Raw genomic sequence first — 230,686 nt, forward strand, 5'->3', positions numbered from 1 at the left:
CGTAGCCCACCTCCGCCGAAAAATCGGTGACCTTTCCCTCCTGAAAGGTCAAGGAAAAGCGGTCGACCAGCGTGCCCTGGAGGTTGAGCGGCATCGTACTGGTAACGGTGCCGTTCGCCCCTGAGCGCCGCGGCATGGTGAACACTTCCTCCGTGGGGAGGTTGCAGACGAATTCGATTCCGTTCTGATTCACGCTGCTGCCTCCCGCCCAGATATGTCGGCCAGCCAGCTCGACGGTCAAGTCTGTGCCCGGGCCGGTGAAGCGAAGCTTCCTGTACTGTTTGGCGGTTAGCTTGGCACATTGGGACTTCAGGGTCTGAACGTGATTTTTCCAGGCAGCGACCGGATCGTCCAGATTTGCGCGAGTCATTTGGAAGACGGCTTCCCACAGGGCGTTTATCCGTTCGGACGGCGGGAGATCGGGATAGGCCTTGTCAGCCCAGGCAGCCGTCGGTGCGATGATCAGGCACCAGCTCATTTTGTTGGTCCGTACGTAGCCCTTGTACGTTTGCCTGGCGGCGGCAGCTGCACGCATCGCGGCGCTGACCTTGGCGCTGTCGATCCCGGCGTACAATTCCGGATTCGGGACGTCGATCTGCAGGACTGCCCCGCCTGATTCGACGAGCTGCTCCATGGAAGACGCGACCCACTGCGGATAGTAGGAGAACGACTCATCAGACGCATGCTCGAAGCGGGCGCGCGTCACGGCATCGTCATCCCAGTCCACCTGCACGTATTTGGCTCCTGCCTCATACGCTTGGCGTACGAGGACGCGGACGAGTTCGGCGCACTCCAGAGGAGCTCCCAGGTACAGCACTTGTCCGGGCTGCAGATTCACGCCGACCTTTAGCACCAGCTCGGCGTACTTTTGCAGGGATGTCTCGAGATGACCCATAGACAGACCTCTTTTCTTGGTAGGATAAAGGTGAGCGGCAAAAAGGGACGAATGCTTGCAGACACATTGTTCCATAAAATCCCTGCGATTGACAAGATGCTTGCTTTTTCATACAATCTAATTAAATAATCATCTAATTAGATAAGCGAAAACGAGGCAGGTGATGGCAAGATGCAATTGGACAAATTGGTCACCTTTCACAAAGCGCTGGCAGACCCGACACGTATCCGCATCCTCGCCATTTTGGCGAACGGGCCGCTGCACGGGCAGGCTCTGGCCGGCAAACTGGGCGTGACCCCTCCGACGATCACGCATCACATGACGAAGCTGCGCGAGGCGGGAGCAGTCTACGAGCGACGTGACAAAAACACGATTTATTTTTACTTGCACGAGGCCAATATGAAACGGCAATCGATGGCGGTTTTGGATGTGCTGGAAAAGGCGAAGAGTGCAGCCGGCGATGAGCTGCCGGCGGACAACGAACAGACGGAACGGAGGAAGGCGGATATGGCAGAGGAAAAGCTTCACGTCATACGCAGCTTTATCACCCCGGATGGAAAGCTGAAGCAAATCCCGGCGCAGCGCAAGAAGAAGCTGATCGTATTCGAGTACATGGTGCGCGGGCTGGAGAGAGGAAGGAAGTATCAGGAAAAGGAAATCAACGAGTACATCAAGACGTTTCACGAAGACTTCGCCACGATTCGGCGCGAGTTCGTGATGAACCATTATATGTATCGCGAGGACGGCATCTACGAGCTGAACCCCGAGGCGATGTGGGCCAAGGCCTGAACATAAAAAAGGACAACCGTCGGCACTGCACCAGGTTGTCTGAAGCAATAAGATGTCACACAACGGCATTATAGCGCAGAAAAAAAGCGATCCGCTACTCGAAACGGCTGGAAACAGAGGAAAAATGCTTCCAGCCTCTCTTCGTTCAGACACCCTTCCCCGAACTATGCGCCCTTCTTCGTTTCCGCAAGCCATGCTGTTCTGTAGCGTAAATAATTGCGCGTCCCCAAATACAAATTGATGATTCCAACCAGCAGCATGACAAGGGCGACCACGATCCGGACGGCGTCCAGCGCTTCAAACGTGAATTGGTTCAGTCCAAACAAGGTCACCAGCACACCCAGGGCGATATTCATTTTCCCCAACGTCATGCGGGAAGCAAGCGGATGGATTCCCTGCCTGCGGGCATGAATGCTGAAATAAACGCTGGCGATCAGCGAAGCCAGTACGCCAGTCAAGTAAAAGGCAGACCACATTTCGGATTCATCCTCTCTACCAATCTGGTATTATCCTACCAAAAGGGCGAGAGCGCGGTCAAACGAGAGGGAATGTCTGTTCGGGTATTTCCCACATCCCGCGATCTTTTCGGTATAATGGAAATGACGATACGACTAGAGAACGATTTGAGACGGAAACCCAGAGAGGAAGAAGCAGCATGACCTCGTTTGTCCATTTGCATGTTCATACGGAATACAGCCTGCTGGACGGCGCAGCGCGGATCGAACCGCTGGTAGCCCGGGCGAAAGAACTGGGCATGCCCGCTCTGGCGATGACGGACCACGCCAACCTGTACGGGGCGATTCCTTTTTACAAGGCGTGCCGGGACGCGGGCATCAAACCGATCATCGGCATGGAAGCCTACGTGATCGAAGGCAATTTGCAAGACCGCGTGCGGAGCGCCCCTGCTCCCAGCCACCTGATCCTTCTGGCTGAAAACGAAGAAGGCTACCGCAATCTGCTGAAGCTCGCGACGATTGCGCAGACGGAAGGGAACTACATCATCCCCCGTCTGAACAAAGAGGCGCTCGAACGCCACCGGGCAGGCTTGATCGCCCTCAGCGGCTGCCGGGAAGGGGAAGTGCCCAGACTGCTGCTGGAAGGGGATATGGAAGGGGCGAAAAAGGCTGCGCAATGGTATCTGAGGACGTACGGTCCCGACCATTTCTACCTGGAGCTCGCCGATCACGGGCTCGAGCTGGAGCGCAGGCTGAATGCCAGACTCGTTCGGCTCGGCGAGGAGACGGGCATCCCGCTGGTCGTCACCAACAATGTCCACTACGTGGAGCGGGAAGATCACGCCGTGCACGACATCCTGCTTGCGATCGGCGAAGGGAAGACAGTGAACGAGGAAAACCGGTTCCGCTACGAGACCGATCAGTACTATCTGAAGAGCGGGGAAGAGCTGGCTGCGGCGTTTGCTTACGCACCACAGGCGCTGGCCAATACGGTCGCGATCGCCGAGCGCTGCGAGCTGAACTTGTCGTTTGGCGCTCACATTTTGCCGGAATTCCCCTTGCCAGACGGACAGGATTCGACCGCGTTTTTGCGCGAGCTGTGCATCCAGGGCTGCATCCAGCGCTACGGGGAGCTGACGCCGGAAATCCGGCAGCGGCTGGAGCACGAGCTCGCCATCATTACCGGGACAGGATTTACGGATTACTTTTTGATCGTCTGGGACTTCATGCGCTACGCCCATCAGCACGGCATTGCGACCGGGCCTGGACGGGGATCTGCTGCGGGGAGCCTGGTTGCCTATGCGCTGAGGATTACCAATGTGGATCCGCTGCGCCACCAGCTGCTGTTTGAGCGTTTTCTGAACCCCGAGCGGGTGACGATGCCCGATATCGACATCGACTTTGCCGTGGAGCGCAGGGATGAGGTCATCCGGTACGTGGCGGACAAGTACGGTCACGATCGGGTGGCGCAGATCATCACGTTCGGGACCATGGCGGCCCGTGCGGCCGTCCGCGACGTGGGACGTGCGCTCGGCCTGTCGCTCGGGCTGATCGACCGTGTAGCGAAAATGATCCCGCAGTCGCCCGGCATGACCATCGAGCGGGCGATCCGGCAAAATCCGGACATCGCCAAGCTGTGCGCGGAAAACAAGCAGGCGGCTCAGTTGATCGCCACGGCCAAAGGAGTGGAGGGACTGCCGCGCCACGCCTCCACCCATGCGGCGGGAGTCGTCATCTCCCGCGAGCCGCTGACGGAGTACGTGCCGCTGCAGACGGGAAGCGAGGGCCTTGCGCTCACGCAGTACCCGATGGAGATTTTGGAAGAAGTGGGCCTCCTGAAAATGGATTTTCTCGGCCTGCGCAACCTGACGATCATCCAGGAAACGTTGCGGAATCTGGAAAAGCAGGGGACGCGGCTCGAGCTGGAAAGCATCCCGACAGACGACCCGAAGACCTTTCGGATGCTCTCCCGGGGCGATACCACAGGCGTATTCCAGCTGGAGTCCAGCGGTATGAGAAACGTCCTGCGCGATTTGAAGCCGACCAGCCTGGACGATATTATCGCCGTCCTGGCATTGTACCGGCCGGGCCCGATGGAGATCATTCCTCAGTACATTGCCGCCAAACACGGCCAGACCCAGGTTCACTACGCCCACCCTGATCTAGAACCGATCTTGCGGGAGACGCATGGCTTCATGATCTACCAGGAGCAGATCATGCAAATCTCGTCTGCGCTGGCGGGCTTCAGCCTGGGAGAGGCGGACATCTTGCGGCGCGCCGTGGGAAAAAAGAAGCGGGAGCTTTTGGCGGAGCAGCGGGAGAAGTTCGTGGCTGGCTGCGTGAAGCAGGGCTACGGAGAAGCGCTGGGCCACGAAATCTACGACCTGATCGTACGATTTGCAGACTACGGCTTCAACAAGGCGCACTCCGTCGCCTATGCGGTCATCGCCTACCAGATGGCTTATTTGAAAGCCAACCATCCGCTCGCTTTCATGGCGGCGCTGCTCTCGCTGTCCATTGGCAGCCAGGGCCGCATCGCCGAATATACCGAGGAAGCCCGCCGCTTGCAGCTGAACGTGCTGGCTCCGGACGTGAACCGCAGCGAGGCCCATTTCACGGTGGAACAGGATGCCATCCGCTTCGGCCTGGCCGCTGTCAAGAATGTCGGCTACGGGGCCATCGAATCCATCGTGCGGGAACGGGCCCGCAGGCCGTACCGCGACGTGTTCGACTTTTGCGCCCGGGTGGACGGGAGACTGGTGAACAGGCGCGTAGCGGAATCGCTTGTGCTGTGCGGCGCGCTGGATTCGTTGCCGGGGCACCGCAGCCAGCTTTTGCTGCTGCTCGATGAGGCGGTCGGCAAAGCGAACGGAAAGAGGATTGAGCGCGACGCCGATCAGCTGAACCTTTTCGCCGGAGAAGAATCCGGCGCACCGGTCCGCGAGCCAAAGGATTACCCGGACGTCCCGCCTTTTTCGCGGACACAGCAATTGAAAGAAGAACGGGAGCTGCTCGGGGTATACATCTCCGGCCACCCTCTCGACCAGTACGTCCACCTGGCCGAGCACGCGGAAGTGACGAAGATCGCTTCGCTGGGGGAACTGCCTCGCGACAAGACGGTGAAAGTGTTCGGGATGGTTACGGAGGAGCGGCGCATACAGACGAAAAAAGGGGACCCGATGGCGTTTGTCACGCTGGAGGACAAAACGGCGCAGGTGGAGATGGTGGTCTTTCCCCAGGTGTACGCCAAGTACGGGGACCTGCTGGTGAGGGAGCGGATGGTCGTAGCCGAAGCGCGCATCGATCATCAGGACGATCTGGTCAAGCTGCTTGCATCCCGGATCTGGGCGGCCGAGTCTTTGCCGGTGCCAGTGGAAACCACGCCCCCGGCTGCTCGGACCCCAATGGCTTCTGCTGACAAGGGCGCCCTAGAAACGCCAGCTGCCGCTGCACCCCAAACGGGCCCTGCAACACAAGCCGTCCTGAAAACGCCGGCTGCCTCTGCATCCCCGGCCATGGAGACCGTGGTATTCGTCAAAATTTCCCAGACTCAGGAGCAGGATTCGACGCTGCAACAGCTTCAGCGGCTGTTTGTCGAAAAAAAAGGGACGATTCCGGTGCTCTTGTTCTACGAAGGAAAAAGACAGACAATTCGCTTGCCGGATACCATTCGTGTCGAAGCGGACGAGCTTTTTTTGGAGCAAGCGCGAGCAATTGTGGGACTAGACAGCGTAATTCGGAAAGAATTGCCCGTAAATTGGGGAGGATGAGAAATAGCCTCCCTTTTTCGCCGTTTTCGGGCGGTTTACAGGTGAATGGGTTTTGCTATATATTGAGATCATAACTGAAATAGTGGTCAGACCACTGGAAAAGTGATCTAGCAGCACATGCAGTTTCGTAGCCGTTATAGAAAAAGATCAATTGAAATGGAGTGGTTATGATGTCCAATTTGAGAGAGGAAGCGCTGGAACTTCACAGAAAAAACAAGGGGAAACTGGAGGCAGTCACGAAGGTGCCGGTTCGCAATGCGTACGACCTCAGCCTCGCTTATTCTCCTGGAGTTGCAGAACCATGCAAAGATATTTTTGACGACAAGTCCAAAGTGTACGAATATACCATGAAGGGCAACCTCGTTGCGGTAGTCAGCGACGGTACCGCAGTTCTCGGTTTGGGCAACATCGGACCGGAAGCGGCTATGCCGGTCATGGAAGGGAAAGCCGTCTTGTTCAAATCTTTTGCTGGTGTGGATGCGTTCCCGATCTGCTTGAACACCACAGATGTGGACAAAATCGTAGAAACCGTAAAAATGCTCGAGCCGACCTTCGGCGGGGTAAACCTCGAAGACATCGCCGCTCCAGCCTGCTTCGAAGTCGAAGAGCGCCTGAAGCGTGAAACGAACATCCCTGTATTCCACGACGACCAACACGGCACCGCAATCGTGACAGCCGCAGGTTTGATCAACGCGCTGCGCGTGGTGGGCAAAAAGCTCGAAGACATCCGCGTGGTAGCCAACGGAGCCGGCGCAGCGGGCATCGCCATCATCAAGCTGCTGGTTTCCATGGGCGTTAAAGACGTCATCATGTGCGACACGAAAGGAATTGTGTATGAAGGCCGTCCGTTCGGAATGAACCCGGTGAAAGAAGAAATGGCGAAAATCACCAACCGGGACAAAATCCAGGGCGACCTGGCAGATGCGATGAAAGGCGCGGACGTATTTATCGGGGTATCCGTAGCGGGTGCAGTGACACCTGACATGGTACGCTCGATGAACCGAGATGCGATCATCTTCGCGATGGCCAACCCGATTCCGGAAATCATGCCGGACGAGGCAAAAGCGGCCGGAGCTGCCGTAGTCGGTACTGGACGTTCCGACTTCCCGAACCAAGTGAACAACGTCCTCGCCTTCCCTGGCATCTTCCGCGGAGCGCTCGACACGCGCGCAACCAACATCAACGAAGAAATGAAGCTGGCAGCCGTCTATGCGATTGCCGACCTGATCAAACCGGAAGAGCTGTCTGCGGATAAAGTAATCCCGGCGCCGTTCGACGCACGCGTCGCTCCAAGCGTTGCCGCAGCAGTGGCAAAAGCTGCGATGGAAAGCGGCGTGGCTCGCATTACCGTAGATCCGGAAGCCGTCAAAGAAAAAACGATGAAGCTGGCAGCTATTTCCTATCAGGAAGTATAAGAGCCCCTTTCAATCGTCACCCTCCGGGGCAGCTGCTTTCTCGTTGCCAAGGAGGGTGCTGCACTTCAAAGTAGTCGCTACGTTAAGGAGGATGAATGGTGCTCGACCCATCCCAAGATCGAAAAGTATACGAAGGGATTCTCCTGCAAATTCATGAAATTACCCAGGAGAGAAACTTGCGTCCGGGCGACAAGCTGCCGTCCGAGCGTGAACTGTCCGAACAGCTGGGCGCAGGTCGTTCCTCCGTCCGTGAAGCGCTCAGGGCTCTGGAGCTTCTCGGTCTGATCGAGACACGCAGAGGAGAAGGCACCTTCCTAAAGCACTACCGACACAATCGATTGATCGACATTCTCGGATTTTTCATTTTGCGAGATACGAAGACCAAGAAAGATTTGATCGAGATGCGCCGCATGCTGGAGCTGGATGCGGTACGTCTCGCTTGCAGGCGGGCTACTGACAAGCACTTTGAAGAGATGGAACGCATTCTCGACATCGCTGAGCAGCGTGTCGCACGCGGCGAAGTGCCGACCGAGGAGGACTACCAGTTCCATCGCGTCATCTGCCGTTCCAGCCGCAACTCGATCCTGCACCGCATCTGGGCGCCGCTGGTGGAATACAGCAACAGCGTGCGCGTCGAATCGCTGTCCCGGGAAGGCCGTGCGAAGCGGGCTGTCGAGGAGCACCGGGAGATCATGGAAGCGATCCGGGCGGGCGATGCGGACGCGGCCGTCGAGAAAATGAGGCATCATTTGGAGAACAGCAAGCTGTAAAATTGCCCCCATTTGCGACAGGCGCAAAGGCTGTGATATGATGATGCAGACCTGTATTGGACGATGAAGGAGGAAGCCAGCGTGTGGACTGTCATCTACATCGCTCCTAGCGCTAGAATCGCAGAACGGATACAACAACGTTTGACAGATGAAGGATTCCTGGTCAAGGTTCGCGAGGCAAAAGTCTCCAAGCAATACGAGATTTTGGTGCCGGAGGGCGAGCTGCAAGAAGTCCAGGAAGTACTCGCCACGATCCTTCACTGAAGAGAAAGGTGGGGTGTACCTGTGTTAAAAGATCTTTTCGGGAAAAAACGCAAATTTGCTACCGTCCCATCGGAGACACTCGCACGCGTCCCGGCTTCCGCCAACCCTTCCAAGGAAACGGGAACGAGAGAGAAGGAAGTCCCCGAAGGTTTGATGAATAAATGCCCGCATTGCGGGACGATTCACTACTCCAAGGATCTGGAGAAAAACTTGCGCGTCTGCAAAGGCTGCCAGTACCATTACTCCATGTCAGCACCGGAGCGCTTGGCGTCGATTTTGGATGACGGCGCGCTCACCGAGGAGTTCGATGCGAATCTGATTACGGCCAATCCGCTCGGCTTCCCGGGATATCTGGAAAAGCTGGAGCAAGACAAGGCCAACACCAATCTGAACGAAGCCATCATGACCGGAGAAGGCGTACTTGGCGGCAACCGGATCATCATCGGAGTCATGGACTCCCGTTTCCGCATGGCCAGCATGGGCTCGGTCGTAGGGGAAAAAATTACCCGGGCCATCGAACAAGCCATCGCTCGGCGCCTGCCGTTCATCCTGTTCTCGGCATCGGGCGGCGCCCGCATGCAGGAGGGCGTGCTCAGCCTCATGCAGATGGCCAAGACGAGCGCGGCGTTGTCCAAGCTCGACAAGGAGCGCCTTCTGTTCATTTCCGTCATGACGAACCCTACGTATGGCGGGGTTTCCGCGAGCTTTTCTTCCCTGGGGGATTACAACATCGCGGAACCGGGGGCGATGATTGGCTTTGCCGGACGTCGTGTCATTGAGCAAACGATTCGCCAGGAGCTGCCGAAAGACTTCCAGACAGCGGAATTCTTGCTCAAGAACGGGCAGCTGGACATGGTCGTGCACCGCAAAGACATGCGCAACACGCTGGCCAAACTGGTAGAGATGCACACGTCGCGGGAAGGAGTGGAAGCATGGCAGGAGAACTCCCTTTTGAAAAGCCACTAGTTGAATTGCAGGACAAGATCAAGGAATTGCGCCGCTTTACGGAGGAGAAAGGCATCGACTTCTCAGACGAGATCAAGCGGCTGGAGCAAAAATCGAAAGACCTGGCGCAGCAAATTTACGGAAATCTGACGCCGTGGCAGCGCGTGCAGCTGGCTCGCCATCCGGAACGTCCGACTACCCTGGACTACATACAGTTACTTTTTACTGATTTTCTGGAAGTGCACGGTGATCGTCTGTTCGGAGACGACCATTCGATCGTGGGCGGCATCGCCAAGCTGGATGGACGCCCGGTGACGATTGTCGGTCACCAAAAAGGGAAAGACACGAAGGACAATATCAAGCGGAATTTCGGCATGGCTCATCCCGAGGGCTATCGCAAGGCACTCCGGATCATGCAGCAGGCGGACAAATTCGGACGCCCGATCATCTGCTTTATCAATACGTCGGGGGCCTATCCCGGCAAGGCGGCGGAAGAGCGCGGCCAAAGCGAAGCGATCGCCCGCAATCTGCGGGAAATGGCTACGTTTCGCGTGCCGATCATCTGCATTGTCATCGGCGAAGGCGGCAGCGGCGGCGCCCTCGCGATCAGCGTGGGCAACCGAATCTTCATGCTGGAGAATTCGTATTACTCCGTGATCGCACCGGAAAGCGCGGCAGCCATCTTGTGGAGGGATTCCAGCCTGGGCATGCGCGCTGCGGAAACGATGAAAATCACTGCACCCGACCTGCTCGAGCTCGGCGTGATTGACGGCATTATCGAAGAACCGTTTGGAGGAGCGCATCGCGACTTGATCCAGCAGGCGAGTCTGGTCAAGGCGACGATTGTCGAGCAACTGGAACAGCTCAGCAAAATGACTCCGGATGAACTAATACAGGATCGTTACGAAAAGTTTAAACAGATTGGCGAATACGCCTCCCTGTGATTTCAGGGGGCGTTTTTTCGCTTTTTTCCGTAGGAGAAATCTGCTACAATCGTAGTCGGATGCAGAAGTTTTCAGAACTTCCAAAAAGTATGGCACATATGGTTGCACGAGTATAACAGATATGTGTAGTGGAGTGGTACAGCATGTTTCATAACCATTATGGTACATACTGTTACCGATTCATGACATGCTAAAGACGACATGATTGGAGAGGTGGATTCCATGCAAAAGCTTGCGGTTCTGACCAGCGGTGGAGACGCCCCGGGTATGAACGCTGCAGTACGGGCGGCCGTTCGCCGTGCAGCTCACCACGGGGTGCAAATGTTTGGCGTGTACCACGGTTACGAAGGACTGATGAGTGGAGATATCCAGGAGATGTCGCTTGGTTCCGTAGGGGATATCATCCATCGGGGCGGCACGATCTTGTATTCCGCGCGTAGCGAAGAATTCAAGACCGAAGCGGGACAGCAAAAAGCCGTGGAACAGCTGCGCAAGTTCGGCATCGAGGGGCTTATCGTCATCGGCGGGGATGGGTCGTTCCGCGGGGCGCAAAAGCTGACGGAAAAAGGCTTCCCGACGATCGGCGTACCCGGCACCATCGACAACGACATTCCGTGCACGGACTTTACCATCGGCTTTGATACGGCATTGAACACGATCGTGGATGCGATCGATAAAATTCGCGATACCGCCACCTCGCACGAGCGCACGTACATTATTGAAGTAATGGGACGGGATGCCGGCGATCTGGCTTTGTGGGCAGGTCTCGCAGCCGGTGCTGAGTCCATCATCATTCCGGAAGAACAACACGACATGGAAGACATTTTGGAGCGGCTCCATGCGGGTCAACGCCGTGGAAAGAAACACTCCATCATCCTCGTGGCAGAAGGGGTAGGCAGCGCGGCTTCCTTCGCAGAGGCGATCACCCAAGCGACCGGCTGGGAGACGCGGGTGACCGTCCTCGGCCACATCCAGCGGGGCGGCTCTCCGACGGCCATGGACCGCATGCTGGCGAGCCGCATGGGGGCAGCCGCCGTCGATTTTCTGTTGGAAGGCAAGCGGGATCGCATGGTCGGAATCCAGAACAACCAGATTGTCGATATTGATTTTAAAGAAGCATTGTCGCAAAAGCACAAGCTGGACTTATCCGTCTATCAGTTGGCACGAACCCTGTCCATCTAGCATGGCGGGCTTTCAGGAGTAGAAGGAGGCAAATATTCGATGTGGAGAAAAGCAAAAATCGTATGTACGATCGGACCGGCGAGTGAATCCGTCGAAACTCTGAAAAAGCTGATTCACGCCGGGATGAATGTGGCTCGGCTCAATTTCTCGCACGGCTCGCATGAAGAGCACGCGGCTCGGATTGTCAATATCCGCAAGGCAGCCGAAGAAACCGGCAAGCCAGTGGCGATCCTGCTGGACACAAAAGGACCGGAAATCCGCACGGGAACACTGGCGGTGGATGCGGTCGAGCTGGTGGAAGGAAATACGATCATCCTCACCACGGAAGAAGTGGCGGGGACGGCTGAGCGAGTTTCCATCACCTATGATGAGCTGCCCCAGGACGTCAATCCGGGCGACACCATCCTGATCGACGACGGCCTGATCGGCCTGACCGTACAAGAAGTGAAGGGCAACGACATCGTCTGCAAGATCAAAAACGGCGGTACGCTCAAGAGCAAAAAAGGCGTCAACGTCCCAGGCGTGAAGATCAACCTGCCGGGCATCACGGAAAAAGACGCACAGGACATCGAGTTTGGCATCGAGCAGAAAGTGGACTTCATCGCGGCTTCCTTCGTGCGCAAGGCGTCCGACATTCTGGAGATCCGTACGATTTTGGAGCGACACGGCGCCCACATCGATATTATCGCCAAGATTGAAAACCAGGAAGGCGTAGACAACGTGGACGAAATTCTCGTGGTCACGGACGGACTCATGGTTGCCCGCGGCGACCTGGGTGTGGAAATCCCGGCGGAAGAAGTGCCGCTCGTGCAGAAAAAGCTCATCAAGAAGTGCAACGAGTTGGCCAAGCCGGTCATTACGGCTACCCAAATGCTCGACTCTATGCAGCGCAACCCGCGTCCGACCCGCGCCGAGGCGAGCGACGTCGCCAACGCGATCTTTGACGGGACGGACGCGATCATGCTGTCGGGGGAGACGGCAGCGGGCAAATATCCGGTGGAATCCGTGGAAACGATGGACAGAATCGCCGTACGTGCCGAGCAAGAGCTCAATTACCGTGAAATCCTGTACACGCAAGCGCAGCTCAAGCAAATGACGATCACGGATGCGATCAGCCAAGCGGTGTCCAATGCGGCGCTGGATCTGGACGCAGCTGCGATCATTACCGCTACGGAGAGCGGACATACCGCCCGGATGGTCTCCAAGTTCCGTCCGAAGGCGCCGATTGTCGCTGTCACGCCGCATGCCCATGTGATTCGCCGATTGTCGTTGGTGAACGGGGTATATCCGCTTTTGGGAGAGCTGGCGCATACGACGGACGAAATGCTGGAAATGTCCGTTCAGGAAGCGCTGAACGCGGGCTACGTGCGCCACGGCGACCTCGTGGTGATCACGGCCGGCGTGCCTGTACGAGAGGTAGGCACGACGAATCTCATGAAAGTGCATGTGATTGGCGACGTCGTGGCCAAGGGACAAGGGATCGGCCGCAAAGTGGTGACGGGCAAAGTCGTCATCGCCCGTTCTGCCGAGGAAGCCATGTCGAAAACCGATGAGGGCTCCATTCTGGTGACGATCGGCACGGATTCGGACATGATCGAAGCATTCAAAAAGGCGGGGGCCGTGATCACGGAGGAAGGCGGCCTGACCTCGCATGCTGCCATCGTGGGGCTCAATCTGGCGGTTCCGGTCATCGTCGGTGTGCCTTTGGCTACGGAAGTGCTGAAAGACGGTCAAATCGTCACGGTGGACTCCGAGCGGGGGCATATTTACTCGGGGCACGCACGCGTTCTCTGATCTAGGCATAAAGAATCATTTTCGCGAATAGGACGGCTTCAGAGGGTGACCAGACGTCACCCTCTTTGGCGTGGACTTCAACAGCTGCACTCGTCCATTCTTCCAGTCATTGCTAGATACCGGTGGGTTTTAGCTAATGCAATGCAGGGGGGAATCTGTTAAAATCGTTTGGTTGCCTGCCGTAGATTCCGAATGCTTTTGCCTGCGAAATGGAAAAACGGAAGATCTTCGGCCCCGGTTGTGATCCTGATTGGGAGTAAAGAATGATGGAAGCCGCTGGTGAATAAGCCGATACATATAGGGTGCGCGGAAATCCGAATCCGGCAGCTCCGCAAAAATGTTCGGGAATTACTGTCAAGAGTTTTTTTGCTAGAAACACAATATATTGTGTTGTCGAAAATTATTTCGCACAAGATATAGGTTAAACTATTGAGTTTTTCCCGTAAAGATAGTTAACTAGAGAGGAACCATTTGAAGGAGGAACCGATATGCTGGCCACTGAGTCGATTACCAGAACCCGTTTTCTGACGGATGATTTCTTGCAACAATATCCAGAGTTTCCAGAACATATGAGCCCATTGGGACAATTCGTGTACTACCGTACTTACTCTCGCTTTCTTCCGGAAAAAGGAAGACGGGAAACCTGGAAGGAAACCTGCCGTCGCTCGGTGGATTACAATATCAAGCTCGCCTATCAGCACCTGAACAAAATCGGCTTGCACCCCGATTTGCGTGCGATGGAGAAAGAGGCAGAGGGACTGTTTGACAACATGTTCAACCTCCGCCAGTTCCTCTCCGGACGGACGCTGTGGGTAGGGGGCGCGGAAAACGGCGTTGCCGATCTGTACCCGCTGGCGAACTTCAACTGCTCGTTTTTGAACATCAAGTCCTGGGATGACCTGGGCGATCTGTTCTACCTGCTGCTTGTGGGCACTGGCGTAGGCTTCAAGTGCACGAAGGAGATGGCGGCAGGACTTACGCCGATCCGCACCAACGTCACGCTGTTGTCTTCCGAATACAAGCCGCTGCCGAAGCATCAGCGCCTGGAGCGCTCCGAGCTGAACGTACTGGAAAACGGCTTCGCCAAGATCTACGTCGGCGACAGCAAGGAAGGATGGGTGGAGTCGCTTCGCCTGTACTTGCAAATCTTGACGGACTCCACATACGAAAACATTCATACCGTAAAAATTTCCTACAACAGCGTCCGCCCAAAAGGGGAGCGCCTGCAGCGCTTTGGGGGCACGGCAAGCGGTCACGAGCCGCTTCGCGAGATGTTTGAAGGAATCGACAAAGTGCTGAAAAACCAGATCGACAAGCATCTGGCGCCGATCGAGAGCGATGCGAAGGGCTATGGCAAGGTGCGCCCGATCCACATCCTGGACATTGGCAACCTGATCGGGGCAAACGTAGTAGTGGGCGGCGTGCGCCGGACGGCGGAGATCTTCCTGTTCGACCACGACGATTACGAGTGCATGATGGCCAAGTACGGCATCAACGGCTTCTGGACAGAGGAACAGCTCGCGCACCACAAGCAAGTAGGCGAGCTTTTGGGCGAGCACAAGCCTGTCTGGTTTGACAGCATTCAAAAAGTGGGCGACGGCCGTTTCGGACTGGATCACCGCCGCATGTCCAACAACTCGATCGCGTTTACCAAACAGCCGACCCGTGAGTTTTTGCACCTGGTATTCACCTTGATGCAGCTGGAAGGGGAGCCTGGCTTCATCAACCTGGAAGAAGCCAACCGCCGACGTCCAAATGCAGAGGGCTTGAACCCTTGCGCGGAAATCCTGCTCGACTCTTACGGCGTCTGCAACCTGACGACGGTCAACCTGGCCCAGTTCGTCAAGGACAGCGCAGACGGCTCCAAATATCTGGATCTGGACGGCCTTCTCGAGGCGCAGCGCAAATCGGCGCGTGCCGGACTGCGCATGACGCTGGTGACGCTGGAGCTGCCGCACTGGGATACGGTACAGCAGCGCGACCGCCTGCTCGGTACATCGCTGACAGGGGTAAAAGACGCTCTCGCATCGCTGGGCTACACGGAAGAGCAGGAGCTGGAGCTGCTGCGCCTGCTGGGCAACGCTGCCCGCGATGAAGCCAACCGTTACGCCTACGAGCTGCGCGTCAATTCTCCGCTGCTGGTCACGACGGTGAAGCCGGAGGGGACACTGTCCCAGGTGGCAGGCGGCGTATCCAGCGGTCTGCACTGGTCCCACTCGCCTTACTACATCCGCCGCATCCGCATCAACGCGGAGGATCCGCTGGCAAAAGCGGTACAAGCCCTCGGCTGGACGGTCCATCCGGAGGTAGGCACGCCTGGCGATACTCACGAGGAGCGCATGGCGAACGCCCGCACGCTGGTCATCGACTTCCCGGTCGCTTCCGGCGCGAAGGAAACGAAGAACGAAGTCAGTGCGAAACGCCAATTCGATACGTATTTCCGCTTCCAGAAAGAGTATACGGAGCACAACTCGTCCAACACGATTACCGTGCGCAAGGAAGAGTGGGGCGAAGTGGAAGAAATCGTATACGGCAACTGGGACAACTTCGTAGGAGTATCCTTCTTGCAGCTGGATGGAGGAAACTACCAGCTCGCACCGTATGAAGAGTGCACCAAGGAAGAGTACGAAGCGTTGAAACAGACGATGAAGCCATTCGACCCGGCAATTCTGCAGCAGTACGAAACAGGCGGAGATGCCGACCTGTCCACAGCGGAATCCTGCGAAGGCGGAGCGTGCCCGATTCGTTAATCGACAATACGGATAAAGACAGGGGAGGACGTATGCTTTGGTCCTGCCCTGTTTCTTTTGGTACAATATTCGTAAAGAGAAAGGGGCGATTGTTCGTGGTTCCTGTCGTTCATTCCCATCGTTTGCGCGTTCGGTACAGCGAAACGGATCAGATGGGTGTCGTGTACCATACCAACTATTTGAACTGGTTTGAGGTCGGACGCACGGAATTCATCCGGCACGCGGATCTTACCTATCGGCAGCTGGAGGAAAAGGGAGTGCTGCTGCCGCTCACGGACGCCAGTCTCTCTTACAAGAAACCGGCGAAATACGACGACGAAGTAGAAATTCGGACGCTTGTGTCGGAAATTACGCCTGTACGCCTGACCTTCTCCTATGAAGTCGTGCGGGTTTCGGACGGCGAGCTCCTGGTGACGGGCAGAACACACCATGTTTTCACGAACACGGCATTTCGGCCGATCCGATTGTCCCGGACGGAGCCTGCCGTGTACGACTGGCTGGAGAAGCAGCACAAAGGAGGGGAATGACCATGCTCCTGCGCATCCTCATCGTTCTGTTCATTGTCGTACCCGCTATCGAGCTGTGGGGAATCATTTCCGTTGGGCAGGTGATCGGAGGATGGAATACGGTCGCCCTGATCATTCTCACAGGGATCGTCGGGGCTTGGCTGGCGAAGCAGCAGGGGATGCAGGTCATTCGGATGCTGCAGTTCCAGCTCTCACGGGGACAGATGCCCACGGAGACGCTGATCGACGGGGCGCTGGTGCTGGCCGGGGGAATTATGCTACTGGCGCCGGGGTTCATTTCGGACGTGCTCGGGCTTCTGCTGCTGATCCCCTACACGAGGCTCATTGTCCGCCACTTGCTCAAGAAATGGCTGTGGTCGATGATCTCGTCCGGCAGGATCCAGCTCTTGTTTCGCAGATAGGCAAAAAAGAACCGTGCAGCCTCAGGGGACTGACTCCCAGTGCTGCAGCGGTTCTTTTTTAATGGGCTGCCCCCTCAATATGCCAGGCACAGCCGCTCATCGCGTCACTATGTACGCCTGCCAACGATATATCCCCACACGTCCGAAAAGACATCCGCTTTGACCAAGGCGTTGATCATGACCAGGGAGACCGGTCCGATGATCAGGCCCAGGAATCCGAACAGCTGCAGACCGACGAACAGGGCGACCAGGGTGAGCAGCGGATCCAGCCCGACGTTTTCCGCTACGACTTTCGGCTCGATGATCTGGCGGAAGATGAGCACGACCGCGTAGAGAATCGACAGGCCGATGACGAGCGAGTAGTTCCCTTTGAAAAACAGGTACACGATCCATGGGATGAAGACTGTACCCGTGCCCAGGTACGGCAGCAGATCCACAAGGCCGGTGATCAGGCCGATCGTGATGGCGTACTCGACGCGCAAGACCAACAGGCCGATGATGACGATCGCGGCGGTGAGCGAGATCAGCGTCAGCTGCGCTTTGAGGAAGCCGAAGAGCGCTCCGCGCAAATCGCGGAATACTTGATCGAGCCGGCTGTTCACGCCCGTGGGCAAAATCCGGCGGAAGCGGGCTTCCCATAGAAAGAAGTCCTTGGAGATAAAGAATGCGCCCATCAGCGAAATGACGGAAACGGTCGCCATGTTCGGCAGCGAAAGCAGGAGGTTTTTCAGACCGTCCAGGAACCGCACGACCAAATCCTGTGCCGCATGGGTGATCGACGAAATCCCGTTCGAGAGCGTCGTGTTTACCTTCAGCTGAAATTCCGGATCGAGCTGGGTGTAGAACCATTGGACCTGATTGTAGATCCCCATGAGAAAGTCCTGGGAGATCGTCCGCTGCAAATACCCGGACAGCTCCGTTGCGAATCCGGGAAGCGTTTTGGCCAGATCGCCGATTTCCACGACGGTTTCCGTGACGACCAGCGTGACCACGCCGATCGCGATGAGCATCAGCAGGAGCAGGGAGATGGTCACGGACAGCCAACGGGGAAACTTGAACTTTCTGGTCATGAACGTGACCGGCCGATTGATCAGCAGCGCAATGACTAAAGCAATAAGAAATGGGTAAAGTAAGGGTGTTGCAAATCGGAAAACCCACCAAGCGAAATACACAAGCAGGCAAACCCACAAAAAACGAATGATTTGAAACAGTCTCTCCACCCAGTTTTCCTGATTCAAGTCGGTCTCCTTTCTAACCCTCACCCTAGGGCAAATGCGTATGCTTCTATTATGCCGCATCCGCGATGAGTGGAGCAAGCTGGCGCAAAAAACAAAACCGGGTTTCACTCTTCGAAACTTTTTTGCCGTTACCTTATTCACAAAACTGCAATAATCTTTTATAATTGGGTCGTCTTAAGTGGATTCTTTTCTCTCGCCATGCGGAAGATTCTTTCCCCTTGCGAAGCTGCGAGGAAATGCGTGGATGACATTCCAGACAAGAGTGGTGGATGAAAGAAACCGCTGCCTACAAATTTCATATAGCTTTACTCAACGTGCTGTGCCAGTCTGCCGGACAAGCGACGACTGTGAAGCACGATTATTTAGTGGAAAAGGAGAGGGAGTTCTATGACAGCAACCCGTGGACTGGAAGGCATTGTTGCCGCCGAATCATCAATCTGTTCGATCGTAGATGGCGTTCTCTGCTACGGCGGGATCAACATCGATGAACTTGCAGAACATGCGACTTTTGAAGAGGTTGTTTACCTCCTTTGGCATGGAGCGTTACCGAAGCGTGATCAGCTGGAAACCTTGAAAAAGCAATTGGGCGAAGCAGCCGCTGTACCTGCGGAAGTCATCGATAGCATCCGTAAATATCCACAAGGGATCCATCCAATGGCTGCATTGCGCACAGCTGTCTCTTCGCTAGCGCTCTACGATAAAGAAGCGCAAGACATGTCTCCTGAAGCCAACTACCGCAAAGCCATTCGCTTGATGGCGCAAACGCCTACCCTGATCGCGGCTTACGCTCGCTTGCGCAAAGGTCTGGAACCAGTCGCTCCGAAGGCAGACTACACCATCGCGAAGAACTTCCTGTACATGCTGAAAGGCGAAGAGCCGACTGAAACAGCAATCAAAGCGCTTGACGTCGCGTTGATTCTGCATGCAGACCACGAGCTGAACGCATCCACTTTTGCGGCTCGTGTAACCGTTGCCACTCTGACCGATATCTACTCCGGTATCGTATCTGCGATTGGCACGCTGAAAGGCCCTCTGCACGGTGGCGCAAACGAAGCCGTGGCGAAAATGCTGACCGAAATCGGCACCATGGACAAAGTGGAAGGCTACGTTCGCAACAAGCTGGACAACAAGGAAAAAATCATGGGCTTTGGTCACCGCGTCTACAAAGACGGCGACCCTCGCGCAAAATGGCTGAAACAGATGTCCAAAGCGCTGACTGCGCAAATCGGCCGTCCAGAACTGTACGAGATGTCTGTAAAAATCGATGACATGGTGACAGGCGAAAAAGGCCTGAAACCAAACGTCGACTTCTACTCCGCATCCGTATACATTTCCCTCGGCCTGGAAATCGACCTGTTCACACCGATCTTTGCGATCAGCCGCATGTCCGGCTGGACTGCACACATCATGGAACAGTATGAAAACAACCGCTTGATTCGCCCGCGCGCGGATTACACAGGTCCGGTAGGCAAGCACTACGTGCCGATCGACCAACGCTAATAACGGTAGCGTGACCCAAATTTGTTTGCTTTTCCGAGCGTGGAGGAACAGGACGATTGACCTGCCTTTGCAGCAGGTGTCGACCTGCTTCGAGCTTGAGAACTACCACCACTCGTGGTAGTTCTCCCTACGTCTGGAAATATTCCTATTACTACTCATATCTGCACTGGAGGGGTTCTCGTGTTTAAAAACCTGACACAGCCAACTGCCGGACAAAAAATCCAAGTGGATAACGGCAAACTGGTAGTACCAAACAATCCGATCATTCCATTCATCGAGGGTGACGGTACTGGTCCTGACATCTGGAAAGCATCTGTGCGCGTTCTGGACGCGGCAGTGGAAAAAGCTTACAAAGGTGAAAAGAAAATCGCTTGGTTCGAAGTGTTCGCTGGTGAAAAAGCGTTCAACCAATACAATGAGTGGCTGCCTGAAGATACGCTCACTGCTGTTCGCGAATACCTGATCGCAATCAAAGGTCCTCTGACCACTCCGGTTGGCGGCGGGATCCGCTCCATCAACGTGGCTCTGCGCCAAGAGCTGGATCTGTATGCTTGCGTACGCCCTGTTCAATACTTCGATGGCGTGCCATCCCCGGTAAAACATCCAGAACTGACTGACATGGTCATCTTCCGCGAGAACACCGAAGACATCTACGCTGGCGTAGAGTGGGCGGAAGGCACTCCGGAAGTGAAAAAAGTAATCGACTTCCTGCAAAACGAAATGGGCGTAAAGAAAATCCGCTTCCCGGAAACTTCCGGTATCGGTATCAAGCCTGTTTCCAAAGAAGGTACCGAGCGTCTGGTTCGCGCTGCGATCAACTACGCACTGGACAACAATCGCAAATCCGTTACCCTCGTACACAAAGGCAACATCATGAAGTTCACCGAAGGCGCGTTCAAAAACTGGGGTTATGCAGTGGCTGAAGCGGAATTCGGCGACAAAGTGTTCACGTGGGCACAATACGATCGCATCAAAGCTGAAGGCGGAGACGCTGACAAAGCGCAAAAAGAAGCGGAAGCAGCTGGCAAGATCATCGTAAAAGACGTGATTGCCGACGCGTTCCTGCAGCAAATCCTGACTCGTCCGGCTGAGTACGATGTAGTCGCTACCCTCAACCTGAACGGTGACTACGTATCTGACGCGCTGGCTGCACAAGTAGGCGGTATCGGTATCGCTCCAGGAGCAAACATCAACTACCTGACTGGCCACGCGATCTTCGAAGCGACTCACGGTACGGCTCCAAAATACGCTGGTCTGGACAAAGTGAACCCATCTTCCGTCATCCTGTCCGGCGAAATGATGCTCCGTCACCTGGGCTGGAACGAAGCGGCAGACCTGATCATCAATTCCATGGAAAAAACCATCTCCGCGAAAACCGTTACTTACGATTTCGCTCGTCTGATGGAAGGCGCAACCGAGCTGAAATGCTCCGAGTTCGCTGACGCCCTGATCAAAAACATGTAAGATCGGCTTTTGATTGGATAAGACTTCACAAAATTTGGAGGGATTATCATGGGATTCCAACGGAAAAAAATCGCAGTCATTGGTAGTGGCTTCACAGGAGCAACAACTGCATTTATCCTGGCTCAAAAGGAACTGGGTGACGTGGTGCTGGTTGACATCCCGCAGTTGGAAAACCCAACGAAGGGGAAGGCTCTGGATATGATGGAGTCCTCGCCAGTCCTCGGCTTCGATGCCAAGATCACCGGTACTGCTGATTATGCGGACATCAAAGATTCCGATCTGGTCATTATTACCGCAGGGATCGCCCGCAAGCCTGGAATGTCCCGCGATGACCTTGTGAACACCAACGCAGGCATCATGAAATCCGTCGCGGAGCAGGTGAAAACACACGCTCCAAACTCCATTGTGATCGTTCTGTCCAACCCGGTAGACGCGATGACCTACACCTTCTTCACTACGTCCGGCTTCCCGAAAGAACGAGTAATCGGCCAATCCGGCGTATTGGATACCGCTCGCTTCCGTACCTTCGTGGCGATGGAGCTGAACGTATCCGTAGAAGACGTGACAGGCTTCGTATTGGGCGGCCACGGGGACGATATGGTCCCTTTGGTGCGCTACTCCTACGCCGGCGGTATCCCGCTCGAAAAGCTGATTCCGAAAGATCGTCTGGATGCCATCGTGGAGCGTACCCGCAAAGGAGGGGGCGAAATCGTCAACCTGCTGGGCAACGGTTCCGCTTACTACGCTCCGGCCGCTTCCCTGGTGCAAATGGCGGAAGCAATCCTGAAAGACAAGAAACGCATCTTGCCTTCCATCGCCCTTTTGCAAGGGGAATATGGCTACAACGATCTGTATCTGGGCGTACCCACTCTTCTGGGTGCCGAAGGGATCGAGAAAATTTTCGAGCTGGAGCTGACGGCAGAAGAAAAAGCAGCGCTCGACAAGTCTGCTGAATCCGTCCGCAGCGTCATGGCTGTTTTGAAATAAGCGAGACGGTGATAGAAAAAAGACGCCTTTCATCTGGAAGGCGTCTTTTTGCATGTCAGAACAGGCTCGCTCTGCGAGGAGACAGACAAGTAAAAAGATTGTTAAGTAGCCTTTACAAAAAAATTACTTGTCTGATTCAAGCCCGATTTGGCAGACTGAGAAGGAAGAGAAAGAAAAAGACAAAAAGAACGTGGTACGATTTTGATTCCAGCAGGACGGTAACTCTAGGGGGAAACGAAAACATGATCAAAGTATTGGTAGTGGATGACGAGCCTTCCATCGTAAAGCTGCTGCAGTTCAATCTGGAAAAGTCCGGCTTTCAGGTAGTTACGGCCTTTGACGGCAAACAGGCGCTGGATATGGTCAAAAGCGAGCAGCCTGATTTCATCATTCTTGATTTGATGCTGCCGAAAATGGACGGGATGGACGTATGCAAGACGCTTCGCCAGGATCGGGTGAACACGCCGATTCTCATGCTGACGGCAAAAGACGACGAGCTCGACAAGATTTTGGGACTGGAGCTGGGGGCTGACGACTATTTGACGAAGCCGTTCAGTCCGCGTGAAGTGGTGGCGCGGGTCAAGGCGATTTTGCGCCGGATGCAGGCCTCCGGCGAAGTGTCGGTGGCACAGGAAGACGTCGTCCTGCAATTCGGGGATATTCGGATTTATCCGGAAAAATATGAAGTGTTCCGCAGAGAGGCAAAAGTGGAGCTGACCCCGAAGGAGTTCGAGCTCCTGCACTATTTGGCCAGCCACCACGGGCGCGTGCTTACACGCGACCAATTGCTGAATGCGGTATGGAACTACGATTTTATCGGCGACTCCCGCATCGTGGATGTGCATGTCAGCCATCTGCGAGAAAAACTGGAAGACGATACCAAAAATCCGCGCTACATCAAGACGGTACGCGGCTTGGGCTACAAATTGGAAGGATAACGGGAGGCACGGCCTTTGACTCGCTTTCGAATCAAACTCACCTTGACGATACTCGGACTGATTTCGTTGGTACTGCTGCTGATGGGCACGTACTTTGCCAAGGTACTGGAAAACTCCTATCTCCAGTCGCTGCAGGAGCTGCTGTCCAGGGAATCCCGTCTGATTGCGCAGGCCATCCATTTTCCGGATGTGTTTACGGACAAAGCGACACTGGAAAAGCGAGTGCTGCAGGTAGCTCCGACCGATGAAGTGAGACTGACCGTCATAGACAAGGACGGGGTGGTGCTGTATGACAATACATCCCACCGTGCGGAGCTGGAAAACCATCACGACCGTCCGGAATTTTTGGCAGCGCTCAGCGGGGAGACCGGGATCTCCCGCCGCTTCAGCGAGACGCTCGGCCACGATATGATGTACGTGGCGGTTCCGATTGTGCACGGCACCGAGATCGTCGGCGCGGTCCGCTCCGCCATGTCCATGAAAGACATCACGGATACGGTCCGGGGCATGTGGTACAGTCTCCTGACCGGGCTCCTGGTGACGCTGGTGATCGGCTCCATCGTCGTCTCCCGCATTTCTTTTTCCATCATCCGTCCGATCGAGGAAATTACCCGCGTCGCCCGCAACATTACGCAGCGCCAATACGAAAGCCGCGTGCGCATCAAGGCCAAGGATGAAATCGGCCAACTGGCGGGGGCGATCAACTTCATGGCCTCGAGTCTGGAACAGCAGATGTACGAGATTTCGGAGAACCAGCAGCGCCTGTCCGGCGTATTGACGAACATGACCAGCGGCGTGATTTTCATTTCCGAGCAGCGGAGGATCATGCTGGTCAATCCGGCGGTGGAAAAGCTGCTGGGGACGCCCGGTCACGAAATCGTAGGCAAGCTGCATATCGAGGCGGGAAAGAGCTTCGGACTGAGCCAGTATATCGACCGCTGTCTGGACAAAGGCGAAAAATTTCGCGAAGAAGTGCACATTTACTATCCGGAGGAGCGCATTCTGGACGTGAACTTCGCTCCATATATCAATTTCAAGGGAGAAGCGCGCGGGGTGGTCGTCGTCCTTCACGACATCACGGAGATTCGCCGTCTGGAAAAAATGCGAAGCGACTTCGTGGCCAACGTATCCCATGAGCTGCGCACACCGATCACGTCAATCAAGGGCTTTACGGAGACGCTGCTGGAGGGCGCCATGCAGGATGAAGAGACGTGCCGCAATTTCCTGCAGATCATATCCGACGAGAGCGAACGGCTCTACCGGATGATTCGTGACATCCTCGACTTGTCCAAGATCGAGCAGAAACGCATTCCCCTGCATATGAGCCAAGTGAACGTGCAAGAGCTGATCGCGTCGGCAGCCGCAGTCATCCATGACCAGGCGCAGCGCAAGGAGCTCAGCATGGCCTTGCCAACCGGAGAGCCTGACATTTGGCTGATGACCGACAAGGACTGCTTGCAGCAGATCATGCTCAATCTGCTCTCCAATGCGGTCGCCTACACGCCGGAGGGCGGCGAGATAACGATTAACGCCAAGCGGGAGGGGAGAAACCTCAAGCTTCAGGTCATCGACACAGGGATCGGCATTCCCGAAAAAGACATCCCGCGCATCTTTGAGCGGTTTTATCGGGTAGACAAGGCGCGCAGCCGGGACTCCGGCGGGACGGGCCTGGGCCTCGCGATCGTCAAGCACCTCGTGGAAAACCTGCACGGGCAGATCAGCGTGGAAAGCAAGGAAGGGAAAGGCACGACGTTCACCGTGACTCTCCCTATGCTTTAAAACATTTACACAAAGATCATATTGCCTTTACCCCTGCTATACAATCCCCTTGTACCATGTTGTCGTGATACAGACAATGAAGGGGGACGAGAAAATGTCGCGACACGCTTTTGAAGAGCAGCAGGACGTCCTGCACCGCAAGCTGCTGACTATGGGTACGCTGGTGGAAGAGGCGATTCACAAATCGATCAAGAGTCTGGTCGAGCGGGACGTACAGCTGGCCGAGCAAGTCATCGGCAACGACCACGTGATCAATGAGCTGGAGCATGACATACAGAGCGAATGCTTCCGCCTGATCGCATTGCAGCAGCCTGTCGGGAGCGACCTGCGCCGGCTGGGGACCATGCTCAAGCTGGTGACTGACCTGGAGCGGATGGGGGATCATGCGGTGTCGATCTCGAAGACCACACGCAGGCTGATGACAGAACCATACGTCAAGCCATTGATCGATATTCCGCTGATGGCCGACCACGTCAAGGCGATGGTGCGGGATTGCCTGAATGCGTACATTGCGCAAAGCAAGGAATCGGCAGAGGAAATCGCTGCGCGCGATGACATTGTCGACAAACTGTTTTCGACGATCTTCCGCGATCTGATCGCCGTGATGACGAAAAACAGCCAGTCCATCAACCAATGCACGCACCTGCTGCTGGTGGCACAATATTTGGAGCGGATCGCCGATCATGTGACGAATATTTGCGAGTGGATCATTTACATGTCGACAGGGAAGCTGACGGATTTGAACAAATAAGAACGACTGGAAGGTTAAAGCCGTTGGCCGCGTATGCGGGCAACGGCTTTTTTCTGTGGAGGCCAAACCGATCTTGGGCCGGACAGATGCCCATTTGCAGTCTGCTGCATACAATGCAGGGAATCACGGAAGCAGCAGGAAGCACGGGAGGGAATCGCTATGACCAGAATGGAAAGACATATTTTTGCCGCCGGAAACACCGCGCGCGGCTACAAGACGTTTTTTGACTCGATTTTGCAAGGAATGGAGCGGGTGTATTTTTTGACGGGTGTCGTCGAAGGCATCACATCCCCGCTCATTGAGTCGATCGGAACGGAGATGGGCAGGAAAACCGATCAGGTGGAATGGATCCATTCCCCTTATGACAATAGGCAATTTGATGGAGTCGTCTTTCCGGAATGGAAAGTGGCAGTCATAGACGGGAGCTATCCGAGAATCTGGCGGCCGTTTGCGCCGGGTGCGACAGAGATCCACGTGAACTTGCAGACGTCCTTGAATGTCGATGGCCTCGCTCCGTATACGCGGCAAATCGCGGACTGGTTCGAAGCGATCGACGTGAAAAGCAAGGAGGCCTACGACGCGTTTGGAGAGGCGCTGCGCATCCACGACGAATGGGAAGCGCCCTACATCGAAAATCTGGATCGCAGCGCCGCTGACAGCGTGACAGAGGAGCTCATCGGATTGCTCTTCGCGGGAGACCCATTGCCGAAGAAGGCGAATGTACGGCATATGTATCTGGGAGCGGCCACCCCGGCCGGACCGGTCGATTACATCATGAAGCTGACCGACCATCTGGAGAAGCGGTACTTTATCAAGGGGAGACCCGGATCCGGGAAATCGACCATGCTCAAAAAACTGGCGGCGGAAGCGGAAAAGCTCGGCTTTGACGTGGAAGTGTACCATTGCGGACTCGACCCCCACAGTCTGGACATGGTGATCCTGCCGGAAAAAAGCGTGGCTCTGTTTGACAGTACGGCGCCGCACGAATACTTCCCGAGCAAATCGTCCGATGAGGTCGTCGACATGTACGAGCGCGCCATCGCTGCCGGAACCGACGAAAAGTACGAGGAGCAGCTCGCTGACATCAAAGCGAGATACGCTAGAAAGATGAAGGAAGGGACGGCCTGCCTCGCTGCGGCGAAGGAGCTGCGAGATCAGTTGAACGCTGTATACGTGGAAGCGACTGACCAGCAGCGGCTGAAAGCCGTCGCTCAGGCCATTATGGGACGCTTGGCACGCATGGGCTGATTTCCAAATGATCGCATGAAACCCGTCCGGTTGCTCATACTACAAAAAGGAGGTGAGCGGCCGGATGGGTTATGCTTGGACATTGGCTTTGCTATTGCTGGCCAATCCGTTGGATCCATTTCCGTTCCTGCAGGTCGAAATGGATGGGAAGACGGTAGCGATGCTGGATCGGGCCGATTACACCGCCCCGTGGGAGGGTGTTCCTCTCGTCGACGAGAACCGCCTGCGAGATACGATGCAGCGCTTGGCCGAGAAAGTATACGTAGAACCGATCAACGCGACGATAAGCGACAGCGGGGCTGTCGTTCCCGATAAAAAAGGAAGGAAGCTGAACGAGGCAGACTTTCTTACACAATTCTATTCGTACTATTATGAAGGCAGCTCGGGAACCCTGAAAGCTACCTATCAGGACATTTATCCAAAGGTAGACCTGGCGCTGATGACGCAAGTCCGCAAAAAGATGATCGGCCAGTACACGACCTACTTCAATCCGCGCAACAAAAATCGCTCTCATAATATCGATCTGGCTTCCCGGGCGATCAACAATACGGTGGTGCTGCCGGGCGAAATTTTCTCGTTTAACAAGGTGGTAGGCAAACGGACGAGGGCGAAAGGCTACCTGCAGGCCCCGATCATCGTTCGCGGAGAGCTGTCGGAAGGCATTGGGGGAGGCATTTGCCAGGTGTCTTCGACGCTGTTCAACGCGGTGGACAACGCCGGTCTGCATATCGTCCAGCGCTATTCGCACAGCAGGGACGTCGCGTACGTCCGCCCCGGCCGCGATGCGACGGTGAGCTGGTACGGACCCGATTTCGTTTTTCAGAACAAGTATGCATACCCCATCCTGATCCGGGCGAAGGCATTCGGTGGAAATATGTACGTGTCTGTCCATTCGTTCCCGGAAATTGAATACGAGCCTCGGCATGTGCCCAGCGTTAGCCGCCGCACGCCCGAGGAGGCGCCGGCTATCCCGCCGATCGTGGATGAACTGACAGCACCCGAATGAGGTGCTGTTTTTATGTTTTTCATTACCTAGATAAAATTTAACGTAAAGAAATAGTTGCCATGGAATCAAAAAAGTCGTATAGTGTTTCGTGTGATAAAATTTCGCGTACGAAATATTGAGTAGGAAAGGAGTGTATCATGAACAAACCATTGCATATCCGGGACCTGCTGAAACGTTTAAACAAAACTTTCGGCGCCATGGCGACAAAGGAACTGTGTAAATACGGCCTTACCGTACCACAACTGGTTGTCATACGGCAAATCATGCTGGAGCCAAGAACGATTGGGCAGCTCAGCAAAGCCGTCGACCTGTCGTATAGCACGGTTTCGGGAATTATTGATCGCCTGGAGAGAGAGCAATTGGTGGAACGGGTTCGGGATGAGAACGACCGTCGGGTGGTGTGGATCCGCAAGACAGACAAGATTGCCGAACTGTTTGAAAAAGTGGACCTATTGTCGGGCGAGTTTTACAAGGAAATGTTCAACACCATTTCGGACGAAGAGCTCGACAATATTATCAATTCATTGGAAGTGTTGGTTACTAAATTAGAAGAAATAGAAAGCTGAGGAGAAACCATGAAGCGTAAACTGGTATTGTACTTCATCTTGTTCCTGCTCGTGGTGGGCGGCGGAAGCATCGGTTACTACTATTGGTATCAAGGTGCTCACTATGTGACCACGGAAGATGCCCGCATCACCGGCGACATTTATCGGGTCATGCCGAAAATGACGGGAAAACTGACCGGCCTTACAGTAAAAGAGGGAGACACGGTCATGGCTGATCAGATCGTGGGTCAGCAGGACACCACGAATGTTGCGACCAACCTGTTGGAAAACAGCGTGCTGCGCTCCCCGATTACAGGGACGGTCATCAAGACCCAAGCCAAAGAGGGCGAGGTTGTCTCTACGGGGACTTCCGTTGCGCTCGTGATTGACGAAAACAAACTGTACATCTCCGCCAACTTGGAAGAGACCGAGATCGGACGTGTGAAATTGGGCCAAAAGGTAGACTTTACGGTCGACGCCTTCCCTGGAAAAACGTTGAGTGGTCACGTCATGGAGATCGGGAAAGCGACAAACTCGACCTTCTCCTTGCTGCCATCGACCAACACGACCGGGAACTTCACGAAAGTCACCCAACGAATCCCAATCAAGGTTGCCATTGATGATACGGCAGGCCTGCATTTGGCTGCCGGTTTGAACGTCGAGATCAAAGTGCACGTGAAGGAGATGTAATTTCTATGAATAAGAAGCATTGGACTACAATCGGCGCGGTGCTGACTGCCGTCTCGCTGATTACCGCGGGATGCAGCGAGTCCACGTCCGGTACGACGAACGACAATGTGCCGGTCGTGAAAACGTGGAAGGTGGCATCTACCCAAGCAGGTGTGATTGCCAGCGGTAAGATCGCCGCAGCCGAAGAAATCCAGGTCGTATCCAAGGTTTCCGGCAAAGCGGCAACGGTAAACGTGAACGAAGGCTCTGTCGTGAAAAAGGGCGATGTTCTCGTAACGCTGGAAGCAGCGGATTACCAACAGCAAATCGCACAGGCGCAAGCAGCTATTGCGGGTGCCCAAGCGAAGCTCAGAGACACCAAAGCAGGTGCACGCACCGAACAGCTGCAGCAGCTCGCAAGCACCGTAGAGCAAGCGAAAGCCAGCCTGGATGTGGCACAGAGCAACTACACCCGGATGAAAGCTCTCTTCGATTCCGGAGCTCTTTCCCAAGCGGAACTGGAGAAAACCAGCCTCGATCTGGAAAAGGCTCGCACGGGTCTGCAGCAGGCGCAAGCCGCGTACGATCTGGCGAAAGCAGGTCCTACCTCTGATACCGTAGCGGCTCTGCAAGCGGAAGTAAGCCGTCTGAACTCCAGCCTGGAGCTGGCGAAAAGCAGCTACGACAACACCATCGTTCGTGCCCCGATCTCCGGTATCGTTGCCAAACGCAACCTGGATCCGGGTGAAATGGCGGCAGCCGGTACCCCTCTGCTCGTCCTGGTGAACATGAATGATGTAAAAGTGGAAGCAAGTGTACCGCAGGAGCAAATCAACAGCGTCAAAGTGGGATCTACCGTTGATGTGAAAGTAAGCAGCCTGGGCGGCAAAGTGCTGCAAGGGAAAGTCGAGTTCGTGTCTCCGATCTCGGATACCAACAGCAGCTCCTTCCCGATCAAAGTGCGCATCCCGAACCCGGATGGCAGCCTCCGCGCCGGTATGGTAGCGGAAGTGATGCTGCAAGGCCAAGCGGAAGCAGGAACAAAAGTACCGACGACAGCCGTGCTGGATAAAGACGGCAAGCATTATATCTACACCGTCTCGGGCGACGTGGTCCATCAAGTGGAAGTAAGCGTAAGCAGTGCGAGCGGAGACTGGACTACCGTGACGTCTGGCGTAAACGACAACGATCAAGTAGTGCTGAACCCGACCGACAAACTGTCTGAGGGCACTAAGGTGATTGCAAACTAACGGAGGTGAGGACATGGCGGAAGCGGTGGCACAGCGGGAGGAAAACAGCGGAAGCGGCGGAATGTGGTTTGCCCTTCTCGCTATCCTCTCCGGAACCTTCGTAGCGATCTTGAACAACAGTCTGATTAACGTCGCATTGCCGACCATGGTGAATATTTTTGGCTCGACAACGGATACCATGCAGTGGGTCCTGACCGGATACATGCTGGCGAACGCCGTCATGATTCCCATGAGCAGCTCCTTGTCGACGAAATACGGTTCGAAAAAAGTCTTCGTCTTTTCCTTGTCGGCGTTTACCGCCTCATCCGTCCTTTGTGCGCTGGCGTGGAGCGATACGTCGCTGATCGCGTTCCGCGTCATTCAAGGCGTGAGTGGCGGGATGATCATGCCGATCGGGATGTCGATGATCTACCGGATCGTACCGCGTGAAAAGATCGGGATGGCCTTGGGGGTATTCGGTATCGCCTCTATGACGGCACCGGCCCTCGGCCCGACTTTGGGCGGTTATCTCATTCAGTATTTCAACTGGCATTTTCTGTTTTTGCTCGGGGTGCCTTTCGGTATTTTCGCCGTCGTGATGAGTTCGGTTCTGCTCAAGGAAACGCCGACGAAACCCGATCTGAAATTCGACTATCCGGGCGCATTGTTTGCCATTGTCGGATTCGGTTCTCTTTTGCTCGCTTTCAGTAAAGGGCAGTCGGAAGGATGGACGTCCTTCTTCATCGTCAGCCTGTTCTTTGTAGCCCTGATCAGCCTGGCCCTGTTCGTCTGGGTGGAGCTGGGCAAGGATCAGCCGCTGCTTGACCTGAGCCTGCTCAAGATTCCGGTATTCTCGATCAGTATTTTGACGTCCGGCTTCGTCATGATGGGGATGATGGGCGGGGTCTTCCTGATGCCGATCTTCCTGCAAAACGTGCAGGGGCTCACCGCGATGGAGTCCGGGATGCTGCTCATGCCGCAGTCGATTGCAATGGCCCTCATGATGCCGATCTCAGGGAAGCTGATGGACAAATACGGCATCGGTCCAATCGGGCTCGTCGGCTTGACGCTCATGAGCGTGACGACCTTCGAGCTGCACAACCTCGCATCGGACAGCATGCATTCGTGGATGAACTCGATCTTGATCATTCGCGGTCTGGGCATCGGCTTGTGTATGATGACCTTGTCAACGGTCGGGATGAACGCAGTACCGCGGGAGAAAGTAGGGGATGCGTCTCCGCTCTCCAACGTGCTGCGGCAGGTGATGAGCTCCTTTGCGATCGCGATTTTGACCGTGATCATGCAGTCTCGCCAGACGTTCCACATGGCTGTCTTTACGGACAACATGAACACGGACGTGGCAACTCAGCTGCTTGCCGGCTTGTCGGGGCTGTACACGCAGGTAGGGGTGGATGCCGCTAGTGCGACTGGCGGAGCAAGCACGCTCCTGTATGGAATTCTGGCAAAGGAAGCGCTGGTAGAAGGGGTGGGAGACACATTCCTCGTCTCGGCGATTCCGATCGTCCTGTCCATTCCTCTGCTGTACTTCCTGCACAAAAAACCAAAGAAGAGCCCGGAAGCGCCGAAAGAGCAAAAGTCGGCCGCCTAAGCAAAGGCGACGGGAGAGCAAACAGCCTGCCAGAGGAAACTCGGCAGGCTGTTTTTTGTCGATAGAGCGCCCTCTGCCCGAACAAGAATCCAAGCAGAGGGCGAGTGTGCTCGTTACTGGGAAAGCTCCACGACGACTTTGCCGATGGTTCGGCCGGTCTCCACCAGGGCGTGAGCTTTTCGCAAAGTCGCTGCGTCGAGCGGTGCAAGCTTTTCCTTGATCGTAGTCCGGATCACTCCTTGATCTACCAACCGTGACAACTCGTTCAGCAGATGATGCTGCTGAATCATATCCGCCGTCTGGAACATGGGACGCGTAAACATGAATTCCCATACGAATGTAGCGCTTTTGTTTTTGAGCAGCGTCAAGTTCAAAGGCTCCTCCGTCTCGACGATCGAGCAGATTTTGCCTTGGGGCGCAATGGCATCCGCCATCCTCTGCCAGTGCTTCTCCGTGCTGTTCAAGCAAAAAATTGCATCGACATAGGGCAAGCCCAGCGACTCCAGCTGCGGGACGAAATCATCGTGATGGTCGATGATATGATCGGCCCCCAAGCTTCTCGCCCATTCGGCCGATTCCGGACGGGAAGCCGTACCGATCACCGTCAGACCTGCATGTTTGGCTAACTGAACGGCGATAGAACCCACGCCTCCGGCTGCGCCGATAATCAGGATCGATTTGCCTTCGTTATCCTCCCGCTGCTGCGAGATGCCCATCCGGTCGAAGAGCGCTTCCCATGCGGTAATGGACGTGAGCGGCAGCGCCGCGGCTTGCGCAAAGTCCAGCGACGCCGGTTTCTTTCCGGCGATGCGCTCGTCGACGAGGTGAAACTCGCTGTTTCCACCGGGGCGGGTAATGCTGCCGGCGTAATAAACTTCGTCTCCAGGCTTGAACAGGGTACATTCCGGACCTGTTTGCTCAACGACGCCTGCAACGTCCCAGCCCAGCACCCTTGGCGAGTCCTCCGTTCTCTCTTTCGGGGCCCTCACCTTTACGTCCACCGGGTTGACGGATATCGCCTTCACCCTTACAAGCAGATCCCTCCCGCTCGGCGTTGGCTTCTCCAGATCGATATCCATCAGGCTTTCCGGGTGATCGATAGGCAAATAGCGATACAATCCGACCGCTTTCATCATTTGTGTGGCCATGCTTGCTCCTCCTCCATTCGCTGAATCGTTTGGTTACGGTTGTTAATGTAACACGACTGTTTTAAAATGATAAGTACACACATTAATGTTATGTAGTATCATTTTGTATACCTTGAAGGAGTGAAGGAAACATGCGCGATCGAAAAAGCGGGTACGGCCATTGTCCAAACGATGAAGGCTGTCCGGTCGAATATACGTTGGACGTCATTGGCGGAAAGTGGGAGGGCGTGCTGCTATACCATTTGATCGAAGGTCCCAAACGGTTCAATGAATTTCGGAAGATTTGCCCGACAATCACCCAGAGGATGCTGACGCTGCAGCTCAGGGAGCTGGAGGAGGATGGCGTGGTTCACCGCGAAGTGTATCATCAGGTGCCGCCAAAGGTCGAATATTCGCTGACGGAATTCGGAAGGACACTGGTACCGATCATTCTCAAGATGAAAGAATGGGGAGATACGTACAAAAACAGAACGTCGCCAAAGCAAGGTGCAGCGTTGACGAACGAGCAGTTGACCTAAGGATGGCAGCAGAATCATGCGCTGAAAAAACAAACAGCGGCGTCTGGGGACGAGAACGGAAATCCCCAGACAGCCGCTGTTCTGCGATGCATCCACGTTTTACTCTTCCTTTGCCGTTTCTGCGTATTTTTTGAAATTGTCCAAAATCGCCTGCCATCCGGCTTGTTGCATCTCAACGGTGTGGGTCCCTTCTGCATCGAACGACTCAATGATTTTCGTGTCGTCGCCTTGGCGAATAAATGCGATCTTCACTTTTCTGCCGTCACCAAGCGTGTATGCAATGCTCTCGTTCAGGTTTACCTCGTCGTAAACTCCGCCGAAATCAAATCCAAAGCTGCCGTCTTTGGCTTCCATTCTGGAAACGAATGTACCGCCGACCCGCAGATCGTTCTCGGCATATGGCGTGTGCCAGTCATCGGACGCGTTGTTCCATTGGGTAATATGCTTTGGCTCCGTCCAAAATTTCCAGACGCTTTCGACGGGACAATGAACGATTGCTTCTACTGTGATCGTAATTGGACTTCCTGTTTCCATCGTATAACCTCCTTAATTGGGACAAATTACATATACACCTATTCTAGCATGAAAATGGCAGCCGGATTTCTTTTCGATTGCTCTTGTACAAAAAAAAAGGGCTGCAGGGCAGCTCCTTCTTGCTTTCGCAGTAGCTCATGACGATACCATTTTGTAAATCCAATAGACGATGCGGCCGACGATGTAGCCGAGCACGATCGTCCAGCCGATTTTGGACCAGACGCTGAGGCCGGCTATCCATTCACGCAAGCTTTTCCGGGGCTGCGGTTGCTTTTGGCTCAACAGGTGTCACTCCTTTTGCGGATGCTTGATTGTAGCGGATAAACAGATAGATGCCGGCGATGATGATCAGGCCGCCGATCCATTGAGACAGGGTCACGGTTTCGCCCAGAATGAAATACGCCAGAATCGCCGTTCCGATCGGTTCCCCCAGGATCCCCATGGAGATCGTCGTCGTATTGAGCCATTTGATCACCCAATTGAAGATGGAGTGGCCGAGCAGCGTCGGGAAGAGAGCCAGGCAGAAAAACCAGCCCCAGTCCGCTGCCGGATACCCTGCGAGGGGATAGCCCAGCACCAGATCGTACGCGACGAGGATGGCGCTAGTGGCGGAATAGACGACCAGTGTGTACGAAAAGGAGGACAAGTGCTGCCGGACGTACTGTCCGACCAGCCAATAGCCCGTGACGGTGCCGGCACCGAGCAGTGCGAGAAAATCGCCCCACAGAGCCATGCCGCCGACGCGGAAGTCCCCCCAGCCGATTACGAAGCTGCCTACGATCGCCAAAAGTCCACCAGTCAAGGCGAGAGGACGGACGCGTTCTCCAAAAAAGAAGTATCCGCCGATAAAGGCAAACAGCGGCTGCAACGTGACAAGGACCGTAGAACTGGCGACAGACGTGTAATTCAGCGACTCAAACCAAAGAAGAAAGTGGCTGGCCAAAAACGCGCCGGACAAGAGGCAGAGCTGCCACACCTTTTTGCCCATCCTGCCGATTTCTCCCAAGGCTCCGCGGTTCCAGAGCAAAAACGGCAGCGTCAGAACCACCGAGAACACGAGCCGGTAGGTCGCGATGATCGGGGAGGGCGCATGAGACAGCTTGACGAAGATCGCCGAGGTAGATACGGCGACGACCCCGAGCAAAAGTGCCAAATACGGGGGGATCAGCGGTTTATCCAAAGACTTTTCCATGAGTGCACCTTCTTGTGAATAGGGGAAATAACAGATGGTTTCTATTGTACCGTCCGCCACAAAAATTCACAATGTTATGCTTACCCAGTTGCCTGAAAGGTTTACCCTCAATCAGGAAATCCTACAACCATGAAAAAAATCATCCTTTTATTCGCAGCTATGCTGGCCCTTTCGGTTTGTTTTCCAAGTCGCAGCGAAGCGATCCCGCTTACGCCCATCAACATCCTGATTGATGTCGGACATGGAGGTGTCGATTCAGGAACGTCGTTTGGCAAGTTGTACGAAAAGGACATCAACCTGCAAATTGCCAAGGTGCTGTACAAGGAGTTGACGGACGCGGGGTACCGAGTGGCACTGAACCGGGAGGAAGACATCGCCTTAAGTGACGACAACCGCTGGCTCAATACGCGCTCGCGGCACATCCGGGATTTGGCCCAGCGGCGAAATCTGGCCAAGGAGCTCCGTCCCCAGATGATGCTCAGCCTGCATGTCAATTGGTCGTCTGACAAGCGTCGGCGTGGCCCCGTCGTGTTGTATCAGCGCAACGATCAAAGCTTCATGCTTGCGCAGCTGGTCCAGGATTCGCTGGATCGGCTGTCAGGCACGCACGACAAGCCCGTGAAGGGAGGGACGTATTACGTGCTGCGGCACAGCTACTGTCCCACTGTCATTATCGAAATGGGATTCATCAGCAACGCGAGGGACCGGGAAATGCTGACCAGCCCTCAAGGGCAAGAAAAAATCGCTCAGGCCATCAAAGCCGGCGTGAGCGAGTATGTCCTCCTGACAGGCAACTTGAAAATGGAGGGGAAGGTCGAAGAAAAGACGGAAGAAAGTTTTTGGAAGATCCTAATGGACCGGCTGATGAATTAAATGAGAGATCGTCACAAATTGGGCCTCCTTTTGCAGCCTCGGGATGTACTGGCGCAAAACGGAGGCTGTCTTCTTGCCGGGAGGCCCGACATGGCCGATGGCGACACACTCCGGATGCTGGCCGAGTCGCTTGCATATTTTTTCCATCTGCTTGGTGATGTGCGGGACGGAATAGACGTCATCGAGGAAGATCTGGTTTTCGGCATACGGCACGCCCATCTCTTTTGCGAGCTTGATCGCTACGCTTTTGTCCGTGGTTTTGCTGTCCAGATAGATGAGCCCGCGTTCTTTGACGACTCCCATGACGATCCGCATGATGTGCTCGTCGGCTGTAATTTTCGAGCCCATATGGTTGTTCATCCCGATCGCGTGCGGAACGTCGTCGATTGCCTTTTCCACCCGTTTCTTGATCTCTTCGTCCGACAAGTCGCTGGTGATCGCTCCGGGGCCCAGCCACGATTTTTTCCCCCGGTTCGGCTCCATGGGCATGTGGACGAAGACGTCGTGCCCCTTTTGGTGCGCGAGCTCGGCATCGCGTTTGGTGCTGGGCATGAACGGCATGACGGCCACGGTCAGCGGCACCGGCAGCGCCAGGATGTCCTCCGTGCCAGTCATGTTGTTCCCGAAATCGTCGATCACAAAGGCTACCTTTTTTGTCTGCTCGGTCGCCGGATCCGGCGGGAGCGGAGAAGGGGCGGTGGTGGCAAGAGCGAGCGGACAGGTACCCCAAATAAGAAGAACGGCAGCGACGAGAGACACGTATTTCTTATGCTTCGGTTTCATTGCGTTCATGAGGATCGCCTCCCTATTCCTTTTTTCTTCATCTCCCCTAGCGTTTGTCACTTTCCTCCAAGGTATCCATAGACTTGGCTTCGGAGACTCCGCTATGTTACGATTAAAAATAGTAGTTTTGTGACGAGAGGGGTCGGATTGCTTGAGCCATTTTGTGTTGATTGACGGAAACAGCATCGCCAACCGTGCTTTTTACGCGTTGCCGCTGCTGTCCACTTCAGCGGGATTGCATACGAACGCCGTGCTGGGTTTCACCACGATGCTGCTGAAGGTGTTGGAGGAAATGGAGCCGACGCATATCATGGTAGCGTTTGACGCGGGCAAAGTGGTGTTTCGCCATACGGAATATGCGGAATATAAAGGAGGACGGGCCAAGACGCCGCCGGAGCTGTCCGAACAGTTTCCGCTCATTCGCGAGCTGCTGGACGCCTTTTCCATCAAGCGTTTCGAGCTGGAAGGGTACGAGGCGGACGACATTATCGGGACGTTGACCAAGAGGGCGGATGAACAAAACTGGAAGACGACGGTCATTACGGGCGACAAGGACATGCTCCAGCTCGTTTCCGACCACGTATCGGTCGCGCTGACACGCAAGGGCGTCAGCGAAATCGAGCTGTACACCCCACAGGAAATCCAGGAAAAGTACGGTCTTGCGCCCCTGCAAATCATCGATCTGAAGGGCCTCATGGGGGATTCTTCCGACAATATTCCGGGGGTCCCGGGAGTCGGAGAAAAGACAGCCCTGAAGCTGCTGCATGAATACGGCTCGGTAGAAGCCGTGCTGGAAAACGTCGACCGCGTATCCGGCAAAAAACTCCAGGAAAACCTTCGCGAGAACGTGGACAAGGCCAAGATGAGCAAAGAGCTGGCCACGATTCTGCGAGAAGCGCCAGTCGAGCTGGATGTGGAGGCGACCGGCTATTCCGGGTATGATGGCGCCGTCCTGGCCGAGTTCTTTAAAAAGATGGAATTCAAATCCCTCCTGCCCAAGATCAAGGTGGATGCGCCCGCGAAAGGCGAAGAGAAGGCAGCGCCGTTCCAGTTTGAGGTCGTCACGGCGGAAACCGCGGACCGATTCGCGGACAAGCTGACCTCCCCGATGGCGATTTACGTCGAGATGGACGGGGACAACTACCATCACGCTCCGATCCTCGGCTTCGGACTTTCGGCAGACGACACGGTGCTGTACGTTCCGTGGGATGTGGCGAAGGACTGGCAGGCGTTTTGCAAGTGGCTGGCTGACGACACACAGAAAAAGTGGACGTTTGACGGAAAACGCGATACAGTCGGGCTCGCGTGGCACGGGCTGGAGATCCTTGGCATCGACTTCGACGTCTACCTCGCTTCCTATTTGCTGAACGCGACGGAGAGCAACCCCACCCTCGATTCGATCGCTTCCCAGTATGCCAAGGTGCGCGTCCTGGCCGACGAAGAGGTGTACGGCAAGGGGGCCAAACGGATGCTGCCGGAGTCGGACGTACTGAGCGAGCACGTGGCGCATAAGGCTGCCGCCATTTGGCAGAGCGTTCCGGTGCTTCGGGAGCAGCTCGCGGAAAACCAGATGAACGAGCTCTTGGACGATCTGGAAGCGCCGCTCAGCATGGTGCTGGCCCAGATGGAAAAGCAAGGAGTCAAGGTAAACCGCGACCGCCTGGCGCAAATGGGAGTCGAGCTGGATGCCAAGCTGGAAGAGCTGACAGGGCAGATCTACGAGCTCGCCGGACGGACCTTCAATATCAACTCGCCGAAGCAATTGGGCGAGATTCTGTTCGACGTGCTGGACCTGCCCGTTTTGAAAAAGACCAAGACCGGGCCGTCAACCAGCGCGGATGTGTTGGAAAAACTGGCGCCTTACCACCCGATCATCGATGCGATCCTGACCTTCCGTCAGCTCGGCAAGCTGCGCTCTACCTACATCGAAGGGTTGACCAAGGAAATCCACAGCCAGTCGAGCAAGGTGCACACGCTGTACAATCAGGCCACGACCGCGACCGGACGCCTGTCCAGCACGGATCCAAACCTGCAGAACATCCCGATCCGGATGGAAGAGGGCCGCAAAATTCGTGAGGCTTTCATCCCTTCCGAGGAAGGCTGGTACATGCTCGCGGCGGACTATTCGCAGATCGAGCTGCGCATTCTGGCGCACATTTCCGGGGATGAAAACCTGATCGACGCTTTCCGCAGAGGGATGGACATCCATACCCGCACCGCAATGGATGTATTCGGCGTCGGTGAAGGGGAAGTCACCTCCCTGATGCGCCGCCAGGCCAAGGCTGTCAACTTCGGGATCGTATACGGCATCAGCGACTACGGGCTTTCGCAAAACCTGGGGATCACGCGTAAGGAAGCGGGAGACTTTATCGAGCGTTACTTCTCCGTGTTTTCAGGCGTCAAGCATTGGATGGAAGAGATTGTCAAGCAGGCAAAGCAGGACGGCTATGTCACTACCCTGTTGAACCGTCGCCGCTACTTGCCTGACATCCGCAGCAGCAACTTCAACCTGCGCTCGTTTGCAGAACGCACGGCGATGAATACGCCGATCCAGGGTACGGCTGCCGATGTCATCAAGCTGGCGATGATCCGCATGCAGGAAAGCCTGAGGGAAAAAGGGCTGAAGAGCCGCATGCTGCTGCAGGTGCACGACGAATTGGTCTTCGAGGTGCCGCAGGATGAGCTGGAAGCCATGCAGCAGCTGGTGCCCGAGGTCATGGAGAGCGCGCTTGAGCTGAACGTTCCGCTCAAGGTCGACGTGAATTATGGACAGAGCTGGTATGACGCCAAGTAGGCAAGCCTGACAATAGAGATGAGACAGCGAGAGGAGGAGGCATATGCCGGAGTTGCCAGAGGTGGAGACCGTCGTTCGCACGCTGCGCGGGCTGGTGGTCGGAAAGACGATTGAGCGGGTCAGCGTCACGCTGCCACGCATTGTCCGGTTTCCGGATGACACAGAAGCATTCAAGGCAGGGCTAACTGGGCAAACGATTCATGAGATCAAGCGCCGGGCGAAGTTCATTCAATTCGTTTTGGATCGGGATGTGCTCGTCTCGCATCTGCGGATGGAAGGGCGGTACGGACTTTACGCGGCGCAGGACCCTGTGGAAAAGCATACGCATGTCATTTTCCACTTCACGGACGGGACGGAGCTGCGTTACCGGGACGTGCGCCAGTTCGGGACGATGGACCTCTTCCCGCTGGGGATGGAGACCCAGGCCGGCCCGCTCGCGAAGCTAGGCGTCGAGCCGCTGGAAGAAGCCTTCACGGCAGACGTTTTGCGCCAGCTGCTGAAAGACCGTGCGACAAAAATCAAGCCGCTCCTGCTGAACCAGGAATGTATCGTGGGACTAGGGAATATTTATGTGGACGAGTCGCTCTTTAAGGCGGGGATTCACCCCGAGAAGCCGGCGGGCAAACTGACCAAAAAGCAGGTGGCTCGCCTGCATGAGAGCATCGTCGCCACGTTGTCGGAGGCCGTGGAACAGGGCGGCAGCTCGATCAAATCGTACGTCAACGGACAAGGCGAGATGGGCATGTTCCAGCAATCGCTCCTGGTCTACGGACGAAAGGATGAGCCTTGTGTAAACTGCGGGACGCCCATCGTCCGACTGGTCGTGGGAGGCAGGGGCACGCATATCTGTCCCGCATGTCAGAAGAAGGGATGACAGTGGGTACGGGGAGGAGGATGTGCATGATATTGGGATTGACGGGCGGTATTGCGACAGGAAAAAGCACAGTCACGGGTATGCTGCGCGAGCGGGGCATTCCTGTCATCGATGCCGATCAGATCGCCAGGGAGGTCGTCGAGCCGGGCAAGCCTGCTTATGAGGCCATTGTGCGCCACTTTGGTCGAGACATTTTACTGGAGGACGGAGAGATCAACCGAAAAAAGCTGGGGGAGATCGTGTTTTCGGACGAAGCCGAACGGCAAAAGCTGAATGCGATCGTCCATCCGGAGGTGCGGCGCGTGATGCGGGAGGAAGCGGAAGCAGCGGAGGCCAACGGGGCTGACATTGTATTTATGGACATTCCACTCTTGTTCGAGAGCAAGCTTCAGTACATGGTGGAAAAAATCGTGCTCGTATACGCTCCGGCGGACATGCAGCTCGCGCGGATGATGGAGAGGGATGAGCTGGAGGAAGAACAGGCGCATAAGCGGCTGAAGGCACAGTTTCCGATCGACCAAAAGAAAAAAGACGCCGATTTTCTGATCGATAATTCCACGACGCGGGAAGAAACCGAGCGCCAGGTGGAGAAACTGCTGGCTGAGCTTCGTGCGGAGCTGAAATCATGAAGCTCGGTCGCCGGGCAGCGCTGATTCTGCTCATCTTGGCGAGCGTCTTTTTGCTGCTCAACACTTCTCTGGTATGGAAGTGGATGTATCCGATCAAATACCAGAAGGAGATCCTATCAGCCTCGCAGACCTATCAGGTAGATCCGTACCTCATCCTGGCCGTGATCCGATCCGAGAGCGGATTTGAGACCGATCGTGTCTCGAAAAAAGGAGCGGTCGGCCTGATGCAAATCATGCCGGACACCGCAGCGTGGATCGTCAAGCAGGCAGGCTTTCAGCCCACGAGCGACCAGTACTTGTACGATCCTGTCATGAATATCCGGATCGGGACGTGGTACCTCAACTTTTTGATGGATCGCTATAAAGGAGATCTGGTCAAAGTCATCGCCGCCTACAACGCCGGGCCCGGCAAAGTCAGCGGGTGGCTGGAAGGCGAGCAGTGGAGCGGCCGGCTGGAGCATATCGAGGACATCCCCTTTGGAGAGACGCGCCAGTACGTGCAGCGCGTCCTTTACTATCACGACCGCTATAAAAACATATACAGTACCGACTTGCGATAAGAGCCGCTTCCCCGAAAATAGGGAGCGGCTTTTCGTATGAATGGGCACATGAAAGGAAAGCACATTGAAAAAATAGGAGGGGAAAATCGTCCAAATATTTATTTTTTAGTAAAACACATTGATAATTGTGTCATACTTATTATAATAAAAGTAACAGATAAGCGTAACTTAATTGCGAAAGGGGTTTCTATATGACAATCAAAATTGGTATCAATGGTTTCGGCCGTATTGGGCGCATGGTATTCCGCCGCGCTATCCAGGACCCCAACATCGAAATCGTGGCGATCAACGCCAGCTATCCTCCAGAGACACTCGCTCACTTGTTGAAATATGACACTATTCATGGACGTATGCAAAATAAAGTGGAAGTACAAGGGAACAAGATCCTCGTCGATGGCAAGCCGACTGTCGTCCTCTCCGACCGCGATCCGCTCAAGCTGCCTTGGGGCGAACTGGGCGTAGAAATCGTCGTGGAAGCGACAGGCAAGTTCAAGGACCGCGAAGGCGCAGGAAAACATCTGCAAAGCGGTGCGAAGAAAGTAGTCATTACCGCGCCAGCAAAAGAAGAAGACGCTACCATCGTCATGGGCGTAAACGAGTCGATCTACGACCATGCGAATCACCATATCGTATCCAATGCTTCCTGCACGACCAACTGTCTGGCTCCGGTGGCAAAAGTGCTGCATGACGCCTTTGGCATCGAGCAAGGCTTGATGACGACGATTCACGCGATGACAAACGATCAGGTGAACATCGACAACCCGCATAAGGATCTGCGCCGCGCTCGCGCTGCCGGAGAGTCCATCATCCCGACGACTACCGGCGCTGCCCGTGCAGTAGGCAAGGTACTGCCGGAGCTGAATGGCAAGTTGAACGGCTTCTCCCTGCGGGTACCGACTCCAAACGTATCCGTCGTCGACCTGGTCGTCAACACCAAAAAGCCGGTGACGGTGGAAGAAGTCAACCGCGTCCTGCGTGAAGCGAGCGAAGGCAGCATGAAAGGCTACCTGGAATTCTGCGACGAGCCGCTCGTATCCAGCGACTTCAACGGCAACGACAACTCCTCCATCGTAGACGGACTGTCCACCATGGTCATGGGCACGAATCAGGTGAAAGTCATCGCCTGGTACGACAACGAGTGGGGCTACTCCTGCCGCGTCGTGGATCTGGTGCGCCACGTATCCGAAATGTACAACCAGGCGAAGACCAAAGAAGCGGCGGCTGCCGGCGTCAACTAAGCCGTGCCGGGCGCCCTTCCCGGACTTTCCTGCGAAAAAAAGAACGAACCCCTTTGCCTCCCAACGGAGCAAAGGGGTTTTTTGCGATGAATTCCGGCAGGTTAAGCGGGATTGGAACCGGTCACGTCACTCATCCGGAACAGCTCATCGTCCTCGAATCCGACGATGAACAGCTTGATATTGGTTTTCAGATCCAGGTCAAACGGATGATGGACGTCGTTTCCGCGGCCGTCCTTGATGATGCGCACGGTCGGACGATGGGAGTAATCCGGATCGACACGGCTGACGACGCCGACTTCCCCCGTATTCAGCACGACGCTGCTTCCGATCGGAAAGACGGCGATATGTTTGATAAAAGCGTTGACGAGTGTGTGCTCAAACAAGTGGCCCCCCGACCCGAGCAAAAACTCGAGGGCGTCCTGTGGCATGTAGCGTTTGCGCCAAGGGCGCGGGGAGGTGAGGGAATCGTAGATATCCGCGATGCCGACGATCTGGGCGTACTCGTGAATTTGCTTTCCGTGCAGCCCTTGAGGGTAACCGCTTCCGTCCAGTCGCTCGTGATGCTGCAGACAGACGTGTGCCGACAAGAGGGAGATGTCGTGCTGTTTGCGCAGCAGATTGAAACCGTGCATGGTATGCTGCTTGGCAATCTCCCTTTCTTCCTCCGACCAGCGGTCCTGCTTTTTCAGCATCTCTTCCGGCAGATGCAGTTTGCCGATGTCGTGCAGCATGGCCCCGATCCCCAGCTCCATCAGCCTCTGCCGATTGTAGCCAAGGGACATGCCTACCGCAGTCGCAAGCACGGCTACGTTGACCGAATGGTGGTACATGGAAGGAGAGTGCGACGAAATGGTCGCCAAGTGGCCAATCATTTGCTTGTTTTGCAGCAAATCATCGAGGATGGAACTAAAGGCTCTCTGAAAGTGAAGGCCCATCTCTATCAACGATATTTTACGCGCGAGTTTGTTCGAATTGGTGATCTGTCTGAATGTTTTTTCGATCGTTTCCACAGCGATCTGGCGAGTCTGCGGACGGATAACGTCTTCCACTTCGATGCCTTCGGTGCGCGGATCATCGATGTAAATGGAGTCGATCTGCGAACGGACAAGACCCGAGATAAGACGCTCGGTCAAAACCATCCCTGACCCCAACAATACCTTTCCATCTTCCGTGAAAACGGTACGGCCCAACTTCATGCCTGGCCGGACTTGTCTTAAAGAAACTAACCGCATGACAATCCCTCCAACAATACCCATATTGTACTCCATTCGACTTAGCCTTTAAATAGGTACAAGGATTGACTTGACTTCTGCATGGAAATTGAGGGACACTGTAATCAAGTATTGTCCGTACTGGAGTTGATTCTAGCGATGCGTTGCCCATTTTGCGAGTACAATGGGACTAAAGTCCTTGATTCGCGTCCTTTTAACAATAACAAATCGATCCGGCGGCGGCGGGAATGTGAACAGTGCGAACGTCGGTTTACGACCTTTGAAATGGTGGAAGAAACTCCCTTGTTGATCGTGAAGAAGGACGGCACCCGCGAGGAGTTCAGCCGCGAGAAGGTGCTGCGCGGTTTGGTGCGGGCCTGTGAAAAGCGTCCGGTGGCGTTGGAAGTGCTGGAGAATGTCGTCAATGAGATTGAAAGAGAGCTTCGCAGCTGCGGCCAGGCGGAAGTTCCCAGCAATGATGTAGGGGAAAAGGTCATGGAGCGTTTGTACCATGTCGACGAGGTGGCTTACGTGCGGTTTGCTTCGGTTTACCGGCAGTTCAAGGACATCAGTGTATTCATGAAGGAGCTCGAGGAGCTGCTTACCCAAGCGAAAGGGAGCCATTCTCCCTTGCCCAAAGAGTAAAAATGATCGGCCAGTCAAGAGACGCACTCGCGGCATGTCCGCCGGGGCGTCTTTTGCTTTCCATCCGATTTCAGCACGAGACCCCTCCAGCCATGCTATAATAAGGAGACGTAGATTTGTCAGGAAGGAAAGAGCTGATGCGCCGTTTAGTCTGGAACGAATTGTTGCCGAAAGATCGATATCTGGTGCGGGTGGCAAGGCCGCTCAGCTTTGCCGAAATGGGCTATGTCACGCAGCTGTACCTGCCGATCATCGGCGTCGAGTCGTACACACTCTATCAACTGCTGGTCCATGGGGTACAGGAGGTGAGCGGAGCTTCAACCGAGGGCACACATCGGAGCTTGATGCTCTCTACCTCTTTGTCTCTCGACAGGCTGCTGGACGCCCGGGAGCGCCTGGAAGCGATCGGACTGGTGGAGGTGCGCCGACGAGAAAACCAACAGCGGGACTACTTTTACGAGTATTTGATCAAACCGCCGCTGACACCGGGCGAGTTTTTTGCGGATTACGTGCTCTCGTTGATGCTGCTGAACAAGATCGAAAACGTCCGCTTCCAGCAGCTCCGGGAGCAGTATGCTGATAAGAAAGCGGGCCAGCTGGACCAGGAGTACTCGATTGTCGAGAACGTGACGAAAGATTTTCACGAAGTGTTCCAATCGTTGAAGCCATCTGAATTGGAAGTGCAGAAAGGGTCTGAGCGGGAGCGGTTCCTGACGGAGATGGAGACGAGCTTCCCGCCGGCCGACATGCGCTCGGGATATGAGGCACAGGTCACCCATCCGCTCAGCGTGTCGTCGCTGCGGCTGTACCTGCCGGACAACGCGGATGCCTCCAAAGTGCTTGGCGGAGCGAGCATGGAGTTTTTGTACAAGCTTTGCCATTTCTATCAGATGGACAGCTGGGGAATGGGACAGGAGCTGCGCGACTGGACGCTGTACAAGCCTGACCGGAGCCTGGATACGGATGTGCTGCGCAAACGTCTGGTGCAGCGGTATACGGAAGACAAGCTGTACCGCAATCCCCCGGCGGACATTGGTGACGAAGAATGGGGACCTGGCCAATTGCCGCAGCCAGGGAGCGAAGCGTTCGTCCGGGCCTGTCGCACATTGTCCCCCTTGGCTCTGCTGGAGCGGGTCGTCGGAGGCCGGGTGAGCAAAGTGTATTTGGAACGGGCAGAGACGCTGGTCTTTACCGACGGGATGCAGCCGGAAGTCGTCAACGCTCTGCTGGTACATACCCTTGCCAGCATGCAGATGGAGCTGCCGAAAGCGTATATGGAAACGATCCGTGACAGTTGGAAAGCGAAGCGGATTTCTACGGTGGACGAGGCCGTGAAGCAGATCGTGGAGCGAGCGGACCAACGGGCACAGACGGCAGAAAAGGCGAAGAGCCCGAAAAAGGAAACGGGAGCGGCGCGCAGAGGGGGAAAAGCCGTGCTGCAGGACAAGCTGCCGGCGTCTGTGGAGTGGCAAATGGCGCAGGCGGGGAAAGCGGAAGAGCAGGAAAAACGACAGTCCATTCAGGATTTCCCTGACCTGCAAAAGCGGCTGGAGACATTACGAAAACGGCAGAGAGGAGAGTAGAGCTGCATGGAATCGATTGGCGCATTCATGGCTGAGCTGTCCAAACGCTCGCCGCGTCAGCTGCTGACGCCTGATGAGCAACTGGACAAGATGTTCCGCTCGTCCTTGTATTTGAAGCAGTTCCAAAAGGAAAACCCGGATCTGACGCGGGAAGACTACCTGCGTTCGCTGTCCAGCGTCTACACGGCGGTGAAGGAGCAATACTGGTGCGAGCGCTGTCCGGGCCTCGCGGAGTGCCCGAATCTGGTCAAGGGACACACGACGGTGCTGAATAGAGCGCACGATACGATCGTCAGTGCGATCGCTGCCTGCGACAAGCAGATCAACCATGAGGAAGAGCTGCGCCGCCGCAAGCTGATGCGCAGCTACTACGTGTCGGAGGAGACGCTTCAGGCCAGCTTTGAGGGACTGGTCATCGACGGTGGCAATCTGGCTTCCGTAGACGCCGCCATCCAGTTCTGCGAGAAGGTCGGGACCGGCGAGCGGGTCAAAGGGCTGTACCTGCACGGACCGTTCGGCGTCGGGAAGAGCTATATCATGGGGGCCATCGCCCGCGAGCTGTCCGAGCGCAATGTAGCGTCTCTGCTGGTGTATGTCCCGGACTTTATCCGGGAAATGAAGGACTCCATTTCCGATCAGTCCTACGTCGGAAAGCTGGAGCTGCTGAAAGAAGTGCCGGTGCTCATCCTGGACGACATCGGGGCGGAAAACTTGACGCCGTGGGTACGCGATGAAATCCTGGGCGTCATCCTGAACCAGCGGGCCAACAACCACCTGCCGACGCTGTTTACGTCCAATTACTCGCTGGAGGAGCTGGAGGAGCATCTGTCGATTTCCAACGGCAACCGCATCGAGCGGACGAAGGCGGCGCGGATCATGGAACGCATCCGCCACTTTGTCGAAGTCTATGAAATCTTACGCAAGAATCACCGTCTGGAGAGCTAACGACCAGAGGCGCGACAGGTGCCAGTACGAAGTCGCCAGCACCTCGCGCGCCTCATGGTACGGCTTGAACAGGACCTGGGAATGGACGCCGACGGGCGACACCGACATCCCCAGCGAATCGGCCATCATCGCGGCGCGCGCCAAATGGTAGTCGTGGCTGATGATAAGTGCAGTCTTTAACCCATACGTGACCATGACCTGCTGGCTGTACAGCAGGTTTTCGTATGTCGAGGTAGATTTTGCTTCCATCAGGATGTGTTCGCTAGGCACCCCGCGTTTTTCGAGGTAATCGCGCATCACGGCCGCTTCCGTCAGCCGCTTGCCCTCTCCCAATCCGCCACTCACCAGGAGCAGCGGCACATACCCTTTCTGATAGAGCCATAGCGCCTGGTCCAGCCTCTCCCGCAGGCCTGGACTTGGCCCATCCCTCCATACAGCCGCACCCAGCACGATTCCGACATGGGCTTGCCGCGGGATCGCTTCCCCGATCGTTTTCTCAATCCCGTACACGACATAGCCGGACCAGATGCCCACAAGCCCGGCGAGAATCGACAGCGTGAGCAGGAGCTTTCGCAGCCAGGGAGGCTTCCTCCGCTTTATCCGGATGGTTTTTACTTTTGGCAAGCCTTTTCGTTTTTTCTGTCTCCGATCCAATGGTGTGTTCCTCCTACTGCTTTGTGAAGGCCGCGAGCGGCGTTTCCGAGTCTCGATCTACAAAGTAAGACGTTCGATCTGGCAGAGAGTTACAGCGCCCGACACACGACCGACACAAATAACTAGTAAATTATTTCTCTCAGAAGCCGATATAGTAATCGAGAAGTGGCTTTACGCGAAACAGATTTTTGACTAGCAGGGGAGGAAGAGAATGTTCTGGAGAAAATTGACGTTCATGCTTCTGGCCGCCATGCTCTTGTGCGGGGCGGGCAGCGCCGGAGTCGGATACGCTGCGGATGAAATCAGCAGGCTGGTCTTATCCAAAAACGAAGTGACGCTGGAGATCGGCGATTCCGTCGATTTGACGGCGACGGCTGTCTATGTAAGCGGAAAAACCGAAGACGTCAAGTACACGACGGAATGGACAAGTCAGGACGCAAATGTTGCAACGGCTTACGCGGGCCGCATCACGGCAAAGGCGGAAGGAACGACGACCGTCACGGCGACGTACATGGGGAAAAGCGTTCTGGTAGCCGTGACCGTCACGAAAAAGGTGAAGGCACTCACGCTGAACAAGCAGTCCTTGAATGTGCTCATCGATGACGCCACACCGGCCCAGTTAACGCTCACGGCTTACTACAGCGACGGCAAAAGCGAAGAAGTGACGACCAAAGCCGACTGGTCGATCGACAACGCCGCGATCGCTACTGTCATCAACGGTCAGGTCAAAGGTCTGGCTTCCGGGACAGGGATGATCACGGCCAAGTACGGCAGCCAGTCGACTACAGTCCCGGTGAATGTGGAAATCGCACACCGGCTGGAGCCTAGCAAAAGCCAGGTATCCCTCCTGGTAGGAGGCGATGAGACTGTAACGCTGCGCGCCATCTATCCGGATGGAAGCGACAATCCGGATGTAGCGGCGAAAGCCGAGTGGTCCTCGGACAACCCGGCCGTAGCCGATGCGCTCAAGGGGAAAATCAAGGCATACGGTGCAGGTACGGCGACCATCACTGCGAAATACGGCACGAAAACAGCAACGATCACAGTCGATGTAGATACCACGCAAAAGCTGGAAGCCACCAAGCAAAACATTTTCTTGCACGTAGGTGAGTCTGCCGATATCGGACTTACGGCTACCTATGCCAACGGAAACGGCACTCCGGCAGACGTGGCTGACAAAGCCGTGTGGTCTTCGGACAAGGAAAGTGTAGCGTATTACAGCAAAGGGAAGATTTACGCAGCCGCTTCCGGGGAAGCGGTCATCACGGCGAAGTACGGCAACAAGTCCGTGCAAATCCGGGTGGACGTAGAAGTACCTCGCTCTCTCGATATCGTGCCGTCGTACCTGACGATGAAGAGCGGCACGACGGAAAACGTAAAAGTAAACGCGACTTTCGCAGGAGCTACGGCAGCGGAGGACATCACCAGCAAAGTGGAGTGGTCCTCGGACAACGAAGAGATCGCCTTCGCCCAAAACGGCGCCATTGCTGCATACAAGGCAGGCTCCGCAACGATCACCGCGAAGTACGGCGGCAAGTCCGCTACCATCGTGGTGGACGTAGATGTGCCGCAAAGCCTCACCGCGGACGTGACGAACGTCGCCATCCCGGTAGGGGGAGCGAAGCAAGTGACGCTGTCTGCGGTCTATCCGGGCAGCAACAGTGCAAATGAAAACGTGACCCAAAAAGCAACGTGGACCTCGAGCGCTCCAACCGTGGCAAGCGTGCGCCAGGGTCTCATCACGGGCGTCACGACCGGCGCGGCTACGGTAACGGCGACCTATGGCGGCCGCAGTGTCACCATCCCGGTTTCTGTCGGGGTCTTGCAGACGCTGACGGTAGACAAGCAAAAGCTCGTCATGAGCAACGGTCAGAGCAACACGGTGACCTTGACAGCCACATACGCGGACGGCACGACCAAAAACGTGAGAGAACAAGCTACATGGACCAGCGGATCGGTCAATGTGGCGGAAGTGAACCAGGGTACGATTACGGCCAAGGGTGCCGGAAAGACGACTATCAGCGCCACTTTTGACGGCAAGACGGTCACCATCGCCGTAGAGGTGGATCAGGCGACGACTTTGTCTGTCGACCCGCGTCTCTTGATCCTGACCGTAAACGAATCGGCTGAAATCAAACTGACGGCGACCGATTCCGCAGGCAATTCCAGCAAGGTAACGAACGATGCCGAATGGACATCCTCGAACATCAAGGTGGCGGACGTAGCCAATGGACGCGTCACCGGCCTGACGAACGGCCGCGCGACCATCACGGCCAAATACGGCGGCAAGTCGATCACCATTCCGGTGGAAGTGGGAATCGTGACCAAACTGGAAGCCGACAAGCGCTACGCTTCCATCAAGTCGAATACGACCACCCAAGTGACCTTGACCGCGACCTTCGCCGATGGCCGGACACTGGACGTGACCTCCACGGCGGATTGGAAGACGAGCAACTACAAGGTAGCCGACGTATCCAAGGGCCTGATCACCGGACGTGCTTACGGGAAAGCGACGGTCACGGCCAGATACAACGACAAGAGCGTGTCCATTCCGGTGGACGTCGACACGCTGAAGTATCTGAAGACCGACGTCGTCCAGCTGGTCATGAACAAAGGTGAAACCAAACAGGTGACGGCGACCGCTACCTACATGGACGGCTCCGAGCAAAACGTGACCAAACCGGCTCTGTGGACGACATCCCGCCTGCTTGTGGCAGACGTCAAGGACGGCGTGATCAAGGCGACCGGATCCGGCAAAGCGACGATCTACGTTACTTATGGCGGCAAGAAGACGCCGATTGTAGTGACGGTGAGATAGGAATCAGAGATATACAAAAGAAAGAAGCCAGTTGAGCACAGAAACGTGTTCGACTGGCTTTCTTTTGGTAGGCGGTAGTTTTGGTCGGGAACGTCAGATCTTGAAGTGGCCGATCCGGCTTTGCAATTCTTCCGCCATCCGTTCCAGCGATACGGAGGAGGAGGCGATTTCCTCCATGGAAGCGAGCTGTTCTTCCGCCGCTGCCGAGACGCTTTGCGTTCCGTCCGAGGCCTGCATGGTCACCTCGGAAATGTGGCTGATCAGCTTCACGACCAGATCGGTGCGTGCCGAAATATTCTGGGATGCTCCGGCGACTTGTCCGATTTTATCTGCGACCTCTTCGATGGCAGATTGAATCTGCTCGAAGGATTGACCGGCTTCGTACACTTTCTCAATGCCGTCTGTCACTTCCTGCTTGCTCCTCTCCATGACGGTTTCCGCATGCTCCGTTTCGGATTGGATAGAGGTGATCAACTGGCTGATCTGCTTGGCGGAGTTCGAAGATTGCTCTGCAAGCTTTCGCACCTCGTCTGCCACGACCGCAAAGCCCCGTCCCGATTCTCCGGCGCGTGCCGCCTCGATGGCGGCGTTGAGTGCCAGCAGGTTCGTCTGGTTGGAGATGGCCGTGATGACTTCCACGATCTTCCCGATCTCCTGCGAGCGCGTGCCCAGTCGCGCCACTACTTCGGCGAGATCGTGGATGGACTGGTTGGAAGCATTCATCTGCTGTACAGCGGATTGAATGGAATGGTTTCCGGACGAGGCCAGGTCGGCCGATTGTCTTGCCGCGTCAGATACTTTCTGGGTGTAGTCCGCAATCTGCGATATGGCTTCGGACATCTGGCCGACAGCCTCGGTGCTTTCCTTGGCATAGGATACTTGCTGCTCGGCGCCGGTCGCCATCTCCTGCATGGTCGTCGCAATCTGCTCAGTAGCCTTGCTGGTCTGGTCTGCACTGGCAGAAAGCTGTTCGGCGGATGCTGCGAGCTGCTGGACGTTGTCATGCACCGCATGGAGGAGGGAGCGGAGCGAGCCGGACATGTGGTTGAAGCTTTTGCCGAGCGTTCCCAGTTCATCGTTGCTGGTGATTTCGACTTGCTGCGTGACATCGCCCTCGCTCATTTTTTCGGCAGCCTCCGTCAATTTGCGAAGCGGACGAAGCATGGATTTCAGGATCGCGTAGACGGCGACACCGCCGATGGCCAGGGCGATGGCGATCATGAAGAGTGTTTTGTAGAAGATCGGGCTGGCTGCAGCTATAGCTTCAGACTTGTACATGACAGCCATGAGCTTCCAGCCAGTCTTGGCATTCGTGAGATGTACGGCTCTCGCGTCCTGGCCGCCATCTGAAAAGTCAAACTCGCCTGCCGGTTCCCCATACAAGGTACCGATCCACGGATCGTTGGATGGAGTTCCTGCTTTTCCCGTCGGATGAATGAGGAACTGATGATTTTTGTCAAAGATCGAGAGGTAACCTTTTGTGCCGATTTTCGCTTCCTTGACCGTCTTATCCAGTGCGGTCAGCTGGATGTCGATCCCCAGCACACCCGAGAGGTCAGGTAATGCTCTGGATAGGCCGACCACGACATTTCCAGTCGCTTCATCGATGTACGGATCCAGCATGATTGTCGTTTGCGGCTGCTGCATCGCAGCCTGGTACCAGGGGCGTTTGCGCGGGTCGAAGTCAGATGGAAGCTTCGCATCCGTAGACATCATCATGCCCCCGGTTTCGTCACCGATGTACACTTCCCCGATTTCCGGATGCAGCGCGTGATAGGACTGCAGTTGCTTGTGGGTTGCGGCGCGTGCTGCCTCCTGCAAGTCGGCCCGCCCAGTCCGGGACGCAATATATTCGATATCTTTGGCCTGCGCCGTCAGTGACTGATCGAGCAATTCATCCACCAGACGCACGTTTTCCGAGGCCGTTTTCACCAGGGCATTCTCCAACTGCTCCTTGGCACTCGTATAGGAGAGCCATCCGAGGGTCAGCATCGGGATAATCAAGATGGCGGAGAAGGCAGCAATGAGCTTTGCTTTGACGGTAAGTCTAGGTTTTTTCATGGTAGTAGATCCCCCTTGCGCATTTCTAGGTTGCCTGATTTTATATCCTTACCCGCCATATGTGCGTATGTAAACGTAAATGGAGCTATTTGATTGATGAAATTTTATAGTGGATATTACAAAGAAAGGAGGAGGAAAAGACAAATATTTTCGCTTGCAGTATACATGAGGGTATGCTATACTGAATTTACGAAAGCGGGAAACGCTGGAAGATACGAGATATGGGGCATTAGCTCAGCTGGGAGAGCGCTACACTGGCAGTGTAGAGGTCAGCGGTTCGATCCCGCTATGCTCCACCATACGAAAGGCTTGAAAAACCCTTGGGAAACCAAGGGTTTTCGTCATTTTCAGGGGATGGCAGCCAACCAGAGGATATGACCATTTTGGTCTGTTGGGGACGCATTATTTTACTCCTTTTTTCAACCACTGAATGCGTTTGTTGCTGTGGCGAGAAGGTTTGTCCATTGTAGATATTTCCAAAGATGAGAAGGGACCAGAACGAGGTAGCAATATTGGCTTTGGAGCAGTCCGAACTGACGCGAGTCAACCTACATATTGGTGGCCTGCTCGAGCAGAAAGCAAAGAGAGCAGTGAAATAGAGATACAAGCTCCGGTATGGAAAACACTTCACCGTCAAAAAGTTCACTTCTACAGCGAAGATTGGGATAGGGAAAGTAACAATTAATAGAATTTTTGCATAACCAGTCGACATGCTGCAACCTCCGATTGCAATGGATATAATTACCGGAAGGGCTATGAAGATTCTAAACCAGAAGAAGTGATTATTAAATTGAACAAGTAATACAATGCTCAATAAGGGAATGGAGTTACTTCAAAACAAAGTTCAAAACCAGCGCTAGAGATCGTATGACGAGCATTTTCTAAAAACTGCTTTGCTATTTCAGGGATGTCATGAAGAAAGTAGATCATGAAACAAATGTTTCGACCTGTAGCCTCTGGATATGACTCAAGAATTTCTTCACTTTCCACAAAAGCCAGATAGGAATTCAGTTTTTCTTGCAATAAATACAGGTGAGACAACTCATCTTCCCAATCCAGATGGTCTGAGATCGTTAATGTACAAGTACCTGTTTGGTTATCTATGCCAATCATATCTATAACTCTGGTTTGCTCAATTGTCATTGTTAACCACACCCTTGATAAAAATATGAAGATTTTAATCCAATTCAGCGTAACATACCAATCCAAAAATAACATACCGCACTGTTGTAATTTAACACATTGTTAAGGAAGAAAAGTCGATGGACAATCGAGTAGAGGAATCGCTCTATGGCATGGTAGGAACGACAGATAGCCACAAAGTTGGAATGATGGGCGGGTGCGGCATTGACTGTTGGGTTTAGAGAGTTTGGGTGAAGAAAGGCCGTGCAAACGGTGCGGATTTGTGCAATACGCTTGGCAAATAACGGATGAGGGTATATGCGAGTCCTGTTTTCAAGAAGTGGTCGAAGGAACTGTGTTGAATGACCAAACGGCAGATCGTTGAATCGCTGGCAGCGAAGGTCATGGGGATTATGGATGACAAAGAGCAAAGCGCCGATCAAAGTACAAGACATCGCATTCGGCGGTCGTGCAATGGAGATGCTGCCGGCCTACTCGGAAATTCCGGAGAGAGTTCAAGTGGTCGCATAAAGTGGGATAAAGTGGTGTCTGCTTGGTCCTTCAGTGGGTTGAAAAACGTGAAATGGAAGCCGAAGAAGGCATTGGTACTGACATATGAACCGGCGAAATGAGATAACACACGATTTGTTAAACGAGGAGGTAGCAAAATTAAGCAAATGAAGCGGATACAAGAGTTTCCAATATGAATAATCTGGAAATAACGATTGGAGGTGGAAGTCGGATGCACAAGCACGTAAAAAAAACTACGACTGACCAATTAACATACAGTAAGCATTTTCGGCCTGTTCCAGGTACACACTTGTATTCGTTCGGAATCGTCTGCGTTTGGTAGCTTCACTCAAACGAGCAGACCAACGCAGGCGTTCATTTTTAAAATCAAGGTAGTTTACAGACTGAAGTCTACTTAACACATTACTCTGGTGAAGTGCGTCATCGACAAATACGACCATTTCACCACTTCGGAGGATATATTCGTTCCAACTTCTCAGACCCGTCATCCGTCGATGCCGGGTCTTCGTCTGGCGGAAGAAGCGCTCATGGTCGTTGTTCGTTCGTGGGACATGCGGATGGTCGTAACACGTAAACAGGCCTTTCCAAAACCCCCGGGAGTAGCTTTTCAGATTTGCAACCATTGGCAAGTCGTCTTTGCTGGTGTACGTCTGTTCAACCCAATCTAACAGATGCTGCATATGAAATCGAACCGTTTCACTTCGTTTATCTATGCTTGGATTCAAGATCCCGGCAACGTGGTGAATCGGTTTGGACCAGCGCATCACGGTAGCATATTGCTCTTCAAAATCATCCAATTTATCGAAAATTCTGATTAGGTTTTTGAGCAGAGAGGGCCCCTTTTTTACTCAGGCATCGTTCGAGGGAAGCCTGAATGGCTCTAGCATTTTCATAAACACGTATGCCCGGTAGATCGAGTGGGGGATTGCCGTCTTCGAGGAGCACAGAACGAATGGCCGCCACGTAATCTTTTGCCACCTCTGCTTCTGTAGAGGCATCGTTTTCGATTCGCTTCTCGACTTCGCGAATACCACGGAGGCTCTTCTTGATTCCTGTCTTGAGCTTGCGGTCTAAATCGACAACAGGCTTTGCAATGTCCTTTAGATAGTGGTATTGGCAGTATTGGTACGGCACGTCCGGCAGTAACGATTCCATGGCCATTCGGATGGATTGTTGACCATCCGTAACGATCCCGATGATGGGAAATCCCAGTTCGATAACAGGCAGGATGAGTTTCTTAAGTTCTTCTGCGGAGCTACTCTTTAGATTTTGTGCAGACAGGATCGTTCCGCTGAATACTTCTCGTATGACATAGAGCGTCTCATTGCCTTTCTCGGGCTGAACACCGTCCATGGAAATCATGATACCGCCACGGTCCTGAACAACTTGCTTGAGTGCTTGCTTGACGTGATCCGTCACGCTAGCGCGGAGCAAGGTAAGATAACGTTCGTACAACCGCTGAGAATTGCGTTCTGACGTGGTTACCCCGCGCTGATTCAACGTTTCCGTAATTTCGCCGATTGTCATATGTTGCTTAAACCGAAGCTGACCAACCAACGCTAGCACGTCAAAACCGTAGGAAGTGTGTTTCATGCTGAGAAGCTCAGCTTCAGCGGATTTGTAATAGGTTCTGGGGTATGAGCAATCTGCGTTGCTGCAAGCATAAGCCATACTCCAAGCTTGGATAACACCGGCAAGTGTGATGACATTCTTTTTCCATGCGGTATGATGTCGCCTGAGTTTCGTGCCACAGTGCGGGCAATGCTGTATCTCTGGCCGAAAGTATATTTTCTTTTCAGGAATGACACGATTCTTGGGTAAAGGCATGAGAAGACCTCCGTCAAATAGGCTAATGACTAACTTCGACAGAGGTCTTGGAAATCCTTGTTAGTTAATTGGTCAGTCGTAGAAAAAAAACATCGGGTCAGGGGTTTATCGGGATGTATATGATATCGGAAACGGCCTTGTATTAAAGGTTGCTAAGTCAAAACATGGTAGACTGTGCAACAAAAAGGAAGTGAAAATGTACATGTCATCACCCTGTTCCGTTAGAAAGCACCTTGGAAGAATCCTAGAATTTGATCGAGACTTCTCATCGATAAAAATGATAAAGTATGTGCGGAAATTTCCCCTTTCAAAAATATATAGAAGAAAACTTAAGAAAACGATAGCTTATTTTAGGAAGCATGGAATCCTGCCCTTTGATGTGATAACTGGAAAAGGTAAGCCTAAAGTCAATAATTTGCGGTTAAAGCGTAACGGTAATATCGTTTTCATCGATTATGGGAATTTTCTATATCGACGCGAATAGCTGTGATTCAAACAAGCTTATCCAACTCGATTTTATCCGAGTAGAGCGGAACAAGCCGCGAAATGCGTGCGAAAGGGAAGGTGCACGGATGGACGTTTCAATGAAGGATAAAAGGATAGCGATAAAGAATGCTTCTCCGATTTGAAGATCAAACGAAGCTTTTGCTAACGTCAAGATTTTGGGTAATGAAACTGTTTTTAGGATGTTGCAATGTATAAGCCGGATATGTTACGATCTTGCTGACACTTAACGATTGGAGTTGAAGAGGATAATGTAATATTTCTTGTCTCTTTTTGAAGAATAAAGCAGGGTTTGTTTTGTTCTTCATTGGCAAGAAAGTTACCTTATTCTTTTCACTCAAAAAATATATCCTTTCCATGCCCTGGACCGGGATGGATTTGCCGTATTTTTTTGAGCTACAAGAAAGGTAACTTTCTTGTAGCTCTTTTTTATGCTGATAAGAATGTATCAGATTCTTATCCAGTATAAGTGCAACGAAGGCGAGGATTGTGCCCTTTGAGTGCAAAGGCTTGGCGCAGTCAAGTTTTCTAATTTTGACAAAGGAGGTTGCCGACACATGTCATTGATCAAGGTAACGAATCTGACATTTGCTTATGACGGCAGTTACGACAACATTTTTGAGAATGTAAGCTTTCAAATCGATACCGACTGGAAATTGGGCTTTACGGGGAGAAACGGCCGAGGCAAGACCACGTTTCTCAATCTGCTGCTCGGAAAGTACGAGTACAGTGGAACGATTTCGGCCAACGTCAGCTTCGAGTACTTCCCATTCCACGTTGAACACAAAGAGAACAATACCATAGACGTGGTCGCCGACATCGATCCCGACTTTGAGCACTGGCAGCTTCTTCGGGAGCTTTCGCTACTGAAGGTGTCGGAGGACGTGTTATACCGGCCGTTCGAGTCGTTGTCCAACGGAGAGCAAACCAAGGTGCTTCTTGCAGCCCTGTTTTTGAAGGAAAACCGTTTTTTGCTCATTGACGAGCCAACCAACCATCTGGATCTGCATGCCCGGAAGCTGGTCAGCGATTACTTGAACGGCAAGAGCGGGTTTATTTTGGTGTCGCACGACCGGGCGTTTCTCGACAACTGCGTGGACCACGTTCTTTCGATCAACAAGACTACTATCGAAATCCAAAAAGGGAATTTTTCCGACTGGTGGGAGAACAAACAACGACAGGACAACTTTGAGATGGCCGAGAACGAAAAGCTGAGGAAGGACATCAAGCGGCTGTCTGAAGCGGCCAAGCGGACGAGCAGCTGGTCGCACGAAGTGGAAAAAACAAAAAACGGCACCCGCAACTCCGGCTCCAAAGTCGATAAAGGGTACATCGGTCACAAGGCCGCCAAAATGATGAAGAGATCCAAATCGATTGAGCAAAGACAACAATCCGCGATCGAGGAAAAATCCCAGCTGCTTGCCAACGTTGAAAGCTCGGAAAGCTTGAAAATATCTCAAGTGGCGTACCACAAACAGCAATTAGTCGAGCTTGACCGCATCTCGATTCATTACGGCGAGAAGACGGTTTGCCGCGACGTCAGCTTTACCGTGGAGCAAGGGGACCGCATTGCGCTCTCCGGTCCGAACGGCTCAGGCAAATCCAGCTTGCTCAAACTGATTTGCGGCGAGGAAATTCCTTATTCCGGCACGTTTCGAAAAGGGAGCCAGTTGAAAATATCCTACGTTTCGCAGGACACCTCTCATTTGCGGGGCAATTTGTCGGAATTCGCTAGAAACAGCGGGATTGACGAAAGCCTGTTCAAATCGATATTGAGGAAATTCGATTTTTCGCGCTTGCAATTCGAAAAGGACATCGCTTCTTTTAGCGGCGGTCAGAAGAAGAAGGTACTGATCGCGAAAAGCCTCTGCGAGCGGGTTCATTTGCATGTTTGGGACGAACCGCTCAATTTTGTCGATGTCATTTCCCGGATGCAAATTGAAGAACTGCTGCTGGAGCATTCCCCGACCATCCTTTTTGTGGAGCATGACAGCGAATTTTGCAAGCATATCGCAACAAAGTTTGTAGAACTGAAGGGTTAAACCATTTCTAGGAGGATGAAAGCGATGGAGATTGAGGTTGTAGATGATTGTGTGAACCGTTTCTTGGTAGGTGAAGCGGTTCACAAAAAATCTAATCGGTCGCCGGAGGTTTACCAATCTATCGACAGGTGCACATAGCGATCCGTCTGCAAACGTGCGCGCTTTTTCTGTATGGTTGGTAATGACGTGTCGAAGTGCCAACTGACGGTTGCTTTTTTACGTTTTCTCCGGCGGTAAGGAGAAGACATGAGACTACCCTCAAAATATGAAACGATTCGCCGGATATTGTCCGAATTCAAGCAGCCCGCGTATCGGTATGCTCAGATTATGGACGCGATTTTCAAGCAAAACATCGGCGAATACGGACGGATGACCATATTGCCCAAATTTTTGCGTGACGAGTTGACCCGGGTGCTTGGTCCCAACGTCTGCAGCGTCGTTCCAGTACAGGAACTCTCGTCGAAACAGGTCAGCAAGGTGCTGTTTGCCATTGCGGGCGACGAACGCGTGGAGGCCGTACGACTTACTTATGAGCGGGGGTTGAAATCGTATTGTATTTCCACGCAGTGCGGCTGCGGATTCGGGTGCAGGTTTTGCGCCACTGGTACCATCGGCTTGAAACGAAATCTGACCGCCGACGAAATTACCGACCAATTGCTGCATTTTCGCTTGAACGGCCACGTCTTGGACAGTGTCTCCTTCATGGGCATGGGGGAGGCGCTTGCCAACCCGAATATTTTTGATGCGATGACAATTTTGACTGACCCGCATCTCTTTGGCTTGGGACATCGACGAATGACGATATCCACCATCGGCCTGTTGCCGGGGATCGAAAAGCTGACACGGGAGTTTCCGCAGGTCAATCTTACTTTTTCGCTGCATTCACCGTTTGACGATCAGAGAAGCGAGCTGATGCCGATCAATGACCGATTCCCAGTTCACGATGTACTGGAGGCATTGGATCGTCATATCCGGCATACCGGGAGAAAGGTGTATATTGCGTATATTCTTCTTCGAGGAGTCAACGACTCGACGGAGCATGCGGAAGCAGTTGCCGAGCTGTTAAGAGGGAGGGGACCTGGGGAACATCTCTACCACGTGAACCTGATTCCATTCAATTCGACCGAGGTTACGCCAGACAGCTATCGGCAATCTGATCGGAATCGGGTCAAAGCGTTTGTTCGGAGCTTGAAGTCAAAGGGTATCAGCGTCACGGTTCGAACGCAATTCGGATCGGACATTGACGCGGCATGCGGTCAGCTATACCGCTCCAAGTAATTGATGTCGGAAACGAAATGGATTACGCCGGGCGCAGCGAGTCTGCGACTGGAAAGAGAAACGGCTGCCAGGAAGAGGGCAGCCGTTTTGATTTGCGATGACAGGAAGGCTTCCGCGAGAACTGATTCCACATGACAATGGCAAACGAAGCCCCCTCCAAATTTTCGCTTGCAAAGCTCTAAGGGATCGTAACGGTAACTTTTGAAGATGTTCGTCCCAATTCTTTGCTGGTCATTTTGATATAGTAGGTGCCCACAGGTAGGGGAGCTTTGCTGGTGAAACTGAAAGAGCCATTGCCTTCGAAGGTACTTCCCCCCCAAGTCGTAGCAGTACCATCTGGTTCTGGTTTTACAATGAGATAGGATGCCTTGGCCGGATAAGATTTGTTGATGCTCTGGGTAACATCAACCAGTAACGTTCCAGGTGTGTTTATATAAAAGAATTTAGATTCTACGGATTCGTTTATACCGACTTGTGTAACGTCCAAGACCGTCGTCGTTGTAGAAGTGGTACGAACTGCATCTGGTGTAGTAGGGATGCCCGCAGCCAAGGCGTTTGTTGGAATCAAAAAGGAAACGGACAATAGTGCAGCGATTGCGAACGTAGAGAATTTCTTCAAAATGATCATCTCCTAATTTTTGGATACAGAGAGATGGTAACTGTTTTTCCATAAATTTACAATACTTTCTTGCGCGAAATATTTTTTAAAATTGGCAAATCACGACTACTTTTAAAAACAGTAGGGCTGCCCTAGAGCAGCATCGAAAGAATGCTAAGATTGTACAAGGGGTGGGGTGCTTAGGGTAGTTCTGTTTCTGGCAATGCGGATCACTCCGATCAAACCGGTGATCAACAGTGGGAGGATATAGAAATAGGAGAACAGATCAACTCAATCCAATAATTTGAGAAGCGCTTCTTTAGGACAGGTCGTTGTTTCCTGTTGTAGGTTTTCATTATGTAAAATCTTCCGCTCGCAAACATAATGGACAGCCTTGTTAGGGTATAGGCACTGCTATTGAACGAATGAGAAATGGAGGAAAATGGGGGCCTACTCATAGTGAGGAGAGGGAGGATCCAGGTATTCTATTATTTCGGCAATCCCCCAACCAATCAATAATGTAATCAGGATGTATATCCATTTTTTACGAAGAGACTGGGAGCAAACGATCACCCCCCAACTGGCGAGGGTAAGGGTTATCAATATGATTTGTTCAAGGCAGATCATGTGGGAATACACTCCTTCACGTTTACATACGCAAATGGAGAATATTGGTTACGGGTAGGTTTGCCAAACCGCACGATTTGCTACATGTGCAAACATCAAACACCAATCTCCGGGCATGAGTCTCACGTAAAGAATCAGCATTTTGTCGTTATATCTTCAGGCGCGATTGCAACTAAAATGACTGGGGAAGTGCTTGTAGGGAGAGGCAGATGAACATGTCATGGTGGTGAGACTACTATCCGGCTTCACTCTGCCGAATCCCTATCAAATGAATTTGGCGGATGAAATCATTTGCCTAGCAAATGAGCAAAATAAGCTACGTTGCTCGCGAGGAAATCGATATTTTGGGGTGACACCTGTTCTGCCTTTTCTTTCATCTGATTTACGAATGCCTCCATGTTCGTAGTCTGTACGCTTTCGAAGCGGTTTTCTATTTTGGTATTTCGTAAGCCCGCCATGAGGCTTTCTTGCTCTTTGCGATAATCCTGAGCCCATTCCGGGTGTAGCCGCATCTTTTTGACAAATTCAATAAGAACTCCCCCCGTATTGCCCCCTGTTTTTACAGCTGCTTGCAAATCGGCATAGGCTTTGGGATCGAACCTTTGCATCAGTTTTTGCGGGTTCACGTAATCACTTGGCGCTCCTTGCGGCTTTTGCGGCAGTTCTACGAAACTGACACTACCTGTTGCGGGATCGACTTTTCTGGTTTTGGCAACTGCCGCCAAAAGGTTCATTGTATCAAGAAATTCAGCAGACTCGCTGTCGTTCATGTAGTGATCAGCCAGGTACCTCGCTTGAGCCAATCCTGCTTCCAGTAGAAGGGCTCTGTCTTCGTCGCTGCGATCGGAATTGGTAGCAAAAATATTGGCTTCAATGATGTGGTAAGCGGCTTTGCTCACCTCTGGTGCCTTTCCTGACAATACTTTGTCCAAGGAAGCGTTGATTTCGGTGTTAAAGAAAAACTTCGGCGTTTCATGTTGAATCGCGTCAACGGGCAATTGCCTCGGTACAACTGAGCGCAAATCCAGCGTGTCATAATGAATGAGCTCATGGCTGCTCCCCGTATCTATTTTGGGGTGATTCCCATTCCTAGACGAAGAGTATAGATTGGGTAAAACGTAACCTGGATCACTTTGAATTCGCAAAGATACTTCGCCTCCCATATTCTCATTTTTAGAATTGTTTTTTGGGGTTCCAATCTGGATGTTCGTGAAAAAAGCAAGCCCATGAGGTCCTATTTAAATCATCGGTTAAAGACCCTTGAATGTTGAGTTGTTTGGTAAAATAAAACCATTTACTTCCATATTTTGAGAGGCATAAAGAAAGCCCCCGGATGGGAGCTTACGAGTCGAATCTACCGTTCAGGTAATCATGGGAGAGGGAGATTCAATGCTCTCCCCTAGGCTCCACGAAATCAGTATTCAACTACGATCACTTGTGGGACTGAATCGGTTCGGCTGTTCTTTTTTCAGTGAGAAAGGAAACCAAAGCTATGAGCGGCAAGATCGTTCCGATAAGAGATGTGAGGCTCCAGCCCCCCTGGGTATAAGACCAGCCACCCAAAGAGGAACCGATGGCTCCGCCTAAGAAGAAGATTGCCATGAATAGCCCATTCAGGCGACCTCTCGCTTCACTTCCCAATGAATAAATCGTACGTTGGCTAATCACCAAATTCCCCGATACGGCCATGTCAAGTGTAATGGCGGATACAAAGAGCAGAATGAGAGCAAAGGTGGAAGAGCCTTGGAACAGATGGATGAGCAAAAAAGACAACACGGCTACCATCATGGCTGCGCCCGTCAACACCTTACTCCAGCCTTTATCCGCCAATCTTCCGGCAATCGGCGCGGCGATCGCCCCACCCACACCTACCAGCGCAAACCATGCAATACCGATCTGGGACATTGCGAAATGGTCAGCTAAATATAAAGGAACAACCGTCCAAAATAAGCTGAAGGTTCCAAATAAACAAGCTTGATACAAAGCGCGGCGCCGTAACACAGGGGTTTGTTGCAAAATAGCCCCTAAGGAGACAATGACATTCCGGTAACGTATCGAAGGAAATGGTTTCCGTACCGGAAGTGCAAAGGATAGGACTACGGTCAAAAATGAAATCACAAGAGCAGACAAAAGAAAGATAGCTCTCCACCCCCAAAGACTGGTTACAAAACTCGCCAGCGGCCGGGCGAACATAATTCCGAGCAGGAGGCCGCTCATCACATTGCCGACGACGCGGCCGCGCTGATTTTCCGATGCTAAATAGGCGGCGAATGGCACCAGAATCTGGGCTACTACAGATGCAATACCGATGAATAGAGATGCGGTCAAGAACAACGCCGCATTTGGTGCGAGTCCAGCAGTTAGCAGTCCGCCAGCAGCCATGATCAGCATAACCAGCGAGAGACGGCGATTTTCGATAACGTCGCTTAGCGGTACGATGAACAGCAGCCCGGCTACATAACCGATTTGCGTCACTGTAACAATGAATCCGGCGGTTGCAGAAGTTAGGCCTATGGCATGGCCGATAGGCCCTACCAGGGTCTGAGCGTAATAAAGATTGGCAACGATAAGTCCGCACGCGGCTGCCAAAAGAAACATCATCCAACTGGATATACGGTTGTCTTGTTTCTGTTGATCGTTTTGCATAAGCTCCTCCTCAAAATAAATACTGAACGTTTAGTTTTGTAAATCCTAATCCGAATCATATACTGAACGTATCGTTTTGTAAATAGGCTTTTGCTGAAGTGAATTGTTTTGTATACTAAACGTATCGTTTCGTTGATTATCGCAATGGATCTAGACAAAGGAGGATTCACGTGCAGGGAAAAAGAGGGCGTCCGCGCAATGTGGAAACGCAAAGCTCTATCCTTACCGCTTCCTATGAATTATTGTTGGAAAGCGGCTTTGGAGCTGTTACGGTAGAAAAAATCGCTGAGCGTGCCCAGGTAAGCAAAGCCACGATCTATAAATGGTGGCCAAACAAGGCAGCAGTGGTCATGGACGGTTTTCTATCTGCAGCGGCTGCAAGACTGCCTGTGCCGGATACGGGTTCGGTGTTTCAGGATATCCTGGAGCATGCTACGAATATGGCCCAGTTTATGATAAGCCGTGAGGGCTCCATTTTTCTGGAGATTATTGGCGAGGGGCAGGTTGACTCTGGTTTGGCTGAGGCATTTCGGACTCGCTATATACAGCCGCGCCGGATGGAGGTTCGTACGATCATGAATCGGGGGCTACTGCGTGGAGAGTTGGACAAGGATCTCGATATCGCGTTATGCACAGATCTGATTTACGGTCCGATTTTTTACCGCTTGCTGGTTACGGGTGATCGGGTCGATAAAAGCTATGTAGAGCAGTTGGTAACCCATGTCTTTACAGGCATTCGTCCGATTTGAAACGACATCGGAAGCTGCCGAGGTCAAAATAGAATGTAGGAGTGAAGCTGGCAAAAAGCGGGAGCGCCTTGCACTGGGGGTGCAGGTCCACAGCTCGATCCCGCTGCGATCCACCATACAGAACCAACAAAAAACGGCAAAGGCGCCGTTTTTTTGGTACGCTATTCGTCAACGTCTGAGAGCTCCAGGAACGCTGAGGCGACCGATGGTATCATCAGGAGGTCCCTGTGAGAACGGTGATCAGGGGCGCTCCATATGTGATCGTATCGCTTATTCCCGTACCTTCCCCCGTTTCCACTCCTCATGCAGCTCCCACACTCTCTTCCACAAATCATCCCGCTCCAGCTTGCTGTAATTTACCAAATGCTCCTGAAACACGTCTCCCAACACTTCCAGCCACTGTCCTTTTGTCCGAAGCTCGATTTTCTCCATGTGGTTGCCTTCCCTGCGGTTCCATATGCACCCCCTGAGCTCGTTGCTGCCCGTAGCATGTCTCTGGCGAACGAGAAACAGCTGAATCCAGGGTGATTCCGATGAACGGCTGTAAAATTCATGTTTGGGGACAAATTCTTCGAGGCAATCCACGGTCTCTTGCGCGTAGTCGACACCGACGAAGGAGGCGAAAGGATCGTGCTCAAGCCGCCAACCGTTGGGATCGACACGGGAAGCCGCAACCTTGTATTGGAAAGGCCCTTGTTCGTATCCACCCGCTTGAAGCGGAAGAGGCTCGTATGGCATATCGCCCAGCCCTACATCCACGATCCAGCGCTGTTCCTCCTGCTGATCATGATTCAGGCGGACAGTTAAACCGAGATGAAACGAGTTGATTCGCGGTTCTTGTCCGAGTGGCTGAACGCCTGCCCGATGCCAGGATACTTCGTAGCCAAGCGAGCGAAGAAGTTCGCTGAATGCTCCATTCAAGTGGAAACAATAGCCGCTTCGGCCTGTAAGCATCAGCTGTACCGCTTCTCGAATATCGATCGATGCGGGTCTCCCGGCAACGATATCGACGGTTTGCCAGGGAATGGATTGCACGTGTGCCTTGTGAAGTTCGAATAGATAGGAAAGGGTGGGCGGTTGGATATCTGTGATTCCCAGTCTTTTCAGATAAGTTTTTATTTCGCCGCTCGTCATCATCGTATCTCCTCCTCTTTGCGTTTATTTGCTGACCGTTTTACGGAAAAATTCGATCCGATGACGCCTGCAATGATCATGGCGGAACCGAAAAGATGATACCAGGCGACGGCCTCCTGCAAAAAAACGGCTCCCGACGCTATGGAAACAACGGTGGACAAGTTGGCGAATACGCTCATCTTGGATGCTTCTATTTGCGAGAGGATGTAATTGGCCAGGAATGACGTGAGGAGTTGAATGGCACCGAGACCCACAACCAGCGCAAGGAATGTTTTGTTTGCGAGCGGAGCGGCGAAATCAACCATCGTTCCCGAAAGCGAATGGGTGGTAAGGGAATAGGCCATCAGCGAAAGAAAACCGCTTCCTACCATAAAGCAGCTGATTTCCATGGAGCTAAAATGCCTCGTCACCACACGTGCCAGCACGCTATAGCCAGCAAAGACTGCACTGGCGAGAATAAGCAGTACGATCCCCGTTATCTGCGACAAATCGATGCTGCTGCCTTTCATCACAAAGATAAAGGCGACCCCGGCTGTAGAAAGAAGAATGAACAGCTTCTGCAGGGCGGTAGTCATTTCTTTCAAGACGATGGAGGCAAGTAGCATGGTCGCGATTGGCGTAAAGGCGCTGATGATCCCTCCTTCCGCGGAAGTGGCGTACTGCAGCCCGCACGTTTGCAGGACGAAATACCCGACAGGATAAAAGCTGGCCAACAAGAGCAAGAGATAAAGCGGTTTTCCACGATACGCAAGGGTGACGAATCGAAATGCCACCGGGAAGATCATGATGAAAAAGGCTGCAGCAAAACGGTACGTCAAGGTGTCGATGGGGGCGGCGTACTGCAAGGTCAATTTGACCAGGAGAAAAGACAAGCCGATGACTACCGCGTTGACAACAGCAAGGAGATAGGAAAGCGTTCGACCATGAAAGCATGCCGCCCGCAATCGGTCGCGGATAGCGGGTCCGGGAAATGCTGCTGGCTTGCTTGCGTTTGCTACAAGTAGGGAACCCAGCTTTTCTCTCATCATGTCCATCCTCCTCGGGATCAGTTAAATGGGTTTGCTTGCCGCCGGCTGGCAAGCAAACCTTAGCGATACGTTACCAAATGGTCACTTTAAATATACGTGACTATATGGTAACATGTCAATCGTAAGACGTCTTAATTTTTTCATTGACATTTTTCGAATAGAAGGAGGCATGTCCGATGGAGAACGACAACGATATATTTAAGGCGTTGGCAGATCCAAGCCGCCGCACGCTGCTGGATCTTTTGCACGCATCGGATGGCCGCACCCTAACCGACTTATGCAACCATCTGCAGATGTCGCGCTTTGGAGTCATGAAGCATCTTCATGTCTTGGAGGAAGCGGGATTGGTGACGACGCGGAAGGTTGGCAGAGAAAAGCTTCATTACCTGAATCCAGTTTCGATTCGCCAAATTTACGAACGGTGGGTGAGCAAATTCACGGAACCGTGGATTTCCGGGCTGACCCTCTTAAAAACAGATGTGGAGAGTGCATTTGCCATGGGACAAAAGAAGCCTCGTCATGTGAACCGGATCGCGATCAAATCTACCCCGGAACAAATCTGGAACGCCCTGACCGATCCGTCGATGACTTCCCAGTATTGGTACAATGGGGCGATTCGTGCGGAATGGAAAGCCGGCAGTCCTTATGAAATATGGAATCCTCAAGGAGCGGTGCAAGCGAAAGGGGAGCTTCTCATCGTGGAGCCGCCCCGCCGATTAGTCATGACCTGGCAGCTGCTCTCGCTTTCCGAGACGGCACACGAGCAACCTTCTCGTTTGACATGGGAAATCGAGCCGCATACCGAGTATTCCGGCGTGACGCTGGTGACCGTGGTGCACGACGAGTTTGAGGAGGCGCCGAATACGTCAAACGTATTGGAGGGCGGATTGCCGGTCGTATTGTCCGGTATGAAGACATTGCTGGAGACGGGATCGAAGCTGGTGGGCGACTTTAGCGCGAGTGGGGAAGAAGAGTAAGGACAGTAAGGACAGCCGTTTTTTCTAAGAAAATTGGTTCCGGAGCAACAGAAGCCTGTCCGATGAAGGAACGGGCTTCTTCTATCTGCGCTTTGAAGACCTGAGGGATCATACCGGATGCATAGTCAAAAAAGTTTATTCTCTTTACTGGACCTTTTTCCCGAAAGAGCGAATTTAGGGTTGTAACACGTTCAGGAGAGGTACCAATGAATGATATGACGGCTTTTCAGCTGGTCTTTCAGGCGATTCTATCGGACCGTTGATGTGGTTTCTTAGTAACTAGTGTATAGTACAGGGATGTTCCCTAGATTCTTGTGTCTCTTTTCATTCAAATGCTCAGTCATTTCTGTTTTTACCTTGAATTTGGAAATGAAATGTTTATTAGAGCCAAGGAGGGCTTTATTGTTATCAGCAGCAGAGCTTCATCTTTACAGGGATCATTTGTTCCCTTTGAGCTCGATAATAGCCTAGATCTGGTGGTAGCTTCTTAATACATACACATCTATATTGTTTAAATCGGGATTTTTGAGGTTATTTATCGAAATGGTTAGAGAGTGCCTACTCACCAGGGAAAATCATTCTACCTGAGTCAGCTGTAGTTTATAAAACCGGAGAAATATAATGGAGCTAATAGTAATGCAGCATTGAATCGGGGGGCTGTCTAGGATTCCGTGTGTGTATCATCTCTGAGCAACAAATGTTGAAAGAAAAGCAGTTCAAATTACTAACTGGCAACCAAAGTGCTGTTTTACTTGTAGTGCAAATTGGAAAGGTATTTACAATTATTGTCTAAACATGTAAATTTATATATGTAGTTAAATGTTTAAATAGTAAAATTGTGGAGGGGAACAATGAGGAAATACCTAACAGGTTACTTAGCACTTTTATTAGCATTAACTCCTTTCTCATCAGTATATGCTCTGGAAAAAATGAGCAATAAGCAATTAGATGGGGGTGAAGTGGTTCATTCCAGTGAAATTCCGAGTGAGATTACTATTACGCCGAGCTTTGGAAAAACGAAAATAAAGAATAAAAAGGGAAGCATCGAAATTAACGTAAAGATCAAACTTGAAAAGCCTACTACTAAAGAAGTTGAGTTTACTTACGTTTTGTCAAAATTTAATAGTGACAGCACCGTAGATAAGATTGCGGAGGAAAAAATATTCAGTGATCAGATTAACGGTGACAAAAAGTTACAACTTTCTTTTGATTCTCTCGAAGAAGGACAGTACAAATTAAACTTACAAGCTCTATCCGAAATCAGTGAACACACTACCTGGGGTGCTCTTGAAAGTGTCTATTTTACAGTTAAAAAAGATAAAGCGATCGAAGGATGGGAAACAGATGCTCCGATAGGAATTTCCTGGGACGAAGTACAGGTACAAAAAGACGATCTGAAGCAAGAAGACGATCTGAAGCAAAAAGACGATCTGAAGCAAGAAGACGATCTGAAGCAAGAAGACGATCTGAAGCAAGAAGACGATCTGAAGCAAAAAGACGATCTGAAGCAAGAAGACGATCTGAAGCAAGAAGACGATCTGAAGCAAGAAGACGATCTGAAGCAAGAAGACGATCTGAAGCAAGAAGACGATCTGAAGCAAGAAGACGATCTGAAGCAAGAAGACGACCTGAAGCAAGAAGACGATCTGAAGCAAGAAGACGATCTGAAGCAAGAAGACGATCTGAAGCAAGAAGACGATCTGAAGCAAGAAGACGATCTGAAGCAAGAAGACGATCTGAAGCAAGAAGACGATCTGAAGCAAGAAGACGACCTGAAGCAAGAAGACGATCTGAAGCAGGAAGACGATCTGAAGCAAACGAAAAGCACTCTCGCTGCAACAAACATTACTTTATCAGGCAATTGGAAATTTTATGATAGAAATAACAACTTAAAGCCACTAAGGTTTGCAAATGTCAAATTCCAATATAAACTCTCTAGTAATACATGGTACAATCTTAAAACGATTCAAACTGATGCAAATGGGACATGGTCGTATTCATTTGATGTTAGCGCTAAAAACTATACGGCATTTCGTACTCTTGTTTCAACAGATAGTACGACTTTAGGATCGGTAGTCACTGCCCCTGCTGGTGAGACGTATCAATTTTTATCCGCCGAAATTTTAAAGTCTCAATTCCCTAATGGTGGGAATACAGGAGATTCTACGATTGCTGCCAATAACGCTGCTATCGGTGCGGTATGGCTATATGACGACATTTACAGAACGAGAGAAAAGTTTGTTTCAATTAAAGATCCAGGTGTAATTAAGATAGTCTGGAAAGAGGGAAGTAATCCAGGGGATAAATATGTTTGGATTGATGACTTAATTTATCTGGATTCCAATACGCCTCGATCTGAAGATACGCCAGTTCACGAAATTGGACATGCTTACATGGATAATCTGTTTGGGGGTTATCCACTCGTAAAATGCCCTAGCCCACACTACCTTAAAGAAAATACAGGGGATTTAGGGTGCGCCTGGACAGAAGGGTGGGCTAATTTTGTCGCATTAGCAGTAAACGGTAACCATTACTATACATGGGCTAATGGAAAATCCGAAGATTTAGAAGTCCGGTGAAAAAGTCCGCGTAAGCAGGCCTTTATCACGGGTTTGTCGAATTTATATCGTAACACGATGATCGAAAGAGTGATTGAACATGAAAGCCTATAAGTCATCGGCTATCCAGCCTCAGATGTTCCAATTTGTGGATATGGATGAACTCGTACCGAAAAAGCACATCTTGCGCCAACTGAACGAAGCGCTTGATTTTTCCATCGTCCATGATTGGGTGGCGCCGCTGTATACGGAACGTACCGGACGCCCGGCGGCTGACCCGGAGCGGATGGTTCGACTCATGCTGCTTTCGTATTTGTTCAACCATTCCGAACGGGAATTGTATCAACTGTTGCCCATGCATGGGGGCTACTTGTGGTTTTGCGGACTGGATTTCGAATCCGTCTTGCGCCCGGATCCATCCAGGCCGTCCCTGCCGGATCGGACGACCTTGGTGAAGACCCGGAAATTGTGGCGAAAACACGGTATTTTCGACACGCTCATGAAACATGTCGTCGATCAGTGCATCGCCGCCGGACTGGTCCAACCCGATGTAGATGCGGGAGTCGACGGTTCCCAAGTACGCGCCAACGCTTCTATCCACAGCTTGAAAGAAATCACTCTGGCACCTGTGGAGTCGATTGAAGACTACCTGGCTCGCATGGCCCGGCAAGACGAGCAACCCGAAGGTGACGCCGCTGATTCCGATGATGACAGACGGCCGCCCGCACCGCCCACGCGAACAGAACGGCGTCTGGAAGACGAAGCGACACATGAAGATTTTCATGGCAAAAGGTTCTCGAACAAGACCTACCGCAGCGTGACGGACCCGGATGCTCGCTTGTACAAAAAGAGCAACGGTCAGGAAGCGCATTTGCGGTATTTGGTGCATCATGTGACGGATGTCAAATCCGGCGTCATTCTGTCTACGCAAGCGAGCATCGCGTCCGGAACGGCTGAACGCGAGACGAGCTTGCAACAGCTGGCCGCGATCCGTTTTGCCCATCCGCAAATCCGGATTCGCACGCTTTCTGCCGATAAAGCCTACGGTACGACAGATTATCTGCAAGCGCTGTTCGAGCAAGGGATTATTCCTCTGGTTTCGCTTCGCAACCTGGCACTGGAAGATGTACCGACTTGGAAACGCCAAACGAACGATCCGAAGAAACAACGCAAGCGTCTGGCCAAAATCCGAGAAATCCAAATCCGCAACAAAGCCAAACAAATTCAGCTCAAGGGTTCTTACCGTCATCTGCAAAAGTTACGGACGCGGTGCGAGCATGTGTTTGCCGAAAGCAAAGTCGCGCATGGCCTGGGTCGCGCGCGGAGCCGCGGCCTGGATTGCATGCAGGAGCAGGCACTGCTCACGGCAATCGTTCAAAATCTGAAAAAACTATGCCGGTTTAAGAAGAAACGACCCCAAACCGGTATTTCGGCATGTCCAAAACCGAAATCCGTGATGATGGAGGCGGTGTCGGACCTGCTCATTTCGGCGTTGGTTGGGTTGTTTTCCTCTTTTTTCATGCCGAAGAGACGGATACAACTGACTTAAATCACCGGACTTTTAGAAGTCCGGTGAAAAAGTCCGCGTAAGCAGGCCTTTATCACGGGTTTGTCGAATTTATATCGTAACACGATGATCGAAAGAGTGATTGAACATGAAAGCCTATAAGTCATCGGCTATCCAGCCTCAGATGTTCCAATTTGTGGATATGGATGAACTCGTACCGAAAAAGCACATCTTGCGCCAACTGAACGAAGCGCTTGATTTTTCCATCGTCCATGATTGGGTGGCGCCGCTGTATACGGAACGTACCGGACGCCCGGCGGCTGACCCGGAGCGGATGGTTCGACTCATGCTGCTTTCGTATTTGTTCAACCATTCCGAACGGGAATTGTATCAACTGTTGCCCATGCATGGGGGCTACTTGTGGTTTTGCGGACTGGATTTCGAATCCGTCTTGCGCCCGGATCCATCCAGGCCGTCCCTGCCGGATCGGACGACCTTGGTGAAGACCCGGAAATTGTGGCGAAAACACGGTATTTTCGACACGCTCATGAAACATGTCGTCGATCAGTGCATCGCCGCCGGACTGGTCCAACCCGATGTAGATGCGGGAGTCGACGGTTCCCAAGTACGCGCCAACGCTTCTATCCACAGCTTGAAAGAAATCACTCTGGCACCTGTGGAGTCGATTGAAGACTACCTGGCTCGCATGGCCCGGCAAGACGAGCAACCCGAAGGTGACGCCGCTGATTCCGATGATGACAGACGGCCGCCCGCACCGCCCACGCGAACAGAACGGCGTCTGGAAGACGAAGCGACACATGAAGATTTTCATGGCAAAAGGTTCTCGAACAAGACCTACCGCAGCGTGACGGACCCGGATGCTCGCTTGTACAAAAAGAGCAACGGTCAGGAAGCGCATTTGCGGTATTTGGTGCATCATGTGACGGATGTCAAATCCGGCGTCATTCTGTCTACGCAAGCGAGCATCGCGTCCGGAACGGCTGAACGCGAGACGAGCTTGCAACAGCTGGCCGCGATCCGTTTTGCCCATCCGCAAATCCGGATTCGCACGCTTTCTGCCGATAAAGCCTACGGTACGACAGATTATCTGCAAGCGCTGTTCGAGCAAGGGATTATTCCTCTGGTTTCGCTTCGCAACCTGGCACTGGAAGATGTACCGACTTGGAAACGCCAAACGAACGATCCGAAGAAACAACGCAAGCGTCTGGCCAAAATCCGAGAAATCCAAATCCGCAACAAAGCCAAACAAATTCAGCTCAAGGGTTCTTACCGTCATCTGCAAAAGTTACGGACGCGGTGCGAGCATGTGTTTGCCGAAAGCAAAGTCGCGCATGGCCTGGGTCGCGCGCGGAGCCGCGGCCTGGATTGCATGCAGGAGCAGGCACTGCTCACGGCAATCGTTCAAAATCTGAAAAAACTATGCCGGTTTAAGAAGAAACGACCCCAAACCGGTATTTCGGCATGTCCAAAACCGAAATCCGTGATGATGGAGGCGGTGTCGGACCTGCTCATTTCGGCGTTGGTTGGGTTGTTTTCCTCTTTTTTCATGCCGAAGAGACGGATACAACTGACTTAAATCACCGGACTTTTAGAGATTCCAACAAAAGGAACCCCGAGTTGGGATGATGGAGATATGGTAGAAGGTAGAGTTGCAGGTGCTCTTTGGGATATGATTGATACGACGAATGATGGATACGATACTATGAGTACCTCTTTATCAGATATAATTAGAGTATTTACAACCAAAAAGCCAGGGACATTTGCTCAATTTTGGTCGGGATGGATAGCTAGTGGGTATAGTCCAAGTTTTATTGGTTGTTTAAATCAAAATACGATATATTATTAAATGATCAAGGAAAAAAGCACCAAGTGGTGCTTTTTTCTAGTTAGAATGGGAGAAAGTACAAATATCTTATTTGATCTTTATAGTAAACGATGGGAGATACCTCTACCAAAGTAAGGTGTCACTCAAATTTAGAGTGCAAAAGTCGAGAACGAAAGGTAGTAGTTTGTAGTTGCTTGATATAATTAAAGTGGAAGGTTATCTGGGCGATATGAAGGTCTGTAAGAAAGTTATTGAAAAAAATGAAATAACTATGATTCAATTAATTACCAACCAGGGCCCCTATAGCCATGTTTGATTTATTCTTGTATTCACCCATTGAAATATTATTATAGAGGAGTGGTTCGATGCCGTTATATTTCAAACTTGAAGAGCGTTAAAGCATGTGTAATCTATTCACTAAATGTTAGACCGAATTTTATATTGGCTGGGATATTTTATTGTTAAAGTAGTCGATGAATGTTCTTAATTGTCAACGCCGGAATTAATTTGACCCACTAGCGCCGGGATAATTTTGACCCACCTGTGCGCCTGGCGTCGAATAGATTCCGGTTTTTCGTTTTTCTCTGAGTCGATAGCTGTTCCCTCGGATGTTCACGATGTGGGAGTGGTGTAATAAGCGATCAAGAACAGCTGTTGCAAGAACGGGATCTCCCATAAGTTCACCCCACTCGCCAAAACTCTTGTTGCTGGTCAGAATCATGCTTCCTTTCTCGTAACGCGCACAAACCAACTGAAAAAACAGGTTTGCAGCAAGCGGATCGAGGGGGAGGTAACCCACCTCGTCCACGATGAGGATGCGTGGACGGAGATATACCCTCATTCGCTTGTCCAGGCGATTCTCTTCGTAAGCTTTCCGAAGATCACCCACGAGCTGTGCGAGTGAGACGAAATACACTGGCAATCCTTGTCCAATCGCCTCCATGGCAATGGCAACGGCTAAATGCGTTTTCCCCACGCCAGGAGGACCGAGAAACAGCACATTTTCTTGCCTCCCAACGAACGTCAGAGCCGCCAGTTCACGAATCAGCCGCTCATCAATCCCCGGCTGAAAGGAGAAGTCGAATTCGTTCAGCGTGCGCCGATAAGGCAGGTGGGACAGCTTCATGCGAACCTCTACGTTTCGGCGCTGGCGCTCCTGGATCTCAGCATCCAGCAATTCATTGAGGAAAGACAGATACGTGCTTTGGCTACGACTGGCGGCTTCCAGCTTGGCATCGAGCGATTGGGCCGCTTGGCCCAATCCGAGCTCCTCCAAACGGTGACGGGCTTGTTCCAGCTCGATCATGCGCCCACCTCCACAAGATGCTCATACACGTCCAACGGACGCACTTCCACGTCTTGAACAGGAATCTGAACGCCTTGCGGCCTAGGATAAGCATACCCCTGAGCCGTACTCAGATTCGCGTATTGGTCCTCACACATGACGAGCGTCCGGGATCGGTACTGCTTCTCGTGCCGAGCGATGAGCTGCTTCTCACAGTAAATTTCGATGAATCCGTTTATGTCTCGCACCTTTACTTCACGTCCGCTATACCGCCATGGAACGCCATAACGAACGCTGTCGTAGCTCACAAATCCGTCACGGCTTACCTTCCGCGGTTCAAATCGGTACTTTGCCCAGCGTTCCGGAGACGGAAGCATACCGAGCTTCTCTTGTGCCAAGCGATCGATCGGTCTTTCTCCAGTTGTACCGTGGATCCGACGGTTTTGCTCATCACACCACTGTCTGGCTTGGCGGTTTAGGTCACCAAGATCGGTGAATGATCGCCCTGGCATGAAGTTCTGCTCGATGAACTGAACACTTCGTTCGACCTTTCCTTTCGTTTGGGGACGACGAACGCGACAGACCTTGGGGATCATGCCGATCGTCGCAGCGAAATCTTCAAACAACGGATGCCATCTCGGCTTACGATCATCGCCCATGCCAAGAATCACGGTTTTCATTTGGTCGGTCAGCATGGTCTTAGGGACACCGCCGAAGTATTCCAAACCATTCATCAAGCACCGTAAGAAACTGTGGATGTCACAACGCTTTGTAAATTCGATGTACATCGCTCGGGAGTAACCCAACACCATCGAAAAAACAGGGATTTTACGCACTTCACCGTTTAAATCGATGTACTCACAAATCTTCCAATCCACTTGGGCTTGGTACCCGGCTTTTGTCTCATAGCGTTGCACCGCAGGTGCCTGTCTTGGGGGCCGACGGGGCTTCACATAGTCCTTGATGATCGTGATACCCCCCGTGTAACCTCGCTCTTTCAAGAGACGCAGCAGCACTTCACAATTGAAAATTCCCTTTTCCAGGTATTGATCCAACAAGGATTTGAACGGATCGAGTTTGGAAACTCTCTTCTTTCGTGAGCGAGGTTCCGGGATTCCGTTTGCGCGGAGATATTTTCGAATGGTATTACGGGAATGCCCCGTTTCTCTTGTAATTTCGCGGATACTCTTGCCGCATGCTTGAAGTTCGTGTAATCTGATCACAGTCCCACTCCTTAGCATATGTCTCCCCTCTGAAGCTACTTTGGTCGGTAATTTCAGAGAGAGTATTCTACAGGGGTGGGTCATTTTCATTCCGGCGAACCTGGGTCAATTATATCCCGGCGGTGACATTAATATTGTTTAATCGGAAAATTCTCAGTCCTCTTATCGAGAATAAATTTACTTTCTCAACACCTTCTAAGATACAATCGAGAACTATTGAACTTTAAAATAACGAAAAAGGAAAAAATATATATTTTGTTAACTTAAGAAGAGAATTTTACTGCCTTTATTTTCTTGAAAACTAGGGCAGTTTATGAAAATACTAGTTAAAGCAATCACACTATATTTAGTAGCGTAATAGCAGGAGAAGAGCATACATTCTTCGTTTCGCTGAATTGCCATCAGAAATTAGCCGAAGCCAACAATTAGTAAGAGTCTGTAAAGCAAATGATGGAACGTTTTGATAACGAGCTGTAATTATTACGTGAACACTATGTGGTATTACATTATCATGATGCCCGAAGGTCCAAGGTTGCTAGCCACTATAAGACTAAATGAGTTGATTGACGGATCAAGGTTGGCATTACCAGATGAACAATAACGACAGGTATCGAAAGACAATAACAACACCCAGAGCATGTCGCGAATAAGAAACTGTTATGACAACGCTGAGATGGAGAATTTCTTTGGAACTGTAAAATCGGAAATCTTATATACGCAAGAGTTTGAAAGTGTGGAACAATTTAAACGAGGGTTAGCAAAATACCTCTATAACTATAACAAAAAGCGAATCAAGACAAAAATAAAAGGTCTGAGTCCAGTGCAATACCGAACTCAAACCTTAAGCGCTGCTTAATAAAAACTGTCTAACTTTTTAGGGTCACTTGAGCATTTAAAATCCCTGAGCGATTTTCATGTTTAATTGAGTCTGTAAAATAATTTGTGTAAACTCTCAACCTCTAAACCACAATTAGGAGTAGAAAGGTTGGGAGATTTTTATGATGTCAAAAGAGCAGATCAAGCAATGGATCAAAGAGAAAAACATGAAGTCAGTGGACGATGTTCAGTCAGCGTTAAAGGATCTATTCGCAGACACGATCCAGGAAATGCTGGAAGCTGAAATAAAGTCCTCTCTTGGATACGCTAAGCATGACATAAAAAACAAGCGGACAACCAACAGCCGAAATGGATACAGCAAGAAAACCGTCCGTTCCGAATACGGGGATGTTGACATCCAAGTCCCTCAAGATCGAGACGGTGATTTTGAGCCGAACATTGTAAAGAAACATCAATCCAATGTGACAGGGATCGAAGATCAGATTCTTTCCCTCTATGCCAAAGGCGTATCCACACGCGATATCCAAGACCATCTGCAGCAGCTCTATGGCATCGACGTCTCACCAACGCTCATATCGAATGTAACGAATAAGATTGTGCCGATGATCAAAGAGTGGCAAAACCGCCCCTTGCAAGCGGTTTATGCTGTTGTTTTCCTTGACGCCATTCACTTTAAGGTAAAACAGGACGGTGCTATCGTCAATAAAGCCGCCTATATGGTAATTGGTATCGACCTTGACGGTCATAAAGATGTGCTTGGGATATGGATTGGGGAGAACGAATCGGCGAAATTCTGGCTGCATGTACTCAATGAACTGAAAAATCGTGGGGTCCAGGATATTCTCATCACAAGCGTCGATAACCTTCGTGGTTTTACAGAAGCCATTTCAGCATGTTATCCGAAGACGGAGATTCAGAAATGTGTCATCCATCAAATTCGAAATTCCATAAAGTATGTTTCCTAAAAGGATCTAAAAAAGATCACGTCCGAGCTGAAACTATTTATAAAGCTCCAACGGAGCAAGCCGCTTTGGAAGAGCTCGAGCAGTTTGAGCAAACCTGGGGCAGTAAATATCCCTTAATGGTTCGTTCCTGGCGGAATAACTGGGACGAAATTGCCACCTTCTTTAAATATCCCCCAGAGATTCGAAAGCTGATCTATACAACCAACGTCATCGAGAGTTATCATCGACAGCTTCGAAAGGTGACAAAGGGAAAAGCCATGTTCCCTACAGACGATGCTCTTTTGAAGATGCTATATCTCGTAACCATGGATGTTCTGCGAAAGTGGACGGGACGAGTCCAGAACTGGGGCCAGATTCTCTTACAGCTATCTGTTTTCTTTGAGGATCGTGTACAACCGTACATCCGCTAACCAATGAAAGACTTCATCCCCATAGGGATTTCTTTCTCTCCACCAATGCGTCAAGGGTTCGCTTCGCCTTACGCCCTTGACTCTATTGGCTTCGAAAAAGACGTCTCAATTAGGGGGATGAAACCTTTTCATATATCGGTTGATTGAGTTTACACAAAAATCTTGACAGACCCGTTTAATTTAATAAAGGTATGCTTGAGACGGATCTAGCGGTTACGTTTGAATCATTCCCCTACATCTGCCTCGCAATCTTCCTCAATCGCTCGGCAAGCGGCACGACGATGATACCGGCTACAACCACCTGCAGAAAGTTACCGGGGATGGAGCCGAACGGCTGGATCCAGTTGCTGTACAGGATCACTTCCACAAAGTAGTAGCCGACAATTTTGATAACCAGCGCAGCGACAACGGCCAGCGAGTATACCAGCACGCGGTTGCCGGGTACCTTTTCGGAAATGAGGCCGGCCACGTATCCCATCGCACCGACGATGATGAAGGTAAACGGCGCCCAGGCGGTCCAACCGGAGATCAGATCGAAGAGGCCCATACCGAATGCGCCTGCCACAGCTCCTGTTCGTTTGCCGAAAACAAAAGCAGCGATGAAAAGAGGCACGTTCCCCAGATGGATGAGGCCACCATTTCCCATGATCGGGAGGCGGATGTTGATGAACATGGTGGCGGCGAGAGTAAAAGCGATGAAAAGTGCGTTGATGACAATGGTTTTTGTTTTCGATGTGCTTCTCGGTGTGAATGTCGAATCCATATGTTTGCCTCTTTCTATTTTTTTAACTACTATCATACTCGGAATGAGGTTCTTTATAAATACCTCCCGCAACGAAATTGATTCGGAAGTTGGTTCCATGACGCTTTGACGAACAGGCAAATATTGGTGTATGGTTTTCATATTCTGACCGTTTGGGATGGAACAGATGCCAAAGCCGGAAGCCAAAAGGGTGAACATATTCCCGCGAGCTTCTAAGGGAGAGCCGATGGTATGGTATTATCTCGAGTCAATATGCAGGAGGAGGCAAACCATGAAGATCACGAAAGTGGAAGAGAGAGGCGTACCGATCGCCGTCGTGAGCAGCAGCGAGGTGGTCATCACCGATGTTCAGTCCGCGCTGGATCTGATAGCGACCGTGCACTATGAAGCAGACAGCGACCGCATCATCCTGAACAAATCCTTGCTCAGCGAGAGCTTCTTCGATCTGAAAACACGCCTGGCAGGGGAAATCCTGCAGAAATTCATCAATTATCGCGTGAAGCTGGCAATCGTGGGAGACTTCTCCGGGTACACCAGCCCAAGCTTGAAAGATTTCATCTATGAATCGAACAAGGGAAAGGACATCTTTTTCTTGTCGTCGGAGCAGGAAGCAGTGGAAAAGCTGAGCAAGCTGGCGTAGTGGAGCGAGATGCGGTTGGAGCATCCCCAGCCTCGCTTTGACCCGGGAAGTGACAGCAGTACGAAAGAATAGCAGGTTCTGGGGATCCAAAAGCAAAAGGAGAGCGCGGTGTCTCTCCTATTGCTTTCTTTGCAACTTTTTTCGCTTACCGATGATCAGACTTGCCAAGAGGACCCCTGCAAGGACTATAACGAGCAAGAATAACAGGCCTGGCCAAGCGATCGACGACATATTGATTCCCTCCACTTGTTTCTATTACGCGCAGTCTCTAAAAGAATACCAATAGTTATGCGAATTTCCAATAGTTGGGTCACTGCGGCTCAAATTTGGCATGTCCCCCGTGAGATCGCACATTCCTATTTCATTTTCCTCGGCAGCTTTTGTTCGGTACAAAATCGACATAGCTGAATTGTTTCGATGCGCATCCTGATATATAATTAGAATCTGATTGATGAATCACTAACAAATGAAAGGGGCAGCAAATCCATGGCGAAATCCGAGACGACCTCCGTCAATCGTAAAACGGAGATTATCTCTGCGGCCATCGAGGTATTCGCAGAGATTGGGTATTACAGGGCGACAACGGCGCAAGTCGCAAAACGGGCCGAAATATCGCAGCCGTACATCTTTCGGTTTTTCTCAACCAAAGAAGCTTTGCTGCTGGCAGCCTTGGAGGTTTCGTGGACGCGGGTAATCGACTCCTTCCGAAAAGTCGTCGAGTCCGCATCGCCAGAGCAGCTGGAGAGCGGCTTGATCCGGGCATATGAGGATATTTTGAGCGCCTACCAGAATGAAATTCTGCTCCAGATGCAGGCACAGACGATCCGGGAAGACGCGATCCAGGAAGAGATGCGCAAAGGATTCGGGGAAGTCCGACGCATGGTTTTGGAAGCCTTTCGCGCAGCCGGAATGTCAAATCCCGAAGAACGGACGATGTTGTTCCTGGCACGGGGGATGCTATGCAACGTCGCGACAGCGCTGAACATGCCTGAATGGATGAAATGAGGAGGGGGAGAGCATTTTCAAAATTTGTGATTGACTGATCGATAACAGCATGTTACATTTTGTGTAAGTTAGTGATTGATCAATTACAAATGGGGATGGGGATGGTTCCTTTGAAAAAAGCGATTGTGGTAGGAGCAACAGGAGGAACGGGTGCTGCGATTACGGAAGAGCTGGCCAAACGGGGAATTCGTACGGTAATCTTCGGAAGATCCGCGGGAAAGCTGGAGCAGCTAAGAGCCAGGCTGGGCAATCCGGAGCATGTAACCATTGCGACAGGGGACGCTTTTCGTCCGCATGAGATCGTCAAGGCGGCCGAAGGGGCGGATGTCTTGTTTCATTGCGCGAATGTTCCGTATCACGAGATGGAGAGCAAGCTGATTCCTTTAGGCGAATCCGTGATGGAGGCTGCCGAGCAGCTGGGACTGAGAGTGGTCGCGGTCGACGGCATTTACCCCTATGGGAGAAGGCAGATGGACCGGGTGACAGAGGAGCATCCGAAGCAGCCGCACACCCGAAAAGGCAAGACGAGACTCGCATTTGAAAAGATGCTGTTCGGAAGCAAGTGGAGCCGCGCCAAGGTGATGATCGTCCGCCTGCCGGATTACTACGGTCCCACGGCCAACGAGGCTTCTTATCTGGGCTCGACGCTAGAAGCCATCGCGGCCGGCAAAATGGCCTTTTTCATCGGCAACATGAACGTGCCTCGGGAATACGTGTACTTGCCGGACGCCGCATTTATGATCGCAGAGCTGGCCGCAAACGAAGATGCCTTCGGGGAGAACTGGAACATCCCGGGTGGAGGAGTCATTTCGGGCAGGGAAATCGTGCGCATCGCCAAGAAGGCAAGCGGAAGCGCCAAGCCGGTCATTCCGCTCGGCAGAGTAGGGCTGTCTTTGCTCGGGGTGGCCGTTCCGGTAATGAAGGAGGTCGTGGAGATGCTCTACTTGACCGAAGAGCCACTCCTCTTGAGCGGAGAAAAATACGAGAGAAGGATCGGACCCGTCCGGACGACTTCGTTTGAAGAGGGGATCGCAGATACGATTCGTATGCTGCAGCAAAGGAAAAAGTCTGAGTTATAGTTATTGATTGATCACTAACACATGCTGCGCAGCCGCGGACGTGGGCTGAGGGAGGTCCAGCCTACAGTCCGCTGTGATTGATCATCTCGGCAAAAGCGGCAAAGGCTTTGCTGGAGAATCGATCCTTACGGTGGATCAGGCTCGTGCTCGTCACGCCGTACTGCTCCGGAATCGCATACGCGGCGAGGGATTGATACTCTCCCGACAAGACGGAAGTGGGAAGCACTGTCGCTGCAAGACCGGATTTGACGCAAGTCAGGAGGGTTTCAAGCGAGCTGATTTCGATGATGCCGGCAAACGGAATGCCGATGCTCTCCAGCCATTCCTCCAGCACTTTCCGGAACGGGCATCCTTTGGGATGGACCGCCCATTTCGTCTTGTGCAAGTCAGGGTAACCGCTGCCTGTGTCTTTGCACAGCAAGACCAATTCATCGCGCATGACATACCCGGTTGCCAGCATTGGCGACCGTACCTCGCCCGAGACGAAGGCGCCATCCAACTGGTGATTCATGACCATCGACACAAGATCCGGGGAAACGCCGGTGACGATGGACAGGGACACATCCGGATAGCGGTTTTGAAACTTTGCCAACGTGTCCATAAAGGTTCCGCAGGTAGCGGTTTCCACCACCCCGATCGCCAGCGGACCGCTCGGGTAGGATTTCTCCCGGACGGCTTTTATGGATTCCTCCGCCAAATTCACGATCGTAAGTGCGTAGTCCCGGAAGACCGTTCCTTTGTCCGTCAGAGTCACCCCCTTGGGGTGCCGGTGAAATAAGGGAACGCCCAGCTCGGTCTCCAGCTTGCGAATCCGGGCCGTCACATTCGACTGGACATACTCCAGCCGTTCGGCCGCTCGGGATACGTTCCCTTCAGCCGCCACCGCCAAAAAAACCTTGAGATCCGTGAGTTCCATCCGGTTGATCCGTCCCTTCACAAGGTATCAAGAATAATGATACGTACATCGTTATCAATCATTATACGTTATGTGATAGCTGGTTTACACTATGGATACGAAAAGGAACCAACAAGGGGAGAAGAGACGTGCAAAAGGAATGGCTGTTATTGTTCCTGGCCGGGATTTTCGAGGTGGTGTGGGTATCGGGATTGAAGCATGCGACAGCATGGTGGGAATGGCTGATTACCCTCACCGCGATCTGGTTTAGTTTCAAGGTGTTGATTGATGCCGCGAAAAAATTGCCCATCGGGACGGTGTACGCGGTCTTTACGGGACTCGGCACGGCTGGAACCGTGATGACGGAGATTTTGCTGCTGCAGGAGCCGGCTCACCCGCTCAAGCTCGCATTCATTGCGACGCTCTCGGCCGGTGTGATCGGGCTGAAGCTGGTCACCAAGGATCAAGGTGAAAAGGCTAGGAGGAAGGAACATGGAGTGGATCGCGTTGTTCATCGCCGGTCTGTGTGAGGTTCTCGGCGTTTTTGCTATCAAACGCGTGACGGAGCACCGCAGTTTGCTTTCGTACCTGTTGCTGGTCGTCGCGTTTGGGGCTAGCTTTTCGCTCTTGATGTTTGCCATGACGCGTATTTCCATGGGCACCGCTTACGCCGTCTGGACGGGTATCGGGACTGTGGGGAGCGCAGTCCTGGGAATGTTCGCTTTCGGCGAACCGAAGGAGTGGAGGCGTCTCTTGTTCATCTGCCTGATTCTCGTCTCCGCGGTCGGTTTAAAATGGATATCGTGATGGGGGACGGAGCTGCGGATGCCTCCCTAGTTTTTCGATGGATGTTTGAAAAAACAACTTCACTGACCAGTGCTGTCAGTGAAGTTGTTTTATGATAGAAGCAAGCTCAGCCTTATGACCCGGCATCCTTACCAGGAAGGACAGTCATCCGCGAATCGGAGACCGTTCATTTTTACACCGGCTTCGGCAAGGAGATTCTATGATGGAAAAGCGAGTATCCACCCCAATAAAACTTACGGAGGTCAAGTGAATGTTTACGAAAACCAGTGATTTTCTTACCGAATGGAAACAGGAAACGGCCATCACCCAACGGCTGCTGGATGCGCTGACAGACGATTCTTTGAATCAGGAGGTGGCTCCCGGTTACCGGACGCTTGGTCAGCTCGCCTGGCACATTGCCTGGTCGCTTTCTTACCTCAAAGACCTCGGCCTGAATGTGAGCAAACCGGCCGGAGAAGAAGCTGCTCCCGAATCGGCTGCTTTCATCGCCAGCGAGTACTGCCGACTGTCCGCGGAGCTCCTGCAGGCGGTGGAAAGCGAGTGGCCAGATGAGGTACTGGGACAGACGGTAAACCTCTTTGGACAGGACTGGCATCTCGGAAGGACCCTCCGTTTCGTGATTCAGCACGAAGTCCACCATCGCGGCCAACTGACGATTCTGATGCGTCAGGCCGGCCTGTCCGTGCCAGGAGTGTACGGCCCGACCCGCGACGAGTGGATCGAAAAGGGGCAAAAACCGCTGTTGTAGGACTTTCAACAACCGTTGCAAGTTGCAGGTACGAGAAAGAGATGGAAGGCAGCCGATGGAGATCAGCTGCCTTTTGTCAAATGGACGGGAAAATCGTTCAGTAAAAAGATGAAGCGGGACTGCGATGGGAGGTTGTATCGAGTGCGTTTAGACGTAACGCCTCCTTTTACCGGCAATAGATGCAACTTATAGGTGCACGCTCCAACTTGACTGCCCGCTGTAACAGATGCCACCCCTTTGGGTGGTTTTTTGTTTCTGTTCATATTGCGTTCACGAAGGTGCTTTACAGTGTCTCTATGACGGTAAACCGGAATTTCACTGGAGGAATGTGTGAATGGATAAATGGGTAATCGGAGCGATTCTGTATGTGGCGGTGGTCATAGGCGGTTTTACGGTCTATGAAAACGTGACCGCCGATGATACGCAGGCCGTTGCTTTGACTGCGCATGACGGCAACGAAAATCACGGCACGCAGCATGAAGGGAACGGGGCGCATGGCACTGATTTGCATGAAGGCAGGAATCGTGAGGTCCATACGTTTGTTCAAGCGGGTGAAAAGGAAATCAGGATTTATCTAAAAGACAAGGCGGGAAATCCGGTAAATGAACTAGAAGTAAATCACGAGAAAATTCTCCATTTTATTGTCGTGGATGAGCATTTGCAGAAGTATTTCCACTTGCACCCGGAACAGACAGGAGAGGGTCAGTTTACAATCAAAAACCCCTTGCCGGAAGGTTTTTATCAGGCGTTCATTGACGTGAAGCCGAGAGATCTTGCTTACCAGGTAACGCCGGTCCCGTTTATCGTCGGCCATCCACGCGTATCCGATCAGAACCCCCGGCTAGAGCCGGATCGTACGCTGACTCAACAGATCGATGGAGAAACCGTTACTCTAAAGATGAGCAGCTTTGCGATCAATCAGCCGGTCACTCTGACGTTTGAATTGGACAAAACCAGCTTAACTCCATATTTAGGCGCCTTGGGCCATGTAGTGATCGTAGACGAAGGCGCGCAGCAGTATCTTCATGTTCACCCAGCCCAACAGGAGGAACCCGTCTTTGAGACACGATTCGAGCAGCCCGGGATCTATAAAATTTGGGCGGAATTCAAACAGAATGGAAAAGTAAGGGCATTTCCTTTTGTAGTCGAAATAAAGGGAGAGAAATAAAAGTGGCAAAGGTACTCGTGGTAGATGATGACGCTCATATCCGAGAGCTGGTCCGTTTGTATTTGGAGGATGAAGGCTTTGACATCATCGAGAAAGCGAATGGACAAGAAGCGTTGGAATACGCGGAGAATCATCGGGTTGATCTGGTGATCCTCGATATTATGATGCCAAAAATGGACGGTTGGGCTTTGTGCGAGAATCTCCGTGAATTCGGTGAGATGCCAATATTGATGATCACCGCGAAAGGAGAGGCCACTGACCGAATCAAAGGATTTAAACTCGGCACGGATGATTATTTGGTGAAACCCTTTGACCCGGTGGAGCTGGTTCTTCGGGTAAAGGCTTTGCTAAAGCGGTACCGCATCTCTACCGCCAGCAAGATTCAGCTGGGAGGCATTACGTTAGACCGGAAAAGTTATCACGTCATCTATCATGATGGGCGAACCGCGACACTTCCCATGAAAGAATTCGAGGTATTGTACAAACTGGGCAGCCATCCAGGGCAGTTATTTACCCGGGACAATCTCATTGAACAGATCTGGGGAATCGACTATGAAGGTGATGAACGGACGGTAGATGTCCACATTAAGAGGCTGCGGGAGAGGTTCACGGACTGCGAGTCTGATTTTCGCATTGTCACGATCCGGGGGCTTGGTTATCGCCTGGAGGTGTATTCGAATTAAATCGCTGTACACTCGCGTCGTGTTGGTCTTTATCTGCATTGTAATGCTGAGCCTGTTCGCCGCTTTTCTAATCAGTACCTGGATGTTCGAAGGGCGGACGCATCATTTTATAGAAGAAACGTTGGTAAAAGACGCCAAAAACATCATCCAAGCATACCAGTCGAACTCTTCTGCGGAGTTGGGTCCGTTTGTGCAAAGCTTTTCCGGCCTTTCTATTTACACGATCCAACTATTCGATAAAGAAGGTACGCCACTGCTAGAAGAAACAGAGCCCATGCAAGTGGAACAGAGTCAGATCGAGCAGGTGCTTGGCGGCAACATGGCACGCGGTCTCGATGTAGAAACGCACGGACTACCATTGGTGGGGGTCCCTTTTTCCGTGAAGGGCGATCCCTATGCTTTGTTTCTCACATTGGATAAGAATACCGTGGAGCAAGAGCAAGAAAACATGCCTTGGATTCATGCCTTGTATATTCTTGTTCTGTTTATTGGCAGCTTTCTGATTTTGATAGCCGCCCGCTATGTCGTAAATCCGATCACGCGGTTAACGGAAGCAACCAGAAGGATGGCAAAAGGGAACTTCGATCCCAGGAGCCAACCTCTGAATCGCAAGGACGAAATTGGTCAACTTAGCGTGAGCTTTCATGAAATGGCAAAAGAGCTTGCGAAACTGGATCAGATGCGGAAAGACTTTGTTGCGAGTGTCTCTCATGAGATTCAGTCACCGTTAACTTCCATTTCGGGATTTACGAAAGCTTTAAAGCAGAAGAAAATGAGCGAAGAGAGTCGGCTCCGTTATTTGACGATTATCGAGGAGGAGAGCGAGAGGTTGTCACGCTTGGGGCAGCATTTGCTTCAGCTCTCTTATTTACAGCAGGAGCAGCGTCCATTACAGGCGACTGCATACCGGTTGGATGAGCAGCTGCGGAGGGTTGTCATCACATTGGAGCCTTTGTGGACCGCAAAAGAGATCAACATGGATATAGATCTTGAGGCAATCACCGTTCGTGCGGACAAAGACCAATTGGATCAGGTGTGGATTAACTTGCTGAACAACGCGATCAAGTTCACAGGGCCTCACGGTACGATACGCATCCGCTTGACGGAGAAGGCTCATCACCATATCGTCTCGATAACAGACAGTGGGATCGGCATCCCGGAAGAAGAATTTGTCCATATTTTCAAACCGTTCCACAAAGTAGATAAAGCCCGCAGCAGTTCTGTAAAAGGAAATGGGCTTGGCTTATCCATCGTCAAGCAAATCATCGATCTCCATAACGGAGAAATCCATGTGTCCAGCAGTCTTGGTACCGGAACAGTTTTTACGGTCACACTGCCGCGTGAAAACTAGCAAACCAGAGAAGAACAATCCAGCTGCGAAAAAATATCGCCCCGAATGGGCGGTATTTTTTTATTCATGCCATGTCAGTTCATATGGAGTTCATCCAGCTGCATTATGGTAGCTACAGAGAGTGAACACGAAGATGAGAAAGCATTTGCAAAAAATTTTGCCCAGAGGAGAATCGAAGATGAAGGTTTTCTTACGTATCGTTGTCTATGTCATGACGTTCGTTATCCTATTCGGAGGGATCGGTGCGTTCGGATATCATCGCTCCAAGCAGGAATATTGGTTACCCGTTCGGCAGGCACCCATGCCAGCCCTTCAAGGCGTGAGCGTCCCTGCACACGATCCAAAAAAGCCTACAGTAGCTGTCCTGTTATCCAATTCGACGACAGAAGTGTTTGATTTTATGGTTCCGTATGAAATGTTTGCGATGACAGAGTCTTATAACGTGTATGCAGTAGCCCCGGACAAAAACGTGAAGTCACTCTCGGGCGGCTTGGACCTGATGCCGCACTATTCTATTGATGAACTGGACCGATTATTAGGGAAAAGTCCCGACCTTATTGTGATCCCGGCCATGCCGATAGTTGACGAAGCAAAGTATAAACCGGTCCGGGCATGGATTCAAAAACATTCGGATACGAAGCTGTTGAGCATTTGCGCCGGAGCGTTGAATCTGGCCGATACAGGTTTATTAAAAGGGAAAGAAGCAACTACGGACTGGAAAAGTTTTGGCTTTCACGAGATCGATTCCTATCCGGAAACAAAATGGAGAAGAGATGTGCGTTACGTCGCCGACGGGAACATCGTCGCTTCCGCAGCTCTCACTTCAGGAATCGATGCCGTCCTCTATGTCATCTCGCAGCAATTAGGCGAACCGATGGCGGAGAAAATAGCGAAAGAGATGAATTACCCTTCTTATCATTTCGTAAAAAATCCAAAGGCAGACCCCTATTATCTTGATGCAGCCGAATGGATCTACACGTTCAACCTAGCATTCCAATGGAACCAAAAAAGCGCAGGAGTATGGTTGTACAACGGGATGGACGACGGAGCACTTGCGACGATTTTTGATACGTATGCCGCTTCCGGAACAACAAAGGTGCACACCATCTCGGACGCCAAGCAGCCGGTCGTTACGAAGTATCACCTGAATCTGGTCGCGAGATATCAAATGTCGAATGCGCCAAAGCTCGATCGCATGTTCGTTCCCGGAGTAGAGGCGGAGTCTCTCGCTGCAAAGGATGTCAAACAGTGGAATGCAACGGGTAACAATGTGGTGCCAGCGTTCATTCACAGCGGCTCCGCTGCCAGATTTATCTTTGATGCGCCGCTTGAGGATTTAGCCAGACAAGAGGACGTCCTAACCGCCAAATACGGTGCGAAGCGATTGGAATACCGTGCCGCCAATCTGAACTTCGAAGGCAGACCATTTTCCTATGAAGCTTTCGGTATACCTGTTTTGCTATGCGCAGCAGCATGGCTCACTGCTTTCTATTTGGATCGGCGATTCATTCGAAAAGGAAAAGCGTGTACATCGGCGTCGATCCGGTCGGCGGCACTATCGAAAGAAGGTTAATCGCGATGGGGAACGCCAGTGAAGCGTATGTATTCTACCCGCCCCATGCCAGTTGACACCGCCATCGTATTTCACTATACTGTCTGTAACTTGATATGCAATACGTTGAAAGAGCCCAGTAGCAGCTCGGTCCCTGTTCTAGAAAGCCGGGGGTTGATGGAACCCGGTACATACCCGGCTGGCGAATTACACTCTGGAGTATCTCGGGTAATGCCGAGCGGAAGCGGCGAACGATATCTCGCCGAGAGTGGCATGAATGGCTGGCGCCTGGCGCGTAAGGCCATACGTGCAAGCTGGGTGGTAACACGGTTCGCAATCGTCCCTGTCTGTAAAAGACACGGGGCGTTTTTATTTTCCCGCGAGAAAATGGTGCGAGGAAAGATCCATGATAGAAGGAGTGAAATGGCAGTGAATATTATCGACGAATTGGAATGGCGCGATGCCATCAATCAACAGACGGATGCGGAAGGACTTCGCGAATTGACCGAGCAAAAATCCGTTTCGGTGTATTGCGGCGTGGATCCGACGGGTGACAGCATGCACATCGGGCACTTGATTCCATTTATGGTGCTGAAACGATTTCAGCTCGCAGGCCACCGCCCGGTCATTCTGATCGGCGGCGCGACCGGTACCATCGGAGATCCGAGCGGCCGGCAGACGGAGCGTTCGCTGCAGACGCTGGAGCAAGTCCAGGCCAATGTAGACGCGCTGACCGCCCAAATGAAGAAGCTGTTCGTGACCGAAGGCGACAACCAGATCCGCTTGGTCAACAACTACGACTGGACGCACAAGATCAACGTCATCGAATTCTTGCGGGATTACGGGAAAAACTTCAGCATCAATGCGATGCTGGCGAAGGATGTCGTCGCGAGCCGACTCGAAAGCGGCATTTCCTTTACCGAATTCTCCTACCAGATTTTGCAGTCGCTCGACTACCTGCACCTGTACAGACACGAGGACGTGCAGCTGCAAATCGGCGGCTCCGACCAATGGGGCAACATCACGAGCGGCCTTGACCTGATTCGCAAAAAAGAAGGCCCGGAGGCAAAAGCATTCGGTCTTACCATCCCGCTGATGCTCAAGGCAGATGGCACGAAATTCGGGAAAACGGCGGGCGGAGCTATCTGGCTGGATCCGAACAAGACGACGCCGTTTGAATTCTACCAGTTCTGGGCGAACACGGATGACCGCGATGTTGTGAAATACTTGAAGTACTTTACGTTCCTCACCAAAGAGGAGATCGACGAGCTGGCAGAAAAAGTGCAGACGGAGCCGCACAAACGCGAAGCGCAAAAAAGGCTGGCGGAGGAAATGACGCGGTTCGTCCATGGCGAAGAGCTGCTGGATCAAGCCAAGCGCATCACCGCTGCATTGTTCACTGGCGACATCAAATCGCTGACGGCCGACGAGATCGAGCAAGGCTTCAAAGAGATGCCAACCTTCGAGGCTACGAAGGAAACGAAGAACATCGTGGACTGGCTCGTGGACATCGGTATCGAGCCGTCCAAACGCCAGGCGCGCGAGGATATTACGAAAGGCGCGATCTCGATGAACGGGGAGCGCGTCGGAGATCTGGGGCTGGAAGTGACCGCCGACCTGGCGATTGGCGGACGGTTCATCATCATCCGCAAAGGCAAGAAAAACTACAGCTTGGTGAAGCTGTCCTAGCATACGGAGCTGCGATTCGGATCCGTGATCGAATAGGATGGATAGAATAAAACAGCGGCGACCTATGACCAGAAGGGAAAGTCTTAGGCTCGCCGCTGTTTCCGTTTTTTGAGGGAGTCAGTCAGAGGGATACCTCTCCTGACAGTCTAGCGCATGCTGATGGCTTCACTCTGCGGTTTCTCGTGTTCGTGCCATGCTGCAGGCCGCAAAGATACGCTATAATGGTGGGAGCTGTAACCATTTGGAAAAACCGCCTCTTATTCGGAGCGGATTCTACGGGAAAGAGCCAAGAGAGCATGGCAGGGGGAAGCGAGTCGATGTATGGCTATCACGGTTGGGAAAGGCTATTGTTTTTGCCGACCTTTTTGGACAAAAGCAAGCTTTCACGCGCTTTGCAAGGCAAGACGATCCTCATCACAGGCGCGAGCTCCGGAATCGGAGAACAGCTCGCCTATTTGCTCGGCAGCTTGCCGGTCCATCTGATTCTCGTGGCGAGGAGAGAAGAGAAACTCGTGGCCATGAAGCGAGACATCGAGCAGGAAGGCGCCACAGTAAGCATTTATGGGGCAGATCTCCGGAATGCGGATGAAATGGAAGGATTCCTCTCCTTTCTTCATCGAGAGCCACGCGGCGTGGATGTGGTGGTGAACAACGCCGGTCTGTCGATCCGGCGATCGATTTGGGACTCTGTGGACCGGTATCATGACTTCACGAGGACGATGGCGATCAATTACTTCGCACCGGTCCGCTTGCTCTTGTCCGTCTTGCCTGTCCTAAGGGAAAACGGGGGACAGATCGTCAATATTTCTACCGTCAACACTTCTCTGATTCCCTTCCCGTACTGGGCCGCTTACCAGGCCTCGAAGTCGGCGTTCGACACATGGTTTCGGTCGGCGTCCCCCGAATGGAATGCCGAGGGGATTCATACGACGTCGATCTACCTCCCCTTGGTCAAGACGCCGATGATTCTGCCGACAGCAGCCTATCAAGGCATACCCGCCATGAATCCGTACCACGTAGCCCAAATCATCGCCAAATCCATGTACACCAAGCGGAAAACATTCATGCCATGGTGGCTGCCGTTTGGACAGCTCGCTTCAATCGTGGGCAGAGGGCTATGGGAATGGAGTGCGGTGAAGTGGCTGCAAAACAGGAGGAAGTCCTGATGAGAATTCTGTATTTGTTCCTTGTCCTTGGCAAGCTGCGCCTCCTTTCCCTGAAAGGGCTGTACCAGATCGCTCTCGCCATTCGCCATTACGGCATCAATGTGATGGTGCTTCTGAAGGTCGCCGCGAGCATGCACGGTCCGAAAGAAGCGCTGGTGGACGAGAAGGGGAGCGTCAGCTATCGACAGCTTCTCGAGGAGTCCGAACGGCTTTCCATCCTGTTGAAGCACCAATACGGCCTCGGCAGCGGGCGAAAGGTCGGTTTCTTATGCAAAAATCACGCGTCCTTCGTGAAAGCCGTCTTCGCCGTTTCCCTCACCGGCGCCGATCTCTGTCTGCTCCATCCCGAAATGAGCCTCAGGCAGTTCAATCAATGGCTGGGTGACCATGATCCGGACCTACTCGTCTACGATGCAGAGCTGACTTCCTATTTGGAGCGCTCCTCGTATGCCAAAGAAAAACTGGCGAGCGATTCCCTGTCGAACATAGACGGCCTGTTCGAGTCAAATGGATGGGAAGGGGAGAAGCCTTCTCGCACGTCCTCCAGCAGGCTGCAGCTGATGACCGGAGGGACGACAGGCGTGCCCAAAAAAGTGGAACATCGGCCATCCTTGTTCGATTACTTGCCCCCGTTTTACGCCTTGCTGACAAGACTACCGCTTCTCCAGCACCGTACAGCCTACATCGCGACTCCGCTCTTTCACGGATACGGAATCGCCTTTCTCTTTCTGTTGCTGGCACTGGGGAAAAAAATCGTGCTGACCCCCGGCTTTCATGCCGGGAAGGCGTGCGATCTCATCCGAAAGCATGAGGTGGGAATCGTGACCGCCGTTCCCTTGATGATCCAGAAAATACTGAAGCAGTCTCGCGAGTTGCCGTCTCTCGGATGTCTCATATCGGGTGGCGCGCAGCTCCATCCGAAGCTGGCGGCGGAAGTGTTTCACCGCTTCGGCGATGTCTTGTACAACCTGTACGGCACTTCGGAAGCAGGCATCAACCTGGTGGCTACCCCGCAGGATTTGCGATATTCCCCCCAGACACTCGGCAAAAAGGTCCCCGGAGCCAGGTTGCAGGTGAGGGATGACCGGAATCGAGAGCTCGGGGCAGGTCAGGTCGGGCAATTTTGCATCAAGAACAGCTGGTCCATGCGAAATCGGGGGAGGGCTTGGATCGAGACTGGCGATTTGGGCTACCGGGACCGCAACGGCTATTACTTTTTGTGCGGACGAACCGATGATCTGATCGTTTCGGCGGGGGAAAACGTCTATCCGCTGGAAATCGAGCAAGCACTGATCGACCACCCGGACGTGGAAGACGCCGTGGTGATCGGAATTCGCGACGAAGCGTACGGTCAAAGGCTGAGAGCAATCGTCCAGCCGACGGAAGCTGCCACACTCACGCCGGAGAGCCTGATGGATTGGCTGCGTCCCCGTTTGGCGCGGTATCAGCTGCCGAAGGAGATTCTCTTGGCGGACGAGATCCCCTATACCCATTTGGGAAAACGCGACAAGAAGCTGCCGAAGGAGAAAACCGGGGAGGGATAGGCGAGAAGGTCCAGAGAAAAGCCGCGCCAGGCAGCGCCGAGCATGTAGAGAGAGCCACGACAATAGTCGCGGCTCTCATTTGCTAAAGAGGCTCATGGACTTTCCGCCGAGATTCCTTTAAAGGCGAGGGGAGTGGACAAGACGGTCATCGTTGTCGTGAAACCGTATTGGCTGCAGCGGGACAGGAAATCCTGCAGGGATGACATCGAGGACGTCTGCACTTTCAGCATGAAGTTGAATTGTCCGCTGAGCTGATACATCTCGACGACATCCTCGGACTGATGGCCAAATGCGGTCAGCCGGCCGCAGTCATTCGTTTGGACGAGCACGAAGGCAGTGACCGTCTTCCCCAGCTTCTCCGGGGAAACGATTGTCCGATAAGCGTCGATGACGCCGCGTTCTTCGAGCTTGCGGACGCGTTCGGATACGGCGGGCTGCGTCATGTTGATCGTCCTGCCCAGCTCGGAGAAGGAGATTCGCGCATTTTGCTGCAGGGCCTCCAATATTTTCAGGTCGATTTGATCCATCGTACCGCTCCTTTTTTGACATCGATGTGTTCAAGGTTTTCTTCGGAAAATCGCGATGAATTCAAAGTTTGCACGGATGAATGCTTTGGGTTTCCTCTGTAAAGCCGCCTCCCTCCTGGATTACAATCGGATACAAGACAAAGGGAAACAAATCAGGAGGAGGAAGTACGTTATGAAAAAAGCAACGATTGCAAGTCCGATGAAGATTGGGAATCTACCCTTAAAAAATCGGTTGATCCTGGCGCCGATGCAGCAAAACCAGGGGACGCTCCAAGCGATGGCGACAGACTATCACGTCCGTCATTACGGGGAACGGGCCGGCGATGTCGGCCTGGTCATCTTGGAATCGACGGGGGTGTCGCCCAATGGACGCCTTTATCCCAACGATATCGGAATTTTTACGGAGGATCACATCGCACCGCTGCGGAAGGTCGTGGATGCCGTCCATTCCAAAGGGACCCCGATCTTCATCCAGCTTACGCACGGAGGGAGGAAAGCGTGGCCGGAAGCCATCCTTCGCATGGTCGCCCCCAGCCCCGTCGCCTACGACGATTTCTACGGTGTGCCGGAAGAGATGACGAAAGATGATATCCAACAGGCGATCGCGGAGTTCCGAGCGGCTGCCAGGAGAAGTCGGCAGGCGGGCTTCGATGGCATCGAACTGCATCTGGCACACGGGCATTTGCTCCACCAATTTCTCTCGCCGCTGTCCAACCTGAGGAATGACGAATACGGAGGATCGCCGGAAAACCGGTTGCGCCTCATCCGCGAGGTGCTGGAAGCGATACGGGAAGAGGTGGGGTGCGGCTATCCGGTACAAGTCCGCGTGTCGGCTTCCGATTTTGCAGACGGCGGTCTCACCCCGGTGGATGTCGCCCATGCACTGACTTATCTGGAAGAACTCATCGATGCCGTCCACGTCTCTTCCGGAGGGACAGTCCCAGTGCCGCCGCTGACGGACGGGGCGGGCTACCAGGTGCCTTATGCAGCGATCATCAAGCAGTATGTCAAAGTCCCTATTATTGCCGTTGGCCGCATTTACACCGAGGAGCTGGCCAATTTCATTCTAGCAGATGAACTGGCCGATTTCATCGCCATCGGCAGGCCCATGCAAGAGGATCCGCGCTTTGCGGGGAAGCTGCTGGGAGCCTGAAACGGGTACGCATCGCAAAAAGAGAGTGGCTGACCGCTGGCCTTGGCTTGCTCCCTTCCGAATGATCAGTTGTGGAAACAGATGTCCGTTTTTTCCAATCGTGAAGGCAAGCAGTATGGGATCATACAGGTGTGGAAGCATGAATCCTGTGATTTGCGATGGAGGGAGATCAAGAATGAAGCCGCGTATTTCCGTATTGACGCTGGGTGTAGACGATTTGGAGAGAGCGCTTGTTTTTACCGGGATGGCCTTGGACTGCCGACGGAAGGAATCGTCGGGAGGGAATTCGAACACGGGGCCGTCGCCTTTTTCGACCTGCAGGCAGGGGTAAAGCTCGCGATCTGGAAGCGCAAGGACCTTGCGCACGAAACCAAGGTGCCTCTGGGAGCCCCGAGCTCCACCGAAATGACCATTGGGCACAATGTAGGCAGCAGAGAGGAAGTGGATCAAGTCATGGAAGAAGCCAGTAAAGCGGGGGCGACAATTACGGACCCGCCCCATGACACCTTCTGGGGAGGATACTCCGGACACTTCCAGGACCCGGATGGGCATTTGTGGGAAATCGTCTGGAATCCCGCCTGGGAGCTCACCGAATGACGGTGGGCGAGATGGAAAGAGCCTTCCTTTTGGAGGGCTTTTGTTTTTGATGCTCATTTCCCGAAATATCCCGGGCAGTCAGACCATACATATAACAGGATAGGTCAACCACAAGGGAAAGGACTGAGCAAACGTGCCCCAAGGCATTCACGAGATCGAACTGGACCTGGACATTCAATCGGTCTGGGCGTTCGTCCACGTACTGGAAAACTGGGTTCCGCTGGTGCCCGGCTACATCAGCCATGAACGGGTCAGCGATCGCAGGGTTACCTGGACGTTTACGGGCGATATCGGGATCATGAAAAAGAAGATTAGCTTGCAGGCGGATATTACGGAGTGGAAAGAGCCGACCGAGGTGAGGTTTACCTTGACGGGAATCAATGAAAATTTTACCGGAGAAGGTTTTTTTCAAGCGCTGCAACTGGGGGAGCACCGCACAAAAATGACCGGATTTCTTGACATTACGGCCAAAGGCTTGAAGGCCCCGATGATCAATTCGGTATTGAAAAACCACGTCCCGCAGCTGACGACCGAACTGGCAGAGGCCGTAGCTGGCCGGATGAGGCAGCATGCTTCCGTACCGCCCGCGCGAGAATAAGGCAAAGGCTTACAAAAGGAAGCGTCGAAAAGAAGGAAAGGAAAAGAATGAGCCAGGCGGCCGGAGCGTGGGATCGTTTCCCTGCTCCGGCCTGTTTCAGTGGAGGGTCCCAATCTTTGGCCCCGCTGCCTGTTTCCCTGCCAGCAATATGCAAGGTAGATGTCATCTGACTGGCAGGAACGGTCTGAAAGTCTCATGGAACAAATTTACAGGGTCACCTACAATAGTTCTATGGACATAAATGGAGAGAGGGGCAACGCGACTTGAATGAAAACAACCGCAAGAAGCTGGAGCAGCTGATCCGGGACTACCCGTTCACGCATGCCAGGGAGTATTTGCTGGACAAGACTCGCCAAGGCATTCGCCTGGAAAAGGCAGGGAGCGACGATTATGCTGACCCGTGTGCATCTCGGGTGGGTGGGGATCCAGATCTTCCCATGGGCCATGACTGGCCCATGACAGCCGATAGCGTACCGATGACATTTCTAGCCCAATTGAATCTGCAAGACTTGGCGAGCCATGATCATTCATCTATGCTGCCGACAAACGGAATGCTTTTCTTTTTCGTGGGAATCGATGAGCCGGCCTACAACATCCAGCATCGCGTCCTGTTCCTGCGGGAAGAGGAGCTGGTTTTTGCCGAGCGCCGTGTAGCTCCGGAAATGACGGCTCTAAAAGAACAGTTCAACGCTTTCCGGCTGGAAGCGAGAGCGTCCTTGGAGCCTCCGAACTACGCCTATGTCGATTTCGAGCAAATCGAAAACGATGAATACGGCTATGAGGATTACGAAGACTTTACCTTTGAGGTCACCGGCAGCCGGAGGGAAGATGTCGCTATGATGTTTGGCTACCCGGACGGCCAGCACGACGACAGCGAGTATGAAGCGGCGTTGATGATTTTGACAGGCAAGCCATACAACTACGACGCGCAGCAGGCGCTGCAGCACATTGCCGATCATTTCGCGGGGGACAGGGATAGGGCAGAGCAAGAAATCCGCGATGTCGTGCTGCTGCTGGAGATCGAATCGGACAACGATATCGGCTTTTGCTGGTGGGATGCAGGAGCACTCCAGTTCTTTATCCGCAAAGAAGATTTGCTGGCCGGAAGATTCGACCGTACCTATTGCTCGCTGTATTCCAGCTGATGTAAAAGTAGAATGTACCCTGCTAGGTTTGCTCACGAAAATAAGCGCCTGCTATGGGAATAATCCGCCTGTGGGGGAGTTACATGACAAAGGAAGAATTGATCGAGCACTGTCTCACTTATCCCGGTGTTTATGAGGATTACCCCTTTGATGAGAAGTGGACGGTGATGCGCCACCGAGGCAATAAGAAGTCCTTTGCCCTTATCTTTGACCATCACGGTCACCCCTGTGTCAATCTCAAATGCGAACCAAGCCATGCAGATTTCCTGCGTGGCATCTTCAAAGAGGTCAAGCCGGGTTACCATATGAATAAAGTACACTGGAATACGGTGGTTTTGGACGGCGATCTGCCAATAGAGGAACTGCATGATATGGTGCAGCACAGCTTCCAGCTGACAAAACCGAAGAGCGGCAGAGGCAGAAAAGATTGATAGATCGTCGAATACATATCTACACGGAGAGGAAGAAGACGAATGATGCACGAAGAGGAAGAACGCACGGAAGAAAGAGATTTCGGGTTCGCGCGAGTCTATGGGGTAGAGCTGAAATACCGGGAGAAGCCGGTGCTGGACCGCGAATTGCTCTATCAAAAAATGGAGCAGTACACGGGTAAAGTAGATGGCCCCTCCCGAAAGGATGGGAACGAGGCGGGACTGGCCGTCTGGGAAGCGAATGAATCCGGCCGGGACCCGCTGCTGCACTTCTTCCATCTCCAATACATGGTGGGCTATCAGGATGGCGAAATGCCTGCCCAAACCAGCCTGATGAACATGGAGAATCGTCCGGCGGGAGATTACCATACTGCGATTCAGCAATCGTGGCACTGGCGGGAGGCGGCACAGACCGTCAGCGAGTGCAGCCATTCGCTGCTTTTGCTGGACATGATGGCTTCCGGCCTTGCGCCAGGGGAGAGGCTGGAGCTGTTTACAGGCGCGCTCCGAGCCGTGCTGGAATGCGCTCCTTGTGACGCCATCTACTTTCGGGAAAGCGACAAGCTGGTAGAGCCGAAAGCGTACCTCGCCGCGGTGGAAGCGGGAGACATCCTGTACGGGGCGATGAACATCCGGTTTTACAACGTGGAGGGAACGGGGAGCGGTCGCAGGGAAGGCTTGATGGATTCGATCGGGCTTGCGGCTCTCGGCATTCCCGACGTTCAGTGCCACTTTTACGACTTGGACCCGTCGGAGGTCGCGGGCAGCTTGGCGAATATCGGATACTACATGTTCAACCAGGGAGACATCATCGCAGATGGGGAGACCGTCGGCTTTACCGAAGAGATGCGCTGGCGGTGCGAGCATCAGTATTCGCTTGCGGCACCGCGTCGTGTCGTCCTCGATCTCGATCCGGGCGAGCCCTACTACGCGGGCAGGCAGCAGCACGGTGAACATCGGGAGGAAAACTAGCAGCCCGCTGCACTTTCTCGCATATGAGCGGTAGAAAAACCGCCTTTTTCTTTGGTATGATAGACAAACGTGCTTCTGCTTGAATGAGCCGGAGCGACTGCTACGGGAGAAGAGAAATTTGCGAGAAAAAGGATGGTTGTTGGTTTGAAACTGCACAAAAAATACGAACAGCTCGTGTTTACGTTTATCATGGCGTTTGGCATGTCGTGCATCATCTCGTTTTTCATGATGCTGATCAACTTCGGCTTCAACTCCATGCTGCTCGGAAAGTGGCTGAAGGCATGGCCGCTCGCCTTTCTATTCGCGTTTCCGTGCGCCTATTTTTTTCCGAGATTTATACGCAAGCTCATGGGGAAGATCACATTTGTGGAAGGCGACTGAGCGTTGGACATTTTGCCCGACTATTTCCAAGAGTGCGCATAGACACGAAAGCCGCAGCGAAATGGGCTGCGGCTTTCTTCATGGGTGAAGGCTCGAAGGTCAAGGCAGGATGGCAAAAGACCGGACGGGGAATCCGGACGCCTTTTCCGGCTTGGCGACGATGTTGACGATGACGGCTCCTTTTGGCGGCAGCTTGTCCAGGTTGGTCAAGAGCTCTACCTGGTACGTGTCTTGCTCGAGCACGTAATACTCGCCGAGCAGTGCCCCGTTTTTGCGATAGTCGACGCTTGCATCGGTATCGAAGGTCTCGTGTCCGACCGCCTTGATGTTCCGCTGCTCGAACAAAAATTGCAACGCAGCCAGCGACCAGCCGGGGGCGTGGTTGTTGCCCTCCGCGTCTTTGTTGTTGAAAGCGTCGACATCCGGCCAGCGCTTGCTCCAGTCGGTGCGCAGCGCCACGAAGGTCCCTTCCTCGATCCGGCCGTGTTCGTCTTCGAATTGCAGAATGTCCTCCACGCTGAGCGAGTAGTCGTGATTGTCCGCGGCTTCTTTGGACTTGTCGATGACGACCAGCGGGAGCACCAGCTCTTTTAGCTCGATTTCGTCCAGGTATCGCTTGCCTCGAACGAAGTGAATCGGCGCATCGAGATGGGTGCCGTATTGTCCGGCAAAGGTAAAGCTTTGGGCGAAGAAGCCGTCGTCATGGGTGAACAGCGTCTTGAAGGTGGCGCCGTCAAAGGCGGAGAAATGGGGGGATTCCGGGCCAAACGTATGGGTCAGGTCCACCCATTCCTTGTTTTTCAAAAACGCAAGAGCTTGGAGCAAATCGTTCATACGTAAGTCACCTCGATAATGTTTTCGCAAGATTCATGCAAGGAAGGGCGGAAAGGCTATAAAAAAGGAACCTCTCGCATTGGTGTAAGAGGTTCGGGCACGAAGAGATTTCTACTTCATACTTTATTTGTTTAAAAACCAAGTGTCAAGATAGAGATAGTGAGATTTATGTCAGGCCGGATCATTCGATTCCAGGATCTCGCCCAGCTTGTCCAGCATGATTGCCGTTCCATGCTCCCGCTGATCCGGAGTATCATGCCCGTCGAGGAAAGCCCCCTGTTCGGTAAACACCAGCCGCGTGCCGGATCCCTCCGCCTCTAGCTCTACTGTGGTCATGGACACGGATATCCGTGTATCGCCGGCGTCGAGCGTATAGGTGTAGACGATTCGTCTGTCCGGGACAATGTCCTGATATTCGGCCAGGTATGTAAAGACCGGGCCTCCAGGCGGGCCGCCGCGATTGCTTTCCCGGCCCCCGACGCGAAATTCGAATTGCTCGGGCTTGGAAAACCACCGGGCTTTGGAAGTCGGATTGGACCATGCGGCAAATACTTTTTCTGGCGGGGCGGCGTAGAATCGTTCGATCGTAAACGTGTCGTGCGTGACGAAGCGGTCGCTCATTCATGAATCCTCCTTTGGATGGGGGCTTTCGGGGAGCTCTGCCAGGAAATCGCCCAGCAGCTCCAGGTGTCGCTCCATGTTTGATTGTTTTTCGGCAAAATATCTTTCGTGACTTTTTCGCATCATGTCGAACAGCTGCGTAAAGTCATCGACGGATACCGGCGCATGGCTTTGCATCAGGTGGGCCACGTGCACCAACTGCTTCAGCAGCTTTTGCTGGATCCGGATGCTCTCTCTCAGGCGGGAAATCTGCAAGGACACGGCTTCCAGCGGATCATAGCGCTCATTGGCCAGCACGCCCTGGATTTCTTCCAGGGAGAGACCGAGTTCCTTCAGCGAAAGAATTTGCTGCAGGCGCGAGAAATCTTTCTCGCTGTAAAGCCGGTGCCCGGAAGCGGAATGGCCCGATGGCGAGAAAAGCCCGATTTGATCGTAGTAATGCAGGGTGCGTATGGTCAGGCCTGTCGCCTTTGCGAGTTCGCCCACTTTCCACTGTCGGCTCATGATCAGCCCCTCTTTTTTCGCCAGCTTTTTCCCGGTACCCTCAGTATAATTCATAACGTAGCGTCAGGTTCAATAGTGATTGGGAAAAAAAGCAATCGGTAAGAAGCGTTCTCCTCTGTTTTTGATTACCATGGCCTTATAGGCAAGCGGTGATCACGAACGCAAAAAGGAGGAAACGAAGTGAACACAACGATTTCAAAAGGCCGGCTCTGGACGGCGCGAATCATGTCAGGTCTGGTGGGCCTGTTCATGCTCTTCGACAGCATTTTCAAATTCATTCAGCCTGCCCCCGTCGTGGAAGGCACCCTGGAGCTCGGCTACGCGCAGCATCACATTGCCATCATCGGTTTGCTCGGACTGTTGTCTACGATTCTTTACTTGATTCCGCGCACGACTTTCCTGGGGGCTGTCCTGTTGACCGGATATTACGGAGGGGTCATCGCCACTCATATTCGCATGGATGCTCCGCTGTTTTCCCACACGCTGTTTCCCGTTTATCTGGCTGTACTGATGTGGGGGGGCATTTGGCTGCGCTATGAAAAGGTTCGCTCGCTCGTCCCGATTTCCAAAAGAGAGGAAGCGTGAGCGCAATGGGAAGCATCGTCTTGTATATGCAGATCTCGCTGGACGGGATCGTTTCGGACGTCGATAGGTGGGCGAGCATCGACGATGGCATACTCGAGGGCGCCCTGGATTACTACGATTCGTTGGATGCCATCGTGATCGGGGCCAATTCGTATCCGTCCATGGCGGAATATTGGCAGCAGGCCGAGCTGGCATCCGAGTCGGCGCTCGAACGCTCCTTTGCCAAACGGATCAACGAACTGCCGAAGATCGTTCTCTCCCGTGCAGAGATGGAGCTGGCATGGAAAAACTCGGAGCTGCTTTTGTATCGCGATGAGGAATCCTTGGTCCGCGGGATCGAGAGTCTAAGAGGCAGAATGGCCAAGGACATCTCCGTGGAAAGCGGCGTCCGTACGTGGCAGCGATTGTTGCGACACGATCTGTTCGACGAGTTGCGCATGCTGGTGCATCCGGCTGTCGCCAAAGTGGGCGAAAAGCTTTTTGCAGGTGCAGAAGAAAGCCGGGCTTTGCTTCTGGAAAGCTCGAGGGTTTATGACAGCGGCGTCGTGGAATTGCACTATCGAAAAAAAGGCTGATACGAGTTTTTCGACAGGTGGAGATCTCCTCGTAATAGGCGGTTGACATCCCGGAAATTGCAGAATATAATGGCAATAATTCGATAACCAAAGGTTTTGATTAGAAATAGTAGATCTGATTCGAGCTTGCAGAGAGCCGTTGGATGGTGCGAAACGGCAGCGTCGGTCATTTCGAACTCGTCTATGAACTGCTGCCTGACAATGTAGGGTAAGCCGGAATTCCACCGTTACCAGGATAGATGGTGATAGCCATCGAAAGAGTTCATTTCAAAGGAAATGAAGTAGAGTGGTACCGCGGGTTCAACCTCGCCTCTATACGTAGAGGCGGGGTTTTTTTGTACAGATAGGAATGTATAAAATTCCTATCCAGTATAAGGGCAACCGCAGCTCTGCCAAAATACACGGCGTAGCCAGGTATTCTAATTGGTAAAAGTCCGGGCTTAACCAGCCCCGCTTGAACATATAGATAACCAGGACTGTGGAGGAGGAATGGAAGATGAATCGAAAAATAATCATGCTGGATACGACTTTGCGGGACGGGGAGCAAGTCCCCGGCGCCAAATTGAACGTCCATCAAAAGGTGGAGTTCGCGCAGCAGCTGAAGCGACTGCAAGTGGATATGATCGAAGCCGGATTCCCCGCTTCATCGGAAGGGGATTTTCAGGCCGTACAGGAAATCGCGCGAAGCGTAGGGGATACGGTGTCGATCACCGCGCTGGCACGTGCCGTGAAAGGCGACATCGACGCTGTGTACAACAGCATCAAGCTCGCGCAGGATCCGTTTATCCATATCGTGCTCGGTACCTCGGACATTCACGTGGAGAAGAAGTTCAACCGCTCCAAGGACGCCGTCATGCAGCAAGGCGTCGACGCGGTAAAATACGCCAAGACGCTCATGCCGCACGTGCAGTATTCCACGGAGGACGCCTCCCGCTCGGAGTTTGAATATTTGTGGAAAACGATCGAAGCAGTCGTCAAAGCCGGCGCGACGATCATCAACGTGCCGGATACCGTCGGCTACGCCGTACCGGAGGAGTTCGGGGAGCTGATCCGCAAAATCAACGATCGGCTGAAAAACCTGAACCCGGACGTGATTCTGAGCGTGCACTGCCACAACGACCTCGGTCTGGCGACGGCCAATACGCTCGCAGCGATCAAGAACGGCGCCCAAAAGGTGGAGTGCACGATCAACGGGCTCGGGGAGAGGGCAGGGAACACCTCGCTGGAAGAGGTCGTCATGGCGCTCAAGGTGCGGGAAAACTACTACCAGTGCGGCACCAACATCAAGACGACAGAGCTCCTTCGCGCTTCCCGGCTGCTCACGTACTTGACCGGCCTCGACGTGCAGGTGAACAAGGCGATCACCGGGGACAACGCATTTGCCCACTCTTCAGGCATCCACCAGGATGGACTGCTCAAAGACAAACAGGTGTATGAGATCATGTCGCCGGAGGAAGTCGGCGCAGACAGCATGGAATTGATCCTGACTGCCCGCTCCGGACGCCACGCGTTCAAGAATGCAGTGGAAAGAATGGGCTTCAGCGTGGGCGAAGAGGAAGAGTTCGAGCAGCTGTTTGCCAAGTTCCTCACCCTCGCCGATGCCAAAAAAGAAGTGTACGACCACGACGTGTTCTACCTGGTGACGAATCATCGCACGCTGGATACGCGGGACAGCCATTTGTACGAACTGGAATCGTTCCAGGTCGTGACCAACGACATGTATCCGACTGCGACCGTGAAGCTGAAGAAAGGTGCCGAGATCGTCAAGGACAGCGCGGTCGGGGACGGTCCGATCGATGCGCTCTACAGTGTCATCAAGTCGCTGGTAGGTCTCGACGTAGAGCTCAAGGACTACAAGATCAACAGCATGTCGAGAGGCAAGGAAGCGATCGGGCGGGTCAACATCCGCATCGAATACCAGGGCAAGACGTACTCGGGCCGCGCGATGGACACCGATATCATCAAAGCCAGCGCTATGGCTTTCCTGAACGGCATCAACGCGGTGCTGCTGGATGTGGCGAACGAACAGCTGAGTCTTGTTCAGCAGTAAGCTGCTCATTAGCCAAACAAAAATGATAAAGGGAAACAGCCGTGTTCCGACAGCGTGAACAGAGTCTGTTTCATCAGCTACCTGTGAGGGTAGCTTTTTTTATTTTGGAATGCTGACCTTCGCAGACATATGCGTTGCCGCTGCAACATTGTCGCAATCCCCAACTGAACGAGCTGCGACAAGAGCGCTTTGAACCGTTCAATTCTTCACGTGATAGCAGGTTACTTCAAAAAGAATTCCGCCCAGCGCTCGAAAATACAGGCTGTAACCACCTCTGATCATTTTCGGCTCGTGGTCCGCTGAAATGCCGGCTTCTGCCAGTCTCTGATAGAACTGATCGACCTCTGTCATCGTTTCGACATAAAACCCGAGATGGAAGTCCGTGGGGTAAGAGACAGATTCGTCGGATCGCAATTTGCTAAGGACCAGGCTAAAACCGTGACCGTCGCCCATTCCGGCAATGAAATCTCCTTTTTGGTCGAAAAGCTGAAAGTCGAATACATGTTGAAAAAATGCGATGGCTTCCGATACATCGTTAACACATAAATTCAAATGGCTCAGTTTCAAGGGGGGATCTCCTCTCCCTAACTTGGTTTTTGTGACGAGCGGATCGCAACAATCTAATGATGTTAGAATAATTTAATGACGTTAGATTACAAAAATATGGTATAGTTGTCAAGGGAGGAGGTGTGCCCAATGGCAAGACGACGAACCGCTCGACCTCTGGACTCCGCAACCGAACAAGGACCGAGCCATATTCCGCTCGATCGGGTACGTATCCTGGATACGGCCTTACGGTTATTGGACGAGATTGGCCTGAAAGAATTAAGCATGCGAAAAATAGCGGACCATTTGCAGGTGAAAACGGCATCTCTCTATTATCATGTGAGAGACAAGGAAGAATTGATGCAGCTGCTATCCGATCGGATCTGCAGTGAAATGGACTGGCCGGAAACGTCCCTGCCTTGGCAAGAACAGATTTATCTATGGGCGGGGCAGTTCAGAAAGGTTTTGCTCTCCCATCGGGATGCGGTCGAGTTGTTGAATCAGACGATCGCGATGGGCTACGGGCGGCTCACCCAAATCGAAAAGCTGTATCAATTGCTCGTATCAGCGGGCTTTTCGGATCCCACTGTTCCGTGGATTGCCTCCATGCTGAAAAATTACGTACAGGGCTTTGTGGCAGAAGAGGCACACTTGCAGGCAATGGCCAGGAACCATCATGAGTCCTACGAGGAAATGAGCGAACACCATGATCAATTTTTTCGTCAACTCCCGCAGGAACGATTTCCGAATATGATTCGCCTTGCTTCTTATACGACGAAAACGAATTGGGAGAACGAATTTCGTTTTGGGTTAAGCGTACTGATCGAAGGGTTTTCAACGAAGCTCATCCAGGGCAAATAAAGAGCCTCATACAATAAAGCCGCATCGCAGCCTTCAAAAGACGAGGCAAACGGGTGAAAAAGGAAAGGTTGCACGGTCCAATGCGGGCTGTGCAACCTTTTTTGTACTGATAGGAATTTATAAAAATTCCTATCCAGTATAAGGGCAACCGCGGCTCCGCCAAAAGGCATGGCGTAGCCAGGTTTTCTAACCTGGATTCAAACGAAGAAGGCGGGTACAAGAGAAATCACAGATGGGAACCCCCGGTGGCATCGATCATTTGCCCCGTCACCCAGCGGCTGTCTTCGGAAGCCAGAAATGCGACGATATCGGCAATATCATCCGGCTGACCGACCCTGCCCAGTGCAGACATTTCCTTGGCATGCTGCTGGCCTTCGGGCGTGTGCAGCCAAGAGGCATTGACGTCCGTATCCACGATACCGGGAAGCACGGCATTGACCGTGATGCGGCGCGGACCCAGGAGCGCGGCCAGGTGCAGGGTAAACGTGTTGATCGCTCCCTTGGTCAGGTTGTACGACATGATGTGCGGGTAGGCAATCCGTGTCACGCCGGATGAGATATTGATGATCCGGCCCCCGTCCCGCAAGAGGGGCAGCGTTTGCTGGACCAGAAAGAAAGGCGCCTTGACGTTGACCGCGAAAATTTCGTCGAACGATTCCTCCGTGGTTTCTTCCATGGTTTGCGAGGTTCCGATCCCGGCGTTGTTGACCAGAATATCGAATCGTCCGTCCGGGGATGTGCGGGAGAGGTCCTCTTGCAGTGCGGCGATGATCTGTCTGACGCCTGCCACGGATTCGAGCTTGGCTCCGATGGAAAAGGCTTGCCCTCCCTGTGCGGTGATCGACTGGACGACTTCCTCGGCGGCTGTGTGATTGCCCCCGTAGTGGACAGCGACCCGTGCACCTTCTTTGGCAAGCCGCAGGGCGATACCCTTTCCAATTCCTCTGCTGGCGCCAGTGACCAGTGCGATTTTTCCTTCCAAACTCTTCATATTTCTCCACTCCTTACAGGTTCGATGTAGGTACACCGATACTGTAAACCCTCCTGTATAGGGGAGAGTCAAGAGGCGGAACTGGCGGAAATGTTCTGGACGGGGACAATTAGCTCCGAGCGTCGCATGCGGCCGTACATGTCTTGATCGGGGGTGAGGTACGTCTCGCGGATGGGCTCAGAATCGACGGGGGCATAACCGTTGGAACTGGCCCAGTCCAAGGCGTCATGAATTGCGGCGCAGTCGCTTGCGTAAGGATCGCAGTCGTGCACGAGGGAGGCGGCGGATTCCACTTCCGGCAGGAGACGCACTTTCACACGCGCGCTGTCCGGCAGCTCTCTCGTCAGCGGGATGGCTACCTCCAGCTCCACTCTTTCTTCGTGGTCTTCCTCGAGGGTGCTGCGATCGTGCCAGAGAATCATCAGGGAGCCATCGGCAGTCTCGCCGTGGGCCTTGACGTATTGCGTAACCTCTTCCAGCAGCACGCACAGCCGTGTGCGTGGAACGATGTCGCGGATAGACGCTACCAACTGGGGAGGGATGCGGCGGATGGCGACACGGCTATGCCGTGGCCCTTTTTTGCTTTCGTTTTCGACGCGCCGCAGCCGCTCATTGACTTCTGCAAGCTGTCGCTGGGCGGTGGAGATGGCCTCCAGCAGCTCATGCTTTTTGCTTGCCAGCTGGTCCTTGACGACGTGGAGCGAAACATCGTCTTCCAGAAAGGTTTTGATGTCCTCCAGCGTAAAGCCTTGCTCCTTGAAGGCGGCAATTCGCTTGACCGTCAGGAGCTGTTCTTCGGAGTAATACCGGTATCCGGATTCGGAGTCGACGAAGGCCGGCTTCAGCAATCCGAGCTGATCGTAATAGCGCAATGCCTTGACCGAGGCACCGCTCAATTTGGAAAAATCGCTGATTCTCAGCATGCTGTCCCATTCCTTTCCGTTACGGTAGATGACGGTTCTCGCTCATCGCGAGAGCAGGGGAATCGGTAAGTCCGTCAGCCCGAAACCTGCCCATCACGACCGTGTCGTAGAATTTCCCGTCGGAAAGCATTTTGTCCCGTTTCAAAACGCCTTCCCTTTCAAAGCCGAGCCGTTGGTACAGCCGGATGGCTTTTTCGTTGGTTGCCAAAACATTCAGGGAAATCTTCGCAATCCCGTTGGTATCCGCCCAGTCGATCGAGGCTTGCAGCAGATGCTTGCCGATCCCATATCCCCAAAACTCTTGCAGGACGCCTACGCCAAATTCGACTTTGTGCGAGAGTCGCTTCAAGTATATTCCTTCGCATCGGGAAAAGCCGACGATCCGATCCTCCACGGAGGCGACCAGCAAGAGGTTGCGGGGTTTCTCCGAATCTGTCCGGATGAGCTCAGCGAATGCTGCAGGATCAAGGAACGCCTCTCCCGGCTCCCGATCCAGATTTTCTGTTTCGCCATCGATTTGCAGCCGGACGTTCGACAATTGTTCGGCGTCTTCCTCGCTTGCCGAGCGAATCGTGTATGTGAGTCCGTTTACAGTAATCGGGTGGGCCTCGATGATCATCATATCCCTCGTTTCGTCAGTATTGGCGGGAAGGGGAAGGAGGCCGCCGGGGCTTGGAGCCGCTCAAGGCTGCCGTTTGAACGTGATGTGGTCAATGCGGGCGCGGACGAGTGCAATCAGCTGTTCGGCCATATACGAAGCCGAATATTTGAAATTCGTCTCCGCCCAGTACATGATGACCCCGACTGTAGCCGACATCTGGTAGCTGAGCATGATTTCGTAGTCGATCGGCGGTTCGGTTTTCTCCATTTCGATGTGCATGTCCCTTCGCATCGACTCCCGCATGACGCTGTTCATCTCATAAACCAGCCCTTTGTCGACGGCGATCAATGCTTGGAAGACGTCCTTGTGGCCCTCGACATGCTCGAATAGCTGCAGGATGGACGGATACGTCTGCGTCGCCTGCACTTTTTGCATTCCTTTATAAGGGGCGAGGAGCGCTTTTTCAAAGCCTTTCAGGAAGTCCTCCCGAATCTCGCTCAGCAGCTCTTCCTTGCCGAGGTAATGATTGTAAAAGGTCCCGCGGTTGTAGTCGGCTCTTTGGGCCACATCGATCACCGTGACGGAATCGTAGCCCTTCTCCAGTATCAGCGCGACCAATGCCGATTGGAGTGCTTGGCGGGTTCGTTTCGTTCTGCGGTCCAGTTGATCATCCATGGTCGTGCGTGCCTGCTTTCTATCGAATATCGAATACCTCGATTATAGCGTAACCGATGCCGCAAATCATTCGCGGACAAGTGAACACAAGGGAGAGATCTGTTCAACATCTTGCCAAATCTGAACGTCGACGCCTAGTGCTGTTGAAAAGTGAACATTTCAAAACGGATTGATGATTGTCCCCAGCGCCGACCGAGCGTATGCTGGAGATGTAAGAGGAACGAATAAATCCGGATTTATCGCTCCGAAGAAATGAAACGCAAAGGAGCGAATCAGCATGAGCGATTTCAAAACCAAAACAGCTGTCATCACAGGGGCCGCAGGCGGCATCGGCAAAGAACTCGCCCGCCGCATGGCACAGCGGGGCGTCAATCTCGTACTCGTCGATTTGAAAGAGGAAGCCTTGCAGGCAGTCGTGCAGGAGCTGAATCTAAGCGACGCCAACTCGCTGGCGATTGCGGCTGACGTCTCCAAGGAAGAGGACGTCCAAAACTACGTGAACAAAGCCGTCGAGAAATTCGGCAGCATCGATTATTTCGCAAACAACGCAGGCATCGAAGGGCCAATGGGCCTCATCGAAGAGCAAAGCGTACAGGCGCTTGACCTGGTGTACAGCGTAAACGTACGCGGCGTGTTCCTCGGTCTGCAAAAAGTCATTCCCGTCATGAAAAAGCAAAAATCGGGGGCGATCGTCAATACATCGTCGCTGGCAGGTCTGATGGGCGCACCGGAAATGTCGCCGTACATCATGTCCAAGCATGCGGTGATCGGACTGACCCGCGTCGCTGCCAATGAACTGGCTGCATTCGGCATTCGCGTCAACGCAGTGCTGCCGGGCACGATCAATACGCGGATGATGCGTCAAATCGAGGCCAACTCCGGACAGGCAGAGGCGTATGTGGAAGCAAACAAGGCGGCCACTCCGCTGGGACGCTACGGCGAGCCGGAGGAAGTCGCTGCGGTCATGAACTTCCTCTTGTCCGAGGAAGCGTCTTTCGTGACAGCCTCGCTGTACACCGTCGACGGCGGCATGGTCGGCCAATAATCTTGCACAAGCACCGAACCATTTTCTGCGACAAAGCAAATCAGGCCGGGAGCTCCCCCAGAAGAGCTCCCGGCCTTTTTGCGTCGATTTTCCAAACGATTCCAATTGTTGTAAAATAGAGCGCAGAAATGGAAGAGGGAGGCCTATTCATCATGGAGCGGAGTTTGCTGGCAAGGATCATGGATTTTCTCGTCCTGGCTGCGTTTCTTGGAATCGCCGGGTTTCTAGCGTTTTTCTTTACTGCCCTCTCAGGCGGCGACCGATTCTATTGGTGGCTGATCGCGGTGATCACGGTCGCGGCTGTCTTGTTCGTCGGGATCGGCATCTTTGCGAAGGTCAGGGAACGGCTGCTCTTCAAAACGGCCATCGGCTTGCTCATTGCCAGCGGTCTTACGGTCGCGGGCTACGAAGGCTTCCAGTACTACGAAGCCAGCATACCGGTCGTCAGCGAGCAGGATTTCGACTTGCAGGCGTACAAGCCGTTTCGGGAGGGCACGAAGGCAAAAGCGTTGGAGCGGCCGGCGAGCCTGTCGCTTAAACGCGATTTGCCGAGGCTGGACGGGGCGACAGCGCTTTACCCGCTGTACGCGGCTTTCGCCCAGGCCGTCTATCCGAAAAGTGACTACGACCTGTACTACAGCGAAGTCATGGCGAACACGACGCCGGATGCCTACCAAAACTTGATTGACGGCAAAGTGGACATCATTTTCGCAGCCGGTCCGTCCGACGAACAGCTGGAGGCGGCGAAGGAAAAAGGCGTCGAGCTCAAGCTGACGCCGATCGGCCGGGAAGCATTCGTCTTTTTCGTCAATGCGGCGAATCCGGTAAAAGGGTTGACCACGGAGCAAATCCGCGATGTATATGCGGGCCGGATCACCGATTGGGCGGAAGTGGGCGGAAAGCCGGGACCGATCCGCGCCTTTCAACGTCCCAAAAACAGCGGAAGCCAGACCATGCTGGAGAAGATCATGGGCAGCGAGCCTCCCATGCCGGCGCCCGAAGAGGATATCGCTACGGGCATGGGCGGAATCATCAGCAAAACGGCGGACTACAAAAACTACGAGAATGCCATCGGGTATTCCTTTTTGTACTTTGCTACGGAGATGGTCCAAAACGGGAACATCCGCTTGCTGGAAATCGACGGAGTGATGCCGGACAAAGATGCGATCCGCAATCGCACGTATCCGTTTGCCGCCGAATTTTACGCGGTGACGGCAGGCAGCGACAATCCAAACGTGGGCCGCTTTCTCGAATGGATCGTTTCTGCGGAAGGGCAGTCGCTGGTGGAAAAGACCGGATACATCCCGATTGCCGACGGGAAGTGAAAAGGGCTGGGCAGCTCCCGCCGTTTCCGCTGCTCTCCCTAGCCGTCCATGTGCGTTCGTCTGCCCAACTTGCCTGTTCTCGCACTCTCGTTTCTCCCGGGTATTTCAAGTTGCACGCGCCTTTGCTATGATGGGGATCGTACGACATTGACATTGAATCCAAAGGTGGAACAGACGCATGAAGAAGAAAATGGTGCTTGTACTCGATGTGGAAGTAAGCCAGAGCGCGGATATGCAGACGCTCGCGGACGAGATGGCGAAGGCGATCGGAGCGGTGGACGCGATCGCCCTGCACGAGGTCATCCTGTTTGACAACGACGAATCCAGCGCGGACAAATGGGTCGCCAATCTGGAAGCGGGCGCGGAGTAAGCGATGAAGAAAATCAGCAGCGCCAGTGTTCTGGGCAAAGCCTACTTCCTTTCCTATCTTCGGCTGGTCATGAAGTCCAGAGGCTTTGATCTGAACCAGGCCGCTACCTATACGCTGCATACGTTTTTTCAGGGGGACCTGTGCGCTTTTGGACAGCAGACCTACGAGCATTACCAAAGCGCTCTCGAGGAGCTTCGGGACGCCCCTGGTCCGTATTGACAGAAAAAAACAGGACTGCTATAAAAAATAGTGGATAGCACTCTAAGATCGAGAGTGCTAAAAATAGGCTTCGCAACGACCTGTCAAGACGGAAGGGAGAGAACCGTATGGAAAAGAAGCAGTTTCAAGCAGAGTCCAAGCGCCTGCTGGAGATGATGATCAACTCCATCTACACGCAGAAGGAAATTTTCTTGCGCGAGCTGATCTCCAATGCCAGCGACGCGATCGATAAAATGTACTATCGCGCGCTTACGGACGACAAGCTGGTGTTTGACAAGGACAACTACTATATCAAGATCATTGCGGATAAAGAAAACCGGACGCTGACCATCCGCGATACGGGGATCGGGATGACGCAGGACGAGCTGGAAAGCCACCTCGGGGTCATCGCCAAGAGCGGCTCGCTCGCGTTCAAGAAAGAAAACGAAGTAAAAGAAGGACATACGATCATCGGCCAGTTCGGTGTCGGCTTTTACTCCGCTTTCATGGTAGCCGACGTGGTGACGGTAATCAGCCGGGCTGTCGACAGCGACCAGGCGTACAAATGGGAATCGACGGGGGCGGACGGCTACACGATCGAGCCCGCCGAAAAGGACCTTGTCGGTACGGACATCATCCTGAAGATCAAGGAAAACACCGAGGAAGAGACCTACGACGAATACCTGGACGAGTATCGCCTGAAAGCGATCATCAAAAAGTATTCGGACTTCATCCGCTACCCGATCAAAATGGACGTGACGACCAGCAAGCTCAAAGAAGGCAGCGACAGCGAATACGAAGAAGTGACCGAGGAGACGCGCATCAACAGCATGGTGCCGATCTGGAGGAAAAACAAGAGCGAGCTGACCGACGAAGATTACGAACAGTTCTACCGCGAGAAGCGCTACGGCTTCGACAAGCCGCTGAAGCACATCCACATCAGCGCGGACGGAGCTGTCGTCTACCAGGCGATTCTCTTCATTCCGGAGAGCATTCCTTTCGACTACTACTCGAAGGAGTACGAAAAAGGCCTGGAGCTGTATGCCAATGGCGTCCTGATCATGAACAAATGCGCCGATCTGCTCCCGGACTACTTCAGCTTCGTCAAAGGGATGGTCGATTCCGAAAGCCTGTCGCTCAACATTTCGCGGGAGATGCTGCAGCATGACCGCCAGCTGAAGCTGATCGCGAAAAACATCGCCAGCAAGATCAAGGGTCAACTGCAAACCATGCTGAAAAACGAGCGGGAGAAGTACGAGAAGTTCTACCAATCGTTCGGCAGGCAGCTGAAATTCGGCGTGTACAGCGACTTCGGCATGAACAAGGACGTCCTGCAGGACCTTTTGATGTTCACCTCCTCCAAAGAGAAAAAGCTCGTCACGCTCGAGGAGTACGTCTCGAGAATGCCGGAGGAGCAAAAATACATTTACTACGCGGCAGGGGAGTCGAACGAGCGGATCGAAAAGCTGCCGCAAACTGAGCTCGTCCTGGAAAAAGGGTATGAAATCCTGTATTTCACTGAGGATATCGATGAATTTGCCATCAAGATGATCCAGAAGTACAAGGATAAGGAATTCAAATCCGTCTCCAGCGGCGACCTCGGCATTGAGGCCGACGAAGACAAAAACAGCGCCGATGCGGAAAACGAAGAGAACAAAGAGCTCTTCGACTACATGAAAAACCTGCTCGAGGGAAAAGTGAAAAGCGTGCGGGCGTCGAAGCGTCTGAGATCCCATCCCGTATGCTTGTCGACCGAAGGCGACATCACGATCGAGATGGAGAAAGTCTTGAACGCGATGCCGAACAACCCAAATGTGAAGGCCGACAAGGTGCTGGAGATCAACGTCAATCACAGCGTGTTCCAGTCGCTGAAAGCAGCCTACACCTCCGACAAGGAAAAGCTCGATCTGTACACGGCCTTGCTGTACAACCAGGCGCTGCTGATCGAAGGCTTGCCGCTTCAGGATCCGGTCGAATTCACAAACGACATTTGCAAGATCATGGTGTAAGCCAGCCTGCCAGGAAACGGCAGTTATTGGGATGCCGCCCGTCAATGGGTGGCGTCCTTTTTTCATACAGATAGAAATTTATAAAATTCCTATCCAGTATAAGGGCAACATAGCGAGACTTCGAACACAGTGAGAGAGCGAGACTTGTGCCCTTTGGGTACCGCGGCTCCGCCAAAAGGCTTGGCGCAGCCAGGTTTTCTAATGCGCTCAGACACGAGCCGAGAAGTCCCAAGCCCCTTTGTCGAATATTTGTTCGCTGGGTAGGAAGGATTTGGAAACGGTATGTTGAAATTAGGATAGGAGTGTCCAAATCATCACAAGCGGATGGAAAGAGGGATCGCGATGGGAAGAGTGGTTGGGTTCGAACTGAACAGCCAGGAGCCTGAAAAAGCCGCGCATTTTTATTCCGAGGTGTTCGGCTGGGGCGTCGGTGAGCCGAATTGGGACTACTGGCCGGTTGTGACCGGCAAGGACGAAAAGCCGGGCATCAATGGAGGGATCGGCAAAGGGCCGAATGATTACCCGCACGGCATTCGGGTACAAATAGAGGTCGATTCCATCGACGAGGCGATCGCCAAGGCGAAGGCTCACGGCGCCATGGTCGTGCGCGATAAAATGGAGTTTGCCGACTTTTACCTGGCCTACCTGGTCGACCCCGTGGGCCTCGGCATCGGCCTGATTCAGAGCAAGGAAAGCAAATAAGAAGCGACAAACCACCGAATTCGGGTGGTTTTTTCATGGACGGTGCAGAAGACACTGGAATTGGCTGGGGAACGAAGAGAGGGGAGAAGATAGTGGGGAGCGAGAAACAAAGACACCATCGCGTGCAGTTGCATTATCTAAAGATTTCATCGTACATGAAATTGTGCGTGGCAGCGGGCGTCTCGCTTGGGCTTTTGGTGGGCGTCCTGAAATTCTTCATCGCCATTCTGAACCTGACCTCGCCGGTTCAGATCGGCAGCATCGTCGCAGCGGGGTTTCTTGCGGGGCTCTTTACGCTAATCGCAACACCAATCATGTTCGGATTTTCTGCCGTGTTGTTCAGCCTGGTATCCTACTATCCGACGATGCTCTTTCTCCGAAAAAAGAACGGGTTTTTGCTGGAGGGAGTGTTCGACGCCGTAGACGCTGCGGAGCAGGAAGAAGCAGGCAAGAGCACCTGACTTCCCCACTCCGCATGCCGGAAGAACAATGATGTCTTACGCTTTCGCATACCAGTACAGGGCGTATTCGGTCATCGTAGAGGGATGGCCCATCTGGCGCAGCATCGCCGTCATGTTGCCGCGGTGGTAGGTACCGTGGTTGACGACTTGCAGGATGATTTCCCCGTAGCTCGTATCCCGGATTCCCGCATACGGGTTGTCGAGGACGAGCGTTTGCTCCAGGTCCGGATGCTCGCGCAGGAACGACCGGTAGCCCTCGGAGAGCTCCTGGTACAGAGCCTCCAGCTCCTCAAGACTCAGCGCTTCCACCTGGGCCTCGCGAGCGCGTGTCGCTGCCATGGCGTCGTTCATGCTCGCTCCGTTCAGGATGTTCAGCCACGTGCAATCCACGATGTAAATGTGGGAAAGCGCTTTGGCCACGGTCGGAAACACGCTTTGAATTTCCTGTGTGTACAGTTCCCGCGGCAATTCCTTCAACCGGTTGATCATCGTTTGGTTGGCCCAAACGTGAAAGTCGTACATGGTACCCGGATAATTCGTCATGGACAGCATCCCCTTTAATTGCTTGATGCCTTCATTATAAATTCGCTTCCCTGACAAAGGCTGTCAGGGAATTTTGGTGTTGGGGAAAAAAGGTTGAGCAAGGCGGGGGACGTCTGATCACGGGGCTAGACAGGCGATTACACGGGTGTAGAAGCTCATTGAAATGGCTAGCTCGAGCTTTGGTACCGCACAATTTTATGAGTGATGGCTTTGACACCAATCGCTAAAAGAAAATAAGCAGGTACAGAGTAGAGATATTCCCAATTAGTAGGTTGATAACTTCCCAGCAGAACAACGAGGGGTTCTCCGACAAAGGACAAAAACAAGGAGAGGCCCATACTCGCTATCATGTATGACTTCCATGAATAAAAAATTTGATAGACAACCATGTATACACTCGGCAAAACAACAAGGTTTGCCGGAAACATAGGTGGAAATATGGGCTCTACGGAGTCCGGATAGCTCCATAAAACAAATGAACATCCGGTAACATCAAGCAATGTGGAAAATAACCCGGTTAATGAACCCATCAATGTAATCTCGACAAAACGGGATCGATCCACGACCTTGAACCATATCCATAACAAAATGACTGAAGAGACTCCTACCCACCAAGGAAAGGAGAATAGATCATCACGAATCCAATGCGCCAGTTCGGAATCACGCAATTCATACTGTCGCTGGATGATATGCTGAAAATCCTCGGACACCTGCCTGCACATCCTTTGTTGACAGTTTGGCATATTTTTCCCTGCTGGGATTGGGGTATGCAACAAATAGTGCAGGATAGAGAGTGGATACCAGATGCGTGAGTATAGTAGTTTGGCTGGTATAAACCAATCACAGTCATGGTGTGAAATCATGTATTTGTAGGCAGACAATTGGATGGAGCGTCTTTTTCCCAACTCCGAATTCCGATTTAAGCCCTACGGTATGACGACGACCCGCGGCTATGGAATCGTTAGACCACCGTTTCATCTTTAGCACCGCTTCTTTCGGTGACAGGTAATCCATAAGGTTGTATCCGGTACTACGAGCACAGTTCGCGTCATATTCTGAAAAAAGGAAGCAGGAGGAGGGAGTGCTGAGGTGAGTTGAGAAAAGTCAAGGTGCGCTTGCGGCCCATGGTAAGCAAGATCAATATGCCGACTGTTATAAAAACAGCTGTCCTTCCAGGGGATTCAATGGAGAGCTTGTTTATTGCCACCCAGGTAGGAGAGATCTTTTACATACGAGACGGAGCGATACGTACTTTTTTGGATATTCGCCCGCGAATCATCAAGCTGGGTGCCTCCAGTGGCGGATATGATGAACGGGGGTTGCTGGGGCTAGCGTTTCATCCCCGATTTTATCAGAACGGTCTTTTCTATCTTCATTTTTCCGTAGCCGGTACACAGGGTCCCGGAGCTCTTTCAGGTTCTTTTGAATCTTTTAAGCCTGATCCGTGTGATCCAAAAACTTTACACCTGAAGTGGGTAAACCGAGAAACTCAATACGATCATATCGATACGGTTGAAGAGTGGATTCTGCAATCGAATGGTCAGCTTCAAAAACGACGGACCCTCCTCAACGTAAGAAGACCCTTTCTCAATCATAACGGTGTCAACAGCTTGAACTTTTCACCGGAAACAGGAAACCTTGTGTTAACGACCGGAGATGGTGGATCAGGCTATGATCCATTCCATTTAAGTCAGAACGATATGGAAATCGCGGGCAAAATTATGGAAATTGACGTAGGGAAGAATCCATTTACAAATGCCCCGCCCGTAGTCACGCGTTTTGATGAACTTCCCGCACCTGTCCAGGAGACGCTTACGGTCATGGCCAAGGGGGTACGCAATATTCCTGGCATTGCCTATCAAAGGTTCTATCATCAATATATCAAACATGTGGGGATTGTCGGACAGGATTTGGTAGAGTCCATTTTTTCATTTCTTCATTATAAACCGATACCGGTCACCCAGCTTGTTCAAGCGTCTTTACTGAATGCTGAACTGGACCAAGAAGGTTTTATTAATTTTGGCTGGCGAGGGTGGGAGGGGGCGTTTCCTACTCCGATGATGAAGAGCTGCTCCGCCAATCCAGCCTTGGATGAGAAGATCATCGCGTATTACGATGAAGCAGTAAAAACGTCAGTAAGGCGCCTTCTGCCTGTCACCAGTTATTTTCATAAAGATCCAAGACCCGATAAATTTGGGGGAACCGCACTGACAGGAGTCCAGCCCTATATGGGGAACGAAATTCCCGATTTAACGGGAAGCCTTGTGTTTACCGATCTTGCCAGGAACGAAGGATCTCGCCCTCCAGCTCGAGGGGTTTTAGCTTATACCAGGGTACAGCCGGATTGTAAACTGAATGATTTTCATGTGATTGAAACCGATTACGATTTTGGAACTTCATCAGCCTATTATGTAAGCTTGGGAACGAATCTGGATCAAACCAAGCTTTATTTAGGCGTTTATGGATCAACGAAGGTTACTGATGTTAACCAAGGTACCGTTTTTGAAATTGTGTCATAATCCATCCCTGTAAAATTCGGCTGAATCATCCGTTTTCGTCACTTGCCAAAGCAGTAACAGGGTGTCCCGCGTAAATCAAGAGAGTCTTGTGCCACCCTCCAGAGGGTGGTTTTTTACTCCTGCTCGTTTTATTACGGGCTCCCTTGTTTATGGCAGGATAAAAGTGCAGAGAATTGCGGCGGAAAACTGCAGAGTTCCACCGCAATTCTGAGGCCATGAAAAAGGCACTTGCCAACATCCCCCTACAAAATCTACCCTTGGATTTGGCGAAAATCTGAGGGAGTGAGAGGAATGTTGAAAGTGCCACAACAACAGTATATCCGATTTTTGCGAGAAGTCGAAGGGTGTTCGATTCAGGAAATTGCGGAACGTGTCCAGGTGAATTGGCGAACCGCCAAGAAATATGCGGATCGCGACGATTGGAATGAACCGGTATGCAAGCGAAAAGGCCGCCATCCGGTGTTGGGACCGTACTTAGAGATTATTGACACATGGCTGGAGGATGATGAGCGTCTTCCACGCAAGCAACGCCATACAGCCGTCCGCATGTTTCAGCGGTTACGGGATGAGTACGGCTTCCCTGGCGGGCAGCGAACGGTATCCGAATATGTCTCCAAACGGAAGAAAGCCATGGCAGCCGAACGAGCCGAACATTTTGAGCGTTTGGAGCATCCAGGTGGAGAAGCTCAGGCTGACTTCGGGACGGTGTACGTGGTCAAGTCGGGAGAACTGGTGGAGCGGAAAGTATTGACCCTGTCGTTTCCGTACAGCAATGCCGCCTTTGTGTTCCCGGTTCCGAAAGAAAACACGGAATGCTTTCTGGAGGCCTTAGGGCGGCTATTTCAGCAAATGGGAGGGGTTCCTCGCAAGATTTGGTTTGACAACTTGTCCGCTGCTGTTGTGTCCATCCAGCAAGGCGGAAAACGAGAGTGTACGGAAGCGTTTCGGCGTTTCTGCGCCCATTACCGCTTTGAGCCCCTGTTTTGCAATCCATACAGCGGCCATGAGAAAGGCCATGTGGAAAACAAAGTGGGGTATGGACGCCGGAACTGGTGTGTTCCGCCACCGGTTATCGATACGCCGGAACAACTGGAGACGTATTTGGCGGAAGCTGCCCGTGCGGATATGCAGCGCCCTCACTATGTGAAAAAGCAAACCATTGCCGAGTTGTGGGAGCAAGAAAAATGCAAGCTGCTGACGCTGCCGACGACACCGCTGGAGATTTTCCGGCTGGAGACGTGCCACCTGAACAAATACGCTGAGCTGTCGTTTGACGCGGCTCTCTTCCCGTTGCCGCAGTGTCGGGCCATGCAGCCGGTTTTGGTGAAAGTCAAGTGGGATGTGCTGGAGGTGTTAACGGCAGACGGGACATATACCCCGATTGTGACATTGCCTCGTCCCTATACGGAGAAAGTCATTTCAGTAGATTGGAAGGCGGTATTGAAGAGATATGAAAAACGCCCGCGGGCGGTGATGTATTCTTCCTTTACCAACATGATGCCTCAGGCGCTCCAAACGTTTTTGACGGTGGAAGACATGAATGCACGAAAAGCACGAATTCGCCTGCTCCATCGATTGCTCGACACCTATACGTTGGAGGAAATCGGGCAAGTACTGGGAGAATTGTCGCATCAGCAAGAGCATCTGGCTGTTGCCTTGGAGCATGCCCTTTACGCGATAAAACACCCTGTTTTCCGCCCGGAACCGTTTTCAGAGTCGCATACACCCCCTGCCCTTCACGGGCAGATACCCATGCTGGATGAGTACGACCGGATCCTGGGGGTGAGGGTGGAATGAGAGAAGAGCTGGCAAAGGTGTGCAAAACTTTGCATTTGGCGCATGTGATGGAAACCTATGAACAGGTGCCGTTTGAAGATCGGGAGAGCTTCTTGCTGGGAGTCTTGCGGATGGAGATTCAACGGCGGGAGGAGACAAAGCTGAAGCGACTGATAAAGAAAGCCGCGTTTCCCCAACTGAAGACACTGGAAGATTACGCTTTTGAGGCAGTCACCTTACCGGAAACATGTACAAAGGAGGGATTGATCGACCTACGTTTTTTGGAGCGCAAGGAAAATGTGCTGATGCTGGGAAAAGTGGGCACGGGGAAGACCCATCTGGCAACAGCGCTTGGCGTAGAGGCGTGCCGAAGGGGATATGCCGTTCGATTCTTCCGTGTTCCCGATCTGGTTGCGCTCTTGCAGGAAAAACACGCGAATGGGGCACTGATGCGGTTTCAAAAAGAACTGGCAGACTGTGAGTTGTTGATTTTGGACGAGGTTGGGTTTGTTCCCTTTCACCAAACGGGGGCTGAGCTGTTGTTTCATGTTATCTCGGCCTGCTATGAGAGAAACAGTGTGATTGTGACGTCGAATTTGGAGTTTGGGCAGTGGAATACGGTGTTTGGAGATACGCGATTGACGGCAGCCCTTGTGGATCGCCTCGTCCACCACGCCCATATTCTGGCGTTTACCGGAGAAAGCTACCGACTGCGCCATGCTCTATCCAGCATGAAGTCTTCCTAAATTCTTTTGTATTGATGTTGGCAGTGTTCTGCATAAATTGGCCGCCAAACTCTGCATTTTTGAGTTGCAAAATACATCCCTTGACTACTTTGGAACGCAAGTCAGTCGAACGAACAGCCCGCGTAGGACCAACCGGCTTTTACACTTGGGATCTTGCTTTGCATCCTGGCTTGCGGTAATGATTGGTTGCGGGGGAAAAAGAAAAACGGTTTGCCGCAAACAAATCGGAAAAAGGGATTCCAAGAGAGGAGAGAGCATCATGAAGCAGGCAGAATTGAATATGGGGATATACGTAAATGGGGAATGGGTGAAGCTGGCCGAAACCATCCCGGTCCAGAACCCGGCGACGCTGGAGACGGTAGGCAGCGTGCCGGATGCATCCGCAGAATGGGGCAAAAAAGCGGTAGATGCTGCCCATGAGGCCTTTCAATCGTGGTCGAAGACATCCGCCTATGAACGGGCCGCGCTGCTGGAGCGCTGGCATCAGGTGATCGAATCCCGCCTGGACGAAATCGCGTTGGTGATGACGCTGGAGCAAGGGAAGCCGCTCGCCGAAGCAAAGGGCGAGGTGCAATACGCCAACAGTTATATCAAATGGTATGCCGAGGAAGCGAAGCGCATTTACGGCGAGACAATTCCTGCTGTGTCCGTCACCAAGCGCATCCTGGTACAAAAGCAGCCCGTCGGTGTGGTCGCAGCTGTGACGCCGTGGAATTTCCCGGCGGCGATGATCGCCCGCAAAATCGCGCCCGCGTTGGCAGCCGGCTGCACAACCGTGGCGAAACCGGCGGAACAGACGCCGCTCACCGCCTTGCTGCTCGCTGAGTGCGCGCAGCAGGCAGGCATTCCGGCAGGGGTCATCAACATCGTGACGACCTCGAATGCAGGAGAGCTGGTAGACGCCTGGATGGAGGATGCCCGGGTGAAAAAAATCACCTTCACCGGATCGACTCCGGTGGGCAAGCTGCTGATGCGCAAAGCGGCGGATACCGTGAAAAAGGTCTCGCTGGAGCTGGGCGGACTGGCTCCGTTCATCGTGGCGGAGGACGCCAACATCCATGAGGCGGTGAAGGGGTTGATGCTGTCGAAGTTCCGAAACGCAGGACAGACCTGCATCTGCGCCAACCGCATCTACGTTCACGAAAAGGTAAAGGAGCCGTTCCTCGAAGAATTCACGAAGGCTGTCGCAGCGTTGCGCGTCGGAAATGGCACCGAGGCTGGCGTGGAGATCGGTCCGCTGATCGATGAGCGGGCTGTGAAAAAAGTGCAGAACCAAATCGACGATGCGGTGTCCAAAGGCGCTACCCTGCACGGCGAGCCGACGCTGGAAGGAAGCACGGGCTATTTCCTGAAGCCGGTGGTGATCTCGGACGTCACGGACGACATGCTGTGCATGCAGGAGGAGACATTCGGACCGATCGCGCCCGTCAGCACGTTTACGGACGACCGGGAAGTGATCGAGCGGGCAAACCGTACGCCATTCGGTCTGGCGGCCTACGTCTTCACCCAATCGTTGACCCGAGCGTTCTATTACTCGGAAAATCTGGAGTACGGCATCGTCGGTGTCAATGACGGGGCGCCTTCTGTGGCCCAAGCGCCGTTTGGCGGCATGAAAGAGAGCGGTCTGGGCCGGGAAGGCGGCCACCACGGCATCGAGGAGTATCTGGAAGTGAAATACGTTTCCCTGGGCCTTATTTAAATGGGAACAAATGAAAAGCAGCCTCGGCAACTTTGCCAGAGGCTGCTTGTTCGTTATCGACGTTTGGAATCCCACGCCTCCGCAAGCAGCTCGCCGTTGATGCCCGCTGCCGCCGCAGCTCCAAGGGCAGCTGCCGCGATCACTTGGTACTGGTGGGGAGTAGCAGCATCTCCTGCGCAGTAAACGCCTGGCACGCTGGTTTTCCCGAGGGCGTCGACTACAACTGTTCCCGTTTCCGAGACCTCGCACCCCAAAGCTTTAGGCAGATCGGATCCGGTGGTCAGCTTCGGGGCGAAGAAAATGCCGGTGCAGGGTACAATCGTACCGTCTTCCAGCACGATCCGCTGCACCATGCCTTCCACCGATTCGATTCGCAGGATCGGCGAGGTATAAAAAGGGACGTCGTGCTGTCTCAATTCTTCTCGTTCTGCATCCGTCCATTCATCCCCTCCATGGGTCAAGATCGTATACGTATCGCTCCATCCAGCGATCGTCTTTGCCAGGTGGAGCGCCCGCGGGCCTTTCGCGATCAAGGCAAGCGGCTGATCCCGCAGCTCCCATCCGTCGCAATACGGGCAGACGAAGGCGCTTTTTCCGTACACCTCCGTCAGACCGTCGATGTCCAGCGGAAGGTCTTTCATGCCTACCGCAAAGAGCAGCTTTTTGCTCCGGTAGGTCGTTCCCGCTGCGGTCGTGATGCAAAAATTGCCGTCGCTTCCTTCAATCGCTGTCGCCGTCTCCTCCGCAAAATGGACGGAGGGGTAGGCGAGAATCTGCTCCTTTGCAATCCGCCGAAACTCGGCCGGCTTGATGCCGTCCCGGGTCAGGAATCCGTGGGACTCGCGGGTCACCCGATTGTGCGGACGCCCTTCATCGATGACCAGTACGTCCTTTCGCGCCCTTCCCAGGACCAGGGCTGCGTTCAAGCCTGCGGGGCCGCCGCCGATAATGGCTACATCGAAACGTTGATTCATGTTCATACACTCCTTTTTGGATCCATAATGTCTATAATAGGGATACAAGAAGATTAAGTCTTCTTGTTCCCGGTAGGATTGCCGCCTTGGGAAGCGGCGTCCAGCACGCTCTGGATCGTGTGCTGCTGCAAATAGTGAGTGATGTGCGCCTCTGCGCCGATCATCACCTTTCTCACCAGACATTCCTCATTGTAGAGATCGTAGGTGCCCGGCGAATCGGGAGCGGGTTGACGGCTTGCACTTTCATGGAAGCATTCGTACAATGGCTGCCGCCCCTCCACGACCTGAATGACATCGAGAAAGGAGATCTGGTTGGCTGGACGGGCCAGCTCGTAGCCGCCGTTTACTCCGGTCACGGCGCGGACGATTCCGTCCTGGCGCAGCTTCGACATGATTTTGGACAGGTAGCTCTCGGATACTCCCAGCACGCTGGCCAATTCCTTGATGCCTACGTATTGACCGGATCCGCTTTGCGCCAGGTGGATCAAGGCGTGCAGGGCATACCCCGTGCTTTTCGAGAATTGCATGAGAAAGCCGCCCTCCGATGTTCATGATTGCGATTGTAGATCTTTATTATCCATAATAAAAAATTCCCGTCCACTTTGCAAGCCGTTGATTGCACTTCGCCATCGCGGAAATCCACCATGGCCCTGCGGGAGAACGCAAGCATATGGCTCACGGCAGCAATATGCTAAGGAGAACGAAAAGAGATCGCCCTATCCTCCAAAATCGTGACGAAGGGGGAATCCGCAGGTGGTGAACACCCCATGCTTCATGTGCGTTCCTTGTACAGGGGCCAAATCGTGCAAGAAAAATCGGAAGCCTAAGAAAAAGCCGAAGCCCCAAAGCTGCCCCCAGGCGTGCACCCAGCAAACGACAGCCCTCCTGAACGCCCAAAAAGCCCGATTGAGCCGGAATCTGAAACGATTGAAGAAACGCTTCCAAAAACGAATCGAGGAACGGGAGAAAAAGCTGAAAAAGCGGTTGAAAAGACGACTCAAGAGCCGGGAGAGAAAGCTCAGGAGGAATATCGAAGAGCAAATGGAGAAGCTGCTGCGACGGCAGGAGATGAACGGATGCGCCGAAGCGCTGTTTGAGCGGTACGGAGGCAGGACGGTTCGAATTCAGACCGTGACGGGAGAGGCGATTACCGGGGCGATCGGGGAGCCGCTGTCACCCGGGCTTGTGCAAATCCGTACCGCGGATGGACTGATTACCGTGCCGTGTAGCAGCATCAGCACCATTGCGCTCGTTACGTAGATTGAACAAGATTCAACTTTGTTGATCAGCTGTTCGTTCCTCGCTATAATCATAGATGAACAATCGCAGAAGGGGATGTTTCACATCGATCTATCCAAAATTGGAAAACGCATTCGCAAGGCGAGGCTGAGCCAAGGCTTCACTCAGCAGGAGCTGGCTGACCGATGCGGGTTTACCAAGAGCCTCCTATCGAAAATTGAAAACGGACAAACAGCCTCCGCGGTGGCGACACTGTCAAAAATAGCCGATCATTTGAAAACACCGTTAGCCTGGTTTCTGGAGGAAGAGCGCGACGATTATCTCGTCCTGTCTCCGCAAAAGCAGCGCACCTCCAAGCTGGGAAGCAAGGAGATGGGCTACCTGTACGAGACGTTGGCGAATCGTTCCCGTTTTAGCAAAATCGAACCGGTGCTGGTAACGGTTCCGGCTGACATGCCTGCGACGGAGCCATTCACGCACCCGGAGGAAGAGTTCATCTACATTGTGAGCGGAACGATCATCCTGTATTACGACGGGGAGAAGCACATCCTCGAGGAAGGGGACACCGCCTACTTTGCAGGGAGCAAGCCGCATATTTTTCTGCCTTACACGAGCGAGGAGGCGAAAGTGCTCAGCGTCTTCATTCAACCGTCCAGCTAGTGCGGTCGGGGAGGGGCATAGTCCACACGAAAAGTACAGCAGACGAGGCTGTGCTTTTTTTTTGCGCCAAAAGGCATGGCGTAGCCAGCTTTTCAACATGTACGGATTCAGAAACAGAACAGGCCGCCATAGAGATTTTCTTATGGTTGTCCGCATAAGATGAAGTAGACTTGACAATTCAGTCAATTCAGAATAGTATTAGGTCAGTGATAATTGGATCCAATATACAGGATTCAATAAATGCTCGTGAATGGATCTTTTATCGCGTTCATACGGGAGTGGACCCGCAGGAGGTGGTCGCTTCAAAGAAAGGAAGAGAGCGAGGCTTTTTCTGCAGTTTCTTGTGCCATGCCACGGAAACCATTTTCGAGGAGTGAGCGGTCATGTCAAAACCAAAACTGTTTGTTCTTGACACCGGCAGAATGCAAATGGACAAAGGCTTTATGGTCTCCATGTACAATCCGGCATCTGTGAAAAACCCGAATCCTCCCGCAGAATTTATCGAGTTCCCGGTCTACGCTGTCTTAATCGACCACCCGGATGGAAAGATCCTCTTTGACACCGGCTGCAACCCGGAAGGCATGGGCGAAAAAGGACGCTGGCCTGAGGGCGTGCAGCAGCTTTTCCCGCTGCAGATGTCGGAGGAGTGCTACCTGATCAACCGCCTGGCCCAGCTTCGCGTGCGGCCCGAGGACATCAAGTACGTCGTTGCCTCACACCTGCATCTGGACCACGCGGGATGCCTGGAAATGTTTACGAACGCCACGATCATCGTGCATGAGACCGAGCTTGCCAACACCATGAAAACGTACGCCATCAACAAGGACATGGGCGCCTACGTCTGGGCGGATATCGACGCATGGGTGAAAAACGGTCTGAACTGGAAGACGATCCGTCCCAAGGAAGAGGAAGTGCCGCTCGTAGACGGCGTAAAAATTCTCAACTTCGGCGCGGGCCACGCCTGGGGCATGCTCGGCTTGCACGTCGAGCTGCCGGGGACGGGTGGAATCATCCTGGCGTCCGACGCCGTCTACTCGGCCGAAAACTACGGGCCTCCGATCAAAATACCGGGCATCATTTACGATTCGGTCGGTTTTGTAAGCACAGTCGAGCGGATCAAGGAATATGCGGCCCGGACGAATTCGCAGGTCTGGTTCGGACACGACAGCGAGCAGTTCCGGAAGTTTATCAAGTCGACGGAAGGGTTTTACGAATAATCCCGTGCGAGATTGGAGGTCAGGAGCATGAAAGGAAAAGTAGCGGTCATGAGTGAACCCGGCAAGCTGTCGTTTGCCGAATACGGTCTGCCTCAGCCAGGTCCGGGAGCGGTCTTGGTAAAAGTAGTCCGGACGAATGTGTGCGGCTCGGAGCTGCACATCTGGCAAGGGCATCACCCGACGAAGAAGTCCGGCGTGATGGGGCATGAGATGGTCGGTGAAATCGCTGCGCTGGGAGAAGGCGTGGAAACGGATTATGCAGGCAATCCCGTGCAGGTAGGAGACCGCGTCGCCGCCGCGTACTTCATTACGTGCCGAAAGTGCGCTCCCTGCCAGCAAGGTCAGCTGCACCTTTGCGAAAACGCTTACAGGCATTGGGTGAAAGATCCGGAAGAAGCCCCGCACTTCCACGGTACGTTCGGCACCCATTACTATCTGCCGCCGGACCAGTACTTTTACAAGGTCCCTGACAACGTGCCGGATTCTGCTGCGGCAAGCGCCAACTGCGCGCTTTCGCAGGTGTACTTCGGGATCGACAAGACGGGTGTGCGTTACGGCGATACCGTCGTCATCCAGGGGGCGGGTGGCCTGGGGCTGAACGCGAGCGCGGTGGCCAAGGAATACGGCGCGACGGTCATCTGCATCGATAGCGTCACCAGCCGTCTGGAAAAGGCGAGACTGTTCGGTGCCGACCATCTGATCCACATGGGCGAATACGACACGGTAGAAAAACGGGTGAAAGCCGTGCAGGAGCTGACAGGCGGTAAAGGGGCCGACGTCTGCATGGAGCTGACGGGGGTGCCGGCAGCGCTGAATGAAGGCATCAACCTGCTTCGCTACGGAGGCAAATACATCAGCATTGGCAACATCTCCCCCGGCCAGATGACGCCGTTCGACCCGGGGCTGATGACGCGCAAGGCGCTGACGATCTACTCGTACATGCGTTACGACCCGTGGTATCTGAACAAGGCTCTTGCATTCATCTCCAAAAACATCGGGAAGTACCCGTTCGACGAGCTGCTGGATGCCGAATTCGATCTCGAGGACGTCCATATCGCGCTCGACAAGTCGGCGGCGCGGGAGATCACACGGGCCACGATCGTTGCCAACCGATAGGAGACTGCTGCCGAAGCCTATAGGAAAGAAAAGCAGGAGAGGACGAGGGCGCACATGAACCATCTGCACATGTACATCGGCGGAAGCTGGACGGACAGCGCTTCCGGCGAAGTGATCACGACCATCAATCCGGCAACGAAGGAGCCTTTGGCCACTTTTCCCCGGGGAAATCAGGACGATGTGGACCGGGCGGTGAAAGCGGCCCGGGAGACCTTTGAATCGGCTGCGTGGCGGGAAATTCTGCCGGCCGAAAGAGGACGAATGCTGCTTCGCCTCTGCCAGCTCATTCGCGAGCAAAAAGACGAGCTGGCCCAGCTGGAGACCCTGGACACAGGCAAGCCGCTTGTGCAGGCGCTGGCGGACGTGGAAGTGGCGGCACGCTACTGCGAGTACTACGCGGGTGTGGCCGACAAGATTTTGGGAGAAACCATCCCGATCCGAGCGGACATCCTGAACTACACGATCCGCGAGCCGCTTGGCGTCACTGCGCACATCGTGCCGTGGAACTACCCGATCCAGATCGCTGTACGCAGTCTGGCGCCGGCGGTAGCGGCGGGCAACACCGTCGTCATGAAGCCTGCCGAGGATACCCCGATGACGGCGCTGCGCATCGCGGACCTGTGCGAAAAGGCGGGATTTCCGGCCGGGGTCGTGAACATCGTGACCGGTTACGGCACGGAGGCAGGTGCTGCTTTGGCCGCTCATCCCGATATCGACCACATCACGTTCACAGGTTCGGTCGCGACCGGGATATCCATTATGAAAACGGCAGCGCAGCAGATCAAGCCCGTGACGCTCGAGCTCGGTGGCAAGTCGCCCAATATCGTGTTCGCCGACGCCGACCTGGATGAGGCTGCCCAGTGGGTCGTCCGTTCCATCACCCAAAATGCAGGACAGACTTGCTCGGCAGGTTCGCGTCTGCTGGTGGAGGAATCCATTCGCGAGGAGTTTGTCGCCAAGGTCGCAGGCCACATGTCAGGGCTGCGAATCGGCTCAGGGCTGGACGGCGCGGATATTGGCCCGATCATTTCGGAGAAGCAGCTCGCACGGATCGAGTCCTACATGCAGGTGGCCCGGGAGGACGGAGCGACCATTCGCATCGGGGGACGCAGGCATACCGAAGCCGGGGATGGTTTCTTTTTCGAGCCGACCGTCATCGAAGCGGTCACGCCGCAGGGCAGATTGGCGCAGGAGGAAATTTTCGGGCCTGTGCTCGTCGTATTGCCGTTCACGACCAAAGAGGAGGCACTCGCGATCGCCAATGGCACAGAATACGGACTGGTCACGGGAGTGTGGACCTCCGACATCAACAAGGCGCATTGGCTCGCCAGCCGAGTCAAGTCCGGCCAGGTGTTCGTCAATAACTACGGGGCGGGCGGAGGCGTCGAGATGACGTTTGGCGGATATCGCAAGAGCGGCTTCGGCCGGGAAAAGGGCCTGGAAGCGCTGAAGTATTATACACAGGTGAAAAACGTCGCCGTAAAAATAAACGGGTAACCAGATTGCCCCCCGCCTTCCAACGGGGGGCATGATTCACAGCAACATTGGATCCAAAATACAATTTTCGTAGAGAGAACCGAGCAGGGGGGATAGGGATGACGCGTCCATTGGATGGGATCACGGTAGTCGCGTTGGAGCAGGCTGTCGCAGCGCCGTTTGCGACCCGCCAATTAGCGGAGCTGGGTGCGAGAGTAATCAAGATCGAACGGCCCAAAGTCGGGGACTTTGCCCGTCATTACGATACGACAGTAAACGGGATGTCGAGCCACTTTGTGTGGTGCAACCATTCGAAAGAGTCGCTCACCTTGAACGTCAAGCAGCCGGAGGCGAAGGAAATTCTGGATAGGCTCCTGTCTGGCGCTGATGTGTTCATTCAAAACTTCGGCCCCGGCGCAATCGACCGTCTGGGCTTCGGAATCGACGTATTGAAGGAGAAGTACCCGCAATTGATCATCTGCAGCATTTCCGGCTACGGGGAAAACGGGCCATATCGGGAAAAGAAGGCGTACGATCTGCTCGTCCAATGCGAGGCAGGTCTCGTCTCCGTGACAGGGTCGGAGGATGTCCCATCCAAAGTAGGGATCTCCGTAGCGGACATCGCAGCGGGCATGTACGCCTACACCGGCATTTTGTCGGCGTTGATCGCCCGTAGCAAGACCGGGAAGGGAAGCGTGCTGGAAATCTCCATGCTCGAGGCATTGGGCGAGTGGATGGGATTTCCGCTTTATTATACGAAGTACAGCGGGACGGAGCCGAAGCGAAACGGAGCCAGCCACGCGACGATTTACCCGTACGGACCTTTTCGGACGGGAGGAGGCAAGACGGTGTTTCTGGCGATCCAGAACGAGCGGGAGTGGGTAGCGTTTTGCGAGCAAGTCATGCAGCGTCCGCAGCTCGCGGCAGATCCGCGGTTCGCGACCAATTCGGATCGGCTGGCAAACAACCGCGAGCTCCAAGCGATGATCGACGAGGTGTTCTCGCAGCTCACGGCGGAGGAGGCCATCGCTCGCCTGGAGCAAGCCAAGATTGCCAACGCACGGCTCAACACCGTGCAGGACTTCTGGGAGCATCCACAGCTCGCGGCGCGCAACCGCTGGCGGCAGGTCGACTCGCCGGTCGGGCCCGTGCCGAGTCTCCTCCCGCCCGTCACGATGGAAGGGGTGGAGCCGTTCATGGGGCCGATCCCGGAAGTCGGCCAGCACAATTACAAAATCCTCACGGAATGCGGCTATGCCGAGGATACGATCCGTGCGTGGGAAGAAGCAGGTGTCCTGTAGATGAAGCAAATGCGCACATGGATGTTCGTCCCCGGAATCGACGAGCGAAAAATGGCAAAGGCCTCCCAGCTTCCCGTCGATGCCGTCATTTACGATCTGGAGGATGCCGTCGCGGCGAATGAAAAAGCGTCAGCGAGGCAGCTGGTGAAAGCCCAGCTCCAGTCGGCGCCCGGAAGCAATGGTACGCCGGCCCGATACGTGCGGGTCAACGCCGCAGACAGTCCTTTTTTCGCGGAAGATGTACAGGAAGTTTGCGGGGCATATCTGTCCGGGATTGTCCTGCCCAAGGCGGAAGAAGCAAGCGCCATCGCGAGGCTGGAGGCGCTGCTGGATGAGTGGCGGGGGAATGGATTTGCGGACAGCGAAAGGCAAGTAGGGACGGTGGAAATCGTGCCGTTGATTGAGTCGGCTCGCGGTCTGTACCACGCCTACGAGATCGCCAGGGCGAGCAAGCGGATCAAACGGCTGATGTTTGGTTCCATCGATTTTGCCCTCGACATTCAGGCGGATCTGACAAGGGACGGACAGGAGCTGCTTTTCGCGCGATCCCAGCTGGTCGTCGTCTCGCGAGCGGCAGGCATCGGCGGGCCGATCGACGCCGTGTTTCCGGACGTGCACGATACGGAGGGACTGGCCGGCGAGGCAAGACGGGCCAGACATCTGGGCTTTCAAGGCAAGCTGCTCATTCACCCGAATCAAATCGGGCCGGTACGGGAGGTGTTCGCTCCTGTCCCTGAACAGGTCGCCGAAGCGGAGCAGATCGTAGCAGCCTTCGAGGAAGCGCTGGCGGTCGGGGTGGGCAGCATTCAGGTCGGCGGAAAGCTGGTCGACGCGCCCGTCTATGAACGAGCGAAGCGAACGATTGAGGAAGCGCGAGAGATCTCCCTTCTGACTAACCCAATCCGAGGTGAAGAGCGATGAGTGTAAGCAAGGAGTTCGCCCGCTACGTGACCGGGCTTGCCTATGGCAACATGCCTGCGGAAGTGGCATCGTTTGCGAAAATCTGCATCCTGGATTGGCTGGGCTCCGCACTGGCTGGGGCCGACAAGCCGCCGATCCAAATGATGGCGCAGGTCGTCCATGAGCTCGGAGGGGAGAAGCAGGCGACGCTCCTGACCGGCGGCAGGTCTTCCGTGACCCAGGCAGCTTTGGTAAACGGCGCGGCGAGCCACATCGTCGAGCTGGACGACATCCACAAGGCCTCTATTATCCACGCGGGTACGGTGGTGATTCCTGCGGCGCTCGCGATTGCCGAGTGGAAGCAAAAGAGCGGCCGGGAGCTGATCGAGGCTGTCGTGGCGGGCTATGAGGTCTGCTACCGGATCGGGGAGGCCGTCTCTCCATCCCATTACTACTTCTGGCACAATACGGCCACCTGCGGTACGTTCGGTGCGGCTGTGGCCGCGAGCAAGCTGCTTGGTCTGTGCGAGGAGAAGATCGTCCATGCGCTGGGGAGCGCCGGGACGCAGGCAGCGGGACTGTGGGAGTTTATCGAGGATGGGGCGATGTCCAAACAGCTGCATCCGGGCAAAGCGGCCATGAACGGCATATTGGCCGCGCTGTTGGCCGACCGGGGCTTTACCGGAGCGAGCAGGATTTTGGAGGGGGATCGCGGGTTTGTCCGCGCTATGTCGCAGGAGGCGGATCCCGAGCGGATGACGGAAGGCCTCGGCACCACGTACAAGATCATGGAAAACTCGTTTAAAATCCACGCTTCCTGCAGACATACCCACCATGCGATCGATCTGGTCGTGGAGATGGTCTCCCGCTACGGAATCGCATGGCGAGACGTGGAAAAAATCCGAGTACAAACGTACCAGGTCGCCCTGACGATCACGGACAACCCCGAGCCAGCGAGCGTCTACGCGGCAAAGTTCAGCCTGCAGTACTGCGTCGCGCTGGCGCTGGTCAAAGGGAGTGCAGGACTGTCGGATTTTACCGAGGAAGCCCTCCATGATCCGGACATACGAGAGCTCATGCGCCGGGTGGAAGTTTCCGTCGATCCGGACATCCATGCGCGCTATCCCGGGAAATGGGAAGCGGCTGTCGAGCTCGTGCTGGCAGACGGCACGACCATGCAGCAGCATGCGGAATATCCGAAGGGCGATCCGGAAAATCCGGTGACACACAAAGAGATCGTGCGAAAGTTCCGGGCGATGGCGGCAGATCAGCCGCAGGACAAGATCGACCACTTCCTGGACGTGATCGGGAGGCTGGAGCAAGTCCCCGACGTGACGATGCTTTTTGCCCAGATGAAAGGGAGGTAAGAGTGTGAATGCGAGCAAGGCGGTTTCCGTTTCCACTCCTTTGATGCACCATCATTTTTTGCTCTCCAGGATGCACTCTCTGGCAGGAATCGTGCCGCTGGGTGCCTTTCTGATCGAGCATTTCTATTCCAATGCCGTCGCGCTTCTGGGGGCGTCGGCCTACAACAGGCAGGTGGCGACGCTGCAGGGCATCCCCTTGGTGTGGGTGCTCGAGATCGTTTTCATTCTGATCCCCTTGCTGTACCACGCGGGGTATGGGATCTATCTGGCCACGCTCTCCCGAAACAATACCCGCGACTATGGATACCCGAGCAACTGGCGGTTTTTGCTCCAGCGGGTGAGCGGGATCGTGACCCTTCTGTTTGTGCTCTACCACGTCTGGAGCTTCCGGCTGAAAAGCGCCTTCTTCGGCACGGATGTCAGCTTTGATGCTGTCTCCGGACATTTGTCGCATGCGTGGATACTTGCCTTTTACGTCCTGGGGATTCTCTCTACGACGTTTCATTTCACCAATGGCTTGTGGTCTGGTCTGATCACATGGGGCATCACCACGGGGCCGCGTGCCCAGCAGATTTCGGGAAAGGTGTCGCTGCTGCTGTTTGTGCTGCTCAGTCTGGTCGGGCTGGCGAGCCTGATTGCATTTGTTTAGCGCTTTTCGAAAAGGGTGGGTGAAGAGAGATGAAGCATAAAGACGTCATCGTGGTGGGCGGCGGACTGGCCGGGTTGATGGCGGCCATTCAGATCGCGGAAAAAGGCGGTCGGGTCAAGCTGTTTTCGCTCGTTCCCGTGCGCAGGTCGCACTCCGTCTGCGCGCAGGGGGGAATCAATGGAGCCGTCAATACGAAAGGAGAGGGCGACTCCACATGGGAGCATTTCGACGACACGATCTACGGCGGCGATTTTCTGGCCGATCAGCCTCCGGTCAAAGCGATGTGCGAGGCGGCGCCCGAGATCATTTACCTGTTTGACCGGATGGGGGTGCAGTTCAACCGCACCGTGGAAGGCCAGATCGACTTTCGCCGGCTCGGCGGGGCGAAGTACTCGCGCACGGCGTTTGCCGGAGCGACGACCGGGCAGCAGCTGCTGTACGCCCTGGATGAACAGGTCAGACGCTACGAGGGGGAAGGGTTGATCGAGAAATACGAGTACTGGGAGTTTTTGTCGCTGATTCTGGATGACGAACCGCGCTGCCGGGGGATCGTGGCGCAGGACCTGCGCTCGATGGAAATTCGCCCGTTTCGCGCAAACGCCGTGATTTTGGCGGCCGGCGGCATCGGGTACATTTTCCGCAAGAGCACCAATTCCGTCATCAATACGGGGAGCGCGCACAGCATCGCCTATCAGCAGGGCGTTCATTACGCCAATCCGGAGTTTATCCAGATCCACCCGACCGCGATTCCGGGAGACGACAAGCTGCGGCTGATGTCCGAGTCGGCCCGGGGTGAGGGCGGACGGCTGTGGGTGTACCGGGACGGCAAGCCGTGGTACTTCCTGGAGGAAAAATATCCGGCTTACGGGAACCTCGTGCCGCGCGACATCGCCACAAGGGAGATCTTCCACGTCTGCGTCGACCTGAAGCTGGGGATCAACGGAGAGAACATGGTCTACCTCGACATTTCCCACCTCCCGGCCAAGCAGCTGGACGAAAAGCTCGGCGGCATCCTGGACATCTACGAAAAATTCGTGGGCGATGACCCGCGCAAGGTGCCGATGCACATTTTTCCGGCGATGCACTACTCCATGGGCGGCCTTGCCGTGGATTACAACCAGATGACCAACATCCCGGGCGTGTTTGCCTGCGGGGAGTGTGACCATCAGTACCACGGGGCCAACCGGCTGGGGGCGAACTCTCTCGTCTCGGCCGTATTTGGCGGGATGGTAGCGGGGCCTGCTGCCCTGCGCTACATTTCCGGTCTGCCCGATTCCGCCGAAGACATGACTTCGGGCCTTTTCGATACGGAGGTGAAAAGGCAGGAGTCCGCGTTCGCCGCGCTCACACGGATGGACGGGCAAGAAAACCCGTACCAGCTGCACCTGGAAATGAGCAACTGGATGGTGGAAAATGTGACGGTCGTCCGCTACAACGACCGTCTGGAGCAGACGGACGAAAAGCTGCAGGAGCTGCTGGAGCGATGGGAGCGGATCGGCGTGGATGATTCGTCCCATTACCACAACAAGTCCGTGACCTTTACCCGCCAGCTGCGCAACATGCTTCAGCTGGCCCGAGTCATCACCCTGGGGGCGCGAAACCGCAACGAGAGCCGGGGAGCCCATTACAAGCCGGAATTCCCGGACCGCGACGACGAGCGTTGGCTGAAGACGACGCTGGCAGCCCATACTGCAGAGGGCCCGGACTTCCATTACAAGGACGTGGACATTTCCCATATCCAGCCGCGTGCGAGAAGGTATGACGTAGTCAAGGAAGCGGATGCGAAAGCAGCGCCTGCCGGGAGCGGACACAAGCAGGAGGAGGTCGCCCGATGACGAAGCCCATTCGCCTGAAAATCAAGCGGCAGGACGAAGCAGGGCAAGCGCCCTACTGGGAGGAATTCGAGGTCCCGTACCGCAAAAACATGAATGTCATTTCGGCCCTCATGGAAATCCAGCGCAATCCGGTACGGACGGATGGAGTCCGCGTCCGCTCCGTGCTCTGGGAGTACAATTGCCTGGAGGAGGTGTGCGGGGCGTGCAGCATGCGCATCAACGGCAAGGTGCGGCAAGCGTGCTCTGCCCTGATCGACCGGCTGGAGCAGCCGATCGTGCTGGAGCCGATGAGCACGTTTCCGGTCGAGAAGGATTTGATCGTCCATCGTCAAAAAATGTTTGACAGCCTGCAAAAAATCAAAGGCTGGATCGCCATCGACGGCACCTATCCGCTGGGACCGGGGCCGCGGATCGCGCCGGATGAGCAGCAGGAGGCGTACAAATACGCGACGTGCATGACATGCGGCTGCTGTCTGGAGGCCTGTCCCAACGTGAACGACCACTCCCCGTATTTGGGGCCGCAGGCGATGGCGCAGGCGAAGTATTTCAACAGCCATCCCATCGGCAGGATGATGGCGAAGGAAAGGCTCGAGACGGTCGTGGGCAGCGAAGGCATCGCGAGCTGCGGCAACTCCCAAAACTGCGTCCAGGTGTGCCCGAAGGACATTCCGCTCACGACGGCGCTTGCGGAGCTGAATCGCGATGCCAACCGCTACATGCTGAAAAAGCTGTTGAAAGGGTGACGTCAATGCGGGAAGTGACCTATGAGCAAATCGCCGAAGCCGTCAGCCGGCTCTGCATCGAAGCGAATGTGGAGCTGGGACCGGACGTCGTCAGCGCTTTGCGGGAAGCCAAAAGTCGGGAAAAGTCAACGGTGGCGGACGAGGTGCTCTCGCAGCTGCTGCAAAACGCCGAAATCGCCGCCAGCGAACGGGTGCCGATGTGTCAGGATACCGGGATGGCCGTCTTTCTCGTCGAGCTCGGACAGGATTGCCACATCGTAGGGGGCAGCCTGTACGACGCGATCAACGAAGGCATTCGCAAAGGCTACGGCGAGGGCTATTTGCGCGCCTCCATCGTCGGCGACCCGATCCATCGAAAAAACACGGGCGACAATACGCCGGGAATTGTGCATGTGGAGCTGGTAGAGGGAGATGCCTGCACGATTCACATGACGGCGAAAGGCTTCGGCAGCGAAAACATGAGCCGGCTGCAAATGATGAAGCCCTCTGATGGGCTCGAGGCGGTCAAGGCGTTCGTCGTCGAGACGGTGCGCCTGGCCGGCCCCAATGCCTGCCCGCCTGTGGTAGTAGGGGTAGGCCTTGGGGGCAACTTCGAGCTGTCCGCCTATTTGGCGAAGCGGGCCCTGTTCCGCCCGATCGGGGAGCGCAGCAAGAGCCCGGATGCGGCGGAGCTGGAGCTGGCGCTGCTGGAAGAAATCAACCGCATCGGCCTGGGACCGCAAGGCATGGGGGGACGAACGACGGCGCTGGACGTGCACGTGGAGATGTACGCGACGCACATTGCGGGTCTGCCCGTGGCCGTGAACATCAACTGTCACGCCAGCCGCCACAAGCATGTCACACTGTAGGAGGAGCCCATGACTGTCAAATCACTCACACTGCCGCTCGATCAGGAGAAAATCAGCGAGCTGCGCGCCGGGGACAAGGTCTGTCTGACGGGCTGGATGTACACGGCTCGGGATGCCGCCCACAAGCGGATGGCAGAGGCTCTCGAGATCGGCGAGCCGCTGCCTGTGGACCTCGCCGGACAAACGATTTACTACGTCGGTCCGACCCCTGCGCGGCCGGGGCAAGTCATCGGTTCGGCCGGCCCGACCACCAGCAGCCGCATGGACCCGTACACCCCCGCCCTGCTCAGGGAAGGCTTGAAGGGGATGATCGGCAAAGGAAGCCGAAGCGCGGCAGTCAAAGAGGAGATCGTTCGGAATAGGGCCGTCTACTTTGCGGCGATCGGCGGAGCAGGGGCTTTGATCGCCAGAACCATTCGGGAGGCGCAGATGGTCGCCCATCACGACCTCGGTACGGAAGCGATCTATCGTCTGTACGTCGAGCGCTTTCCCGTCATCGTCGTCAACGATACCGTCGGAGGGGATCTGTACGAACAATCGCTTCGATCGGGCCACGAATGACTGGACAAAGGGGGAAGAGATACCCTATCCTAGTGCTAACATCGGGATGAGTGAGTAAGAAGTGAATGCGAAAGGGCGAGCCATGAATGAGCAAAAAATTTGAATTGCGGCTGGAAAGCCATGAACTGGACACCCTGCATCTGAAAGTTTGCCGCGTGCTGAGGGAAGCGATTTTGCGAGGGCATTTCAAACCGGGGGAACGCCTGGTTCAGGAAGAACTGGCGAGTTCGCTGGGGGTCAGCCGCATGCCTGTACGGGAAGCGCTGCGCAAGCTGGAAACCGAGGGGCTGGTCATCATCGAGCCGCATCGTGGGGCCATCGTCAAGTCGCTGACCGTAGAGGATATCCAGGAAATATACGGACTTCGCGCCCAAATGGAGAAGATGGCGGTCGAAATGAGCGTCGAGCATATGGCCCAGGAGGATATCGATGAGCTGGAACGCCTGGTGGTCGCGATGGAGCGATCGACCGATTCCTCGGAGTACATCGAGCGGAACATCGAGTTTCACCGCGTCCTGATCAGCTGCTGTCCGTGGAGACGGCTGGTAGCGTTCATCGAGACGCTGTGGAACGGCTTTCCCCAGCAGACGCCGCAGATGCTCAGCGACCAGACTGAAAAGTCAAAAAAGGAGCATCGGGAAATCCTGCAGGCCGTGCAACAACGGGATGCGGCGGAAGCGGGCCGGTTGGTTTACGGGCACATCAAGCGTACCGGGGACAATTTGGTCAAGGCCCTGCAGGAATCGTAGAAGCCGGGTGACTGCTCAGGGGTGACGCAGCACAACCGATTGCTTTGCTTCCGCAAAAGAGAAAGGCATTTTCCTATCCGGCGATTGACGGGGATGGGAAAATGCCTTTTTCGTGCGGCGATGATGAATCGGCTGGGCCGTCGCCTGCTCGGGAATCACGCCTTGCTTCTGCCGATACAGGCGAACGAGAGGATGGCTGCCCCAAGCAATAGGGCGGCCAAGAAGAGGAGAGAGACTTGCATGCCGGCCAGAAAGCTCCCGCTGCTGCCCAGGACCGAACCGACGACGGCTACCCCGAAGGTCGCGCCGAGCTGCCGGCTGCTGTTCAACGCTCCGGACGCCGTGCCGCTCAGCTCTCTCGGAACTGCGGAGAGGACGGCTGTCATCAGCGGGGGAATGGTGAACGACACGCCGAATCCGACGAGCACCAGTCCGACGAGCGTCATGACAAAGCCCGCATTCGCCTCCGGCCATGCTTGCAAAAGCGTCCCCGCTGCGGTCAGGCAAAAGCCGAAGGTCATCGGGAGGCGGGCGCCGATCCGTCCCGTGATTCGCCCGGTAAAAATGGGATTTACGGCCAGCGGAATCGTCAGCGGCAAAAGGGCGAGCCCAGACAGGTGAGCGGAAAATCCGCGGATTTGCTGAAAGTACAAGGGCAGCATGAACAAAATGCCGGACAGCCCGACGTTGATCGCCATTCCCGCCGCCATTCCGGCGGAGACGGTCGGAATGCGGAAGAGCCCGAGCGGCAGCATCGGCGTGCTTCCTTTCCGTTCGAAGGCCAAAAACAAGGCCGTGCTTAGGAGGGCCAGACCGAATCCTGTGAGCATGACGGGGGAGTCCCATCCGTACGATTCCCCCTCCATCAGGACGAAGGACCATGCTGCGATCGCGACGATGATACTGATTTGCCCAGGCAGGTCCAGGCTTCGCTGCGGCTTGCGCTCCGTTTCCCGTACGAGCCGTGCCGTCATGAGCAAGCTGACGGCGGCAATCGGGACTTGGAGCAGGAAGATGCTGCGCCAGCCGAGCGAATCGACGAGAATGCCGCCAACGACCGGACCGGCAGCCATCGCGAGCCCTGTCACGGCGGCCCAGACGCCGAGAGCGCGAGCACGCTCGGCGGGCACAGGATACGCATGGGCGAGCAGGGAGAGCGAAGCGGGCATCAAGGCGGCACCGCCCACGCCCAGCAGGGCGCGAAGGCCGATCAGCATCCACAGGGACGAGGCTGCCGCTGAAAGGGCCGATGCGACGAGAAACAAGGCCAGCCCATAGCTGTAGACCCGTTTGGCTCCCAGTCTGTCGGCCAGCGAGCCCATCGTCAGCAGCAGGCCGGCAAAGACGATGGTGTACGCATTGACCACCCACTTGAGGCCGTCCATTCCTCCTCCGAGGTCGGCTCGAATCGCGGGGAGCGCGACGCTGACGACGGTCGTGTCCAGGAGGACCATGAAGTAGCCGAGCGAGAGCCCGAGCAAGACGGCGTTGTTCGAGGAATTCAGCGGCTTTGCGGATGCGATTGTCGGTTCTTTTTCCAAGGGAAGTCCCCCTTCCATGTGAGCTGGGAAATCGTTGCCGTCCCGCATGGAAAGTGTAAAATGAGCGTAGATGGCAAAAAAGAGGACGGTTTATCCTAGGAGTCCCGCTCCCTGGAACAAAGCCGGACAGGCGAGAGGCAGGTGATTGGGTGGAACAGGCACATCGCGAGCGGCTGCAAGAGCTCGCTCAATTTTTAAAGACGCGGCGCGACCGCTTGACACCCGAGCAGGCTGGGCTGCCGAGCGAAGGCAGAAGGCGCACGCCCGGGCTGCGGCGAGGGGAAGTGGCGCAGCTTTCAGGCGTAAGCGTAGATTGGTACACGTGGCTGGAGCAGGGAAGAGACATCCAGGTCTCCGCCCAAGTCGTCGAGAGCATCGCACGGGCTCTCCAGCTTGACGCCGATGAACGCAAGCATTTTTATCGTTTGGCGCTGCAGCAGCTGCCTTCCGGCCAGGCGCCCGCCGAGAACGTCATCACTATACAGCTCCAGCGCTTCCTCGATCGGCAGGGAGCAAGTCCCGCCTACGTGACCGATCCGCAGCTGAATATCGTGGGATGGAACAAGGCAGCCTGCCTGATTTACGGAGATTACGAGGCGATGTCCTTGCGTGAGCGCAATTCGGTATGGCGGACGTTTACATCGCCCTATGTGCGACAGCTGCTTCGGGAAAACTGGGAGAATCACGCCAGGCATCGGCTTGCCCAGTTTCGGGCAAGCTACGGCGACTACATCGGCGATTCGGGATGGATCGAGCTGATCGAGGACGTAAGCCGGGTCAGCGAAGAGTTTCGCGCGTGGTGGCCCCAGCACGATGTCCTGAGCGGCCCCGAAGGCCGGAAAATCATTCATCACCCGTCGGCGGGATTGCTGGTATTCGAGCAATTATTGTTTCATGCGGCGGATTCCCCTCACCTGGTCGTCACCGTCAATTTGCCGGCCGATGAGGAAACGGAAGGGAAAGTACGCGAGCTCCTAGGAGGAGCCTGACGAGGAAATCAGCGCGGTCTTTTGGATCGGGCTGATTTTTCTATGTGGAGCGCGTCAAACAATTTCGAATCCTCCCCATTTACAGACGGGAAAAGATGTAGTAGTATATGGTCATTCAACAAGGTTGAATAAAAGGAAACAAACTCACAAAAGCATGGATCGCTCTTTTGGGACAAAGTGCTTTCTTGCGCACGGACGCTTCACGATTCTTTCTGCGAGCGAGAAAAATTCCTGCGGAAACGCGAGTCTATCATTCAGCAGCGGGCTTGGAAGAGGCTTCGTCACGTGCTGTAACTCATTATGAAAGCGTTTTACCAAGAAAAAGAGCCTAAACAAAAGGGACGAGTACCCGCACACTACAACGTAGAACAGGAGAATGAGAAATGGCGACGAGTCGAGTTTCGGGATTTTACAAGCTCTCACCGGAAGAGAGACTGGAGAAAGTTGCGGAGGCGCGGCAGCTGAGCGCGGAAGAGAAGCAAATATTGTCGGGAGCCACGGCTTTTCCGCTGCGCACGGCCAATTCGATGATCGAAAACGTGGTTGGCGTCATGTCCATTCCACTGGGCATTGCGACCAACTTCAAGATCAACGGGGTAGACCGGTTTATTCCGATGGCAACTGAGGAAGCGTCTGTCGTGGCGGCTGCCAGCAATGCTGCCCGGACCGCTTACGATCTGGGCGGCTTTCACACTTCGCTGAGCGGCTCCATCATGCGCGGGCAAATCCAGGTAGTCGACCTGTCAGATCCATACGGCGCAATGGCTCGCATCTACGAGCACAAACAGGAAATTCTGGATCGCTGCAACGCCAAAGACCCGACGCTTGTCTCGCTGGGCGGCGGAGCCATCGATGTCGAAGTGCACGTGATCGAGCGGGCAAAGCAACCGATGGTCGTGCTGCATCTGCTCGTCGATACCCGTGACGCGATGGGCGCGAACGCCGTGAACACGATGGCGGAAGCGGTAGCCCCTTATGTCGAAGAGATCACGTCCGGCCGCGTGGTGCTGCGCATCATTTCCAACCTTGCCGACCGGCGTCTCGTCCGTGCCCGCGCCGTTTTCTCGACGGAGCAGCTGGGTGGCGAAGAAGTCGTGGACAACATCATCCGTGCCTACGAGTTTGCCGAATGCGATCCGTACCGTGCGACCACACACAACAAAGGGATCATGAACGGCATATCCGCGGTCGTCCTGGCTACCGGAAACGACACCCGGGCCGTGGAAGCAGGGGCGCACGCATATGCGTCTGTATCCGGCCGCTACCGTTCGCTGACCCGCTGGGAGCGCAACCGCGAAGGGAATCTCGTCGGGACGATCGAGGTGCCAATGGCAGTCGGGATCGTAGGCGGAGCGACCAAATCGCATCCGACAGCTCGCCTCGCCCTGAAAGTGATGGGAATTCAAAACGCCGAGGAGCTGGCTGGGGCCATCGCGGCGGTCGGTTTGGCGCAAAACCTCGCCGCCATGCGCGCGCTGGCTGCGGAAGGAATCCAGAAGGGACACATGGCTCTGCACGCCCGCAACCTCGCCATGATGGCAGGTGCGCATGACGACCAGATCGATCAAATCGTCCGACAAGCTATCGAGGAGAAGGACGTGCGCTACGACCGGATCCTGGAGCTGACCAAGCAATTGCAAGGGGGGGCCGCCCATGGCCACTGAGATCGCCAGAAAAGAAGCAAAGGCTGCGCCGGCAAAGAGAGAGTACATCGAGATTTTGGGCGATACCGTCGTCCCGGTGCGAATCCTGTCGGCAATCGTCATCAGCATCGCACTCAGCATCGGCGGCTACTTCTTGGGGAAAAGCATTTTCCCCAAGATCGCCGAAGCCAAGATGGTCGGCTCATACTCGCTCCTGCTCGGTATCGCGGGGAGCGTACTCGGCCTGATCATCTGCGCGAGCCTGTTCAAGCCAAGCCGGATCTTGACGGAGGAAGAGACATCCTCGGAAGGCATGGAGGAAATTCTGCTCAGCATGCAGACGGACCCTCAAGCCGAGTACGAGCTGATCAAAAATGACCCGGTGACGAAAAAAGAGATGGAAGAACTGGGGATTTTGGAGACATTCAAGCGCAGCGGGGGGCGAACACACGAATGAGCGTACTTGTGATATCCATTTTGCTCGCACTGGCGGGCGCCATTATCTTTTCCTTGATCGGCTTAGTTTCGGGCACAGATGAAACCGCTATCATGGTGCCGTTCACCTTGCTCGTCATCTTGCTCGGAGCGCCGCCGGAAGCCGTATTCTCCTTTTTTATGGCGGCTGTCTTGGCCAAGCATCTCACGCATGCGATCCCGACAGCGCTCATGGGAATCCCCGGCGATACCACCGCAGTGCCGCTGATCGACCACGCGTCGTCCCTGCGCCGCCTCGGAGTGCCTCACGTGGCTTTGCGCAAAATGCTCTCCGGCGGCCTGATCGGAGCGTTTATCGCCCTGCCGACTGCCGTGCTGTTCGGACAGTTCTTGGGGCAGTTCGCGGACTTTTTCAAATCGTCATCCGGCCTGATTTTCACGCTGGCTGCGATCCTGATCGCCTATTTCTCCAAAGGAAAATGGGTAAGCGTCCTGATGATCATCCCGTTTGCCTTTTTCATCAAGAGCATCGACACGTTCAGCTTCAGCGTGGTGGAAAAGCATCTGAGCACCAGCTTTTTTCTGGGCATCGCGATCGGGCCCATGCTTTCGGACATTTTGTTTTCCTTGTCCCCGGCCGCACGGAAAGGACTGGTTCGTTCGTCCGCGAAGGAATACCACCTCGCGCCGGAGACGAAATCGTGGAGGGGGTATTTCCCGAATCCGTTCCGCGTCCTGACAGGCAGGCAAACCGCGTATACAGCGGCGACCTCCTTCGTCTCCTCGCTGACCTTCGCCTTTAGTCCAGTCGGGATGACGTCCCTGATGGGCGAGATCGTCGGCTCGCGCAACAAAGGCGTGTACAAAAAGGCCAGCTCCAGCCTGGCGTCCATGAACGGCGTGACCGAGTCGACCTACATCGCCGAGGCGATCATTCCGCTCCTGGCCTTCGGCATCCCGCTCAGTCCGGTGGCCCTCGGTCCGGCATCGCCGCTGTTCAACGCGCCGCCCGTCTTTACGAGCGAACCGGTCAACAACCTGCACAATATGCTAACCCCGTGGGAGTTCTTTTTGTACGGCCTGATCGGGCTGGTCATCGCCGCCCTGATCGCCTACCCGTTTGCCATGAACTACGCCCGCAGAGCGACGGTGTTCGTCATGAAAAACATCAGCCAGGAAGCGATCGTCGGCATGTTCATCGGGCTCGCCTGCCTGCTCGCCTTCCACGAGGCGCAGCTCGTCGGCGTGATGCTGACCTTGACGATGGCGGCGGTAGGCGGACTTTTGAACCGCGTCCTGGGCGTGAGCTCCGGTGTGCAGTTCATGATTTTCTACGGATCCACTTACATGATGTCAAAACTGCTGGGAGTATGATGCCGGTATGAGCATGGATGTGAAAAAGCTGGAAGCGAAACCGATCAAGATCAAGGAAGTGGGGCCGCGGGACGGCCTGCAGAACGAAGCGACGTTCGTTCCGACGCAGGACAAGATCGCCTGGATCAACGCCCTGTCCCGCTCCGGTCTGGCTTACATCGAGGTGACCTCGTTTGTCCATCCCAAGTGGATCCCCGCCTTGGCGGACGCCGTGGAAGTGGCGGCGGGCATCGAGCGCGCGCCTGGAGTGACGTATGCGGCGCTCGTCCCGAATGAGAAGGGGCTGGAGCGTGCGTTGGCCGCAGGAGTCCATGAAGTGTCCATCTTCCTATCGGCCAGCGAGACGCACAATCTGAAAAACATCAACAAGACGCGGACTGAGACCTATCCGATCCTGGCGGAGACGGCAAAGGCAGCGCTGGCTGCGGGCAAAACGGTGCGGGGGTACGTCTCCACCGTATTCGGCTGCCCGTATGAAGGAGTTGTCCCGGTGGACGACGTAATTCGCGTCACGGAGGCGCTCCTGGAAATGGGCGTAGCGGAGGTCTCGCTCGGGGATACGATCGGAGTGGCCCACCCCCGGCAGGTTCAGGAAGTACTGGAAGTGCTGCTCCGGCGCTTCCCGGCGGACCGGCTGGCGATGCACTTCCACGACACGCGGGGCATGGCGATGGCGAACGTCCTGGTGTCCCTGGACATGGGGATGACGACCTTCGACAGCTCGCTCGGCGGACTGGGCGGCTGCCCGTACGCTCCCGGCGCGTCGGGGAACATCGCGACGGACGACCTGTTGTACATGCTGCACGGACTTGGCATGCAGACCGGGATCGATGCGGAGAAGCTGCAAGCAGCGGCCCGGTTCATTCAGGAAAAAATGGGACGCCCTCTGGGGAGCCACAGTATGCAGGCGTGTCAGTCCTGACACAGAGAAAAAGCACAGCGGCCGAACGGAACATGGAGATCATGTCCGAACGGCCGCTGTGCTTTTATGTAACGATCGGAAAATGAACAAACCGCGTGTATGAAGTGCGTCTTACTGTTGAATCGTGCTCGGTTCCATGAACACCACTTCCCACAGATGCCCGTCCGGATCCTGGAAGCTCCAGCTGTACATGAAGCCGTGGTCGACGGGATCGCTGTACGGCTTCGCGCCCGCTTCGAGCGCCCGGTTGACGAGCTCGTTCACCTCGTCCCGGCTGTCTGCGGACAGCGCTACGATCACCTCGGTGGTTTGGCTGGCATCGGCGATCGCTTTCTTGGTGGGCTGGATGAAGCTGTGGAAGAACTCTTCTACGAGCAGCATGGCGAAGATGTTGTCGCTGATGACCATGCAGGCTGCCTGCTCGTTGGTGAACTGCGGGTTGAACTCGAAGCCGACCTTGGAGAAAAACTCCTTCGTTTTGTTCAAGTCTTTCACGGGGAGATTGACGAAAATATTGTTGGTTGCCAAGGAAAATCACCTCTATGGTTTATTTGGTTGAAGCGGGTCTGGACCTGCCGACAACCATAGTAAACCACAAAAGAGAAGAAAAGGTTTCTTACCGATTGCGGATTTGGGGAGGGATCAGCCGAGATTCTCAATCGAAGGGTCCCGAACAAGGAAAGAAAACATGCACCTCGAAACTCGTCAGCGGGTTTCGCATCAAGGTGATTGATCCGCTGGCGAGTTGTAAGAGGTGCACTTCAGCTTCAGCAAGCAGCGTTCCTCAGGGGAGCATGATGCTGCCGCCCATGACGTTTTGTCAGCTTACTGCTTGGGAGTGACGAGAATTTTCACTTGGTTTTTCTCTTTCAGCAAAGCTTCAAAGCCCTTATCGACCACTTCGTCGAGTTTGATTCGCTGGGTAACCAGCTTCTCGGCAGGGAAGAAGCCTTTTTCCATCAGGCTGATGACCGCCGGAAAAACATCGCGGTAGCCGATGATGCCCGTCATGGTCCGCTCCTTCATGACGATGTGATTCGGTTTGATCGGCGCCTCTCTTTCGAAGATGCTGACAATCATGATCTGGCCGGCGATTTTGGTCGATTCGATCGCTTGGGTGAGTACGGGAGGAACCCCGGTCACTTCGAAGGCGATGTCGGCGCCGCCGCCTGTCCGTTTGTGGATCTCCTGGACGACATCGCACTCTTTCGGATCGATGACGATAGCGCCCAGCTCTTCTGCTTTGCGCTTGCGTTCCGGCGACAGCTCGACCGCGTAAATTTCCGCGGCGCCGGAAGCCTTCAGCGCTTCCATGACGAGCAAGCCGATGGGACCTGCGCCAAATACGACGGTTTTGTCACCGACCTTCAGCTGGCTTGAACGAACAGCGTAAAGGGCGACAGCGGATGGCTCGACCAGAGCGCCCTGCTCATAGGAGACGCTGTCCGGGATTTTGTGGACCATGTGTTCATCGACTGCGACGTATTCCGAGAAGCCGCCGCCGCCGCCAGCAAGGCCGAGGAAGCCCATTTGTTCGCAAAGGTTGTATTTGCCCTGCCGGCAAGCCGGGCATGTCCCGCACGCGAAGACCGGCTCCACGACGACGCGGTCGCCCACTTTGAGTGAGGAGACACCTTCCCCGATCTCCACGACTTGTCCGGAAAATTCATGCCCCATCACGATCGGGGCCTTTTCGTTTGTGAGCGGGTGGGCGGTTCCTTCCGGGATGAAAATGGGACCGGCTACATATTCGTGCAGGTCGCTGCCGCAAATGCCGCACCATTCCACCCTGATTTTTACTTGCCCTTTGCGCGCTTGTGGTTCCGTAATCGTTTCCAACCGCAAGTCTTTTACTCCATGCCATCGCAAAGCCTTCATATCTGACATCTCCTTGCTCCGTTTGGATGAAATTCAAGAAAAATAGGAAACGTTTCCGAAAACTAATATGTCATAAGTTTGATACATTGTCAAATTGATTTGCGAGTGCGAAGTGTGTAAAATGGATGATCCTTTTGGAAACAGCTGCACATATACAGCGCTCTATAGCACGCCCCTTCTGCTTTTTCCGAGAGTCGGGAAGACGGGGACATGCTCATGGCCGACGCTTTGTCAAAAACGGCGACCGCCTATGATATAATAGGGGTAGGTAAATTACATCGGTTGGTATCATCGAAAACGATTCCAAGCAGGAAAGGACATCTCTCTTGGCCACGAAAAAGAAAGTAACGATCGCAGATGTAGCGAAGAAGGCAGGCGTCGGGATCGCCACCGTATCACGCGCCATCAACGACAGCGGCGGAATCAGCCCCAAGACAAAAGCGCTGATCCTGCAGGTGATCGAGGAAATGGGCTTCACGCCGGATACGTCGGCCCAGAGCCTGAAGGTGCGGCAAACGAACCAAATCGCGCTGGCCGTGCCAGATATCCGCAACGCCATCATTCCCGAAATCGCCTGGTCGGTGGAGCAGACCGCCAAGCAGCACGGTTACCGGGTCCTGCAAATCAACACCTCCGGCAACGCTCGCACGGAGCTGGAGACGGTTCGCGAGGTCAAAAAGCTGCACGTGGACGGGCTGATCATCATGCCGCTCGCCTATCCAAAGACTTTGGTGGAATGGATCAACAAAGCGAGCGTACCCGTCTCGATTATCAACTATGGGAAAAAGCTGGATGACAGGGTGAAAGCCGATGTGGTCAGCATGGCCCGGCAGGAAGGGCGTCTCGTCATGGAGCACCTGATCAAAATCGGCAGGACGCGGATCGCGTATGCCGGTGCTCCGAAGGACAAAATCGAGGAACGGTACTTTGCCTATGAGCAGTCTTTGCCGCACGTGGACCCGTCGCTCGTCTATTTTGGCGAGGATTTCTCGTTTGAAACAGGCTTGCGGGCAGCAGAATACTTCTACAGCCTGAAAAATATGCCGGATGCCATTTATGCGGTGAACGACATGGTGGCCATCGGCATCGTCAATCGGTTCAAGGAGCTGGGGATACGCGTTCCGGAGGATGTGGCGGTCGTGGGGATCGACAACAACTTGTGGACGACCGTCACGAGCCCGCAAATCAGCTCGGTCTCGATCATGGGCGATGAGGTGGCCCGCCTCGCTACCGAGCTGTTGCTGAAGCGGATTCGCGAGAACGGAGCGGGAGAATACGAGCGCGTCCAGTTTGAGCCCCGATTGATTGTGAGGGAGTCGAGCGTGGCTGTCATTCGCCAGACTCCCTCAGGGGCGTAGACGGGCATGCTACGGGTTACGGGATTGTTCCTTCTCAGAAGGAGCAGTCCCTTTTTCCTGAATTACCGCACGATAATACCTTTTCAAATCCGGACAGGTATGATGTGATAGAAACAGAATGAAGAACTGTGGGCAGGGGGTGAATCCATGCGTGTATATGCCACATACATCAAAAAATACGGGGTCGTCTTCTGCATCTCCCTCGTCTTTCTAGCATTGGAAGCGCTGTGCGATTTGCTGCAGCCGACGATCATGTCGCGCATCGTGGATGTGGGGGTAGCGCAGCGGGATTTGAACTACGTGCTCTCGACCGGCGGGCTGATGCTCGGTGTGACGGCGGTCGGGGCGGTCGCCGCTTCGATGCGGAATGTGCTGTCCACCTACGTCTCGCAAAACTTCGGCGCGCAGCTGCGGTCTGATTTATTTAAAAAAGTGCAATCGCTTTCTTTTGCGAACATCGACCGGTTCGACCGGGCGTCCCTGGTGACGCGGCTCACTAATGACGTCAATCAGGTGCAAGTGTTCGTGAACGGCATGATGCGCATTTTCGTCAAGGCGCCGCTCATGTGCATCGGCGGCCTGTTCATGGCGGCGCAGCTCAACCTGGAGCTGTCCGTCGTCCTGGCGGTGGTCGTGCCGATCGTCGGGCTGTTCATCTTTCTCAATATGAAGATCGGCTTCCCTTTCTTCATGAAAGTGCAGCAGGCGCTCGACAAGGTCAACGGCGTGATGCGTGAGTATTTGTCCGGGGTGCGGGTAGTCAAGGCGTTCAACCGCTTTGATTTCGAGGTGGCCAAGTTCAGCGAGGCCAACGAAGAGCTGCAGGCCAAATCGGTTATGGCTACGCGCATGATGTCCATTTTCAGCCCGGCGATTATGCTGACGGTCAATCTGGGCATCGTCGCGGTTTTGTGGATGGGCGGCATGGCGGCAGAGCGGGGCGATATGCAGGTCGGCCACATCATCGCCTTTACCAATTACATGACGCAGATTCTCTTTTCGCTCATGATGATTTCCATGGTGTTCAACATGTTCGTCCGGGCCAAAGCGTCCGCCGGGCGGATCGGGGAAGTCTTCGCGGAAGAGAACCGGATGACCTGGAAGGAGAGCGCTCCGCCAGAAGCAGGCGCGGGGGGACGCATCGACTTCGAGAACGTTTCTTTTTCGTACGAGGGAGCGGATGGGGAGCCGGTCCTGAAAAACATCTCGTTTTCGTGTCTGCCCGGGGAGACGGTCGGGATCATCGGCTCGACGGGATCGGGGAAAAGCAGCCTGGTCGGGCTGATCCCGCGCTTTTACGACGTGACGGCAGGGACGGTCCGCGTCAACGGGCAAGACGTGCGCGACATCGATCCGAAGCGGCTGCGGGAAAAAATGGCCATCGTGCCGCAGCAGACGATGCTGTTTACAGGCACAGTCACGGAAAACCTCCGCTGGGGGAAAGAAGACGCGACATTCGAAGAGATCGAGCGGGCGGCGAAAATGGCCCAGGCGCACGACTTCTTGGCCCGTACACCCGACGGATACGAGACGCGGGTAGGGCAGGGCGGAATCAACTTCTCCGGGGGCCAAAAGCAGCGCCTCTCGATTGCTCGCGCGCTGGTGCGCAATCCGGAAATCCTCATCCTCGACGACAGCACGAGCGCGGTGGACGTGGCGACGGAGGCGAAGATCAAGGAAGCGCTGCGGGAGTACGCCCGGGGACTGACGTGCATTCTCATCGCTCAGCGGATCACCTCGGTGATGGATGCCGACAAGATCGTCGTGCTTGACCGAGGAGAGCTGGTAGGCATCGGGACGCATGCGAGCCTTCTTGCGTCTTGCCGCGTCTACCAGGAGATCTTCCAGTCTCAGCTCGGCAGGGAGGTGCAGTAACATGGCCCAGCAGCGGGAACAGCAACCGCAGCAGCCCCAGCAGCCGCCGATGTTTCCGGGCAGAACGGGACGCGGGCTCGGCCACGGCGCCAGAGGTCCCGTGGTCAAGCCGAAAAACTTCAAAGGCACGCTCCGGCGGCTGTGGGACGCTTTCGGAAAAGAAAAAGGAATCCTGCCGGTACTCTTTGTCATCGTGCTCGTGGATGCGCTGCTGATGCTCTCGGCACCGTATCTGATCGGGAGGTCGATCGATGCCATAGCGGGCGGCGAGGCGACCATCGGGCTGCTCGCCGCCACGATTCTGGCGCTGTTGATTTCGTATGTCGCCGACGGGGTCTTGACGTTTTTGCAAGGCTGGCTGATGGCAGGCGTCTCCCAGCGGGTCGTGAAAAACCTGCGAAAGGCGTTGTTCGCCAAGCTGCAAAAGCTGCCGGTCGCCTTTTTCGACTCCCGTCCGCACGGAGAGCTCATGAGCCGTCTGACGAACGATATCGACAACGTGAGCAGCTCCATTTCGCAGTCGACTGCCCAGCTCATGTCGGGAGCGATCATGATCCTCGGATCGCTGATCATGATGCTGGTGCAAAGCCCGATCTTGACGCTCGCTACCCTGATCACGGTGCCGCTCGTCTTCCTGCTGACGCGGACGATCGCGAGGAAGACCAGCGTGCTCTTTAAAAACCAGCAGATCCAGCTGGGCAAACTGAACGGACATATCGAAGAGACTGTGTCGGGGATCCAAGTGGTCAAAGCGTTCAACCACGAGCAGAAGGCGACAGAGGAATTCGATGCGATCAACGCCGAGCTGACCCGAATCGGGATGAGGGCGCAGGTCCTGTCGGGCTTTCTCATGCCGATCATGAACGTCATCAACAACCTGGGCTTCGCGATGGTGGCAGTCGTCGGCGGAGTGTTGGCCGTCAAAGGCATGATTACGGTCGGGATCATCGCGAGCTTTCTCAGCTATTCGCGCCAGTTCGTTCGTCCGCTAAACGACCTCGGCAATATTTTCAACGTCCTGCAATCCGGCGTGGCAGGGGCGGAGCGGGTGTTTGAAGTGCTGGATGAGCGGGAGGAACCGGACGATGCGCCGCATGCAGCAGTGCTGACTCAGCCCAAAGGTCACGTCGTCTTTGAAAACGTGAGCTTCGGCTACCGTCCGGACCAGCCCATCCTGAAACATGTGAGCTTCGAGACCGAGGCGGGCAGCACTACCGCTCTCGTCGGTCCTACGGGGGCGGGAAAGACGACTATCGTCAACCTGCTGACCCGCTTTTACGACGTGACGAGCGGCCGCATTCTGCTCGACGGCAGGGACATCCGGGAGTACACGCGGGACAGCTTGCGGAAAAGCTTTGGCTTCGTGCTGCAGGATACGTACCTGTTTTCGGGTACGATCAAGGAAAATATCAAGTACGGCAAGCCGGATGCGACCGATGCCGAAGTGGAGCGGGCGGCTGCAATGGCCAACGCCGACGTGTTCATCAATCGGCTGCCCAAGCGCTACGACACGATGCTGACGGAAAACGGCGGAAATCTCAGCCAGGGGCAGCGGCAGCTTCTCGCCATCGCGCGGGTGATTCTCGCCAAGCCGTCGCTGCTCATCCTCGACGAGGCCACGAGCAGCATTGACACCCGCACGGAGCTGCACATCCAGGACGCGCTGCTCGCAATCATGGAAGGGCGCACGAGCTTCGTCATTGCCCACCGGCTCAACACGATCCGGGATGCCGACACGATCATGGTCGTAGACCGCGGGGAAATCGTGGAAAAGGGAAGCCACGATTCGCTCATCCGGCAGCAGGGCGTGTACCATCAATTGTTTTTCAACCAGTTTAAAAATCTCGAGATGCAAGCGGATTGAATCCGACGGAAAAGAAAAGCAGGGATCCCTGACTCTACAAGAGTGGGGGGACCCCTGCTTTTTCGCTTTGTCCGAACTGGGCCAGAACAAATTCCTTGAAGCGCCGGGCGGCCGGGGACAGGTAGCTCCCTTCGACCACGGCCATGCCGATGACGCGCAGGCACTTCGGCTGGCGAATGGGGATATGGACGATCTTGCTTTTTTCCAGTCCGCGCAGGTTGGGGAGGAGCGAGACGCCGAGGCCCGCCGCGACCAATCCCGCCACGGTGGCGGCCTCTTCCCCTTCAAACGTGATGTTGGGCTGGACGCCGATCTGCTCGAACAGTCTGTCTGTCGTCCGACGCAAGGCATAGCCTTTTTTCATGAAGATGAACGATTCGCCCGCGAGCTCTTGCAACAGGATGCTGTCGGCTTCAGCCAGACGATGACTGGTCGGCACGACGGCAAATAGCTCCTCGCTCCAAAGCGGGATCCATTGGATCGGCAGCTTGGTTTCCGTCGGCTCGGCCAGGAGGCAAAGGTCGAGCTCGCCGGCATCCATGTGCTCGAGGAGGTAGTAGCTGTGGTTTTGCATAAGCGAAAAGCTGACGTTCGGGGCTTGCTCGCGAAAAGCGCCGATCAGGTCGGGGATGATGGTAGTCCCGAGCGTGTGCAAAAAGCCAAGGGACACCTCGCCGTGCTCCGGGTTGACCAGGTCCCGCAGCTCCTGTTTCCCGTCTTCCCATTCTTTCAGGATGCGGTTCACCCGCTTGAGCAAAAGCTTGCCGTAGCGGTTCAGCACGATGGTGCGGCCTTGGCGGTCAAACAGCGGGACGCCGACTTCCTCCTCGAGTCTGGCGATGGAGCGGCTGAGGGCGGGCTGTGACAAGGCCAAGGCTTCTGCGGCGCGGGTCACGTGCTGGATCCGGGCGAGGGTTTGGAAATATTCGAGCTGTTGCCATTCCATGATGCAGTCCTCCCGGGCATGAGTCTTGTTCGATTATCCATTACTCAAACGCATTGAAATTATAATTATAATAAATTATACATTATGAGTTGTCGATGATAGGATAAAGAAGTAGATCGGAACGGACTTTTCGGGAGGTTTCATCACCATGGCCTACATTCAGCAAGGGACAGCCGCATTTCGCAAGTCCAATCTCGCCTTTTTCGCGGCAGGCTTCAACACCTTCGCCATCTTGTACAGCACGCAGCCGCTGCTGCCGGAATACAGCAGGCAGTTTCACGTTTCGCCGACGATGGCGAGCCTGTCGCTCTCTGTCACGACGATCGCTCTGGCCGTCAGCATGCTGTTCTTCGGGTCCATCTCCGAGGTGTGGGGACGCAAGCCCGTCATGTTCGGCTCCATGCTGGTGGCGTCGGTCTTGTCGATCCTGACGGCCTGCAGCACCAGCTTCGAGAGCTTGCTCGCGTTTCGGGTCATCCAAGGGATCGCGCTCGGGGGGCTGCCTTCCATCGCGATGGCGTATTTGGGCGAAGAGATCGAGCCCGCCAGCCTGGGCGTTGCGATGGGCCTGTACATCAGCGGAAACTCCGTGGGAGCGGTCAGCGGACGGATCATCTCCGGGATGCTGACGGACTTTTTCAACTGGCACGTGGCGATGGGGTCGATCAGCGTGATCAGCCTCGTCGCGACCCTGATCTTTTGGCTCAATTTGCCCAAGTCGCAAAACTTCCATCCGCGTTCACCCGAGTTCGGCAAGCTCGTCTCGTCGATGGTCAGCCACTTGAAAGATCCGGGGATGCTCTGCCTGTTCGGAATCGGATTTCTCATTTTAGGCAGCAACGTCGCCTTGTACAATTACATCGGCTACGTGCTGACGGCTCCGCCGTATTCGCTGTCGCAGACGCTCGTCGGCTGGATCTTCATCGTCTTTCTGGTGGGAACCTTCAGCTCGGTGTGGATGGCCAAACAGGCGGAGAAGCACGGGCGTCTGAAAATGATCATCGTCTCCCTGCTCATTACCCTGGCGGGAGCGTGCGTGACGCTCGATGGCCACTTGTGGCTCAAGATTTTGGGACTGCCGATTCTGACCTTCGGCTTTTTCGGCAGCCACTCCATCGCGAGCAGCTGGGTAGGGCGCCGCGCTTTGCACGACAAAGCGCAGGCATCTTCGCTTTACCTGTTCTTCTACTACGCGGGGTCCAGCGTGGGCGGGACGGTCGGCGGCGTATTCTGGTCGTCGTTCGGCTGGTCCGGCGTCGTAGGGATGATTGCGGGCTTCATGCTGATCGGATTCTTCCTCGCTTCCCGCTTGGCAAAAGTGCCCACGGCAGCCGCGATGCAGGCCAAAGCTGCGGCGGATCTGTCCGTGGCCAAATAATGGGAACGCAAAAAGAACCCCTGACAAAAAAGGGGTTCTTTTTTTGCATGTGCCGGATGGTTCCGTGTCAATGCCCTTCCTGGGCTTCAAACAGGCTCGCCTCGCGGTAGTTGACATCCATCCGGAGCTTGCCCGCCAGGTGCCGGTCGATGTCTCCCTGTTCGTACATCATTTGAATCTCGTTTCGTTCCGACTGGATCGCCTTGAGCTCGAGCTCCTTGCGCTGCACGTTTATCTGCGCTTTGGTGCGGTTCCGGCGCTTGTTGCTTTGGTACTGCAGGGCCATGGTGCGGTAGTCTGCGATGACGGCGAGAACGGCCTCCCGATTGTCGGCCGTTTTCAGCTGTTTCAATTGGGAGATCGCACTGTGGATCGCTTCGAGCTTCAACTCCTTATACGCTTCCCAATCAGGATGACCCGGCGTGATGAGCTTCGGGAGCCGTTTTTTGCCCCTGAACAGCCGGCGGATAGCCGCCAAGGCCAGAAGCAGCAGCAGCTTGAGCTTGATCCGGTTGGTTAGGAGCAGCTCCACCCGATTCAAGGATGTCTGGAAATAGGAAGCGAGCTGCGGCGTGATTCGCTCTTCCGCCAGCCACTGCTCGGCCACTTTCCGCTCCGCTCGCAAAGCGGCCAGGCGGATGCCCACGACCGTCCGCCATGCTTCTCCGAATTCGGATTTTCCCTCCAGTCGCGCATGCTGCAATCGACGGGTATACGCCGAGACCAGCTCCATTCCCTCCTGCCTGTTTTCGTCGTTCGTCTCCTCGCGAATCGTCTGAAGTCCGGCTTCCAGGACACGGATCCGCGCCTCGCGCTCTTCTTCGGCGTGATCCCGGGAGTGAACCGCAGCCTCCTTTGGCTTGCGAGTCAGCAGGGGCAGAAAGATGCTGGCGGAAATGAGCGTCAGCAGGATGACGCCAGCGCAGATAAAGAGGATCAGGTCGCGCTCGGGGAACGGACTGCCGTCAGCCAGCGCGAGCGGAATCGAAAATGCGGCGGCAAGCGTCAAAGCGCCTCGCACCCCGGAGAGCGATGTGATCAGGGAGGAGTGCACTTCCCGGTCTTTCGCCCAGACGAGGAGGAAGCGAAGCAGCATCAGCACGGCGGTAATCAGGATGATGTACCCGATGACTTGCCCATTTTGATAGGCAGGGTCTTCCCAGATCTTCGCCACGACGCCAGGGATCTCCAGTCCGAGAAGGAGAAATACGAGACCGTTGAGCGAGAAGAGAATGACAGACCAGGTGCTGTCCGAGACGATACGGAGACGGACGGAGGCGGATTCCACCCGGTCCCGCTCGATCGCGTGCACCACTCCGGCTGCAACGACGGCGAGAATCCCGGAGACGTGGCACTCTTCCGCCGCCAAATAAATCAGAAACGGCGTCAGGATGATGATGAGCATGTGCAGCGTGACGTCTTCCATCCCGAGGCGGCGAAGGAAAAAGCGCAGCCAGACGACGGCAAAGCCGAGCAGGGCCCCGATGACCAGACCGCCGACCGCGATGGCGAAGAAGCTCCCGACTGCTTTCGGCAAGGAAAACTGCCCGGTGACCGTCGCGGCAATCGCAAAGTTGAAAGCAACCAGACCGGAGGCATCGTTCATCAGCGCTTCTCCTTCAAGCAGGCGCATGATTTTTCCTGGGAGCTTGACACGCCCGGACAAAGACCCCACGGCTACCGCGTCGGTCGGTGAGAGGATGGCCGCGAGCGCGAAGGCAGCCGACAAGGGAATGGCAGGTATCAGCCAGTGAATAAACGGCCCAGCCACGAGCACCGTCACGAACACAAGCCCGAGAGCCAGCAGCAGGATGTACTTGCGCAGCTTCCACAGCTCGTCGCGCGGTGTGATTTTTCCGTCATTGAAAAGCAGAGGGGCAATGAAGAGAACCATGAACAGCTCCGGGTTCAGGGGCACGTGATGCAGCCCGGGCAAAAACGCGGCGCAGGTCCCAAGCGCGATCTGGATGAGGGGGACCGGGATAAAAGGAACGAAGCGCTGGATGACATTGGAGATTCCGATGAGAAGCAGCAGCGCGATAACCATCAGCAAAAGTTCCATATGACAATGTAGCTCCTTCATGAATGTGTCGGTCGTCACTACACATACTGAACCATATTCAGCGAGCTTATTCGATCAGACAGGCAAGGCATCGTGAAATCTCGATGGCCTGCTTTGTCCGGGCGAAACCGGTCATCACCTCCGATAGGGGAAAGGAAAGGGGGAACGCATCGCCATTACGGATTCTGTTTGTTTATGATTTTATCATAAAATATTAAGATAAACTAAAGATTCATGTATTGAAATATTTCGCGTGAAAAAATGATTCCTTCCCCTTCAGTCCGGATTGAACCATGTGAGAACGTAAAAAACGCCTGCGTGGTTACAGGCGTTTGAGCGAGATGGCCTCGCGGATGTGCTGGATGCTTCGGATCGTCTGGTCTTGGCGCCGCAGCGACACAGCCACGTAGAGCAGGTCGATGAGGCTGAGCTGGGCGAGCCTGGACGAAAGCGCGTCCGCTCGAAATACCGTCTCCCGCGAAGTCGTGAACAGGCACATGTCCGCCAGCCGTACGAGAGGCGATTTGCCGTAGCTCGTGATGCCGATGGTTTTGGCGCCGGCTTCTTTGGCCACACGCAGCGCCTCCAGTATATCCTGGTTGGAGCCTGAATGGGAAATGCCGATAGCGACATCGCCCGTAGACAGGAGAGAGGCCGACATGACCTGGAAATGGGAATCGGAGTGGTGGATGCAGGGGATCCCCGTCCGAATGAATTTGTGGTAGGCGTCCTGCGCGATGGCGGCCGAACCGCCAGAGCCGTAAAATTCAATGCGGCGCGCGTGCTCCAGACAGGAGACCACATTCATCAACATCTCCCTGTCGATGATCTGCCGCGTCTCGCGCAGGGTCTCGATGTTGGCTGTGAAAATGTTATCCGCGATAGTGCCCAGATCGTCATCCTCCAGATTGATTTCCTGGTAGATGGTTTGCTTTGGGTGGGTCACTTCGCTGGCAAGCGCGATTTTAAACGCCTGGTATCCGCGATAGCCAAGCCTGCGGCACAGCCTGAAAACAGTCGAGTCCGCGCATTGGCACAGGTCGGCCAGCTCGGTAATGGATTGGTGAATGACGTCACCTGCATGGTCCAGGATGTAGTCGGCAATCTGCTGTTCCTTGCCGCTCAGGCTGGAGTATAGGGCGTGCAGCTGTGTCAGCACGCTGGGTGGAACCCGGTTGGTTGTCTCGGCCAAAAGCAAAGCACCTCCCCATTGATGGCGGCCTGTTCCCATTATAAAAAGGAAGGGCCGTGTTTCCTAGGTTTCGAAAAAATTTTCTTCATGACTGATGAAAAGTGAAAAATATTGCCATATAATACGGAGTAAAAAGGGAAAGATCCTACAAAGGAGTGACGTACCTGACATGAGACTGGCAATATTGGGCTTGGGAAAGATGGGTTACAACTTGACGCTGAATTTGCTCTCCCACGGGCACGAGGTGGTGGCCTACGATGTAGATCCGATGCGGGCGGAGCAGCTCGGACAGGAAGGGGCGATACCGGCGGGCTCCATCGAGGATGCGGTCGCCAAGCTGGAGGCGCCGCGAGTCGTCTGGCTGATGGTCCCGGCAGGAGACATCGTGGACGAATTGGTGGACAAGCTCTCCGGCTTGCTGTCAGGCGGGGACATTGTCGTGGACGGGGGCAACTCCCATTACAAGCAGTCGGTACAGCGCTATGCTCGGCTGAAGGAAAAGGGGATCCACTTCCTTGATGCAGGGACGAGCGGCGGGATGGAAGGGGCGCGCCACGGGGCTTGCATGATGATCGGCGGCGACCGGGAGGCGTTTGCTCACATCGAGCCGATGATCCGCGACATCAATGTGGCGAATGGCTACCTGTACGCAGGGGAGGCGGGCAGCGGTCACTTCCTGAAAATGGTGCACAACGGGATCGAGTACGGTATGATGCAAGCGATTGGCGAAGGCTTCGAGGTCCTGGAAAAAAGCCCGTACAACTACGATTTTGCCGAAGTGGCGCGCGTCTGGGCGAACGGCTCGGTCATTCGCGGCTGGCTGATGGATCTCACGGAGCGGGCGTTTCGCAAAGATGCCAAGCTGGATGAAATCCGCGGCGTGATGCACTCTTCCGGCGAAGGCAAGTGGACGCTCGAGACAGCGCTGGATTTGCAGGCCGCCACGCCCGTGATTGCCATGTCGCTGCTGATGCGCTATCGCTCGCTGGAGCAGGATGCGTTTCACGGAAAGGTCGTGGCTGCGCTGCGCAACGAGTTTGGCGGGCACGCGGTGGAAAAGAAGGAATAGGTGGCGAAGCGGGCTACTTTTCGGAAGTGTACTCACAGCACATTGTAATTTGCCCGCCGAGGAAATTCGGCCTTATAATAAAACGGTGTGAATCGCAATTATTTCCTGAATGGAGGGTCTCGAAATGAAGGTCGTAGCTATTGTAGGAAGCATCCGCAAAGATTCGTACAACCGCAAGCTGGCGGAACATGTGAAAAACCGTTACCAGGATCGATTCGATCTGGAAATTTTGGATCTGAAGCCTCTTCCGTTCTACAACCAGGACCTGGAAAATGAGCCGAATGAAGCCGTGCAGGCCTTCAAAGACAAGGTCAAAGCAGCAGACGCTGTCCTCTGGGTAACGCCGGAGTACAACGGGACGATCCCGGGCGTACTCGCAAACGCGATCGACTGGCTGTCCCGCGTGGATCGCGTGATGGTCGGCAAGCCTTCGTGGATCATGGGCGCTTCCATGGGCCAGCTCGGCACGGTGAAAGCACAGCTGCATCTGCGCGATATCCTGTTGGCGATGGGTCTCTCCTCGCATCTGCTTCCGGGCAATGAAGTGTACGTCGGTGCGGCACACGAGAAATTCGACGCGGAAGGCAAGCTGATTCACGAGCCTACCATCCAGTTCCTGGACACAGTCGTCGACAACTTCATCAAGTGGATGAATCGCTACCATCAATAGGGATACCACCAAGCAGAACGAATGGCCGGAGACTCTCGAGTCCCGGCCTTTTTTTATACAGATAGGAATTTATAAAATTCCTATCCAGTATAAGGGCAACATAGCGAGACTTCGAACACAGTGAGAGAGCGAGACTTGTGCCCTTTGGGTACCGCGGCTCCGCCAAAAGGCTTGGCGCAGCCAGGTTTTCTAACTTGTCTGATTTCTCCTTTCCCAAACTGCCAGATAAAGGGTATCATTATGTGGGCAGTGAGGGAACAAGAAAGAGAGGAGGAACATCGCTTCATGATTCGAAAGATTCTGGTGGCGCTGGTGTCGTCGCTGCTGCTTTGCATGGCGCTCGCGCTGGTCAACCACACCCCCGTGTCGGAGCAGCAACCGGACACGTACTACTGGCCGTACCTCTCCTTGGTGGCGGTCTATCTGATCTATGCGACCCCTGTCTATGTGGTGGGAGGAGTCCCCGCTTCCATGTTGATAGAAGTTCTGAATGAAAAAATTGCGTGGGCCAATCCTGTCATCGTCTACCTGTTTCGGCTGATCCTTTACGCAATGGCGGGCGTGCTTCTCATGATACTCTTCCAGTTCGTCCTGGGAGTGTCCAGAGGGGACGGGTCGGAGCTGTCGACCGGGGGAGGACTGGGAATGATTGCCGCGCTCGTGTATTTGCACGTGTGGCTCGCGAGCTTTCTGGTCGTCAAACCGAAAAGGCGGGTGTGGTAGCATGTCCGTGGGCGGTTTTCAGAGCGGTTTTCACGCCCGAAAGGTGCCGCGCTCCGAGGTGAAGTGGGGACCGTTCCTCATCTGCAGCCATGGCTGTCAGGAAATCGTCCAGCTGATTTCCCACGTGTCCGGCGAGGTCGAATTCGAGCTTTGCCGGATCGAGGCCGAGCGCATGGGACGGGTGCTGCTGGAGGCGGCCCGGTCTTTCGGAGAAGAATTCCGAAACGAATCTTTGACCGATCCGTAAACAGAAGAGAGAAAAAGAGAAGGGGAGGCGGAACATGGCAGAGCCAAACGTAGTGAAAATGAATCCCTTTAAGATCGGCGGGAAGGTAGTTGCGGTCATCCTGGTCATTCTCGTCGCCGTGCTGATCGGCACGCAATCGTTCACAATCATCTCGGCAGGTCACAGCGGGGTCGTCTTGCAGCTGGGAGCCGTACAGCCGACGGTTTTGCAGGAGGGTCTTCATTTCAAAATTCCGTTTATTCAAACGGTGATTCCCATGGAAGTGCGGGTACAGAAGTCGGAGACGAGCCAAACGTCGGCTTCGCGCGACTTGCAGACGGTATCGACGACGATCGCGGTCAACCACCACCTGGATGCGGAGAACGTCAACAAGCTGTATCAGCAGGTCGGGCTCGAATACGCCAGCCGGATCGTCGACCCCGCCATCGCAGAGGCACTCAAGGCAGTCACCGCGCAATATACGGCCGAAGAGCTGATCTCCAAGCGCTCCGAGGTGAGCGGCAAGGTCAAAGAAACGTTGAAGCAAAAGCTGTCCACCTACCACATTATCCTGGATGAAATCAACATCCGCGAGTTTACATTCAGCGACGAGTTCAACCGCGCCATCGAAGCCAAGCAGGTGGCCGAGCAGCAAGCGCTCAAATCCAAGCTGGATCTCGAGCGGATCAAGATCGAGAAGGAGCAGGAAATCACGAAAGCGCAAGCCCAGGCAGAAGCGCTGCGCCTGCAAAAGCAAGAGGTCACTCCCGAGCTGGTGCAGCTGAGACAAATCGAGGCTCAGCTGGAAGCGATCCGCAAGTGGGACGGCAAGCTGCCGAACGTCACCGGCGGAGCCACGCCTTTTATCCAGGTAGGGAAATAATCACTGGAAAGTGGGAGGCCATTCAGGACCAACACGTCTGTGGATGGTCTTTTTTCTCATGAAAAACGATAGGAAATGCTGATCCCCGCCATCACATCCTTCCATTGGACGCAGCCGGGATATCCTGATACGGTAAAGAGCAAGAACGGGAGGGGATCTGATGGAACATGCCATCGCTCGTTTGGAGCAGCATCTTCGCCAGATCTTTCCGACGTCAGGATCATGAACGACAAAAGAACGCGGCCCTGTGTACCTTGGTTCCGCGTTCTTTTTTGCGTTTTAGCATAGCTCCTCCTGCCCACGCCCGGCAATGACCGACGTGACGATGTGCAGAGAGTCGAATTCCCCTTCGGATACTTCCACGAGGGGCGGATTCAACGGGAAGAGCGCGTGGTTGATCTCTTCGGCGGACATTCCTTTACCATGCAGCAGGAGAATTTCGCCTGTGAGGTTTTCCAGGTAATCCAGCTTTTTCTGGAGCATGGCTTTGCCACCCGCGATATAGCCGGCATGCGCGCAATACAGCGCCTGGAAATCGTGGGAAAGCACCGAGCGGATGGAGTTCATGAGTGTCGGGATGGACTCTTCCCGCAGGATGACTTTGGTTTTGGTGCCCAAAAACAGATCGCCGGCAAACACCCGCCCGGTCTTTTCGTGGATCAAGACGACATGGTCAAAGGCGTGGCCAGGGGTCTCCAGCACCTTCCAGTCCAACGTCCGCGAATGGAACGACTTGCCGAGCGGATGGGCGCGAAACGGCTGGCGTATGCCCCACGTACGCTGGCGGTATATAGGGTAGTCTGCCTCTTGTGCACACACGTCCACCCCTCTTTCGTGGATGTAGAGGGGGACGCCCAGGTGGTTTTCGATCCAGGCGGCAGTCCCGGTGTGATCCTCATGACTATGGGTGAGGACGACAGAATCGAAGGAGGAGGATTCGTAGAACGGGATCAGCGATTCTTGAATGATCTTCGGGCCCGTGTCGACCAGCATTCCGTCCGACAAAAAAACGTAGATGGACGAATCGCGTCCTCCCCGCTTGACGCTCGCTTCCACGCAGACTACCTCTTCATGATGGTGGATGTGTATCATAGGCTACCCCTCCCACTAGAAAATCCTCTGTACCCTGCAATAGGTGAGCTCTCCTGCCTATTATACAATTCATCGACTATTCTGTCATTTTTGGCAGGCTTTCTGCTCCCGGGAATCGCGTGTAAGATGGGAGAATGAGAAGCTTTGCTAGAGGTGAAAGAATGACACAACTGCCGATCGATGAAATCATGCCGGAATTGGCGATGAAGCTGAGGAGCCATGCTGGTGCCGTTCTCGTCGCGGCGCCCGGAGCGGGAAAGACGACGCGGGTGCCGCTCGCTCTGCGGGAGGAGCTGTGGCTTGCGGGACGGCGCATCCTGATGCTGGAGCCGCGCCGACTGGCGGCGAGAGCCGCTGCCAGATACATGGCGGCCGCTTTGGGAGAAGCGGTCGGAGAGACTGTGGGATACCGGGTCAAATCGGACGCACGGGTGGGCCCGCGTACCCAAATCGAGGTCATTACGGAAGGAGTACTCACGCGGATGCTCCAAACCGATCCGGGTCTGGACGGGGTCGGATTGATTATCTTTGACGAGTTTCACGAGCGCAGCCTGCATGCCGATCTGGGTCTCGCTCTCAGCTTGCAGGTCCAAAGCTTGTTTCGGGAAGATCTTCGGATCCTCGTCATGTCGGCGACGCTGGATGCCGCCCCGGTGGCCGCGCTGATGGGCGGTGCACCGGTAATCGTGAGCGAGGGCAGAGCGTTTCCCGTCGAGACGCGCTATATGCCGAAGCCTGTGGAGGGGCGGCTCGAGCCGAATGTGGTCTCGCTCATCCTGCGGGCGCTGGCGGAAGAGACAGGGGACGTGCTGGTTTTCCTACCCGGTGCCGGAGAGATTCACCGGGTAGAGTCTTTGCTGCGGGAGAGCGGCCTGCCGTCCGGTATGGCGGTTCGGCCGCTGCATGGCTCGCTTCCCCAGGAAGTCCAGGATGCGGCGATCCAGCCGGAACCGACGGGCTTGCGCAAGGTCGTCCTGGCGACGTCGATTGCCGAGACAAGCCTGACCGTACAAGGCGTGCGGGTCGTCATCGACAGCGGGCTCATGCGAGTGCCCCGCTTTTCTCCGCGTACAGGCATGACGCGATTGGAGACGATAGCGGTGTCGAGAGCATCGGCGGACCAGCGGCGGGGAAGAGCGGGTCGGCTGGAGCCGGGCGTCTGCTACCGGATGTGGACGCAGCAGGAGGACAGCGGTCTTGCGGCTCACCATGCCCCGGAGATTCGGGAAGCGGACTTGACGTCGCTCGCACTGGAGCTGGCGGCTTGGGGGGTGGACGATCCGGCCGAGCTGTCGTGGCTGGATGCACCGCCGTCCTCTGCGCTCGAGCATGCCTGGGAGCTGTTGCAGCAGCTCGGCGCGCTTGATCGGGACCGTCGCATTACGGCGCACGGCCGGGAACTGGCAGCCATGGGTTTGCATCCGAGACTGGGACACATGATTCGCAAGGCACAGGAGCGAGGCCGGGCCGATTTGGCCTGCGAACTCGCTGTGCTGCTCGGGGAGCGGGATATTTTGCGGGGGGCCACACGAGATGCGGATTTGCGACTGCGCATCGAGATGCTTCGCAGTGTCGCAGCGAATGGAGAGGCACGGGTAACCGATTATCCCGAAGTGCAAGTCGATGTGGCGGCGTGCAGGCGAATTTGGGCGGAGGCCCGGCTGCTCAAGCAGACCTGGGACACAGGAGCGGCGCAGCGGGAAGGAGAGCAGAGCGATCTAGGAGGGATCGGGGCGTTGCTCGCTGACGCTTTCCCGGATCGGATCGGCCAGCGCAGGGGCAGCGGGAAGTATTTGCTCCGAAATGGACGAGGGGCTGTTTTTGCTGCAGACCAGCCGCTTGCGTACGCATCGTATGTCGTCGCTGCCGAGCTCGACGATCAGGGGACGGACAGCCGGATCATGCTGGCGGCAAGGATCGAAGAGAGCGAGCTGGAAGAAGCATGCGCGGATCAGTTCGTGGAAGAGTCGGCCGTCTGGTGGGATAAATCGTCCCGGTCGGTTCGCGCACGCAGGCGAACGCGGCTGGGCGCTTTGGTGATCAAGGAAACCGCGACCGGTGAAGCGGATCCGCAGCAGGTCACGGAAGCACTGCTGAACGGGATCGCGGAAGAAGGACTGGAAATGCTGCCGTGGACTCGCCATGCCAGGCAGCTCCAGGAGCGGATGATGTTCATGCGGGGTCTGGACGATTCCTGGCCGGATGTATCGGACGAAGCGCTCGGGCGAACCTTGGAAGATTGGCTCGCTCCGCACGTATATGGCTGCAAGAATGCAACTGACCTGTCGCGGCTGTCGCTGGCCAGCGTGCTGGAGCAGATGCTGAGCTGGGAACAACGGCGGGAGCTGGACGAATATGCGCCCACTCACATCGTCGTGCCCAGCGGCTCGCGTGTGCCGATCGATTACGGGAATCCCGAGTCTCCGGTGCTGGCTGTCCGCCTGCAGGAGCTGTTCGGCTGGAAGGAAACGCCGCGAATCGGTCGGGGACGGGTCCCCTTGACCTTGCACCTGCTTTCCCCGGCACAGCGTCCGGTGCAGGTCACAAAAGATCTGGCCAGTTTCTGGAAACAGACCTATTTTGAAGTAAAGAAGGACTTGAAAGGCCGCTATCCCAAGCACTATTGGCCGGACGATCCGCTCCAGGCCATCCCGACCAACCGGACAAGACCACGTTCCCAGTGACGGCTGGATACGGATGGGAGTATCCACTTATTTTTCTAGTTCGTTGTTCGTGAGTCAGGAATAATCTGAAACTTTCCGAAAGGGAGGTTGCGTCGAGTAGGTACCGTGATATTCGCGGACTACCCCTCCGTACCTCGGGGCTGCCGTCAACTGGCAGCCCCTCTTTTTTATCCCATGATGCTACTTTCCGTCTGAGCTCGCTCCCCAGCGGTTGAGAAAGATCAGCTTTTGCAGCTCCTGCCGTTTTTCCCAGTGGTGAATTTCCAGCAGCGGACGGTCCGGGTAGTAGTCGGTGTACCCGATCGACAGCAATGCGACCGGATCGATGTGCAAAGGAATGTCCAGGATGCGGCGCACATCGGCTTTTTTGTAAAAGCTGACCCAGCCCATGGCCAAGCCTTCTGCGTAGGCGGCCAGCCACATGTTTTGAATCGCGCAGCTGACGGACATGATATCGGTCTCGGGAATGGAGTTGCGCCCGAGCACGTGGTCCCCGCCCCTGGTCGGATCGCAGGTCACGCAAATGGTGACGGGAGCTTCCCTGATCCCCTGGATTTTCAGCTCCAGAAATGCCGACTCCCGCCCCGTGCCTTCATAGTGAATGGCCAGCGCCCGTCTTTCCTTGTCGGCGCATTCGGCGAGCTGGGCTTTGAGCTCCTCGTCCTTCACCAAAATGAAATTCCACGGCTGCATGAACCCGACGGAAGGCGCGTGGTGAGCCGCGGACAGAATCATGGCCAGCTTTTCGGATTCGATGGGGTCGCTGCGAAACGAGCGAATATCCCGGCGGTTGCTGATAGCTTTGTAGAGTCCGTTTTTTTCTTCGACAGTCAAGCGTTCCATGGCAGTATGACCCTCCCCATAGCGTGCATTCCCTTCATTTTACTGGCAAAAGCGGTTTCCTTCCAGACATGCGTTTGACATATTCCTCCGCTACTCTAAAGGAGGAGTCTGTGCGATCGGAGAGGAGTGAAGCGCGAATGAAAAACATCCTGATTGTAGAAGACGAACTGCCGATCTCCCGTGTCCTGAAGGCGTATCTGGAAAAGAACCAGTTTCACGTGGAGCAGGCGTTTACGGGCGATGAAGCCGAACGGAAATTCGATGCCACAAGTCCATCGCTTGTCTTGCTGGATGTCATGCTGCCCGGACGCAGCGGCTGGAGCATTCTGGAATACATACGCAAAAAAAGCGCCTGCCCGGTCATCATGCTGACGGCGCTGGGGCAGATCGACAATAAATTGATGGGATTGAACCAGGGAGCAGACGATTACATAACGAAGCCGTTTATCGCAGATGAAGTGGTGGCACGCGTCCAGGCTGTGCTGCGACGCTCCACAAACATCATAAACGGCGATCAGGTGAGGCAGTTCGGCAGCCTGAAAGTGGACTTCAAGGCGTATACCGTCACGCTGCACGGGATCGAGCTGGCGTTTACGCCGAAGGACCTGTCTCTGTTTTTGTTTCTCGCGCAGTACAAGAACCAGACGTTTACGAGAGAGCAGCTCATCGAGCAGGTGTGGGGCATGGATTACGAGGGCAGCGACCGCGCCGTAGACCTGGCGATCAAGCGGATTCGCCGATCGCTGGAGAACTGGCCGGCCACGGAAGGGGAAATCAAGACCTACCGCGGACTCGGCTATAAGCTGTGCGTCTATGAATAGGCATATCTCCCTGTTTCGCTTTTGGACGACGCGCTATTTGATTACGCTCTGTGTCGGCCTTCTGGTCGTGGGGATTGCCTCCAGCCTCTGGATCACGTACAACGAGACACAGAAGCGGCTCGACTTCATGAAATTGACGGCAGCGGAGATTTCCGATCGCATCCTGGATGCAAATGGCGCAATCAAGATTGCTCCGTTTTTGTTTCGCATCCTGGACAGCCGGCAAGAGTCCGTCCGCATGAATTACAAGCCGTTCATGCTGATTCTGGACGAAAACAAGCGACCCTTGTCCGATGCTCCGGGCCCTTTCGGAGGCGAGCTCGCCCGCCGCGCAGCCGAACTCGCGGAAGCAGGGGACGACGTCACGGAAATCAAGCTGGCTCGGGGCGAGGACATGCTCTTCGTCAAGCACGCCATTACCTCCCAGGAGCGGACTGTCGGCTGGGTCCTCCTGTTCACGCCGAAAAAGGAAATGATGCGGAGCACCACGGAATTTCAGCTCCTGGTCATCATGCTGGTCAGTCTGGGCTTGCTCGGGTGGCTGGTCATCTACCTGCTGACGAAAAAGCTGTCGCAGCCGATCAAAGACGTCGCGGATGCAGCGAAGCAAATCGTCATCGGAAACTACGACATCCGCCTGGAAAAGAACAGCAAGGAGAAGGAAATTTACGAATTGGTCCATTCGTTCAGGGAGATGGCAGAGCGCTTGCGCCAGCTCGAGATGATGCGCACGGAGCTGCTTGCCGGGGTGACCCACGAGCTGAAGACGCCCGTCACCTCCATCAGCGGGCTGGTACAGGCAGTCAAAGACGACATCGTCAGCGGGGCGGAAGCCAAGGAGTTCCTGGAGATTTGCTCCAAAGAAACGATCCGCCTGCAAAAAATGGTAGAGGATCTGCTCGACTTCAACTCGTTTGCGGTGGGAGACATCCGCATTCGCCGCGAGACGCAAAACGTGTACGAGCTGGTCCAGGAAATCACGCATCAGTGGCGCATCGGACAGGAAGACGAAACGCTCGAGCTGCGCGTCGAAAAGCCCGAAAAACCGATGCTGGTGTCCACTGATCCGCTTCGAATCCAGCAGGTGCTGTACAATTTGCTGAACAATGCGGCTCAGGCCTCCGGTACGGGCGCAAGGATCGAGGTGAGGATGTCGGAGACGATGCAGGAGATCCGCATCGAGGTGCAGGATCACTGCATGGGGATTCCGGAAGCCGAGCAGCCATTTATTTTCGACCGCTTCTACCGCGGGGAGGAAAAAAAGCATACCGTGCGGGGACTGGGCTTGGGCTTGTCCTTTAGCCGGATGATCGCGCAGGCGCTGGGAGGAAATCTCGAGCTGACCGAAAGCTCGGAAGCGGGTACGACATTTGCGCTTCTTCTGCGGAAGTGACGGGCCCAAAGGAAAAAGAGAGCGGCGTTGCCAGCAGGCAAGGCCGCTTTTTCGTGGACCGGCTCCGCTGGCACCTCGCACTGCACCCGAGTTTTCCGGCGGATGGGCTGGCAAGCCGTCCGATCTGACGTAATCCTGACGCATTTGTGCCCTATATTGATCGCAGAATGGTTCAAGCTGAATCAAGCAAACGACAGGAGGAGTCTCTACGTGACGGATTCGGATAACAAGCGAACGTTTTTCTCCAAGGGGAGGGGCGGCAAAAAGCGGTGGATCATCCTGGGATTGGCCGTGGTGCTGATCGGAGGAGGAGCTTACGGGTATACCACGTTTCTGACGCCGCAAAGAGCGCAGGCGGCGTTTCAGGTGGTGAACGTCGGGAGGGGCGACGTGTCGGAAACGGTGCTGGCATCGGGGGCGGTACAGGCGTCGAAGCGAACGTCCCTGTCCTTCGCCGACGTGGAAGACGCCAAGGACGCGATTTCCTCCATTACGGTGAAAGTGGGCGACCACGTAAAGGCGGGCCAGGTGCTCGCTACCATGGACGATTCAGTCGCAAAAATCCAGGTGACGAATGCCCAGGCCAATCTGCTGTCCGCTATGGCCAAGCTGGAAGACGCGCAAAAGCGCAAGACGGCGGCGGAAATGAACACCTTGCAGGCAAACGTCAATCAGACGAAGGCGGAGCTGGAGCTCGCCAAGCAGACGATCGACACGCAAAAGGCGGTCAACGACGAGGCGAAGGCGAAAGCCAATCTGGAAAATGCGCAGAAGACATACGCGTCGCAAAAAGCGCTGTATGAAGCGGGCGCCGTTTCGAAGACGGACTTCGAATCCGCCCAGACGGCTTTGGACCAGGCACAGCGCGACTACGATACGGCCGTGCTTACTGCCAGCCAGACGAAGGGCCAGTCGAACAGCAAGGTGGAGCAGGCGCAGGCGGCTTACGACACGGCGGTTGAAGCCTTGAACGAAGCCAAGGAAGGTCCGGATGCAGCCACCGTCCTTTCCGCAAAGGCGGCGGTCGAGCAGGCGAAGGCGCAGCTGCAGCAGGCGCAAAAGTCGCTGAACGCAGTCACGCTGAAAGCGCCGATGGACGGCGTGATCGTGCAGCTGAACGGAAGCGTGGGCGAAATTCCGGGAAGTGACTTCATCATCATGGACAACTCCAACTCGGGAGACCTGGAAGTGCTGGCCCAGATCAGCCAGAGCGACATCGGCAAAGTGAAGGAAGGACAAAGCGTCTCCTTTACCACGAGCTCCTATCCGGACGATACCTTCTCGGGAAAAGTGAAGCTGATCTATCCGGAGGCAAAGACGGAATCGGGTGTGACGAGCTATGACGTCCTGCTCTCGGTCGCCAACAAGGACAGCAAGCTGAAAATCGGGATGACGATGAACGTCACCATCGAAATCGGCACCCATCAAAATGTGCTGGTCGTACCCGCGCAAGCCTTGCAAACCATGAATGGAAAAGACGGCGTGTACCTGTACAACGAAGGAGCCGATAGCAGCTCGGGCAGGCCGTACCGCTTTCAGCAGGTCAAGATCGGCTACTTCGCGACGGATCGGGTCGAGATCACGGAAGGTCTGAAAGAAGGCGACAAAGTCGTCATCATGGCGATGTCGCAAGGCTCCTCCAGCCAAAACTCCACGCGCATGGGCAACTCGACCCGCATGGGGGGAATGGGCGGAATGGGAGGCGGCTTCCCGGGCGGAGGAGGCAGCGTGAGGGTGATGACCCGATGAAACCCGTCATCCAAATTGAACAGCTGAAAAAGCTGTACCGCATCGGCGACCAGGAGATTCAGGCCTTGCGCGGCGTCAGCCTGACGATCGAGGAAGGCGATTTCGTGGCGATCATGGGACCGTCCGGGTCGGGGAAGTCCTCGATGATGAACGTGATCGGCTGCCTGGATAAACCGACATCCGGGGAGTTTTACCTCGACGGCTACCCGGTGTCGCAGGCTCACGACGATGAGCTGGCGGAAATCCGCAATCGCAAAATCGGGTTTGTCTTTCAAAACTTCAACCTGCTTCCGCGCACAACCGCCGTCGAGAACGTCGAATTGCCGATGCTGTACGGAGGGATCTCCGCGAAGGAGCGGCGAGAGCGGGCCATTCGGGCGCTGATCGACGTCGGCCTGCAGGAGCGTCTGAACAACAAGCCGAACGAGCTGTCCGGCGGCCAGCAGCAGCGCGTGTCCATCGCCAGGGCGCTGGTCAACGATCCGGTCATTCTGCTGGCCGACGAGCCGACGGGCGCCTTGGATACGAGGACGAGCGAAGAAATTATGGGGATCTTTCAGCAGCTGAACGATGCGGGCAAAACCGTCATCCTCGTGACACACGAGCCGGATATCGCGGAGTACGCCAAACGGATTGTCCGCTTTCGGGACGGGCAGATCGTCGCCGATGAAACGGTGTCGATACGAAGAAGAGCGTCTTTGGAGGAAGTGAAGCGATGAGTTTTGTAGAGTGCATACGCATATCCTTTCGCAGCATACGGGCAAACGGGCTGCGATCGATCCTCACCATGCTGGGTATCATCATCGGCGTGGCGGCGGTCATCGCCATGGTCGCCATCGGGGAAGGGACTTCCAGCGCGGTGGCATCCCAGATCAACGGGCTGGGGAGCAACCTGTTGATCGTCTCTCCCGGCCAGGCTACCCAGGGCCGGATCAGTCTCGGGGCCGGTTCCCTCAACACATTGACGATGGCGGACGCCGAGGCGATCGCGCGGAAGGAGTCGGTGTCCGCAGTGGCTCCCAGCGTGAACGGCAGGGCTCAGATCGTCTGGGGAAACAACAACTATTCCAGCTCGCTGGAAGGGACGACAGCCGATTTCCTCCAGGTCCGCAACGCCCAGGTGGAGCAAGGACGCTTTTTTACCAACTTCGAAGTCAAGCAGCAATTCAACGTAGCGGTGGTCGGGAGCGAGGTGGTGACCAACCTGTTCGACAAGGGGACGGCCAATCCGATCGGCCAGACCGTGCAAATCAACAAGATTCCGTTTACCATCATCGGGGTGCTGAAAAGCCAGGGAAGCTCGGGGATGACCAACAATGACGACCGGATACTCATCCCGATCACGACAGCGATGAGCCGTTTGACAGGCGGAAAAAACGTGGGCACGATCTACGTATCGGCAGCGTCCGCCGACAAGATGGAGGCAGCGCAGTCGGATATCCAGACGACGCTGCGCGCCAATCACAATCTTCGCCCTCAGGCAGAGGATGATTTCCGCATCACGTCGCAGACCGACATTCTCAGTACGGCACAGGAGGTATCGAGCTCGATGACGGCTCTCCTGTCGGGGATCGCGGCGATTTCCCTGATCGTCGGGGGGATCGGGGTCATGAATATCATGCTCGTATCCGTAACGGAGCGCACGCGCGAGATCGGCATTCGCAAGGCGATCGGGGCGAAGCGCGGCGATATCCTCCGGCAGTTTTTGATCGAAGCGGTCACGCTCAGCCTGCTCGGCGGGATTGTAGGCATCGTCATCGGAGTCGGAGCTGCGCTCTTGATCGGCAAGTTCGGTACAATGACGACGAGCATCAGTCTTTCTCCGATCTTGTATGCGTTTTTGACTTCCTCGCTGGTTGGCGTCGTGTTCGGTGTGTATCCGGCAAGAAAGGCGGCCAGGCTCAAGCCGATCGATGCATTGCGTTACGAATAAATCCGGGTGTTACATTTTTCCATTGCGGGCATACTAGTGTGGGTGAGGTGTTTGTCCGATGGAAAAAAACGTCCAGTTTTCCGTAACGTGGCGAGAAGCATCGCGGATCATGAAAAAGATCAAAACAAGCAATCTGCGGTATATCGTCAGGCAAATGGAAGGAAAGACGAGCGTCGCGTTTGTCTTTCCGAAAGTGAGTGTCAGCCAATACGTATACCTGTACATTCTCTTCGGGCCGAGGGCGGCGGATGACAGGCATTGATTCGCCCCCTTGAACCAGGGAAGAGGGACAAAATACGCAACGATCCCTATTGATTTTTTCAATATTTCGATATAAAACAAAACCTGACACTTTTCGATAGCAAAGATTCATAGTACAATGCCTGTATGAACGAACTTGGGGAAGTTCGGGATGGCGGCACCCAAAACTGTGCAGGCGGGCCGCCTCTTTTTTTCTAGGACGAGTTCAACCAGGGTAAAATAGGTATATGTACCTAAAAATACAGCTAGATTTCATAGGGCTTTCGGATTAAACTTAAGTTGTTCACGTGAATACTTCCGTACTACTCTTCCCAGGTTTTGATAGCCTGGGCTTTTTTTTGTCGTCTGAAAGAGGCGAAGCGGCCACGCTTGGTTGGCCAGACAGCAAAATACCCGCCTGACAGACGGGCTTTTCCATGCTTATTCGCTAGTCGATCCGGTTTTGGTGAACAGTGGCGGAAAGCTGCCTTTGAGCAGGGCGTCGAGGAGCTGTTCCTGCGTGAGAGAGATCGTGATGCCGGGATCGGGGAGATCAGCGAGGAAGCGGTTTTCTTCATGCAGATACCAAAGAGTGCCGGTAGGACGCATCGGATAGACGAGGACGTTCTCCTGGGCTTGCTGTCCGTGCCTGGTAATGTCCCGCAGCGCGGTAAACAATTCGCCCCAGACAGGCAGGTAGGGCTTCGTCCTGAGCTGGTGCAGCGCCCGGACGAGCTGATTTTTTGCGTGAAGCAGAGATTCGTTCATTGGGGTGTCTACTGAAAGCATGACCCATGCTCCTTTGCTGGTTCGTGACCAATCTTCATTGGCTTCGACAACCGACGAGGCGGGTCAGGAGGTTATGCGAAACGTGGCGGATTTTGTCGAAGTCATCGTTAAGTGTAAAATAGTTGCTATCTGCTGGCAATAGGCGGGAAGTAGCATGAAGCCCGCCATTTGACGGTTGGGACGGAAATCGTTAGCATAGGGGCAGGAAACGTTGCGGGAAATAGAGAATGAACGGCCAGAGGTGAGGAAATTGGCAGAAAAACGGAAGCTGTTTATGAACGGCTGCGGGGGTGTTGATCAGGCGATCGCGTTGTGGTACGCCCTGCAAGCACCCGATGTGGAAGTCGTCGGAATCGGGGTCGCCTCCTCTGAAGAGGGGAAGGGGATCCGGCTTGTGAAAAAGCTCGTTGCGCTGACCGGTCTGGAAGGCGTGGTCCCGGTGGCGACGGGAGAGTGCGGGCCCCTGTTTGGCGAAGGAGGCCAAGGTCAACCCGAGAGTGGACAGGCAGCGGCGCGCTTGCTCGTCGACAAAGCGAAGGAGCATGAAGGAGAGCTGACCGTTGTCACGCTGGGGCCCCTGACTGATCTGGCAAAAGCCGTGGCGATCGATCCGGGCCTGCCGAACAGGCTGAAGCAGGTGGTTGTACAAGGGGGTGCCATTCGGGTCCCGGGAAATGCGACTGCTGTCGCGGAAGCCAATCTGCACGCCGACCCGGAAGCCGCAGCGTTCGTCTTGGCGGCGGGATTGCCTCTCTTGTTGGTACCGCTTGACGCCTCGGAGCATATCCGCCTGTCACCGGAAGCAAGACAAGGGATCTTGAGCAAAGCGGCCGGCATGGGAATCGGACAGGCCAGCGACGAGATAGGGGCAAAGCTCTCAGGTGACGGCACGCGTCTGGTGGCCTGGGCGACGATGATTGCCGCCCTGCATTCGGAATACGTACATACGCAGAAAATGAAGCTGACCATCGAGTGCCACAGCGCCTTGTCCCGGGGAGCGGTTTTGGCCGACTTGCGGGCGAAGCCGAGCGTGGGTATAGACACCCAAGTCGCAGTAGATGTGGACGCAGAACCGTTTGCGGCTTGGCTGCGGAATCTTTCTGATGCGGACAAGGAGAGGGCGTGAAACAATGAAGAAAGTCATTATCGACGTGGACACCGGAATCGATGACGCCATGGCCCTGTCCTATGCGGTTCACTCCCCTGACCTGGAGGTATGCGGCGTCACGACCACGTTTGGCAATATCAGTGTCGAAGAAGCGACGCGCAATACGCTGCAAGTGCTGGAGCTGGTCGGTGGCGGCGGCATTCCCGTCTATCCGGGCGCAGCCAAGCCGCTCATCCGCGAGCTGAAAGAAAAAGCAAAGCTGTTTCACGGCGAGAACGGCCTGGGGAATGTCGAGCTGCCGTTGCCAACAGCGGCACCGCAAGCGGTGAATGCGGTCGAGTACATGGTCTCCGCCATCAAGGCGGCTCCGCACGAGATCACGGTAATCACGGTGGGGAGCATGACGAATCTGGCGCAAGCGATCATGGCGGCGCCGGAAATTGTCTCTCTCGTGGAACGGGTGGTCGTCATGGGCGGTGCGATCGCCGTGCCGGGCAATCGGACGCCTGTCGCGGAAGCCAACATCTGCGCCGATCCGGAAGCGGCGGCCTACGTCTTTCAATCGGGCATTCCGCTCACGCTCGTCGGGCTGGATGTGACCATGCAGACGCTGCTGACTCGTGAGCACCTGCAAGAGTGGCGGGCGAAGGATACGATGACGAGCCGCGTCTTCGCAAAGATGTGCCAGGTCTACATGGACGCTTACGCCAAGGTCGGAAACGTGCGCGGCTGCGGCCTCCACGATCCGCTTGCGGTAGGTGTCGTGATCGATCCGACGTTCGTGCGGACCGTACCGATGCACGTGGTGGTGGACACGTCGGGCAGCGCCAGCGACGCGCGTACGATCGGAGACAGGCGGAAGACGCCTGCATGCCCTCCGAATGTCGATGTGTGCGTCGAAGTGGACCACGAGCGATTCGTGCGCCATTTTCTGGAGTACGTACTGTAGCCAGCGGTGAAAGCCGCATTTTCATCCAAAGAGCAAAGCAATGGGACAAGAGGAGGAACTGATTTTGTGGAAAGAGTTTAAAGAATTCGCGTTGAAAGGCAACGTGATGGATCTGGCAGTCGGTGTCGTCATCGGCGGCGCCTTTGGAAAGATCGTCACGTCGCTGGTGAACGACATCATTACCCCGGTCATCGGGCTGCTTTTGGGCAAGGTGGACTTTTCCAATCTGTTTATTAACTTGAGCGGCGTCCATTATGAGACGTTGGCTGCTGCCAAGGAAAAAGGGGCGGCGACCCTGAATTACGGGTTGTTCCTCAACTCCGTCATCGACTTTTTGATCATCGCCTTTTCCATTTTCATCGTGATCAAGCAGCTGAACCGGTTCAAGCGCAAGCAGGAAGTGGTGGCTGCCCCTGTGACGACGAAGGAGTGCCCGCACTGCATTTCCGCCATCCCGCTGAAGGCAACGCGCTGCCCGAACTGCACCTCCATCCTGGAAGGGCATGCGCTGGCAAACGAATAAGCAAAAGGAGAGCGCCCTACGCTCTCCTTTTTTTCTCGGCCTTTTTCCGATTGGCCCGGCTGCGGTATTGAAAATGGAGCCGCTTGATGGTCCGGTAGTAGGTTTTGTCCTTGAGCTTGGCGAATAGTCCATGGGAAGGAAAATCGTAATTGACCTCGATAACGAAGATCTTCCCGTGTTTGTCTACGGCGAAGTCGACTCCGATCTGCGCGGAGTGCCTGTATTTGTTGAAGTGGGCGCAAACCTGGTAACTGAGCCGGATCAGCTGCTGGGTGATCTTGCGAATATCGGCTTCCGGCAAGGACAGCGATTTTTTCAAAGCGTGGGGAACCGTGACGGCATATCCGCCTCCGCGCGCGACGTTGGTGATGACGCTGTCCGAGCCTGCGACTTTGGCCAGCATCCCTGCGTACTGCCATTTTCCCAGGCCGTTGCGCATCATCATCACGCGGATGTCGTACGGACGTCCGTTCAGCTCCGCCAGATCGATCCCTTTTTGAATGATGTAGTTCTTTTCGCTGCACTGCTGAACCAGCTTTTTTTGCAATTCTTCGAGGGTCGGGACGTGGACAGGCTCTCCCCGCTCCTTGACGAACTCATAGCCGCCAGCGGTTTTCTGTACGCGCAAGATTCCTTTTCCCATATGGGTCTTCGTCGGTTTGACGTAGACGGTGCTGTATTTGTCCAGATAAGGGCCGAGCAAGTCGGGCTGGTATAGGGAAGTCGGCGGCAGAAACGGGCGGATCTGCGGGCTTTTGAAGAAGAACTTGTGAAGGCTCCATTTGGAAGAGGAGATCATGAACCATGCACCTCGCTAGGAAAAAGTCCATTCTTGCTATGATATACCGAAAGGGGCCGGGGAGTGAGTCAACAGTCAACGACTCCCGGACGCCGCGGAAAGGATGTGTCACCACTGAAGCCTCTGTTTCGGCCCTTGCAGCCGCCGGTCATCCAGCCTGGCCTGCTGCAGCCGCACTATCGCTACCGGGAGTATGCGCCAAACGAGCGACTGGCGCCGTATGTCGCTTGTTTCTGGACCGTTGAGTACGAACAGTTCCAGCAGCCCCAGCTGCACCGGATCATCCCGGACGGCTGCATCGATATTATTTTGGACCGGAGAGCGGCCTATGCCTCCAAAGGGGCTTTCCTCTCCGAACTCATGGCGAGCTATGAAGCGCTCGAGCTTACGAGGACCCAAGCCATGTTCGGCATTCGCTTTTTTGCGGAGACGGTCCGGCTGTTTTTGGGTGCACCCGTATCCGCGTTTGCCGGATGTTCACCCACTCTCGCGGATCTGTGGGGCGGGGAGGCGGATTTTCTCGTCGAAGAGATGCTTGGGGCTCCCGGGGACCAGGAACTGATCGGGATTGTGGAAAGGGAGCTGTTTCGCCGTTTGCACAGCTATGAAACCGGGGGGCGGGCGGATAATGGGGGACTTTTGACGGCGAGCTTGTCCTATCTGTACGCGTCGCAGGGATGCCTCTCCATCAAGGAGCTGGCGGAAGCGGTCTGTTACAGCGAGCGCAATCTGAGGAGACTGTTTCGCTGGGAGCTTGGCGCATCTCCCAAAGAACTGGCCCAAATCATCCGCTTTCAATTCTTGCTGCGTGCGCTTTGGAAGACACCGCATGCCCGTTTGACCGATGTGGCACAGACGTACGGCTACTTCGACCAGCCGCATCTGATCAAAGATTTCAAGCGCTATTACGGGCTCCAGCCTTCCCGGGTGTTTGCGGAGACGAGGGGCAGCAGGTCGGGGAGGTAAGGTAAGGAAGGGGAAGGTTGTCCGTTTTTTACAAGTGGCCGTGGCGGCGCCAGAGCTATACTGGATTCGAAGAGCAAGGGCAACCATAAGGTCGGGAGGAATCACGGATGGGCATTAAGCTGGATATGATCGGAATCGTCGTGCAGGACATGAAGCGGGCGCTGGATTTTTACCGTCACCTCGGCTTGGACATTCCGGAGAGCGCAAACGGGGAAAGCCACGTGGAAGTCGCAGGAGAGGGAGTCCGCCTGGCCTTTGATACGGTAGAAGTGGCCAAGGGCGTGTACGGCGGCTGGGAAGAGCCGACGGGGCACCGGATCGAGCTGGCGTTTCAATGCGAGAGTGCAGACGCGCTGAACGACTTGTACGAAAAGCTGGAGAAGAACGGCTACGAAGGCTGCCGCGAGCCGTGGGACGCCTTCTGGGGCCAGCGCTATGCCATCGTCAAGGACCCGGACGGCAACCTCATCAGCCTGTTCGCTTGACGATAGGTCGAAAAACGGCAAATCGCATCGATGATAGCCAGAAAGCCCGGTATCATACCGGGCTTTCGCTATTCACAGGCCGCTTCTTCTGATTTAAAATACTGTCCTCCAAGACTTCCATGGGATCCCCGTACACGCGTGTAATGTGCTCTTCTCCCCAGGCGCAGAGGGTATCGAGAATTCCCTTCAGGCTCCATCCGTACTCGCTCAGCTCGTATACCACTTTTGGGGGGACCTGGTTGTAGACGATCCGTTTGATGATCCCGTCGTCCTCCAGCTCCCGCAGCTGCTGGGTCAGCATTTTTTGGGTAATGCCGGGCATCAGCCGCTTGAGCTCGCTCGTCCGTTTCTCCCCGTGCGTCAAGTGGCACAGGATCACGCATTTCCATTTCCCGCCGATGACCTCCAGAGTGGCTTCCACCCCAATGTTGTACTTGCGTTTCTTCATGTGGACTCCTTCTTTCTGATAGGTACTAAAAAGTGCCTATGATACTTTTGGGTATCTATATTACAAAAAAGTGTGTACTTCTCATCCGGCCTTATATCCTCCATAATAGCATTTGCCAGCTGGCATTTCACCATCCAATGGATCACTCCCGTCCGCGGTGAACGGACGGATGATACGATAGACAAGGAGGAATACGCGTGACGGAAAGAAGAAAGAGAAGCACACTGGCTCTGCTCGCTTTGGCCATCAGTGCTTTTGCCATCGGTACGACGGAATTCATCAGCGTAGGCCTGCTTCCGCTGATCGCAAAAGACTTGCAGATCCCGGTCACAACTGCAGGGCTGACCGTAACGATATACGCGCTAGGCGTCACAATTGGGGCGCCCGTGCTCACGTCGCTCACATCCAGGGTACCGCGAAAAATGCTGTTGTTTTGGATCATGGCCTTTTTCATCGCAGGAAATACGATCGCCGCGAGTGCAACCACAATCACGATGCTGCTGATCGGTCGGGTGGTATCGGCATTCGCCCATGGCGTGTTCATGTCGATCGGTTCGACCATCGCTGCCGATCTTGTGGCGGAGGATCGCAGGGCGAGCGCTATTTCCCTCATGTTCACCGGGCTTACGGTAGCGACCATCACAGGCGTGCCGCTGGGGACGTATCTGGGGCAGCAATTGGGCTGGAGGATGGCGTTTGTCGGGATCGTGGCGATCGGGGTCGTTGCGCTTATCGCCAATGTCATTCTCGTGCCGGGTAATCTGCGAAAAGGAGTCAAGACGACGTTTGGCGATCAGCTCAAGCTGGTTGCGAACTCCCGGCTCCTGCTGATGTTCATCATCACGATGCTGGGCTACGGAGGTACGTTTGTCGTCTTTACGTATCTGTCGCCCTTGCTGACGGAAGTCACTGGCTTCTCGGCAGGCGAAGTGGCGATCATCCTGCTCGTTTACGGGATCGCTATTGCTATCGGCAACGTGATCGGCGGGAAGCTGGCGAACAAAAATCCGCTGGGAGCATTGCTTGTCATGTTCGTCATCCAAGCGATCGTCCTGTTCGTCCTGTTTGCGACGGTTCCCTTCAAGCTTGCCGCACTGATCACGATCTTTTTCATGGGCATCATGGGATTCATGAACGTCTCCGGGCTGCAGGTGTACGTCGTCATGCTGGCGGAGCGGTTCGTGCCGAGCGCCAAGGACGTAGCCTCGGCAGTCAACATCGCCGCATTCAATGCCGGCATTGCGCTCGGCGCTTACCTGGGCGGCGTCATCACGGATTCGATTGGGCTCATCCACACGACTTGGGTTGGTGGGATGATGGTGGTCGGCGCGGTCATTCTCGCCGGCTGGAGCCGAGTATTGGAAATGAAGGATGGAAATGATAGGGTAGGAAAACAAAATCGGGAGGTACCATGTCTATGATGAACCATCTGCAAGATACGACAACGCTTCGCAACGGAGTAAAAATGCCTTGGCTGGGTCTCGGCGTCTTCAAAGTTCATGAAGGCCCTGAGGTGGTCGATGCCGTACGCACGGCCATCCGCCACGGCTACCGCAGTATCGATACGGCCGCTATTTACGAAAACGAGGAAGGGGTAGGAGAAGGCATCCGCCTGGGCATGCAAGACGCGGGGATCAGCCGGGAAGACTTGTTCGTCACGTCGAAGGTATGGAACTCCGACCTCGGCTACGAATCCACGCTGGCTGCCTATGAAACCAGCCTGAAAAAGCTGGGCCTGGATTATCTCGACCTGTACCTGATTCACTGGCCGGTGGAAGGAAAGTACAAAGACGCCTGGCGTGCTCTGGAGACGATTTATAAAGAAGGAAGAGTAAGAGCGATCGGCGTCTCCAACTTCCACGTCCATCATTTGCAGGAGCTGCTGAAGGATGCCGAGATCGTGCCGATGGTCGACCAGGTGGAGTTCCACCCGCGCCTGGCGCAAAAGGAGCTCCGTGCGTTCTGCCAGGAACACAATATCCAGATGGAGGCATGGTCGCCGCTGATGCAAGGCCAATTGCTCGACAATCCCGTACTCAAGGAAATTGCGGATCGCCATCAAAAGTCCGTGGCGCAAGTCATCATTCGCTGGGATTTGCAAAGCGGAGTCGTCACCATTCCGAAGTCCATCAAGGAGCACCGGATCGTGGAAAACGCGAATGTATTCGATTTCGAGCTGACTTTCTCCGACATGGAAAAAATCGATGCTCTGCATGAAGGCGTCCGCGTAGGTCCGGACCCGGACAACTTTGATTTTTAACAGGATGGAAAACGACGAGCAACGAGTTGCCCGCGGCCCATCATGGCCGGGCGAAGCCGTAAATGGGATAACGATAGCGAAGCACACAAAGGGCAGGCTGCCGGTAGGAATACGGGCAGCCTGCCCTTATCATGTTGCATGGATCGATCTGTTCGGCTTGAGAATACGTGAACCAAAAACTACCCGAAAAAACAGGCGAATCAAAGTACTTGATCCTTACTTCAACCATGATGTATATTATTTTACATTGACATTACCGCAGGTCTAAAAAAGGAGGGGCCATGTCACCACGTACCAAAGAACAGAATGATGCGATCCGGGAGATGCGGATGAACCAAATTATGCGAGCGGCTGCGGAAGTATATTTGGAAAAGGGCATTCAATTGGAAATACGCGATGTTGCGGTCAAGGCAGAGCTTGGCTACGGAACCGTGTATCATTACTACAAAAATAAGCACATGCTTTTGGAAGATTTATTGTGGGATGCCCTGAATCGAACGGAGTCGGCAGTATTGCCCGCTTTGACGGAGGACAGTGGCAGTTTGCGTAAAGCGGAGTCGTTCTCCAGGCAGCTCTTGCGGACGTGTATCCAGGATCCTTCCGTATTTATTTTGCTTAAAACGGTTGCGGATAATTTTCATCACTTCCCGGGAAACCGGTTCAACAAGCTGTATGCCGATTTTCAGGAGCGGATCTATTTGCCGTTTGTGGAAATGATTCGTGAAGGAATCGGTTCCAGATCACCGGAGAAAACAGCTAATCTGATATTTGGCTCGCTTGTTGGCTGCACAGCATTGAACATCCACCACCATAACCGGAACGAGATCGACGTGGAAGGGATCGTCGATATGATTTTTTCAGGCATACAGTCAAAGGAGAAATGAATGAAATGGTCATCCTGAAATCGCGAGCAGAAATTGAAGAAATGAGAAAAGCCGGCAGCATTGTCGCTGCTTTTCATCGAGCAATCGCAGGTATGATCCGGCCGGGTGTCACGACGCTCGATATCGAATCGTTTGCAGTGCGGTTTCTGAAGGAGAATGGCGCCAAGGCTCATACGATAGGCTACAACGGCTATCCGTTTGCGACATGTGCGTCTGTCAACGACGTCATTGCGCATGGTTTTCCGAGCCGAAAGCCGCTCAAGGAAGGCGACATCGTCAAAATCGACATCGTCGCGGAAGCGGATGGCTGGATCGGCGATTCGGCTTGGTGCTATGCGGTCGGCGAGGTGTCGGAAGAAGCCCGTAATTTGATGCGGGTAACGAAGGAATGCTTATATCTCGGTATCGAAAAAGCTGTCGTCGGAAACCGGATCGGCGATGTGATGCACGCGGTTCAAACCCATGCCGAGCGAAACGGATTCTCGGTGGTGCGCGATTTACTCGGTCATGGCGTAGGAAGGGAGATGCACGAGGAACCTACTTATCCCCACGTCGGGAAACCGGGAAAAGGCTTCCGCTTGAAGGAAGGGATGGTTTTTACGATCGAGCCGATGCTCAATGCCGGAAAACCGTCAATGACGATTGATGCCGACGGATGGACCGCCAGAACCGTTGACGGCTCGCTTTCCGCACAGTACGAGCATACAATCGCCATTACTGCGGATGGACCGATTATATTGACCGCACAATAGAATCCACCCCTTTTATTGGCGGGAAGCTGAGGAAATCACATTTAACACAGCGTGTATGTTGAAACAAACGAAAACGGTAACCCTATTCGTTACCGTTTTCATATGGAACCCTTTATCTTACTCGGATAAACACCAAAACATTGTCTCTTGATAACACACGTTGGAACCCGTTATTCAAAAGACAGCGTGCAGCAGGGCCCACACGCCTACCGATCATTAAAAATGGGTTGCATGGTGCGGCCGTTCCAATGATGCTGACGTCGCGAATAATGCGTCTCCGTACGCCATTTACTCTGACACGTCTGAATAAAATCACAACCACATCGGTCATCTTGATCACCTCGCTCCTCCTTGCATGGTATAAAGAATGCAAATGAGGGAAGCTTGGCAACTGATACGAGCCTGTTGGAAATGAATATGTGCGAATCGATACGGCAATGTACTGGAAAATGGCAGCCCGAAAGAACGAGCGGCATGGGACATTCAGAACGTGCGCCTCTCCCGGCTCACGTTGCGACGCTGCATGGCGGTGCACGACCACGTGCGCTGAAAGAAGGGGATGTAGCGGAAAAAGAGGAATTCAAGAAAAAGCATGCTCTTGAATCCCTCTTCATGTTCCCGTTCGGTTTTCATTTTTTACCGATTCTTGGCCCCAGCCTGTTCAATCACCCGTACCATGGCTTTTATTTGCCCCATATGCTGCGCTTCCTCCAGCAACGCAAGACCGGCCAGTTCCCCAAAGGTTTCAAGCCCCAATATTGGTTTTTCCAGCGAATCATTGAACCGTTCTACAGGGATTTGTTTGACCCGATCCAACTGATCCTTCAACTGCACAATGAGTTCGCCTACGGTAGGGACATCTGCTTTCCAATCGGCTGGCTTGGTTCCACTGCCGAATAATTCAAGATAACGAGCCGGAATATTCGTTGTTTTGTGAGGGAATCCGAACATAATCTGTTCAGTAAGCGTTAAAACATGACCGATTTGCCATAAGATTGTGTTGTTAAAGCCGTCTGGCTGCACTTGTGCAACTTCCTCCGAGACAGCTTCAGCCTGCTTAATGAAATAACCCCTCGTCAGTTCGAAATGCCTCAACACCAATTTGCTCATGCTCTTCGCTCCTTCCAAATATTGCATCCCCCACACCTTACCAAACTTTATTTCACGTGTGAAGGACGGAAAAAAGTCAAAACCTGCAAAGCTACGTCAACAAGCAGGAAAAGCTTAAGCTTTTCCTGGAGCGGGTCAGCAAAACAACGAAACCGCAACCCATGCACCCAATAAGGTTTGCCCTGACCGAAATCGGGTAGTGATAGTACGGGGCCACTTTTTCGCAGATCAATCGAAATGAAAAGAAATAAAATTTACTGCTTGGTGATTGACTGGCGTAATTTTATTTCTTATAATGAAAACGGAAACAAGCGAATATTTTAACTATTCTCCATAGCGAAACGGAGGTTGCTTTCATGGACCAACCTGCGAAATTGCTGGATTATCGCTCCAGAAGGGAGCATTTGCTCATCGGTCTCATGTCAGGTACTTCGCTTGACGGTGTCGATGCCGCATTGGTGGCGATTCGCACGAATGAACACGGGGAGATTGAAAACGCTTCACTCCGCGAGTTCTTTTACATGCCCTATTCCGATGAACTGCGCGAATGGGTCATGAGTCTGTGCAGTGTCGAGTCGGCTCGGGTGGACAGGCTCACAGCCGTTCACTTCGGACTGTCGGAATGGTACGCGTACGCGGTGCAACAGCTGATGGACAAGGCAGGCGTGAACGCGGAGGATGTGGACGCGGTCTGCATGCACGGCCAAACGATCTGGCATATCGCCGGACGTGCGCCGTTCCCGGGTCCGACGGGCATGACAGAGGTCCGCGCCTCGCTGCAAATCGGCGAGCTTTCCACACTGGCCGAGCGCACCGGCATCCCGGTCGTGGGCAATTTCCGAGCGCGCGATCTTGCTGCAGACGGCGAAGGGGCGCCATTGGTTCCATACGCCGACTACATCCTGTTCCGCCATCCCGAAAAGGGCCGGCTGCTGCAAAATATCGGGGGAATTGCCAACGTCACGGTTCTGCCTGCAGGGGTCGGCATCGAGAACGTCATAGCGTTTGACACCGGACCCGGCAACATGATCATGGACCAGATCGTCCAGATCGTGACGGATGGACGGCTTCGCTACGATGAGGGAGGCAGGATGGCTGCATCCGGGACTGTGTCGCAGCAGCTTCTGGAGCGTCTGCTGCAGGATCCGTACTACCGGGCCAAGCCGCCGAAGAGCACGGGACGGGAAGTGTACGGACTGTCCTTCGCGCAGGAGCTCGCGACAGAGGGAGGAAAGCTCGGGATCAGCGGAGCGGATCTCGTCGCGACGGCGACGGCACTCACAGCGACCTCCATCGCACAGGCCTACTTGCAATTCGTCATACCTACTACCAAAGTGGAGGAAGTGATCGTCTCCGGGGGAGGCGCTCACAACCAGACGCTGCTTCGCATGCTGCAAAGCCAGCTGCCCGCAGAGCTGACCGTCATGACCACGCAGCAGTTCGGCATGCCGGACGACGCGAAGGAAGCTGTCGCTTTTGCCATTTTGGGTCACGAGACACTAATGGGCCGACCGTCCAACGTACCTTCAGTGACAGGTGCCAAGAGGGCCGTACCGTTAGGAAATATATGCTTTTAACTGAAAAGACGTAGGGGGTACCATCGTGAAAAAACGAGTGTTGGCAGGCTTTTTCCTATCATTGTCCCTGATGCTCTCCGCATGTTCCGGCGGAGGGGGCACAGCAGCTCCCGGCGACCAGGCGAAGCCGCAGGAAGGACAGCAGGCGGCTGCGAAAACGGAGCTGGTCGTGGCAGCGGAGCAGGAGCCGGTAGGCTATGATCCTCACAAAGTACCGGCAGCATCCAGCGTGCGTGTCTACGCCCTCATTTACGACAGTCTGACCAAGCTGGACGAAAACATGAACATCGTCCCGAACCTGGCGGAGAAGTGGGAAATCACACCGGATGGCAAAACCATCACGATGTTCCTGCACAAAGGGGTCAAGTTCCACAACGGCAAAGACATGACGTCTGAAGATGTGAAATATTCCTTCGAGCGCATCTTGAACCCGGACACCGGTGCGATCGCCAAGTCGTACTTCTCCAGCGTCGAGTCTATCGAAGCCAAAGATCCGACGACGATCGTATTCCATCTGAAAAACGCCGACGCCGCCTTTATCGCAAACACCGCGAGCGCATACGCTTCCATCGTACCGAGCGGCTCGACTGATCTGACCAAAGAAGCCATTGGCACAGGGCCTTTCAAGCTGGAGAAAAGCGAGCCGGGCCAATACGTCCTGCTGAAGAAAAATCCGGATTACTTCAATAAAGACCTGCCGAAAGTGGAAGCGATCAAATTCCAGATCATGAAGGACGAGGCCGAGCGTCTGGCCGCGATCCGTTCCGGCAAAATCGACATCAGTGTCGTTTCCGCCGATTCCGCCAAGCTGCTGGAAGGCAAGCCAGGCGTGCAGGTGAAAAACTACCAGTCGCTCGAATACAGCTACCTGGGTATCAACGTAAACAAAAAGCCGTTTGACAATCCGAAAGTGCGCGAAGCGATCAGCTATGCCGTAGACCGCAACCAGATCGTACAGACCGTCTGGAAAGGCGAAGCGGCACTGACAGGCCCGATCGCGCCGGCTCTTACCAACTGGGCGGTAGATACTGCCAGCTACCCGACTTACAAGACCGATGTGGAAAAAGCGAAGAAGCTGCTCGCGGAAGCAGGCTTCCCGAACGGCTTTGACACGCAGATCGAGACTGCCGCTACTTACCCGGACATGGTAGAAACCGCGCAAGTGATCCAGCAGCAGCTCAAGGCCATCGGCATCAACGCGAAGATCAACCAGCTCGAGTGGGGCAACTACATCGAAACCTGGAAGTCCAAAGACATGAACCTGATGGTCGGACGCAACACGTCTGGCGTGGATGCCGACCGTTCCATGCGCTTCTTCTTCTCGTCGACCGGTTCCGCCAACGTCTGGAACTACTCCAACCCGGCGTATGACGAGCTGGTGAACAAAGCGCTCGCTACCGTCGACCAGGCCGAACGCAAAAAGCTGTACGACCAGGCGCAAACCTTGCTCGTAGCAGATGCGCCAAACCTGTTCCTGGCTTCGCCGAAGAACTACTACGCCGTGCGCGACAACGTCGATTTCACCCCAAGCGCTGCGGGTGAAGTGTACTCCCTGATCAAGACTTCGATCAAGTAACATCCGTACCAACAAGGCTCCGCCTGACCACTGGCGGAGCCAAGTTTTCTAATACAGATAAGAATTATAGGATTCTTATCCAGTATAAGTGCAACATAGCGAGACTTCGAGCGAAGTGAGATAGCAAGACTTGTGCCCTTTGGGTACTAAGGCTCCGCCAAAGGCTTGGCGAAGCCAAGTTTTCTAATACAGATAAGAATTATAGGATTCTTATCCAGTATAAGTGCAACTAAGGCTCCGCCAAAGGCTTGGCGAAGCCAAGTTTTCTAATATGGAGGGAACCAAAGTGGGGTCTTATCTAATCAAACGCATCGCCAGCCTGATTCCCATCCTGTTTGGCATCTCCGTTTTGGTCTTTACCATCCTGCATCTGGTGCCGGGCGACCCAGCCTCTATCATGCTGGGAACCAACGCGACGCCGGAGGCCATCGCGGCTCTGCACAAGAGCATGGGACTGGATCAGCCGCTGGTTACGCAGTACTTTCACTGGATCGGCGGAATCTTGCGGGGAGATTTCGGGGTATCCGTACATTCAGGCGAAGAAATATTGCCGCAAATTCTGAGCCGATTCCTGATCACGCTGCAGCTGACCGTGTTCGGCGTCCTGATCGGCTGGGTACTTGCGATCCCGTTCGGCATCCTCTCGGCGATCCGGGCTCATTCCAAGACGGACATTATCGTCCGCGTGGCTACCTTGCTCGGGATCTCGGTCCCCAACTTTGCCATCGGGACGCTTTTGCTGCTTGGCTTTTCACTCTATTTCAACTGGTTTCCTCCGATTGATGTCGTCAGCTTCTGGGAAAACCCGGCGGAAGCCTTCCAGGTGTTTATCCTGCCGGCCGTGACGATGGGCATCGTCGTAGCGGCAGGGGTGATGCGGATGACTCGATCCGCCTTCCTGGAAACCATGGACAAAGATTTCATTCGTACCGCGCGAGCCAAAGGAAACAGCCAGTGGACGGTTGTCATGGGCCATGCGTTCCGCAACTCCTCGATCCCGATCGTGACCATCGCCGGAATGCAGATCGGGTACCTGTTGGGCGGATCAGTCATCGTGGAGCAGCTGTTTTCGATACCGGGTCTGGGTCAGTACATTCTGGATGGCATCTATCAGCGGGATTATCCGGTAGTACAGGGAGGCGTGCTGTTCGTCGCTCTGGTATTTGTCCTGGTCAATCTGCTCATCGACCTGATCTATACCTGGATTGATCCGCGTATCAAGTATTGACAAGGGGAATGCGACATGAGCACTTTTCGAAAGCGATTTTTGGCGAATAAAACGGCTGTCTTCTGCTCTGTGCTGCTGGCGCTCCTCTGCGTGACGGCGGCTTTGGCGCCGGTTCTTGCACCGCATGACCCGACGCAGATGTTTCAGGAGCATCGGATGGAAGGCAGCTCTGGCGACTTTTTGCTCGGCACCGACCAGTTCGGGCGCGACCTTCTCAGCCGCATCATCTACGGGGCGCGCGTATCCTTGGTCGTAGGCGTCTCCGCCGTGCTGGTCAGCGTCGTGTTCGGCACGCTGTTTGGACTGATCGCCGGCTATTTCGGACGCATGGTGGACGGCTTCATCATGCGATGCATGGATGTGTTGTTTGCTTTTCCGGAGATTTTGCTGGCGCTGGCGATTGTCGCTGCGCTAGGTCCGGGCACCTTTAACACGATCATGGCGATCGGGATTGTGAATATTCCCATCTTTACCCGTACAGTCAGGGGGGCCGTGCTCTCCATCAAAAACCTCGAGTACGTGGAAAGCGCCCGCGCCATCGGGGCGAGTACCAGCCGTATTTTGTTCCTGGAAATTTTCCCGAACGTGACCGCTCCTCTCCTCGTGCAATCCTCGCTCGCGATTTCCGGGGCGATTTTGACCGAATCCGCGCTCAGCTTTTTGGGCTTGGGCATCCAGCCGCCGGACCCATCTTGGGGCGGCATGATTTCCGAGGCTCGCCGGTACATGGAGCTGGCTCCCGGCATGATCATCTGGCCGTGCCTGGCGATGACCGTGACGATTTTGGCCTGCAATATGTTCGGCGATGCCATTCGCGACATTCTCGACCCGCGTCATCGCGGCAAGTAGGCGGGAGGCATCGATATGAACGGAAACGAGCTTATGCTGCGCATGGAAAAAAGCCTGGAGGACGGGATCGCCCGGGGGATTTTTCCGGGCGGGGCTGTTAGCCTGATGCGAAAGGGAGAAAAGACGCTGACGGCGGTCAAAGGCAAGACCGGGAGCGGAGAGGGAGCGGTGGATGTGAATGCAGACACCCTGTACGACATGGCTTCCCTGACCAAGGTCATGGTGACGCTGCCGCTCGTTTTGCTCAGCGTGCAGGCCGGCAAGCTGTCATTGGCAGACGCGCTTGTCACCCATTTGCCCGAGCTGAAGCAAGGCAGAGACTGCGAACGGAAGGAACAGATCAAAATTGCCCATCTGCTGACTCACACATCCGGCTTTCCTGCCTGGCGTCCGTTTTTTCTCATCGGCCAGGGCAAAAAGGAGTACATCAGCCTGATCGCACAGGAGCAGCTCGTGAACACCCCCGGAAGCCAAGTCGTATACAGTGATGTAGGATATATGCTGCTCGGATTCCTGCTGGAGCGCATCTGGGGGGAAGAGCTGGACTCGCTTGCCCAAAGGCTCGTCTTCCGGCCGAGCGGGATGGAAAACAGCTGCTATTTGCCCTTGCGGCACGCTTTGCCCAAGATCAGCGGCATCGCCTATACGGAACGCGGCAACGAGTTCGAGCGGAATATGGCGCAAAACTACTTGGCCGAGCTGGAGCCCTTCGACCATCCGAGCGTCGGCAAATGGCGGGGAAAACTGTCGAATTACCAGTGGCGGGAAGGATTCATCTGCGGGACCGTGCACGACTGCAACGCCCACTACGGCCTTGGGGGAGTGAGCGGACACGCCGGGCTGTTTTCAACGATCGGCGACGCGGAGCGGTATATGGAGATCTGGACTTCCGATGACGCTCCTGTACGGATTGACCCGGTGCTGAGGGCCCTCTCGATCCGTTCTCATACCGATCACAGCACACAGCGCCGAGGTCTCGGCTGGATCATCTCGTCTACCGGCGGGTCGCTGGAACAGCTCGCGGCGGGCTGCACGGGCGGAGACCTGGCATCGGGGCGGGCGTTTGGCCATACAGGCTTCACCGGCACTTCCATCTGGTCGGACCCGCAGCGAGAGGCTACGATCATTACGCTGACGAATCGGGTGCATCCCGTCGCCAGCCCTTTGATCGGTCCGTGGCGCATCGCCCACCACAATCAACTATTTGGGAGCCTGTCGGCGCATCGTGAAAGGGGGAGTACCCATGACAGCCATGCTAACCATCGATAACTTGCGCACGTCCTTTCTCCAATCCGGCAAAAAGCTGACCGTGATCGAGGGAGTCAGCCTGACCGTAGAGCCTGGCGAAACCGTAGGGGTGGTCGGGGAATCCGGTTGTGGAAAAAGCGTCACCAGCATGTCGATCATGCAGCTGTTGGGACGAAATGTGGAGATGAGCGGCAGCATTCGTTTTGAAGACAAAGAGCTGCTCACTCTTTCCGATAAAGAGATGCAAAAAATTCGCGGCAACCAGATCGCGATGATCTTTCAGGAGCCGATGACGTCGCTCAATCCGCTGCATACGATCGGCAAGCAGATCGGCGAGCCTTTGCGCCGCCACCTCGGCTTGTCCAAGCAGGAGGCGAAAGAGCGGACGATCCACCTCCTCAAGCAGGTAGGGATTCCGCGTGCGGAGGAAATTGTCTGGGACTATCCGCACCAGCTCTCCGGAGGGATGCGCCAGCGCGTCATGATCGCGATGGCGATGGCCTGCGAGCCAAAGCTGCTGATCGCCGACGAGCCGACGACGGCACTCGACGTGACGATCCAGGCGCAAATTCTCGAGCTGATGAAGAAAGTGCGAGACGAGCAAGGCACCTCCATCTTGCTGATCACCCACGACCTGGGCGTGGTCGCGGAAATGTGCCATCGCGTCATCGTCATGTACGCCGGCCAGATCGTGGAAGAAGCGGACGTGAAAAAGCTGTTCGACGAGCCCAAGCATCCGTATACGCGCGGCCTGCTCAAGTCGATGCCGAGCGTAAACGTGAATCAGGACCGTCTGGAGGCCATTCCGGGAGCGGTGCCGCAGCTCAGTGAAATGCCTGAGGGGTGCCGCTTCGCTCCGCGCTGTTCCCACGTCATGGATATTTGCCGAAAGCAAAATCCGGAGCTCCTGCCTGTTTCCGATTCGCAAAAATGCAGGTGCTGGCTGTATCGCGAGGGGGAAGCGCAATGAAGAAGCCACTTTTGGAAGTCAAATCGTTAACGAAGCATTTTACGAGCAAGCAAGGCTTTTTCAGCCAAGAAAAAGTCGTTCGGGCTGTCGATGGAGTCAATCTCACAGTCTACCCGGGCGAGACAGTCAGTATCGTCGGCGAATCCGGCTGCGGGAAGTCGACGACAGGCCGCTGCATTTTACGGCTGATCGAACCGACCGACGGGGAAATCCTGTTCGAAGGAAACGACATCCGCAAGCTGAACCCTTCCGAGCTGCGTCAGGCCAGACGTGATATGCAGCTCGTCTTTCAGGATCCTTTCGCTTCGCTCAACCCGCGGAAAACGATCGGGCAGATCCTCGAAGACCCGTTGATCATTCACGGCATCGGGACGGCAGCCGAACGCCGGCGCCAGGTCGAGGAAATGATCGGGATCGTCGGGCTGTCCAAAAAGCAGCTGGATCGGTTTCCCCATGAATTTTCCGGCGGGCAGCGGCAGCGGATCGGAATCGCCCGGGCGCTGATCCTGCGCCCCAAGCTGATCATCGCGGATGAGCCCGTATCCGCGCTGGACGTATCCATCCAGGCGCAGATTCTCAATCTGATGCAAGATTTGCAGAAGGAATTCAATCTGACCTACCTGTTCATCTCCCACGACCTGAGCGTCGTGCGCCACATTTCCGACCGGGTCGCGGTCATGTATTTGGGAAAAGTGGTCGAGGTGGCAGACAAACATTCTCTGTATGAACGGCCGACCCATCCCTATACGCAGGCGCTATTGTCGGCAGTACCCGTTCCGAATCCGCATCTGACGACCCAGCGCATCATTCTGGAGGGTGATTTGCCCAGTCCGGCCAATCCGCCGTCCGGTTGCACCTTCCACCCGCGTTGCCGGCATTGCATGGAAATCTGCAAGACAACTGCACCGCCCGTGCGCGAGCTGACGGCGGGCCACTGGGTTTCCTGCCACTTGGACGACGCCGGCGCCATCAGGCCGGAAGCATGAAGAATAGAGGAGGTTCGGAGAGCTTGAAATTGGAAAACTTGGAGCAATTGACGACCGAAGGAAAAAACGAAAGCACTCGGGACCTGGACCGGATGAGTGCCCGAGGAATCGTGCAATTGATGAACGACGAAGACAAAAAAGTGCCGTATGCAGTCGAACGCGTACTGGATGAGGTATCGGAAGCGGTGGAGCTGATCGTCGCAGCCATGGAGCGGGGCGGCAGGCTGTTCTACTTCGGCGCCGGGACGAGCGGACGCCTGGGGATCCTCGATGCGTCCGAGTGCCCTCCCACCTTTGGCACCGATCCCGAGCTGGTGCAGGGCGTGATCGCAGGGGGGCAATCCGCCATGATCCGCGCAGTGGAGGGGGCGGAAGACTCCGTCGAATTGGGACAGGAGGATGTCCGCAAGTACGGCGTGACGGATCGCGACGTGGTCGTCGGCATCGCGGCCAGCGGGCGTACGCCTTACGTCCTCGGTGTGCTGAAGGAAGCGCAGGAGATCGGCGCGCGGACGATTGCCTTGTCCTGCAACCAGCCGTCTTTCATCAACAAAGGGGTGGACGTCGCGATCAACGTAGTCGTGGGGCCTGAAGTGCTGACCGGTTCGACCCGTCTCAAGGCGGGAACGGCCCAGAAGCTTGTCCTCAACATGCTGACCACCGCGACCATGATCCGGCTGGGCAAAGTGTACGGCAACCTGATGGTGAACGTCCAGGCGACGAACCAAAAGCTGAAGGAACGGGTAAAGCGGATCGTGATGGAAGTGACGGGCGTCAGCTACTCGGAGGCCGAGCGGTTGGCCGAGCAGGCGAAAGGGGACGCCAAGACGGCGATCTTGATGAAGCTGACCGGTACCAGCAGGGAAGAGGCGGTGCAAATGCTTCAGCTCGCCAACGGAAGGATTCGGGAGGCACTTTCCAAGTACAGTTGAGCGCGGAAAGTGGAGAGTTGCTAGTTTTTCGATCACAGTGAGGAGGGATTCCATGTTGCCAGAGCACATTCGCTCCGAGCTGCGCGCCATCGTCGGCGAGCAGCATTGTCTGGACAAACAGGAGGCGCTGGTCGCGTACTCCTATGATGCGACGCCGATGCAGCAGTCGTTGCCTGACGTCGTCGTCATGCCGAACAGTACGGAGGAAGTAGCGCAGATCATGCGGGTGGCAGCCAAGCACCAGATTCCCGTCGTGACGCGCGGTGCCGGGTCCAATCTCTGCGCCGGAACGATTCCGGTCGGAGGCGGTATCGTACTTGTCTTGAACCGAATGAACCGCATCGTGGAAATCGATGAGCAAAACTTGACGATAACGGTCGAGCCCGGCGTGCGCACCTCCGACATCCATCAGGCGGTTGAAGCCCGTGGCCTGTTTTATCCACCCGATCCGGGCAGCATGGTCATCTCGACGATCGGCGGAAACATCGCGCTCAATTCGGGAGGTCTTCGCGGTCTCAAGTACGGAACGACGAAAGATTACGTGCTGGGACTGGAAGCGGTCCTGCCGAACGGGGAAATCATCCGCACCGGCGGCAAGCTGATGAAGGACGTGGCAGGCTACGACCTGACCAAGCTTTTGGTCGGAAGCGAAGGCACGCTGGCGATCATCACCCAGGCGATCCTGAAGCTGATTCCGAAGCCGCAGACCCAGCGCGTGATGCTGGCGATGTACGCGGACATGTCGCAGGCAGCTCGCTCTGTATCGGACATCATCGCAAACCGGATCATCCCGGGGACGCTGGAGTTTTTGGACCAAGGGACGATCCGCGTGGTGGAGGACTTCAAGCAGATTGGCCTGCCGACAGACGTAGCCGCGATTCTGCTGATCGGCCAGGACGGCGAGCCGCAATCGGTAGACCGGGACGTAGAGCGGATCGCGGAGATTTGCAGGAAAAACGATGCGGTGCAGATCAAGGTCGCGACGACGCCGGAAGAAGCGGAAGAGGTCATGACCGCGCGCCGCAGCGCTTTGGCGGCTTTGTCGCGGATGCGCCCGACCACGATACTCGAGGATGCGACAGTGCCTCGCGCGCAAATCGCGCCGATGGTGGCAGCCATCCAGGAAATCACGGAGCGGTACGGTTTGCACATTTGCACCTTTGGTCATGCAGGTGACGGCAATCTGCATCCCACCTGTATGACCGATGCGCGCAATCACGAAGAAATCGAGCGGGTGGAAGAAGCGTTCGCGGAAATTTTCGCCGCCGCCATCGATCTGGGCGGAACGATCACGGGCGAGCATGGCGTCGGAATCGTCAAAGCGCCTTATCTGGAGTGGAAGGTAGGTGCTGCGGGGATTGAAGTGATGAAGGGCATCAAGAAAGCCTTCGACCCGCAAGGCCTGCTCAATCCCGGTAAGATGTTCGCCAAAGAGTCCCGGAACAGAGTGGTGATCCGTCGTGCTTAAAGAAGCGTTGATCGACAAACTGGATTATGAAGAGCTGGCCAACTGCATGCGCTGCGGCTTCTGCCAGCCGGCCTGTCCGACCTTCCGGGAGACGGGCTACGAGGCAGCATCTCCGCGGGGACGGATCGCCCTCATGAAAGCTGTGGCGGACGGCGTCATGGAGCCGGACCAAGACTTCGTGGATCAGATGAATCTGTGCCTCGGCTGCCGCGCCTGCGAGCCTGTCTGTCCGGCGGGCGTCCCGTACGGCCAGCTGATCGAGCAGACGAGAGAAGCCATCGAGCAGGTGCAGGAGCATCCTCCGTGGGTCAAGGCCGTCCGCAAGATCGCCTTTACCCATCTGTTCCCTCGTCAGGACCGGTTGTACCGTCTGGGCAGCCTGCTGCATCTCTACCAGCGCTCCGGCTTGCAAAAAGTCGTGCAAAAGCTTGGTGTGCTGCGTGTCCTGCCGAAGCAGCTCCGCGAAATGGAAGCGATCATGCCCGAGGCGACGGGAAAAGGAGTCAGCGAATACCTCGGTGCGAGGGTCATCCCGGCTGTCGGCGAACGAAAGCGGAGGGTCGGCATGTTCCATGGCTGCATCATGGATGTGCTTTTCAACGAGACCAATCTGAACACGGTGCGGCTCCTGGCCGAAGCAGGCTGCGAGGTCGTCATCGCCGAGGGCCAGGTGTGCTGCGGAGCCTTGCATGCGCATAGCGGAGAGAGGGAAGCCGCGAAAGACTTGGCGCGAAAAAACATTGCCGCCTTCCGCGAGGCGGATGTGGACGTGATCGTGTCCAATGCGGGCGGCTGCGGAGCGCTGCTCCAGGAGTACGACCATTTGCTCGCGCACGATCCGGACTGGGAGGAAGACGCGAAGTGGTTTTCGTCGAGGGTCAAGGATATCAGCGAGGTGCTGGCCGAGCTGGTCGAGCCGGACTCCTGGGGAGCTCTGCCCGGACCTGTGCGAGTCACGTACCAGTCTTCCTGCCACCTGCGCAACGGCATGAAAGTCACCAAAGAGCCGGTCAGCCTGCTGCAGTCGATCCCCGGCGCTACCTATGTGCCGCTGCGCGAAGGGGACCGATGCTGCGGCTCGGCGGGCATCTACAACCTGGTGCAGCCCGAGATGGCAGGCAACCTGCTGGATGAAAAGATGGGCCATGTCGCCGCGACCCAGGCTGACATTTTGGTCACCTCCAATCCCGGCTGCCTGCTGCAGATGAAAGCGGGAATCAAGCGCGCAGGCCTGGAGGACCGGATGGAAGCCGTACACCTCGTAGATTTGCTTGCGAGAGTGCGGACGAAGACGGGGACGGCGTCTGTCGAACGAAGAGGATCGTCATAAAAAAGACAGCCAGTCGCAGGCACGAGGTAACCGTGCTTGTGGCTGGCTTCTTTTGTTTTCCTCATCCCTTCGCGACCCAGCCGCGCTTTACTTCACGTGATCCAGCACGCTTTTGATGTTCGCGGCGGAGTCCTGCCCGACGTTCAAATTGTAGTACCCGCGGACAGCCTGGTAGACGGCGTTTAGGTTTTTGCTGCTCTTGTTCTTGCGGTAGGCGGCGATCTCCTTTGCGAACCGAGGGTGGTGGATGAGATCGCGGCTCCAGTCCCACACGCGCGGCTTTCGCGCGTCCGCTCTTGCCTGGCTCAGCATTTGGGCGAAGCGGGGGATAGCGTATTGGGCGATCTTCCTGCTCGCGTTTTGGTATTCGTTCGTTCGGGCGCCGGCGGAGTATACGGGATCGTAAAGGTCGCCGTACGCTTTGCCATTGACGTAAATGAGCTCCCGGGTCTGCAGCGGCACCATGCCCGGCAGCAGCTTGACCTGGAAATATTCCCAGCCTGACGCCGTCTTTTTCCCGGGAAGGACGAGCGTGACGAAGTGAGACAGCCGGTCGTACGCATACTCTTCGGGGTATTCTACCGGTCCGGGATCCATGCTGAGCGCGGTTTGCGGATAAATATAGCCTTCCTTGTCGACCGCAAAGCCCGGCAGACCGACCTCGACAGCCCAGCGGACGGCCACGTCGTCCGAGTCCTTCAGGTCGATTCCTCCGTGATAGGGACGGACTTCTCCAAACATCCGGTAGAGAACGGTCGCCACGAATTGTCTGGTCGCTACACCGTCGTCGATCTCTTCCGGCTTGACGTATCCTGCGTCGATCAGCGGCTGCAGGCGGGCGTTCATCTGGAGCTGCGCCCGCGTCTCCCTCAGCTTTCTGCCCTCCTCTGAATATTCTTCTGTGCCGGCTATCTGTCTATCCAAGTCGTCCAGATTGACATTGGCCGGAATGGATGGCGGCAAGATTCCGATGAGATGGTACAGATTCCAGAGAAACCCTTTTTTCGAGGAGACGAATTTGCGATTGTTTTCAAAGGGGAAGCGCCAATAAGAGCCTCCGCTGTCCACGTCAGCGAAATACGTATCTTTGGTATACGTCGTTTTCATGACAGGCACCTGCGGATTGGAGATCGAAACCATCTGCACGTTCAAGAACAAATACTTTTCCGGATTGGGCGGCAGTTTGTACGTGATGCGATAGCTCGCGGCTGCTTCCGCAACGGTCGGAACAGGAGCGGTGGCAAAAACGGCGGAGAAGCACAGGCTGCCGGCAAGAACGCCGATCCAGATGCGTTTTCTGTTCATAACCAATCATCCTTTGGTTTGTGGTGTTTGTTAGACGGCGCTGTTTCCATTTGGTTTCCAGATTCGGATCTGCGGGTCAGCTGCCGAGAAATTTCGGCTTGCCATCAAAGACCCACATCTGGCTGCTGCCATCGACTCTCTCCAGCAAGGAAGCGGATCCATGCTCCTTTGCAAATCGCAGCTCCGCGTCCGTCAGCGGGATCATCCACAACAGTTGGACAGGGTCTCCGGATTTGTCGGGGAACGCGATGGCAGGGGCGTTCTCCGGCTTTGCGAGCAGGACGGAGGCGAACCGATCGTCGGCCTGGCCGATCTCCCGGCACGGAAGGGTGTGACCGTGGGCAAGGAAGGTCAAATAGGACCAGGGCAAGGAAGTTTGCCCGCTGATGTACGACAGGATCTCTTTTTCATGTGGGGCAAGCGAGCTGGTTTCAAAGGCGAAGGCCAGCTCGAACCGGCGCAGCAGCTCGGGCTTTTCGGTATACTGCTCGACTTTGGGCTGCGGCAAAATGGATACGCCGAGGGTCACGGCATAGGTGACATCCCCTTTTTCGACGGTTACCAGTGCTTTGGGAGGCCATTGGCCGCCATCGATGCCGTAGTACGTTTTCACGGGGCCTAGGGAAGAAGTGATGGCGTCCAAATACCGCTGCTGCAGATCCGGCCAAGGATGAGCGTCCCAGCTCGACCAAAATTGCTGCGCCGATTCGATCCGGGCATACAGGGCGTTCGTCTCGGGCGTGCCAAGCGGAAAACAAAGGGAAGACTCGGCGACGCAATCTCGTGCATAGGCGGGATAGTGGGAGCCGTCTTCGGATGGCCCCGCCCAACCTGGGATGACGGAAAGGACTTCGTTCTCATAGAGAAGGGCAGCGGCGTCCCCTTCTTCCAGCCATACAATGGAGAGCCGGTCAGGGTCGAGCCGCTCCGCGCCGTTCGGGTGAGCGCAACAATCGCGAGGCAGCATCGGGGCACTCCCGTCTTCCATGGCTGACAGATCCAGGTCTGCGGGAGCCGTCCCGTAGTTGCGGACACAGCAAGAGCGGATGCGGGCGTATTCCGTGCCAGGATGGTCCCACAAGTAGAAATAAACGCCATGCTCGTCTTCTTCGACAAACGCCTGAACTGGGCAAATGGGTGAAAATTCCTCCAACAGGATATTTTTCAACGGTTCAAACCTCCGATACAGTAAGGAATAGTTGGAAATGGCAGGCAACAGGGATAGAATACCACTATTGGTACCTTGTAACAAACTTGTGTGCGAAAGCGGGGAAGCAGGATGAAGCAATGCACGCTGTACGTATCGATTGGGGAGCATCAAAAGGTTTTGGATGCCATCGGGCAGGCTTTTCGCGAGCAAGCAGTCGAGACATCGGCAGACGGGCGTTCGGTAACAGCAGTGGATAGAAGATGGTTTGGCAAGCGCAGCATCACCTTCAACATCATGCGCGAGGACGCGGATCCGGATGAGTTTCTCCAGATGAAGCGAGGGATGTACGGGTACGTGTACCAAATCGAGACCGGTCATGAGCAGGTCAAGCAGAAGCTGCTGCTCCAAATCACGGCGCTTAATGTAGCGGTAGGGATCGTCGCGAGCCATGAGCTGGACCCGAAGACAATCGAGTCCATCCTGGAGATGGCCGAGGCTGTGCACGGCATCGTCTTTCTTCCCAATGGAAACACCTTGGACAGCCAGGGAAGATTGATCCTGAGCCCGGATGGCGATTCGGAGCTGGAGGATTTCCGGGTGACGGTGAGCTCAGACTTGATTGATGGCCACATCAAGCCGTCAAAGTCCGGTGAAGAGCGCAAAGAGCGGAGCCTCAAGCTGCTGGAAGAACGGGGCATTCCTTCCATCCGGCATCTTCCTGTCATCGTGGGAGATGAAGACGCTGTGCTCCGGACCAAGGAGGAGGTTGTTCAGCGAGCGATCGCCCTTTGTCTGATCGCCGTGTATGCAGGCGGCGTCACAGAAGGCGGGGATGTGCAGGAAGAGCGGGAGTTCATCGAGGGAATCATCGAGCAGTACGGGGCAGCCTCTTTCTTTACGGAAAAGGAAAAAGCGTTTCTGCAGGACGCGCAGCCGGATCGCACGGCAGCCATCCAGATGGTATGGATGTACGAATGCTACTGGGTGCTCCTGTGGGCGCTCGGGTACAAGGAGGAGCTCGAATTCCCCGGCCAGATCTGCGACGTCAACGCGGCGATCGACGTCCTGAAGCAGGCAGGCGACTACGCGACCTTCTTGGAAGGCGCTGTCCTTCGGAGCAAGGAAGAGATCCTGGATCAGGCGGACTTGATCTACCGGTACGATTGGGCATGCGTGGACGCGCGAATCCACGACCGGACAGTGGCAGGCGGGCTGGACGGCGGAGTGGTAATGGAGAGGCATCGGGCGCTCAACTGGTTGATCTGTTACATGGAAGACGACTGGGATCACGTGCAGATGGATACATAGGAGTGCTGGTAGCGGCAAAAAAGGCTCAAAGTCGTCGGGAGAGAGCCGCTATCTGGGAACGAGCTGAAGGAGGCCGCTGTTTACCAGTGAGTGGATGCATGGGGAGTGCGGATGGTTCAGAGTGTCCATCAAAAACGAATAGAAAAGAGAGGGCTTATCGTTGAAAAGAGTCGACGTGGTATCCGCCATCATCCGGAATGAAGAAGGGAAAATTTTGCTCGTACAGAATCGGAAAGGGGATTCCTTTTATTGGGGCCCGCCGGGTGGGGCCGTGGAGGAAGGAGAAACGCTGGAGCAAGCCCTGCATCGCGAGGTGAGGGAAGAGACCGGATACGCCATTCGCGTAACCGGATTGAGCTCTTTTGTAAAAGACAGAGGCCATCATGTGCTGTTTTTCACTTTTTTTGCACAGGTCACCGGTGGATCCATCCAAATCAGCGACCCCGATGATGACATCGTGGAGGTGAGGTGGGCGGACGCCCGACAGGCCAATGAGCTGATGCCGGATCTGGCGGCAGCACTCCAGCTGGAAGTCGGGCAGGAACAGGCACGACCCTTTTACGCTTTTGAAGGAACACGGAATTAGAAACCGCATGGCAATGCAGCATGCAGCGATGGTGGCCAGTGAAAAAGGCATCGGCAGTCACGTTCTTTCGAGGGAGGAGCGCGGACTGCTGATGCCTTTTTTCCTGCTGGAAACCAATCATGGCCCGTCCCGAGCTATCCTTTGTTATGGTACGGAGCTGGCCAGTTTCATCCGTTCTTCATGCGGCAGGCCGATGGTCAGTCTTCGTACCCGGTAAAGGGGCGAAAAGCATTCAGCCAAATAGAAAAAAATGGGCGGCAGAGAAACATTTGGGTCGTGACTCAGGTAGTACATAGTGAAGAAAGAACAGTGCATTTGCGCGGAGGTGTGTAATGAAGGACGACAACGAATGCGTACGGGAAGTATTGGCGGGAAACAAAGAAGCGTACGGGTTTCTCATCGAGAAATACAAGGACAGGATTTATACGTTGCTGATGCGGATGATCCATGATGCCCAGGATGCGCAAGATCTTACGCAGGAATGCTTTATCAAAGCGTATCAATATTTGCGCAGCTTTGATCCCGAGCGGAAATTTTCATCCTGGCTGTTCCGAATCGCCGTCAATCTTTGTTTGAATACGCTGCAAGCCCGGCAAAAGAATCAGCGCCATCCGGCGGAGTGGGATGATGAATGGCTGGTGGATGAAACCAGCCCCGAATCGATTTTGCTGCAAAAAGAGCATGTGGCGGAAATCAGGGATGTCATCGAGGAGCTGCCCGAGCATTACCGGATCGTACTGCTCTTGCGCTATCTGGAAGAGATGAGCTATCAGGAAATCAGCACGGTTTTGGATGTCTCGGTCAGTACCGTACAGATGAGGCTGCATCGGGCAAAACAAAAGCTGCGGGAACGATTTCAACCATCGTGGAAGGGAGGGAGAGTAAATGAAGTGTTCTGATTGCAGGCACCGTTTGCTGCTTACCTTTGAAGACGAAAGCGCACTTTCGCAAGACAAAGGCATCCAGGAGCATCTCGCGTCTTGCGCTGCATGCCGAGCGATGCTCTCCCGCCTGCGTATGGAAGGAGAGGTTGTGACGGAAGCGATCGGACTGGAGCGGTTGCCCGATTCCTTTACCCGTTCGGTTCTGGATCAGCTGGAGCCGTATTCTCCCCAGCAAGTACCTGATGTCTCGGCAGCGCCTCTGTCTCCACGAAAGCGGAGAAAAGCGACGTGGAGACGGGCTGCCGTGGCCGTTTGCGCCGCCGTTTTTCTGGGGATGGCGGCGGGTTCCTACATCTCTCCCGCTTTTGCTGCGTATGTCTCTTCGTTTATGAGCCGCATAGGGGGAGAGCTGGGTCTGAAAAGGGCGGTGGAGCAAGGATTCGGCATCGCCGTCAACCAGGCTGTCACCGATCAGGGGATCACGCTGCGGATCAAGGACATCGTCGCCGATCCGACTCGGTTGGTCGTCTCTTATGTGCTGGAGGACGAAAATGGCAAGGAGCCGCCGAATCTGTTCGTACCTGCCTATGAAGGCAATCGGATTTACTTGACAGACGAGGCCGGCAATATGATCAATGAATCTCCGGACGTATTCCAGCAGGGAAGAGGGTACGCGGATTACACGTTCATGCTGAAATCGCCGCCCAATGACCTGGTCCTTCACTTCGATATCACGGACATGAAACCGGCCGCAAAAAAACAGGGAAGCTGGAAGCTCGAGGTGCCGGTCAATTTCGAGAAAAGCAGGGAAGCCTCTTCGTACACGCCGATCGGGGCAAGTTATTCCTCCCCCCATGGAATCGACTTCACCCTGGAGGGGGTCACGTACGGGCCGAGCGCCACCCGCTTCACTTTGGGAACGCGAAGGACTCCCGAAGAAAAGGAACGTCTGAAAGAGTGGAGCAAACAGGGGAGGGACGGGGCATCCCTGGGTGAATACAGCCTCGAATACCACATCGAGGACCAAGCAGGAAGGTTTGTCGCCGGCCTTTCGAGCGACCCGCCAGAGGACAACCGCCATATTTATTTTACACCGGGGTACAGCTCGCCCCCCGAACATACAGAGGACGACACCTGGCGCTGGTACGGAGCATTTGTGCCTTCCCAATCCCCTGAGGAGCTGTGGTTCGTCCTGGATGCCATCGTGAAGACCGAGGCCGCCGACTTTTCCATCCAGTTCCGGCCATCTGAGCTGTCCGCCGCCCCGGTCACCAAGCGGTACGAGGAGTTTTCCAGTTCCTATACCGTCAAAAACATGAGGCAGGGAACGGACCCGGAGACGAACGAACCGGTCTGGCTGATCGAACTGGTCGGGATGATGCCGGAATCTGATTTTCCGGCGTGGAGACTGGCGGACGAGACCGGCCTGGAGTATGAGGTGAGAACGGACTATTCCACTTCCAGCGTCTCCGGAGATGCGAATGGGAACATGCTGGAGCAGACATTGATCGTCAAAGGAATGCCTGCGCTTCCAAAGAATCTGACTTTGTCACTGAAGACGGTGAAAAAACGGTATGACGATCTGAACTGGAAGGTGGCCTTGCCGTCGAAATAGGAGGATGCTTGCGACGCATTCAGGCTGCAAAAAAGCTGCTACGCTTATGTAGCAGCTTTTCTTGTGCCTACCCGTCAGGACGTGGATCGCCCGGGAGCGGGGCGGGTGCTCTTGCAAAGGAACCACCGCACATGCTTTTTTTGTCAGAAATCGATTCGGAACTTCAGGAACCCTGCCTTGCGCAACGCCTCGTAGATGATGACGAGCGCCGGACCCAGGATGAGGCCGAACAATCCAAGGACCTTGAGTCCGAGAAAAAGGCTGACCAGTGCAGCGAGCGCGCTGATTCCGAGGTTTGAAGCCAGGATCTTTGGCTCAATGATACGGCGAATGACCGTGATGACCAAAAACAGAACGAGAAGCCCGATGGCGAGGTGCGTTTTGTCCGTAAAAAAGTTGTAGACCGCCCACGGTACGAGGAAGGACCCCGTCCCCAATATCGGGAGGATGTCCACCAGTACGATCAACAGCGCGATGACCGCCGAATACTTGACGTGCAGGATGACCAGGCCAAGCCACGCGAGCAGGAACGTGACGAAGCTGAGGATAATTTGCGCCCGCAAAAATCCGACGGTCGCACGGTTCAGCTGGGACAGCACGACGTTTACCTTTTCCCTGGCGGAGGGAGTGAACAGCCGCATGAACCCGGCCCTCAGCCGCGGCAGGTCGAGGCTGATCAGGAACAGCGCCACCATGTAAATGATGGTCGTCAGCAAAAAGCCGGGAATCGTCGCCACTGCGCCGAGAATGCCTTTGGCGAGGCTGGAGGCGCCGTTCAGAGCCGACGTTTTCAGGCTTTCGAACAGCTGCTGGATCTGGAAGACAGTTTCCGCAGGCAGGGAGGCGTAGTACACTTCCCAACGCACGATCGTGGATTCCAGCAGCTCGAACAAATGCTGGGAATAGGCAGGCAGGCGCTGCGCCAAATCTACGCTTTGCACGACGATTTGAGTCCCCAGCCAGTAGGCGCCGACGCCAAACAAAAGCAGGAACAAAAGAAACGAGCCGATGACGGCGCTCAAGCGATTGAGGTGAAGTCTACGGATGAGAAACATCACCATCGGCTCCAACAGGATCGCGGTCAACAGCGCAAGCAAAAAAGGTACGGAATGCGGCAGCAGAAAGAACGCAATCGCTAGGAGGATTGCTAGCAGAAGAATCTTCCGAATCGTCATGGACAGCTCCATTCTCTATCTTATAAGTAACAGGTTATATCCAATCTTTCCTATTTTATCATTTTTGCCAGGGGAAACACAATGCAGTCGCCGCACAGTAGGTGTTTGAAGATGTATGCGAAAACAATTATATCCTCTCAAGTCATAATCATCGAAATAATAGGTGTATAAAGAAAAATAAAAATTATAAGGAGAGCGACAATTGCATGATATGATGAAACTCTATATGATTCGCGGCCAAGAATCACTGAGATACATAGCAAGGGAAAGTAAGGGTGAGGAAAAGGAAGCTATTTACATTGAGTATAAAAACATCTGTCTGTTAAAATGTGAATATAAATCGACAATATTCGACATAAGTCGAAACTTGTGCAGATAAAATCCTAATTTTTCTCTTAGTGAGGTGTCAGAATGAAGCGGTTTGGATTAGCGATTCAGATTGTCATCGGTCTCATTCTGGGGATCCTGGTAGGGGCCATTTTCTTCGGCAACCCTGCTGTGGCTACCTATTTGCAGCCGATTGGTGATGTCTTCCTTCGTCTGATTAAAATGATTGTGATCCCGATCGTAATCGCGACGTTGATCGTCGGTGTTGCCGGTGTCGGCGACGTCAAGAAGCTGGGGAAAATTGGCGGGAAAACGATTTTGTATTTTGAAATCGTTACCACGATTGCGATTGTTGTCGGACTTCTGGCAGCGAACATCTTTCAACCCGGTGTCGGCGTAGACATGTCCCATTTGTCGAAAACCGACATTCACAGCTACGTGGAGACTGCTGAATCCACACAAAGCCACAGTATGATTGATACCTTCGTCAACATCGTGCCGAAAAACATTTTCGATGCGATTGTCCGCGGCGACATGCTGGCGATCATCTTCTTCTCCGTCCTGTTCGGACTGGGGGTAGCGGCAGCAGGCGAGCGCGGAAAACCGGTTCTGAACTTCTTCCAGGGTGTGGCGGACGCCATGTTCTGGGTCGTAAACGCCATCATGCGTTTCGCTCCATTCGGGGTATTTGCCCTGATCGGGGTTACCGTTTCCAAGTTTGGTCTTTCTTCTCTCGTTCCGTTGGGCAAATTGGTCATTTTGGTCCACGTGGCGATGCTGTTCTTCATCCTCGTCGTGTTGGGCACCATTGCCCGCATGAGCGGAATCAAGATTACGCAGATCATTCGAATTTTGAAGGACGAGCTGCTGCTGGCTTACTCGACATCCAGCTCCGAGACGGTTCTGCCGAAAATCATGGAGAAAATGGAACGTCTGGGCTGTCCGAAAGCGATCGCGTCCTTTGTCATCCCGACAGGCTATTCGTTCAACCTGGATGGGTCGACGCTGTACCAGGCGCTCGCGGCGCTGTTCATCGCCCAAATGTACGGCATCCACATGCCGATCAGCGCACAGATCACGCTCATGCTGGTGCTGATGGTCACTTCCAAAGGGATTGCAGGTGTGCCCGGGGTATCGTTCGTCGTTCTCTTGGCGACGCTGGGTTCCGTTGGTATTCCGCTCGAAGGTCTCGCATTCATCGCGGGGGTCGACCGTCTGCTGGACATGGCGCGCACAGTCGTAAACGTAGTCGGGAACTCTCTGGCTGCCGTTGTGATCTCGCGTTGGGAAGGCCAGTTCGACAAGAAAAAAGCCGAGCAATATTTGAAAGAAGTAAGCAACAAAGCTGCTTAATCTCGATAAGCGACAAAGCCTTCTGTCTGGAGCAATCCGGGCGGAAGGCTTTTTTTATTTCGCACACCTATTGACAGGGAGAACCAGGAAAGATAAGATCTTGTTAACCAAGTGTTAATAACAAAATGTTAATAACAAAACATGAATAATAAAAAGGGGCGCACACCGAGCGAATGTGCCCGTGGAGGCGACGAAACGAGTGAATGACACACCGATCAAGAACAAGGCCGGGCTTACGGAAGAGCAATTTTTGCAGAGCTATGACGCGAGCCGGTACGAGCGGCCATCCGTTACGGTCGACATGCTGATCTTTACCGTCGCGGATGAACAGGAGCAGAACTATCGCAAGCTATCGCCCAAGTCGCTGCAGCTTTTGCTCGTGAAGCGGGGGGATCATCCGTTCATGGGGCAGTGGGCGCTGCCGGGAGGATTTGTCTCGCCGGACGAAAGCCTGGAAGAAGCGGCTCTGCGTGAACTGCAGACGGAAACCAACATCGACGACATTTATCTGGAGCAATTGTACACATGGGGCGAAGTGGACAGAGACCCGCGGACACGCGTAATCAGCACGTCTTACATGGCGCTGGTGGACAGCGAAAAGCTGGAAGTAAAGGCGGGCGATGACGCCGACGACGCGAAGTGGTTTCGCATCGAGGACCGTTGGCTGCGAGAAAGCAAGACGGCGACAGCCACAGGCACGGTGACGGAGAAGTGGGTGGAGCTGCGCTTGTGGAACGAAGCGGAGGAGCTGTCCGCCACGCTGAAAATCACGCGGACGGTAAACGGCCGCACCGTGCGGGAGGATAGAGAAATCGTGGAGTCGAGGCAGATCGCCTTCGACCATGCCAGGATCATCCAGTACGCCCTGGAGCGGCTGCGAGGCAAGATCGAGTACACCGACATCGCCTTTGCGCTGATGCCTGAGCTCTTCACACTGTCAGAGCTGCAGCAAGTGTACGAGGTCATTTTGGGCAAGGAGCTGCTGGCCGCCGCTTTCCGCCGAAAAGTCGCCGACAAAGTGATCGAGACGAATCAGTACCGCAAGCACGCCGGACATCGGCCATCGAAATATTACCGGTTCAATCCGGAATGGACGTAAACATACCAAAGCCCAAAAGAGGGAGAGGAAACGATATGAAGACGGGAGCAGCCCGCACCAAGCGAGTGCAGACAGCCCAAGAGACGATGAAAATAGTGGAGGCGGGAGAATACGTCAACAGCAAAGACGAAGTCGTGGACATTCGAGAAGAGCTGGCCTACGCTATCCGGCATTCCATCTTGTTTCGCCCGGACGACCCTGTAGAACTGTCACCTGCCGGCATGGAGGGAAAAACCAATAGAGCGTCCATTGAAGTCACGGGGGAATCCAGTCTGGATGCAGCCAGGAGGCTGGTCCTCGACAAAGGACGATCCGACGTGATTTGCCTGAATTTCGCCTCCGCGAAAAACCCGGGAGGAGGATTCCTCAACGGGGCACAGGCTCAGGAAGAGAGCTTGGCCCGGGCGTCCGGCCTGTATCCGTGCATCGTGCAGATGGAGGAAATGTACGCCTACAATCGGGGGCTGAAAACATGCCTGTACTCGGATTACATGATCCTGTCCCCGCGTGTGCCGGTGATCCGCGATGGGGAAGACCGCCTCCTGGATCAGCCGTATGTACTGTCCTTCCTTACTGCGCCTGCCGTAAACGCCGGAGTCGTGCGGGAGCGGGAGCCTCAGAACGAGCCACGTATCGGCAGCGTGATGCTGGAGCGAATTCGGAGGATCTTGCGGGCAGCGGCGAGAAGCGGACATGGCGCTGTGATCCTCGGGGCGTATGGCTGCGGCGTGTTCCGCAACCGGGCCGTCGACGTAGCCGAGTATTTTGCACAGGTCCTCATGGACGAAGGCTACGACAGGCTGTTTGACCACATCGTCTTTGCTGTGCTGGACCATTCTGCCCGGCAAGAAAATTTGCGGGCCTTTCAGGAGAGATTCGCATGATAGCCAAAAGGAAAGAGTTTTTCGCGGACTGGAGCTGGTTCGAGCGGCTGTGGCTGCTCGCCTTTACCTTGATCAACGTCTACCTGTTTTTCGCGTTGGACGACACGCTTATCGGGCTGTGCGCATCCTTGACCGGCATGCTCAGCGTCGTGCTCGTCGCCAAAGGAAAGACGTGGAATTATTATCCGGGCATCGTAAACGTGGTGCTCTACGCCTTTGTCGCCTATGGTCAAAAATACTACGGCGAAGTGATGCTGAACCTTCCGTACTTTTTGCCGATGCAATTTATCGGGCTGTTCCTGTGGAGGAAGAACGGGGTGTCGGAGACGAAGCAAAACGATGTGCGGGTGGCCGAGATGACCTGGCGTTCGCGCATCGTCTGGAGCGTGCTTTGCCTCGCAGCGACCGCAGCTTATGCGCTGGTGCTCAAGGCAATGGGCGGGGCGCTGCCCATCGTCGATTCCTTGACCGCCGTTCTCTCCATCGTGGCGATGATCTTCATGGTAAAGCGCTATGTGGAGCAATGGATCGTCTGGATCGTTATCGACCTGCTGACGATTTACATGTGGCTGGTCGCATTCCTGGCGGACGGCAACGATATCTCCATCCTCGTCATGTGGACGTCGTACCTGGTGAACGCCGTTTACGGCTGGCTAAACTGGCGAGCCCAATACCGCGCGCAAAAGGAGGCGCCGGCATGGGAACAGTAGGCTTTATCGGGGGAAAATTTTTGCCGCTGCATCAAGGTCATGTGTACGCGATTACCCGTGCAGCGTGCTGCTGCGACGAGCTGTATGTCGTCCTCTCGCACAGCGAGGCGCGCGACCGCAAGCTGTGCGAAGACGCAGGGATGGCGCCGATGCCCTACGAGGTGAGGCTGCGCTGGCTTTCCATGCTCACAAGCGACATGGAAAATGTGCATGCGGTCGCCGTAGAAGATGCGGCAGACAGCGACGAGCACTACGACTGGGCTGCCGGGGCTGCTGATATCCGCGCCAAGATCGGCAAGCCCATCGATTTCGTCTTCAGCTCGGAAATCGACTACGACCCGATCTTCCGGCAGCTGTACCCGGAGGCGAAGCACATCGTCCTCGACCCCGGCCGCAGCCACGTGCCGATTTCGGCGACGCGGATCCGGGAAGAAGGTATATTCGCCCATTGGGAACAGATCCCGTCCGTCGTTCGTCCGACTTTTGTGAAAAAAGTGGTGGTCGTGGGGACGGAGAGCTGCGGCAAGTCGACGCTCACCCGTCACCTGGCAAAGCTGTATAACACCGTGCATGTGGAGGAATTCGGACGCACTATCTGCGAGGAGGTGGGCGGCTGCGAGACGATTTTGACCGAGGAGTATTTTCCGTACATCGCCTACGGCCACAAAATGAAAGAGTACGAAGCTCTCAAGCGGGCAAACAAGCTGCTTTTCATCGATACGGAAGCGATCGTCACGCAGTATTATTCGGAGCTGTACACGGGCCGCACCTTCCCTGTTCTGGATGAGGTGGCGAGAGAGCAGAAGTACGATCTGTGGCTCTTCCTCGAACCGGATGTGCCGTGGATCGACGACGGGTTGCGTGTGCACGGAGACACGAGCGTCCGTCAGGAAAACAATCATAGACTGAAACAAATGCTGGACGAGCGAGGCATCGCGTATACGGCAATCGGGGGGACGTACGAAGATCGTCTGCGGCAGGCGATGCACCATGTGGACGCCCTGCTCCGCAGTACTTCCCAGTCGCTGTAAATTGGGCTAGACTAGAACCACAACCATCACGCACACATACAAGGGCTGGTCGACGAGCCCGTGCTGTCCGGTGCAGACGATGCGCAGAAAAGTGAGCTAGTCCGGAACATTTTGAATCGTAGATCGGCGTGCCGACCTGCGGAAGAGTGGAGGAGTCCCTATGATGAAAGCAGTCGCAGTCACCGCTTTTGGCGGACCTGAGCACATGCAGCTCGTAGACGTGGAGATCCCGCAAGTGAAACCGAATCAAGTCCTGATCCGCGTGGAAATGACCAGTGTCAACTTTGCCGACATCAAATCGAGGTACGGAAAAAAGGGAGGGCAGCTGCCCTTTGTACCGGGACTGGACGCTGCTGGAACCGTGGAGCGGGTCGGCTCTGAAGTGACCCGCTTTCAGCCTGGACAGCGGGTAGTGGCCTTTCCGGCCGGCGGGTCTTACGCGGAGTACGTCGTCGCGAGCGAAGACCTGACGTTTGCCCTGCCGGACAACATGGACTTCGATACCGCTGCGGCTTGCCCCGTCGTCTCCTTTACTTCCTACAAGCTGCTGGCGGATGTGGCAAGGCTGGCACCGGGCGAGACTGTCCTCATCCACGCGGCTGCCGGAGGGATCGGGACGACAGCGATCCAGCTCGCCAAGCTCCTGGGCGCCGGGAAGGTCATCGGTACGGTAGGTCGTGAGAACAAAGCTGCAATCGCCATGGAGGCGGGCGCCGACCACGTCATTTGCAACGATACCGAGGACTTTGCGGCGAAAGTGAACGAGCTGACGGACGGAGCAGGGGCCGACGTCATTCTCGACTCCATTTCCGGCTCCGTGACCGAGCGTAGCATGGACTGCCTGGCATGGTACGGGCGGCTCGTCCATTTCGGCAACGCCAGCGGGGAAGTCGGCACCGTCAAGACCATCGATCTGCACGCGAGCTGCCGTTCCGTCCTCGGCTTCAGCTTTGGCACCACCCGCAGCAAGCGCCCGCACCTCTTGCAAGACACGGCTGAAAAGGTGTTCGCGTACTTGGCCGACGGAAGCCTGCGCATCAAAATCGGCCGACGCTTCGACCTAGAAGAGGCAGCGAGCGCCCATGCGTGGGTGGAGAGCAGACAAAGCACCGGGAAAGTCCTGCTTGTTGTGAGGAAGTAGGGGACAGCATGCGATGGTCCGATCCCGACGGCAAGCCATTGCATGAGGCGAATGATCACAAATTCATTTTCAAAACAGAGAGGAAAGATCTGTTGGCGGCCTTGCTCCTGATGAACGGATCCACTGCACTAAGAAGAGTCTGCTTTTTCAGCAGACTCCTGAATTTGTTTTGTCAGTTTTGTTTGTTCTGCTGATAGATAAAGGATCCTTTGGCTGCCCCACGGGTTTGTATGGAAATTCTTGTAGGGAATCCTGGGGAGGAAATGCCAATTCTCGCTATGCTAAAAGGTTTTACCGAAAACTCCTTTACACCATCCAAAATGAGAACAAAGGGTCTACGGCTGTTGTTTGAGATTGCGAATGTCCCGCTTACTCCTGTCGGAACCCGGAGTAAAAACTTTTTGCCAGCTTTCTGAAAGGCAAAGGACCCAGTGAATGAAAATCTACCCATTCGGTCGGCGCACCACCTTTGCTATTTTGTACAGACTATGCCGAGCAGTCGTTGGTGATTGTACAGCAGTCGGGGAAAAAAACCCGTTTTTATCGTATGGGGTATTAGAAAGATGATCATGGTCTAATCCGCAGGTCAATTGGCTGCGGGAATCGCTCATGAAGCGAATGGAACAAAGGAACAACCATTGAAATTCCCCTGCCGATTGCAAGGTCCTGCTAAGTTTTATCTAAATAATGCGGTCTGGCTCAATGGGCATCGCAACGCCCGGGTGTCGTTATGAGTATGAAACGAAAAGAGGGGAGAATGCACATGAACAGAAAAATATCCTTGATCCATTCATCGAATTTGCCGAGCGTCGATTATGCATACGCGAGCCTGGTGCCTGCCGAGATGGATTTGATTTTTTTGGCTGGGGCCTGCCCGTTGAATCAAGACACACAGGTGCCATATCCGGGTGATTATGCCCGTCAGGCTTCGATGTGTGTGGAGAATCTGAAAGAAGCCCTAAAAGCCAGCGGCGCCTCGCTGAAGGACGTGGTCTATACGAGAGTGCTGGTGGCCTCACAGAACCGGGATGACTTGGCGACTGCGTGGAGAATCATTCGAACGGAATTCGGCGAGCACGATGTCCCGAGCACTTTGTCCGGGGTGACTGTATTGGGGTATTCAGACCAATTGGTGGAAATCGAGGCAGTGGCCGCAGTAGTTCCGTCATCGGAAAGGTAGTTCTTACGTTTGGGGGTACTTTAAAAAATAGATCGAAAAAAGGGCTGCCGATGAAGATGCTCGGCGGCCTTTCCAACTTAAGAGGGGAACACGCTTGAGCGGCCACCATGAGAACCAACACTGAGACGGCTGCTTTGGCCGCCGTTCCCCTTTTGGAATGGAGCCGGCCAGAAACAGTGTCCCCGCAAGTGTCCCCATGAACCTGGAGCGTTTTCGCCTTTTTCCGCCCCCGGCACAAGAGCGGGAACGAGCGCGAAAAAGACAGCGAAGCGACACCTGCACGCAAACTGTTTTTCCCTGTTGACTTCCCAAACTGTACGAATTATGATTACAGTACTCTTCTGGAGGAGGACATCGCTGAAGTGAATAGTGAATTTACGATAGCCGTCCACAGCTTAGCCTTTTTGGCGAACCTCCCCGGCCATATGGCAAGCAGTGAACTGATTGCGAAAAATGTATGTACGAACCCGGCAAGAATCCGAAAGATCATGAGTATCCTGCGAAGGAATGGCTTTGTACGGACGAAGGAGGGGATCGGAGGAGGCTACATTCTGGAATGTGACCCGTATGAGGTGACCCTTGCGCGGGTGTACCGAGCCGTCTCCAGCGGAACGCTGAAGCCGCACTGGTGTACCGGGGACCCGCAAGAATCCTGTCTCATTTCTTCCAAGATGCACTGTGTGATGGATCGAATTTTCACCGAAGCGGAAGAACATTACGTCCAGTATCTGGGGCAAATCACGATCCAGTCGGTCCTGGAGCAAATCAAGAAGCCGTAGCGAAGAAAATTGGATACATTGTCGTCCAAACTGTAACCTTTTTAAATACACACAGGGTGGTGTGAATAGAATGAATCGTTCCAAACAATTGGCAGTAGGAGATTGGGTGCGAGGCAAAACGCAAAACGGTGAGCTGATCATCGGGTTCGTGGAAGCGACTGATGCGGAGAAAGGCAGCATCCATGTGTACGTCGTTCACTGCGATCACGAAAAGGCTGTGGGCAAAGTCGCCGTCGTGCATGACAGCTGGGTCGAGCCTATGGGCGATTCCGAGGTGGCCAGCGAGGAGCAGGTACGCGACCTGATCGATCTCGCACTGGCTACCAGAGACCGGGCGTGGTTCATGGAACTGGTCGCCCAGGAAAAGTCGCTGCCAAAGAGCGCAAGGCGCAGCGACCAAAGAGGCGGAGAGTCCCGGCGCATCCGCAATCGCTTGGGAACATCTGCTATCTGGGAATGATGGTTGGTACCGTATAATGCGTAGGAGGAAAAATGGATGACTACCCTTGCACACAATCCGTGGTTTGAGAAAGGCATGACATACGACGAGTACACGAAGAGCATGAAAGTCAATCGTGAAGAGCTGACCCGTGTATACGAGCAGCTCACGTTCACCGATGAGGACCTGGCGGTATGGAAAGACGTTGCGAAGCGCAACTGGAGGGGCATCGTGCTGACTGCCGACTGGTGCGGCGACGCAGCTCTGAATGTGCCCATCCTGCAAAGAATCGCCGAGCAGAGCAGCGTGGAGCTGAGATACCTGATCCGCGACGAAAATCTCGAGCTCATGGATCAATACTTGACCAACGGGACCTCCCGTGCGATTCCGATCTTCATCTTCATCGACGAGCAAGGGGAAAAGCAGGCAGTGTGGGGCCCGCGCTCGCCGGAAGTACAGGAGTTGATCACAGGACTTCGGAGCCAGCTGCCTGCAGCCGATGCGCCTGATTTCGCGGAAAAGCAAAACAACGTCTATCGCAGCTTCAAAGAAAAAATCACCTCCGATCCGGCCATTTGGCGCACGGTGATCGACAGCGTGAAGGCCGCGGTAAGAGGCTAAAACGAAGCGCGCATGGCGTACAGATAGAAAAATTTATAATGGATAGGACTGGATAACGAGAAATGAGAAATGCAGAGAATCACGGGCGACCGATTCTGTTCCTGATGGTGAACATGTTCATCGCCATGCTGGGGATCGGTTTGATCATTCCCATTCTTCCCGAATTTTTAAAGGAATTTGACGCAGGCGGAAAGACCGCCGGGTATTTGATCGCGGCGTTGGGACTGACCCAGTTTATTTTTTCGCCGATCGCAGGGGAGTGGTCGGATAAGTACGGACGGAAGATTATGATTGTCTCCGGCCTCGGGCTGTTTACCATCTCCAACCTGCTTTTTGCGACGGCGGAGCACATCTCGATGCTGTACGTGTCGCGACTGATCGGGGGCATCGGGGCAGCCGCCATGATTCCTTCGATGCTGGCGTACGTGGCGGACATTACGACCGAAGAAAAGCGGGGCAAAGGCTTGGGCCTCCTCGGAGCAGCCATGTCTCTCGGCTTCGTCATCGGGCCGGGAATTGGGGGCTTCCTCGCCGAGCTGGGATTGCGGATGCCGCTTTACGTCTCCGCAGCTGTCGGGGCGCTTGCCACAGTCGGTTCCTTGCTGTTCCTGCCTGAATCCCTCTCCAAAGAGGCGCAGCTTGCGGCACGCCAGTCCAAGGAGAAGAAGGAAAACGTGTTTGTCCAGCTGGGAAGATCCGTCAAGGCGCCGTATTTCGTCATGCTGATCCTCGTGTTTACAATGACCTTTGGCTTGGCAAACTTCGAGGCGATCTTCCCGCTGTTCGTGGACGCGAAATTCGCCTACACGGCTCGCGACATTTCCATCATCATCACGGTGGGGGCTCTGGCGGGGACCATTGTTCAGGCGGCATTTATCGGCAAGCTGATCACGCGATTCGGTGAGAAGAATTTGATCAACTGGACGTTTTTGTTCTCGGCCGTTTCCATGTTTCTCATGCTGCTGTCGGGCAACTTCTGGTATATGCTCGCATTGACCGTTGTGTTCTTTACGCTGACGTCCATCATGCGTCCGGCGATCAACACGCTCATTTCCAAGCGTGCGGGAGACGAGCAAGGCTTCGTCGCAGGGATGAACAACGCCTACATGAGCTTGGGCAACATTTTCGGCCCGGCTGCGGCTGGTACCCTGTACGATGTGCATTTGAACGCTCCGTATTTGTTCGGCGCGATCATTTTGATCATCAGTCTGATCCTTTCGAAAAGGGAAGGCCGACGCCGGGTCAAGCCGATGGCAGCCCAGTCGGAAATCGTATAGCCCATCGCGGCAGAGTATCGGTGGCGGATCCGCTGTTCTTCGGAACAGGGCGGGTCCGCTTTTTTGCGTAAGCCGCGATTGTCGTTTACCGAATCGGCCGGTCGCAGTTACAATGGAGGAAAAAGGAAAGAAGGGGATGTCCGTTGTTCACGCTTTCCACGCTCAGCACATTTGTCCTCATCGTGATCGGCTTGTTTTTGATTCCCGGACCGGCTGTTCTCTTGACTGCCACACGCACCGTCCAGGGAGGGAGGAGGGCTGGCATCCTGGCCGGTCTCGGCATCGCTACGGGCGATTTCATTCATACGATGTTTGCCGCCATTGGGCTGTCGGCGATCCTGATGACGTCCGCGATGGCTTTTCAGGTGGTGAAGATAGCGGGAGCAGCTTACTTGCTGTACCTCGGCATCCGTGCGATTCTGGAGAAGCCGACGGATCCGAGCGTGCCCGCCGTCACTCCGCTGTCTGGCTTGCGCGCTTACACCGAAGCGATTCTCGTCGAGGTGTTGAATCCGAAAACTGCGCTGTTCTTTCTGGCGTTTTTGCCCCAGTTTGTGAATCCGGAGCGGGGAGCGACCTTCCTGCAGTTTTTCGTGCTCGGACTGGTGTTTGTGACCATGAGCGTCCTTTATACGTCCTTGATTGCAGTGAGTGTTCGCCAGCTGGGAAAATGGCTCAAGCGGGTTCCCTGGTTGGGACGCTGGAGCGGCAAGCTGGTCGGTGTCATTTATATCGGATTGGGATTGAAGGTAGCGTTTCAAAGCAGGTAAGAGTGCGGTAAGCTCCGGTCTGCGAGTGAAAAAAAGGAGGGTGCTCGGATGAGCAAACGATTCCAGGACGTGATTTCTACGCATGAACAATTTGCTGAGCTGCGTCAAGTATACGGCCATCCCGGAGAGCGGGCGGTAAAAAAAGTCATCTCGTCTCTGGATCATCACTGCCGCGAGTTTATTTCCAAGTCCCCGTTTTTGGCGCTGGCCACTTCAAATGCGGACGGGGAGTGCGATGTTTCGCCACGGGGAGATCATCCGGGGTTTGTGCTGGTTTTGGATGACCATCACCTGTTTATTCCGGAGCGGCCGGGCAATCGCCGCCTGGATTCCGTCCAGAACATCTTGTCCAACCCGCAGGTCGGCCTGCTCTTCCTCATCCCGGGGCTGGGAGAGACCTTGCGGATCAACGGAAAAGCGTTTGTGTGCCGGGACCAGGAGCTGCTTGACCAATGCGCCGTGAACGGCCGTCGTCCGCTGTTCGGGATCGGCGTGGAAGTGAAGGAGTGCTTTGCTCACTGTGCGAAGGCGCTGATCCGGTCGAGCTTGTGGGATCCGGAGAAATGGCTGGCAAAGGAGCTGCTTCCGTTCATGCCGCAAGTGTACGCCGATCATTGCCAAATCCCGGAGATGACTACAGAGCGGGTGGAGAAAGAGCTGAACGAAGGCTATCAAAATCGATTGTACTAGAGCTTAGGCTGACTTCCTGGTTGCGGGCCAGGTTTTCATGAAAAAACCGAGCGCGATTCTTTCGCGTCTCGGTTTTTCTTATTGCTCATGATCGTTTTCCACCAAATGTTTCAGAGCGGACAGCCTTTCATCCCAGTATTGGTCGAAAAAGGACAGCCACTGCTTGAGCTCGGCCAGGGGCTCCGGCTGAAGCTTGTACCGTGTTTCCCGTCCGACCTTCTGATTGCTCACGAGACCGGCATCGTGCAGCACATGCAGATGCTTGTTCACGGCAGTGCGGGTGATCGGGAAGCATGCAGTGATTTCCGCAATCGGCATTTCCCTGTCTGCAAGCAGCTGCAGCATCCGCCTGCGGGTCGGGTCAGCGATTGCCTGGAAAACGTCATGCTTGGACGGGGAGGTGACCAAGTTATACCTCGATGGTTGCGGGAAGCTTCTCTTTGACGATCTTCTCCCACCCGCCGTCCATGATGCCGCGAATGACGGTGTGTGGCTGGCCGAATTCCGTGAGCTTCTCTGCATCCCAGCCGGAGTGAATCAGGGTGAATTCCGTTTTTCCCTCTTCCAGCTGCTTCAATTCAAAGGTAATATGCCAATCCTTGCCCCAGTCAAAACCGAGGCGGTTGGGCGGATCGATTTCCGTCACTTTGCACGGAGAATCGCCAAATTGTCCGGCATGCAGAATGAAGTCGCGTCCCATGACAGGTTCAAATGTATTGGGCATCCACCACGATGCGATTCCTTCCGACGTGGCGACAGCTTTCCATACTTTTTCGATCGGAGCCTGAAGTACCACCGTTTTGCGGATCTCCGGCAAAGTTCCCTGTGTTTGCATAGCGATGCCTCCATGGTTTGAATGTAACACCTCTAGGTGTCATAACCAATATAACACCTTTTTGTGTCATGTCAAAGGGTTTTCTCTTTTGATTGTTTCCTCGTGTGCGTGAGACATACATCCATCCTACCAAGATTGCTGGGGATTCAAGAGAAAAAATATAACCAGACTTTTTGTTATTATGGTAATATTTACCAATAAATCCATTAGAAAGGGTATAGCCTGTGGGCATACATCCTGGAGCAGCAAAAAGTGAATGGGGAAAGGAAAGGGATGCGCATTGAAATTTTGGGTAAGAATGGCACTCGCTTTTGCGTTGCTGGTCGGCATGGCAGCGCCAAGCACATATGCCGAAGCGTCGTCGCCGAGTCCGGAATCTTTGTTTCCGGAGTATCAACATCTGCCTGATTATTTTGTGGTGGGCGAAACGTACAAGCTGGAAGTGCGCCATAAGCATATCGGGTGGGCAGAAGTAAAGAAGGCGGAGTTTGCCTTTTCCGAAGGAGCCAAGGAAAGCGTCGAACATGTGGAAACCGTGCCAACGGAAGATCCTGCGTACTACCAGACCACTGGAGAATTCACCCCGAAGAAAAAAGGGAAGTACACCCTCACCTTTACGATAACGGAAGAAGATGGGTACAACCGCTGGGTAGATTCGGTTCGCGCCGACATACGGGTCATCGACGCCGGATTGCCCGAGCCTCCCGAGGAAGTGCAGTCGAGGCTTACGAGCTCCGCCAGCACCTTTGAGATCGGGAAGGAAGTCAAATTCACCATTTCCACCACCAAAAAGGGAACGAAGTTTGAAGATGCTCAAATCGTCGTGACCAAAAGTCCCGCAGGCATGGGAGAAGTCAGGAAACTGAAAACCGTGCAACGAAGCGGTACTTACGTGACGACAGGCTATTTTACCCCTAGTCGGGAAGGCGACTATCATTTCCACTTCGAACTGCCGATGAGCGATGAACACGGAAAGCGGTGGGAAGGAGTCCTCGACTTTTCCATCAAAGTGAAAGCGCCCAAGCCGAAAAACATTCGCGTGGAAATGGTGCCGTTGGTAGGCAAGACGCTGTTGCAGGACGGGGGACAAGCTGTCGTGATCGCGAAAATACCGAAATCGTATGCGAAAAAAGGATATTCATTCGCCTGGTCGGACAACGTGAAGCCGATGAGCGGACCGAGGCTGCAAGACAGCAGCTACGAGTATGTGGCGGGTGTATTCCAAGCGGAAGCAGCGGGTTTGCACCACGTTTCCTTCAAGGCTTATCGGGAGTATGAATGGGTAGGAGAAGCGTACTTGCAGATCCAAGTGGATGAGTGATTGCGACCAGATGTGAAGTTCCCATACCGAACGGCAGCCCACGGACGATGTTTCGTTTGCGGCAGCCGTTTTTTCTTGTACAGATCGGAATTTCTAACATTCCTATCCAGTATAAGGGCAACCGCGGCTCCGCCAAAAGGCATGGCGTAGCCAGGTTTTCTAATACCCGACACTTTGAAGGGGGGGAAACGATCGTTTTGTCTCTCCAAGTGCGGGCAAATCATGTAAAATAGGATCATTCCAGAGCTGGAAGGATTCGGTACCGAAAACAGGCAAAGAGAAAGGTGGTTCAGGTCATGCTGCACGAATCTGAAGAAGATCGATGTATTCAAAACTACGTAGCTTCCCCGCAAAACCAGGAGCGTTTGTTTAAACGGACGCTGCTGATCGTGGTCATTTCCCAAATCTTCGGCGGAGCCGGACTAGCGGCTGGCGTCACTGTCGGTGCGCTGCTCGCTCAAGATATGTTGGGTACGGAAAGCTACGCCGGGATTCCTTCCGCGCTGCTGACCCTCGGTTCTGCCGTAGCTGCCCTGCTCGTCGGGCGGCTCTCGCAGCGCTCGGGACGCCGGTTTGGACTTGCTTCAGGCTTTTTCGCAGGGGGAATTGGCGCGATCGGGGTCATTCTTGCCGCCGTCACTCGCAATATTCCGCTTCTCTTTTTTTCTTTGTTGATTTACGGGGCAGGGACGGCCACCAATTTGCAAGCCCGCTATGCGGGGACTGACCTGGCGAAGCCCAACCAGCGCGCGACAGCGGTCAGTATCGCTATGGTCTCCACCACATTCGGTGCGGTGGCCGGCCCCAACCTGGTCCAGGTCATGGGCCGATTGGCGACTTCACTCGGCATCCCGGCTCTGGCGGGTCCCTTCATTCTGGGCGCTGCCGCTTTCCTTCTCGCGGGCTTGGTTTTCGCAGTTTTCCTCCGACCCGATCCGTTTGTAGTCGCAAAGGCCATCGCTGAAGCGCAGAAGACAGGCGAAAACGGCGCGAAGGACGCGGGGGCTGGAAAAATGGCAAGCAACGGCCGGGGGATCGTCGTAGGGGCGACCGTCATGATCCTGACCCAAATCGTGATGGTGGCGATCATGACGATGACGCCGATTCACATGAAGAATCACGGGCACGGCCTGGGCGAAGTGGGGCTGGTCATCGGCATTCACATCGGGGCGATGTACCTCCCTTCCCTGTTGACCGGGGTGCTGGTCGACAAGATCGGTCGCACGGCCATGTCGTTCGCTTCCGGCGCGATCTTGCTCGCTGCCGGCATGATCGCCGCGCTGGCTCCCGCGGATTCCATGGCTCTGCTGATTACGGCACTCGCTCTGCTCGGGCTGGGGTGGAACTTCGGCTTGATCAGCGGAACGGCGCTCATCGTGGACGCCAGCGAACCTGCCACCCGCGCCAAGACGCAGGGGACCGTCGACGTATTGATTGCCCTGGCAGGGGCATCGGGTGGAGCGTTGTCCGGTATGGTGGTAGCGCACTCCAGCTTCGCCACCCTTTCGCTCGCGGGAGGCTTCCTCTCGCTGCTGCTGATCCCGGTCGGGGTATGGTACCACGCCAAGCAAAAAGCGGCGAAAACGAAAAGCTTGCCGCTCTGACAAAAAGCCGGTTGTACCTGCAGGGGGACAGAGAATGGACCCCCTGGGGCACAACCGGCTTTCTTTACCGGACGTGGGCAACCAAGAATCGGCTATTGAAACAGTTCGTAGTACAGGTCGATTTCCCGACCTTTCAAGATATGGTAAATTCTCGTCCCGACAAGCTTGGTACCCGATAAGTCGTCCTTGTAGAAATGGGCGAAAAGCTCGTAATTCCGGGTGCCCGACAGATTCGCATACAAGCCTTTCGGGGTCTCAAACTTTGTCGAGCTGAGCCTTTGCAGCTGGTCGTTTTGCAACGAGTAAATCGAGATGTACTCGGTACCGTCCGACGACTTTTCCCGGATGCCGAAATTCCCGTTTCCGATATGTCCTGGCGGAACATTTGCATTTTCCGCCCACGCCATTCCCGGAATGATCTGGGCGTCGACGATTGGCTTTCCATCCGGTGTGACGCGGGGCAATTTCACTTCTTTCATCGTAGCGTAGTTCTTGACCGAGACGGCCCAACGCTGGGAGCCTGCGCCGATTGCCGTCCCCAAATAAACCGTATCGTACAATTGCTCATACTTCGGATCGAAATTGTCCTCCGTGATCCCATCCTTCGCACGCGCTGCGGCCATCTCCTTGAAGCCGGGCGGTTGCGTCATCCGAACAGCACGGGCGTTTTGATCCCACTGCGTTTGAGCACCCAGCGCGTTTGCTACCGATGCTACGGGAGCATAGACGACACCGTTGTACAGAAACGGCTCCGCTTTTGGCTGCATGGCTTTTCCGTTCACGATGAGTTGGATGTGGGAAAATTGCACCTGAATCGTTTTCGTAACGGCCGACCACGCGAGGGCAGTACCGGACGAAAGTAGGATGAGTCCGACGCTCAGGCTAATGGCGACCCTTTTTGAAGCTTTCCACATGATGATTCTCCTTCCAGTGATTTACACAAGGTACATCAGGTAGACGCAAGGGGTAGGGAAAAAGTTTCGTAGAATGGAAAAAGAAAGGGTGAACTGCTTCTCATTGGCGCCAGCGGAGATAAGAGTGCACGTTTGCCGAGAAACGTGAAAGCGGGGAAAGCAAGGAATCAAATGGATGCTTTGGCAGAGCAAAAATAACAGCAGCGGCCCTCTCTGACCTTCATGTCGGTCTGAAAGGGCCACTGCCTTTTTCAATGGATGAAATCCTATCGTTTACGAATTGGCCGGGTCGTAGTAGATTCCAAGTCCACTCCATGCCTCTTCCATTTCGGTGAGCAAGTTCGTCGCCTTCTCGTAATCCTGATGGAACATCGAGCGCAGGATGGCCGTCAGCAGAGACATCGGCGCGACGAACGAATCCATGTGCGAGGCGATGCTCGTCGGCGCATACAGAACTTCATCTGCATAGGGGCAGAGAGGGGAAGAAGGGTAGTCGGTCATGACGACGATCCGTGCGCCTCTTTTCTTGCCGATGGCGAGGGAATCGACGCTGAAGCGTGTATAGCGGGCGAACCCGATGCCTACAAGCACGTCATCCTCTTGCAGGCGATGGAGCCGATCGACCGTCCGGGGCTCTCCGTCAAAGAGGAGCGTCTCTTTGCCGAGCAGATTCAGGTAAAAGTCCAGGAACGTCCCGAGCGCCAAGGTGCTGCGCGAGCTGACGATGCCGATTCGCTTCGCGGAGAGCAGCAGCTTCACGACGCGCTCCAGGGCACCGAGATCGATCCGTTCCATCATGAAGTTCAGGTTGTTTGCGTCCTCTTCAAAGTATTGCAGGACGGTCTGCTGCTCCGCCTTGGCCGTGCCGCGGGACAACTGAAAGCGTTGGCCTGTCGTCAGCCGGGAGCGGACCCATTCCTGCAGCTCGCGGGACAGCCCGGGAAAGCCGGAGAAGCCCAGGAACGTGGCAAAGCGGGTGACGGTGGATTCGCTCACGCTCGCTTCCCTGGCCAGCTCCGCGACGTTGTAAAAGGCGGAAGACTCGGGATCGCGCAAGATGACGTCAGCGATGGCCTGCTGGGAAGGGCTCATCTGCGGATACATTTGGGACAGCTTTTGCAATACACTGGGGCTTTGATTCAAGATTGGCTCACCTCTTCATCCTGCCTTGCACGAATGCTGGGATAAGTATACGACAGGACAGAGGAGGTGACAATTGCCGCTCAAGCCAGCGGATCTTGTTTCAGTGCAGCCATGCTTTTCTCGAAGGCATCCAGCGTCTTTTGAATTTCCGCCGGACCGTGTGCAGCCGACATCGAGAAGCGGTTCAGCGGCTTGGAGTAGACGCCGTTGTCCATGAGCAAAAAGTCGAGAGCAAGGCGCAGCTGGCCGTTGTTCTTGCCCAGATCGCGGTAGTGGCCGATCGGCTCGCGGGTCGCCATGACGTTGAAGATCGTTCCTTCTCCGAGCGTTTGGAAAGGCAGGTCGTACTGCTTTGCGAGTGCGTCGATGCCTGAGCGCAGCTCGTGGGTATTGGCCACGATCCGCTCGAAGTTCCCCGGCTGCTTCAGGTAGCGGATGGTAGCCAGACCTGCGGCGATGGACAGCGGGTTGCCGTTGAACGTACCGCTGTGGAACACTACTTCCGACTTTTTCGGAGAGCGGAGAGGAGAGGACAGCTCCATGATGGCACGCTTGCCGCCCACGACCCCGATCGGGAAGCCCCCGCCTGCGACCTTTCCCAACGCCGTCAAATCCGGTTCGACGCCGTAGAAGGCTTGGGCTCCGCCCACTTCAATGCGGAAGCCGGTTTTTACCTCGTCAAAGATGAGGACGATGCCCAGCTGGGTCGTCAGCTCGCGCAAGTTTTTCATGAAGGCGCGGTCCGCCGCAATGTAGCCGGACAGCAGCGGTTCCATGATGACGGCGCAGATTTGACCGGCTTTTTCCGTCAGGATGCGTTCACAGGCCTCCCAATCGTTGAAGGGAAGGATAACCGTGTGATCGCGATAGTAGTCAGGTGTGCCGTATGATTCGGGAACGGACTTGGGCGCCTGTGTCGTTCCGTACAGGTCCGCCGTCGGGTTGACGCTTTGCAGGACGTGGTCGTGCGCGCCGTGGTAGTGCCCTTCGAATTTGGCGATGCACGCCTTTCCGGTATGCGCCGTGGCAAGACGCAGGGCAAACAGGGTGGCTTCCAGTCCGGAGTTCGTGAAGCGCACCTGATCAAAGCTCGGGTACAGAGCCAGCAGCTCGTCTGTCATCTCCATTTCCAGCGGATGGGTCGCTCCGAAGCTGCTCGTTCCTTGCTCCGTCCACGCCCGCTGGACCGCATTCAGCACCTCGGGATGGGCGTGCCCAAGCATCAGTGCGCCGTAAGACAGCAGGTAGTCGACGTACCGGTGACCATCCAGATCGATCAGGCTGGCGGCGTCAGCCTTTTCGAAAATAATGGGAAACGGTGCAAAGTAGCGCAGGTTTCCGTTTACCCCGCCGGAAATCGTATGGGATGCGCGCTCGAAGAAAGCCGCGGAATTAGGCCGTTTTGTTCCAAAGGTATCTTGCAGGGATGAAAGTTTCATTTCATGACCTCCTTGTTTGTGAAATTATTATTGCACGGGCTTGTGTAATTTGCAATAATCATTTCATGCCGTTGAATTTTACGAACAGGGGGAATGTTATGAATACTAGGTTTGCCTTTTATATTTTGGGTGCGACTGTGCTAGGGGCAGCCTTTGGGCATTTTTTTCCGGAAATCGGGAAGGAGATCAAGTTCGTGGGAGATGCCTTCATCCGCTTGCTGAAGATGATTGTCATCCCGGTCATCGTCACGACTTTGCTGGTCGGGATCGCCGGCATCGGCGACATCAAGCGAATGGGCCGGATCGGGGTGAAGACAGTCGTCTGGTTTGAACTGATCACGACGCTGATCTTGTTCATCGGGCTCGGCATCGCCAATCTGGTCAAGCCGGGAAAGGGCATCGAACTGACGAATCTTCCCCAAGCGGATTTGACTGCAATCGCGTCCAACACCGCGACCGTCCTTGACGCCAAGACCCTCCTTCTGCATATCGTTCCGACCAACATTGTCGACGTGATGGCCAAAAACGACTTGCTCGCCGTCATCTTTTTTTGCATCCTGTTCGGAATCGCCCTCGTCAAGCTGGGCCATGAGGCAAGGCCGTTCGTTTCCATGATGGAGATCGCCTCCAAAGCTTCCTTCCAGCTCGTAAACATGGTCATGCTGACCGCTCCTGTCAGCGTCTTTGCCCTGATGTCCGCTACGATCGGGACATACGGCATCGCGCTGATCGTGCCGTTGTTGAAACTGATTGGAACCGCTTACCTCGGACTGGCTGTCGTCGTCTTCGGACTCTTTTCCGTCATCGCAGTTCTTTTGCGCGTCCCGATCAAAGACATCTATAAAATGGTCTGGGATTTGATGATCGTGGGAGCTTCGACGGGAAGCACCGAAACGGTCGTACCCCAGCTCATGCAGCGGCTGGAAAAGTACGGCGTCCCGAAGTACATCACATCTTTCGTCATCCCGGCCGGCATGCCGCTCAATTCCGACGGCACGACGCTCTATCTGACCATCGCCGGGCCGTTCATTGCCCAGGCTTTTGGCATCGACATGTCGTGGCAGCAGCAGCTGATGATGGTCCTCTTCTTCATCGTGACCAGCAAAGGGGTCGCGGCAGTGCCGTCCTCGTCCATGGTAATTCTGCTTGCGACCGTCACGGCTGTCGGCTTGCCGCCTGAAGGTGTGGCTCTGATCATCGGGATCGACCGTGTCATCGATATGGCGCGGACGGCAGTCAATGTGTTCGGCCACGTCTTTTCCTGCATCGCAGTGGCGAAGTGGGAAGGGGTGTTTCGCAAAAACAGAGAGCACGACCAGGACCAGCCCGTCTCCGCTTGAGGGATCGTTGGGATGGGTGGACAGGCCGCTCGTATAAAAAGGGCAGGCAGCATGGAAACAAACAGGGAGAGCTCCGGTTGAGGGCTCTCTTTTTTGCGATCGATTTTGCGGATGCCCTGCGAAAATTGCGGTGTACGAAGGTCAATCCACGCAGAGCGGCGCCTCTTTTTTTTCGCTACCATAGTTGTGCACAAGGATTGTTCAGTTCCATGGAGAAATGGGGAGAGGGCCGATGAATTGGCGTCCTGTTGTTTGGAGTCTGGTGGCAGGAACATTTTTGTCACGGATCGGCACGTACATGACCATGCCTTTTTTGGCGATTTATTTGCACCAGGTGGCGGGAATGGAGGCAGGCTGGGTCGGAACGGTCATCGGCGTCAGCTTTTTGGTCGGGATGTTCAGCAGTTTTTTGGGCGGGGTCTGGTCGGATCGTTTCGGACGCTATCCGATCATGCTCATCTCGCTGCTCGGCTGGAGTGCGACGTTCGTAGGGTTTGCAATGGTGCAGACGTGGCTGGGCTTCTTTCTCGTCAGTGCATGCAACGGCTTTTTCCGCAATTTGTTCGAGCCGACCTCGAAGGCGCTGATCGGCGATATCGCCCCGCCCGAAAAACTGATGCATGTTTTTCGGGCCCGCTATCTGGCAATCAATGCGGGGGCCGCGCTGGGGCCGTTGGCAGGCGTGTATCTCGGCAGCGCGCATACGACCGGACCTTTTTGGGTGACGGCAGGGATATGCCTCTCGTACCTGTTGCTGCTTGTCGTAGTCAGCATACGTTTTCCGGCGACGGCAGTATGGACAAAGAGCCGTCAGTCCGTCACCTTTCGCAAGGCGTGGCAGGCAGCTGCCATCGACAGGGCATTTCGCAGCTACCTGCTCGGCTCTTCCTTTGTGTACGCCGCCTATGCCCAGATGGAGTCCACACTGGCGCAGTACATGGCAAATGCGCCGGGCATCACAGACGGTATCCAGCTGTATTCCTGGCTCGTGCTTACGAACACCATCGCTGTGCTCTCCTTGCAAGCGCCGGTCATGCGGCTCTTTCGGAGGAAGCCGCCGATCGCGGCGCTTCAGTGGGGAGCGCTGCTGCTCGGAGCAGGGCTGTTCGGCTTCGGCGCTTTTCCAAGCTGGATCGGACTCGTGCTGTCGATGGTCGTCTTCACGGTTGGGGAGCTTCTTTGCTTCGTGATGGGAGAGATAGTCGTCCAGGAGCTCGCGCCGTCCGAGCTGCGGGGAACGTATTTCGGAGCGAGCGGACTGGCTTTTATCGGACAGGGCGTCGGGCCGTGGCTGGGAGGCTTCTTGCTGGAAACGCTCGGCTTTTCCCGCGGCCTGCTGGTCTTCGCCCTGCTCATGCTGACGGCGTGGTGCGCAGTGCCCCTGTTCATGCGGGCGCAAATCTGGCAACAGCAAAGTCAGAAGGCCGGACTGTAAAACCAGAAGAATAAAGACACAAATGAGAAACGGGGGATTCATAGATGAGTACAGCGAGCTACAAAATCGGCGTCATTGGCGCGGGAGTAATGGGAGAGCGGATGATGAACGCCCTCCGCACCCATCAAACGTTTCGGATCGCAGCGATCAGCGACGTGTCTGCCGAGCGGGCACAGGAGGCAGCCAAGCTCTCGGGGGATGTCCCTTGGTATACCGATCACCGCGAGATGCTGGATGCAGAGGAGCTGGACGCCGTCTACTTGGCGGTACCGCCCAAATTCCACCACGGGATCGCGCTGGACATCCTGGCGAGGAAAAAGCATCTGCTGTGCGAAAAGCCGCTGGCCAATACGCTGGGGGAAGCGGAAGAGATGCTGCAGGCTGCAAGGGAAGCGGGAGTCGTGCATGCGATGAACTTTCCTACGTACTATCAGGCGATCTTTCCCGAGCTGAAGCGTCGTCTGGAGGATCTGGGGACGATCCGCCGCATTGACATCCTCACCCACTTCCACGTATGGCCGCGTCCTTGGCAGCAGACGCCGTGGCTGTCCGGCCGCGAGCAGGGCGGCTTCATCCGGGAGGTGCTGCCCCACTATACGCACTTGACGTATGCGTTGTTTGGCGACCTGGAAGTGGTTCGTTCGGAGGTAGACTATCCGGCGGATCCGGAAGCCTGCGAGACAGGGGTATCTGCGCTCCTGCGTCTTGCGGACGGTACGCCTGTCACGATCAATGGTCTTGCCGGCATCGCGCACCAGGAGCATCTGGATTACCGCATTTACGGTACGGAAGGGACACTCAGTCTGCAAAACTGGACGAATCTTCACGTGGGCGGAAACAACGAACCGGTCGTGCAGGTAGACATCCCGCTGATCGATCGCCTCTCGCATCTGCTTGACGAGTTCGCCCGTGCGATCCGGGGGGAAGAGGCGAGGCTGGTCACGTTCGAGACGGGTGTCAAGTTGCAGAAGGTGCTGGAAGAGTTGCTGGGGAATCACTGACGAAAACAGATGACGAAGGACCGCAAAGGAACGCTCTGCGGTCTTTTTGCTTTTCATTGCCAGGGTTTGGCAGGCGGCGTAAGATGGAAGAAGCATGAAGCGGAAAACGAGGGGACGAAACGGTGAAAGTCGCAGAATTACAGTTTGCCCACAGCAAAATCATGGTGCTTCACTTCGCGCCGGAAACAGCCGACCCAAAGCTGCACGGCCACGGCGATGATTATCAGATGAGCATTCCGCTGGACGGTTTGCCCGTGATCGAGCGCGAGGGAGAGACAAAGCCGCTTGCGGATCGGCACTGGTGCCTGACGAGGCCGGGGGAAAAGCATCTCCATTTTGCACAAGGACGTTCGTCGAGAGTGCTGCTGATCAATCTGAGCAGCGGGTATTTGCAGCAGGTGCTGGCAGAGCAGACGGGGAGCGCAGATCCGAGTGTCCCGTTGGAGTTTGCCCCATGGGCGAAGGGCGATGCCGACGTGTTCCAGAAGCTGGCGGATCAGGCGATGAGGCAGGCCTTGCACCTGGCCCCGGACGATCTGGCGTGGCAGGAGTGGGAGTGGGAGCTGGCACGCCAGCTGCTTGGCAGGCAAACCGGTTCGCACTCGGCTGCATGGCGGTCTCGTCCCGTGCCGACCACCCATCCTTCCCTGAACCGGGTGTTGGAACGAATCCATGAGCAGTACGCCAGCCCCATCAACATCGAGCAGCTGGCGGCGACGGCAGGCGTGAACAAGTTTTACCTCATCCGGCTGTTCCGCCTTCACTTGGGGGTGACGCCGTCGCGCTACGTGGCGGATATTCGTCTCGCCCGAGCAGCGGAGGCGTTGCTTAGCTCCAGCCGCGAGATCACCGATGTCGCCTTTGCCTGCGGTTTCGGCAGTCTGTCCGGCTTTGAGCGCCAGTTCAAGCAAAGATACGGGATGACCCCGACTGAATACCGCAACCGGTCGTGACGGGCGGGACAGAAATTCCTGGCCGAAAGCATGCAGTCGAAAGTCATGCTTTCAGCAATCGGCTCTGCATCAAAAAGTCGATAAACGTCTTCATGATCCCCCCCAGCGGCGTGTCCTTGAGGTAGATCAGTTCAAAGTTGCGGTTGAGCTGAGGCAGGCTTTGTACGGACACATCGAGCAGCTCCGCTTCTGTCAAATCTTTCTGAATGGCAAAGCGAGGCAGGAAGGCGATCCCCAGCTTTTGCTTGACCATCCGCTTGACGACTTCGATGTTGTCCGCTTCCATCACGACGTTGTTTTGCAACTGGTGATGGCTGAAGGCGCTGCTGATCAGCTTCCAGTCCAGGGAGCCGCGGTTGAAGAGGATCAGTCTCTCCCGGGCCACCTCCTCGATCGAGACCTGCTGCCGGTTGGCGAAGGGATGGTCCGGATAGATGGCGAGCACCATGTCATCCGACATGAGCTGGATGCGATTGATTTGCGGATGGTTCACTTCCCTGGCGATCCCGAAGGATACTTCGTGATTCAGCACCATGTCCAGCACCTGATGGGAATGGCCGGTGAGGATCGTCAGCTTGATTTTGGGATACAGCTTTTGGAATTGCTCCATGAGGTCGGGAAGGATGTAGAAGGCGGCCACGAACACGGAGGAGATGACCAGCTCGCCCTCCACATCGCCGTAGGAGCGCTGAATCGCCTGCTGCCCTTCCTGGAGCATGTGCAGGATATTTTTCGCGTACGGCAGGAAGAGGTCGCCTTCCTTCGTGAGCGAGATCGTGTGTCCGGTCCGTTGAAACAGCTTGCAGCCCATGGACGTCTCCAACGCTTTGATGCGCATGCTGACGGTAGGCTGGGAGAGGTAAAGGAGCTCCGCGGTCTTGCTGAAACTGCCGGTCAATGCGACAAAAATAAACGCTTCAATCTGTTCCATATTCATAGGGAAGACTCCATTATGCAAAATTTTAAAGACGCCTATGTGAATCTTTTATTGGATTCGCCGATACAGATACATTAACGTAAAATCAAGAGACTTGCTAGAAGAGGATGGCGATAAACGATGCCGGGCATGGACATCATCGATTTGCACTGCGATGCGCTTTTGAAATTGTGGGAACGGCAAGGGGAGATCTCGTTCGCGGATGCCGAGGAGCTGGACGTGAACAAGCGTCGGCTCGTGCAAGGCAGGGTCAAGGTGCAATGCTTTGCCATTTACACCCCGGCGGACATGAAGGCGGAGCAGCGATTTCAGGCGGCGCTGGATCAGATCCACCATTTTTACGCGGACGTGCTGGGAAAGCATCCGGAGATGAGGCAAATCCGGGAATGGAGCGATTTTGACAACCTGGAGGACGGCCAGATCGGAGCGATGCTGACGCTGGAGGGCGTAGAGCCGATCGGCAACGACCTGCAAAAGCTGCATATTTTGTACCAGCTTGGCGTCCGCTCCGTCGGTTTGACTTGGAATTACGCCAATCTGGCGGCTGACGGGGCACTGGAGCCGAGAAATGCGGGCTTGACGGCGTTTGGAAAGGAGATTGTCCGTTTTCACAACGAGCACAAGATGCTGACTGACGTCTCGCACCTGGGCGAGGCCAGCTTTTGGGATGCGCTGGAGGCGGCGAACTATCCGATCGCGAGCCATTCCAACGCGAAGGCGTGCTGCGACAATCCGCGCAATCTGAGCGATGAGCAGGCGAAGGCGCTGTTTGCCAAGGGCGCGATGGTACACGTGGTCTACTGCCCGATGTTCATCAAGGAAAAAGGGGAAGTGACCATCGCCGACCTGATCCGCCACATCGATCATTTTTGTTCGCTGGGCGGAGTGCGGCAGCTCGGTCTCGGCTCCGATTTTGACGGGATCACCACCAAAGTGGTCGGGCTCGAGCATGCCGGGATGACGTACAATCTCCTGAACGAGCTGCTCAAGCGTTACTCCGAGGAAGAAGTGCGCGGGTTTGCCGGCGGGAACTTTTTGAGATGCCGCCCTGTGTAAAGGAGCTCGCGTCAGCCTTAGGACGACTTGGGGCAAGCGCCCAAAAGGAGGAGAACGAAACAATGACATCCAACGGACCCCAAAAAATTCGCGCTTATGGCGTAAAGATCGGGCATCTGCCGACTGGTGAAAAAAACGACATTACAGATGTGCCCGATGTGCGGGTCGGGCATGTGACTATTACGCGCGAGCTGGAAGGCGGGGAAGGGGAGTACGCCTGCACGGGTGTGACGGCCATTTTGCCCCATGGCGGAAGCCTGTTTCGGGAAAAAGTGGCCGCTGCCAGCTACGTCATCAACGGTTTCGGCAAGACGACAGGACTCGTGCAGGTAAACGAGCTCGGGGTACTGGAATCGCCGATCATGCTCACCAATACGTTCTCCGTCCCTGCCGTCACCCAGGGTACGCTCCAGTACATGCTGGATGCTCATGAAGAGATCGGAGACACGACAGGGACGATCAACATCGTCGTGGGGGAGTGCAACGACAGCCACTTGAATTCGATTCGCCGCTGCGCCGTGCAGCCGCAGGACGCCATCGCCGCGATTCGCAGCGCGTCGGATGGACCCGTCGCGGAAGGTGCGGTAGGAGCCGGAACGGGCATGGTCGCTTTTGGCTACAAGGGCGGAATCGGTTCTTCTTCGCGGGTGGTGTCTGCCGGCGACTCCGCGTACACGGTGGGAGCGCTCGTTCTGAGCAACTTTGGACGGAAGGAAGAGTTTTTGGCGGACAGGCTGTTTTCCGGAAAGGTGGACGGATTGCCAGCCGTCGAGAAGCAGGCGGATGGCTCGATCATCATGGTGATTGCCACGGATGCGCCGCTGAGCGATCGGCAGCTGCTGCGTGTAGCCAAGCGGTCGGGGATCGGACTCGGTCGGACGGGCAGCCACTTTAGCCACGGAAGCGGAGACATCGTGATCGCCTTTTCCACCGCCCAAAAAATTCCCCATCGAACCGAGCAGATCGTGGAGACGCGCTTGCAGCTGCGCGAGGATCAGCCGGTGATGAACGAGCTGTTCGCGGCAGCCGCCGAGGCGACGGAGGAGGCGATTTACAAT

213 protein-coding genes, 1 tRNA gene, 4 pseudogenes and 1 other annotated feature (2 of these 219 cut by a window edge) are annotated in these 230,686 nt (G+C 54.7%); of the genes and pseudogenes, 160 read left to right on the forward strand and 58 right to left on the reverse strand.

Going from position 1 to position 230,686, the window contains the following annotated elements; genetic code table 11:
* Positions 1-895 carry the 5' portion of an aminopeptidase gene (locus tag RGB73_RS07860; protein WP_310770680.1) on the reverse strand. 341 nt of this gene lie to the left of the window's left edge, so the window shows 895 of its 1,236 coding nt (coding positions 1-895); it begins with the start codon at positions 893-895; its stop codon lies beyond the left edge, outside the window.
* 171 nt (positions 896-1,066) lie between these two features.
* On the opposite strand from RGB73_RS07860, the gene RGB73_RS07865 reads away from it, so the two are divergent.
* Positions 1,067-1,684, forward strand: coding sequence for a DUF2087 domain-containing protein (locus RGB73_RS07865; RefSeq protein ID WP_310770682.1), 618 nt, complete (start codon positions 1,067-1,069; stop codon positions 1,682-1,684).
* 164 nt (positions 1,685-1,848) lie between these two features.
* Here RGB73_RS07865 and RGB73_RS07870 read toward each other — a convergent pair whose 3' ends face one another.
* Positions 1,849-2,160 (reverse strand): YtpI family protein, encoded by a 312-nt coding sequence (locus RGB73_RS07870; RefSeq protein ID WP_310770684.1) that lies wholly within the window; start codon positions 2,158-2,160, stop codon positions 1,849-1,851.
* A gap of 179 nt (positions 2,161-2,339) precedes the next feature.
* Here RGB73_RS07870 and RGB73_RS07875 point away from each other — a divergent pair, with 179 nt between their 5' ends.
* From RGB73_RS07875 to RGB73_RS07925, 11 genes are all read left to right on the forward strand, one after another.
* Positions 2,340-5,909, forward strand: coding sequence for a DNA polymerase III subunit alpha (locus tag RGB73_RS07875; RefSeq protein WP_310770686.1), 3,570 nt, complete (start codon positions 2,340-2,342; stop codon positions 5,907-5,909).
* A gap of 170 nt (positions 5,910-6,079) precedes the next feature.
* Complete coding sequence (gene ystJ, locus RGB73_RS07880; RefSeq protein ID WP_310774186.1) at positions 6,080-7,324, forward strand: NADP-dependent malic enzyme; 1,245 nt, start codon at positions 6,080-6,082, stop codon at positions 7,322-7,324.
* A gap of 98 nt (positions 7,325-7,422) precedes the next feature.
* Positions 7,423-8,094 (forward strand): FadR/GntR family transcriptional regulator, encoded by a 672-nt coding sequence (locus RGB73_RS07885; RefSeq protein ID WP_310774188.1) that lies wholly within the window; start codon positions 7,423-7,425, stop codon positions 8,092-8,094.
* Positions 8,095-8,175: 81 nt separating this feature from the next.
* Positions 8,176-8,358: a glutamate decarboxylase gene (locus tag RGB73_RS07890; RefSeq protein ID WP_092266119.1), complete on the forward strand. Its 183-nt coding sequence runs from the start codon at positions 8,176-8,178 to the stop codon at positions 8,356-8,358.
* Between the two features lie 21 nt (positions 8,359-8,379).
* A complete protein-coding gene (accD, locus tag RGB73_RS07895; protein WP_310770691.1) occupies positions 8,380-9,324 on the forward strand; it encodes an acetyl-CoA carboxylase, carboxyltransferase subunit beta in 945 nt (314 codons plus the stop codon).
* Complete coding sequence (gene accA, locus RGB73_RS07900) at positions 9,291-10,247, forward strand: acetyl-CoA carboxylase carboxyl transferase subunit alpha (RefSeq protein ID WP_310770693.1); 957 nt, start codon at positions 9,291-9,293, stop codon at positions 10,245-10,247. The genes accD and accA overlap by 34 nt, the downstream gene beginning before the upstream one ends.
* A 222-nt stretch (positions 10,248-10,469) precedes the next feature.
* Positions 10,470-11,429, forward strand: coding sequence for a 6-phosphofructokinase (gene pfkA, locus RGB73_RS07905; RefSeq protein ID WP_310770695.1), 960 nt, complete (start codon positions 10,470-10,472; stop codon positions 11,427-11,429).
* A 39-nt stretch (positions 11,430-11,468) separates the two neighbouring features.
* Positions 11,469-13,223 carry a pyruvate kinase gene (gene pyk / locus RGB73_RS07910; protein ID WP_310770698.1) on the forward strand — a complete coding sequence of 585 codons (1,755 nt, stop codon included), beginning with the start codon at positions 11,469-11,471 and terminating at the stop codon, positions 13,221-13,223.
* Positions 13,224-13,711: 488 nt separating this feature from the next.
* Entirely contained in the window at positions 13,712-15,973 is a 2,262-nt protein-coding gene (gene nrdJ, locus RGB73_RS07915) for a ribonucleoside-triphosphate reductase, adenosylcobalamin-dependent (RefSeq protein WP_310770700.1), read from the forward strand.
* A gap of 95 nt (positions 15,974-16,068) precedes the next feature.
* Positions 16,069-16,500, forward strand: coding sequence for an acyl-CoA thioesterase (locus RGB73_RS07920; RefSeq protein ID WP_310770702.1), 432 nt, complete (start codon positions 16,069-16,071; stop codon positions 16,498-16,500).
* Positions 16,501-16,502: 2 nt separating this feature from the next.
* Positions 16,503-16,901: an FxsA family protein gene (locus RGB73_RS07925; RefSeq protein WP_310770704.1), complete on the forward strand. Its 399-nt coding sequence runs from the start codon at positions 16,503-16,505 to the stop codon at positions 16,899-16,901.
* A gap of 107 nt (positions 16,902-17,008) precedes the next feature.
* On the opposite strand, the gene ytvI (RGB73_RS07930) is transcribed toward RGB73_RS07925, so the two are convergent.
* A complete protein-coding gene (gene ytvI, locus RGB73_RS07930; protein ID WP_310770705.1) occupies positions 17,009-18,139 on the reverse strand; it encodes a sporulation integral membrane protein YtvI in 1,131 nt (376 codons plus the stop codon).
* A 387-nt stretch (positions 18,140-18,526) separates the two neighbouring features.
* On the opposite strand from ytvI (RGB73_RS07930), the gene citZ reads away from it, so the two are divergent.
* The 12 genes from citZ to RGB73_RS07990 all read left to right on the forward strand — a co-directional run bounded on the left by citZ (position 18,527) and on the right by RGB73_RS07990 (position 31,864).
* Positions 18,527-19,639, forward strand: coding sequence for a citrate synthase (gene citZ, locus RGB73_RS07935; RefSeq protein ID WP_310770707.1), 1,113 nt, complete (start codon positions 18,527-18,529; stop codon positions 19,637-19,639).
* A gap of 180 nt (positions 19,640-19,819) precedes the next feature.
* The gene (icd, locus tag RGB73_RS07940; protein WP_310770709.1) at positions 19,820-21,103 is read left to right on the forward strand and encodes an NADP-dependent isocitrate dehydrogenase; all 1,284 of its coding nucleotides are present in this window, start codon (positions 19,820-19,822) and stop codon (positions 21,101-21,103) included.
* 48 nt (positions 21,104-21,151) lie between these two features.
* A complete protein-coding gene (gene mdh / locus RGB73_RS07945; protein ID WP_310770712.1) occupies positions 21,152-22,090 on the forward strand; it encodes a malate dehydrogenase in 939 nt (312 codons plus the stop codon).
* A 242-nt stretch (positions 22,091-22,332) separates the two neighbouring features.
* On the forward strand, positions 22,333-23,028 hold the full coding sequence (locus tag RGB73_RS07950; RefSeq protein ID WP_310770714.1) for a response regulator: 696 nt from the start codon (positions 22,333-22,335) through the stop codon (positions 23,026-23,028).
* A gap of 15 nt (positions 23,029-23,043) precedes the next feature.
* Complete coding sequence (pnpS, locus tag RGB73_RS07955) at positions 23,044-24,807, forward strand: two-component system histidine kinase PnpS (protein WP_310770716.1); 1,764 nt, start codon at positions 23,044-23,046, stop codon at positions 24,805-24,807.
* Between the two features lie 94 nt (positions 24,808-24,901).
* Positions 24,902-25,558: a phosphate signaling complex protein PhoU gene (gene phoU / locus RGB73_RS07960; protein ID WP_310770718.1), complete on the forward strand. Its 657-nt coding sequence runs from the start codon at positions 24,902-24,904 to the stop codon at positions 25,556-25,558.
* A gap of 159 nt (positions 25,559-25,717) precedes the next feature.
* Positions 25,718-26,806, forward strand: coding sequence for a PRK06851 family protein (locus tag RGB73_RS07965; protein ID WP_310770720.1), 1,089 nt, complete (start codon positions 25,718-25,720; stop codon positions 26,804-26,806).
* A gap of 64 nt (positions 26,807-26,870) precedes the next feature.
* Positions 26,871-27,812, forward strand: a complete 942-nt coding sequence (locus tag RGB73_RS07970) for a VanW family protein (protein WP_310770722.1) — start codon at positions 26,871-26,873, stop codon at positions 27,810-27,812.
* Positions 27,813-27,949: 137 nt separating this feature from the next.
* The gene (locus RGB73_RS07975) at positions 27,950-28,378 is read left to right on the forward strand and encodes a MarR family winged helix-turn-helix transcriptional regulator (RefSeq protein ID WP_310770725.1); all 429 of its coding nucleotides are present in this window, start codon (positions 27,950-27,952) and stop codon (positions 28,376-28,378) included.
* A 9-nt stretch (positions 28,379-28,387) separates the two neighbouring features.
* Positions 28,388-29,047 carry an HlyD family secretion protein gene (locus RGB73_RS07980; RefSeq protein ID WP_310770727.1) on the forward strand — a complete coding sequence of 220 codons (660 nt, stop codon included), beginning with the start codon at positions 28,388-28,390 and terminating at the stop codon, positions 29,045-29,047.
* A gap of 5 nt (positions 29,048-29,052) precedes the next feature.
* A complete protein-coding gene (locus RGB73_RS07985) occupies positions 29,053-30,276 on the forward strand; it encodes an efflux RND transporter periplasmic adaptor subunit (RefSeq protein ID WP_310770729.1) in 1,224 nt (407 codons plus the stop codon).
* A gap of 13 nt (positions 30,277-30,289) precedes the next feature.
* On the forward strand, positions 30,290-31,864 hold the full coding sequence (locus RGB73_RS07990; RefSeq protein ID WP_310770731.1) for a DHA2 family efflux MFS transporter permease subunit: 1,575 nt from the start codon (positions 30,290-30,292) through the stop codon (positions 31,862-31,864).
* Between the two features lie 113 nt (positions 31,865-31,977).
* Here the strand turns inward: RGB73_RS07990 and RGB73_RS07995 are convergent, their stop codons facing one another.
* Positions 31,978-33,012 carry a zinc-binding alcohol dehydrogenase family protein gene (locus RGB73_RS07995; protein WP_310770733.1) on the reverse strand — a complete coding sequence of 345 codons (1,035 nt, stop codon included), beginning with the start codon at positions 33,010-33,012 and terminating at the stop codon, positions 31,978-31,980.
* Positions 33,013-33,143: 131 nt separating this feature from the next.
* Between RGB73_RS07995 and RGB73_RS08000 the strand changes: the two genes are divergently transcribed.
* Positions 33,144-33,530 (forward strand): winged helix-turn-helix transcriptional regulator, encoded by a 387-nt coding sequence (locus RGB73_RS08000; protein ID WP_310770735.1) that lies wholly within the window; start codon positions 33,144-33,146, stop codon positions 33,528-33,530.
* Positions 33,531-33,629: 99 nt separating this feature from the next.
* Here the strand turns inward: RGB73_RS08000 and RGB73_RS08005 are convergent, their stop codons facing one another.
* The 3 genes from RGB73_RS08005 to RGB73_RS08015 form a co-directional block, all read right to left on the reverse strand.
* Positions 33,630-34,064 (reverse strand): SRPBCC family protein, encoded by a 435-nt coding sequence (locus tag RGB73_RS08005; RefSeq protein ID WP_310770737.1) that lies wholly within the window; start codon positions 34,062-34,064, stop codon positions 33,630-33,632.
* Positions 34,065-34,199: 135 nt separating this feature from the next.
* Positions 34,200-34,346 carry a hypothetical protein gene (locus RGB73_RS08010; protein WP_310770739.1) on the reverse strand — a complete coding sequence of 49 codons (147 nt, stop codon included), beginning with the start codon at positions 34,344-34,346 and terminating at the stop codon, positions 34,200-34,202.
* Complete coding sequence (locus RGB73_RS08015; RefSeq protein ID WP_310770741.1) at positions 34,306-35,256, reverse strand: DMT family transporter; 951 nt, start codon at positions 35,254-35,256, stop codon at positions 34,306-34,308. The genes RGB73_RS08010 and RGB73_RS08015 overlap by 41 nt, the downstream gene beginning before the upstream one ends.
* Before the next feature lie 129 nt (positions 35,257-35,385).
* Here RGB73_RS08015 and RGB73_RS08020 point away from each other — a divergent pair, with 129 nt between their 5' ends.
* A complete protein-coding gene (locus tag RGB73_RS08020) occupies positions 35,386-36,129 on the forward strand; it encodes an N-acetylmuramoyl-L-alanine amidase family protein (RefSeq protein ID WP_310770743.1) in 744 nt (247 codons plus the stop codon).
* Here the strand turns inward: RGB73_RS08020 and RGB73_RS08025 are convergent.
* The gene (locus RGB73_RS08025; RefSeq protein WP_310770745.1) at positions 36,106-36,921 is read right to left on the reverse strand and encodes a divergent polysaccharide deacetylase family protein; all 816 of its coding nucleotides are present in this window, start codon (positions 36,919-36,921) and stop codon (positions 36,106-36,108) included. The two genes, RGB73_RS08020 and RGB73_RS08025, sit on opposite strands and share 24 nt — an antisense overlap.
* Before the next feature lie 142 nt (positions 36,922-37,063).
* Here RGB73_RS08025 and polA point away from each other — a divergent pair, with 142 nt between their 5' ends.
* From polA to RGB73_RS08050, 5 genes are all read left to right on the forward strand, one after another.
* Positions 37,064-39,706, forward strand: coding sequence for a DNA polymerase I (gene polA / locus RGB73_RS08030; RefSeq protein WP_310770747.1), 2,643 nt, complete (start codon positions 37,064-37,066; stop codon positions 39,704-39,706).
* 43 nt (positions 39,707-39,749) lie between these two features.
* Positions 39,750-40,580 carry a DNA-formamidopyrimidine glycosylase gene (mutM, locus tag RGB73_RS08035; RefSeq protein ID WP_310770749.1) on the forward strand — a complete coding sequence of 277 codons (831 nt, stop codon included), beginning with the start codon at positions 39,750-39,752 and terminating at the stop codon, positions 40,578-40,580.
* A 20-nt stretch (positions 40,581-40,600) separates the two neighbouring features.
* A complete protein-coding gene (gene coaE, locus RGB73_RS08040) occupies positions 40,601-41,209 on the forward strand; it encodes a dephospho-CoA kinase (protein WP_310770751.1) in 609 nt (202 codons plus the stop codon).
* Positions 41,206-41,769 carry a lytic transglycosylase domain-containing protein gene (locus RGB73_RS08045; protein WP_310770753.1) on the forward strand — a complete coding sequence of 188 codons (564 nt, stop codon included), beginning with the start codon at positions 41,206-41,208 and terminating at the stop codon, positions 41,767-41,769. Before coaE ends, RGB73_RS08045 begins: the two co-directional genes overlap by 4 nt.
* A 191-nt stretch (positions 41,770-41,960) precedes the next feature.
* Positions 41,961-43,007 carry a glyceraldehyde-3-phosphate dehydrogenase gene (locus tag RGB73_RS08050; protein ID WP_310770755.1) on the forward strand — a complete coding sequence of 349 codons (1,047 nt, stop codon included), beginning with the start codon at positions 41,961-41,963 and terminating at the stop codon, positions 43,005-43,007.
* Between the two features lie 101 nt (positions 43,008-43,108).
* Here the strand turns inward: RGB73_RS08050 and RGB73_RS08055 are convergent, their stop codons facing one another.
* On the reverse strand, positions 43,109-44,239 hold the full coding sequence (locus tag RGB73_RS08055) for an HD-GYP domain-containing protein (protein WP_310770757.1): 1,131 nt from the start codon (positions 44,237-44,239) through the stop codon (positions 43,109-43,111).
* Positions 44,240-44,377: 138 nt separating this feature from the next.
* Here RGB73_RS08055 and nrdR point away from each other — a divergent pair, with 138 nt between their 5' ends.
* The 3 genes from nrdR to dnaI all read left to right on the forward strand — a co-directional run bounded on the left by nrdR (position 44,378) and on the right by dnaI (position 47,391).
* On the forward strand, positions 44,378-44,863 hold the full coding sequence (gene nrdR / locus RGB73_RS08060; RefSeq protein ID WP_310770759.1) for a transcriptional regulator NrdR: 486 nt from the start codon (positions 44,378-44,380) through the stop codon (positions 44,861-44,863).
* A gap of 137 nt (positions 44,864-45,000) precedes the next feature.
* Positions 45,001-46,446: a replication initiation and membrane attachment family protein gene (locus tag RGB73_RS08065; RefSeq protein WP_310774190.1), complete on the forward strand. Its 1,446-nt coding sequence runs from the start codon at positions 45,001-45,003 to the stop codon at positions 46,444-46,446.
* A 6-nt stretch (positions 46,447-46,452) separates the two neighbouring features.
* Positions 46,453-47,391: a primosomal protein DnaI gene (gene dnaI, locus RGB73_RS08070; RefSeq protein WP_310770761.1), complete on the forward strand. Its 939-nt coding sequence runs from the start codon at positions 46,453-46,455 to the stop codon at positions 47,389-47,391.
* Here dnaI and RGB73_RS08075 read toward each other — a convergent pair.
* Entirely contained in the window at positions 47,362-48,045 is a 684-nt protein-coding gene (locus tag RGB73_RS08075) for a YdcF family protein (RefSeq protein WP_310770763.1), read from the reverse strand. The genes dnaI and RGB73_RS08075 overlap by 30 nt on opposite strands.
* 211 nt (positions 48,046-48,256) lie before the next feature.
* Here RGB73_RS08075 and RGB73_RS08080 point away from each other — a divergent pair, with 211 nt between their 5' ends.
* Entirely contained in the window at positions 48,257-50,863 is a 2,607-nt protein-coding gene (locus RGB73_RS08080; protein ID WP_310770765.1) for an Ig-like domain-containing protein, read from the forward strand.
* Between the two features lie 93 nt (positions 50,864-50,956).
* Here RGB73_RS08080 and RGB73_RS08085 read toward each other — a convergent pair whose 3' ends face one another.
* Positions 50,957-52,924, reverse strand: a complete 1,968-nt coding sequence (locus tag RGB73_RS08085) for a methyl-accepting chemotaxis protein (RefSeq protein ID WP_310770767.1) — start codon at positions 52,922-52,924, stop codon at positions 50,957-50,959.
* A gap of 223 nt (positions 52,925-53,147) precedes the next feature.
* Between RGB73_RS08085 and RGB73_RS08090 the strand changes: the two genes are divergently transcribed.
* Positions 53,148-53,223: transfer RNA gene (locus tag RGB73_RS08090), tRNA-Ala, on the forward strand.
* Positions 53,224-53,734: 511 nt separating this feature from the next.
* Here the strand turns inward: RGB73_RS08090 and RGB73_RS08095 are convergent.
* From RGB73_RS08095 to RGB73_RS08105, 3 genes are all read right to left on the reverse strand, one after another.
* The gene (locus RGB73_RS08095; RefSeq protein WP_310770769.1) at positions 53,735-54,067 is read right to left on the reverse strand and encodes a DUF6572 domain-containing protein; all 333 of its coding nucleotides are present in this window, start codon (positions 54,065-54,067) and stop codon (positions 53,735-53,737) included.
* Positions 54,068-54,810: 743 nt separating this feature from the next.
* Positions 54,811-55,374: a transposase gene (locus RGB73_RS08100; protein WP_310764051.1), complete on the reverse strand. Its 564-nt coding sequence runs from the start codon at positions 55,372-55,374 to the stop codon at positions 54,811-54,813.
* Position 55,375: 1 nt separating this feature from the next.
* Entirely contained in the window at positions 55,376-56,404 is a 1,029-nt protein-coding gene (locus RGB73_RS08105) for an Ogr/Delta-like zinc finger protein (protein WP_080597846.1), read from the reverse strand.
* A gap of 1,061 nt (positions 56,405-57,465) precedes the next feature.
* Between RGB73_RS08105 and RGB73_RS08110 the strand changes: the two genes are divergently transcribed.
* Together RGB73_RS08110 and RGB73_RS08115 are read left to right on the forward strand one after the other, a co-directional pair.
* On the forward strand, positions 57,466-58,950 hold the full coding sequence (locus RGB73_RS08110; RefSeq protein ID WP_310770771.1) for an Lsa family ABC-F type ribosomal protection protein: 1,485 nt from the start codon (positions 57,466-57,468) through the stop codon (positions 58,948-58,950).
* Positions 58,951-59,196: 246 nt separating this feature from the next.
* Positions 59,197-60,228 carry a Cfr family 23S rRNA (adenine(2503)-C(8))-methyltransferase gene (locus RGB73_RS08115; protein ID WP_310770773.1) on the forward strand — a complete coding sequence of 344 codons (1,032 nt, stop codon included), beginning with the start codon at positions 59,197-59,199 and terminating at the stop codon, positions 60,226-60,228.
* Positions 60,229-60,406: 178 nt separating this feature from the next.
* Here RGB73_RS08115 and RGB73_RS08120 read toward each other — a convergent pair whose 3' ends face one another.
* The 3 genes from RGB73_RS08120 to RGB73_RS08130 all read right to left on the reverse strand — a co-directional run bounded on the left by RGB73_RS08120 (position 60,407) and on the right by RGB73_RS08130 (position 64,099).
* Positions 60,407-60,847: a hypothetical protein gene (locus RGB73_RS08120; protein ID WP_310770775.1), complete on the reverse strand. Its 441-nt coding sequence runs from the start codon at positions 60,845-60,847 to the stop codon at positions 60,407-60,409.
* Between the two features lie 893 nt (positions 60,848-61,740).
* Positions 61,741-62,598 (reverse strand): hypothetical protein, encoded by an 858-nt coding sequence (locus RGB73_RS08125; RefSeq protein ID WP_310770779.1) that lies wholly within the window; start codon positions 62,596-62,598, stop codon positions 61,741-61,743.
* A 286-nt stretch (positions 62,599-62,884) separates the two neighbouring features.
* Positions 62,885-64,099: an MFS transporter gene (locus RGB73_RS08130; RefSeq protein ID WP_310770781.1), complete on the reverse strand. Its 1,215-nt coding sequence runs from the start codon at positions 64,097-64,099 to the stop codon at positions 62,885-62,887.
* A gap of 170 nt (positions 64,100-64,269) precedes the next feature.
* Here RGB73_RS08130 and RGB73_RS08135 point away from each other — a divergent pair, with 170 nt between their 5' ends.
* Complete coding sequence (locus RGB73_RS08135) at positions 64,270-64,848, forward strand: TetR/AcrR family transcriptional regulator (protein WP_310770783.1); 579 nt, start codon at positions 64,270-64,272, stop codon at positions 64,846-64,848.
* 270 nt (positions 64,849-65,118) lie between these two features.
* Here the strand turns inward: RGB73_RS08135 and RGB73_RS08140 are convergent, their stop codons facing one another.
* Together RGB73_RS08140 and RGB73_RS08145 are read right to left on the reverse strand one after the other, a co-directional pair.
* The gene (locus RGB73_RS08140) at positions 65,119-65,985 is read right to left on the reverse strand and encodes an arylamine N-acetyltransferase family protein (protein ID WP_310770785.1); all 867 of its coding nucleotides are present in this window, start codon (positions 65,983-65,985) and stop codon (positions 65,119-65,121) included.
* Complete coding sequence (locus RGB73_RS08145) at positions 65,982-67,010, reverse strand: DMT family transporter (RefSeq protein WP_310770787.1); 1,029 nt, start codon at positions 67,008-67,010, stop codon at positions 65,982-65,984. The genes RGB73_RS08140 and RGB73_RS08145 overlap by 4 nt, the downstream gene beginning before the upstream one ends.
* A 176-nt stretch (positions 67,011-67,186) precedes the next feature.
* Here RGB73_RS08145 and RGB73_RS08150 point away from each other — a divergent pair, with 176 nt between their 5' ends.
* From RGB73_RS08150 to RGB73_RS08170, 5 genes are all read left to right on the forward strand, one after another.
* Positions 67,187-67,987 (forward strand): ArsR/SmtB family transcription factor, encoded by an 801-nt coding sequence (locus RGB73_RS08150; RefSeq protein WP_310770789.1) that lies wholly within the window; start codon positions 67,187-67,189, stop codon positions 67,985-67,987.
* Positions 67,988-68,838: 851 nt separating this feature from the next.
* Positions 68,839-70,566 carry a hypothetical protein gene (locus RGB73_RS08155; protein ID WP_310770791.1) on the forward strand — a complete coding sequence of 576 codons (1,728 nt, stop codon included), beginning with the start codon at positions 68,839-68,841 and terminating at the stop codon, positions 70,564-70,566.
* 79 nt (positions 70,567-70,645) lie between these two features.
* Positions 70,646-72,094 (forward strand): transposase, encoded by a 1,449-nt coding sequence (locus RGB73_RS08160; protein ID WP_310764996.1) that lies wholly within the window; start codon positions 70,646-70,648, stop codon positions 72,092-72,094.
* Between the two features lie 106 nt (positions 72,095-72,200).
* Positions 72,201-73,649 (forward strand): transposase, encoded by a 1,449-nt coding sequence (locus RGB73_RS08165; RefSeq protein WP_310764996.1) that lies wholly within the window; start codon positions 72,201-72,203, stop codon positions 73,647-73,649.
* Between the two features lie 57 nt (positions 73,650-73,706).
* Positions 73,707-73,919 carry a hypothetical protein gene (locus RGB73_RS08170; protein WP_310770793.1) on the forward strand — a complete coding sequence of 71 codons (213 nt, stop codon included), beginning with the start codon at positions 73,707-73,709 and terminating at the stop codon, positions 73,917-73,919.
* A gap of 481 nt (positions 73,920-74,400) precedes the next feature.
* On the opposite strand, the gene istB (RGB73_RS08175) is transcribed toward RGB73_RS08170, so the two are convergent.
* Together istB (RGB73_RS08175) and istA (RGB73_RS08180) are read right to left on the reverse strand one after the other, a co-directional pair.
* A complete protein-coding gene (gene istB / locus RGB73_RS08175) occupies positions 74,401-75,204 on the reverse strand; it encodes an IS21-like element helper ATPase IstB (protein ID WP_310764540.1) in 804 nt (267 codons plus the stop codon).
* Positions 75,201-76,424 carry an IS21 family transposase gene (istA, locus tag RGB73_RS08180; protein WP_310764539.1) on the reverse strand — a complete coding sequence of 408 codons (1,224 nt, stop codon included), beginning with the start codon at positions 76,422-76,424 and terminating at the stop codon, positions 75,201-75,203. The genes istB (RGB73_RS08175) and istA (RGB73_RS08180) overlap by 4 nt, the downstream gene beginning before the upstream one ends.
* Positions 76,425-76,972: 548 nt before the next feature.
* Here istA (RGB73_RS08180) and RGB73_RS08185 point away from each other — a divergent pair.
* Positions 76,973-77,262 (forward strand): annotated as a pseudogene (locus tag RGB73_RS08185) (transposase); the annotation flags it as partial.
* A gap of 142 nt (positions 77,263-77,404) precedes the next feature.
* Positions 77,405-78,618 (forward strand): annotated as a pseudogene (locus RGB73_RS08190) (IS256 family transposase).
* 232 nt (positions 78,619-78,850) lie between these two features.
* On the opposite strand, the gene RGB73_RS08195 reads toward RGB73_RS08190, so the two are convergent.
* A complete protein-coding gene (locus RGB73_RS08195; RefSeq protein ID WP_310770795.1) occupies positions 78,851-79,381 on the reverse strand; it encodes an ECF transporter S component in 531 nt (176 codons plus the stop codon).
* Between the two features lie 271 nt (positions 79,382-79,652).
* Here RGB73_RS08195 and RGB73_RS08200 point away from each other — a divergent pair, with 271 nt between their 5' ends.
* The 3 genes from RGB73_RS08200 to RGB73_RS08210 all read left to right on the forward strand — a co-directional run bounded on the left by RGB73_RS08200 (position 79,653) and on the right by RGB73_RS08210 (position 82,105).
* Positions 79,653-80,021, forward strand: a complete 369-nt coding sequence (locus RGB73_RS08200; RefSeq protein ID WP_310770799.1) for a DUF4180 domain-containing protein — start codon at positions 79,653-79,655, stop codon at positions 80,019-80,021.
* 486 nt (positions 80,022-80,507) lie between these two features.
* Positions 80,508-81,026, forward strand: coding sequence for a TetR/AcrR family transcriptional regulator (locus RGB73_RS08205; RefSeq protein WP_310770805.1), 519 nt, complete (start codon positions 80,508-80,510; stop codon positions 81,024-81,026).
* Between the two features lie 101 nt (positions 81,027-81,127).
* Positions 81,128-82,105 carry an SDR family NAD(P)-dependent oxidoreductase gene (locus RGB73_RS08210; RefSeq protein WP_310770807.1) on the forward strand — a complete coding sequence of 326 codons (978 nt, stop codon included), beginning with the start codon at positions 81,128-81,130 and terminating at the stop codon, positions 82,103-82,105.
* 61 nt (positions 82,106-82,166) lie between these two features.
* Here the strand turns inward: RGB73_RS08210 and RGB73_RS08215 are convergent, their stop codons facing one another.
* A complete protein-coding gene (locus tag RGB73_RS08215; protein ID WP_310770809.1) occupies positions 82,167-83,021 on the reverse strand; it encodes a LysR family transcriptional regulator in 855 nt (284 codons plus the stop codon).
* 128 nt (positions 83,022-83,149) lie between these two features.
* Between RGB73_RS08215 and RGB73_RS08220 the strand changes: the two genes are divergently transcribed.
* The 10 genes from RGB73_RS08220 to RGB73_RS08265 all read left to right on the forward strand — a co-directional run bounded on the left by RGB73_RS08220 (position 83,150) and on the right by RGB73_RS08265 (position 93,708).
* Entirely contained in the window at positions 83,150-83,530 is a 381-nt protein-coding gene (locus RGB73_RS08220) for a DMT family transporter (protein ID WP_310770811.1), read from the forward strand.
* Positions 83,493-83,807 (forward strand): DMT family transporter, encoded by a 315-nt coding sequence (locus RGB73_RS08225; protein ID WP_310770813.1) that lies wholly within the window; start codon positions 83,493-83,495, stop codon positions 83,805-83,807. Before RGB73_RS08220 ends, RGB73_RS08225 begins: the two co-directional genes overlap by 38 nt.
* 250 nt (positions 83,808-84,057) lie before the next feature.
* Positions 84,058-84,555 carry a DinB family protein gene (locus tag RGB73_RS08230; RefSeq protein ID WP_310770814.1) on the forward strand — a complete coding sequence of 166 codons (498 nt, stop codon included), beginning with the start codon at positions 84,058-84,060 and terminating at the stop codon, positions 84,553-84,555.
* 334 nt (positions 84,556-84,889) lie between these two features.
* Entirely contained in the window at positions 84,890-85,723 is an 834-nt protein-coding gene (locus tag RGB73_RS08235; protein ID WP_310770816.1) for a hypothetical protein, read from the forward strand.
* Positions 85,724-85,725: 2 nt separating this feature from the next.
* Positions 85,726-86,406 carry a response regulator transcription factor gene (locus tag RGB73_RS08240; RefSeq protein WP_310770818.1) on the forward strand — a complete coding sequence of 227 codons (681 nt, stop codon included), beginning with the start codon at positions 85,726-85,728 and terminating at the stop codon, positions 86,404-86,406.
* Complete coding sequence (locus tag RGB73_RS08245; protein ID WP_310770820.1) at positions 86,375-87,757, forward strand: sensor histidine kinase; 1,383 nt, start codon at positions 86,375-86,377, stop codon at positions 87,755-87,757. Before RGB73_RS08240 ends, RGB73_RS08245 begins: the two co-directional genes overlap by 32 nt.
* Positions 87,758-87,935: 178 nt before the next feature.
* A complete protein-coding gene (locus RGB73_RS08250) occupies positions 87,936-89,330 on the forward strand; it encodes a DJ-1/PfpI family protein (protein WP_310770822.1) in 1,395 nt (464 codons plus the stop codon).
* A 402-nt stretch (positions 89,331-89,732) separates the two neighbouring features.
* The gene (tyrS, locus tag RGB73_RS08255; RefSeq protein WP_463675650.1) at positions 89,733-90,998 is read left to right on the forward strand and encodes a tyrosine--tRNA ligase; all 1,266 of its coding nucleotides are present in this window, start codon (positions 89,733-89,735) and stop codon (positions 90,996-90,998) included.
* A 317-nt stretch (positions 90,999-91,315) separates the two neighbouring features.
* Complete coding sequence (locus RGB73_RS08260; protein ID WP_310770824.1) at positions 91,316-92,164, forward strand: SDR family NAD(P)-dependent oxidoreductase; 849 nt, start codon at positions 91,316-91,318, stop codon at positions 92,162-92,164.
* The gene (locus RGB73_RS08265; protein ID WP_310770826.1) at positions 92,164-93,708 is read left to right on the forward strand and encodes a class I adenylate-forming enzyme family protein; all 1,545 of its coding nucleotides are present in this window, start codon (positions 92,164-92,166) and stop codon (positions 93,706-93,708) included. Before RGB73_RS08260 ends, RGB73_RS08265 begins: the two co-directional genes overlap by 1 nt.
* Positions 93,709-93,800: 92 nt before the next feature.
* Here RGB73_RS08265 and RGB73_RS08270 read toward each other — a convergent pair whose 3' ends face one another.
* On the reverse strand, positions 93,801-94,235 hold the full coding sequence (locus RGB73_RS08270; protein ID WP_310770828.1) for an Lrp/AsnC family transcriptional regulator: 435 nt from the start codon (positions 94,233-94,235) through the stop codon (positions 93,801-93,803).
* A gap of 172 nt (positions 94,236-94,407) precedes the next feature.
* On the opposite strand from RGB73_RS08270, the gene RGB73_RS08275 reads away from it, so the two are divergent.
* The 7 genes and pseudogenes from RGB73_RS08275 to RGB73_RS08305 all read left to right on the forward strand — a co-directional run bounded on the left by RGB73_RS08275 (position 94,408) and on the right by RGB73_RS08305 (position 99,512).
* Positions 94,408-95,388: an oxidoreductase gene (locus tag RGB73_RS08275; RefSeq protein ID WP_310770831.1), complete on the forward strand. Its 981-nt coding sequence runs from the start codon at positions 94,408-94,410 to the stop codon at positions 95,386-95,388.
* 175 nt (positions 95,389-95,563) lie between these two features.
* A pseudogene (locus RGB73_RS08280) lies at positions 95,564-95,985 on the forward strand (VOC family protein).
* 133 nt (positions 95,986-96,118) lie between these two features.
* Positions 96,119-96,583, forward strand: a complete 465-nt coding sequence (locus RGB73_RS08285; RefSeq protein ID WP_310770833.1) for an SRPBCC family protein — start codon at positions 96,119-96,121, stop codon at positions 96,581-96,583.
* A gap of 263 nt (positions 96,584-96,846) precedes the next feature.
* On the forward strand, positions 96,847-97,728 hold the full coding sequence (locus RGB73_RS08290; protein WP_310770835.1) for a YwqG family protein: 882 nt from the start codon (positions 96,847-96,849) through the stop codon (positions 97,726-97,728).
* Positions 97,729-97,811: 83 nt separating this feature from the next.
* Positions 97,812-98,159 (forward strand): MmcQ/YjbR family DNA-binding protein, encoded by a 348-nt coding sequence (locus RGB73_RS08295; protein ID WP_310770837.1) that lies wholly within the window; start codon positions 97,812-97,814, stop codon positions 98,157-98,159.
* 42 nt (positions 98,160-98,201) lie between these two features.
* Positions 98,202-99,131 (forward strand): DUF4261 domain-containing protein, encoded by a 930-nt coding sequence (locus RGB73_RS08300; RefSeq protein ID WP_396136179.1) that lies wholly within the window; start codon positions 98,202-98,204, stop codon positions 99,129-99,131.
* Between the two features lie 144 nt (positions 99,132-99,275).
* Positions 99,276-99,512 (forward strand): DUF2798 domain-containing protein, encoded by a 237-nt coding sequence (locus RGB73_RS08305; RefSeq protein WP_310770839.1) that lies wholly within the window; start codon positions 99,276-99,278, stop codon positions 99,510-99,512.
* A 99-nt stretch (positions 99,513-99,611) separates the two neighbouring features.
* Here RGB73_RS08305 and RGB73_RS08310 read toward each other — a convergent pair whose 3' ends face one another.
* The 3 genes from RGB73_RS08310 to RGB73_RS08320 all read right to left on the reverse strand — a co-directional run bounded on the left by RGB73_RS08310 (position 99,612) and on the right by RGB73_RS08320 (position 101,471).
* The gene (locus RGB73_RS08310) at positions 99,612-100,346 is read right to left on the reverse strand and encodes a cyclase family protein (RefSeq protein WP_310770841.1); all 735 of its coding nucleotides are present in this window, start codon (positions 100,344-100,346) and stop codon (positions 99,612-99,614) included.
* A gap of 171 nt (positions 100,347-100,517) precedes the next feature.
* Positions 100,518-100,967: an SRPBCC family protein gene (locus tag RGB73_RS08315; RefSeq protein WP_310770844.1), complete on the reverse strand. Its 450-nt coding sequence runs from the start codon at positions 100,965-100,967 to the stop codon at positions 100,518-100,520.
* A complete protein-coding gene (locus RGB73_RS08320; protein WP_310770846.1) occupies positions 100,968-101,471 on the reverse strand; it encodes a MerR family transcriptional regulator in 504 nt (167 codons plus the stop codon).
* Between the two features lie 180 nt (positions 101,472-101,651).
* On the opposite strand from RGB73_RS08320, the gene RGB73_RS08325 reads away from it, so the two are divergent.
* The 3 genes from RGB73_RS08325 (at position 101,652) to RGB73_RS08335 (ending at position 104,681) form a co-directional block, all read left to right on the forward strand.
* Positions 101,652-102,056 carry a DoxX family protein gene (locus RGB73_RS08325; RefSeq protein WP_310770848.1) on the forward strand — a complete coding sequence of 135 codons (405 nt, stop codon included), beginning with the start codon at positions 101,652-101,654 and terminating at the stop codon, positions 102,054-102,056.
* 5 nt (positions 102,057-102,061) lie between these two features.
* Entirely contained in the window at positions 102,062-102,631 is a 570-nt protein-coding gene (locus tag RGB73_RS08330; RefSeq protein ID WP_310770850.1) for a dihydrofolate reductase family protein, read from the forward strand.
* Positions 102,632-102,718: 87 nt separating this feature from the next.
* Positions 102,719-102,948: a binding site (T-box leader), on the forward strand.
* A gap of 179 nt (positions 102,949-103,127) precedes the next feature.
* Positions 103,128-104,681 (forward strand): 2-isopropylmalate synthase, encoded by a 1,554-nt coding sequence (locus tag RGB73_RS08335; RefSeq protein ID WP_310770856.1) that lies wholly within the window; start codon positions 103,128-103,130, stop codon positions 104,679-104,681.
* A gap of 198 nt (positions 104,682-104,879) precedes the next feature.
* On the opposite strand, the gene RGB73_RS08340 is transcribed toward RGB73_RS08335, so the two are convergent.
* Positions 104,880-105,248, reverse strand: a complete 369-nt coding sequence (locus tag RGB73_RS08340) for a VOC family protein (RefSeq protein WP_310770858.1) — start codon at positions 105,246-105,248, stop codon at positions 104,880-104,882.
* A gap of 129 nt (positions 105,249-105,377) precedes the next feature.
* On the opposite strand from RGB73_RS08340, the gene RGB73_RS08345 reads away from it, so the two are divergent.
* Positions 105,378-106,088 (forward strand): TetR/AcrR family transcriptional regulator C-terminal domain-containing protein, encoded by a 711-nt coding sequence (locus RGB73_RS08345; RefSeq protein ID WP_310770860.1) that lies wholly within the window; start codon positions 105,378-105,380, stop codon positions 106,086-106,088.
* 226 nt (positions 106,089-106,314) lie between these two features.
* Here RGB73_RS08345 and RGB73_RS08350 read toward each other — a convergent pair whose 3' ends face one another.
* The 4 genes from RGB73_RS08350 to RGB73_RS08365 all read right to left on the reverse strand — a co-directional run bounded on the left by RGB73_RS08350 (position 106,315) and on the right by RGB73_RS08365 (position 109,278).
* The gene (locus tag RGB73_RS08350) at positions 106,315-107,079 is read right to left on the reverse strand and encodes a glucose 1-dehydrogenase (RefSeq protein WP_310770862.1); all 765 of its coding nucleotides are present in this window, start codon (positions 107,077-107,079) and stop codon (positions 106,315-106,317) included.
* Between the two features lie 68 nt (positions 107,080-107,147).
* The gene (locus RGB73_RS08355; protein ID WP_310770864.1) at positions 107,148-108,002 is read right to left on the reverse strand and encodes a MerR family transcriptional regulator; all 855 of its coding nucleotides are present in this window, start codon (positions 108,000-108,002) and stop codon (positions 107,148-107,150) included.
* Between the two features lie 19 nt (positions 108,003-108,021).
* Entirely contained in the window at positions 108,022-108,621 is a 600-nt protein-coding gene (locus tag RGB73_RS08360) for a GNAT family N-acetyltransferase (RefSeq protein WP_310774194.1), read from the reverse strand.
* Positions 108,622-108,684: 63 nt separating this feature from the next.
* Complete coding sequence (locus RGB73_RS08365; protein ID WP_310770867.1) at positions 108,685-109,278, reverse strand: TetR/AcrR family transcriptional regulator; 594 nt, start codon at positions 109,276-109,278, stop codon at positions 108,685-108,687.
* 277 nt (positions 109,279-109,555) lie between these two features.
* Here RGB73_RS08365 and RGB73_RS08370 point away from each other — a divergent pair, with 277 nt between their 5' ends.
* The 7 genes from RGB73_RS08370 to RGB73_RS08400 all read left to right on the forward strand — a co-directional run bounded on the left by RGB73_RS08370 (position 109,556) and on the right by RGB73_RS08400 (position 115,388).
* Positions 109,556-110,323 (forward strand): SDR family NAD(P)-dependent oxidoreductase, encoded by a 768-nt coding sequence (locus tag RGB73_RS08370; protein ID WP_310770869.1) that lies wholly within the window; start codon positions 109,556-109,558, stop codon positions 110,321-110,323.
* Positions 110,324-110,475: 152 nt separating this feature from the next.
* Positions 110,476-111,648 (forward strand): substrate-binding domain-containing protein, encoded by a 1,173-nt coding sequence (locus RGB73_RS08375; protein WP_310770871.1) that lies wholly within the window; start codon positions 110,476-110,478, stop codon positions 111,646-111,648.
* Between the two features lie 178 nt (positions 111,649-111,826).
* Positions 111,827-112,018 (forward strand): hypothetical protein, encoded by a 192-nt coding sequence (locus tag RGB73_RS08380; protein WP_310770872.1) that lies wholly within the window; start codon positions 111,827-111,829, stop codon positions 112,016-112,018.
* 3 nt (positions 112,019-112,021) lie between these two features.
* Positions 112,022-112,237 carry a hypothetical protein gene (locus RGB73_RS08385; protein WP_310770874.1) on the forward strand — a complete coding sequence of 72 codons (216 nt, stop codon included), beginning with the start codon at positions 112,022-112,024 and terminating at the stop codon, positions 112,235-112,237.
* Between the two features lie 107 nt (positions 112,238-112,344).
* The gene (gene htpG, locus RGB73_RS08390) at positions 112,345-114,225 is read left to right on the forward strand and encodes a molecular chaperone HtpG (protein WP_310770876.1); all 1,881 of its coding nucleotides are present in this window, start codon (positions 112,345-112,347) and stop codon (positions 114,223-114,225) included.
* Between the two features lie 342 nt (positions 114,226-114,567).
* Positions 114,568-114,927 carry a VOC family protein gene (locus RGB73_RS08395; protein ID WP_310770878.1) on the forward strand — a complete coding sequence of 120 codons (360 nt, stop codon included), beginning with the start codon at positions 114,568-114,570 and terminating at the stop codon, positions 114,925-114,927.
* A gap of 35 nt (positions 114,928-114,962) precedes the next feature.
* Complete coding sequence (locus RGB73_RS08400) at positions 114,963-115,388, forward strand: hypothetical protein (protein ID WP_310770880.1); 426 nt, start codon at positions 114,963-114,965, stop codon at positions 115,386-115,388.
* Positions 115,389-115,424: 36 nt separating this feature from the next.
* Here the strand turns inward: RGB73_RS08400 and RGB73_RS08405 are convergent, their stop codons facing one another.
* The 3 genes and pseudogenes from RGB73_RS08405 to RGB73_RS08415 all read right to left on the reverse strand — a co-directional run.
* On the reverse strand, positions 115,425-115,931 hold the full coding sequence (locus tag RGB73_RS08405) for a DinB family protein (protein WP_310770882.1): 507 nt from the start codon (positions 115,929-115,931) through the stop codon (positions 115,425-115,427).
* Positions 115,932-116,098: 167 nt separating this feature from the next.
* Entirely contained in the window at positions 116,099-116,641 is a 543-nt protein-coding gene (locus RGB73_RS08410) for a CBO0543 family protein (protein WP_310770885.1), read from the reverse strand.
* Between the two features lie 202 nt (positions 116,642-116,843).
* Positions 116,844-116,945: pseudogene (locus RGB73_RS08415) on the reverse strand (chromosome condensation regulator); the annotation flags it as partial.
* 80 nt (positions 116,946-117,025) lie between these two features.
* Between RGB73_RS08415 and RGB73_RS08420 the strand changes: the two are divergent.
* From RGB73_RS08420 to RGB73_RS08435, 4 genes are all read left to right on the forward strand, one after another.
* Complete coding sequence (locus tag RGB73_RS08420) at positions 117,026-118,450, forward strand: PQQ-dependent sugar dehydrogenase (RefSeq protein ID WP_310770887.1); 1,425 nt, start codon at positions 117,026-117,028, stop codon at positions 118,448-118,450.
* A gap of 291 nt (positions 118,451-118,741) precedes the next feature.
* A complete protein-coding gene (gene istA / locus RGB73_RS08425; RefSeq protein ID WP_024985199.1) occupies positions 118,742-120,247 on the forward strand; it encodes an IS21 family transposase in 1,506 nt (501 codons plus the stop codon).
* On the forward strand, positions 120,244-120,972 hold the full coding sequence (istB, locus tag RGB73_RS08430) for an IS21-like element helper ATPase IstB (protein ID WP_023555238.1): 729 nt from the start codon (positions 120,244-120,246) through the stop codon (positions 120,970-120,972). The genes istA (RGB73_RS08425) and istB (RGB73_RS08430) overlap by 4 nt, the downstream gene beginning before the upstream one ends.
* Positions 120,973-121,231: 259 nt before the next feature.
* Positions 121,232-122,671, forward strand: coding sequence for an NAD-dependent succinate-semialdehyde dehydrogenase (locus RGB73_RS08435; protein ID WP_310770889.1), 1,440 nt, complete (start codon positions 121,232-121,234; stop codon positions 122,669-122,671).
* Positions 122,672-122,724: 53 nt separating this feature from the next.
* Here the strand turns inward: RGB73_RS08435 and RGB73_RS08440 are convergent, their stop codons facing one another.
* Both RGB73_RS08440 and RGB73_RS08445 read right to left on the reverse strand, forming a co-directional pair.
* The gene (locus RGB73_RS08440; protein WP_310770891.1) at positions 122,725-123,645 is read right to left on the reverse strand and encodes an NAD(P)/FAD-dependent oxidoreductase; all 921 of its coding nucleotides are present in this window, start codon (positions 123,643-123,645) and stop codon (positions 122,725-122,727) included.
* A gap of 53 nt (positions 123,646-123,698) precedes the next feature.
* Positions 123,699-124,172, reverse strand: coding sequence for an RrF2 family transcriptional regulator (locus RGB73_RS08445; protein ID WP_310770892.1), 474 nt, complete (start codon positions 124,170-124,172; stop codon positions 123,699-123,701).
* Between the two features lie 226 nt (positions 124,173-124,398).
* Between RGB73_RS08445 and RGB73_RS08450 the strand changes: the two genes are divergently transcribed.
* The 14 genes from RGB73_RS08450 to RGB73_RS08515 all read left to right on the forward strand — a co-directional run bounded on the left by RGB73_RS08450 (position 124,399) and on the right by RGB73_RS08515 (position 138,306).
* On the forward strand, positions 124,399-124,905 hold the full coding sequence (locus RGB73_RS08450; protein WP_310770894.1) for a hypothetical protein: 507 nt from the start codon (positions 124,399-124,401) through the stop codon (positions 124,903-124,905).
* Positions 124,906-124,980: 75 nt separating this feature from the next.
* Complete coding sequence (locus RGB73_RS08455; RefSeq protein ID WP_310770896.1) at positions 124,981-125,544, forward strand: helix-turn-helix domain-containing protein; 564 nt, start codon at positions 124,981-124,983, stop codon at positions 125,542-125,544.
* Positions 125,545-125,927: 383 nt separating this feature from the next.
* Positions 125,928-126,761, forward strand: coding sequence for an AhlS family quorum-quenching N-acyl homoserine lactonase (gene ahlS, locus RGB73_RS08460; RefSeq protein ID WP_310770897.1), 834 nt, complete (start codon positions 125,928-125,930; stop codon positions 126,759-126,761).
* Positions 126,762-126,788: 27 nt separating this feature from the next.
* The gene (locus RGB73_RS08465) at positions 126,789-127,877 is read left to right on the forward strand and encodes a zinc-binding dehydrogenase (RefSeq protein ID WP_310770899.1); all 1,089 of its coding nucleotides are present in this window, start codon (positions 126,789-126,791) and stop codon (positions 127,875-127,877) included.
* A gap of 54 nt (positions 127,878-127,931) precedes the next feature.
* Positions 127,932-129,374 carry an aldehyde dehydrogenase family protein gene (locus RGB73_RS08470; protein WP_310770901.1) on the forward strand — a complete coding sequence of 481 codons (1,443 nt, stop codon included), beginning with the start codon at positions 127,932-127,934 and terminating at the stop codon, positions 129,372-129,374.
* Positions 129,375-129,472: 98 nt separating this feature from the next.
* Positions 129,473-130,654 (forward strand): CaiB/BaiF CoA transferase family protein, encoded by a 1,182-nt coding sequence (locus RGB73_RS08475; RefSeq protein ID WP_310770903.1) that lies wholly within the window; start codon positions 129,473-129,475, stop codon positions 130,652-130,654.
* On the forward strand, positions 130,655-131,575 hold the full coding sequence (locus tag RGB73_RS08480) for an HpcH/HpaI aldolase/citrate lyase family protein (protein ID WP_310770905.1): 921 nt from the start codon (positions 130,655-130,657) through the stop codon (positions 131,573-131,575). It abuts the gene before it with no gap.
* Positions 131,572-132,921: an MmgE/PrpD family protein gene (locus tag RGB73_RS08485; RefSeq protein ID WP_310770907.1), complete on the forward strand. Its 1,350-nt coding sequence runs from the start codon at positions 131,572-131,574 to the stop codon at positions 132,919-132,921. The genes RGB73_RS08480 and RGB73_RS08485 overlap by 4 nt, the downstream gene beginning before the upstream one ends.
* A gap of 4 nt (positions 132,922-132,925) precedes the next feature.
* Entirely contained in the window at positions 132,926-133,570 is a 645-nt protein-coding gene (locus tag RGB73_RS08490; protein ID WP_310770909.1) for a succinate dehydrogenase/fumarate reductase transmembrane subunit, read from the forward strand.
* A 29-nt stretch (positions 133,571-133,599) separates the two neighbouring features.
* The gene (gene sdhA, locus RGB73_RS08495; protein ID WP_310770911.1) at positions 133,600-135,405 is read left to right on the forward strand and encodes a succinate dehydrogenase flavoprotein subunit; all 1,806 of its coding nucleotides are present in this window, start codon (positions 133,600-133,602) and stop codon (positions 135,403-135,405) included.
* Positions 135,402-136,148, forward strand: a complete 747-nt coding sequence (gene sdhB / locus RGB73_RS08500; protein WP_310770913.1) for a succinate dehydrogenase iron-sulfur subunit — start codon at positions 135,402-135,404, stop codon at positions 136,146-136,148. The genes sdhA and sdhB overlap by 4 nt, the downstream gene beginning before the upstream one ends.
* A gap of 5 nt (positions 136,149-136,153) precedes the next feature.
* Positions 136,154-136,996, forward strand: coding sequence for a fumarate hydratase (locus RGB73_RS08505; RefSeq protein WP_310770914.1), 843 nt, complete (start codon positions 136,154-136,156; stop codon positions 136,994-136,996).
* A 9-nt stretch (positions 136,997-137,005) separates the two neighbouring features.
* Entirely contained in the window at positions 137,006-137,557 is a 552-nt protein-coding gene (locus RGB73_RS08510) for a Fe-S-containing hydro-lyase (RefSeq protein WP_310770916.1), read from the forward strand.
* A gap of 86 nt (positions 137,558-137,643) precedes the next feature.
* Positions 137,644-138,306 (forward strand): GntR family transcriptional regulator, encoded by a 663-nt coding sequence (locus RGB73_RS08515; RefSeq protein ID WP_310770918.1) that lies wholly within the window; start codon positions 137,644-137,646, stop codon positions 138,304-138,306.
* A gap of 155 nt (positions 138,307-138,461) precedes the next feature.
* Here RGB73_RS08515 and RGB73_RS08520 read toward each other — a convergent pair whose 3' ends face one another.
* Positions 138,462-139,847 carry an MFS transporter gene (locus RGB73_RS08520; RefSeq protein ID WP_310770920.1) on the reverse strand — a complete coding sequence of 462 codons (1,386 nt, stop codon included), beginning with the start codon at positions 139,845-139,847 and terminating at the stop codon, positions 138,462-138,464.
* A gap of 149 nt (positions 139,848-139,996) precedes the next feature.
* Between RGB73_RS08520 and RGB73_RS08525 the strand changes: the two genes are divergently transcribed.
* The 5 genes from RGB73_RS08525 (at position 139,997) to RGB73_RS08545 (ending at position 145,210) form a co-directional block, all read left to right on the forward strand.
* A complete protein-coding gene (locus RGB73_RS08525) occupies positions 139,997-140,836 on the forward strand; it encodes a helix-turn-helix transcriptional regulator (protein WP_310770922.1) in 840 nt (279 codons plus the stop codon).
* A 383-nt stretch (positions 140,837-141,219) separates the two neighbouring features.
* A complete protein-coding gene (locus tag RGB73_RS08530; protein WP_310770924.1) occupies positions 141,220-142,500 on the forward strand; it encodes a hydroxymethylglutaryl-CoA reductase, degradative in 1,281 nt (426 codons plus the stop codon).
* Positions 142,490-142,936, forward strand: coding sequence for a hypothetical protein (locus RGB73_RS08535; protein WP_310770926.1), 447 nt, complete (start codon positions 142,490-142,492; stop codon positions 142,934-142,936). The genes RGB73_RS08530 and RGB73_RS08535 overlap by 11 nt, the downstream gene beginning before the upstream one ends.
* A complete protein-coding gene (locus RGB73_RS08540) occupies positions 142,933-144,288 on the forward strand; it encodes a tripartite tricarboxylate transporter permease (protein WP_310770928.1) in 1,356 nt (451 codons plus the stop codon). The genes RGB73_RS08535 and RGB73_RS08540 overlap by 4 nt, the downstream gene beginning before the upstream one ends.
* Before the next feature lie 7 nt (positions 144,289-144,295).
* Positions 144,296-145,210, forward strand: a complete 915-nt coding sequence (locus tag RGB73_RS08545) for a hydroxymethylglutaryl-CoA lyase (protein WP_310770930.1) — start codon at positions 144,296-144,298, stop codon at positions 145,208-145,210.
* A 111-nt stretch (positions 145,211-145,321) separates the two neighbouring features.
* Here RGB73_RS08545 and RGB73_RS08550 read toward each other — a convergent pair whose 3' ends face one another.
* The gene (locus tag RGB73_RS08550; RefSeq protein ID WP_310770932.1) at positions 145,322-145,738 is read right to left on the reverse strand and encodes a VOC family protein; all 417 of its coding nucleotides are present in this window, start codon (positions 145,736-145,738) and stop codon (positions 145,322-145,324) included.
* A 297-nt stretch (positions 145,739-146,035) separates the two neighbouring features.
* Entirely contained in the window at positions 146,036-147,088 is a 1,053-nt protein-coding gene (locus RGB73_RS08555; RefSeq protein WP_310770934.1) for a 2,3-butanediol dehydrogenase, read from the reverse strand.
* A 326-nt stretch (positions 147,089-147,414) separates the two neighbouring features.
* On the opposite strand from RGB73_RS08555, the gene RGB73_RS08560 reads away from it, so the two are divergent.
* From RGB73_RS08560 to RGB73_RS08570, 3 genes are all read left to right on the forward strand, one after another.
* On the forward strand, positions 147,415-148,446 hold the full coding sequence (locus RGB73_RS08560; RefSeq protein WP_310770936.1) for a LacI family DNA-binding transcriptional regulator: 1,032 nt from the start codon (positions 147,415-147,417) through the stop codon (positions 148,444-148,446).
* A 147-nt stretch (positions 148,447-148,593) separates the two neighbouring features.
* On the forward strand, positions 148,594-150,321 hold the full coding sequence (locus RGB73_RS08565) for an ABC transporter ATP-binding protein (protein WP_310770938.1): 1,728 nt from the start codon (positions 148,594-148,596) through the stop codon (positions 150,319-150,321).
* A gap of 1 nt (position 150,322) precedes the next feature.
* On the forward strand, positions 150,323-152,185 hold the full coding sequence (locus tag RGB73_RS08570) for an ABC transporter ATP-binding protein (protein ID WP_396136180.1): 1,863 nt from the start codon (positions 150,323-150,325) through the stop codon (positions 152,183-152,185).
* A 34-nt stretch (positions 152,186-152,219) separates the two neighbouring features.
* On the opposite strand, the gene RGB73_RS08575 is transcribed toward RGB73_RS08570, so the two are convergent.
* Positions 152,220-153,131, reverse strand: coding sequence for a LysR family transcriptional regulator (locus RGB73_RS08575; protein WP_310770940.1), 912 nt, complete (start codon positions 153,129-153,131; stop codon positions 152,220-152,222).
* A 148-nt stretch (positions 153,132-153,279) separates the two neighbouring features.
* On the opposite strand from RGB73_RS08575, the gene RGB73_RS08580 reads away from it, so the two are divergent.
* Complete coding sequence (locus RGB73_RS08580) at positions 153,280-154,509, forward strand: MFS transporter (protein ID WP_310770942.1); 1,230 nt, start codon at positions 153,280-153,282, stop codon at positions 154,507-154,509.
* 67 nt (positions 154,510-154,576) lie between these two features.
* Here the strand turns inward: RGB73_RS08580 and RGB73_RS08585 are convergent, their stop codons facing one another.
* Positions 154,577-156,571 (reverse strand): Na+/H+ antiporter, encoded by a 1,995-nt coding sequence (locus RGB73_RS08585; protein ID WP_310770944.1) that lies wholly within the window; start codon positions 156,569-156,571, stop codon positions 154,577-154,579.
* Between the two features lie 322 nt (positions 156,572-156,893).
* Positions 156,894-157,763, reverse strand: coding sequence for a MurR/RpiR family transcriptional regulator (locus RGB73_RS08590; protein WP_310770946.1), 870 nt, complete (start codon positions 157,761-157,763; stop codon positions 156,894-156,896).
* A gap of 169 nt (positions 157,764-157,932) precedes the next feature.
* On the opposite strand from RGB73_RS08590, the gene gnd reads away from it, so the two are divergent.
* The 5 genes from gnd to RGB73_RS08615 all read left to right on the forward strand — a co-directional run bounded on the left by gnd (position 157,933) and on the right by RGB73_RS08615 (position 161,334).
* The gene (gnd, locus tag RGB73_RS08595; protein ID WP_310770948.1) at positions 157,933-158,832 is read left to right on the forward strand and encodes a phosphogluconate dehydrogenase (NAD(+)-dependent, decarboxylating); all 900 of its coding nucleotides are present in this window, start codon (positions 157,933-157,935) and stop codon (positions 158,830-158,832) included.
* A 124-nt stretch (positions 158,833-158,956) separates the two neighbouring features.
* On the forward strand, positions 158,957-159,502 hold the full coding sequence (locus tag RGB73_RS08600; protein WP_310770950.1) for an NADPH-dependent FMN reductase: 546 nt from the start codon (positions 158,957-158,959) through the stop codon (positions 159,500-159,502).
* Positions 159,503-159,787: 285 nt separating this feature from the next.
* Complete coding sequence (locus tag RGB73_RS08605) at positions 159,788-160,225, forward strand: hypothetical protein (RefSeq protein ID WP_310770952.1); 438 nt, start codon at positions 159,788-159,790, stop codon at positions 160,223-160,225.
* 1 nt (position 160,226) lies between these two features.
* Entirely contained in the window at positions 160,227-160,472 is a 246-nt protein-coding gene (locus RGB73_RS08610) for a hypothetical protein (RefSeq protein ID WP_310770954.1), read from the forward strand.
* 34 nt (positions 160,473-160,506) lie between these two features.
* Complete coding sequence (locus RGB73_RS08615; RefSeq protein ID WP_310770956.1) at positions 160,507-161,334, forward strand: prohibitin family protein; 828 nt, start codon at positions 160,507-160,509, stop codon at positions 161,332-161,334.
* Between the two features lie 279 nt (positions 161,335-161,613).
* Here RGB73_RS08615 and RGB73_RS08620 read toward each other — a convergent pair whose 3' ends face one another.
* Complete coding sequence (locus RGB73_RS08620; RefSeq protein ID WP_310770958.1) at positions 161,614-162,426, reverse strand: MBL fold metallo-hydrolase; 813 nt, start codon at positions 162,424-162,426, stop codon at positions 161,614-161,616.
* A 161-nt stretch (positions 162,427-162,587) separates the two neighbouring features.
* On the opposite strand from RGB73_RS08620, the gene hrpB reads away from it, so the two are divergent.
* Positions 162,588-165,110, forward strand: a complete 2,523-nt coding sequence (gene hrpB / locus RGB73_RS08625; protein ID WP_310770960.1) for an ATP-dependent helicase HrpB — start codon at positions 162,588-162,590, stop codon at positions 165,108-165,110.
* A 180-nt stretch (positions 165,111-165,290) separates the two neighbouring features.
* On the opposite strand, the gene bluB is transcribed toward hrpB, so the two are convergent.
* Positions 165,291-165,953 (reverse strand): 5,6-dimethylbenzimidazole synthase, encoded by a 663-nt coding sequence (gene bluB / locus RGB73_RS08630; RefSeq protein WP_310770962.1) that lies wholly within the window; start codon positions 165,951-165,953, stop codon positions 165,291-165,293.
* Between the two features lie 137 nt (positions 165,954-166,090).
* Between bluB and RGB73_RS08635 the strand changes: the two genes are divergently transcribed.
* The 6 genes from RGB73_RS08635 to RGB73_RS08660 all read left to right on the forward strand — a co-directional run bounded on the left by RGB73_RS08635 (position 166,091) and on the right by RGB73_RS08660 (position 172,111).
* On the forward strand, positions 166,091-166,774 hold the full coding sequence (locus tag RGB73_RS08635) for a response regulator transcription factor (RefSeq protein WP_310770964.1): 684 nt from the start codon (positions 166,091-166,093) through the stop codon (positions 166,772-166,774).
* Positions 166,767-168,167, forward strand: coding sequence for a HAMP domain-containing sensor histidine kinase (locus RGB73_RS08640; RefSeq protein WP_310770966.1), 1,401 nt, complete (start codon positions 166,767-166,769; stop codon positions 168,165-168,167). Before RGB73_RS08635 ends, RGB73_RS08640 begins: the two co-directional genes overlap by 8 nt.
* A 210-nt stretch (positions 168,168-168,377) precedes the next feature.
* Positions 168,378-169,916, forward strand: a complete 1,539-nt coding sequence (locus tag RGB73_RS08645) for an efflux RND transporter periplasmic adaptor subunit (RefSeq protein ID WP_310770968.1) — start codon at positions 168,378-168,380, stop codon at positions 169,914-169,916.
* Positions 169,913-170,635: an ABC transporter ATP-binding protein gene (locus tag RGB73_RS08650; protein WP_310770970.1), complete on the forward strand. Its 723-nt coding sequence runs from the start codon at positions 169,913-169,915 to the stop codon at positions 170,633-170,635. The genes RGB73_RS08645 and RGB73_RS08650 overlap by 4 nt, the downstream gene beginning before the upstream one ends.
* Entirely contained in the window at positions 170,632-171,849 is a 1,218-nt protein-coding gene (locus tag RGB73_RS08655; RefSeq protein WP_310770972.1) for an ABC transporter permease, read from the forward strand. Before RGB73_RS08650 ends, RGB73_RS08655 begins: the two co-directional genes overlap by 4 nt.
* A 58-nt stretch (positions 171,850-171,907) precedes the next feature.
* Positions 171,908-172,111, forward strand: coding sequence for a hypothetical protein (locus tag RGB73_RS08660; protein ID WP_310770974.1), 204 nt, complete (start codon positions 171,908-171,910; stop codon positions 172,109-172,111).
* 419 nt (positions 172,112-172,530) lie between these two features.
* On the opposite strand, the gene RGB73_RS08665 is transcribed toward RGB73_RS08660, so the two are convergent.
* Positions 172,531-172,878 (reverse strand): hypothetical protein, encoded by a 348-nt coding sequence (locus RGB73_RS08665; protein WP_310770976.1) that lies wholly within the window; start codon positions 172,876-172,878, stop codon positions 172,531-172,533.
* Positions 172,879-173,128: 250 nt separating this feature from the next.
* On the opposite strand from RGB73_RS08665, the gene RGB73_RS08670 reads away from it, so the two are divergent.
* The 3 genes from RGB73_RS08670 to mscL all read left to right on the forward strand — a co-directional run bounded on the left by RGB73_RS08670 (position 173,129) and on the right by mscL (position 175,458).
* Positions 173,129-174,004, forward strand: coding sequence for a nucleoside hydrolase (locus RGB73_RS08670; RefSeq protein WP_310770978.1), 876 nt, complete (start codon positions 173,129-173,131; stop codon positions 174,002-174,004).
* Between the two features lie 4 nt (positions 174,005-174,008).
* On the forward strand, positions 174,009-174,935 hold the full coding sequence (locus RGB73_RS08675) for a nucleoside hydrolase (RefSeq protein ID WP_310770980.1): 927 nt from the start codon (positions 174,009-174,011) through the stop codon (positions 174,933-174,935).
* Positions 174,936-174,999: 64 nt separating this feature from the next.
* Positions 175,000-175,458, forward strand: coding sequence for a large conductance mechanosensitive channel protein MscL (gene mscL / locus RGB73_RS08680; protein WP_310770982.1), 459 nt, complete (start codon positions 175,000-175,002; stop codon positions 175,456-175,458).
* Between the two features lie 16 nt (positions 175,459-175,474).
* Here the strand turns inward: mscL and RGB73_RS08685 are convergent, their stop codons facing one another.
* A complete protein-coding gene (locus RGB73_RS08685; protein WP_310770984.1) occupies positions 175,475-176,257 on the reverse strand; it encodes a YheC/YheD family protein in 783 nt (260 codons plus the stop codon).
* Between the two features lie 63 nt (positions 176,258-176,320).
* On the opposite strand from RGB73_RS08685, the gene RGB73_RS08690 reads away from it, so the two are divergent.
* Complete coding sequence (locus tag RGB73_RS08690; RefSeq protein WP_310770986.1) at positions 176,321-177,223, forward strand: DUF6597 domain-containing transcriptional factor; 903 nt, start codon at positions 176,321-176,323, stop codon at positions 177,221-177,223.
* A gap of 107 nt (positions 177,224-177,330) precedes the next feature.
* A complete protein-coding gene (locus tag RGB73_RS08695; RefSeq protein ID WP_310770988.1) occupies positions 177,331-177,708 on the forward strand; it encodes a VOC family protein in 378 nt (125 codons plus the stop codon).
* Between the two features lie 52 nt (positions 177,709-177,760).
* On the opposite strand, the gene RGB73_RS08700 is transcribed toward RGB73_RS08695, so the two are convergent.
* Entirely contained in the window at positions 177,761-178,156 is a 396-nt protein-coding gene (locus tag RGB73_RS08700) for a winged helix-turn-helix transcriptional regulator (protein ID WP_310770990.1), read from the reverse strand.
* Positions 178,157-178,353: 197 nt separating this feature from the next.
* Here RGB73_RS08700 and RGB73_RS08705 point away from each other — a divergent pair, with 197 nt between their 5' ends.
* From RGB73_RS08705 to map, 4 genes are all read left to right on the forward strand, one after another.
* Positions 178,354-179,577 carry an MFS transporter gene (locus RGB73_RS08705; protein WP_310770991.1) on the forward strand — a complete coding sequence of 408 codons (1,224 nt, stop codon included), beginning with the start codon at positions 178,354-178,356 and terminating at the stop codon, positions 179,575-179,577.
* Entirely contained in the window at positions 179,574-180,416 is an 843-nt protein-coding gene (locus RGB73_RS08710; RefSeq protein WP_310770993.1) for an aldo/keto reductase, read from the forward strand. Before RGB73_RS08705 ends, RGB73_RS08710 begins: the two co-directional genes overlap by 4 nt.
* A 281-nt stretch (positions 180,417-180,697) precedes the next feature.
* Positions 180,698-181,300, forward strand: a complete 603-nt coding sequence (locus tag RGB73_RS08715; protein ID WP_310770995.1) for a TetR/AcrR family transcriptional regulator — start codon at positions 180,698-180,700, stop codon at positions 181,298-181,300.
* A gap of 5 nt (positions 181,301-181,305) precedes the next feature.
* Positions 181,306-182,052 (forward strand): type I methionyl aminopeptidase, encoded by a 747-nt coding sequence (gene map / locus RGB73_RS08720; RefSeq protein ID WP_310770997.1) that lies wholly within the window; start codon positions 181,306-181,308, stop codon positions 182,050-182,052.
* Between the two features lie 636 nt (positions 182,053-182,688).
* Here map and RGB73_RS08725 read toward each other — a convergent pair.
* Positions 182,689-183,162: a DinB family protein gene (locus tag RGB73_RS08725; RefSeq protein ID WP_310770998.1), complete on the reverse strand. Its 474-nt coding sequence runs from the start codon at positions 183,160-183,162 to the stop codon at positions 182,689-182,691.
* A gap of 356 nt (positions 183,163-183,518) precedes the next feature.
* On the opposite strand from RGB73_RS08725, the gene RGB73_RS08730 reads away from it, so the two are divergent.
* From RGB73_RS08730 to RGB73_RS08775, 10 genes are all read left to right on the forward strand, one after another.
* Positions 183,519-184,739, forward strand: coding sequence for an anhydro-N-acetylmuramic acid kinase (locus tag RGB73_RS08730; protein WP_310771000.1), 1,221 nt, complete (start codon positions 183,519-183,521; stop codon positions 184,737-184,739).
* Between the two features lie 25 nt (positions 184,740-184,764).
* On the forward strand, positions 184,765-186,315 hold the full coding sequence (locus RGB73_RS08735; RefSeq protein WP_310771002.1) for an ABC transporter substrate-binding protein: 1,551 nt from the start codon (positions 184,765-184,767) through the stop codon (positions 186,313-186,315).
* A gap of 286 nt (positions 186,316-186,601) precedes the next feature.
* Positions 186,602-187,543: an ABC transporter permease gene (locus RGB73_RS08740; RefSeq protein WP_310771004.1), complete on the forward strand. Its 942-nt coding sequence runs from the start codon at positions 186,602-186,604 to the stop codon at positions 187,541-187,543.
* A 15-nt stretch (positions 187,544-187,558) separates the two neighbouring features.
* Complete coding sequence (locus RGB73_RS08745; RefSeq protein ID WP_310771006.1) at positions 187,559-188,392, forward strand: ABC transporter permease; 834 nt, start codon at positions 187,559-187,561, stop codon at positions 188,390-188,392.
* 15 nt (positions 188,393-188,407) lie between these two features.
* Complete coding sequence (locus RGB73_RS08750; protein ID WP_310771008.1) at positions 188,408-189,661, forward strand: serine hydrolase domain-containing protein; 1,254 nt, start codon at positions 188,408-188,410, stop codon at positions 189,659-189,661.
* On the forward strand, positions 189,636-190,610 hold the full coding sequence (locus RGB73_RS08755) for an ABC transporter ATP-binding protein (RefSeq protein WP_310771010.1): 975 nt from the start codon (positions 189,636-189,638) through the stop codon (positions 190,608-190,610). Before RGB73_RS08750 ends, RGB73_RS08755 begins: the two co-directional genes overlap by 26 nt.
* On the forward strand, positions 190,607-191,596 hold the full coding sequence (locus RGB73_RS08760; protein ID WP_310771011.1) for an ABC transporter ATP-binding protein: 990 nt from the start codon (positions 190,607-190,609) through the stop codon (positions 191,594-191,596). Before RGB73_RS08755 ends, RGB73_RS08760 begins: the two co-directional genes overlap by 4 nt.
* A 23-nt stretch (positions 191,597-191,619) precedes the next feature.
* Complete coding sequence (gene murQ, locus RGB73_RS08765) at positions 191,620-192,528, forward strand: N-acetylmuramic acid 6-phosphate etherase (RefSeq protein ID WP_310771013.1); 909 nt, start codon at positions 191,620-191,622, stop codon at positions 192,526-192,528.
* A gap of 52 nt (positions 192,529-192,580) precedes the next feature.
* Positions 192,581-193,996, forward strand: coding sequence for an FAD-binding oxidoreductase (locus RGB73_RS08770; RefSeq protein ID WP_310771014.1), 1,416 nt, complete (start codon positions 192,581-192,583; stop codon positions 193,994-193,996).
* A complete protein-coding gene (locus RGB73_RS08775) occupies positions 193,989-195,326 on the forward strand; it encodes a (Fe-S)-binding protein (RefSeq protein ID WP_310771016.1) in 1,338 nt (445 codons plus the stop codon). The genes RGB73_RS08770 and RGB73_RS08775 overlap by 8 nt, the downstream gene beginning before the upstream one ends.
* Positions 195,327-195,413: 87 nt before the next feature.
* Here the strand turns inward: RGB73_RS08775 and RGB73_RS08780 are convergent, their stop codons facing one another.
* Together RGB73_RS08780 and RGB73_RS08785 are read right to left on the reverse strand one after the other, a co-directional pair.
* Positions 195,414-196,631 (reverse strand): hypothetical protein, encoded by a 1,218-nt coding sequence (locus tag RGB73_RS08780; RefSeq protein ID WP_310771018.1) that lies wholly within the window; start codon positions 196,629-196,631, stop codon positions 195,414-195,416.
* A 76-nt stretch (positions 196,632-196,707) separates the two neighbouring features.
* Positions 196,708-197,799, reverse strand: a complete 1,092-nt coding sequence (locus RGB73_RS08785) for a suppressor of fused domain protein (RefSeq protein WP_310771020.1) — start codon at positions 197,797-197,799, stop codon at positions 196,708-196,710.
* A gap of 111 nt (positions 197,800-197,910) precedes the next feature.
* Here RGB73_RS08785 and RGB73_RS08790 point away from each other — a divergent pair, with 111 nt between their 5' ends.
* The 4 genes from RGB73_RS08790 to RGB73_RS08805 all read left to right on the forward strand — a co-directional run bounded on the left by RGB73_RS08790 (position 197,911) and on the right by RGB73_RS08805 (position 202,174).
* Entirely contained in the window at positions 197,911-199,089 is a 1,179-nt protein-coding gene (locus RGB73_RS08790) for a DUF4272 domain-containing protein (RefSeq protein WP_310771022.1), read from the forward strand.
* Positions 199,090-199,249: 160 nt separating this feature from the next.
* Entirely contained in the window at positions 199,250-199,675 is a 426-nt protein-coding gene (locus RGB73_RS08795; protein ID WP_310771024.1) for an NUDIX hydrolase, read from the forward strand.
* Between the two features lie 332 nt (positions 199,676-200,007).
* Positions 200,008-200,574, forward strand: coding sequence for an RNA polymerase sigma factor (locus tag RGB73_RS08800; protein ID WP_310771026.1), 567 nt, complete (start codon positions 200,008-200,010; stop codon positions 200,572-200,574).
* Positions 200,561-202,174, forward strand: a complete 1,614-nt coding sequence (locus RGB73_RS08805) for a DUF4179 domain-containing protein (RefSeq protein ID WP_310771028.1) — start codon at positions 200,561-200,563, stop codon at positions 202,172-202,174. The genes RGB73_RS08800 and RGB73_RS08805 overlap by 14 nt, the downstream gene beginning before the upstream one ends.
* A gap of 143 nt (positions 202,175-202,317) precedes the next feature.
* Here RGB73_RS08805 and ytvI (RGB73_RS08810) read toward each other — a convergent pair whose 3' ends face one another.
* Positions 202,318-203,349 (reverse strand): sporulation integral membrane protein YtvI, encoded by a 1,032-nt coding sequence (gene ytvI / locus RGB73_RS08810; protein WP_310771030.1) that lies wholly within the window; start codon positions 203,347-203,349, stop codon positions 202,318-202,320.
* A gap of 411 nt (positions 203,350-203,760) precedes the next feature.
* Between ytvI (RGB73_RS08810) and RGB73_RS08815 the strand changes: the two genes are divergently transcribed.
* The 13 genes from RGB73_RS08815 (at position 203,761) to RGB73_RS08875 (ending at position 215,650) form a co-directional block, all read left to right on the forward strand.
* Positions 203,761-205,029 carry a cation:dicarboxylate symporter family transporter gene (locus RGB73_RS08815; protein WP_310771031.1) on the forward strand — a complete coding sequence of 423 codons (1,269 nt, stop codon included), beginning with the start codon at positions 203,761-203,763 and terminating at the stop codon, positions 205,027-205,029.
* Between the two features lie 199 nt (positions 205,030-205,228).
* Positions 205,229-206,128 carry an NUDIX hydrolase gene (locus RGB73_RS08820; RefSeq protein WP_310771033.1) on the forward strand — a complete coding sequence of 300 codons (900 nt, stop codon included), beginning with the start codon at positions 205,229-205,231 and terminating at the stop codon, positions 206,126-206,128.
* Positions 206,129-206,163: 35 nt separating this feature from the next.
* On the forward strand, positions 206,164-207,012 hold the full coding sequence (locus RGB73_RS08825; RefSeq protein WP_310771035.1) for a TIGR02452 family protein: 849 nt from the start codon (positions 206,164-206,166) through the stop codon (positions 207,010-207,012).
* Positions 207,009-207,722, forward strand: coding sequence for a nicotinamide riboside transporter PnuC (pnuC, locus tag RGB73_RS08830; protein WP_310771037.1), 714 nt, complete (start codon positions 207,009-207,011; stop codon positions 207,720-207,722). Before RGB73_RS08825 ends, pnuC begins: the two co-directional genes overlap by 4 nt.
* Complete coding sequence (nadR, locus tag RGB73_RS08835; RefSeq protein ID WP_310771039.1) at positions 207,710-208,753, forward strand: multifunctional transcriptional regulator/nicotinamide-nucleotide adenylyltransferase/ribosylnicotinamide kinase NadR; 1,044 nt, start codon at positions 207,710-207,712, stop codon at positions 208,751-208,753. The genes pnuC and nadR overlap by 13 nt, the downstream gene beginning before the upstream one ends.
* A gap of 163 nt (positions 208,754-208,916) precedes the next feature.
* Positions 208,917-209,894, forward strand: coding sequence for a quinone oxidoreductase family protein (locus tag RGB73_RS08840; RefSeq protein WP_310774198.1), 978 nt, complete (start codon positions 208,917-208,919; stop codon positions 209,892-209,894).
* A 763-nt stretch (positions 209,895-210,657) separates the two neighbouring features.
* Complete coding sequence (locus tag RGB73_RS08845; RefSeq protein WP_310771041.1) at positions 210,658-211,074, forward strand: RidA family protein; 417 nt, start codon at positions 210,658-210,660, stop codon at positions 211,072-211,074.
* A 362-nt stretch (positions 211,075-211,436) separates the two neighbouring features.
* On the forward strand, positions 211,437-211,853 hold the full coding sequence (locus tag RGB73_RS08850; RefSeq protein ID WP_310771043.1) for an RrF2 family transcriptional regulator: 417 nt from the start codon (positions 211,437-211,439) through the stop codon (positions 211,851-211,853).
* Between the two features lie 70 nt (positions 211,854-211,923).
* On the forward strand, positions 211,924-212,313 hold the full coding sequence (locus RGB73_RS08855; protein WP_310771045.1) for an IDEAL domain-containing protein: 390 nt from the start codon (positions 211,924-211,926) through the stop codon (positions 212,311-212,313).
* A 36-nt stretch (positions 212,314-212,349) separates the two neighbouring features.
* Positions 212,350-212,913 carry a thioredoxin family protein gene (locus RGB73_RS08860; RefSeq protein WP_310771047.1) on the forward strand — a complete coding sequence of 188 codons (564 nt, stop codon included), beginning with the start codon at positions 212,350-212,352 and terminating at the stop codon, positions 212,911-212,913.
* Between the two features lie 62 nt (positions 212,914-212,975).
* The gene (locus tag RGB73_RS08865; protein WP_310771049.1) at positions 212,976-214,190 is read left to right on the forward strand and encodes an MFS transporter; all 1,215 of its coding nucleotides are present in this window, start codon (positions 212,976-212,978) and stop codon (positions 214,188-214,190) included.
* Between the two features lie 143 nt (positions 214,191-214,333).
* On the forward strand, positions 214,334-214,960 hold the full coding sequence (locus RGB73_RS08870) for a LysE family translocator (RefSeq protein WP_310771051.1): 627 nt from the start codon (positions 214,334-214,336) through the stop codon (positions 214,958-214,960).
* Positions 214,961-215,008: 48 nt separating this feature from the next.
* A complete protein-coding gene (locus RGB73_RS08875; protein ID WP_310771052.1) occupies positions 215,009-215,650 on the forward strand; it encodes a pyridoxamine 5'-phosphate oxidase family protein in 642 nt (213 codons plus the stop codon).
* A gap of 78 nt (positions 215,651-215,728) precedes the next feature.
* Here RGB73_RS08875 and RGB73_RS08880 read toward each other — a convergent pair whose 3' ends face one another.
* Together RGB73_RS08880 and RGB73_RS08885 are read right to left on the reverse strand one after the other, a co-directional pair.
* Positions 215,729-215,995: an ArsR/SmtB family transcription factor gene (locus tag RGB73_RS08880; RefSeq protein WP_310774199.1), complete on the reverse strand. Its 267-nt coding sequence runs from the start codon at positions 215,993-215,995 to the stop codon at positions 215,729-215,731.
* A 64-nt stretch (positions 215,996-216,059) separates the two neighbouring features.
* Complete coding sequence (locus RGB73_RS08885) at positions 216,060-216,485, reverse strand: SRPBCC family protein (RefSeq protein WP_310771054.1); 426 nt, start codon at positions 216,483-216,485, stop codon at positions 216,060-216,062.
* Positions 216,486-216,765: 280 nt separating this feature from the next.
* Here RGB73_RS08885 and RGB73_RS08890 point away from each other — a divergent pair, with 280 nt between their 5' ends.
* A complete protein-coding gene (locus RGB73_RS08890; protein WP_310771056.1) occupies positions 216,766-217,806 on the forward strand; it encodes a hypothetical protein in 1,041 nt (346 codons plus the stop codon).
* Positions 217,807-218,102: 296 nt separating this feature from the next.
* On the forward strand, positions 218,103-219,410 hold the full coding sequence (locus RGB73_RS08895; protein WP_310771058.1) for an MFS transporter: 1,308 nt from the start codon (positions 218,103-218,105) through the stop codon (positions 219,408-219,410).
* Between the two features lie 92 nt (positions 219,411-219,502).
* Here the strand turns inward: RGB73_RS08895 and RGB73_RS08900 are convergent, their stop codons facing one another.
* The 3 genes from RGB73_RS08900 to RGB73_RS08910 all read right to left on the reverse strand — a co-directional run bounded on the left by RGB73_RS08900 (position 219,503) and on the right by RGB73_RS08910 (position 222,906).
* The gene (locus RGB73_RS08900) at positions 219,503-220,324 is read right to left on the reverse strand and encodes a stalk domain-containing protein (RefSeq protein ID WP_310771060.1); all 822 of its coding nucleotides are present in this window, start codon (positions 220,322-220,324) and stop codon (positions 219,503-219,505) included.
* Positions 220,325-220,597: 273 nt separating this feature from the next.
* The gene (locus RGB73_RS08905; RefSeq protein WP_310771062.1) at positions 220,598-221,467 is read right to left on the reverse strand and encodes a MurR/RpiR family transcriptional regulator; all 870 of its coding nucleotides are present in this window, start codon (positions 221,465-221,467) and stop codon (positions 220,598-220,600) included.
* Between the two features lie 80 nt (positions 221,468-221,547).
* Entirely contained in the window at positions 221,548-222,906 is a 1,359-nt protein-coding gene (locus tag RGB73_RS08910; protein ID WP_310771064.1) for an aspartate aminotransferase family protein, read from the reverse strand.
* A gap of 98 nt (positions 222,907-223,004) precedes the next feature.
* Here RGB73_RS08910 and RGB73_RS08915 point away from each other — a divergent pair, with 98 nt between their 5' ends.
* The 4 genes from RGB73_RS08915 to RGB73_RS08930 all read left to right on the forward strand — a co-directional run bounded on the left by RGB73_RS08915 (position 223,005) and on the right by RGB73_RS08930 (position 227,635).
* Complete coding sequence (locus RGB73_RS08915) at positions 223,005-224,246, forward strand: dicarboxylate/amino acid:cation symporter (protein WP_310771066.1); 1,242 nt, start codon at positions 223,005-223,007, stop codon at positions 224,244-224,246.
* A gap of 232 nt (positions 224,247-224,478) precedes the next feature.
* The gene (locus tag RGB73_RS08920; RefSeq protein WP_310771068.1) at positions 224,479-225,681 is read left to right on the forward strand and encodes an MDR family MFS transporter; all 1,203 of its coding nucleotides are present in this window, start codon (positions 224,479-224,481) and stop codon (positions 225,679-225,681) included.
* 44 nt (positions 225,682-225,725) lie between these two features.
* A complete protein-coding gene (locus tag RGB73_RS08925; RefSeq protein WP_310771070.1) occupies positions 225,726-226,682 on the forward strand; it encodes a Gfo/Idh/MocA family protein in 957 nt (318 codons plus the stop codon).
* A 122-nt stretch (positions 226,683-226,804) separates the two neighbouring features.
* Positions 226,805-227,635: an AraC family transcriptional regulator gene (locus RGB73_RS08930; RefSeq protein WP_310771071.1), complete on the forward strand. Its 831-nt coding sequence runs from the start codon at positions 226,805-226,807 to the stop codon at positions 227,633-227,635.
* Positions 227,636-227,678: 43 nt separating this feature from the next.
* Here the strand turns inward: RGB73_RS08930 and RGB73_RS08935 are convergent, their stop codons facing one another.
* A complete protein-coding gene (locus RGB73_RS08935; protein WP_310771073.1) occupies positions 227,679-228,572 on the reverse strand; it encodes a LysR family transcriptional regulator in 894 nt (297 codons plus the stop codon).
* A gap of 120 nt (positions 228,573-228,692) precedes the next feature.
* Here RGB73_RS08935 and RGB73_RS08940 point away from each other — a divergent pair, with 120 nt between their 5' ends.
* Complete coding sequence (locus RGB73_RS08940; protein WP_310771075.1) at positions 228,693-229,628, forward strand: dipeptidase; 936 nt, start codon at positions 228,693-228,695, stop codon at positions 229,626-229,628.
* 62 nt (positions 229,629-229,690) lie between these two features.
* Positions 229,691-230,686 carry the 5' portion of a DmpA family aminopeptidase gene (locus RGB73_RS08945; protein WP_310771077.1) on the forward strand. Its footprint extends 90 nt past the window's final position, so the window shows 996 of its 1,086 coding nt (coding positions 1-996); the start codon lies at positions 229,691-229,693; the stop codon falls past the right edge of the window.

This window comes from Brevibacillus brevis (assembly GCF_031583145.1).
In the GTDB taxonomy this organism is placed as follows: Bacteria; Bacillota; Bacilli; order Brevibacillales; family Brevibacillaceae; genus Brevibacillus; species Brevibacillus brevis_E.

Coding starts and splice junctions, on each gene's coding strand:
- RGB73_RS07865 (WP_310770682.1), top strand. CDS start 1,067: ATGCAATTGGACAAATTGGTCACCTTTCACAAAGCGCTGGCAGACCCG.
- RGB73_RS07870 (WP_310770684.1), bottom strand. CDS start 2,160: ATGTGGTCTGCCTTTTACTTGACTGGCGTACTGGCTTCGCTGATCGCC.
- RGB73_RS07875 (WP_310770686.1), top strand. CDS start 2,340: ATGACCTCGTTTGTCCATTTGCATGTTCATACGGAATACAGCCTGCTG.
- ystJ (WP_310774186.1), top strand. CDS start 6,080: ATGTCCAATTTGAGAGAGGAAGCGCTGGAACTTCACAGAAAAAACAAG.
- accA (WP_310770693.1), top strand. CDS start 9,291: ATGGCAGGAGAACTCCCTTTTGAAAAGCCACTAGTTGAATTGCAGGAC.
- pfkA (WP_310770695.1), top strand. CDS start 10,470: ATGCAAAAGCTTGCGGTTCTGACCAGCGGTGGAGACGCCCCGGGTATG.
- pyk (WP_310770698.1), top strand. CDS start 11,469: ATGTGGAGAAAAGCAAAAATCGTATGTACGATCGGACCGGCGAGTGAA.
- nrdJ (WP_310770700.1), top strand. CDS start 13,712: ATGCTGGCCACTGAGTCGATTACCAGAACCCGTTTTCTGACGGATGAT.
- RGB73_RS07925 (WP_310770704.1), top strand. CDS start 16,503: ATGCTCCTGCGCATCCTCATCGTTCTGTTCATTGTCGTACCCGCTATC.
- citZ (WP_310770707.1), top strand. CDS start 18,527: ATGACAGCAACCCGTGGACTGGAAGGCATTGTTGCCGCCGAATCATCA.
- mdh (WP_310770712.1), top strand. CDS start 21,152: ATGGGATTCCAACGGAAAAAAATCGCAGTCATTGGTAGTGGCTTCACA.
- RGB73_RS07950 (WP_310770714.1), top strand. CDS start 22,333: ATGATCAAAGTATTGGTAGTGGATGACGAGCCTTCCATCGTAAAGCTG.
- phoU (WP_310770718.1), top strand. CDS start 24,902: ATGTCGCGACACGCTTTTGAAGAGCAGCAGGACGTCCTGCACCGCAAG.
- RGB73_RS07965 (WP_310770720.1), top strand. CDS start 25,718: ATGACCAGAATGGAAAGACATATTTTTGCCGCCGGAAACACCGCGCGC.
- RGB73_RS07970 (WP_310770722.1), top strand. CDS start 26,871: ATGGGTTATGCTTGGACATTGGCTTTGCTATTGCTGGCCAATCCGTTG.
- RGB73_RS07975 (WP_310770725.1), top strand. CDS start 27,950: ATGAACAAACCATTGCATATCCGGGACCTGCTGAAACGTTTAAACAAA.
- RGB73_RS07980 (WP_310770727.1), top strand. CDS start 28,388: ATGAAGCGTAAACTGGTATTGTACTTCATCTTGTTCCTGCTCGTGGTG.
- RGB73_RS07985 (WP_310770729.1), top strand. CDS start 29,053: ATGAATAAGAAGCATTGGACTACAATCGGCGCGGTGCTGACTGCCGTC.
- RGB73_RS07990 (WP_310770731.1), top strand. CDS start 30,290: ATGGCGGAAGCGGTGGCACAGCGGGAGGAAAACAGCGGAAGCGGCGGA.
- RGB73_RS07995 (WP_310770733.1), bottom strand. CDS start 33,012: ATGGCCACACAAATGATGAAAGCGGTCGGATTGTATCGCTATTTGCCT.
- RGB73_RS08000 (WP_310770735.1), top strand. CDS start 33,144: ATGCGCGATCGAAAAAGCGGGTACGGCCATTGTCCAAACGATGAAGGC.
- RGB73_RS08005 (WP_310770737.1), bottom strand. CDS start 34,064: ATGGAAACAGGAAGTCCAATTACGATCACAGTAGAAGCAATCGTTCAT.
- RGB73_RS08015 (WP_310770741.1), bottom strand. CDS start 35,256: ATGGAAAAGTCTTTGGATAAACCGCTGATCCCCCCGTATTTGGCACTT.
- RGB73_RS08020 (WP_310770743.1), top strand. CDS start 35,386: ATGAAAAAAATCATCCTTTTATTCGCAGCTATGCTGGCCCTTTCGGTT.
- RGB73_RS08025 (WP_310770745.1), bottom strand. CDS start 36,921: ATGAACGCAATGAAACCGAAGCATAAGAAATACGTGTCTCTCGTCGCT.
- mutM (WP_310770749.1), top strand. CDS start 39,750: ATGCCGGAGTTGCCAGAGGTGGAGACCGTCGTTCGCACGCTGCGCGGG.
- coaE (WP_310770751.1), top strand. CDS start 40,601: ATGTGCATGATATTGGGATTGACGGGCGGTATTGCGACAGGAAAAAGC.
- RGB73_RS08045 (WP_310770753.1), top strand. CDS start 41,206: ATGAAGCTCGGTCGCCGGGCAGCGCTGATTCTGCTCATCTTGGCGAGC.
- RGB73_RS08050 (WP_310770755.1), top strand. CDS start 41,961: ATGACAATCAAAATTGGTATCAATGGTTTCGGCCGTATTGGGCGCATG.
- RGB73_RS08055 (WP_310770757.1), bottom strand. CDS start 44,239: ATGCGGTTAGTTTCTTTAAGACAAGTCCGGCCAGGCATGAAGTTGGGC.
- nrdR (WP_310770759.1), top strand. CDS start 44,378: ATGCGTTGCCCATTTTGCGAGTACAATGGGACTAAAGTCCTTGATTCG.
- RGB73_RS08065 (WP_310774190.1), top strand. CDS start 45,001: ATGCGCCGTTTAGTCTGGAACGAATTGTTGCCGAAAGATCGATATCTG.
- dnaI (WP_310770761.1), top strand. CDS start 46,453: ATGGAATCGATTGGCGCATTCATGGCTGAGCTGTCCAAACGCTCGCCG.
- RGB73_RS08080 (WP_310770765.1), top strand. CDS start 48,257: ATGTTCTGGAGAAAATTGACGTTCATGCTTCTGGCCGCCATGCTCTTG.
- RGB73_RS08085 (WP_310770767.1), bottom strand. CDS start 52,924: ATGAAAAAACCTAGACTTACCGTCAAAGCAAAGCTCATTGCTGCCTTC.
- RGB73_RS08095 (WP_310770769.1), bottom strand. CDS start 54,067: ATGACAATTGAGCAAACCAGAGTTATAGATATGATTGGCATAGATAAC.
- RGB73_RS08105 (WP_080597846.1), bottom strand. CDS start 56,404: ATGCCTTTACCCAAGAATCGTGTCATTCCTGAAAAGAAAATATACTTT.
- RGB73_RS08110 (WP_310770771.1), top strand. CDS start 57,466: ATGTCATTGATCAAGGTAACGAATCTGACATTTGCTTATGACGGCAGT.
- RGB73_RS08115 (WP_310770773.1), top strand. CDS start 59,197: ATGAGACTACCCTCAAAATATGAAACGATTCGCCGGATATTGTCCGAA.
- RGB73_RS08130 (WP_310770781.1), bottom strand. CDS start 64,099: ATGCAAAACGATCAACAGAAACAAGACAACCGTATATCCAGTTGGATG.
- RGB73_RS08140 (WP_310770785.1), bottom strand. CDS start 65,985: ATGATGACGAGCGGCGAAATAAAAACTTATCTGAAAAGACTGGGAATC.
- RGB73_RS08145 (WP_310770787.1), bottom strand. CDS start 67,010: ATGATGAGAGAAAAGCTGGGTTCCCTACTTGTAGCAAACGCAAGCAAG.
- RGB73_RS08150 (WP_310770789.1), top strand. CDS start 67,187: ATGGAGAACGACAACGATATATTTAAGGCGTTGGCAGATCCAAGCCGC.
- RGB73_RS08155 (WP_310770791.1), top strand. CDS start 68,839: ATGAGGAAATACCTAACAGGTTACTTAGCACTTTTATTAGCATTAACT.
- RGB73_RS08160 (WP_310764996.1), top strand. CDS start 70,646: ATGAAAGCCTATAAGTCATCGGCTATCCAGCCTCAGATGTTCCAATTT.
- RGB73_RS08165 (WP_310764996.1), top strand. CDS start 72,201: ATGAAAGCCTATAAGTCATCGGCTATCCAGCCTCAGATGTTCCAATTT.
- RGB73_RS08170 (WP_310770793.1), top strand. CDS start 73,707: ATGGTAGAAGGTAGAGTTGCAGGTGCTCTTTGGGATATGATTGATACG.
- istB (WP_310764540.1), bottom strand. CDS start 75,204: ATGATCGAGCTGGAACAAGCCCGTCACCGTTTGGAGGAGCTCGGATTG.
- istA (WP_310764539.1), bottom strand. CDS start 76,424: ATGCTAAGGAGTGGGACTGTGATCAGATTACACGAACTTCAAGCATGC.
- RGB73_RS08195 (WP_310770795.1), bottom strand. CDS start 79,381: ATGGATTCGACATTCACACCGAGAAGCACATCGAAAACAAAAACCATT.
- RGB73_RS08200 (WP_310770799.1), top strand. CDS start 79,653: ATGAAGATCACGAAAGTGGAAGAGAGAGGCGTACCGATCGCCGTCGTG.
- RGB73_RS08205 (WP_310770805.1), top strand. CDS start 80,508: ATGGCGAAATCCGAGACGACCTCCGTCAATCGTAAAACGGAGATTATC.
- RGB73_RS08210 (WP_310770807.1), top strand. CDS start 81,128: ATGGTTCCTTTGAAAAAAGCGATTGTGGTAGGAGCAACAGGAGGAACG.
- RGB73_RS08215 (WP_310770809.1), bottom strand. CDS start 83,021: ATGGAACTCACGGATCTCAAGGTTTTTTTGGCGGTGGCGGCTGAAGGG.
- RGB73_RS08225 (WP_310770813.1), top strand. CDS start 83,493: ATGGAGTGGATCGCGTTGTTCATCGCCGGTCTGTGTGAGGTTCTCGGC.
- RGB73_RS08230 (WP_310770814.1), top strand. CDS start 84,058: ATGTTTACGAAAACCAGTGATTTTCTTACCGAATGGAAACAGGAAACG.
- RGB73_RS08235 (WP_310770816.1), top strand. CDS start 84,890: ATGGATAAATGGGTAATCGGAGCGATTCTGTATGTGGCGGTGGTCATA.
- RGB73_RS08250 (WP_310770822.1), top strand. CDS start 87,936: ATGAAGGTTTTCTTACGTATCGTTGTCTATGTCATGACGTTCGTTATC.
- tyrS (WP_463675650.1), top strand. CDS start 89,733: ATGGCAGTGAATATTATCGACGAATTGGAATGGCGCGATGCCATCAAT.
- RGB73_RS08260 (WP_310770824.1), top strand. CDS start 91,316: ATGTATGGCTATCACGGTTGGGAAAGGCTATTGTTTTTGCCGACCTTT.
- RGB73_RS08265 (WP_310770826.1), top strand. CDS start 92,164: ATGAGAATTCTGTATTTGTTCCTTGTCCTTGGCAAGCTGCGCCTCCTT.
- RGB73_RS08270 (WP_310770828.1), bottom strand. CDS start 94,235: ATGGATCAAATCGACCTGAAAATATTGGAGGCCCTGCAGCAAAATGCG.
- RGB73_RS08275 (WP_310770831.1), top strand. CDS start 94,408: ATGAAAAAAGCAACGATTGCAAGTCCGATGAAGATTGGGAATCTACCC.
- RGB73_RS08295 (WP_310770837.1), top strand. CDS start 97,812: ATGACAAAGGAAGAATTGATCGAGCACTGTCTCACTTATCCCGGTGTT.
- RGB73_RS08300 (WP_396136179.1), top strand. CDS start 98,202: ATGATGCACGAAGAGGAAGAACGCACGGAAGAAAGAGATTTCGGGTTC.
- RGB73_RS08310 (WP_310770841.1), bottom strand. CDS start 100,346: ATGAACGATTTGCTCCAAGCTCTTGCGTTTTTGAAAAACAAGGAATGG.
- RGB73_RS08315 (WP_310770844.1), bottom strand. CDS start 100,967: ATGAGCGACCGCTTCGTCACGCACGACACGTTTACGATCGAACGATTC.
- RGB73_RS08320 (WP_310770846.1), bottom strand. CDS start 101,471: ATGAGCCGACAGTGGAAAGTGGGCGAACTCGCAAAGGCGACAGGCCTG.
- RGB73_RS08330 (WP_310770850.1), top strand. CDS start 102,062: ATGGGAAGCATCGTCTTGTATATGCAGATCTCGCTGGACGGGATCGTT.
- RGB73_RS08335 (WP_310770856.1), top strand. CDS start 103,128: ATGAATCGAAAAATAATCATGCTGGATACGACTTTGCGGGACGGGGAG.
- RGB73_RS08345 (WP_310770860.1), top strand. CDS start 105,378: ATGGCAAGACGACGAACCGCTCGACCTCTGGACTCCGCAACCGAACAA.
- RGB73_RS08350 (WP_310770862.1), bottom strand. CDS start 107,079: ATGAAGAGTTTGGAAGGAAAAATCGCACTGGTCACTGGCGCCAGCAGA.
- RGB73_RS08355 (WP_310770864.1), bottom strand. CDS start 108,002: ATGCTGAGAATCAGCGATTTTTCCAAATTGAGCGGTGCCTCGGTCAAG.
- RGB73_RS08360 (WP_310774194.1), bottom strand. CDS start 108,621: ATGATCATCGAGGCCCACCCGATTACTGTAAACGGACTCACATACACG.
- RGB73_RS08365 (WP_310770867.1), bottom strand. CDS start 109,278: ATGGATGATCAACTGGACCGCAGAACGAAACGAACCCGCCAAGCACTC.
- RGB73_RS08370 (WP_310770869.1), top strand. CDS start 109,556: ATGAGCGATTTCAAAACCAAAACAGCTGTCATCACAGGGGCCGCAGGC.
- RGB73_RS08375 (WP_310770871.1), top strand. CDS start 110,476: ATGGAGCGGAGTTTGCTGGCAAGGATCATGGATTTTCTCGTCCTGGCT.
- RGB73_RS08380 (WP_310770872.1), top strand. CDS start 111,827: ATGAAGAAGAAAATGGTGCTTGTACTCGATGTGGAAGTAAGCCAGAGC.
- RGB73_RS08385 (WP_310770874.1), top strand. CDS start 112,022: ATGAAGAAAATCAGCAGCGCCAGTGTTCTGGGCAAAGCCTACTTCCTT.
- htpG (WP_310770876.1), top strand. CDS start 112,345: ATGGAAAAGAAGCAGTTTCAAGCAGAGTCCAAGCGCCTGCTGGAGATG.
- RGB73_RS08395 (WP_310770878.1), top strand. CDS start 114,568: ATGGGAAGAGTGGTTGGGTTCGAACTGAACAGCCAGGAGCCTGAAAAA.
- RGB73_RS08400 (WP_310770880.1), top strand. CDS start 114,963: ATGGACGGTGCAGAAGACACTGGAATTGGCTGGGGAACGAAGAGAGGG.
- RGB73_RS08405 (WP_310770882.1), bottom strand. CDS start 115,931: ATGACGAATTATCCGGGTACCATGTACGACTTTCACGTTTGGGCCAAC.
- istA (WP_024985199.1), top strand. CDS start 118,742: ATGTTGAAAGTGCCACAACAACAGTATATCCGATTTTTGCGAGAAGTC.
- istB (WP_023555238.1), top strand. CDS start 120,244: ATGAGAGAAGAGCTGGCAAAGGTGTGCAAAACTTTGCATTTGGCGCAT.
- RGB73_RS08435 (WP_310770889.1), top strand. CDS start 121,232: ATGAAGCAGGCAGAATTGAATATGGGGATATACGTAAATGGGGAATGG.
- RGB73_RS08440 (WP_310770891.1), bottom strand. CDS start 123,645: ATGAATCAACGTTTCGATGTAGCCATTATCGGCGGCGGCCCCGCAGGC.
- RGB73_RS08445 (WP_310770892.1), bottom strand. CDS start 124,172: ATGCAATTCTCGAAAAGCACGGGGTATGCCCTGCACGCCTTGATCCAC.
- RGB73_RS08455 (WP_310770896.1), top strand. CDS start 124,981: ATGTTTCACATCGATCTATCCAAAATTGGAAAACGCATTCGCAAGGCG.
- ahlS (WP_310770897.1), top strand. CDS start 125,928: ATGTCAAAACCAAAACTGTTTGTTCTTGACACCGGCAGAATGCAAATG.
- RGB73_RS08465 (WP_310770899.1), top strand. CDS start 126,789: ATGAAAGGAAAAGTAGCGGTCATGAGTGAACCCGGCAAGCTGTCGTTT.
- RGB73_RS08470 (WP_310770901.1), top strand. CDS start 127,932: ATGAACCATCTGCACATGTACATCGGCGGAAGCTGGACGGACAGCGCT.
- RGB73_RS08475 (WP_310770903.1), top strand. CDS start 129,473: ATGACGCGTCCATTGGATGGGATCACGGTAGTCGCGTTGGAGCAGGCT.
- RGB73_RS08480 (WP_310770905.1), top strand. CDS start 130,655: ATGAAGCAAATGCGCACATGGATGTTCGTCCCCGGAATCGACGAGCGA.
- RGB73_RS08485 (WP_310770907.1), top strand. CDS start 131,572: ATGAGTGTAAGCAAGGAGTTCGCCCGCTACGTGACCGGGCTTGCCTAT.
- sdhA (WP_310770911.1), top strand. CDS start 133,600: ATGAAGCATAAAGACGTCATCGTGGTGGGCGGCGGACTGGCCGGGTTG.
- sdhB (WP_310770913.1), top strand. CDS start 135,402: ATGACGAAGCCCATTCGCCTGAAAATCAAGCGGCAGGACGAAGCAGGG.
- RGB73_RS08505 (WP_310770914.1), top strand. CDS start 136,154: ATGCGGGAAGTGACCTATGAGCAAATCGCCGAAGCCGTCAGCCGGCTC.
- RGB73_RS08510 (WP_310770916.1), top strand. CDS start 137,006: ATGACTGTCAAATCACTCACACTGCCGCTCGATCAGGAGAAAATCAGC.
- RGB73_RS08515 (WP_310770918.1), top strand. CDS start 137,644: ATGAGCAAAAAATTTGAATTGCGGCTGGAAAGCCATGAACTGGACACC.
- RGB73_RS08530 (WP_310770924.1), top strand. CDS start 141,220: ATGGCGACGAGTCGAGTTTCGGGATTTTACAAGCTCTCACCGGAAGAG.
- RGB73_RS08535 (WP_310770926.1), top strand. CDS start 142,490: ATGGCCACTGAGATCGCCAGAAAAGAAGCAAAGGCTGCGCCGGCAAAG.
- RGB73_RS08540 (WP_310770928.1), top strand. CDS start 142,933: ATGAGCGTACTTGTGATATCCATTTTGCTCGCACTGGCGGGCGCCATT.
- RGB73_RS08545 (WP_310770930.1), top strand. CDS start 144,296: ATGAGCATGGATGTGAAAAAGCTGGAAGCGAAACCGATCAAGATCAAG.
- RGB73_RS08555 (WP_310770934.1), bottom strand. CDS start 147,088: ATGAAGGCTTTGCGATGGCATGGAGTAAAAGACTTGCGGTTGGAAACG.
- RGB73_RS08565 (WP_310770938.1), top strand. CDS start 148,594: ATGCGTGTATATGCCACATACATCAAAAAATACGGGGTCGTCTTCTGC.
- RGB73_RS08570 (WP_396136180.1), top strand. CDS start 150,323: ATGGCCCAGCAGCGGGAACAGCAACCGCAGCAGCCCCAGCAGCCGCCG.
- RGB73_RS08575 (WP_310770940.1), bottom strand. CDS start 153,131: ATGGAATGGCAACAGCTCGAATATTTCCAAACCCTCGCCCGGATCCAG.
- RGB73_RS08580 (WP_310770942.1), top strand. CDS start 153,280: ATGGCCTACATTCAGCAAGGGACAGCCGCATTTCGCAAGTCCAATCTC.
- RGB73_RS08585 (WP_310770944.1), bottom strand. CDS start 156,571: ATGGAACTTTTGCTGATGGTTATCGCGCTGCTGCTTCTCATCGGAATC.
- gnd (WP_310770948.1), top strand. CDS start 157,933: ATGAGACTGGCAATATTGGGCTTGGGAAAGATGGGTTACAACTTGACG.
- RGB73_RS08600 (WP_310770950.1), top strand. CDS start 158,957: ATGAAGGTCGTAGCTATTGTAGGAAGCATCCGCAAAGATTCGTACAAC.
- RGB73_RS08605 (WP_310770952.1), top strand. CDS start 159,788: ATGATTCGAAAGATTCTGGTGGCGCTGGTGTCGTCGCTGCTGCTTTGC.
- RGB73_RS08610 (WP_310770954.1), top strand. CDS start 160,227: ATGTCCGTGGGCGGTTTTCAGAGCGGTTTTCACGCCCGAAAGGTGCCG.
- RGB73_RS08615 (WP_310770956.1), top strand. CDS start 160,507: ATGGCAGAGCCAAACGTAGTGAAAATGAATCCCTTTAAGATCGGCGGG.
- RGB73_RS08620 (WP_310770958.1), bottom strand. CDS start 162,426: ATGATACACATCCACCATCATGAAGAGGTAGTCTGCGTGGAAGCGAGC.
- hrpB (WP_310770960.1), top strand. CDS start 162,588: ATGACACAACTGCCGATCGATGAAATCATGCCGGAATTGGCGATGAAG.
- bluB (WP_310770962.1), bottom strand. CDS start 165,953: ATGGAACGCTTGACTGTCGAAGAAAAAAACGGACTCTACAAAGCTATC.
- RGB73_RS08635 (WP_310770964.1), top strand. CDS start 166,091: ATGAAAAACATCCTGATTGTAGAAGACGAACTGCCGATCTCCCGTGTC.
- RGB73_RS08640 (WP_310770966.1), top strand. CDS start 166,767: ATGAATAGGCATATCTCCCTGTTTCGCTTTTGGACGACGCGCTATTTG.
- RGB73_RS08650 (WP_310770970.1), top strand. CDS start 169,913: ATGAAACCCGTCATCCAAATTGAACAGCTGAAAAAGCTGTACCGCATC.
- RGB73_RS08655 (WP_310770972.1), top strand. CDS start 170,632: ATGAGTTTTGTAGAGTGCATACGCATATCCTTTCGCAGCATACGGGCA.
- RGB73_RS08660 (WP_310770974.1), top strand. CDS start 171,908: ATGGAAAAAAACGTCCAGTTTTCCGTAACGTGGCGAGAAGCATCGCGG.
- RGB73_RS08665 (WP_310770976.1), bottom strand. CDS start 172,878: ATGCTTTCAGTAGACACCCCAATGAACGAATCTCTGCTTCACGCAAAA.
- RGB73_RS08675 (WP_310770980.1), top strand. CDS start 174,009: ATGAAGAAAGTCATTATCGACGTGGACACCGGAATCGATGACGCCATG.
- RGB73_RS08685 (WP_310770984.1), bottom strand. CDS start 176,257: ATGATCTCCTCTTCCAAATGGAGCCTTCACAAGTTCTTCTTCAAAAGC.
- RGB73_RS08695 (WP_310770988.1), top strand. CDS start 177,331: ATGGGCATTAAGCTGGATATGATCGGAATCGTCGTGCAGGACATGAAG.
- RGB73_RS08700 (WP_310770990.1), bottom strand. CDS start 178,156: ATGAAGAAACGCAAGTACAACATTGGGGTGGAAGCCACTCTGGAGGTC.
- RGB73_RS08710 (WP_310770993.1), top strand. CDS start 179,574: ATGATGAACCATCTGCAAGATACGACAACGCTTCGCAACGGAGTAAAA.
- RGB73_RS08715 (WP_310770995.1), top strand. CDS start 180,698: ATGTCACCACGTACCAAAGAACAGAATGATGCGATCCGGGAGATGCGG.
- map (WP_310770997.1), top strand. CDS start 181,306: ATGGTCATCCTGAAATCGCGAGCAGAAATTGAAGAAATGAGAAAAGCC.
- RGB73_RS08725 (WP_310770998.1), bottom strand. CDS start 183,162: ATGAGCAAATTGGTGTTGAGGCATTTCGAACTGACGAGGGGTTATTTC.
- RGB73_RS08730 (WP_310771000.1), top strand. CDS start 183,519: ATGGACCAACCTGCGAAATTGCTGGATTATCGCTCCAGAAGGGAGCAT.
- RGB73_RS08745 (WP_310771006.1), top strand. CDS start 187,559: ATGAGCACTTTTCGAAAGCGATTTTTGGCGAATAAAACGGCTGTCTTC.
- RGB73_RS08750 (WP_310771008.1), top strand. CDS start 188,408: ATGAACGGAAACGAGCTTATGCTGCGCATGGAAAAAAGCCTGGAGGAC.
- RGB73_RS08755 (WP_310771010.1), top strand. CDS start 189,636: ATGACAGCCATGCTAACCATCGATAACTTGCGCACGTCCTTTCTCCAA.
- RGB73_RS08760 (WP_310771011.1), top strand. CDS start 190,607: ATGAAGAAGCCACTTTTGGAAGTCAAATCGTTAACGAAGCATTTTACG.
- RGB73_RS08770 (WP_310771014.1), top strand. CDS start 192,581: ATGTTGCCAGAGCACATTCGCTCCGAGCTGCGCGCCATCGTCGGCGAG.
- RGB73_RS08780 (WP_310771018.1), bottom strand. CDS start 196,631: ATGAACAGAAAACGCATCTGGATCGGCGTTCTTGCCGGCAGCCTGTGC.
- RGB73_RS08790 (WP_310771022.1), top strand. CDS start 197,911: ATGAAGCAATGCACGCTGTACGTATCGATTGGGGAGCATCAAAAGGTT.
- RGB73_RS08800 (WP_310771026.1), top strand. CDS start 200,008: ATGAAGGACGACAACGAATGCGTACGGGAAGTATTGGCGGGAAACAAA.
- RGB73_RS08805 (WP_310771028.1), top strand. CDS start 200,561: ATGAAGTGTTCTGATTGCAGGCACCGTTTGCTGCTTACCTTTGAAGAC.
- ytvI (WP_310771030.1), bottom strand. CDS start 203,349: ATGACGATTCGGAAGATTCTTCTGCTAGCAATCCTCCTAGCGATTGCG.
- RGB73_RS08815 (WP_310771031.1), top strand. CDS start 203,761: ATGAAGCGGTTTGGATTAGCGATTCAGATTGTCATCGGTCTCATTCTG.
- RGB73_RS08825 (WP_310771035.1), top strand. CDS start 206,164: ATGAAGACGGGAGCAGCCCGCACCAAGCGAGTGCAGACAGCCCAAGAG.
- pnuC (WP_310771037.1), top strand. CDS start 207,009: ATGATAGCCAAAAGGAAAGAGTTTTTCGCGGACTGGAGCTGGTTCGAG.
- nadR (WP_310771039.1), top strand. CDS start 207,710: ATGGGAACAGTAGGCTTTATCGGGGGAAAATTTTTGCCGCTGCATCAA.
- RGB73_RS08840 (WP_310774198.1), top strand. CDS start 208,917: ATGAAAGCAGTCGCAGTCACCGCTTTTGGCGGACCTGAGCACATGCAG.
- RGB73_RS08845 (WP_310771041.1), top strand. CDS start 210,658: ATGAACAGAAAAATATCCTTGATCCATTCATCGAATTTGCCGAGCGTC.
- RGB73_RS08855 (WP_310771045.1), top strand. CDS start 211,924: ATGAATCGTTCCAAACAATTGGCAGTAGGAGATTGGGTGCGAGGCAAA.
- RGB73_RS08860 (WP_310771047.1), top strand. CDS start 212,350: ATGACTACCCTTGCACACAATCCGTGGTTTGAGAAAGGCATGACATAC.
- RGB73_RS08865 (WP_310771049.1), top strand. CDS start 212,976: ATGAGAAATGCAGAGAATCACGGGCGACCGATTCTGTTCCTGATGGTG.
- RGB73_RS08875 (WP_310771052.1), top strand. CDS start 215,009: ATGAGCAAACGATTCCAGGACGTGATTTCTACGCATGAACAATTTGCT.
- RGB73_RS08880 (WP_310774199.1), bottom strand. CDS start 215,995: ATGCTGCAGCTGCTTGCAGACAGGGAAATGCCGATTGCGGAAATCACT.
- RGB73_RS08885 (WP_310771054.1), bottom strand. CDS start 216,485: ATGCAAACACAGGGAACTTTGCCGGAGATCCGCAAAACGGTGGTACTT.
- RGB73_RS08895 (WP_310771058.1), top strand. CDS start 218,103: ATGCTGCACGAATCTGAAGAAGATCGATGTATTCAAAACTACGTAGCT.
- RGB73_RS08900 (WP_310771060.1), bottom strand. CDS start 220,324: ATGTGGAAAGCTTCAAAAAGGGTCGCCATTAGCCTGAGCGTCGGACTC.
- RGB73_RS08910 (WP_310771064.1), bottom strand. CDS start 222,906: ATGAAACTTTCATCCCTGCAAGATACCTTTGGAACAAAACGGCCTAAT.
- RGB73_RS08915 (WP_310771066.1), top strand. CDS start 223,005: ATGAATACTAGGTTTGCCTTTTATATTTTGGGTGCGACTGTGCTAGGG.
- RGB73_RS08920 (WP_310771068.1), top strand. CDS start 224,479: ATGAATTGGCGTCCTGTTGTTTGGAGTCTGGTGGCAGGAACATTTTTG.
- RGB73_RS08925 (WP_310771070.1), top strand. CDS start 225,726: ATGAGTACAGCGAGCTACAAAATCGGCGTCATTGGCGCGGGAGTAATG.
- RGB73_RS08935 (WP_310771073.1), bottom strand. CDS start 228,572: ATGAATATGGAACAGATTGAAGCGTTTATTTTTGTCGCATTGACCGGC.
- RGB73_RS08940 (WP_310771075.1), top strand. CDS start 228,693: ATGCCGGGCATGGACATCATCGATTTGCACTGCGATGCGCTTTTGAAA.